The 230,686-nt window shown below is 59.8% G+C and carries 196 protein-coding genes and 1 tRNA gene (1 of these 197 running past the window's edge); 115 read left to right on the forward strand and 82 right to left on the reverse strand.

The window, feature by feature from the left end; all coding sequences use genetic code 11:
- From galA to DHV10_RS00270, 3 genes are all read left to right on the forward strand, one after another.
- Positions 1-1,381, forward strand: partial view of a beta-galactosidase GalA gene (gene galA, locus DHV10_RS00260; RefSeq protein WP_109485626.1) — the 3' portion only. It extends 1,127 nt beyond the left edge of the window; 1,381 of the gene's 2,508 nt are visible here — the last part of the coding sequence; its start codon lies off the left edge, out of view; it ends in the stop codon at positions 1,379-1,381.
- A gap of 365 nt (positions 1,382-1,746) precedes the next feature.
- The gene (locus DHV10_RS00265) at positions 1,747-3,195 is read left to right on the forward strand and encodes a chitobiase/beta-hexosaminidase C-terminal domain-containing protein (protein ID WP_109484330.1); all 1,449 of its coding nucleotides are present in this window, start codon (positions 1,747-1,749) and stop codon (positions 3,193-3,195) included.
- Between the two features lie 204 nt (positions 3,196-3,399).
- On the forward strand, positions 3,400-3,930 hold the full coding sequence (locus DHV10_RS00270) for a Dps family protein (protein WP_109484331.1): 531 nt from the start codon (positions 3,400-3,402) through the stop codon (positions 3,928-3,930).
- A gap of 87 nt (positions 3,931-4,017) precedes the next feature.
- On the opposite strand, the gene DHV10_RS00275 is transcribed toward DHV10_RS00270, so the two are convergent.
- Positions 4,018-5,436 carry a pyridoxal phosphate-dependent decarboxylase family protein gene (locus DHV10_RS00275; protein WP_109484332.1) on the reverse strand — a complete coding sequence of 473 codons (1,419 nt, stop codon included), beginning with the start codon at positions 5,434-5,436 and terminating at the stop codon, positions 4,018-4,020.
- Between the two features lie 161 nt (positions 5,437-5,597).
- On the opposite strand from DHV10_RS00275, the gene DHV10_RS00280 reads away from it, so the two are divergent.
- Together DHV10_RS00280 and DHV10_RS00285 are read left to right on the forward strand one after the other, a co-directional pair.
- Positions 5,598-8,966 carry an alpha-L-rhamnosidase gene (locus tag DHV10_RS00280; RefSeq protein ID WP_109484333.1) on the forward strand — a complete coding sequence of 1,123 codons (3,369 nt, stop codon included), beginning with the start codon at positions 5,598-5,600 and terminating at the stop codon, positions 8,964-8,966.
- Between the two features lie 20 nt (positions 8,967-8,986).
- The gene (locus DHV10_RS00285; protein ID WP_239461225.1) at positions 8,987-9,979 is read left to right on the forward strand and encodes a YncE family protein; all 993 of its coding nucleotides are present in this window, start codon (positions 8,987-8,989) and stop codon (positions 9,977-9,979) included.
- Positions 9,980-9,989: 10 nt separating this feature from the next.
- Here the strand turns inward: DHV10_RS00285 and DHV10_RS00290 are convergent, their stop codons facing one another.
- On the reverse strand, positions 9,990-10,919 hold the full coding sequence (locus tag DHV10_RS00290; protein WP_109484335.1) for a LysR family transcriptional regulator: 930 nt from the start codon (positions 10,917-10,919) through the stop codon (positions 9,990-9,992).
- A gap of 229 nt (positions 10,920-11,148) precedes the next feature.
- Here DHV10_RS00290 and DHV10_RS00295 point away from each other — a divergent pair, with 229 nt between their 5' ends.
- The 4 genes from DHV10_RS00295 (at position 11,149) to DHV10_RS00315 (ending at position 17,377) form a co-directional block, all read left to right on the forward strand.
- A complete protein-coding gene (locus tag DHV10_RS00295) occupies positions 11,149-11,829 on the forward strand; it encodes a hypothetical protein (RefSeq protein ID WP_109484336.1) in 681 nt (226 codons plus the stop codon).
- Positions 11,830-11,886: 57 nt separating this feature from the next.
- Positions 11,887-13,257 carry an MATE family efflux transporter gene (locus DHV10_RS00300; protein ID WP_109484337.1) on the forward strand — a complete coding sequence of 457 codons (1,371 nt, stop codon included), beginning with the start codon at positions 11,887-11,889 and terminating at the stop codon, positions 13,255-13,257.
- A 1,142-nt stretch (positions 13,258-14,399) separates the two neighbouring features.
- Positions 14,400-16,241 (forward strand): 2-oxoacid:acceptor oxidoreductase subunit alpha, encoded by a 1,842-nt coding sequence (locus DHV10_RS00310; RefSeq protein ID WP_109484339.1) that lies wholly within the window; start codon positions 14,400-14,402, stop codon positions 16,239-16,241.
- 95 nt (positions 16,242-16,336) lie between these two features.
- Positions 16,337-17,377, forward strand: coding sequence for a 2-oxoacid:ferredoxin oxidoreductase subunit beta (locus tag DHV10_RS00315; RefSeq protein ID WP_109484340.1), 1,041 nt, complete (start codon positions 16,337-16,339; stop codon positions 17,375-17,377).
- A 233-nt stretch (positions 17,378-17,610) separates the two neighbouring features.
- Here the strand turns inward: DHV10_RS00315 and DHV10_RS00320 are convergent, their stop codons facing one another.
- From DHV10_RS00320 to pal, 3 genes are all read right to left on the reverse strand, one after another.
- Positions 17,611-18,048 carry a GlcG/HbpS family heme-binding protein gene (locus DHV10_RS00320; protein ID WP_109484341.1) on the reverse strand — a complete coding sequence of 146 codons (438 nt, stop codon included), beginning with the start codon at positions 18,046-18,048 and terminating at the stop codon, positions 17,611-17,613.
- A gap of 338 nt (positions 18,049-18,386) precedes the next feature.
- Positions 18,387-19,331 carry an outer membrane protein assembly factor BamD gene (gene bamD, locus DHV10_RS00325; RefSeq protein WP_109484342.1) on the reverse strand — a complete coding sequence of 315 codons (945 nt, stop codon included), beginning with the start codon at positions 19,329-19,331 and terminating at the stop codon, positions 18,387-18,389.
- 148 nt (positions 19,332-19,479) lie between these two features.
- On the reverse strand, positions 19,480-20,214 hold the full coding sequence (gene pal / locus DHV10_RS00330; RefSeq protein WP_239461226.1) for a peptidoglycan-associated lipoprotein Pal: 735 nt from the start codon (positions 20,212-20,214) through the stop codon (positions 19,480-19,482).
- A gap of 268 nt (positions 20,215-20,482) precedes the next feature.
- Here pal and DHV10_RS00335 point away from each other — a divergent pair, with 268 nt between their 5' ends.
- The 4 genes from DHV10_RS00335 to DHV10_RS00350 all read left to right on the forward strand — a co-directional run bounded on the left by DHV10_RS00335 (position 20,483) and on the right by DHV10_RS00350 (position 25,530).
- Positions 20,483-22,645, forward strand: a complete 2,163-nt coding sequence (locus tag DHV10_RS00335; protein WP_162601084.1) for an alpha-galactosidase — start codon at positions 20,483-20,485, stop codon at positions 22,643-22,645.
- 19 nt (positions 22,646-22,664) lie between these two features.
- A complete protein-coding gene (locus tag DHV10_RS00340; RefSeq protein WP_109485627.1) occupies positions 22,665-23,564 on the forward strand; it encodes a nucleotidyltransferase family protein in 900 nt (299 codons plus the stop codon).
- A complete protein-coding gene (locus DHV10_RS00345) occupies positions 23,561-24,652 on the forward strand; it encodes a phosphotransferase enzyme family protein (protein WP_109484345.1) in 1,092 nt (363 codons plus the stop codon). Before DHV10_RS00340 ends, DHV10_RS00345 begins: the two co-directional genes overlap by 4 nt.
- A gap of 65 nt (positions 24,653-24,717) precedes the next feature.
- Positions 24,718-25,530 (forward strand): DUF5984 family protein, encoded by an 813-nt coding sequence (locus tag DHV10_RS00350; RefSeq protein ID WP_109484346.1) that lies wholly within the window; start codon positions 24,718-24,720, stop codon positions 25,528-25,530.
- A gap of 72 nt (positions 25,531-25,602) precedes the next feature.
- Here the strand turns inward: DHV10_RS00350 and DHV10_RS00355 are convergent, their stop codons facing one another.
- On the reverse strand, positions 25,603-26,484 hold the full coding sequence (locus DHV10_RS00355; protein ID WP_109484347.1) for a creatininase family protein: 882 nt from the start codon (positions 26,482-26,484) through the stop codon (positions 25,603-25,605).
- Positions 26,485-26,653: 169 nt separating this feature from the next.
- Between DHV10_RS00355 and DHV10_RS00360 the strand changes: the two genes are divergently transcribed.
- The 4 genes from DHV10_RS00360 to DHV10_RS00375 all read left to right on the forward strand — a co-directional run bounded on the left by DHV10_RS00360 (position 26,654) and on the right by DHV10_RS00375 (position 28,490).
- Positions 26,654-27,106 carry a DUF421 domain-containing protein gene (locus tag DHV10_RS00360; protein WP_239461227.1) on the forward strand — a complete coding sequence of 151 codons (453 nt, stop codon included), beginning with the start codon at positions 26,654-26,656 and terminating at the stop codon, positions 27,104-27,106.
- A 5-nt stretch (positions 27,107-27,111) separates the two neighbouring features.
- Positions 27,112-27,651: a hypothetical protein gene (locus DHV10_RS00365; protein WP_109485629.1), complete on the forward strand. Its 540-nt coding sequence runs from the start codon at positions 27,112-27,114 to the stop codon at positions 27,649-27,651.
- A 6-nt stretch (positions 27,652-27,657) separates the two neighbouring features.
- Positions 27,658-28,098 (forward strand): DUF421 domain-containing protein, encoded by a 441-nt coding sequence (locus tag DHV10_RS00370; protein ID WP_109484348.1) that lies wholly within the window; start codon positions 27,658-27,660, stop codon positions 28,096-28,098.
- 149 nt (positions 28,099-28,247) lie between these two features.
- Positions 28,248-28,490 carry a hypothetical protein gene (locus tag DHV10_RS00375; protein WP_109484349.1) on the forward strand — a complete coding sequence of 81 codons (243 nt, stop codon included), beginning with the start codon at positions 28,248-28,250 and terminating at the stop codon, positions 28,488-28,490.
- 51 nt (positions 28,491-28,541) lie between these two features.
- On the opposite strand, the gene DHV10_RS00380 is transcribed toward DHV10_RS00375, so the two are convergent.
- Positions 28,542-30,164, reverse strand: coding sequence for a DHA2 family efflux MFS transporter permease subunit (locus tag DHV10_RS00380; protein WP_239461228.1), 1,623 nt, complete (start codon positions 30,162-30,164; stop codon positions 28,542-28,544).
- Positions 30,165-30,270: 106 nt separating this feature from the next.
- Here DHV10_RS00380 and DHV10_RS00385 point away from each other — a divergent pair, with 106 nt between their 5' ends.
- Positions 30,271-30,864: a TetR/AcrR family transcriptional regulator gene (locus DHV10_RS00385; RefSeq protein WP_109484350.1), complete on the forward strand. Its 594-nt coding sequence runs from the start codon at positions 30,271-30,273 to the stop codon at positions 30,862-30,864.
- Between the two features lie 94 nt (positions 30,865-30,958).
- Here DHV10_RS00385 and DHV10_RS00390 read toward each other — a convergent pair whose 3' ends face one another.
- Both DHV10_RS00390 and DHV10_RS00395 read right to left on the reverse strand, forming a co-directional pair.
- The gene (locus DHV10_RS00390; RefSeq protein ID WP_204101289.1) at positions 30,959-31,519 is read right to left on the reverse strand and encodes a hypothetical protein; all 561 of its coding nucleotides are present in this window, start codon (positions 31,517-31,519) and stop codon (positions 30,959-30,961) included.
- A gap of 42 nt (positions 31,520-31,561) precedes the next feature.
- On the reverse strand, positions 31,562-31,837 hold the full coding sequence (locus DHV10_RS00395) for a DUF4242 domain-containing protein (RefSeq protein ID WP_109484351.1): 276 nt from the start codon (positions 31,835-31,837) through the stop codon (positions 31,562-31,564).
- Positions 31,838-32,042: 205 nt separating this feature from the next.
- Between DHV10_RS00395 and DHV10_RS00400 the strand changes: the two genes are divergently transcribed.
- On the forward strand, positions 32,043-33,950 hold the full coding sequence (locus tag DHV10_RS00400) for a winged helix-turn-helix domain-containing tetratricopeptide repeat protein (protein WP_109484352.1): 1,908 nt from the start codon (positions 32,043-32,045) through the stop codon (positions 33,948-33,950).
- A gap of 106 nt (positions 33,951-34,056) precedes the next feature.
- Here DHV10_RS00400 and DHV10_RS00405 read toward each other — a convergent pair whose 3' ends face one another.
- Positions 34,057-35,865 (reverse strand): M56 family metallopeptidase, encoded by a 1,809-nt coding sequence (locus DHV10_RS00405; RefSeq protein ID WP_109484353.1) that lies wholly within the window; start codon positions 35,863-35,865, stop codon positions 34,057-34,059.
- A complete protein-coding gene (locus DHV10_RS00410; protein WP_338042580.1) occupies positions 35,862-36,287 on the reverse strand; it encodes a BlaI/MecI/CopY family transcriptional regulator in 426 nt (141 codons plus the stop codon). The genes DHV10_RS00405 and DHV10_RS00410 overlap by 4 nt, the downstream gene beginning before the upstream one ends.
- A 248-nt stretch (positions 36,288-36,535) precedes the next feature.
- Between DHV10_RS00410 and DHV10_RS00415 the strand changes: the two genes are divergently transcribed.
- From DHV10_RS00415 to DHV10_RS00435, 5 genes are all read left to right on the forward strand, one after another.
- Positions 36,536-37,294 (forward strand): TetR/AcrR family transcriptional regulator, encoded by a 759-nt coding sequence (locus DHV10_RS00415; protein WP_109484355.1) that lies wholly within the window; start codon positions 36,536-36,538, stop codon positions 37,292-37,294.
- Positions 37,278-38,345 carry an HlyD family secretion protein gene (locus DHV10_RS00420; RefSeq protein WP_109484356.1) on the forward strand — a complete coding sequence of 356 codons (1,068 nt, stop codon included), beginning with the start codon at positions 37,278-37,280 and terminating at the stop codon, positions 38,343-38,345. Before DHV10_RS00415 ends, DHV10_RS00420 begins: the two co-directional genes overlap by 17 nt.
- Positions 38,345-39,385 (forward strand): ABC transporter ATP-binding protein, encoded by a 1,041-nt coding sequence (locus tag DHV10_RS00425; RefSeq protein WP_109484357.1) that lies wholly within the window; start codon positions 38,345-38,347, stop codon positions 39,383-39,385. The genes DHV10_RS00420 and DHV10_RS00425 overlap by 1 nt, the downstream gene beginning before the upstream one ends.
- A complete protein-coding gene (locus tag DHV10_RS00430) occupies positions 39,385-40,497 on the forward strand; it encodes an ABC transporter permease (protein WP_109484358.1) in 1,113 nt (370 codons plus the stop codon). The genes DHV10_RS00425 and DHV10_RS00430 overlap by 1 nt, the downstream gene beginning before the upstream one ends.
- A gap of 378 nt (positions 40,498-40,875) precedes the next feature.
- Positions 40,876-41,667: an alpha/beta fold hydrolase gene (locus DHV10_RS00435; RefSeq protein ID WP_204101290.1), complete on the forward strand. Its 792-nt coding sequence runs from the start codon at positions 40,876-40,878 to the stop codon at positions 41,665-41,667.
- Between the two features lie 48 nt (positions 41,668-41,715).
- Here the strand turns inward: DHV10_RS00435 and DHV10_RS00440 are convergent, their stop codons facing one another.
- Entirely contained in the window at positions 41,716-43,158 is a 1,443-nt protein-coding gene (locus DHV10_RS00440; RefSeq protein ID WP_239461229.1) for an MFS transporter, read from the reverse strand.
- 219 nt (positions 43,159-43,377) lie between these two features.
- Between DHV10_RS00440 and DHV10_RS00445 the strand changes: the two genes are divergently transcribed.
- Positions 43,378-43,944: a hypothetical protein gene (locus DHV10_RS00445; protein ID WP_109484361.1), complete on the forward strand. Its 567-nt coding sequence runs from the start codon at positions 43,378-43,380 to the stop codon at positions 43,942-43,944.
- Positions 43,945-44,052: 108 nt separating this feature from the next.
- Here the strand turns inward: DHV10_RS00445 and DHV10_RS00450 are convergent, their stop codons facing one another.
- A complete protein-coding gene (locus DHV10_RS00450) occupies positions 44,053-44,709 on the reverse strand; it encodes a hypothetical protein (RefSeq protein WP_109484362.1) in 657 nt (218 codons plus the stop codon).
- Positions 44,710-44,958: 249 nt separating this feature from the next.
- On the opposite strand from DHV10_RS00450, the gene DHV10_RS00455 reads away from it, so the two are divergent.
- Both DHV10_RS00455 and DHV10_RS00460 read left to right on the forward strand, forming a co-directional pair.
- Positions 44,959-45,141 carry a hypothetical protein gene (locus DHV10_RS00455; protein ID WP_109484363.1) on the forward strand — a complete coding sequence of 61 codons (183 nt, stop codon included), beginning with the start codon at positions 44,959-44,961 and terminating at the stop codon, positions 45,139-45,141.
- 7 nt (positions 45,142-45,148) lie between these two features.
- Positions 45,149-45,703 carry a 3-hydroxyacyl-CoA dehydrogenase NAD-binding domain-containing protein gene (locus tag DHV10_RS00460; protein WP_109484364.1) on the forward strand — a complete coding sequence of 185 codons (555 nt, stop codon included), beginning with the start codon at positions 45,149-45,151 and terminating at the stop codon, positions 45,701-45,703.
- Positions 45,704-45,735: 32 nt separating this feature from the next.
- On the opposite strand, the gene bshA is transcribed toward DHV10_RS00460, so the two are convergent.
- Positions 45,736-46,875 carry an N-acetyl-alpha-D-glucosaminyl L-malate synthase BshA gene (bshA, locus tag DHV10_RS00465; protein WP_109484365.1) on the reverse strand — a complete coding sequence of 380 codons (1,140 nt, stop codon included), beginning with the start codon at positions 46,873-46,875 and terminating at the stop codon, positions 45,736-45,738.
- A gap of 119 nt (positions 46,876-46,994) precedes the next feature.
- Complete coding sequence (locus DHV10_RS00470; RefSeq protein ID WP_239461230.1) at positions 46,995-47,861, reverse strand: ChbG/HpnK family deacetylase; 867 nt, start codon at positions 47,859-47,861, stop codon at positions 46,995-46,997.
- Between the two features lie 133 nt (positions 47,862-47,994).
- Here DHV10_RS00470 and DHV10_RS00475 point away from each other — a divergent pair.
- Positions 47,995-48,071: transfer RNA gene (locus DHV10_RS00475), tRNA-Val, on the forward strand.
- Positions 48,072-48,624: 553 nt separating this feature from the next.
- Here DHV10_RS00475 and DHV10_RS00485 read toward each other — a convergent pair.
- The 7 genes from DHV10_RS00485 to DHV10_RS00515 all read right to left on the reverse strand — a co-directional run bounded on the left by DHV10_RS00485 (position 48,625) and on the right by DHV10_RS00515 (position 53,003).
- Positions 48,625-48,855: a hypothetical protein gene (locus DHV10_RS00485; RefSeq protein WP_109484368.1), complete on the reverse strand. Its 231-nt coding sequence runs from the start codon at positions 48,853-48,855 to the stop codon at positions 48,625-48,627.
- 116 nt (positions 48,856-48,971) lie between these two features.
- A complete protein-coding gene (locus DHV10_RS00490) occupies positions 48,972-49,865 on the reverse strand; it encodes an SAM-dependent methyltransferase (protein ID WP_109484369.1) in 894 nt (297 codons plus the stop codon).
- Positions 49,865-50,410 (reverse strand): GbsR/MarR family transcriptional regulator, encoded by a 546-nt coding sequence (locus tag DHV10_RS00495; protein WP_109484370.1) that lies wholly within the window; start codon positions 50,408-50,410, stop codon positions 49,865-49,867. Before DHV10_RS00495 ends, DHV10_RS00490 begins: the two co-directional genes overlap by 1 nt.
- Positions 50,411-50,511: 101 nt before the next feature.
- Positions 50,512-50,757 (reverse strand): hypothetical protein, encoded by a 246-nt coding sequence (locus DHV10_RS00500; protein WP_109484371.1) that lies wholly within the window; start codon positions 50,755-50,757, stop codon positions 50,512-50,514.
- A gap of 158 nt (positions 50,758-50,915) precedes the next feature.
- The gene (locus DHV10_RS00505) at positions 50,916-52,112 is read right to left on the reverse strand and encodes a glycoside hydrolase family 172 protein (protein WP_109484372.1); all 1,197 of its coding nucleotides are present in this window, start codon (positions 52,110-52,112) and stop codon (positions 50,916-50,918) included.
- Between the two features lie 76 nt (positions 52,113-52,188).
- On the reverse strand, positions 52,189-52,731 hold the full coding sequence (locus DHV10_RS00510; RefSeq protein ID WP_109484373.1) for a hypothetical protein: 543 nt from the start codon (positions 52,729-52,731) through the stop codon (positions 52,189-52,191).
- Entirely contained in the window at positions 52,728-53,003 is a 276-nt protein-coding gene (locus DHV10_RS00515; protein ID WP_109484374.1) for a ribbon-helix-helix domain-containing protein, read from the reverse strand. Before DHV10_RS00515 ends, DHV10_RS00510 begins: the two co-directional genes overlap by 4 nt.
- Positions 53,004-53,172: 169 nt before the next feature.
- On the opposite strand from DHV10_RS00515, the gene DHV10_RS00520 reads away from it, so the two are divergent.
- Complete coding sequence (locus DHV10_RS00520) at positions 53,173-54,417, forward strand: Nramp family divalent metal transporter (RefSeq protein WP_109484375.1); 1,245 nt, start codon at positions 53,173-53,175, stop codon at positions 54,415-54,417.
- A gap of 43 nt (positions 54,418-54,460) precedes the next feature.
- Positions 54,461-55,492, forward strand: a complete 1,032-nt coding sequence (locus DHV10_RS00525) for an SDR family oxidoreductase (RefSeq protein ID WP_109484376.1) — start codon at positions 54,461-54,463, stop codon at positions 55,490-55,492.
- Between the two features lie 84 nt (positions 55,493-55,576).
- Here the strand turns inward: DHV10_RS00525 and DHV10_RS00530 are convergent, their stop codons facing one another.
- Positions 55,577-56,017, reverse strand: coding sequence for a (deoxy)nucleoside triphosphate pyrophosphohydrolase (locus DHV10_RS00530; protein ID WP_109484377.1), 441 nt, complete (start codon positions 56,015-56,017; stop codon positions 55,577-55,579).
- Positions 56,018-56,106: 89 nt separating this feature from the next.
- Entirely contained in the window at positions 56,107-56,853 is a 747-nt protein-coding gene (locus tag DHV10_RS00535; RefSeq protein ID WP_239461231.1) for an HAD family hydrolase, read from the reverse strand.
- Positions 56,854-56,961: 108 nt separating this feature from the next.
- Here DHV10_RS00535 and DHV10_RS00540 point away from each other — a divergent pair, with 108 nt between their 5' ends.
- The 4 genes from DHV10_RS00540 to DHV10_RS00555 all read left to right on the forward strand — a co-directional run bounded on the left by DHV10_RS00540 (position 56,962) and on the right by DHV10_RS00555 (position 60,121).
- Complete coding sequence (locus DHV10_RS00540; RefSeq protein WP_109484378.1) at positions 56,962-57,447, forward strand: rhodanese-like domain-containing protein; 486 nt, start codon at positions 56,962-56,964, stop codon at positions 57,445-57,447.
- Between the two features lie 12 nt (positions 57,448-57,459).
- On the forward strand, positions 57,460-57,972 hold the full coding sequence (locus DHV10_RS00545) for a TlpA family protein disulfide reductase (protein ID WP_109484379.1): 513 nt from the start codon (positions 57,460-57,462) through the stop codon (positions 57,970-57,972).
- Positions 57,973-58,055: 83 nt separating this feature from the next.
- The gene (locus DHV10_RS00550) at positions 58,056-59,126 is read left to right on the forward strand and encodes a site-specific tyrosine recombinase (protein WP_109484380.1); all 1,071 of its coding nucleotides are present in this window, start codon (positions 58,056-58,058) and stop codon (positions 59,124-59,126) included.
- Positions 59,123-60,121: a tyrosine recombinase XerC gene (locus DHV10_RS00555; protein ID WP_338042555.1), complete on the forward strand. Its 999-nt coding sequence runs from the start codon at positions 59,123-59,125 to the stop codon at positions 60,119-60,121. The genes DHV10_RS00550 and DHV10_RS00555 overlap by 4 nt, the downstream gene beginning before the upstream one ends.
- 129 nt (positions 60,122-60,250) lie before the next feature.
- Here the strand turns inward: DHV10_RS00555 and DHV10_RS00560 are convergent, their stop codons facing one another.
- The 3 genes from DHV10_RS00560 to argJ form a co-directional block, all read right to left on the reverse strand.
- The gene (locus tag DHV10_RS00560; protein ID WP_239461232.1) at positions 60,251-62,119 is read right to left on the reverse strand and encodes a capsule assembly Wzi family protein; all 1,869 of its coding nucleotides are present in this window, start codon (positions 62,117-62,119) and stop codon (positions 60,251-60,253) included.
- Positions 62,120-62,199: 80 nt separating this feature from the next.
- Positions 62,200-63,105, reverse strand: a complete 906-nt coding sequence (locus tag DHV10_RS00565) for a thiamine pyrophosphate-dependent enzyme (RefSeq protein ID WP_109484381.1) — start codon at positions 63,103-63,105, stop codon at positions 62,200-62,202.
- A gap of 63 nt (positions 63,106-63,168) precedes the next feature.
- Complete coding sequence (gene argJ / locus DHV10_RS00570) at positions 63,169-64,410, reverse strand: bifunctional glutamate N-acetyltransferase/amino-acid acetyltransferase ArgJ (protein WP_109484382.1); 1,242 nt, start codon at positions 64,408-64,410, stop codon at positions 63,169-63,171.
- A gap of 104 nt (positions 64,411-64,514) precedes the next feature.
- Between argJ and DHV10_RS00575 the strand changes: the two genes are divergently transcribed.
- Positions 64,515-65,339: an ABC transporter ATP-binding protein gene (locus DHV10_RS00575; protein WP_239461233.1), complete on the forward strand. Its 825-nt coding sequence runs from the start codon at positions 64,515-64,517 to the stop codon at positions 65,337-65,339.
- Between the two features lie 11 nt (positions 65,340-65,350).
- Here the strand turns inward: DHV10_RS00575 and DHV10_RS00580 are convergent, their stop codons facing one another.
- Positions 65,351-65,827, reverse strand: a complete 477-nt coding sequence (locus tag DHV10_RS00580) for a response regulator (RefSeq protein ID WP_109484383.1) — start codon at positions 65,825-65,827, stop codon at positions 65,351-65,353.
- Entirely contained in the window at positions 65,824-67,356 is a 1,533-nt protein-coding gene (locus tag DHV10_RS00585; protein WP_109484384.1) for a PAS domain-containing sensor histidine kinase, read from the reverse strand. Before DHV10_RS00585 ends, DHV10_RS00580 begins: the two co-directional genes overlap by 4 nt.
- A gap of 305 nt (positions 67,357-67,661) precedes the next feature.
- On the opposite strand from DHV10_RS00585, the gene DHV10_RS00590 reads away from it, so the two are divergent.
- The 4 genes from DHV10_RS00590 (at position 67,662) to DHV10_RS00605 (ending at position 70,832) form a co-directional block, all read left to right on the forward strand.
- Entirely contained in the window at positions 67,662-68,492 is an 831-nt protein-coding gene (locus DHV10_RS00590; RefSeq protein WP_162601085.1) for a TPM domain-containing protein, read from the forward strand.
- Positions 68,493-68,631: 139 nt separating this feature from the next.
- Positions 68,632-69,204, forward strand: a complete 573-nt coding sequence (locus tag DHV10_RS00595) for a LemA family protein (RefSeq protein WP_109484386.1) — start codon at positions 68,632-68,634, stop codon at positions 69,202-69,204.
- A 213-nt stretch (positions 69,205-69,417) separates the two neighbouring features.
- Positions 69,418-69,618: a hypothetical protein gene (locus DHV10_RS00600; protein WP_162601086.1), complete on the forward strand. Its 201-nt coding sequence runs from the start codon at positions 69,418-69,420 to the stop codon at positions 69,616-69,618.
- Positions 69,619-69,797: 179 nt separating this feature from the next.
- Entirely contained in the window at positions 69,798-70,832 is a 1,035-nt protein-coding gene (locus DHV10_RS00605; protein WP_204101291.1) for an aldo/keto reductase, read from the forward strand.
- 109 nt (positions 70,833-70,941) lie between these two features.
- Here DHV10_RS00605 and DHV10_RS00610 read toward each other — a convergent pair whose 3' ends face one another.
- Together DHV10_RS00610 and DHV10_RS00615 are read right to left on the reverse strand one after the other, a co-directional pair.
- Entirely contained in the window at positions 70,942-71,286 is a 345-nt protein-coding gene (locus DHV10_RS00610; RefSeq protein ID WP_109484388.1) for an STAS domain-containing protein, read from the reverse strand.
- A 119-nt stretch (positions 71,287-71,405) separates the two neighbouring features.
- Entirely contained in the window at positions 71,406-71,888 is a 483-nt protein-coding gene (locus DHV10_RS00615; protein WP_239461234.1) for an ATP-binding protein, read from the reverse strand.
- Positions 71,889-72,142: 254 nt separating this feature from the next.
- On the opposite strand from DHV10_RS00615, the gene DHV10_RS00620 reads away from it, so the two are divergent.
- From DHV10_RS00620 to DHV10_RS00645, 6 genes are all read left to right on the forward strand, one after another.
- Positions 72,143-73,402: a magnesium transporter MgtE N-terminal domain-containing protein gene (locus DHV10_RS00620; protein WP_109484390.1), complete on the forward strand. Its 1,260-nt coding sequence runs from the start codon at positions 72,143-72,145 to the stop codon at positions 73,400-73,402.
- Positions 73,403-73,494: 92 nt separating this feature from the next.
- On the forward strand, positions 73,495-74,025 hold the full coding sequence (locus DHV10_RS00625; protein ID WP_109484391.1) for a hypothetical protein: 531 nt from the start codon (positions 73,495-73,497) through the stop codon (positions 74,023-74,025).
- A gap of 643 nt (positions 74,026-74,668) precedes the next feature.
- Entirely contained in the window at positions 74,669-76,096 is a 1,428-nt protein-coding gene (locus tag DHV10_RS00630; protein ID WP_109484392.1) for a nitronate monooxygenase, read from the forward strand.
- A gap of 161 nt (positions 76,097-76,257) precedes the next feature.
- Positions 76,258-76,929 carry a BON domain-containing protein gene (locus DHV10_RS00635; protein ID WP_239461235.1) on the forward strand — a complete coding sequence of 224 codons (672 nt, stop codon included), beginning with the start codon at positions 76,258-76,260 and terminating at the stop codon, positions 76,927-76,929.
- 96 nt (positions 76,930-77,025) lie between these two features.
- The gene (locus tag DHV10_RS00640) at positions 77,026-77,559 is read left to right on the forward strand and encodes a hypothetical protein (RefSeq protein WP_162601087.1); all 534 of its coding nucleotides are present in this window, start codon (positions 77,026-77,028) and stop codon (positions 77,557-77,559) included.
- Positions 77,560-77,590: 31 nt separating this feature from the next.
- Entirely contained in the window at positions 77,591-78,328 is a 738-nt protein-coding gene (locus DHV10_RS00645; RefSeq protein ID WP_109484394.1) for an SDR family NAD(P)-dependent oxidoreductase, read from the forward strand.
- Between the two features lie 10 nt (positions 78,329-78,338).
- Here the strand turns inward: DHV10_RS00645 and DHV10_RS00650 are convergent, their stop codons facing one another.
- The 4 genes from DHV10_RS00650 to DHV10_RS00665 form a co-directional block, all read right to left on the reverse strand.
- Positions 78,339-79,175, reverse strand: coding sequence for a tyrosine-protein phosphatase (locus tag DHV10_RS00650; protein WP_109484395.1), 837 nt, complete (start codon positions 79,173-79,175; stop codon positions 78,339-78,341).
- Between the two features lie 27 nt (positions 79,176-79,202).
- Positions 79,203-79,898, reverse strand: a complete 696-nt coding sequence (gene purQ, locus DHV10_RS00655) for a phosphoribosylformylglycinamidine synthase subunit PurQ (protein ID WP_109484396.1) — start codon at positions 79,896-79,898, stop codon at positions 79,203-79,205.
- Positions 79,899-79,982: 84 nt separating this feature from the next.
- Positions 79,983-82,547, reverse strand: a complete 2,565-nt coding sequence (locus DHV10_RS00660; protein WP_109484397.1) for a glycoside hydrolase family 31 protein — start codon at positions 82,545-82,547, stop codon at positions 79,983-79,985.
- A 72-nt stretch (positions 82,548-82,619) separates the two neighbouring features.
- Positions 82,620-83,636: a PGN_0703 family putative restriction endonuclease gene (locus DHV10_RS00665; protein ID WP_109484398.1), complete on the reverse strand. Its 1,017-nt coding sequence runs from the start codon at positions 83,634-83,636 to the stop codon at positions 82,620-82,622.
- A 221-nt stretch (positions 83,637-83,857) separates the two neighbouring features.
- Between DHV10_RS00665 and DHV10_RS00670 the strand changes: the two genes are divergently transcribed.
- Positions 83,858-85,039 (forward strand): GntR family transcriptional regulator, encoded by a 1,182-nt coding sequence (locus tag DHV10_RS00670; protein ID WP_109484399.1) that lies wholly within the window; start codon positions 83,858-83,860, stop codon positions 85,037-85,039.
- Positions 85,040-85,277: 238 nt separating this feature from the next.
- Complete coding sequence (locus DHV10_RS00675) at positions 85,278-87,920, forward strand: beta-glucosidase family protein (RefSeq protein ID WP_109484400.1); 2,643 nt, start codon at positions 85,278-85,280, stop codon at positions 87,918-87,920.
- A gap of 46 nt (positions 87,921-87,966) precedes the next feature.
- Here the strand turns inward: DHV10_RS00675 and DHV10_RS00680 are convergent, their stop codons facing one another.
- Positions 87,967-88,638: a hypothetical protein gene (locus tag DHV10_RS00680; RefSeq protein WP_162601088.1), complete on the reverse strand. Its 672-nt coding sequence runs from the start codon at positions 88,636-88,638 to the stop codon at positions 87,967-87,969.
- A gap of 60 nt (positions 88,639-88,698) precedes the next feature.
- On the opposite strand from DHV10_RS00680, the gene DHV10_RS00685 reads away from it, so the two are divergent.
- From DHV10_RS00685 to DHV10_RS00750, 12 genes are all read left to right on the forward strand, one after another.
- Positions 88,699-89,322: a non-canonical purine NTP pyrophosphatase gene (locus tag DHV10_RS00685; protein WP_109484402.1), complete on the forward strand. Its 624-nt coding sequence runs from the start codon at positions 88,699-88,701 to the stop codon at positions 89,320-89,322.
- A 237-nt stretch (positions 89,323-89,559) separates the two neighbouring features.
- Entirely contained in the window at positions 89,560-90,315 is a 756-nt protein-coding gene (locus DHV10_RS00690) for a succinate dehydrogenase/fumarate reductase transmembrane subunit (protein ID WP_109484403.1), read from the forward strand.
- A 10-nt stretch (positions 90,316-90,325) separates the two neighbouring features.
- Complete coding sequence (locus tag DHV10_RS00695; RefSeq protein WP_109484404.1) at positions 90,326-90,802, forward strand: carboxymuconolactone decarboxylase family protein; 477 nt, start codon at positions 90,326-90,328, stop codon at positions 90,800-90,802.
- A gap of 51 nt (positions 90,803-90,853) precedes the next feature.
- Positions 90,854-92,632: a succinate dehydrogenase flavoprotein subunit gene (gene sdhA / locus DHV10_RS00700; protein ID WP_109484405.1), complete on the forward strand. Its 1,779-nt coding sequence runs from the start codon at positions 90,854-90,856 to the stop codon at positions 92,630-92,632.
- A 9-nt stretch (positions 92,633-92,641) separates the two neighbouring features.
- Positions 92,642-92,941 (forward strand): YciI family protein, encoded by a 300-nt coding sequence (locus DHV10_RS00705; RefSeq protein ID WP_338042556.1) that lies wholly within the window; start codon positions 92,642-92,644, stop codon positions 92,939-92,941.
- A gap of 38 nt (positions 92,942-92,979) precedes the next feature.
- On the forward strand, positions 92,980-93,726 hold the full coding sequence (gene sdhB / locus DHV10_RS00710; protein ID WP_109484407.1) for a succinate dehydrogenase iron-sulfur subunit: 747 nt from the start codon (positions 92,980-92,982) through the stop codon (positions 93,724-93,726).
- Between the two features lie 676 nt (positions 93,727-94,402).
- Entirely contained in the window at positions 94,403-94,726 is a 324-nt protein-coding gene (locus tag DHV10_RS00720; RefSeq protein ID WP_162601089.1) for a hypothetical protein, read from the forward strand.
- 615 nt (positions 94,727-95,341) lie between these two features.
- Positions 95,342-96,727 carry a nicotinate phosphoribosyltransferase gene (locus DHV10_RS00730; protein ID WP_109484411.1) on the forward strand — a complete coding sequence of 462 codons (1,386 nt, stop codon included), beginning with the start codon at positions 95,342-95,344 and terminating at the stop codon, positions 96,725-96,727.
- Between the two features lie 89 nt (positions 96,728-96,816).
- The gene (locus DHV10_RS00735) at positions 96,817-97,248 is read left to right on the forward strand and encodes a hypothetical protein (protein ID WP_109484412.1); all 432 of its coding nucleotides are present in this window, start codon (positions 96,817-96,819) and stop codon (positions 97,246-97,248) included.
- 460 nt (positions 97,249-97,708) lie between these two features.
- Positions 97,709-98,278: a TetR/AcrR family transcriptional regulator gene (locus DHV10_RS00740; RefSeq protein ID WP_162601090.1), complete on the forward strand. Its 570-nt coding sequence runs from the start codon at positions 97,709-97,711 to the stop codon at positions 98,276-98,278.
- Positions 98,279-98,343: 65 nt separating this feature from the next.
- Positions 98,344-99,330, forward strand: a complete 987-nt coding sequence (locus DHV10_RS00745; RefSeq protein ID WP_109484414.1) for an SDR family NAD(P)-dependent oxidoreductase — start codon at positions 98,344-98,346, stop codon at positions 99,328-99,330.
- A 245-nt stretch (positions 99,331-99,575) separates the two neighbouring features.
- Complete coding sequence (locus tag DHV10_RS00750; RefSeq protein WP_162601091.1) at positions 99,576-100,307, forward strand: hypothetical protein; 732 nt, start codon at positions 99,576-99,578, stop codon at positions 100,305-100,307.
- On the opposite strand, the gene DHV10_RS00755 is transcribed toward DHV10_RS00750, so the two are convergent.
- Positions 100,301-100,693, reverse strand: coding sequence for a c-type cytochrome (locus tag DHV10_RS00755; RefSeq protein WP_109484416.1), 393 nt, complete (start codon positions 100,691-100,693; stop codon positions 100,301-100,303). The genes DHV10_RS00750 and DHV10_RS00755 overlap by 7 nt on opposite strands.
- Before the next feature lie 98 nt (positions 100,694-100,791).
- On the opposite strand from DHV10_RS00755, the gene DHV10_RS26860 reads away from it, so the two are divergent.
- The 3 genes from DHV10_RS26860 to DHV10_RS00770 all read left to right on the forward strand — a co-directional run bounded on the left by DHV10_RS26860 (position 100,792) and on the right by DHV10_RS00770 (position 102,743).
- A complete protein-coding gene (locus DHV10_RS26860) occupies positions 100,792-101,937 on the forward strand; it encodes a carboxypeptidase-like regulatory domain-containing protein (protein ID WP_162601092.1) in 1,146 nt (381 codons plus the stop codon).
- A gap of 47 nt (positions 101,938-101,984) precedes the next feature.
- Entirely contained in the window at positions 101,985-102,119 is a 135-nt protein-coding gene (locus tag DHV10_RS27910; protein ID WP_275425884.1) for a hypothetical protein, read from the forward strand.
- 138 nt (positions 102,120-102,257) lie between these two features.
- Positions 102,258-102,743: a DinB family protein gene (locus DHV10_RS00770; protein ID WP_109484419.1), complete on the forward strand. Its 486-nt coding sequence runs from the start codon at positions 102,258-102,260 to the stop codon at positions 102,741-102,743.
- Between the two features lie 144 nt (positions 102,744-102,887).
- Here the strand turns inward: DHV10_RS00770 and DHV10_RS00775 are convergent, their stop codons facing one another.
- Positions 102,888-104,336 carry a sigma-54-dependent transcriptional regulator gene (locus DHV10_RS00775; protein ID WP_109484420.1) on the reverse strand — a complete coding sequence of 483 codons (1,449 nt, stop codon included), beginning with the start codon at positions 104,334-104,336 and terminating at the stop codon, positions 102,888-102,890.
- 371 nt (positions 104,337-104,707) lie between these two features.
- On the opposite strand from DHV10_RS00775, the gene DHV10_RS00780 reads away from it, so the two are divergent.
- Positions 104,708-105,544: a tetratricopeptide repeat protein gene (locus tag DHV10_RS00780; RefSeq protein ID WP_109484421.1), complete on the forward strand. Its 837-nt coding sequence runs from the start codon at positions 104,708-104,710 to the stop codon at positions 105,542-105,544.
- Positions 105,545-105,751: 207 nt separating this feature from the next.
- Here the strand turns inward: DHV10_RS00780 and DHV10_RS00790 are convergent, their stop codons facing one another.
- Positions 105,752-106,843 (reverse strand): sensor histidine kinase, encoded by a 1,092-nt coding sequence (locus DHV10_RS00790; RefSeq protein ID WP_162601093.1) that lies wholly within the window; start codon positions 106,841-106,843, stop codon positions 105,752-105,754.
- A 391-nt stretch (positions 106,844-107,234) separates the two neighbouring features.
- Between DHV10_RS00790 and DHV10_RS00795 the strand changes: the two genes are divergently transcribed.
- The 8 genes from DHV10_RS00795 to recO all read left to right on the forward strand — a co-directional run bounded on the left by DHV10_RS00795 (position 107,235) and on the right by recO (position 113,716).
- Entirely contained in the window at positions 107,235-107,705 is a 471-nt protein-coding gene (locus DHV10_RS00795; protein WP_109484424.1) for a cytochrome c3 family protein, read from the forward strand.
- A 6-nt stretch (positions 107,706-107,711) separates the two neighbouring features.
- The gene (locus DHV10_RS00800) at positions 107,712-108,716 is read left to right on the forward strand and encodes a cytochrome c3 family protein (RefSeq protein ID WP_109484425.1); all 1,005 of its coding nucleotides are present in this window, start codon (positions 107,712-107,714) and stop codon (positions 108,714-108,716) included.
- A 26-nt stretch (positions 108,717-108,742) separates the two neighbouring features.
- Positions 108,743-110,038, forward strand: coding sequence for an SMP-30/gluconolactonase/LRE family protein (locus DHV10_RS00805; protein ID WP_162601094.1), 1,296 nt, complete (start codon positions 108,743-108,745; stop codon positions 110,036-110,038).
- Between the two features lie 328 nt (positions 110,039-110,366).
- Positions 110,367-110,948, forward strand: a complete 582-nt coding sequence (locus DHV10_RS00810) for a hypothetical protein (protein WP_109484427.1) — start codon at positions 110,367-110,369, stop codon at positions 110,946-110,948.
- A gap of 234 nt (positions 110,949-111,182) precedes the next feature.
- Positions 111,183-111,497: an RNA chaperone Hfq gene (locus DHV10_RS00815; protein ID WP_109484428.1), complete on the forward strand. Its 315-nt coding sequence runs from the start codon at positions 111,183-111,185 to the stop codon at positions 111,495-111,497.
- Positions 111,494-112,369 (forward strand): inositol monophosphatase family protein, encoded by an 876-nt coding sequence (locus tag DHV10_RS00820; protein ID WP_109484429.1) that lies wholly within the window; start codon positions 111,494-111,496, stop codon positions 112,367-112,369. The genes DHV10_RS00815 and DHV10_RS00820 overlap by 4 nt, the downstream gene beginning before the upstream one ends.
- Positions 112,370-112,525: 156 nt before the next feature.
- A complete protein-coding gene (locus DHV10_RS00825) occupies positions 112,526-112,786 on the forward strand; it encodes a 4Fe-4S dicluster domain-containing protein (RefSeq protein WP_109484430.1) in 261 nt (86 codons plus the stop codon).
- Positions 112,787-112,984: 198 nt separating this feature from the next.
- Positions 112,985-113,716, forward strand: coding sequence for a DNA repair protein RecO (recO, locus tag DHV10_RS00830; protein WP_239461329.1), 732 nt, complete (start codon positions 112,985-112,987; stop codon positions 113,714-113,716).
- A gap of 140 nt (positions 113,717-113,856) precedes the next feature.
- Here the strand turns inward: recO and DHV10_RS00835 are convergent, their stop codons facing one another.
- Together DHV10_RS00835 and DHV10_RS00840 are read right to left on the reverse strand one after the other, a co-directional pair.
- Entirely contained in the window at positions 113,857-114,726 is an 870-nt protein-coding gene (locus tag DHV10_RS00835) for a GNAT family N-acetyltransferase (RefSeq protein WP_109484431.1), read from the reverse strand.
- Positions 114,727-114,959: 233 nt separating this feature from the next.
- Complete coding sequence (locus tag DHV10_RS00840) at positions 114,960-116,600, reverse strand: GGDEF domain-containing protein (RefSeq protein WP_162601095.1); 1,641 nt, start codon at positions 116,598-116,600, stop codon at positions 114,960-114,962.
- Positions 116,601-116,826: 226 nt separating this feature from the next.
- Here DHV10_RS00840 and DHV10_RS00845 point away from each other — a divergent pair, with 226 nt between their 5' ends.
- Both DHV10_RS00845 and glyS read left to right on the forward strand, forming a co-directional pair.
- Positions 116,827-117,795, forward strand: coding sequence for a glycine--tRNA ligase subunit alpha (locus DHV10_RS00845; RefSeq protein ID WP_109484433.1), 969 nt, complete (start codon positions 116,827-116,829; stop codon positions 117,793-117,795).
- A gap of 164 nt (positions 117,796-117,959) precedes the next feature.
- Positions 117,960-120,041, forward strand: coding sequence for a glycine--tRNA ligase subunit beta (glyS, locus tag DHV10_RS00850; protein ID WP_109484434.1), 2,082 nt, complete (start codon positions 117,960-117,962; stop codon positions 120,039-120,041).
- Between the two features lie 324 nt (positions 120,042-120,365).
- Here glyS and DHV10_RS00855 read toward each other — a convergent pair whose 3' ends face one another.
- The 4 genes from DHV10_RS00855 to DHV10_RS00870 form a co-directional block, all read right to left on the reverse strand.
- Positions 120,366-121,787 (reverse strand): alkaline phosphatase family protein, encoded by a 1,422-nt coding sequence (locus DHV10_RS00855; protein ID WP_204101293.1) that lies wholly within the window; start codon positions 121,785-121,787, stop codon positions 120,366-120,368.
- 247 nt (positions 121,788-122,034) lie between these two features.
- Positions 122,035-123,468, reverse strand: a complete 1,434-nt coding sequence (locus tag DHV10_RS00860; protein ID WP_109484436.1) for an alkaline phosphatase family protein — start codon at positions 123,466-123,468, stop codon at positions 122,035-122,037.
- 194 nt (positions 123,469-123,662) lie between these two features.
- Positions 123,663-124,319, reverse strand: a complete 657-nt coding sequence (locus tag DHV10_RS00865; protein WP_109484437.1) for a ribonuclease T2 family protein — start codon at positions 124,317-124,319, stop codon at positions 123,663-123,665.
- Positions 124,320-124,467: 148 nt separating this feature from the next.
- Positions 124,468-125,340 carry an aldo/keto reductase gene (locus tag DHV10_RS00870; protein WP_109484438.1) on the reverse strand — a complete coding sequence of 291 codons (873 nt, stop codon included), beginning with the start codon at positions 125,338-125,340 and terminating at the stop codon, positions 124,468-124,470.
- Between the two features lie 55 nt (positions 125,341-125,395).
- Here DHV10_RS00870 and DHV10_RS00875 point away from each other — a divergent pair, with 55 nt between their 5' ends.
- The 7 genes from DHV10_RS00875 (at position 125,396) to DHV10_RS00905 (ending at position 134,905) form a co-directional block, all read left to right on the forward strand.
- Complete coding sequence (locus DHV10_RS00875) at positions 125,396-126,010, forward strand: hypothetical protein (RefSeq protein ID WP_109484439.1); 615 nt, start codon at positions 125,396-125,398, stop codon at positions 126,008-126,010.
- A complete protein-coding gene (locus tag DHV10_RS00880; protein WP_109484440.1) occupies positions 126,011-128,452 on the forward strand; it encodes a hypothetical protein in 2,442 nt (813 codons plus the stop codon).
- A gap of 162 nt (positions 128,453-128,614) precedes the next feature.
- Positions 128,615-129,343, forward strand: coding sequence for an LPS export ABC transporter ATP-binding protein (gene lptB / locus DHV10_RS00885; protein WP_109485639.1), 729 nt, complete (start codon positions 128,615-128,617; stop codon positions 129,341-129,343).
- 341 nt (positions 129,344-129,684) lie between these two features.
- Positions 129,685-131,274: an RNA polymerase factor sigma-54 gene (locus DHV10_RS00890; RefSeq protein ID WP_109484441.1), complete on the forward strand. Its 1,590-nt coding sequence runs from the start codon at positions 129,685-129,687 to the stop codon at positions 131,272-131,274.
- A gap of 183 nt (positions 131,275-131,457) precedes the next feature.
- Positions 131,458-134,124 carry a serine/threonine-protein kinase gene (locus DHV10_RS00895; protein WP_109484442.1) on the forward strand — a complete coding sequence of 889 codons (2,667 nt, stop codon included), beginning with the start codon at positions 131,458-131,460 and terminating at the stop codon, positions 134,122-134,124.
- Positions 134,125-134,185: 61 nt separating this feature from the next.
- Entirely contained in the window at positions 134,186-134,500 is a 315-nt protein-coding gene (locus DHV10_RS00900) for a hypothetical protein (protein WP_109484443.1), read from the forward strand.
- 102 nt (positions 134,501-134,602) lie between these two features.
- The gene (locus tag DHV10_RS00905) at positions 134,603-134,905 is read left to right on the forward strand and encodes a hypothetical protein (protein WP_109484444.1); all 303 of its coding nucleotides are present in this window, start codon (positions 134,603-134,605) and stop codon (positions 134,903-134,905) included.
- Positions 134,906-134,972: 67 nt separating this feature from the next.
- Here the strand turns inward: DHV10_RS00905 and DHV10_RS00910 are convergent, their stop codons facing one another.
- Both DHV10_RS00910 and DHV10_RS00915 read right to left on the reverse strand, forming a co-directional pair.
- The gene (locus tag DHV10_RS00910) at positions 134,973-139,031 is read right to left on the reverse strand and encodes a translocation/assembly module TamB domain-containing protein (protein ID WP_109484445.1); all 4,059 of its coding nucleotides are present in this window, start codon (positions 139,029-139,031) and stop codon (positions 134,973-134,975) included.
- Positions 139,032-139,040: 9 nt separating this feature from the next.
- Positions 139,041-141,863: an outer membrane protein assembly factor gene (locus tag DHV10_RS00915; RefSeq protein WP_162601096.1), complete on the reverse strand. Its 2,823-nt coding sequence runs from the start codon at positions 141,861-141,863 to the stop codon at positions 139,041-139,043.
- A 353-nt stretch (positions 141,864-142,216) separates the two neighbouring features.
- Here DHV10_RS00915 and DHV10_RS00920 point away from each other — a divergent pair, with 353 nt between their 5' ends.
- The 3 genes from DHV10_RS00920 to rapZ all read left to right on the forward strand — a co-directional run bounded on the left by DHV10_RS00920 (position 142,217) and on the right by rapZ (position 145,016).
- Positions 142,217-143,248 (forward strand): YihY/virulence factor BrkB family protein, encoded by a 1,032-nt coding sequence (locus tag DHV10_RS00920; protein WP_109484447.1) that lies wholly within the window; start codon positions 142,217-142,219, stop codon positions 143,246-143,248.
- Between the two features lie 141 nt (positions 143,249-143,389).
- Complete coding sequence (locus DHV10_RS00925; protein ID WP_109484448.1) at positions 143,390-144,016, forward strand: HPF/RaiA family ribosome-associated protein; 627 nt, start codon at positions 143,390-143,392, stop codon at positions 144,014-144,016.
- A gap of 79 nt (positions 144,017-144,095) precedes the next feature.
- Entirely contained in the window at positions 144,096-145,016 is a 921-nt protein-coding gene (rapZ, locus tag DHV10_RS00930; RefSeq protein ID WP_109484449.1) for an RNase adapter RapZ, read from the forward strand.
- A 3-nt stretch (positions 145,017-145,019) separates the two neighbouring features.
- Here rapZ and DHV10_RS00935 read toward each other — a convergent pair whose 3' ends face one another.
- Positions 145,020-145,970: an alpha/beta hydrolase gene (locus tag DHV10_RS00935; protein WP_162601097.1), complete on the reverse strand. Its 951-nt coding sequence runs from the start codon at positions 145,968-145,970 to the stop codon at positions 145,020-145,022.
- Positions 145,971-146,088: 118 nt separating this feature from the next.
- Between DHV10_RS00935 and DHV10_RS00940 the strand changes: the two genes are divergently transcribed.
- Positions 146,089-146,397: a Rieske (2Fe-2S) protein gene (locus DHV10_RS00940; protein ID WP_109484451.1), complete on the forward strand. Its 309-nt coding sequence runs from the start codon at positions 146,089-146,091 to the stop codon at positions 146,395-146,397.
- 76 nt (positions 146,398-146,473) lie between these two features.
- Here the strand turns inward: DHV10_RS00940 and DHV10_RS27645 are convergent, their stop codons facing one another.
- Both DHV10_RS27645 and DHV10_RS00950 read right to left on the reverse strand, forming a co-directional pair.
- On the reverse strand, positions 146,474-146,869 hold the full coding sequence (locus tag DHV10_RS27645; protein ID WP_109484452.1) for a DUF6496 domain-containing protein: 396 nt from the start codon (positions 146,867-146,869) through the stop codon (positions 146,474-146,476).
- Between the two features lie 101 nt (positions 146,870-146,970).
- Positions 146,971-148,152, reverse strand: a complete 1,182-nt coding sequence (locus DHV10_RS00950; RefSeq protein WP_162601098.1) for an acyltransferase family protein — start codon at positions 148,150-148,152, stop codon at positions 146,971-146,973.
- A 505-nt stretch (positions 148,153-148,657) separates the two neighbouring features.
- On the opposite strand from DHV10_RS00950, the gene DHV10_RS00955 reads away from it, so the two are divergent.
- From DHV10_RS00955 to DHV10_RS00995, 7 genes are all read left to right on the forward strand, one after another.
- Complete coding sequence (locus DHV10_RS00955; RefSeq protein WP_239461236.1) at positions 148,658-148,996, forward strand: ArsR/SmtB family transcription factor; 339 nt, start codon at positions 148,658-148,660, stop codon at positions 148,994-148,996.
- A complete protein-coding gene (locus tag DHV10_RS00960) occupies positions 148,993-149,502 on the forward strand; it encodes an SRPBCC family protein (protein WP_109484455.1) in 510 nt (169 codons plus the stop codon). The genes DHV10_RS00955 and DHV10_RS00960 overlap by 4 nt, the downstream gene beginning before the upstream one ends.
- Positions 149,503-150,068: 566 nt before the next feature.
- Positions 150,069-152,105 carry an amidase gene (locus DHV10_RS00975; RefSeq protein ID WP_239461237.1) on the forward strand — a complete coding sequence of 679 codons (2,037 nt, stop codon included), beginning with the start codon at positions 150,069-150,071 and terminating at the stop codon, positions 152,103-152,105.
- Positions 152,106-152,479: 374 nt separating this feature from the next.
- Complete coding sequence (locus tag DHV10_RS00980; RefSeq protein ID WP_109484459.1) at positions 152,480-153,331, forward strand: acetyl-CoA carboxylase carboxyltransferase subunit alpha; 852 nt, start codon at positions 152,480-152,482, stop codon at positions 153,329-153,331.
- Positions 153,332-153,397: 66 nt separating this feature from the next.
- Entirely contained in the window at positions 153,398-154,444 is a 1,047-nt protein-coding gene (locus DHV10_RS00985; protein WP_109484460.1) for a CPBP family intramembrane glutamic endopeptidase, read from the forward strand.
- 120 nt (positions 154,445-154,564) lie between these two features.
- Entirely contained in the window at positions 154,565-155,911 is a 1,347-nt protein-coding gene (locus DHV10_RS00990) for a hypothetical protein (RefSeq protein WP_109484461.1), read from the forward strand.
- Between the two features lie 151 nt (positions 155,912-156,062).
- Positions 156,063-156,242, forward strand: a complete 180-nt coding sequence (locus DHV10_RS00995) for an Rcat domain-containing protein (RefSeq protein ID WP_109484462.1) — start codon at positions 156,063-156,065, stop codon at positions 156,240-156,242.
- Between the two features lie 672 nt (positions 156,243-156,914).
- Here the strand turns inward: DHV10_RS00995 and DHV10_RS01005 are convergent.
- Positions 156,915-157,619, reverse strand: coding sequence for an Ig-like domain-containing protein (locus tag DHV10_RS01005; RefSeq protein ID WP_162601099.1), 705 nt, complete (start codon positions 157,617-157,619; stop codon positions 156,915-156,917).
- A gap of 188 nt (positions 157,620-157,807) precedes the next feature.
- On the opposite strand from DHV10_RS01005, the gene DHV10_RS26865 reads away from it, so the two are divergent.
- A complete protein-coding gene (locus DHV10_RS26865) occupies positions 157,808-157,951 on the forward strand; it encodes a hypothetical protein (protein WP_162601100.1) in 144 nt (47 codons plus the stop codon).
- Between the two features lie 111 nt (positions 157,952-158,062).
- Here the strand turns inward: DHV10_RS26865 and DHV10_RS01010 are convergent, their stop codons facing one another.
- From DHV10_RS01010 to pyrF, 3 genes are all read right to left on the reverse strand, one after another.
- Entirely contained in the window at positions 158,063-159,649 is a 1,587-nt protein-coding gene (locus tag DHV10_RS01010; RefSeq protein ID WP_109484465.1) for a TIGR03118 family protein, read from the reverse strand.
- A 147-nt stretch (positions 159,650-159,796) separates the two neighbouring features.
- On the reverse strand, positions 159,797-160,222 hold the full coding sequence (locus DHV10_RS01015) for a hypothetical protein (protein WP_109484466.1): 426 nt from the start codon (positions 160,220-160,222) through the stop codon (positions 159,797-159,799).
- A gap of 25 nt (positions 160,223-160,247) precedes the next feature.
- The gene (gene pyrF, locus DHV10_RS01020; protein ID WP_109484467.1) at positions 160,248-161,009 is read right to left on the reverse strand and encodes an orotidine-5'-phosphate decarboxylase; all 762 of its coding nucleotides are present in this window, start codon (positions 161,007-161,009) and stop codon (positions 160,248-160,250) included.
- Between the two features lie 197 nt (positions 161,010-161,206).
- Here pyrF and DHV10_RS01025 point away from each other — a divergent pair, with 197 nt between their 5' ends.
- From DHV10_RS01025 to DHV10_RS01040, 4 genes are all read left to right on the forward strand, one after another.
- Positions 161,207-161,599, forward strand: coding sequence for a hypothetical protein (locus tag DHV10_RS01025; protein WP_162601101.1), 393 nt, complete (start codon positions 161,207-161,209; stop codon positions 161,597-161,599).
- A gap of 108 nt (positions 161,600-161,707) precedes the next feature.
- Positions 161,708-162,955, forward strand: coding sequence for an efflux RND transporter periplasmic adaptor subunit (locus tag DHV10_RS01030; RefSeq protein ID WP_109484469.1), 1,248 nt, complete (start codon positions 161,708-161,710; stop codon positions 162,953-162,955).
- The gene (locus tag DHV10_RS01035; RefSeq protein ID WP_109484470.1) at positions 162,956-166,144 is read left to right on the forward strand and encodes an efflux RND transporter permease subunit; all 3,189 of its coding nucleotides are present in this window, start codon (positions 162,956-162,958) and stop codon (positions 166,142-166,144) included. It begins immediately after the preceding gene.
- 5 nt (positions 166,145-166,149) lie between these two features.
- A complete protein-coding gene (locus DHV10_RS01040; protein ID WP_109485640.1) occupies positions 166,150-167,715 on the forward strand; it encodes a TolC family protein in 1,566 nt (521 codons plus the stop codon).
- Positions 167,716-167,718: 3 nt separating this feature from the next.
- Here the strand turns inward: DHV10_RS01040 and DHV10_RS01045 are convergent, their stop codons facing one another.
- The 12 genes from DHV10_RS01045 to DHV10_RS01100 all read right to left on the reverse strand — a co-directional run bounded on the left by DHV10_RS01045 (position 167,719) and on the right by DHV10_RS01100 (position 184,543).
- Entirely contained in the window at positions 167,719-170,994 is a 3,276-nt protein-coding gene (locus tag DHV10_RS01045) for a DNA polymerase III subunit alpha (protein WP_109484471.1), read from the reverse strand.
- A gap of 151 nt (positions 170,995-171,145) precedes the next feature.
- Positions 171,146-172,660, reverse strand: a complete 1,515-nt coding sequence (locus tag DHV10_RS01050) for a DNA polymerase Y family protein (protein WP_162601102.1) — start codon at positions 172,658-172,660, stop codon at positions 171,146-171,148.
- On the reverse strand, positions 172,657-173,484 hold the full coding sequence (locus DHV10_RS01055) for a P-loop NTPase family protein (protein ID WP_109484473.1): 828 nt from the start codon (positions 173,482-173,484) through the stop codon (positions 172,657-172,659). The genes DHV10_RS01050 and DHV10_RS01055 overlap by 4 nt, the downstream gene beginning before the upstream one ends.
- A gap of 368 nt (positions 173,485-173,852) precedes the next feature.
- Positions 173,853-174,914, reverse strand: a complete 1,062-nt coding sequence (gene ilvC / locus DHV10_RS01060) for a ketol-acid reductoisomerase (protein ID WP_275425893.1) — start codon at positions 174,912-174,914, stop codon at positions 173,853-173,855.
- Between the two features lie 16 nt (positions 174,915-174,930).
- The gene (locus tag DHV10_RS01065; RefSeq protein WP_109484475.1) at positions 174,931-175,539 is read right to left on the reverse strand and encodes a PH domain-containing protein; all 609 of its coding nucleotides are present in this window, start codon (positions 175,537-175,539) and stop codon (positions 174,931-174,933) included.
- Positions 175,540-175,667: 128 nt separating this feature from the next.
- Positions 175,668-176,246: an acetolactate synthase small subunit gene (gene ilvN / locus DHV10_RS01070; RefSeq protein ID WP_109485641.1), complete on the reverse strand. Its 579-nt coding sequence runs from the start codon at positions 176,244-176,246 to the stop codon at positions 175,668-175,670.
- A gap of 149 nt (positions 176,247-176,395) precedes the next feature.
- On the reverse strand, positions 176,396-178,162 hold the full coding sequence (gene ilvB, locus DHV10_RS01075; RefSeq protein WP_109484476.1) for a biosynthetic-type acetolactate synthase large subunit: 1,767 nt from the start codon (positions 178,160-178,162) through the stop codon (positions 176,396-176,398).
- Between the two features lie 51 nt (positions 178,163-178,213).
- On the reverse strand, positions 178,214-179,899 hold the full coding sequence (ilvD, locus tag DHV10_RS01080) for a dihydroxy-acid dehydratase (protein WP_109484477.1): 1,686 nt from the start codon (positions 179,897-179,899) through the stop codon (positions 178,214-178,216).
- A gap of 122 nt (positions 179,900-180,021) precedes the next feature.
- Positions 180,022-180,633: a 3-isopropylmalate dehydratase small subunit gene (gene leuD, locus DHV10_RS01085; protein ID WP_109484478.1), complete on the reverse strand. Its 612-nt coding sequence runs from the start codon at positions 180,631-180,633 to the stop codon at positions 180,022-180,024.
- A complete protein-coding gene (gene leuC, locus DHV10_RS01090; protein WP_109484479.1) occupies positions 180,633-182,066 on the reverse strand; it encodes a 3-isopropylmalate dehydratase large subunit in 1,434 nt (477 codons plus the stop codon). The genes leuD and leuC overlap by 1 nt, the downstream gene beginning before the upstream one ends.
- Before the next feature lie 118 nt (positions 182,067-182,184).
- On the reverse strand, positions 182,185-183,279 hold the full coding sequence (leuB, locus tag DHV10_RS01095; RefSeq protein ID WP_109484480.1) for a 3-isopropylmalate dehydrogenase: 1,095 nt from the start codon (positions 183,277-183,279) through the stop codon (positions 182,185-182,187).
- A 58-nt stretch (positions 183,280-183,337) separates the two neighbouring features.
- The gene (locus DHV10_RS01100) at positions 183,338-184,543 is read right to left on the reverse strand and encodes a 2-isopropylmalate synthase (protein WP_109484481.1); all 1,206 of its coding nucleotides are present in this window, start codon (positions 184,541-184,543) and stop codon (positions 183,338-183,340) included.
- Between the two features lie 203 nt (positions 184,544-184,746).
- Here DHV10_RS01100 and DHV10_RS01105 point away from each other — a divergent pair, with 203 nt between their 5' ends.
- Together DHV10_RS01105 and DHV10_RS01110 are read left to right on the forward strand one after the other, a co-directional pair.
- A complete protein-coding gene (locus DHV10_RS01105) occupies positions 184,747-185,670 on the forward strand; it encodes a LysR family transcriptional regulator (RefSeq protein WP_109484482.1) in 924 nt (307 codons plus the stop codon).
- 205 nt (positions 185,671-185,875) lie between these two features.
- Positions 185,876-186,499, forward strand: coding sequence for an outer membrane beta-barrel protein (locus DHV10_RS01110; RefSeq protein ID WP_109484483.1), 624 nt, complete (start codon positions 185,876-185,878; stop codon positions 186,497-186,499).
- Between the two features lie 100 nt (positions 186,500-186,599).
- Here DHV10_RS01110 and pheA read toward each other — a convergent pair whose 3' ends face one another.
- The 4 genes from pheA to DHV10_RS01130 form a co-directional block, all read right to left on the reverse strand.
- Entirely contained in the window at positions 186,600-187,433 is an 834-nt protein-coding gene (gene pheA / locus DHV10_RS01115; protein ID WP_109484484.1) for a prephenate dehydratase, read from the reverse strand.
- 39 nt (positions 187,434-187,472) lie between these two features.
- Positions 187,473-188,336: a UbiA-like polyprenyltransferase gene (locus tag DHV10_RS01120; protein WP_109484485.1), complete on the reverse strand. Its 864-nt coding sequence runs from the start codon at positions 188,334-188,336 to the stop codon at positions 187,473-187,475.
- Positions 188,337-188,409: 73 nt separating this feature from the next.
- A complete protein-coding gene (locus DHV10_RS01125) occupies positions 188,410-188,754 on the reverse strand; it encodes an STAS domain-containing protein (RefSeq protein WP_239461238.1) in 345 nt (114 codons plus the stop codon).
- A 225-nt stretch (positions 188,755-188,979) separates the two neighbouring features.
- Positions 188,980-189,786 carry a BON domain-containing protein gene (locus DHV10_RS01130; RefSeq protein WP_239461239.1) on the reverse strand — a complete coding sequence of 269 codons (807 nt, stop codon included), beginning with the start codon at positions 189,784-189,786 and terminating at the stop codon, positions 188,980-188,982.
- Between the two features lie 452 nt (positions 189,787-190,238).
- On the opposite strand from DHV10_RS01130, the gene DHV10_RS01135 reads away from it, so the two are divergent.
- A complete protein-coding gene (locus DHV10_RS01135) occupies positions 190,239-192,011 on the forward strand; it encodes an ATP-binding protein (protein WP_162601103.1) in 1,773 nt (590 codons plus the stop codon).
- Positions 192,012-192,024: 13 nt separating this feature from the next.
- On the opposite strand, the gene DHV10_RS01140 is transcribed toward DHV10_RS01135, so the two are convergent.
- Genes DHV10_RS01140 through DHV10_RS01150 form a run of 3 tightly spaced genes read right to left on the reverse strand, consistent with a single transcriptional unit; the run spans position 192,025 to position 200,314 of the window.
- Entirely contained in the window at positions 192,025-196,305 is a 4,281-nt protein-coding gene (locus DHV10_RS01140; RefSeq protein ID WP_109484488.1) for a translocation/assembly module TamB domain-containing protein, read from the reverse strand.
- Positions 196,302-197,096: a SurA N-terminal domain-containing protein gene (locus tag DHV10_RS01145; protein WP_109484489.1), complete on the reverse strand. Its 795-nt coding sequence runs from the start codon at positions 197,094-197,096 to the stop codon at positions 196,302-196,304. Before DHV10_RS01145 ends, DHV10_RS01140 begins: the two co-directional genes overlap by 4 nt.
- Positions 197,096-200,314 (reverse strand): outer membrane protein assembly factor, encoded by a 3,219-nt coding sequence (locus DHV10_RS01150; protein WP_109484490.1) that lies wholly within the window; start codon positions 200,312-200,314, stop codon positions 197,096-197,098. The genes DHV10_RS01145 and DHV10_RS01150 overlap by 1 nt, the downstream gene beginning before the upstream one ends.
- A gap of 382 nt (positions 200,315-200,696) precedes the next feature.
- Between DHV10_RS01150 and DHV10_RS01155 the strand changes: the two genes are divergently transcribed.
- From DHV10_RS01155 to DHV10_RS01175, 5 genes are all read left to right on the forward strand, one after another.
- Positions 200,697-201,251, forward strand: a complete 555-nt coding sequence (locus tag DHV10_RS01155) for an RNA polymerase sigma factor (RefSeq protein WP_239461331.1) — start codon at positions 200,697-200,699, stop codon at positions 201,249-201,251.
- A complete protein-coding gene (locus tag DHV10_RS01160) occupies positions 201,248-201,490 on the forward strand; it encodes a hypothetical protein (protein WP_109484491.1) in 243 nt (80 codons plus the stop codon). Before DHV10_RS01155 ends, DHV10_RS01160 begins: the two co-directional genes overlap by 4 nt.
- Positions 201,491-201,760: 270 nt before the next feature.
- Positions 201,761-204,190 (forward strand): endopeptidase La, encoded by a 2,430-nt coding sequence (gene lon, locus DHV10_RS01165; RefSeq protein ID WP_109484492.1) that lies wholly within the window; start codon positions 201,761-201,763, stop codon positions 204,188-204,190.
- A gap of 138 nt (positions 204,191-204,328) precedes the next feature.
- Complete coding sequence (locus tag DHV10_RS01170) at positions 204,329-205,054, forward strand: molybdenum cofactor biosynthesis protein (protein WP_109485644.1); 726 nt, start codon at positions 204,329-204,331, stop codon at positions 205,052-205,054.
- A complete protein-coding gene (locus DHV10_RS01175; protein WP_162601104.1) occupies positions 205,038-205,973 on the forward strand; it encodes a VWA domain-containing protein in 936 nt (311 codons plus the stop codon). Before DHV10_RS01170 ends, DHV10_RS01175 begins: the two co-directional genes overlap by 17 nt.
- Positions 205,974-205,996: 23 nt before the next feature.
- Here the strand turns inward: DHV10_RS01175 and DHV10_RS01180 are convergent, their stop codons facing one another.
- The gene (locus DHV10_RS01180) at positions 205,997-206,146 is read right to left on the reverse strand and encodes a lmo0937 family membrane protein (protein ID WP_109484494.1); all 150 of its coding nucleotides are present in this window, start codon (positions 206,144-206,146) and stop codon (positions 205,997-205,999) included.
- A gap of 160 nt (positions 206,147-206,306) precedes the next feature.
- Here DHV10_RS01180 and DHV10_RS01185 point away from each other — a divergent pair, with 160 nt between their 5' ends.
- Entirely contained in the window at positions 206,307-206,903 is a 597-nt protein-coding gene (locus DHV10_RS01185; RefSeq protein ID WP_162601105.1) for a DUF4142 domain-containing protein, read from the forward strand.
- A 64-nt stretch (positions 206,904-206,967) separates the two neighbouring features.
- Here the strand turns inward: DHV10_RS01185 and ligD are convergent, their stop codons facing one another.
- Both ligD and ku read right to left on the reverse strand, forming a co-directional pair.
- Positions 206,968-209,673, reverse strand: coding sequence for a DNA ligase D (gene ligD, locus DHV10_RS01190; RefSeq protein WP_109484496.1), 2,706 nt, complete (start codon positions 209,671-209,673; stop codon positions 206,968-206,970).
- A 2-nt stretch (positions 209,674-209,675) separates the two neighbouring features.
- Positions 209,676-210,542, reverse strand: a complete 867-nt coding sequence (ku, locus tag DHV10_RS01195; protein WP_109484497.1) for a non-homologous end joining protein Ku — start codon at positions 210,540-210,542, stop codon at positions 209,676-209,678.
- Positions 210,543-210,692: 150 nt separating this feature from the next.
- Between ku and DHV10_RS27485 the strand changes: the two genes are divergently transcribed.
- From DHV10_RS27485 to DHV10_RS01240, 9 genes are all read left to right on the forward strand, one after another.
- Positions 210,693-210,845 carry a hypothetical protein gene (locus DHV10_RS27485; RefSeq protein ID WP_204101294.1) on the forward strand — a complete coding sequence of 51 codons (153 nt, stop codon included), beginning with the start codon at positions 210,693-210,695 and terminating at the stop codon, positions 210,843-210,845.
- 82 nt (positions 210,846-210,927) lie between these two features.
- Complete coding sequence (locus DHV10_RS01205) at positions 210,928-211,926, forward strand: aldo/keto reductase (protein ID WP_109484499.1); 999 nt, start codon at positions 210,928-210,930, stop codon at positions 211,924-211,926.
- A gap of 16 nt (positions 211,927-211,942) precedes the next feature.
- Positions 211,943-213,121: an aldo/keto reductase gene (locus DHV10_RS01210; protein ID WP_109484500.1), complete on the forward strand. Its 1,179-nt coding sequence runs from the start codon at positions 211,943-211,945 to the stop codon at positions 213,119-213,121.
- Between the two features lie 23 nt (positions 213,122-213,144).
- On the forward strand, positions 213,145-213,678 hold the full coding sequence (locus DHV10_RS01215; protein ID WP_109484501.1) for a DUF1440 domain-containing protein: 534 nt from the start codon (positions 213,145-213,147) through the stop codon (positions 213,676-213,678).
- 38 nt (positions 213,679-213,716) lie between these two features.
- Positions 213,717-214,838, forward strand: coding sequence for a hypothetical protein (locus DHV10_RS01220; protein ID WP_109484502.1), 1,122 nt, complete (start codon positions 213,717-213,719; stop codon positions 214,836-214,838).
- Between the two features lie 46 nt (positions 214,839-214,884).
- Entirely contained in the window at positions 214,885-215,730 is an 846-nt protein-coding gene (locus tag DHV10_RS01225) for a sulfite exporter TauE/SafE family protein (protein WP_109484503.1), read from the forward strand.
- Positions 215,731-215,792: 62 nt separating this feature from the next.
- The gene (locus DHV10_RS01230) at positions 215,793-216,131 is read left to right on the forward strand and encodes a DUF1634 domain-containing protein (protein ID WP_162601106.1); all 339 of its coding nucleotides are present in this window, start codon (positions 215,793-215,795) and stop codon (positions 216,129-216,131) included.
- 157 nt (positions 216,132-216,288) lie between these two features.
- A complete protein-coding gene (locus tag DHV10_RS01235) occupies positions 216,289-217,059 on the forward strand; it encodes an SDR family NAD(P)-dependent oxidoreductase (RefSeq protein WP_109484505.1) in 771 nt (256 codons plus the stop codon).
- 9 nt (positions 217,060-217,068) lie between these two features.
- Entirely contained in the window at positions 217,069-218,868 is a 1,800-nt protein-coding gene (locus DHV10_RS01240) for a glycoside hydrolase family 15 protein (RefSeq protein ID WP_109484506.1), read from the forward strand.
- Positions 218,869-218,935: 67 nt separating this feature from the next.
- On the opposite strand, the gene DHV10_RS01245 is transcribed toward DHV10_RS01240, so the two are convergent.
- The 4 genes from DHV10_RS01245 to DHV10_RS01260 all read right to left on the reverse strand — a co-directional run bounded on the left by DHV10_RS01245 (position 218,936) and on the right by DHV10_RS01260 (position 228,364).
- Positions 218,936-220,381: a glutamate synthase subunit beta gene (locus tag DHV10_RS01245; RefSeq protein WP_109484507.1), complete on the reverse strand. Its 1,446-nt coding sequence runs from the start codon at positions 220,379-220,381 to the stop codon at positions 218,936-218,938.
- Positions 220,374-224,966, reverse strand: a complete 4,593-nt coding sequence (gene gltB / locus DHV10_RS01250; protein ID WP_109484508.1) for a glutamate synthase large subunit — start codon at positions 224,964-224,966, stop codon at positions 220,374-220,376. Before gltB ends, DHV10_RS01245 begins: the two co-directional genes overlap by 8 nt.
- 267 nt (positions 224,967-225,233) lie before the next feature.
- Positions 225,234-227,075, reverse strand: a complete 1,842-nt coding sequence (locus DHV10_RS01255) for a phosphoenolpyruvate carboxykinase (GTP) (RefSeq protein ID WP_109484509.1) — start codon at positions 227,073-227,075, stop codon at positions 225,234-225,236.
- A 125-nt stretch (positions 227,076-227,200) separates the two neighbouring features.
- Complete coding sequence (locus tag DHV10_RS01260) at positions 227,201-228,364, reverse strand: potassium channel family protein (protein WP_109484510.1); 1,164 nt, start codon at positions 228,362-228,364, stop codon at positions 227,201-227,203.
- Positions 228,365-228,438: 74 nt separating this feature from the next.
- On the opposite strand from DHV10_RS01260, the gene DHV10_RS01265 reads away from it, so the two are divergent.
- Positions 228,439-228,672 (forward strand): DUF2905 domain-containing protein, encoded by a 234-nt coding sequence (locus DHV10_RS01265; RefSeq protein ID WP_239461240.1) that lies wholly within the window; start codon positions 228,439-228,441, stop codon positions 228,670-228,672.
- A 9-nt stretch (positions 228,673-228,681) separates the two neighbouring features.
- On the opposite strand, the gene DHV10_RS01270 is transcribed toward DHV10_RS01265, so the two are convergent.
- Both DHV10_RS01270 and DHV10_RS01275 read right to left on the reverse strand, forming a co-directional pair.
- Positions 228,682-230,103, reverse strand: coding sequence for a radical SAM protein (locus tag DHV10_RS01270; RefSeq protein WP_109484511.1), 1,422 nt, complete (start codon positions 230,101-230,103; stop codon positions 228,682-228,684).
- Positions 230,100-230,669, reverse strand: coding sequence for a hypothetical protein (locus DHV10_RS01275; RefSeq protein ID WP_109484512.1), 570 nt, complete (start codon positions 230,667-230,669; stop codon positions 230,100-230,102). Before DHV10_RS01275 ends, DHV10_RS01270 begins: the two co-directional genes overlap by 4 nt.
- Positions 230,670-230,686 lie beyond the last annotated feature (17 nt).

Consider the following 230,686-nt stretch of genomic DNA (forward strand, 5'->3'; position numbering starts at 1 on the left):
GCCGGATGCGATGCAGTGGTACAGGCTGGCGGTGCTGCGCGAGATGGGCGGGAACGCAGTGCGCACTTCGCACAACATGCCGACGCCGGAGTGGGTGGATGCCTGCGACCGCATGGGCATGATGATGATGTGCGAGACGCGGCAGATGAGCTCGAATCCAGAGGGGATGGCGCAGCTTGAGGTGATGGTGAAGCGCTATCGCAATTCGCCGTCAATCATTCTGTGGTCGGTAGGGAATGAGGAGTTTCTGCTGCAGGGGCAGATGGCGGAGCAGGGCAAAAAGATTGCGACGGAGATGGTGAGGAAGTGCCACGAGCTTGACCCTACGCGTGTGGTTTCGGCGGCGGTGAATGGGGACAACCGGCAGGGGATCTCGGATGCGTTCGACGTGCTGGGGTTCAACTACAACCTGAAAAATCCGGAGTCGTACCACAAGGATTTCCCGAATCGGCCGATTTACGGATCGGAGACTTCGAGCGCGATCGGGACGCGCGGCGTGTACAGCACGGACAAGCTGCGCAACACGGTGAACTCGTATGACGGCGTGGTGCCGTGGGGCGAGACGGCGGAGGACTGGTGGAAGTACTACGGCGAGCGCGAGTGGGAGGCGGGCGGATTTGCGTGGACGGGGTTTGACTATCGCGGAGAGCCGACGCCCTACGGGTGGCCGTCGATTAACTCGCAATTCGGCATCGTGGATATGTGCGGGTTCCCGAAGGACAACTACTACTACTATCGCGCGTGGTGGTGGAACAAGGAGCCGGTGGTGCATGTGTTTCCGCACTGGAACTGGACGGGGCGCGAGGGAACCGAGATTCCGGTGTGGGTGTACTCGAACCTGGATGAGGTGGAGCTGTTTGTGAATGGGAAAAGCGCGGGGAGCCAAAAGGTTCCGCACCTGGGACACGTGCAGTGGAAGGTGAAGTACGAGCCGGGAGTGATTGAGGCGCGCGGGAGCAAGGACGGCAAGGTTGTGCACACGGCCAAGCGCGAAAGCACGGGCGACACTGCGGCGATCAAGCTGACGGTGGACCGGACGGAGATCAACGCCGACGGCGAAGATGTGGCGGTGATCAGGGTAGAGGGGCTGGACAAGGAAGGACGGCTGAATCCGCTGGCGGACAACCACATTGGATTCAAGGTAACTGGAGCCGGCGCGCTGATCGGAGTGGGGAACGGCGATCCGAATTGCCAGGAGAGCGACAAGGCTCCGAAGCGCTCGCTATTCAATGGGCTGGCGCAAGTGATCGTGCAGGCTACGAAGGAGCCGGGCGAGATCAAGATCGAAGCTTCGAAAGAAGGTTGGGACGGGCCTGAGCTGACGCCGGCGACGATCACAATCCGGACGAAGAAGGTGGAGTTAAGGCCGACGGTGGCGTGAGGCAGGGATTAGGGAACAGGGATTAGGGAAGGAACAGGGATTAGGGATCAGGCAAGTGCGGAATCTCGATGGCATTGAGTCAACAGGGCGCATGCTCATGCGACCTTCGTACTGATTCCGCAGTTCCGCTTCTTTGCCGAATTACCTCAGTAATTCGCGCGGATCTACGCTTGCTTCAAGAGCGGAGATACAGCCGCTATTCTGGTTTCGCTACAAAGCTACAGACGAACGGATGCGCGGGTATGAGCCTGGCTCGCGCAACCTTGCAAGAACAGGCTTGTGTCCCGCGCTCGCGGGCGTTCGGTAAGTCACAACCGATTCTGCTTTTCTTCGCACCCTGATCTAGCTCGAATGTGGGGGCCCCGATGTTCTCTGGTGCGAAGAAGTGTGCGCATGTCCGCGGATCGGTATTCCTGGCGGCCTCGAAGGCTGGAATTGACACTCGCGCAGGCGCCAAAACGGGCGGGAGCGTTCAGCAATCAACGGCGAACTTTCTCGGGGTAGCGGGTCTGCTGATCGTCGTCGCCATATCAGGCTGTTCGGCTCCCTCCTCATCGATCACTTCGAAACTCAGTGCCGGAATCACCATCGCGGCGCCGTTCAACGGAGCCAGCGTGACCTCGCCATTTACGGTGAGCGCCAGCGCGGCAACGTGCGGATCGCAACCCGTGGTCTCGATGAGCTACGCGGTAGACGCGGGCCAGTGGGTGTCGGAGCCGGCGTCGTTCAGCGCACAGGTAGCTGCAACCGCAGGGCCACACGTGCTGCATGTAAAGTGCCTGGGCCAGAATGTGAGCAGCGAAGCGGAGGTGAGCGTGAACGTAGCCACGACGCCGACCACGACTGCTGCGTCGCCCCAGGCGGCTACTCCATCCTTCTCCGTGCAGTCGGGTACGTTTACAACTGCGCAGAGCGTGTCGATTTCGTCAGCAACTTCAGGCGCAGCTATCTACTACACGACAGACGGTTCTACACCCACGGCGTCCTCTCATCTCTATGCGGGCCCGGTGGCGGTTGCAAGCTCGATGACGCTTAAGGCAATCGCGGTGGCGCAGGGCTACGGGAACAGCGCCGTGGCGCAAGCCAGCTATGACATTTCAGCACCGGCGCCGACTCCTGCTCCAGCGCCAACCGGACCATCCATTCCCTCCTATGCAAGGAGCCAAACAGAGATTCAGTTGCTTCCGAACTGGAGGATCAAGCATGATCCCGGCACGTCGGGCACTTCGGTCGGATCGATGATCCTGGTCAGCGATCCGTCGCTGAGCGGGCAGGCGGCGAAGTTCTACACGACGTACACCAACTCCGGCGGTGAACTCTACTCGGTCACGTATGGGAATGATACGGACTCGAAGAACTTTGTGTATGACGCCGAGGTGTGGATTTCATCCGGGAGCGTTGTGAGCAATCTGGAGATGGACAACAACCAGGTGATGCGGAATGGGGACACGGTGATCTACGCGTTCCAGTGTTCCGGGTATTCGAATACATGGGAGTTCACGACGAATGCGGGTACGCCGACGCAGCCGCAAGCAAAATGGATCAAGTCGGCGGCTCCGTGCAATCCAGCCAAATGGACGCGAGACACGTGGCATCACATCCAGATCGTTACTTCGCGTGATGATTCAGGGAATGTGACGTACCACTCTGTATGGTTCGATGGCGTGGAGTCACCGATCAACCAGACGGTGAACTCGGATTTCTCCCTCGGGTGGGCACTCGGCGCTTTGGTGGCCAACTTCCAGGTGGATGGGCTGGGTACCAGCGGATCTTCAACGCTGTACCTGGATCACTTCACGATCGATCGCTGGTAAGAGATTAGCCGGGCTTTTCTTTCGGGCTTTTCATTCCGTTTACCAAGTTAAGGATCTCTGACGTTCGTGGAAGCGCTCTGCCATGCAGGGCGTTGATGCGCGATGAAAGTTGTTGCGAGATCTATATAGGGGTATGGAAGGATTTCCCGGAATTATTGCAACCGTAATGTGCCGCGGACATCTTAGCTGCGAGAGGTGACAGGAATGGCATCGACGCAGGTACTCGCTGAACGGCAGAAGGCTCCGCTGGCAACCCCGACCGATCTTGAATCCAAAGCAGTCAAGGACATTACTGGCGCGCTGAATGCGCTGCTGGCGGATGTGTTCGGCCTTTATGTAAAGACGAAGAATTTTCATTGGCATATGAGCGGGAGACACTTCCGCGACTACCATCTGCTGCTCGATGAGCATGGCGAGCAGCTGTTTGCGATGACGGACGACATCGCAGAGCGCGTGAGGAAGATTGGCGGTACGACGGTGCGGTCGATCGGCCATATCTCGCGGCTGCAGCGGATCGCGGATAACGATGCGGAGTACGTGACGCCCGAGGACATGCTGGCGGAGTTGCGGGAAAACGAGCGGCAGCTCATCCAGAGTATGCGCGAGACACACGATCTGTGTGATGAGGGTAGGGACGTCGCGACGGCGAGCCTGCTGGAAAACTGGATCGACCAGGGAGAGAGAAGGCACTGGTTCCTGTTCGAAATTACGCGGAGAGAAGTGGATCGGGAGTAGTTGGGCGCCGGTTTCCCCGGTCCCCAAGAGCGAGTGACCCTTCGACCAGGCTCATGGCAGGCTCGGGGGCAGCCGGGGCACCCCTGGTCAACCTTGGAGTTCATCCGCGGCGGCGAGGACTTCAGTGACGATGGCGTGGACGTCGGGCTCGGTGGTTCGGTGGTTGACGATGCAGGCGCGCAAAGAGAAGTGGCCGTGGATGGTTGCGTTCGAGAGATAGACGCGGCCGCGCCGGATGACGCGATCGAGAATGCGGCGGTTCAGGTCGTCGAGGTCGGACGAACCTGCGCCGCCGGACTTCCCGATGTAGCGGAAGCAGACGGCGCTTAAAGCGACCGGAGCGAGGCGTTCGAGCCGGGGCTCGGCGTCGATGAAGCTGGCGAGGACCTGGGCGAGATGGAGGTCGTCGCTGATGGATTGCTGGAAGGCGCGGAGTCCGAAGTATCGCAACGAGAGCCAGAGCGCTAGTGCGCGGAACGGCCGCGAGAGCTCGATGGATTCTTCGAAGAAGGCGAAGCCTTCAATGGGGTCTGTGCTGAGAGAGCGGGCGTAGTCGCCGGAGTGTGAGAAGGCACGACGTGCGTCGGCAGGATCGCGATAAAGAAGACACCCGCAGCCGGTGGGTTGATAGAGCCACTTGTGGGGATCGAGCGAGATGGAGTCTGCAAGGTCGATTCCGTCGAAGGCTTCAGGGATTGCGAGTGACGCGAGAGCGCCGAAGGCTCCGTCGATGTGCAGCCACAGATTGTGTTCGCGGCAGAGGGCGGCGATCTCTCGGATCGGGTCGATGCTGCCCGTGGCGGTGGTTCCGGCGCTGGCGACAACGGCGACGGGTTTGAGGCCGGCGCTGAGGTCGTGCCGAACGGCTTCGCGAAGAGCTTCGGCTCGCATCCGGAATGCGTCGTCGACAGGGATGAGGCGGACGGAGTCGTGGCCGAGGCCGAGGAGCGCGGCGGCCTTGGTGTTGGACATGTGGGCTTCCGTGGAGCAGTAGAGGACGCCGCCGCGAACCCCGGATTGGTTTGCAGGGGCTTTGGCTTCGCGTGCCATGCAGAGCCCCATAAGGTTTGCGGATGAGCCGCCAAGAGTGAGGCTGCCGGAGAATCCTTCGCAGCCGATGGCCGAAGCGAGCCAGCGTACAACAGTGCGCTCAATGGCATTGGCGGAAGGGCCGGAGCGCCAGGCCGTAGCGTTCTGATGGAGAACTGCAGAGGCGAACTGGCCGAGAGCGGCAATGGGCTCGCCGGAGCCGAAGACGTATCCGAAGAAGCGCGGCGAGGCAGGGCGGGAGTTCTCGAAGATTTCGGGAAGCAGATCAAAAGCTGCGCTGCCAAGACCCTGCTGCGGGATGTCCCCGGAGAAGAGCTGTTGTATCGCGACGCCACGAATATGTTCCGGATAAGAGCGAAGGGTCGGCAGGCGCTCGAGGTAGTCAGCGGTGAAATCGGAGAGGGAGTGCGCAAGGGCGCGAAAGTCTTCTGAGGAGAGCGCGAGAGGTCGTTGCATAGAGCAGCTTTCAGTGATCAGTGGTCAGTCATCAGTCTAGAGGGTTGGTGCGCGATTCCGGGAGGGCGCGGTGACATGGATTTGCGGGGTTGATGGATGGCGCGTAATACTTTCTGCGATTTACACGCAGAAGTAATCCGTGCACCAAAGGAGCTCGCGCCATGCGCCGTTTCGCCGAACTGATATGTCTGATGTGCTTTCTTTGTCCTTGCCTTCTTGTGGCGACGTCGGCTGCTCGAGGTCCAGTGCATCTGCAGGTGGACAATCTCGATCGGCCATTGGGAATTGACGATGCTGCTCCGCGGTTTTCGTGGCAGTTGAGCGATGGCACGCGCGGGGCGAAGCAGACCGCTTATCGCGTGACGGTAGCAACACGACCGGAATTGCTGGCTGGGAACAAAGTAGACGTATGGGACAGCGGGAAGGTGACGTCAGGGCAGTCGCTGAACGTGAAATACGTCGGACCTGCGTTGAAGGCGAGCGCGCGTTATTTCTGGCGGGTAAGCGTGTGGGGAGCGAACGGGAAGCAGTATCCGGCGAGCGGAGCGGAGTGGTGGGAGACGGGCCTGATGAGTTCCGGCTCCGGGAGCGCGAGCGCGTGGACGGGGGCATGGATCGGCTGGGAGACGCCGGAGGAGGCCGCGGAGCGAAAGGCGCCGGCGAAGTGGATTGCGAATCCCGACGCGAAACCGGGGAAGCCGGACAGCGAGACGAAGTATGCCTACCGGGTGCTTGTGGATGTGGACAGACCGGTGAAGCAGGTGGTGCTGTTCGCCACCGCTGAGGATACGGTATCGGCCTGGGTGAATGGGCAGAAGGTGCTGACTGCTGCGGCGTTTCCTCCGTATCACCATTTGCCCTGGAAGAAGTTTGTGCGCGCCGACGTGACGGGGCAGGTTGCGCAGGGCAAGAACACTATCGCGATTGAGAGCGTGCACTACATCGACAAGTATGGCGAGAGCCGGCGATCGGACGCGCCGCCGATGATCGCGACGGTGGTGGTGCTGTATGCGGATGGGACTTCGTCGACGACGGTGAGCGATGCGAACTGGAAGACCGCGGCAGAGCCGGCATCGGGTTGGGAGACGAAGGATTTCGATGATGCCGGGTGGAAGGGCGCAGTGGTATGGGAGCAAAAGCCAGGGCCGGGGAATCCACCGGTGCTTGCGCCGTGGATTCCAGACAGTGTGAAGGAACTACGGAAGGAGTTCGATGCCAAGGCGGGGGTTAAGTCGGCACGGCTGTATGCGACGGCGCTGGGGACCTATCAGTTGTTTCTGAATGGGAAGCGCGTCGGAGACTCCGTGATGGCTCCGGGCTGGACGGATTACCGCGAGCATGTGCCCTACCAGACGTATGACGTGACCGGGCTGGTGAGGAGCGGCGGGAATGTGATCAGCGCACTGCTTGCGCCGGGCTGGTATTCGACTGCGCTGGAATGGCTGCAGCAGCCGAACAACTATGGGAACACTCCGCCGGCGCTGCGGGCGCAGCTGCGCATCGAGCATCAGGATGGACGCGTGGAGTGGGTGGCGACGGATGAGACGTGGAAGGCGGGACCGTCTTACATCGTGAGTTCGGAGCTGTATGACGGGGAGAGGCAGGACTTGAGGATCGCGACGCCCGCTGATCACGATAGTTTAGTGAATCAGGAAAGCAGCGTGATGAACGGAGCGCTCTCCGCAGTGAGAGAAGCAGAGACTTTTCAGCCAGCGCAGGTGATCGAGCCAAAGGAGATTGCGATCGAGGCGCAGGACTTCGAGCCGATCCGGGTAGAGCGGACGATTGCGGCTGTAAAGGTGACAGAGCCGAAGCCGGGCGTGTTCATTTACGACTTTGGGCAGAACATGGCGGGCGTGGAGAAGCTGAGTGTTGCCGGGCCGGCTGGTACGGATGTGCAGGTGCGCGCGGGAGAGGTTCTCAATCCGGATGGGACCTTGTATACCGAGAATCTGCGGACTGCGAAGGTGACGGATCACTTCATTCTGAGCGGGCATGGAGAGGAAGAGCTGGTTCCGCAGTTTACGTTTCATGGATTTCGGTATGTCGAGGTGTCGGGCCTGCAGTCTGCGCCGAAGGTGGAGGACGTGAAGGCGCTGGTGCTGCATACCGCGTTTCCGTTTACGGCAGAGTTGAAGACCGGAAGCACCATGATCAACAAGCTGTGGAGCAATATTCTGTGGGGGCAGCGATCGAATTTCGTCGGGGTGCCGACGGATTGTCCACAGCGGGATGAGCGGCTGGGTTGGTCGGCGGATGCGCAGGTATTCTGGCGGGCGGCTTCGTACAACGCGGACCTTGCGCCATTCTCGCGGAAGTTTGCGGCGGATCTGCGCGGGACGCAGGTGGGCAATCCTTACTACGGGATCTATGCGCCGGGAACCGCGAGAGAGCAGATGGGCACGGGAGCTGCGTGGAGCGATGCGGGCGTGATCATTCCGTGGACGTCGTGGATACAGACGGGCGACACGCTGGTGGTCGACGAGAACTGGGCGGCAATGCGGAAGTACGTAGACGGAATCGAGACGCGAAATCCGAATGGGATCTGGCATGTCGATTCGGGGGTTCCGTTCGGGGACTGGCTCTCGCTCGAAGGGCGGACGAAAGAGGACATTGTTGCCACAGCGTACTGGGCGTATGACGTGGAGATGATGCGGCAGATGGCGCATGCCACAGGGCGCGCGGAAGAAGAAGAACACTACGCGAAGCTGCGAGATAAGATTCGCGAGGCATTCCAGAAGAAGTTCGTGGAAAAGGAGGCGTACATACCGGCTGCGGATAACGGGCCCAATCCATTCGGAGACATCAACAATCCAAATGCGAAGGCAAAGGGCGGCGACACGCAGACGGGCTATGTGCTGGCCCTGCACATGAATCTTCTGCCGGACGATCTACGCAGCGCGGCGGCGGATCGACTGGTGAAGAAGATTGAGGAGAATCACGGCCTGCTGAACACGGGCTTTGTGGGGACGCCCTATCTGCTGGAAGAGTTGACGCGAACGGGACACAAGAAGCTTGCATACGACGTGCTGCTGAATACGGGGATGCCGTCATGGGGATACGTTGTAGAACATGGCGGGACGACGACGTGGGAGCGGTGGAATGGCGACCAGATGACGGATGATCCACAGATGAACTCGTACAACCACTATGCATACGGTGCGGTTGCTGACTGGATCTACCGGTACGCTGCCGGGATCGATACCACGCCGCTCGAGGCGGGGTTCCATACGGTGGCGCTGCATCCCGTGTTCGATGCGCGTCTATCGCCGTTGGAGTTCAGGTATCAATCGTCGTACGGGGAGATCATGTCGGGGTGGACCGTGAACGGAGACTCGGCGGAGTGGAACGTTACGCTGCCCGCGAATACGACGGGGAGGCTGGAGTTGACCCCAGCGGAAGCGGGAAAGTGGAAGATCGATGGGGGCGCGCTGAGCGGCAGTCCGAAGGTGAAGAAGGTAGATGGTGGATTCGAACTTCCTGCGGGGACTTATCGGTTTGAGATACAGGGACTAGGCACCAGGGATTAGGGAAAGACCACGAGGATCGTATGCGTTGGTGTTTGGTTTTATCGATGTTGATGCTGTGTCTGGGAGATGGCCGCGCGCAGCGAACCGGTTGCGAGCAGTTGATGGACCTTGTTGCCGATGTGCCGATGCCGGGTGCGGCGGTGCGGTTCGACTACCAGAGCATGGACGCGGAACATGGGCGGCTGTATATAGCGCACATGAATGACGATCATCTCGTGGTGTTCGACACTGCGAATCGGAAGACGATAGCGAATCTGGACGGATTTGAACGGGTGCATGGGGTGATCGCTGTTCCGGATTCGGAGCGAGTATTTGCGTCAGCAACCGGTGACCACCAGATGATCGCCTTGGATACGAGAACTTTGAAGATCGTGGGCAAGGCGGGCCCGATCGATTATCCAGATGGGTTGGCATTTGTGCCGGCGGTAACAAGGGTATTCGTCTCCGATGAGCACGGCGGCGTTGAAGCGGTGGTCGATGCAGCAAGCAGCAGGTTGATCAAAAATATCCCGCTGGGCGGGGGAGCAGGCAATACGGTTTTCGATCCGATATCGCGGCACATCCTGGTGGCAGTTCATGGAGTGAATGAGCTTGTGGAGATTGACCCGGGGAAGATGGAGATCATCGCGCGGCATAAGCTGTCCGGTGTCGAGAATCCGCACGGGATTGCGCTCGACGTCCAGCGTCACCTGGCATTTGTCGCGGGCGAGGAGAACGCTTCCTTGGCGGTGTTCGACCTGAAGGAAGGGAAGCAGCTTGCAGTGCACCATGTAGGTGACGATCCGGATGTGCTGGCGTACGACGCGGGATTGAATCTGCTGTATGTGTCGGCGGAATCAGGCACGGTGAGTGTGTTTCGGTTTGCCGGGAGCGGGCTTGAGGCGGTGGGGCACTGCAACATGCCGCATGCGCACACGGTGAGCGTGGATCCGAAGACGCACTTTGTGTACTTCCCGCTGGATAATGTGAACAGCAAGCCGGTGCTGCGCATCATGAAGCCTAAGAAGCAGTGATGGATCGCTGCTAATCGGCGAAGGATCCCTGGATGTGCCAGGAGCGCTCGTGCGATTCGGCGTGCTGGACTTCGGCCTTGATGAGTTCCAGGAACGCGGTCATGGCGGGCGACACCCACTTGTCCTTGTGCCAAAGAACGTGGGTGCCGATGTCGAGCGATGGACCGCTCCAATGCAGCGCTTTGAACTGGTTCTGACGGAGTTCGCGCGCGACGACAATCGCGGGCAGCAGAGCCAGGCCCATGCCGGCTGAGACGCATTGCTTGATGGCTTCGACGCTGGAGAACTCCGTGATGTGGCCCGGGCGGATGTTCTGCATGGCGAGGATCTTGTCGAGTTTGGCGCGATAGCCGCAGCCGTGCTCAGTGAGAAGCAGTTGCTGGCCTGCGAGATCGGATGGCTTTACGGTGCGGCGTTTTGCAAGCGGGTGGCTCGGCTCGGCGAGCAGGAAGATGCGCTCGGTGTGGAAGCGCGTTGATTTATAAGCAGGGCTCAGCGGCGCATCGCACATGTTGATGACGAGATCGAGCTTACCGGTTTCAAGCTCGGCAGCGAGAGTCGTTTCGATATGCGAGAGGAAACTGATTTCGACATGCGGAAATTTGCGGCGGAAGTTGCGGAGGATGACCGGCAGCCGGTAAGTCAGAATGCTCTCAGGAGCGCTGATGCGCAGAGGGCCGCTCGGCTCGTTGCAGACGGCGCGCTCGCCCTGTTCCATGGCGAGCAGAGCCTGCTCGGCAAAGGGCTGAAAACGCCGGCCGGCGTCCGTGAGTACGACGCGGCGTCCGAGGCGATCGAAGAGCGGAACGCCGAGTTCCTCCTCGAGAGCCTTGATCTGGGCGGTCACGTTCGACTGGACAGTGTGCACGCGCTCGGCAGTGCGCGTGAAATTGAGTTCCTCGGCGAGAGCCCGAAAGATCTGTAGCTGGCGAACTTCCATCGCTATCTCCGAAACAGATGGGATCCATCATATCAATCTATTGGACAGATATGTAGAACGGACTCACACTCTGAGTATGAGAACGGACTTGCCAACGATAAAAAGAATGCGACGCTGGCGAGACTGTTGCATCGCGCCTTCCCTTCCTCAATAGACAACTCACAATTCAACGCAAGAAACGGATAGCGGCTGCGCTTGAAGCGGACGACTATCGACGCAGGTGGACACTATGACTGCTTCCCCTCAGTTGTTGGTCTCTCGTGTTGTTTCGGTATTGGTTCTGTTTGCGGCACTGAATGCAACTTCGCTTTGCGGCGCCAGCGCGCTGGCTCTCGAAGGAGGGCCGTTGCCGCACGTCGGCAAAGCGACCCTGGTGATCTTTACGGATCACGCGATGGACGACGAACAGTGGTCGGCACTGGTGCGTGAATTGCAGCGCGCGGATGTTCGCCTGGACACTTCCGTGCGGGAGCTGGGCGGAGGGCTCGAAGTGCTGCGCGGACGCGACCTGAAGGTTGGGATCGATTTTGCGCAGGTGATCAGCGTGCAGGTAGTCGGAGACTGTACGCTGCTGCCCGGACCGCGGCGGGCGGTAAACGGGGCGCTCGGCTGGGTGAAAAAAGTCGGTGGCGAGATCCAGCCGTTCATTCACGTGAGCTGCGAGCGCATCGTCGAGATGCTGAGGCCGATTGCGCTGGGCATGGATCTGGACCGCAGAGACACGGTGATGGCGGAGGCAATGGCACGGGTAATCGCGCATGAGTGGATTCATGTTGCGACTCAGAACAGCAGGCACGAGAAGAGCGGAGTGATGGAGAAGGAATTTCAAGTGTCGGATCTTCTGACGGATGACCCGGTTCAGCGGCGCGGCCGCGCGGGCCGGGAGAAGAAGCACACGTCCGGCTTTTGACTCAAGTTGTAACGCATCGCGGCTGAATCTCATCGAAGTCACAGTTAAAGTAGAACCATGGGACAAAGCCGCGCCAACTTGAGCAGCGAACTGCGAGCGATGATTGCGCTCGCGCTTCCTGTTGTGCTCAGCGAACTGGGCTGGGTGGCGCAGGGCGTGGTGGACAACATTATGGTGGGGCGCCTGGGGCCGGTGGCCATCGGTGCCGTGGCGCTGGGGAATGCGGTGTACTACATTCCTTCGCTGTTCGGGATCGGGCTGATGCTGGGTCTGGACACGCTGGTTTCGCAGGCATACGGGAGAAAGGACTACGACGCGTGCCATCGCTGGATGGCTCAGGGTGTGTATCTGGCGCTGATCATTACGCCGCCGCTGATGCTGTTGACGGCGATCGCGAGCTGGGACTTCACGCGGTTTGGCGTGATTCCCGAGGTCGCGGTGTTGTCATCGGGATATCTGAGCATCATGAACTGGGGCACGCTGCCGCTGCTGCTCTATGGCGGAACGCGGCGGTATCTGCAGGGCGTGGGCGAGGTGCGGGTCATCACGATCACCTATGTGCTGGCGAACCTGCTGAACTGGGGCGGCAACTGGGTTCTCATTTACGGGAAGCTCGGCTTTCCGGCGCTGGGCGTGAATGGGTCGGCGCTTTCGACGTGCATTTCGCGCGTTGGAATGGCGGTGGCGATGCTGGCGTGCGCGTGGAGATATGAGCGCAAGCGCGGGCATCCGCTGTTTGCGCACTGGGCGGGACCGCATCTTGGAGAACTGAAGAAACTGGTGCGGATTGGTGCGCCTGCGGCGGGGCAGATTGTGCTCGAAGTCGGCGCGTGGAACTTGAGCACATTCGCGGCCGGATATCTGACGCCGGTGGCATTGGCCACGCACACGATTGCGCTGAACTACGCAAGCATCACGTACATGGTGCCGCTAGGGATTGGGGCGGCAGCGGCGGTGAGCGTGGGCCATGCAATCGGCGCGGGCGATCCGGCGAAGGCGCGGCGCGCGGGTTGGATGGCGCTCGCGCTGGGTGCGGGCTTCATGATGTGCGCGGGCATTGTGTTCCTGGCTGCGCCGGGTCCGCTGATCAAGCTGTACACGCACGATCCCGGCGTGCTGGCGCTGGGACCGAGCCTGCTGTGGATCGCGGCGGCTTTTCAGATCTTCGACGGAGTGCAGACGGTGTGCACGGGAGCGCTGCGCGGGCTGGGAGAAACACGGTGGCCGATGATCGCGAACCTGGTGGGGTATTGGGTGCTGGGGCTGCCGCTCGGTTTCATTCTGTGCTTTGTGCTGAAGTGGGGCGTGTACGGGATGTGGATCGGGCTGACGGTGTCGCTGGTGATTATCGCGTCGACGCTGCTGGTGCGGTGGCATAAGGACTCGGTGAAGCGGGCGCTGGCGCATTCGAGTGCTGCGCGCTGCTAGCTTGGTTTTAGCTGTTAGCTATTAGCTTCTGGCTTTGCTGGCGGCCGGATTCGAGTAATTCTGGTACCCCTCTCCAAGTCGAGATTTATTTCTGCTGCTCTTTCTCTCATATTCCTCGGTGAGCGCGAGTTAGGTGCATATCCGGAGTGTTTCCGTTCTAGATCTCATTCAGGTGCTCGCGAAAATCGAGATTGACTTACGAGATCAGTATGCGCTTTTGCGGGTAATTAGACTGCAAAACGGGGCGAGGAGAAATCCGGAGTGGAATGAGAGGGTTAGGGGTGTCTGGAAAAGCGAGTGGGTTGACTTGTGAAGAGCGGGGGAGATTCAGCTTCAGTTCTCAGCTTTCAGTTCTCAGCTTTCAGTTCTCAGCTTTCAGCTCTCAGCTCTCAGCTTTCAGCCTGCAGATTTCAGCTTTCAGCCTTGAGTATCATTCCCTCGCCCCAAGTGCGAGGGACCGGACACCTGACCGTCTGGTCTCCCATGTCTCCAGAACCGGGAGACATCCGCCTTCGCAACGGCTTCGGCGTGACATAGGGGCAACCGAAGTGTTCGCAGGGACGTTGTTGATCCCTGGTCTTCAGGTGCGAGGGACCAGGTGCACCCGGCACCCCCGGTATGTGAGAAAAGCAGATCCTTCGCTTACCACCCCCACGCTGATGAAAACGCGTGGGGCCCCGTGCGACAAGGATGACAGCCTTTTTGAAACAGTGAGGGGAAGTTGATTCCCCGGTCCGAAGGGCGAGGGACTCTTCGAGAAGACTCCGGGCGGGTTCTCGAGTCCGTCCGCACGGTTTAGAACCATAGAGTTAGGTGCGGCCGGGTTTCTGGAAATCCGACGTGGATCACAGGCGGTGGCGCGCTGGTTTTGCGAGGGTCAACACACGTTGCAGGGAAAGGTACTTATGGTGCAAATAGGGGTGCAGGGGTGCGGTACGGGTAACCTGCAAAGTGACTATAATCACTAGTGAGCGAAGTTTGTCGCTTTCCATCGCGTTTTTCCAGGAACCCCGAACTCCGAAGCTACAGTCCGGTGGTGGCAGCGACCGCGAGGTTGCAACGATGCCGGACGGTCTTAAATGAATTTCGGACGATTAGAACTGGGTGGCGCGCGGAACCTCATTTGAAGGGAATCCGGCCAAATGGCGACAGGAGACCTGGCTCTGGGTCAAGAACAGGGCGCGATCAGCACGCAGAAGCGCGTGGTTAACGATTTCAGCATCAACGTAGCAACGGTGAACGGGTCCGGCTCGCAATCCGCCAATAGCGTACTGCTGAAGAGCATCTTCGGAATGGGTGTTCCGGTAAGCGGAAAAAACCTGTTTCCCTCGAACATCGCCGGACTTCCCACCTGGTACATCATTCGCGCAAACAAAGACGGGTATGTGGCCCGCACGCGCGATACCGAATTTCTGGTGGCGCTGAACCCCGAAACAGCAAAGAGCGATGTGATGGCGCTGCCTGCCGGCGCTGTGGCGATCTACGAAGAAAGTCTCAACCTCAAGCAGTACCGCAACGACATCGTCTGCTATCCGGTTCCATTCGACAAGATCACCGCGTCGGTATGCCCTGAAGCGAAGCTGCGCAAGCTCGTGAAGAACATGGTGTACGTGGGCGTGGTGGCGCAGCTGCTGTCGATCGATCTGGCGGTTGTCGAAGCGGGCGTCAAAAAGCAGTTTGCGAAGAAGCAGAAGGTGTTCGATCTGAACTTCGGCGCGGTGAAGGCTGGTTGGGACTTCGCGCAGGAGAAGCTGGTCAAGCAGGATCCGTTTGTCATCGAGAAGATGGACAAGACGGCGGGCAAGATCATCATCGACGGCAACGCGGCGTGCGGCATGGGCGCGGTGTTTGCAGGCGTGACGGTGGTGGCCTGGTATCCGATTACGCCATCGACTTCGCTGATTGAGGCGACGACCGACCTGCTGAAGAAGTATCGTGTGACGCCGGAGGGTAAGGCGACGTTTGCAGTGGTGCAGGCGGAAGACGAGCTGGCGGCGATCGGCATGGTGCTGGGTGCAGGCTGGGCCGGCGCGCGGTCGATGACGTCGACTTCAGGGCCGGGCATCTCGCTGATGGGCGAGTTCGCGGGGCTTGGATACTACGCGGAAATTCCGGGCGTGATCTTCGACGTGCAGCGCACGGGCCCCTCGACGGGCATGCCGACGCGTACGCAGCAGTCGGATCTGCTGTCGACGGCGTTCCTGTCTCACGGCGATACCAAACATGTATTGCTGCTGCCGGGCTCGGTCAAAGAGTGCTTCGAGTTCGGATATGAGTCATTCAATCTGGCGGAGCGGCTGCAGACACCGATCTTTGTGCTGACGGATCTTGATCTCGGCATGAACAACTGGATGTCGGAGCCGTTTGCTTATCCGGAGAAGCCGCTCGATCGCGGCAAGGTGCTGACGAAGGAAGATCTGGACAAGCTGGGCGGATTTGCACGCTACAAGGATGTAGATGGCGATGCGATCGGATATCGCACGCTGCCAGGCACAATGCATCCAAAGGCGGCGTACTTCACGCGTGGATCGGGACACAACTCTTCGGCTGGATATACGGAGAAGCCGGATGAGTATCAGGAAGTGATGGACCGGCTGGCGCGGAAGTTCGACAGCGCGCGGAAGCTGGTGCCGGCTCCGGTAGCTGTGAAAAACGGAACGTCGCGGGTTGGAGTGCTGGCATTTGGCACGACGGACTTCGCGATGCGCGAGAGCCTGGACCAGATCAAGAAACAATACAACAAGGACGTGGATTACATGCGCATCCGGGCGTATCCGTTCGCGCATGAGATTCACGACTTTGTGGCGTCGCACGATCGCGTGTACGTCGTGGAGCAGAACCGCGATGCGCAATTGGAAAGCCTGCTGAAGCTCGATCTTCCGGCCGACCAGGTGGTGAAGCTGCGCAGCATTCTGAACTACAACGGCCTGCCGATCGATGCGCGGACCATTACGGAAGAGTTTGCAACGAAGGAAGGGCTGTAAGAGCAGCTCTCAGCCATCAGCTGTCAGCTCTCAGTTGCTGTGGACGCGAGTCAACAGTGACCAGTTCAACGGAACCTTCGAAAGGGAATTAGAAAATGGCGGCTACTGCAACACCAAATCCGAAAGTGAATCGCATCGGGCTTCCGATCCTTGATTACCGCGGCGGCAAGTCGACGCTGTGCGCGGGCTGCGGACACAACGCGATCTCGGAGCGCATTATCGATGCGATGTACGAGATGGGCGTGGAACCCGAGCGGGTGATGAAGATGAGCGGCATCGGCTGCTCGTCGAAGAGCCCGGCTTACTTCATGAGCCGGTCGCACAGCTTCAACAGCGTGCACGGTCGTATGCCGTCGGTTTCGACGGGCGCGATTCTTGCGAACCACACGAACATGCTGCTGGGCGTTTCGGGCGACGGCGATACGGCGTCGATCGGCGTAGGGCAATTCGTGCATATGATGCGGCGCAATCTGCCGATGATCTACATCATCGAAGACAACGGCGTTTACGGATTGACCAAGGGCCAGTTCTCGGCCACGGCGGACCTTGGGTCGAAGCTGAAGACGGGCGTGATCAACGATCTGCCGGCTATCGATACGTGCGCGCTGGCGATTCAGCTGGGCGCGACGTTTGTGGGCCGGTCGTTCTCGGGCGACAAGAAGCAGCTGCTCTCGATGCTGAAGGCGGCGATTGCGCACAAGGGAACGGTGATGCTCGACGTGATCAGCCCGTGCGTGACCTTCAACGATCACGAGGGTTCGACGAAGAGCTATAAGTTCATGCAGGATCACGACGAGCCGGTGAACGAGGTTGGATTCGTGGCGAGCTTCGAGGATATAGAGGTCGATTACGATTCCGGCTCGGTGTACGAAGTTGAGATGCACGACGGATCAAGCCTGCGGCTTCGCAAGCTGCAGGAGGACTACGATCCGACGGACAAGGCGAACGCCGTGAAGACGCTGATGGAAGCTGAGGCGAATCACGAAGTGTTGACCGGCGTGTTCTACATCGACACGGAGAAGCCGACGTTTACGGACCTGCTGAACATGGTGGATGAGCCGCTGGCGACACTGCCGGAGTCGCTTACGCGGCCGCCGAAGGAGACGCTGGAGTCGCTGATGAAGGCGCTACAGTGATCAGTGGTCATTGATTAGTGGTCAGAAAAAGCCCCGCGGAGAGCGGGGCTTTTTGTTGGTGGTCGGTCAGGGGCTGAAGCCCCGGACTTTTCTTCTTGGCGTTGTTACGGCACGACTGAAAGTCGTGCCCTGACGCTTGTCGGATCGGGCTCAGAAGGCTCTGGTTCCCACTCATCGCACGGTGACGCTGTGCGATGAATGGGGCACAGCTGCATCCGCGTATGAAGTACTGATCAGGAGTTGAAGGCTGCGGCGGCTGCTTCGGCGACGGTTTGGTCCTGCTTGCCGGAGCCGCCGCTGACGCCGACGGCGCCGACTACCTGGCCGCCGGCTTTGAGCGGGACGCCACCGGCGAAGATCATGACGCGGCCCTGGTTGGAGGCGTGAATGCCGAAGAACTGGTCTCCGCTCTGGGAGTTTTCGCCGAGAGCCTTGGTCTCGATGTCGAAGGCGCGCGCGGTGAAGGCTTTGTTGATGGAGATGTCGATGCTGCCGAGCCATGCGCCTTCCATGCGCTCGAAAGCGACGAGGTTTGCGCCTGCGTCGACGACGGCGATGTTCATGGGCTGACCGATGGCGGCGGCTTTCTCTTCGCCGGCGCGGATGACCTTGCGCGCGGCTTCGAGGGTGACGCCGAGGGCTTTGGAGGTTTCGGGTTTTTTGGTGGCCATGGTTTCTCCTTGGGGATGTGTAGTGGGGATAGCGGTTGATTGTGTGCGTCGAGATCGGTTCAAGAATCGCTGAAGTCTAAGAAAGAGCATCCCTCAGGGGCTGAAGCCCTGGATTCTATTTGGCTTGTCTTCGGCACAGCTGAAGTGGTGCCCCTTCAAAGCCATGCCGATCGGCGCGACCTCAAGCGGTGAAGTGGTGCCCTTCCATGACAGTTCGCGTACTGAGAGATAGCGGATTGATGGATCGTAGCGCAACCAAAAAACTAGTGAAAAGACAAAATCCGGTTGCGCGAGGCAAACCGGACGGATGTGAAGGAGATGTGTGGGGAAGCTTTGGGCTAGCGCTGGGAGGCGGTGGAGTGCACTCCCAGTGCATTGAGCTTGGCCTTGGCCTGAGCAGCCTCGGGGGTCTGCGGGTGGCGCTGGATGAGGAGTCGCAGTTCGTGGATGCCGGCGTCTTTCTTCGCAGTCGAGATCAGGGCGAAGCCTTTGTGGAGCTGAGCTGTGACTGCCTTGGGGTTGCCGCTGAAGTTTTCGAGAACGGCGTTGTAGTTCTTGATGGCTTCGGCGTAGTCCTGCTGGCGATAGGCGATCTCGCCGAGGTAGAACTGCGAACTGCCGGCGAGGTCGTCCATGGGGTAGTAGTGGATCACGTCCTGAAATTCGCCGGTGGCCACGGGATACTTGGCGGCGTTGTAGTCGCGGAGAGCGGCCTGGAAAGTCTCCTTGAGCGGGAGAGCGGGTGCTCCGCCGCTGGCCGTTGGAGGAGCGGTAGTGCCGGGGGCTGAACCTGCTCCGGGAGCTGGTGCGCCTTCGGGAGTAGTGCCTGCAGGGGCGGCGCCGGGCTGGGCTCCAGCGGGAGCAGTCTGAATGTTCTGGAGCTGGTTCTGGAGGTCCTGCACGGACTTGTCGAGCTTGGCGATGCGGGTCTTCAGCTCGTCGACTGAGTCATTGAGTGACTGAACCTGACCGGAGGCGGTGTCGATCTTGCCGCTGAGGGCATCGTTCTGCTGGTTGAGCTTCTGCTGCAGCGAGTTCACGGTCTGCGTCATCTGGTTGGCGTTGTCGGCGGTCTGCTCGACGAGGTGCTGAAGCACACCAAACTTCTGATCGAGCGTGGACTGCATGCGCTGCACCATGTCGAGGAGCTGCTGTACCTGCGTCTGGAGAGCGATGATTTCTTTGGAGGCAGCGTGCGCCTTGACGGGCGTGAACACGACAATTGCCGCGAGGACTGCGGCGGCGACAACGGAACGATGGCGGAGAGTGAATGCTTTGGGCATCGATCACCTGCGATGGGATGCTTGCGCTGTTGACGCAATACTGATTAGACGAGCCGGAGAGGGAACTTAGCTGCTTAGAGCTCGACGAATCGGCTCGGGGCAGCAGGGAAGAGGCGGCATCGAGGTTGAGTCGATGCCGCCAGGTTGTTTACTGGTCGAGGGTGAGGCCGCCGCGGCGGTTCTGCTGCCAGCAGGCTTCGGTTGACTCGGAGCAGAAGGGCTTCTCCTTGCCGTAGCTGACGACGCGGACGCGATCACCCGCAACACCGGCCTGGACGAGAGCGTTCTTCACGGCGTCGGCGCGGTTCTGGCCGAGGGCGAGGTTGTACTCGTTGGAGCCGCGCTCGTCGCAGTAGCCGCCGATGACGATCTTGAGGGTCGGGTGGCTGGTGAGATAAGCAGCGTCCTTGGAGAGCGTGGCCTGCTGGTCGGCACGGACGTCGTAGGCGTCGTAGTCGAAGAAGATGTCAGACACGTTCTGCTTGAACTCTTCTTCGGCGGACATGGTGTGCGTCGGCTGCTGAACCGGCGGAGGAGCGGTGACGGTGACGCGGGCTGTGTCTTCTGCCGTTCCACCATCACCCTTGGCGACGAGGTGGTAATTGGTGGAAGCGGTGGGGGTCACGGTCTTGGTGCCCGAGGTGGGGACGTCGCCGATGCCCTCGATGGAGACGCTGGTGGCGTCCGTGGTCTTCCACGTGAGCGTCACCTGATCGCCAGCCGAGATGGACTCGGGCTGAGCCGAGATCTTGGCGGTGGGAGCCGGAGCGGCTGGGGGCGGCGTTGCCGGCGGAGGTGGAGGGGTCTTTTTCTTACAACCCGAGATGGCGACCAAAGCGAAAACCAACAAAACAGCAGACAGAATACGAGCGCAACGTTTCAATTTCTGACTCCTTCCGCGGGTAAAGTGCGATCTTGGTGACGTTTCCATTTTAGCTCCGGGTTAGAGGCAAGATGGTGATCTAGTTCACCAGGTGGTGTTATCTGCGGATATTCTCTGCTTGGAATTGGGGATGGCGGCGTGTTAGGCGCACGGCGGAAAGGGAGTTCGAAGACCTTGGTGCGCGGGCGGGCGGGGCAGCGAAGCTGGCGAAAATGAGCGTGGGTAACTGCCTGTAGAATCGGCAATTGCAAGCAGGAGCGAGCGGAGGATGCGGGCTGTAGATATGACCAGGATGATGGATCGAGCATCGGTTGCGGCCTGGAGTGCGCTCATTGGGTGTGTGCTGCCCGTTCTGGGAATGCGCGCGGTGGCGCAGCGAGCAGAGGTGGCCGATGCGGTGTCGGTCACGCAGAAGGGGACGAGTTTTGCACTGCAGAATCGCGCGATCGGGGTGCGCTGGTCGTTTGTAGATGGGCGACTCGATGGGGTGATCAGCGACCGGTTGCATGGGACGGAGATGCGTGTGGAGGGTCCGTTCCGGATTCTGATGGCGGACGAGAGAGTGCTGGACGCGAAGAGCATGCGGCGGGTGGGGGAAGCGAAGGTGGTTCACGTTGGCCCCGCAGCGAAGGTTTATATGAATCCCAGGTCTCCAAAGACGGGAGACCTGGGGCACCCAGCGCATCGAGAATCGTCACCCCGGTCCCCAGGTGCGAGGGACCCTTCGACAGGCTCAGGGCAGGCTCAGGGGCACCCAAAAAATGCCGGCGAGAAGGTAGAGGCGGAGTTTGAAAGCGCGGACAGGTCGGTTCGCGTGGAATGGTCGGTGGTGTTGCTGGAGGGGTCGAACTACATCCGACAGGTGATGAGGATCGCGGCCGGGGGCGAGAAGGATGCGGCGATCAGCCAAGTGGAGCTGATCAATGTCAGGTCAGTGGATGCTCGCGTCGTGGGTGGTGTCGCGGGATCGCCTATTGTGGTCGGCAATGTTTTTCTGGGCTTCGAGCATCCGCTGGCAAAAGGCGTCGTGTGGCGTGGACGAGCGACGTCGTGGATCGAGCGGGAGTTGCCGCTGAAGGCGGAGCAGTCGGTCGCGTATTCGTCGGTAATCGGCGTTGCGCGAGACGGGCAGATGCGGCGGGACTTTCTGGCGTACCTGGAGCGGGAGAGGGCGCATCCGTACCGGACGTTTTTGCATTACAACTCGTGGTACGACCTGGGGTACTTCACGCCGTACACGGCGGCGGATGCGGTGGACCGGATCAATGCGTTCGGGCACGAACTGACGGAGAAGCGCGGGGTGAAGCTCGATTCGTTTCTCTTTGACGATGGGTGGGACAAGCACGATTCGCTCTGGAAATTTAACGGCGGGTTTCCAGATGGGTTTACTCCGCTGAAGGAGGCTGCTGCGAAGTATGGAGCGGCGCCGGGCGTGTGGATGTCGCCGTGGGGCGGCTACTCGAAGCCGAAGCAGGAGCGCATTTCGTTTGGGAGGAGCGCGGGATACGAGATTGTGAGCGGGGGATATGCGCTGTCGGGGCCGAAGTACTACGAGGCGTTCAAGGATGTCGCACTGGACATGGTTCAGAAATACGGCGTGAACCAGTTCAAGTTTGACGGGACGGGGAACGCAGATTCGGTTTTTCCAGGAAGCAAATTCGACAGCGATTTTGCGGCAATGATCGCCCTGATCGGGGAGTTGCGCGCTGCGAAGCCGGACCTGTTTGTAAATCTGACGACGGGGACATGGGCTTCGCCGTTCTGGACGATGTATGCGGATTCAATCTGGCGCGGCGGCGATGACGACGACTACGCCGGCGTGGGAAGCTACCGCGAGCGCTGGATTACGTATCGTGATGCACAGACGTATAGGAACGTGGTGCAGATGGGGCCGCTGTATCCGCTGAATTCGCTGATGCTGCACGGAATCATCTATGCGAAAGAACACAAGGAGCTGAACAAAGATCCGGGGAATGATTTCCGGAACGAGGTGCGTTCGTATTTCGGGACTGGAACGCAACTGCAGGAGATGTACATCACGCCTTCGCTGTTGAGCAAGCAGAACTGGGACGACCTGGCGGAGGCGGCGAAGTGGTCGCGCGAGAATCAGGAGGTGCTGAAGGATACGCACTGGGTGGGCGGCGATCCCGCGTGGCTTGAGGTGTATGGATGGGCTGCGTGGACACCGAAGAAGGCGACGCTGGTGTTGCGGAATCCGAGTGATCATGAGCAGGTGATTCGGTTGCGTTTGAGCGACGCGCTTGAACTGCCAGCCAACGCGGGGAAGGTGTATAGTGCTCGAAGCCCTTGGAAAGAGGACGCAGGGCGCCCGGCGATTGTGCTTCGCGCGCAAGAGGCACATGAGTTCCATCTCGCGGCGTTTCAGGTACTCACGCTCGACATCCTGCCAACTGAGAGCGCGCAACGCTGAGTGAGGAAGGATGAACGCCATGGTATCTCCCACACTTCTTGTGCTCGCTGCTGGAATGGGCAGCCGCTACGGCGGATTGAAGCAGCTGGATCCGGTCGGGCCCGACGACGAAACCATCATGGATTACTCGATCTTCGACGCCCGGCGGGCGGGCTTCGGCAAGGTTGTATTCGTCATCCGGAAGGAGATGGAGGACGCATTCAAGCGAGCGATCGGGTCGCGGTATGACAAGCGCGTGCCGGTGGAGTACGTGTTTCAGGAAGTCGGCAAACTGATCCCGGGCTTTTCGATTCCGGAGGGACGAACCAAGCCGTGGGGAACGACGCACGCAATTCTGATGGCGGCTAATGCGATTCATGAACCGTTCGCGGTCATCAACGCGGATGACTTCTATGGCGCGGGCAGCTTCAAGGTTCTGGGGCAGCACCTGCAGAGCGGGAGTTCGGACTACGCGATGGTGGGATTTGTTTTGCGCAACACTCTGTCGGAATTTGGAACGGTGGCGCGGGGGGTGTGCCACGTGTCCGACGAGGGCTATCTGAAGGACATCTCGGAGCTGAAGTCGATTGAGCGCGAAGGCTCGGTGATCACCAACATCGATGACGACGGACAGGAAACGATTCTGAATGGCGGCGAGATGGTGAGCATGAACATGTGGGGATTCACGCCGCAGATCTTCGGGCAACTGCACGATCAATTTCATCGCTTCCTAAAGCGCTACGGAGAAGACCTCAAGGCGGAGTGCTACATTCCGAGCACGGTGAACACGCTGATCCATGCGGGGGCGGCGCGGGTGAAGGTGCTGCGGTCGGGCGACTCCTGGTTTGGAGTGACATATCGCGAAGATCATCCCCGAGTCGTGCAGAGTATTTTGAGACTCGTCGAGGGCGGCACGTATCCAAGGAAGCTTTGGCGATGATGGATGAGCACGCGGTCGCTGCCGTGGCGAGAGCCTTCGAGGCGAGTGGGGAGCTTGAAAGCGCGATTCGTTACGGCAGCGGGCACATTCACGACACCTACAGCGTGAGGTTCAAGGAGGGTGGGCGCGGCGGAGCGCACATCCTTCTGCAGCACATCAATACAAAGATCTTCAAGAACCCCGTAGCGGTGATGGAGAACATCCGGCGCGTGACGACGCATGTGCGTTCCCGGCTGGGGAGTGCGACGGATGCGGACCGGCGGGTGCTGCAGCTGGTGCCGACGCGCGAGGGGAGCGCCTGGCACGTCGATGACGAGGAACGGTACTGGAGGGCGTACCGGTTTATCGAGGGAGCAAAGACCTTTGATGAGGTGACGTCGGAGCGTCAGGCGTTTGAGGCCGCGAAGGCATTTGGATCGTTTCAACGTATGCTGGCCGATCTGCCGGGTGAGAGGCTGGCCGAGAGCATTCCGCACTTTCACGACACGCCGAAGCGGTTCACGGACTTCGAGTTCGCGGTGGATACCGACGTTGCGGGGCGCGGGAAGCACGTGCGAGCCGAGATTGAGTTTGCGATGGAGCGGAGGTTCATCGCGGGAGCTCTCGTCGAGGCGGGGCTGCCGGAGCGCGTGACGCACAACGATACGAAGCTGAACAACGTGATGCTGGATGAGCAAACGGGCGAGGGAATTTGCGTCATCGATCTGGACACCGTGATGCCGGGCTTCGCCGCGTATGACTTCGGCGATATGGTGCGGACGATGACGTGTCCCGCGGCCGAGGATGAGAAGGATCTCGCGCAAGTGCAGATGCGGTTCTCTTTCTTTGAAGCTGTGTTGCGCGGTTATCTGGCGGGTGCCGGAGACTTTCTGACGGCGGAAGAACGCAAGTCTCTGATCGCGGGGGCGAAGGTCATCGTCTTCGAGCAGGGAGTGCGTTTTCTGGCGGATTATCTGGCGGGGGACACGTACTACAAGGTTAGCCGTGAAGGGCAGAATCTGGATCGGTGCAGGACGCAATTCAGGCTGCTGGAGTCGATCGAGGGGCAGGAAGGTGAGATGGCGACGCTGTTGAATACCATCGATTAGGAGAGCGAACGTTCTGGCTGTCAGCGGCGGCGCTGATCGAGAGCTGAAGCCGTTCGGGAGGATGAATGATCGAATCAGCCGAATGTCGCGTATTGCGGTTCAACTTCGAGCTGGAGGAAATCAACGACATCCCTCCTTGGGGAGAGGGTGACAATAAAAGTTTGCACTGGTTCGGTCTTACCTTGGGACATTATTGGATTTCTACCCCTTTAGGGGACGTCTTACGATATACCGACGAGCAGTTACGTGAGTGGGAAGATCAATCGCCATACGTCGACTACCAAGTTGCTCGAATTTTTGAGGATATTCAAAGCGTGCTCCCAAGCGCACTTGAGCCTGTGCCGGTAGAGATCGCAGCTCTTATCGAAGAAGGCGGTTGGGTGGATCTCGTTGGCCAGCGACTGAAATCTATCGACAATACGGACGAACAAAATGGACTCTACGAATTGTTCTGGGATGCGACTGAGTGGTACGGTGATCGGTCCATCGATACGGCATACATGGTTGGAGGCCCGAACTTCTGCTTCTGCCGCCTCAAGGATGATGTCAACTTCCGCTGGAGGACGAAGGCGCAAAGATGGTGCTTGCCTCGAGGACAATTCACGCTCCCGGCACAACAGTTCGAATCTGCGGCATATTCATTCTTCGACAACTTCCTCGCTGAAACACAGAAACGAGTGGAAACAATAGCGACAACAGGTTGGCATCGCACAGACTGCAAAGTGGACGTACCGTTGCTGGTCAAAGAACAGCAGCAACGAACGAATCAAGTCGAGGATCTGAGAAAACAGCGGTCTGAGACTGATTGGGCCGCGGTTAGTGAACTCGTCGGTCGAATATCGGGAGAACTTTCTATCCCGAGCCCGCTCAGGCGATAGTGTGTTGCACTATATGCATGCAGCAATCACCGTAGCGCCCAAGCCAACTGGAACGCACGTTGAATGCTCAAGCTATTGTTTGGTGTCGAGCGGGTGCTTGGCGTCTTCGAAGAACTGGTTCTGCAGCTTGAGGCTGACGTCATCGGCTTTGATGGACTTGAGCGCTTCGGCGATCTGTTTCGACCACTCTTTCTGATCGAATTCGCCCAGTTGCTTGTTGGCGGCGGAGGCGTCGCCGGCGTAGTGATTGGGAAAGCGCGCGTACCACCAGATGCCGGTGTAGACGGATTCGGGCAGGTGCTGGCGTTTCTGGTCGGCGCCGGACTGCTGATTGGCGCGATCCTGGTGAACGAGATCGGGCCGTGCAATGAGCATGTTTGAGGTCTCCACTTCACCGCCGTGCATATCGAAGGGCGTCTTGAGGGCGGGGCGGCCCGGGACGTTTTCGTTGGGCAGGCCGAAGACGTAAACGACGTAGTCGCGCTGGCTGGCGAGCTGACTCTGGCCGAAGAGAGGCAGCAGCGACTCGTTGCCGCCATGGCCGTTGACGATGACGATCTTCTTGCAGCCGTTGCGCGCCATCTCGCTGACGGTTTCCTGAAGGAGCGTGAGCTGCGTGGAGAGGCTGTACGCGAGAGTGCCGGGCTGCTGGCGGGCTTCGAAGATCTGCCCGAAGTAGTACTCGGGGAAGACGACGGCGTATTCCTGTTTGACCGCGTTGGAGACGGCGAAGCGGACATCGAGCAGATCGGTGCCGAGGGGCAGGTGCGGCCCGTGCTTCTCAATGATGCCGAAGGGGAGAACGCAGACGCCCTGAGATTGATGGATTGCCTGAACGAAATCAGGCGCGGTGAGTTCTTCCCATTTAGGAGACAGGGATGATTGCGATTGTGCCGGGACGATGAGTGAGAGAGCGAGGAGGGCGATGAGCAGCGGGATACGTGCGGAGTTCATGGTTCACCTCGGGGATGTAAATCACGCGAATCTTACACTACGGCGTACGAAGGCCGCGAGCCTGAGAGAGCGCACGGAAAGTGGCAACCTTTGAGTCGAGCCGGACCTCTTAGCGAGCAGCCGCCTGAAGCACGGAACTCAGAGCGAGCTTGAAGTGCGGAGCGTGTGGGTGGCGTTGTTCACGATAGTGCGGGCAGCATTCGGCTACATGCTGCTGATCTTTGTTATGCGCATTGCGGGGCGCAGGCCGGGGAAGCAGCTCAGTCCCTTCGATTATGTGATTGTGTTCTACCTGGGGGGTATCACTCTGACGGGGATTGTAGGACCGGAAGCGTCGCTGACCAATGCGTTCTGCCAGATCATGACCGTCGCGATGTGCCACTGCGGGCTGGCCTGGCTGCGCTCGCGTTATGCCTGGGCGAGCCGGATCATCGACGGGACTCCGCTGGTGCTGATGTCAAACGGGCAGTGGCGGACGCAGGCGCTGAGCAACATGCGGCTGCAGGATGACGACGTGATGGATTCGGCGCGGAGTTTTGGCACGCGCAACCTCGAGTCGATCCGGATGGCGGTACTGGAACCGGTCGGCGAGATCACGATTCTCCCTCGCGAACAGAAGTGATGTCTATGAGTGCGAGTCCGATTACGAGACGGGTCGAGGACGATGTTCCGCGTTACAACGATGAGGTCGCGGTCGGCGAGGATCTCGAGTTTCAGCGGAAGTGGTGGAAGTTTGAGAATGCCGTTTGGGTGTTCTTTGGAATCATCATTGTTTGCGATGTTCTCGGAGTATTTGGGCGCGGCTGGCTGGCGAAGGCGCAGGCGACGACTCCGGATCGTGCCGTGGTGCTGAGCTACGAGAGGATGGAGCGGGCGTTTACGCCATCGATTCTGGACCTCGAGATCAGCCAGAATGCGATTCGCGACGGAAAGGTGACGGTGTTCGTCAGCGGATCTGTGGTGAAGGATTTGGGTGCGGCACGGATTTCGCCGCAGCCGCTCACGTCGACGATCGGCAACGATGGTTATACGTATGTATTTCCGGCGACCACGAGCCCGGCGACGATCCAGATTGCGTTGAGTCCGCCTTCTGCCGGACTGCGGCATTTTCGCGTGCAAGTGGCAGGGAGTGAGGCGATCGAGGCAAGCGTGTTTGTGTTTCCGTGAGTTGATATGGTCAGCATTGTTTATGCCGTTTGCGGGTACTTCTTTCTTCTGCTCACTGTCCGCGTGCTGAAGCGCAGGGCGGGTTCGGGCATCAGCATGCTGGACTTCGTGCTGATCTTTCTGATTGGCGGGGTGATCATCCTAGGAACGATGGCCCAGGACCGGTCGATGACGAACGCGGTGTGCATTGTGATTACGGTCGGCTTCCTGCATCGCACGGTGGCGTGGGCCAAGAGCAAGAGCCCGCGGGTGGGGGCGCTGGTGGATGGGGTTCCGCTGGTGCTGGTCGATCGAGGGCAGTCGCGCAAAGAGGTGATGGATCACATGAGGATTACGGATCTGGATGTGGATATCGCGACGCGTGCGGCGCGGGTGCCGAGCCGGGATCAGGTGGAGTATGCGGTGCTGGAGCGGAATGGGTCGATCAGCGTGATCCCGAAGAAGTAGTGAGTAGTGATCAGGGACTAGGGTTTAGGGACTAGGGACTAGGAACTAGGGACTAGGGACTAGGGACTAGAGGGCTATTCGGCGGTATTTCGGAACGGTGCATTCAAGATATTTCAATCTTGGCCGATGGGGTGCACAGGAGATCGGCGATGGACGTGGGCGCGGTGGAAAGGACGAGGCCGGTGGAGCAGGTCGGGATGCGGCGCGGACCGGCGGACGTTGCGCCTGCGCTGGGTGTTGAGGCGAGCGGTCGGATGGAGGAAGATTCTTATCGCAACAACGGCCAGACGCCGGACCGGGGAATGGATGATCCCCCTGAGGACGCGGAGCCGGAACAGGCTGAACCGCCGCTGGCGGCACGCGGGAAGACACGCGTGAGCCTTTTCGCTTAGGCCGGCGAAAGCAGAGAGACTCCGGAAGGACGCGAGTTGGTGTGCATTCGCTCAGTGTGTGCCGCTCGGGGCCTTGAAGCCTTCGCGATGGTCGCGCAGAAGAAAGGCGAACGGAAGAATGATGGCGGCGAATACCGCGATGACCATGAATGCATCGAGGTAGGCGAGCAGCCGGGCTTGCTGGGTGAGCAGCGCACTGAGCCATGCCTGGGCGTGTTGCTGGGCTGAGGGGCCGAGGCCGCGATCGCGAAAACTCGCGGTCAGATTGTTGAGCCACCGCTGGAGATTTCCGTCGGGAGAGGCGATCTGCGCGCCGAGTACTGATTGATGGAACTGCTGGCGGCGCGCGATCACTGTTGTCATCACGGAGATGCCGATGCTGCCGCCGAGATTGCGGGCGAGGTTGTAAAGAGCCGAGGCTTGATTCACCTTGTCGCGAGCGAGGAAAGAGTAGGCTGCGGTGCTGATGGGAACGAACATGAGTCCAAAGCCGAAGGCCTGGAAGACGCGCATCCATGCGGCCCAGGCGTAGGTCATCTCGAGATCGAAGGTGTGAGCCATGGTCCAGTTGGCTGCGACGGCAATGAGCCAGCCGGTGAGGATGAGGGTTCGCGCGCTGATGCGCTTGAGGAGACGCGCCGAGAAGATGGTGAGAATCGCGACGGTGGCTCCGCCCGGTGAGATGACCAAGCCGGCGTCGGTGGCGGTGTAGCCGAGGAGTTCCTGGAGATATTGCGGAACGAGGACGGTGCTCGCGAAGAGGACGAAGCCGAGCCCGAAGACCAGCAGGGAACTGAGGCCGAAATTGCGGTTGGCGAGCAGGCGGAAATCGAGGACGGGCTGTTCGTGACGCAGTTCGTAGATGACGGCGGAGACGAGGCACACCGCCGCAATGATGATGCAGGCGGTGATGAGTTGCGAGCCGAACCAGTCATCTTCCTGTCCCTTGTCGAGGACGATTTGCAGGGCGCTGAGCCCGACGGCAAGCAGGCCGATGCCGATGTAGTCGATGTGGAGGTTTTGAAGCAGCTTCCAGCGCTGGGCAATGAGGGTCGGCGGATCGTGGACCAGCCGTGCGCTGAGCAGGAGCGACACGATGCCGACGGGGAGGTTGATGAAGAAGATCCAGCGCCAGTCGTAGTTGTCGGTGATCCAGCCGCCGAGCGTGGGGCCAATGGTGGGCGCGAGCACGACGGCGAGGCCGTAGATGGAGAAGACCTGAGCGCGCTTATGCGGCGGGAAGGCGTCAGTAAGGATGGCTTGCTCGCTGGGTGCGAGGCCGCCTCCGCCGAGACCCTGGAGTATGCGGAAGACGATCAGCATGGGGAGCGAAGGGGCGAGACCGCACAGGACGGAGCTTGCGGTAAAGATGGCGACGCAGGCCATGTAGAAGCGCTTGCGGCCTATGAAAGTAGAGAGCCAGCCGCTGAGGGGGAGGATGACTCCGTTGGCAACGAGGTAGGAGGTCAGGACCCAGGTTGCTTCGTCCTGCGATGCGCCGAGGGATCCTGCGATGTGGGGCAGCGAGACGTTTGCGATGCTGGTGTCGAGCAGTTCCATGAAGGTGGCGATGGAGACAGCGACGGCAAGCCATAAGGGGCTTTCGGGTTCGCGGCGAGGCTGAGGGGGAGCGGCAGGTCTGAGGCTTTCGAGGGCTACCGGATTTGCCGCCAATGGAACCTCCGTTAACTGGAAAAGAGACCGATCAGTCTCATTGGACTGTCATGAGACCGATCGGTCGCAAAAGTTCGCTATAATTCTCAAGAGCGGAGAAATCGAAATGCGCAAGGGCGAACGGACCCGTCAGCACGTAATTGCGACGGCGGCGAAGGTCCTGAACCGGCACGGCTATGCGGGTTCAGGAATTGCGGAGTTGATGGAAGCGACCGGGCTGGCGAAGGGCGGGATTTACCGCCATTTCGAGAGCAAGGAGGAACTGGCTGTCGAGGCGTTTCGTTATGCGTTCGCTGAGGTTCTCAAGCTGCGCTTCGGCCATCTGGATGAGGTGCCCAACGCGGCGGACAAGCTGCGGAAGTATGTCGAGGGGTACGCGTCGATTGAGTCGCCAATACCCGGCGGATGTCCGATTCTGAATACCGGGATCGAGAACGACGATGGGAATCCGGCGCTTTTGAAGTGCGCGCAGGAGGGGTTCGATACCGTGGTTCGCAGACTGACGAAGATCATCCGGGAGGGGCAGGAGCGCAGGGAGATTCGTGCCGAGATCGTGCCCGGAGAACTGGCGCTGTTTCTTTACTCCTCACTTGAAGGCGGGATCTTTGCGACCCGTCTGCAGGGGACGCGACAGCGGCTGAAGACGGTGGCCAAGTTTCTTTGCGAGTACCTGGAAAAGGAAGTATGCACGATGAACTGAAAGCCTCGCTTTTCACTGAAGTATCGGCAGAAGCGAAAAAGGCCGAATCGGTGAGATTCGGCCTTTGTCATTTGTCAGAGAACCAGAATGAAGATTATTGGCCGTCGCAGCTGACCTTGTTATTCCAGTCGACGAACGAGCCCTGAGGGTTGTCACGCCAGGCCCACACGTGCAGCTCGAAGAAGGGTGGAAGGTTGTAGCGGTTCGGGCTGGTAACGAGCAGGAACGTCTGGCCTTCGAGAACGGGCGCGGCAGGATGGCTCTTGAGCCAGGTGGCGGCATCAACGATGAATTCGACGCCGACAAGGCGAAGTTCTCCGTTGCGCGGTTCGTAGATCAGGGCCTCGGGATGCGATGCGTCGATCTCGCCGTCGCCGACGAGCGGACCATTGACGTAGTGGATGCCCATGGCGCCGTGATCCGGTCCGCTGACACACCCGAGGAACGGACCATAGCCGGCCGCAGTAGCGTTATTCACGTCAATGAATTGCTTAGTGGCATCTCGGACGGCTTGCACGAGCGCCGGCGGGGATGCGTGATGGGCGTGCTCGTCTTCTTCGGCAGCGACGCTGGTTGATGGTCCAAGAGCGAGGAAGAGCGCCATGGAAACGAGCGGCAGATATCCGAGCGCGCGGGGAATGAACTTGCGGGTCATAGTACTTCTCCTTGTTGGTTTTGGAATCGGGTGCGGCGTGAATCAGAGCTCGGCGGTCGTGGGGTCGATTACGCTGCGAACGGCCGAGATGCGGTTAACGGGGAAGCCGCCGAGTTCGCCATGCTGGCGGATGAGCGCATCAGTAGGCGAGCGGTAGATGCAATAGATCTTGTCGCCTGTCACGTAGCTTTGAATCCACTGAATCTCGTAGCCAAGTCTGGCGAGCACCCTGCATGACGCCTGAGAGATGTCGCGGAGCTGATCGCCGGTAAGGTCACCGGCGCCGGGAATGTCCCGTTCGATTACTAACTTCGGCATGGGCTGCTCCTGTTTCTGTGGAATCAGGGGGGCGAGTACAAGCGAAACCGAGGAGATGGTTCCACGCAGACGGCGCAGGGTCAATGGAGCCTGTCTGGATTGATCCTGTATTCGTTCTGTACCGCGAAAACGCTGAAATGAAGGGAATTGGTGCTTTCTGTATCAGGAGGAGGTTACAATTCTGAGCACTCGGGTGGGGGTCGGCATGGCAGTCACGGGTCTCATCATTCCAGAAAAACCCATTCGGCTAGGGGACTGCGAGCTGAATGCCGCGGCTTTCGAGGTTCGGCGAGGAAAGCGAACGAGCAAGCTCGAGCGGATTCCACTTCAGATACTGCTGATACTGATCGAGGAGCGGGGGAAGCTTGTCAGCCGCGAGGTGATTGCCGAGCGAGTCTGGGGCAAGGACGTGTTTGTCGATGTCGATAACGGCATCAACACCGCCATTCGGAAGATCCGGCAGGTTCTGAACGATGATACCCAGCAGCCCCGATTCATCGAGACGATATCCGGAATGGGGTACCGGTTTATCGGGCCGGTAGACGAACCGGAGGAGGACGTGTCGGCTGTGGATGCCAAGGAGATCCCAGCATCCGTCGCCGAAGTTGTAGACGAGCCCGACCCGCAGGTAAAGCACCGATGGGGGCGGATTGCTGGAGTGGCAGCCGCTCTCATGCTGGTTTCGGGGATCGCGACGGTCGTTTGGTTGAAATACTGGAGACCGCAGGTCCATGAGATCCATTCGATCGCTGTGCTGCCGTTGCAGAATCTCTCGGGTGACTCATCACAGGAGTTTCTTGCCGATGGCATGACGGAGGAGCTCATCACCGAGCTCTCGCGGATCGAGCCATTACGCGTCATTTCGCATACCTCCGTTATGGACTACAAGGGGACTAAAAAGCATCTGCCGGAGATAGCGCGTGAATTGAACGTAGACGCGATTCTTGAAGGTTCTGTGATCCGGGAGAAGGAGGACGTCCGCGTCACGGTGCAGTTGTTGGATGGCCCTGCGGACCGACACCTGTGGAGCGAGGCTTATGAGCGTCCGCTGAATGGCGTACTCAACCTGCAGCGCGATGTCGCGAAGGCGGTTGCGAACGAGATCCGCGTGAAGCTGACGCCGGTTCAGCAGGCGCGGCTGAAAGCTGTTCAGGACCTGAATCCGCAGGCGTACGAGAACTATGTGCACGGCAGATATCTGTTATCGACGCAGTTCACGATGCGCGCTCCGCTCATGCAGGCGAAGTCGCACTTTGAGAATGCGATCCAAGCCGATCCAAGGTTTGCAGAGGCCTATTCAGGTCTGGCGGACGCGCACCTTTACCTCGCACTGGGACGTTATGAGGTTCCGGAGACGGCGTTTCGGCTAGCGCATGAAGCTCTAAACAAAGCGACCGAGCTTGACGACACCGTTGGAGAGATTCACGACACGCTTGGGATTATTCTGTGGCGGCACGATTGGGACTTTGCGGGGGCCGAGAAAGCTTTCGATCGCTCGATCGCGATGGCGCCAAGTTACTCGTGCGCACATGAAGATCGCGCTGGGTATCTGGCCTTCCTGGGCAAGAGAAGTGAAGCACTTGCCGAACTCGCGAAAGTAAACGGGCTGGATCTGGGGCCGGGAGCTCAGATGACGGCCGCCGCTGTGTTTTATCAACTGAGAGATTATCCAAGGCTGATCGAGGTCTCCAAGGAAGGGGTCGCCACAAATCCGAATGAGGCCCTGGAGCACCTGGATCTTGGAATTGGGTATGAGGGAATCGGCAAACATGCCGAGGCTATCGCTGAAATCAAGAAAGCGGATGAGCTTTCAAAGGGAGATCAAGACAATGCCTCTTTCCTCCTCTACTCGCTGATCCGATCCGGAGACCGGCTGGGAGCGATGAAGATCCTGCAGGAGTGGGAGAAGAAGGAATCGGTCAATTCTTACCTGATGGCGACCATGTACTCGAGCATCGGGTTGAAGGACAAGGCGTTCAAGTTGATGAACAGGGCGGCTGAAGAACGGTCCCTGGAACTTGCGTGGCACATTAAGGCCGATCCGCGAATAGATGGGTTGCGAAGCGATGCGAGGTTCCTGGCGATTACTCGCCAGATGGGATTGCCGCAGTAAGGCCGGGGGTCGCGACTCGGATCGGATCCGCTCCATCGCCGATCCGCTCGTTTTGTAAATCGAATCCCGGCCTCTGGGCACTGGAGAGGCAAACGTTGCCGATGGGCTAATTGGGCGAAGGGCGCTCGATGCTATCAATCACTACGACCTGTACAGGCCCTTTCGTCGGTATTAGCTTCAGCCCGAGCTGCTCCTCCAGCGCAGTGAACAGAGACGGGTTGCCAGCCTGCGATGAGGATGCGTCCGGAGTTTGATCCTGGGTCCACTTCAGCGTGAAGTCATAGGAATCGGTGAGTCCCGTCTTATCCAAAATCGGGCGTCCGCCAGTCTCCGGCTCCGACTGCAACATCTGAATAAGATCCTGAATTGTGCTTCCCGTACTTTTCAGTTCCTGACTTTGTCCGTTTGAGAGTCGAGTCGCTCCATTCCGTGGAAGTGACGGATCGGAACGAGTCAAGGTTGGACCACGCTTTGCGGCAACGAGCGCAAGTTCAGCGAGCTGTCTGGTCTCAAAATGGGCCTTCAGTTTGAATCGCTCGGCGAGTAGAGACTGCTCCATGAGGTTGATCTGCCGGTCGCGTTCCCTGTCAGGCATCTGCTGCATCGCTTTGCTGAGTGGCGCGCTGATTTTCGCGTGAACTTCATAGATCTGATTGTCCAGCCAGGCCGGTCCTCCGATGATCTCGCTCTTGTCGAATCCCTGGACGTTATACGCAATTGAAATCAAAACTCTCGTATTCGCGAACAGCCGCACCTCATCAGGAGCCAGCGGCGGCGGACCACCCGGCATTGGAGGCGGTGCTCCTTCCAGCGGCTTGATTGTTGCTACCTCAAACGAAGGCAGCGGCCCATTCGCATGAAGAACCTGAGTGCTCAGAGGAATCAGCCGCATAACGCCAAATGCTACCGGTGCGGCAGTGACAACAAAGCAGAACATGCCGAGTGCGATTTTTCGGCCCATGCTCAACCTTTCAGGTATCAGCACCATGATGGATCGGACGCGCTTACTCAGATCCGATCCTGTAATCCCTGAAACGAAAGCCAATTGGATCTCGGCGCAATAGCGGCTGACCTTCAAGAGGCTGTCCGCATAGACGTCGGCCGGGCTCCCAGACTGCAGAACCGCTTCGTCGCAGGCACGCTCGCGCTCTTCAATCATTTTGCGTTCGATCCACCATACGAACGGGTGGAACCAGAAGATCGCTTCGACAAGCAGGTGAATCGCGGCTACGAGGTTGTCTTGCCGACGCACATGCGCAACTTCATGCGCCAGGATGGCTTCGAGGTGCTCGTCATCGAGACGGTCAGAAAGCTGTGCGGGCCACAGCAGGGCAGGACGAAAGATGCCGATGACTCCCGGCTCCGTCAGATCCTTGGAAGTGAACACTCGGATTCGTGTTCGCGAGTTAGTGCTGCTCTCGATCCGCCGCAGGATCACGGATTCGCGCGACTCGTTGGCGGGAACAGACCTTTGCAGCATCTTGGAGACCTGGCGCCAACGCGCATACCAGATCAGCAGAACCGTCGCGGCGCCCAAAGCCCAGATAAGCATCAGAACCGCAGGCAACCATCCCTCCATGCGCTGCAGGATGCTCTGCGTATTCACATGCTGCGCAACGAAGGGCGCGGGGAATGGTTGATCGATGGTGCGCACAGCTGAGATTAACGCGGGCTGCAACAGCGGTACAGCGTGTTTGGAGACCGGGATGAGGCTACCGATCGCGATCAGCGCGGAAAAGGGAATGAGGAACTTCGCCGAAGCCGCGAGCCAGAGTGCGTAACGGATTTGAGCACGGTTGTTCGCGAAGAAGAGCGTCAATATGCCGATCGCAGCAACAAACACAGTTGACTGCCAGAGATGATTTGCGATTGGCGTTCCTGCGTCGCGGAGAATGGAAACAAGGTTCGATGTCATCGGCCCTCGTCTCCTTCTTTGATCTGCCTCAAGGTTTTCTCGGCGAACTCCACATCTTCGAGCGTGAGTTTTCTGGCTCCGATGAGGTGCGCGATTACAGGTCGTGATTGCCCTCCGAAGATGGACAGGAGGTCTCCAATCAGTGTGCGCTCTACGGATTCTCGCGTGACTGTTGCCGCGAAGACGTGGAAATTCCCGACCTTTCGAACGCGGCGAAGGATCTTCTTCTCCTCCATGCGGTAGACCATCTTTTGGATGGTGGTGTAGCCCGGTCGCTTTTTCACGGGGAAGGCTTCCTGCATTTCTCGGATCGAGGCTTCTCCCCTGGTCCAGACCGTATCCATGATCTGAATTTCAAACTTCGTCAATCGAACTCCGGGCATCAGTAAGACTCCTGTCGTTCTATTTACGACAAGTGTCATAGATGCAGTCAAGAGGAATTTTCCACTGTTGTGGCGGCGCGGCCGCTGCGGGCGGCGGCTGAAAAGGGAACCGTTGGTCGCCGAGGGTGAGTGCGGCCAGGCCGGTGAGTCGTTCCTTTAAGAGCCGATCTGACCAGTCGCTAAACCGCTGATTCCGCAATTCATACTCGTGCTTGCTGGATTGAATTTGACTATTCAGTCAAACTGATCTACTTTACTAACCAGTTAGTTAAACTGAATGGTCAAAAATGGAAATTGAAGCACAGACGGGGCTGGCTGGCGGGAGCGACAGGTCGGCGGAGACGCGTGGAAAGATTCTGGACGCGGCGGTGCAGGAGTTCAGCGCCAACGGTTTGGCCGGGGCGCGGATGGATCAGATCGCCTCCGTTGCCGGGGTGAACAAGGCGCTGCTCTATTACCACTTCGACAGCAAAGAGAACTTATACAGCGCGGCGCTGGAGATGATTTCGACAAAGACGCGCGACGCGACCATGGCGACGTTTTTGCGCGACGCATCGCCGGGCGAGCGCGTGTTGCGGTCGGCACTGGGCCACTTCGATCGCATCCTGGCGCAGACGGAGTTTCAAAGCCTGATGCAGCAGGAGATGATGCGCCTGCACAAGGGCGAGAGTGGCGCGATGGATCTGCTGATCAAGCGCGTATTCGCTCCCATGCTGGCGATGTATCAGTCGATGGTGCGCGAGGGTATCGCGTCGGGCGAGTTGATCGACACGGACTGGCTGCAGATTCATCTCGCGTCGCTGGGAACGAATGTCTTCTATTTCATGAGCTCGCAGCTCTGGCGTGAGCTGTTGCCGTACGATCCGTTTTCTCCTGAGGTGCTGGCGGAGCGGCGCAAGACGGTGGTGCACTTTCTGGGGCTTGCGATCTTTCGAGATCGCGAGCGCGGGGCTGAACTGGCGGAGAAGGTGCTGGCGGATACGCCAATGCCGGAGATCCGAGTCGATAAGTCTCCTTTTGGGGTGAAGCATGAACGCAAGAAATAGGGTGTTTGTCATCCTCGGTTTGCTGACACTGGGGTCGCTGGTCTGGTACCTGGTGACGGCGCGGTCATCGGGCGATTTGAAGTTGATCGGCACGGTCGACGCAAATGAAGTGCTGGTGAGCGCCAAGATTCCGGGTCGGATCCAGACGCTGAGCGTGGAAGAGGGCCAGGCAGTGAAGGCCGGCGAGTTGATCGCGACGGTGGAGAGCGAGGATCTGACCGCGGCAGAGAAAGCTGCTCTGGCCAACGTTCAGAGCAATCAGGCCAAGCTTGCAGAGTCGGTGGAGACGCAGCGGCAGAATGCGGGCGAGGTTTCAAGCGCGACGGTAAATGCGCAGGCACAGGTGAAGGCGACGCAGGCCGCGCTGGCGCAGGCGGAGGCGAACCTCGCGCATCAGCAGGCGGATACGACGCGAACCGTGGCATTGGCGAAGCAGGGAATTGCGAGCGCGCAGGCTCGCGATGAGGCGGAGACGGCGTTGAATGCTGCCGAGGCGGCGGTGCAGTCGGCCCGCGCCAATGTGGCGGCGGCGCAGGCAGCGGTGCAGCAGGCCAAGGCTCACGAGCTGCTGGCGCAGGTTTCGCTGAAGACGGTGGCATCGACGCGGGGAGTTGTGCAGAACGCGAAGGCTCTGGCCGATCAGGCTGGTGTTGAGCTGGGGTACGCGAAGGTGTATGCGCCGGTTACGGGTCCGGTGAATGTGCTGGCCGCGCGGCAGGGGGAAGTACTGCCTGCGGGAGGGACGATCGCGACGATTATGGATTTGTCGCAGACCTGGGTGTATGCACCGGTGCCGGAGACGCAGGCGGACGCAGTGAAGCTGGGCGACGAGTTGAAGGTGGTGATGCCGAGCGGCGCGAGCGTGCAAGGCAAGGTGATTGCGAAGGCGGGGCTGGCGGATTTTGCGACGCAACGTGACATCAATGGCGGAAGGAAGCGCGACATCAAGACGGTGCAGATCAAGCTGCTGATTCCGAATGCCGAGGAGAAGTTCGTGCCGGGCATGACGGCGGAGGTGTACATCCCGAAAGACAAGCTGGTGAAGCAATGATGTCGGTCGCAAGGACAGTGACGCCAACGCACGATCCCCTGCCGCATCGGTCGGCTGCGATCCGCGTGGAAAGGATCGTGAAGAAGTACGGCGACTTTGAAGCGGTGAAGGGTGTCGACTTCGAAGTGGCCGAGGGAGAGATCTTCGGGCTGCTGGGGCCGAACGGGGCGGGGAAGAGCACGCTGATCCGCATGATGACGACGCTGATCCCGGTGACCAGCGGAAAGGCGCTCGTGGGCGGACATGATGTGGCCAAGGAGCCGAACGCGGTGCGGCGGATGATCGGGGTGATTCCGCAGGCGCTGACGAGCGATCAGGATCTGACGGTTGAGGAGAACCTGATTATCTACGCGAAGCTGTACAGCGTACCGCGCGCGGAGCGCGAGAAGAATATCGCTGAGGTTCTCGAGGCTGTCGATCTGACCAAGTGGCGGGGCGCGCAGACGAAGACGCTGTCGGGCGGTATGCGGCGCAGGCTTGAGATTGCGCGCGGGCTGGTGCACAATCCGCGCATCTTTTTTCTGGATGAGCCGACGACGGGACTGGACCCTGTGAGCCGCATCGCGGTGTGGGAGATGCTGAACAACCTGAAGAAGACACGCAACCTAACGATGCTGCTGACGACACATTATATGGAGGAGGCAGACAGGTTGTGCGATCGGATTGCGATTGTGGATCACGGAACGCTTGTCGCCCTGGGCACTCCGGTGGAGCTGAAGCAGAGCGTGCCAGGATCCAACGTTGTCGAGGTGCAGTTCAGCCGCGAGGATGAGGACTGGAAGACGCGCTTGAAGCAGCTGCCGGATGTGACCGAGGTGGAGTCGCAGTCCGCCGGCGTGTACCGTGTGCTGACTTCGAATGGATCGCAGACGACCGCGCAGCTGGTGGAGATGACGAACGCGATGGGCGAGCAGCTGCGGTCGCTCTCCGTGCAGAACACGACTCTGGATGACGTGTTCGTTCACTACACGGGCAGGCAGTTGCGCGACGAGACAGTGAAGGCCGTGTTCCAGATGCCGCCGCGGCCGGGAGCGAACTGATGAATCGATTTCTGGCAATTGTGGAACGCGAGATGCGGAAGTTCTTCCGCTCTCCGGTGTTGATGATCATGTCGATGATGCTGCCGATCGTGCAACTGATCATCCTCGGGCATGCGTATGGCGGGCACATCCAGGGCGCGAAGGTTGCGGTGGTGGACCATGACGGCGGACCGCAGGCCGTGAAGGTGCGTGAAGCGTTCGATGCAGTGGCGGCGAACATTGCGACGTTCAAGACGATCAACTACGAGAACGAAACGCAGGCGAAAGAGGACGTGAGGACCGGCAAGGTGGATGCTGCGATCATCATTCCTGCGCAGTATTCGCGGCGTGTGTACGCAAAGGACGCGCCTCGGATCGGGCTGCTGGTGGACAACTCGGACCAGGTGATGAGCGGAAGCATCGAGAGCGAGATGCAGTCGCTGGTAAATGCGCTGAATCAGCCGGTGATCGAAGATCGCGTGGTGAAGAACATCGCGCTGCAGATCGTTGAGCTGTATCCGTATGTCGAGTACATGAAGTACCTGCTGTCGGGATCGGTGGCGCTGGCGATGTATATATCGGTGATGATCGGCGGCGGCATGCTGTACATCGACGATAAGGCGCGCGGGGTGCACGAAGGCTACCTGGTAACGCCGATCAGCAAGCTTGAGCTTGTGATGGGATTGAATGTCGCGGGCGCGATCAAGGCGGTGCTCTCAGGGATTTCGATCACGGTGATTGGATCGCTAATGGCGGGGCTGGGCGTGATCTTCAGGCCCGGAGCGGATCTGAACCTGTTCCTGCTGATTCTCGGGACGTCGCTGGCGTTCAACGGAATGATGTTTCTGATGATGGTGCGGGTGGACGACCCGCTGGTGCCGCGCGCGATGTTCGGTGTGCTAAACACGCTGCTCTTCTTTCCGTCGGGAGCGATTTCTCCGGTGTCGGCGTTTCCGAAGTGGCTGCAGGCGATTGCACTGGTGGACCCGTTTTCGTACTCGGTGCACGGGCTGAAGGCAATCCTCCTGAAGGACGGCGGGTTTGTGGCGATTCGCGGGGATCTGATCTTTCTGTTTGCGTTTGGAATTGGCACGTTGCTGCTGGCAACACCGTTGTTTAAGAGAACGCTGTAGAAGCAAGGAACGAGGGGACGAGGGGACGAGTGAGCCTTCAGCTTTCAGCTATCAGCTATCAGCTTGGAAGACACACGCGAGGCGATCTCTGGAAGCTGAAAGCCGAAAGCTGACAGCTGTGAAGATTTCCGGCGGGTTGAAGTTAGTCCGGAATGCGGCGAGGCGGTTCACTCCTTGTGGGAGGGTGAGCCGCCTTTCTGTTTTGGGTGCGAAACGCCTTTTGATGCGCCGCAATCCGAACTCGTTGACCTGCGCGCCTCTCGTGCGCACTCATATAGGATGCGATCAACAGCTTTCCATTCCTTGCCCGGAGTCTGTCACGTGCGTCTGCCGCGAATTCCCCGCTGTTGTATCCCTGTTATCTGGTTCGCCCTAACTTTGTGCGTCGCAAATGCGCGCGCGCAGGAAACTGCCTCTGTTCCGTACGATCACAACCCTGCCGCCGGGAAGTTCTACGACATCGACGGCTTCAAAATGTACACCGAAGTCTACGGCAGCGGACCACCTCTGCTCATGATCCATGGCAACAACGGCGACATGAGCGCCTTCTCGAAGAACGTTCCGTATTTTGCCACCCACTACAAGGTGATCCTGGCGGACAGCCGCTCACAGGGCAGGTCGCTCGACCCTGACCATAACCTCACATTCGAGATGATGGCGGACGACTACGCCGCCCTGCTCGATGCGATGAACATTCCCTCCGCCTACGTGATCGGTTGGAGCGATGGCGGCATCAACGCTCTTCTTCTCGCAATGCGCCATCCTGAAAAAGTGAAGCGTCTTGCTTCGACTGGCGCCAATCTGTGGCCTACTGCCGACGCCTTTCAGCCCGGTCTCTGGGAAGGAGAGAAGAAGGAATACGAAAACGGCCAGCACAAGATCTACATCACCGCGAAGGAGAAGAACGACCGGAAGCTTTTTCTTCTCGACTGGCAGGAGCCCCACATCACTCTCGCCCAACTCCACAGCATCCAGGCGCCATCGCTTATTATCTGCGGCGACCACGATCTCATTTCCGTTGCGCACACGCTGTTGATCTACGAGAACATTCCTCATGCGAACCTCTGGGTCGTTCCCAATTCCGGCCACGGCACCCTTCGCGAACACGCCGAAGACTTCAACCGCCTGGTCGACAGGTTCTTCATTGAGCCCTACAAGGACTTCCGATAAGCCGTGGAGCCAGACCAGCGCGCGGTGGCGCCTGGGACGGGCTTGCGGTCAGGAACTGCTCTGGAGAGGTTTGGAGATGGATTCGAGGCCTTTGCCGGCGGCTTCGATGCCGATGAAGTGTTCGCAGACGGCGCCGCAGATCATCAGGACGGCTCCGAGAGCATAGCCGAGAGCGACGTTGAGCCTGGAGTTTGTCTCGATGAGGAAGCCGAAGAGCAGTGGCGCGCCGACTCCGCCGATGAGAGTGCCGATGGCGTAGAAAATGGCGATGGCGAATGCGCGGATCTCGAGAGGGAAGATTTCGCTGACGGTGAGATAGGCCGCACTTGCGGCCGATGACGCAATGAAAAAGACGACAGAGAAGGCGATTCCCACGCCCATGGTGCCCATGGATCCGTGTGCAAAGGGAAAGACAATGGCGGCGAGGAGTGCTCCCGCAGCGCCGTAGCAGATGGTGATCATGGGCTTGCGGCCGATCTTGTCGAAGAGTCGCCCGAGGGTGACGGGCCCGAGAAAGCTGGCGATCGCGAAGGGAAGCAAGTGAATGGGCAGCTGCTCGTCTTTCACGTGGAAGAAGCGCTTGACCACGAGTCCGTACGAGAAGAAGACCGCGTTGAAAAAGAACGATTGCGAAACCATTAGAACTATGGCGAGCACGGAGCGCATGCGATTCTCGCCGACCATGTTCGCGAAGATTTCCTTAAGCGGTGTGTGATCGCGCACTTTGATTTTGAGCTTGTCGCCTTCGGGTTTGGGCAGGTGACCGGAGGTGTGTTGTTGGACGTCGCCTTCAATCTTTCCGACAATCTCGCCGGCTTTGTCCTCCTGGCCGCGAAGCATGAGCCAGCGGGGGCTTTCTGGTACGAAGAGGCGGAGGATGAGGACAATGAGCCCGAGCGAGCCGCCGATGCCGAATGCGTAACGCCAGCCCGTTTTCTGAGGGAGGAGTCCATGGAGAAGGAGCATCGCTGCGATGGAGCCGGCGGTGGCTCCGAGCCAGAAGGTTCCGTTGACGACGAGATCGACGGTGCCGCGTAGTTTGCCGGGGATGAGTTCGTCGACGGCGGAGTTGATGGCTGCGTACTCGCCGCCGATACCGACCCCGGTGAAGAAGCGGAAGAGCGAGAAGCTGAACAATCCCCAGGAAAAGCCGCTGGCGATGGTGGCGAGCGAGTAGGTGGCGAGGGTGACGAGAAAGAGCTTGCGGCGGCCGAGTCGATCGGTGAGGTAGCCGAAGAGGAGCGCGCCGAAGACGGCTCCCGCGAGGTATGTCGTAGCGGCGCCGGTGACCTCTGTGTCGGTGAGCTTGAGGCCGTTGCTGCTTTCGAGAATGCCGGAGAGGGAGCCAACGAGCGTGACTTCGAGGCCATCGAGGAGCCAGGAGGTTCCGAGCGCGGTGAGGATCCGCATGTGCCACCGCGACCACGGGAGCCGGTCGAGGCGGGCAGGGATGTCAGTTTCGACTACATCTTGTTTTTGAGAATGCGGCACAGGGGACTCCCGAGAGGCGAATCGGAACGCACAGGCCTTGGCCGCATGCGAACTACCTTGGAGGCGAGGAGAGGCGGGCGGGGTTGGATGTGCGGAGCGCGGCTGGAAGGAGAGTTCCGAAAAGGGGAATCTACCCGGAAAGTACCGTTACCTTCCACTCTCGTGGGACGCGAAGTGAGGGTGCGGCTGGGTTAAGATCGCACGAAAGAGACGAACTCTATGAGCGCTCACACTGCCACCGCCCCCTCCGCATCCGACGCCCTGCTGAAACGAATTGCCGAAGTGACGAAGTCTGACCCTTCGACCGCATCGGAGAAGCCGGAGAAGAAGGTTCCTCTTACGTGGGAGGAGGAGGAGCTTGCCTGGTATGAGCCAAAGAGGTCGGTGGCAGTGGAAGAGAAGCGGAAGGCGGATGCACGGGCGGCGTTGCTGCTGAGGCAGCTTCCGTATCAGTGGAAGGCTCTGTGCGATGTGATTACGATTCGCTGCGAGAGCGTCAACAAGAAAGCCGGGCGGGTGGTGTTGCGGCCGGCGGCCACGGAACAGAACAGCTTCGAGGTTCGGCGCGAAGACGACCAGGGCTTCTTCCTGAAGTTCGATCCGGAGAAGAAGAAGGTGAACTTCAGCGGGAAGGCGCTGGGGTTCTCGCGGGAGTATGAGCTGATCGTAGTGACACGCGAAGACGTGGATACGACGGCCTGGTTCTCATCGACAACGCTGACGACGGAGCAGACGGATGACCTGTCGAAGGCAATGATCTCGATTCTGCTGCGCTTTCAGCAGTAGGTTGTTTTCACCTTCTCTGGGCTCAAATCCCGCAGGTCCTGCCAAGACGAAGTACTTCTCCTGGGCAGAGTTCGCGCGCCCAATCGCGCCGATCAGGCAGAGCCTCGCTCAGTGGCCGAACCGGTAAAGAGCTGCAAGCTTGAACTCAAGCACAGAGTATCGCAAGTGTGTTTGCGATACCGTGAGCGCACTGTTGCCGAGATTGCCGGCTGAGTAGGCGACGGTCGGGACGAGGCGAACGGACTTTGAGACGGGGATCTCATATCCGCCGCCGGCGATCCATGACATTCCGCCGCCATTGTTGCCGGTGGGGCGATTGATCGTGTAAGAACTACGGCCAAAGCCGGCGCGTGCGAAGATCGAGTGAGTTCGCGAAGGAAGAAAATCGCCGACAGCCATCACCTGGCCTACGCTTTCGCCAACGGTGGGGTTATTCAGGTCGAAGGCCTGCAGGAGCCAGCCGTTCACTTCGAGTCCGGCCCGCACCCGGCTACCGATGCGGCGGCCCAGATCGAAGCCAAGTGCGAACGACGGGTCACGGCTGGAGGACCGCTGGTCTGACTGAAGCTTGAGCTGACCATCGCCGAGCGACATGGAAATGAACCAGTTTGGATCAGCGGAGCCGTGCCCCTCTGAGGGTGTCTGGGCAGCGGTCGGCCAAGCGGAGACAGATGCGAAAAGGACGAGGCAGATCAGCGCGGGTAGAGCTGAGGCCGAGCGGCGGAGAAGAGTGCGCTCTGCGTTACCGAGGGTTGGACCATCCATAATTCGTATTCCTTCGGAAGAATCACCTGGGGAGAACACGCAGCACGTCGAGCCCGATGAGTACCTACCAGGGTCATTGATCAGACCATCGAAGCAGTGTGGGTCCGGTTGATCGGCCTTACCGTGATGAGGAATACAGATCAGAGTGACTACACTTTCACGGATTTCGCCGCGCGTGGGGTGCCCCTTTTACCTCTTCGAGGCCAACGCCCTACAATGGGGTCTGAACCTAACGACGAGGACCCCTCAATGCCGCTCTCAGGTGAAGCAATCCGGTTGATGAATTACATCGATGATGTCGCGGTGACTCTGCGCCGCATTCTTGCCCTTGTGCCGACGCTGACCGCCGAAGAGCGCGCGCGAATTGCGGAGCATCTTGGCCAGTCCAAGCCGAACGCCGAAGATGTGATGAAGGCTCTTTCAGGCAAATAGACCGACAATGCAAGTTGCCATCATCGGAGCTGGACCTCTGGGGCGCAGGCTTGCTCTAGCGGCGGCGCGCGCCGGTTTTGAGGTGCTGCTGGAAGACGTGATGCCGTCCAATCTGCATCACGCGCAGGAGTATCTTCGGCAGGAACTGGGGCCGGCGGCTCTGCCCAGCGTGCAGTTTGTTTCGACCATCGAAGAGGCGGTGCGCGAGGCAGACCTGGCCATCGATTGTGTGCCGGACGAGTTGGAGTCGAAGCTGGAGATCTTCTGCCTGCTGGACCGAATGGCTCCGCCAAAGACGGTGCTGGTGTCCCCGATGAAGAACACGTCGATCGCGGATCTGGCCTCGTGTACCTATCGCGCGGAGAAGTGCGTGGCGGTGTTGGCCGATGCCAAGGAACTGGCGGATGCGTCGTTGAGCGGAGTCACTTTACGGACGCCGCCGCAGGCTGCGGAGGAGACGGTGAGGCTGGTGCGGGAGTTCTGGCAGGGGCTGGGGTTGGCGGTCATTTTTCAACAAGAGGTCCCAGTCCAATCATCGGCTATTCCCGGGGGAGAAGTTTAGCCGCGCGATGCTCTCCGTATTTCCTGCGGGTCTCAGTCACCTAAGATCCGCTCGTAGTACTTCACGTATTTAGGAAGAACAAGGGATGCACAGAAGCGCTTCTGCGCGTCCTTGCGGGCGGCCTCGCGCATTGCGTTGAGTTTGGACCGCTCTGTGAGAAGCGAGATGGCCCCAGCGGCCATTCCGTCGATGTCGCCCACGGGATAGAGCAGCCCGGTGACGCCGTGCTCGATGAGCTCTGGAACGCCGCCGACGAGCGTGGCGATCGCGGGGACCTTGCAAGCCATGGCTTCGAGCGCAGCGAGGCCGAAGGACTCGAGAGCGCTGGGCATGATCATCAGATCCGCGAGAGGAAGCAGCTCGTTGACGCGGTCCTGCTTGCCAAGGAAGTGAACGCGGTCGTTGATCTTGAGGTCGTGCGCGAGCCACTCGGCGGCGGAGCGGTCAGGGCCGTCGCCAACCAGGATGAGCTGCGAGGGAACTTCGTGCACTACTTGCGCGAAGACCTTGACCACGTCGACGACGCGCTTCACCGGGCGAAAGTTGGAGAGATGAATGAAGACCGCTTCGTCCGGCTGGGCGAAGCGCGAGCGGGCCAGGGCCCTTGCGCTTTCGTCCGCAATGGGCGTGTATACATCGCAGTTGACGAAGTTGGGAATCACTTCGATGGGCCGCGAGACGCCGAAGTCGTCCACGGTCTTGTCCTTCAGGTATGTGGAGATGCTGGTGACGCCGTCACTCTCCTGAATGGCGTAGCGGGTGATGGGAAGATAGCTGCGGTCAAGGCCCACGAGCGTGATATCCGTGCCGTGAAGCGTGGTCACGAAGGGAAGCTTGCGCCCGCGCGCCGCGAGCATCTGGCGGGCAAGCAGCGCGCTGACGGAGTGCGGAATCGCGTAGTGTACGTGAAGCAGATCGAGGTCGGAGAATTCCGCGACTTCAGCCATGCGCGACGCGAGGGCGAGATCGTAGGGTGGGAACTCGAAGAGCGGATAGCTGGAGACGGGAACCTCGTGATAGAAGATGCCGTCGTCGCGGCCGCTGAGCCGAAAAGGCTGTGAGTAGGAGATGAAATGGACCTCGTGCCCCGAGGCGGCGAGTTCGATGCCGAGTTCGGTGGCTACAACTCCTGAGCCGCCGTAGGTTGGATAACAGGTGATGCCGATGCGCATTGCGCCGCCTTGCAAGATGCTGTTGTTGTTGTCGTTTTGGTTAATTCGTGTCGGAGGACGTCTGTGGGATTGGACGATAAGGAGCAAAACAAAGATGCAGAAGGTGACCGATGCGCGGATCAGGTGACCGGCTGCTGCGCGGTTGGGTGGAGTCCGGCGAAGGAGACGAGTTCGAGTCCGGCATAGCCCTTGATTGCAACCAGTGCGTTGCGTTCGATCTCGCGCGACTCGAGGAGGCGCGTGTTGGCGCGGGCAAGAGCTTCATCGCGATAGCCGGGGTGGGAGACGAATTCAAATGTGCCGTCGGGCATCGAGGAGATGAGAGCGTGAACGACGGAGAGATCGAGCGTTCCGGTAGCCAGCACGCCGACTGAGCCGTCGGTGGTCACGAACCCCTCGCGTGCAACAATGCGGCGGAAGCGGCGCTCGAGGCGGCGAAGAAGCAGGACCTCGGCGCGGCGGGTGTCGGGTGCGTTGACGGTGGCGTTGATGCTCCAGAGAGGCTCGAAGGGGTTGCGGATTGCGCGTATGCCTGCGGCGCGGGCGGCCCGCAAAACAGGGCCGAGCACTCCGGGGAACATGTGCAGATGCTTGTGCGTGTCCACATGGGTGAGGCGAAGCCCGAAGCTCTGCAGCGAGGCGATCTGCGCGGCGGCTTCAGCTTCGATCTGAGATGGGCGGATGCGGCCGCTGTAGAGTCGCTTGAGAAACTCGCCGATCGTCGGGTAAAGCGCTCCCGTGTTGCTGTCGATCAGCGACGAGATGCGTGCTGGATCGGATGTGGGGGCGCCATTGACAAGGACGACATGGCAGCCGACGCCGAGGGTAGGCATGGCGAGGGCCATTTTGACGGCCTCTTCGGTGGCGGCAGCCCGCGCCATCATCGTCGCGCTGGTGAGTACCTCGGCAGCATGAAGCTCGAGGATGGCGCGGTTGACTCCGGGGGCCATCCCGAAATCATCGGCATTGACGATGAGGCGAGGCACGGGGATAGATTATCAATCCCGTGAGAAAAACGGTTTGCTATGTGGTGGATGGGGGCCGTCGCCTTGTGTCCGGGCCAGATTCACAAGGCTGTTATGATGGAGGAAGCCCCGCGTACGGGGTCCCCACCGGAGTGGGCGGCTAGCTCAGCTGGTTAGAGCGCCTGCCTTACAAGCAGGAAGTCGGGGGTTCGAGTCCCTCGCTGCCCACCAATCTATGACAAGGGTCCTTCCGGTGCGCGTCAGGATTTCGCCTGCGGGCTCAGACGCCCGCAAAAACGGCTCAAGTTCGAGTCCCTCGCTGCCCACAATCGCATCGCGCTGCTGCGCGATGCAGCTCTCAGTCATCAGTTCTCAGTCTTTAGTTCAACTTCCGACGTGCACGGGCTGCCCGCCCTGGTTCGAAGGCTGTTCGCCGGGGGGAGCTAGTTGCGTGTTTAGACCTAAACAGCGACGAATCGTATTCACGTGAGCAAAGGATGAGGCATCGAAGGTTTGCATGGAGATTAGTTATGCGGGCCTCGTTGTCAAAAGAGTTTGGAAATAGAGTAAAGAACGTTCTGGAGAATGTTGAAAAGAGATCGGGAGTGGCGTCGGACGATCCGGACTTTGTGGCGCTCAGGTGTTTGCTGAAAAGGCGAGTACGGGAGATGGCGAACGCAAAACACGGCGAGAGGCCGATCGTGCGCGACTGGACACGAGGGCGGCTGCACAGGCGGGCCTCGATCTAAACCGGCACCAGCCCCAGGGCCATTGCAGCTAGAGATCAGCGGGAGTGAGTGCCTGTGAGCAGCGGACGCGCGGGTGAATTGATGGCAACGCGAGCAGGGGGAAGTGGTCGGGACGCATCTTCCTCGCGAGTGGCGATGACGCCGTCGTAAAACGGCGAGCAAGAGCCCTTTTCAGGGCAAGCGATCCAGCGGTCGGCGAGCTTGTGTACCGTGAAGCCGAAGATCTCGATTGCAACATCACCCTGGCTGCAGTAAGGACAAATCATCTCGCGCCTCCGCGTGTGAGGCCTAAGATTGGTGGAAAAGGTTTGTACCTTCAACTGGGGAGATTCCCGGGTACGTATCCGTTCTCTGTTGAAAACGCCTCCGGGACCCGACACGATCAGGCTCGAGTCGCACTGACCAGAAAATAGGCGAGGGGGCCGACGGGGAACCCTACCAACGGGAGCAGCACTGGCGCGAGAACGTTGTTCCACCGCGCCTGGGTCATCTTGCGTGGACCGAACAGGACGTCCGTCAGCAGGAACTTCATCGTGACGAACGGTACGTGGAACACAGAAGGGCTGACGCCGGCCTGCATGCGTTCAACAGTGATGTCGCGAAATCCGGCATTGCGCAGCTCCTCGGCAAAGGCCCGAATGTCGCCGAGCGTCTCGATCACCCAGCACTCGCAGAGCTTGCGGAATATGGCGCGCTGCGGTCCGCGGAACCTGCCCTGACTGATGAAGCCATCGGCAACAACAAGGCGGCCTCCGGGACGAAGCAGCCGATGAGCTTCGCGAATGAGACGCGACTTGCCGGAACCTGTTCCGTAGCAACTGCTCTCAAGCGCATAGACTGCGTCGTAGTTCATTGATGGATAGCCGGTGTCTTCGTAGTTGGCAAGCGCAAGGCGGATGTGCGAGGTCCCGGCAGCGGATTGGTTGAGCCGGCGGCCCTGCTCGAGTTGCCAGGGAACGAGAGTGATGCCGTGCAGCTCCGCGTTGGGTAGCTTGCGCGCAATCGTGCGGAGCGTCGCCCCGAGCCCGCATCCCATATCGAGAACCCGCGGAGCGCCGCCCGATGAGATGCGAAGGCGGTCCAGAACCTCGCAGTTCATCTGCTCCAGCATTGCTTCTCGGTCGAAGGGATTCATGCCTGAACGGTAGTAGCCGAAGTGCATGTTGAACCCTGGGCTCCAGGCGGCGTAGTCGGGACCGGCCTCCTCGTAGTAGCGCTGGAATCTCTCTTCTGAGAGAGATGAAGCGAGCGTCGCGGCTGTAATGGTCTGCGCCATCAGTCGAGTCTCCGGCGGCGGGCTTTGGGCAGCATGCGCGTGATGCCGCTGCCAATGCTGATGATGGAGTGCAGCGTGGCGGGAGGGAGCTTCTTCACCTGCGCGTACCAGCCGTGCAGTTCCTCGAGGAAGAGGTGCATCGCGTTGATGCGGGCGGCCACGATGGGCTGTGCAGGGCGCTCGGTGCGAGCCTCGTTGACCAGCCGCTGCAGCATGGTCATGGTGGGGAGAATCTCCCGCTCAACGCGTTGCTCGACCACCGTCAGAAAAAGTGTCCACACATCGGAGGACGTGCGGAAGTAGTCGCGGCGGTCGCCCATACGGCTCTCGATCTGCACCAGGTCCCAGTTCTGCAGTTCCTTGAGGCTGGTGCTGACGTTGGAGCGCGCCACCGAGAGCGCGTCGGAAATGTCTTCGGCAGTGAGGGGTTCGGGCGAGAGATAGAGCAGCGCGTGGACCTGGGCGACGGTTCGGTTGACCCCCCAGCGGGTGCCCATTTCGCCCCAGTGGAGAATGAATTCCTGCATGGAGTTGCTGAGCGTCATGCGTCCAGTATAACAGATATTTCTGTAAGGACAGAAATATCAGAATTAATCAGCAGGTCGCTCATGACGGAACCGGCACTGGGTAAATCAGGGCCAGGCGGTCAACGAGAGATGTGGTCGTTTCGTGCGTATTTCTTCGTGAGTTTACGGACGAGAAGGAAGCCGGCCGCGGCAAACGACAGGAAGAAGGCGATGACGATGAATGGGAGGGCATCTTCGCCGGTGGAGTGTCCCTGGAGATTCTGAGGGAAGATCAAAGGCCAGAAGATGAAGACGATTTCAGTCCCGACGAGTGAGGTGATGAGCCCGGCGAGGACGCAGAGAAGATTCCGCCAGAATCTGCTCATGAGGGCAGCTCCGTTTCGAAGAAGTTACCGGAGCATATCACATACAAATCCCAAAGCTGGATCTACCGAAGAAGCTGAAGGCCGGATCATAGGCAGCCCGCGTGGTCTGCTCAGATCCGGCCTTTTGACGACTTCGATTGTTGATCAGTTCCATGCCGTCAGGACATGATGACTTTAGGCACGCGCTCTTCCGTTGATGGGAGCTTTGGGAATTCGGCGTGGGGCTCGGTCTGGTACCAGTAGCCGACCGAGTAGAAATTGTCGGCGCGGTCGTTGCCATGGCCGTGCTCGATGGTGACCTTGATCGACTTCTCGAAGGTGATGAAGCTTTCGGTGTGCCAGCGGTACAGGCAGTAGCGTCCACCGACGCGCTCTGCATCGACAATGAACGGCGCGCCCTGGCGCTGGTTGGCAAAGGCATTGCCGCGGAAGTCCCATGCACCGTTGTAGTAGTCCTCGGTACCGGTGCCGTTGATGACAGGCTGCTGCTCGCCGTCGATGAAGATCATGTCGTCGCCTTCTCCAAACCATCCGTCGGCGTTCTGCAGAACACCCTGCGTAACGCCGACAAAGTGGCCGCGACCCGTAGCCTCGAAGAAGACGTAGTTGTCGGCGCCGCTGAGATTCTTGCCGCTGGTGTCGGAGGATTTTTTGCACGGCGCAGACTGGCGGTACTGGGCGTGGAAGCGGCCGAGGTTGGGCGGCAGCGCGGAAACGGTGGTGTAGTCGATGGCGAAATAGAGATTGTTGGTGCGAACTTTTCCTTCGTTGGTAAGTGTGATGCGGGCAGCGGAATCAAAGGGCATCTGAAAGTAGCTGTTGAGAGCCTTCATGGGTGCCACAGCAAGCAGCGCAGACTGGTAGGTGAAGTATTCGCCGAGCATCAGGCCGAAGAAGTCGCCAATGGGAGCCTCGATCGAGGGGCTGGATTCGCCGTCCCACCAGGCGCGCAGGACGAGGTTCTTGAGATGCATTTTGTCATCAGAGTTGATGGTGAACCAGATGTGCGTGATGACGCCCGGTCCTTTGATGTCGAGAAGTGTGGCGGAGGCGCCGGGCTCAACAGCAACCCAGTCATCGTTGCCGCCTGTGCGATCCCAGCTCGAGGAGCGGTGGCATTTGTAGTCGCGCAGGCGAGCCATGGCGAAGAGCGCGTCGGGAGCTGCCGGCGGTCCAACGGGAGCGGCCGGTTCTGCGACTTTCTTTTTGCTCTGGGCGGAAGCAATGGGATCGACGCCGAGCAGAGCGCCCGCGGCGGCGAGGGTGCCGATTACTTTGCGGCGAGTCGGAGCGGCGGTCGATTCGATTGCGGACGGGAGTGGTTCAGAGAATTCAGTCGGATTCGTGGGAGGCATGACAGCTCCTTGGGTTTCAGCGATTCATAAAGCGCTTCGCGAAGACGATTCAATATAGCAGGGCACAAGGCAGTGCTCATTTTTCCGGCGTCCTTTGTTTTGTGCGTGAGGCAAGAGATGTCTCAATGGCTTGTTGCCACTCATAGGCCGCGGACTTATCGCCCACCGTGAGCCTCGTGACATGTTCGTTGCCTTCGACGGTGAGGGCAGTGCGCGTATAGAGGACGTGGACCCGAGTGGAATTGGCCGCCGTTGAGATGAAGCGGACATCGATCGTCGTGACCATGACCCCCGGCATGAAGTAGGCGTAGATGAAGTGACGGCCTTCGAGATCGTAGAGCGTGTTGACCCACGTGGCGGTCACCGGGCCGTGCTGGACAGTGAAGACAGCGCCCTGTTCATCATGGGCGGGCTGCGGATATACGAAGTGCGGATCCCAGTGCGGACCGGCCCAGGCGCGTTCGCCTTCCGGGCCGAAGAGAGGTGCGGTTTCGGCGTAGGGCAGAGGAACGGTGATGTCGAATGCGGTCTGCGTGTGCAGGAGCTGGCTGGCTGGAGCGGGAGACTGCGCGAGCGCAGAAGCGCCGAGAGCGGCGGCGATGACCAGTGCGGGCTTCATCGTTTGCGCTCCTTGAGGTGATGGCTGTCCGAGGCCTTCAGTGTCATGCCGTAGAGGGTTTTGAACTGCTCGATTTCCTTGAGCGTTTGCGGCGAGAACGGCGCTTTGCCTTCAAAGGCGTGGAGAACGATGCCCTCGAGCAGGTCGCCGAGGGTCATATCCTTCTGTTCGGCGATGGCTTTAAGGACCTTGAGCATGCGTTTTTCAAGCCGAACGCCGGTCTGCACGCGTTCGACTTCGACGAGAGGGTGGTCTTGCTTTTCCGCTGTCATGTGTACCAAGGTACCAAAATACCAAGATAGCTGCAAGTTTTTGAATTTATGCCGGGCCTGTTTTCACGAAATGCGATGGATCACGGTCTGTCACTCGCCAATCGTGGTGGGGCCTGTTATGGTCGATTTGGCAGAAGAAATGAACCCACCCTAGGAATGCACCGAGCGCATGTGGAGACGCTGGCGAAACCGGATACTGCTGTTTGCGGCCATTCTTGGCCCCGGATTTATTACAGCCAACGTCGATAACGACTCGGGCGGAATCCTCACCTACTCCCAGGCAGGCGCGCAGTACGGCTACACGCTGCTCTGGACGATGCTTCCCATCACTGTTGCGCTGATCGTGGTGCAGGAGATGTGCGCCCGGATGGGCGTTGTGACGGGCAAGGGACTCAGCGATCTGATCCGCGAAGAGTTCGGGCTTCGGCTTACGTTTGTGCTCATGATCCTGCTGGTCGTGGTGAACTACACGAACGTCGTGACGGAGTTCATCGGCATAACGGGGTCGCTCCATCTCTTTCACGTGACGAAATTCGCCAGCGTGCCCATTTGCGCCGCGCTTGTCTGGCTCATGGTGGTGAAAGGGAATTACAAGAGCACCGAAAAGATCTTCCTGGTTGCGTCGGTCGTTTACATCGCCTACATCTTCGCCGGCGTCCTCAGCCAGCCCAGCTGGCACGATGCGCTGCTGGCCACCATTCAACTGCCCGCGAAATCTGTCTGGAGCAATGGCGACTATATCTACACGGCGATTGCCATCGTAGGCACGACGATCGCGCCGTGGATGCAGTTCTACCTGCAGTCGTCGGTGGTGGAGAAGGGGATCCGGGTCAAGGATTATCCCGCGTCGCGGCTTGACGTCATTGTCGGCAGCTTCTTCACGGACATCGTGGCGTGGTTCATCGTGGTGGCTTGCGCGGCGACACTGTTCGTGCACGGAATGGGCGCGATTACGGTGGCCTCGGATGCGGCCGAGGCGATGAAGCCGCTGGCGGGGGACTACGCGTTCCTTCTATTCGCGTTCGGCCTGTTCAATGCGTCCGTGTTTGCGGCGTCGATCCTGCCGCTCTCAACGGCCTACACGGTATGCGAGGGCCTGGGTTTCGAGTCGGGCGTGGACAAGAGCTTCAAAGAGGCTCCGTTCTTCTATTGGCTCTACACCGGGCTGGTCGTGGGCGGCGCGGTAACGGTGCTGCTGCTGCCCGATTCCAAACTGATCAAATTCGCAATCTACTCGCAGGTGCTGAACGGAGTCCTGCTTCCGGTTGTGATCATCCTGATGCTTCTGCTCATCAATCGCAAGGATCTGATGGGAGAGCATCGGAACTCGACGCTGTGGAACGTGATTGCGTGGGGCACCAGCATCATCGTGATAGGCATGACCGGAGCCATGCTGGTCATGCCGCACAGCTGATTCGACAGCTGCACGGGACTGGATGCGAGATCGGAGTGAGCTGATGACAACGGTTCTGGTGACGGGCGGATCTGGGTTCATTGCAAGCCACACGATGCTGCAGCTGCTGGCTGCGGGGTACAGGGTGCGCACGACGGTGCGGAACCTGAGCCGCGAGGCGGATGTACGAGCGATGCTGCGGAACGGCGGAGCGGAGCCGGGCGAGCAGCTCTCGTTTGTGGCTGCGGACCTGATGAGTGATACGGGCTGGCCGGCGGCGGTTGCGGGTTGCGAGTATGTGCTGCACATCGCCTCGCCGTTTCCATCGCAGATTCCCAAAGACGAGAACGAGCTGATCGTTCCGGCGCGCGAGGGAGCGTTGCGGGTGTTGCGCGCATCGCGCGATGCGGGCGTCAAGCGGGTGGTGCTGACGTCCTCATTCGCAGCAATTGGATACGGACATCCGGAGCGGCAGGAAGTCTTCACCGAGAAGGACTGGACCATTCCGAACGGTGCGGACGTGATGCCTTATACCAAGTCCAAGACACTGGCCGAGCGGGCCGCCTGGGACTTTATTGATCGCGAAGGCGCGGGCCTGGAACTGGCCGCGGTGAATCCGGTGGGCGTCTTCGGGCCGGTGCTGGGGCCCGACTATGCGACTTCCATCATGCTGGTCGAGAAGATGCTGAATGGCGCGCTGCCGGGCGTGCCGCGGATGAGCTTCGGCGTGGTGGATGTGCGGGACGTTGCGGATCTGCATCTGCGCGCGATGACGGATCCCGCGGCGAAGAGCGAGCGATTCCTTGCCGTAGCCGGCGACTTCATGTGGCTGATCGAGATTGCCTGCGCGCTGAAGGAGCGCATGGGCGAGCACGCGCGACGAGTTCCGACGCGGCAGCTGCCCGACTGGATGGTGCGGCTTGCGCGCTTCAAAGATCCGGCGGTGAAGCAAATCATTCCGGAACTGGGCAAATGGAAGAACGCAACGAGCGAGAAGGCACAACGCGTGCTGGGCTGGAAACCGAGGTCGCGAGAGGACAGCGTGGTGGCGACGGGAGAGAGCCTGGTGAAGTTGGGGCTGGTGAAGAGATCGTGAGTAGCGCAAAGTGAGCAGTGAGTAAAAACCAAGCGAGATAGGGATTTCCGCAGTCCCTCAGGCTGCGCACAGCTTGGACTAAATCTAGAGCAGCTTGCCGGCGGCGAGGTCCTTGATCAGGCCGCGGTCGGCGGCCAGGAAGTCGTACTCGGGGAGTTCTTCGAGCCTGACCCACTTGAGCTGGTGGAAGATCTTGTTCTCGAGTTCGCCTTCGAAAGAGGTGATCGCGTAGAACTGGAGATCGACTGCGCCGCCGTGTCGGTAGTTGTGGCGGATGTGCGTGACGTGGGGACCGATCGTCGCGCGAATTCCGAGCTCTTCATTCAGTTCGCGGGAGAGGGCCTGTTCGGGGCTTTCGCCCTGCTCGATCTTGCCCCCCGGAAACTCCCACTGCAGCGCCATCGGCTGGTCTGGGCGGCGCTGGCAGATGAGGATAAGGCCATCGCGCACGAGCAACCCGGCGACGACGAAGCGGAGGGCGGGGCCCGCAGGACGCGACTTGGGGATGGGCTGCGGGTCTTCCACGCCTCTAGTGTAAATGCTGCGTTACCTGGGCGATGTGACCAGGACAACAGATCGCGCCGGCAACAGCTGCTTCGACCGGAGCGGATCGTTTACTCGCCGGCGACCGGAGCGGGCGCGTCTACGATCTCACTTGGCCGGAAGTAGCCCCACCCGCGTTTCGCGCATTCTTCCAGCAAACCGAGCGACGGATTCACCGGGTAGGCGTGCGCGGCAATTTCGAGCATGGCGAGGTCGTGCAGGGAGTTGCCAAAGACGGCATCGGGATGCGGCAGACCCGCGCGACGGAGAGCCGCGGCCTTGGCTGGACCGGTGGGGACATCGACGAGTTCGCTGGTGATGATGCCGTCGGCGACTCTGACTTCAGCGGCAAGAATGCGGTCTTCGGGGATGCCGAACTCGCGAACGCCCGCAGAAATCACCCATTTGTTGGTGGAACTGACGGCCCAGAGCTCGACGCTGGCGCCGCGGAGCTTTTCGACGAGCGCTGCAACTTCAGCAAAGATGCGCGGACGAACAAACTGGTTGAAGTAGCGTTCGGCGGCGGAGCGGAGTTCCTGCTCGTGGAGGCCCGCGTACATCTGAACCATGTCGCCGCAGATCTGGACTTCACTGACCGTTCCCGCAACGTAAGCGCGATAGCGGGTGTCCATCCAGTCGGATGTGGAGCGGGAGACCAGGCCCTGGTCGATGGTCCAGACCATGAAGCCGTTGCCGGAGTCGCCACCCCAGAGAGTGCCGTCGCAGTCGAAAATGGCGACCTTGGGGGCGGATTGCAAGACGAGATGATGAAGTTGTTCAGCGGTCCAGCGGGTGAGTTCGAGTTGCGTGGCAGACAAGCGAATCTGATCCTTTGTTGAAAGTGTCCAACTCTATTGTCGTCGATCACAGGGGGCTGGCGCACGGGCCGCTAGAATGAAGGGTTATCTCTGGAGTTATGGAACGATATGAATTCGTTGTTAAAGTGCGTTGTTTTTCTGTCGTTTGTGGGCTTCACGGTTGGAGCGCAGGCGCAGTTTTCCAGCCCGGCCTCGGCGCCGCTAAGCGCCAGCACCGTTCCGCAGGCGCAGCAGATGCAGCCTGCTGAGTTGGTGACGCTGCTGAAGACGGATGGCGCGGAGCGGCCAGTGGTGCTGCAGGTGGGTTCGCGAGTCATGTTCCAGCAGGCGCATATTCCGGGCTCGAAATTTGCCGGGCCGGGATCGCAGCCGAGCGGGCTGGCGCTGTTGAAGAAGGTCACCGGGCCCATAAAGAAGGATCAGCTGATCGTGATCTATTGCGGCTGCTGCCCGTGGGGAAGGTGCCCGAACATCGGCCCCGCATACAAGCAGTTGCACGATCTGGGGTTCACGAATGTGAAGGCGCTTTACCTGGCGAACAACTTCGGGGACGACTGGGCGAGCAAGGGCTACCCAACAGACCGCGGGGAGTAGGTTCACGGAACGATGCGGCGCCTTGCGGCATTGCTGGTATGCGGGATGATGGGTGGGTTGTGTGCGGGATCGGCGCAGCCGGCGACGGATCTGGTGCACAAGCCGGCTCCGCAATTCGTGCGGACGGGTCTGACCGGGAAGCAGGTCGACCTCAAAAGTTATCGAGGCAAGGTGGTTCTGCTCAACTTCTGGGCCACGTGGTGCGCGCCGTGCCAGGTGGAGTTGCCCCGATTCGAAGCGTGGCAGAAGAAGTATGGTCCGAAAGGGCTGCAGGTGCTTGCCGTTTCCATGGACGACGGAGATGCGCCGGTAAAGAGGACGGTGCGCAGGCTGCATTTGACCTACCCGGTTCTATTGGGAGACGCGAAACTCGGCGATGCTTACGGCGGAGTACTGGGATTGCCGATCACGTTCTTGATCGATCGCAAGGGAACCATTGTGGCGAAGATCAAAGGCGAGGCGGATCTCAAGCAACTGGAGTCGCGGGTGAAGGCACTTCTCGACGAGTCACCCGAAACGCGTTGACGAACTTGATGCCTTGATGAACGAGGTTCAACGAGTCTGTGCGCGGCAGGAACTCACGTTCCTCTGCAGGGATAATCGAACGTGTGGGCACGGAAAGCAACCTCGTTCTGCTGAAGGACTATCAAGCTTATCTGCGCGTTGAGAAGGGGTTGCGGCCGCTCACCTGCGAGGCTTACGACGGAGATCTGAAGACGTTTGCCGAGTTTCTTGAAGGCCGGCAGGGCGTCCTGGTCACCGCGACGCAGCAGGATGTCGCTGCGTTCCTGGAACACCTGCGAACGCACTCCATCGACTCGCGAAGCGCCGCGCGAAAGCTGAGCTGCCTGCGCGGCTTCTATAAATGGCTGCTGCTCGATCGCCGCATCCATCACGACCCCACCGTGAACATCGAGTCTCCGAAGGCATGGAAGGTCCTGCCAAAGTCGCTGCCGGAGCCGGAAGTCGCGGAGATGCTGGAGCGCGCGGCCATGACGGCCGAGCATCCCCAGGCCCAGGCGACTGCGCTGCGCGATAGGGCGATTCTGGAACTGCTTTATGCCGGCGGATTGCGCGTTTCCGAGATAACAGGACTGGGTACTGGCGACCTCGCGCTCGACGCAGGCCGCGTGCTTGTACGAGGGAAGGGTGACAAGGAGCGCATTGTGCCGCTGGGGCGCTCAGCCGTGGAGGCGCTCGAGGAGTATCTGCGGACAGGACGGCCGCATCTCGCGCGCATCAGCACGAAGCGCAAAACAAATCCGGCTGGACACGATGCAACGCGATTGTTCTTATCGCTGCGCGGGATGCCGCTGACCCGGCAATGGGTGTGGCACCTAGTGAAAATGAGCAACAAGGATGCGAGCCCGCACAAGCTCCGCCACAGCTGCGCAACGCATATGGTCGAGCACGGGGCAGACCTGCGCAGCGTACAGGTCATGCTGGGACATGCAGACATTTCGACCACGCAGGTGTATACGCACCTGGCGCTGGGGCGATTGAAACAGGTGCATCGCGAACATCATCCGCGGGCCAAGGCGCGGGCGCAGGAAAACTCCGCCGATCCCGGGACAACGTCGCCCGCGAACGGGTTGAGAGTCATTCGTGGCGGCAAAGACCGCCAACGCGAGTTGAAGACGCCCGATGGGCTCATTCCTGACACGGGAGAGCCGGCGTGATTCGATCCGATGCCGAGATCGAGGAAGACGCAGAGCAGCAGGCCCCTCCGCCTTTAGCTGGATTGGTCGATGAGTATCTACGCGTTCTTGCGAACGAGCGCGGATCCTCGGCGCATACGTTGCGTGCCTATCAGCGGGAGCTGATGAATTTCGCGAGCCACATGGGGGCTCGGCACGCGGCGATTGTGCGAGTGGATCAGATCGAGCACCTGCATATTCGCACCTATCTCGGAACACTGCTCGAGCGCGGATTGTCAAAAGCGTCCACCGCGCGAGCGCTTGCCGCGATTCGAAGCTGGTTCAAGTGGCTGGCGCGGGCCGGACACGTGGAGCAGAATGTCGCCTCCCTTGTAGCGACGCCCAAGCTGCCGAAACACCTTCCGCGCGTGCCCTCGATCGAGCAGATGAACCGCGTTGTCGACAACGTGGACGACGATGCCGCGAGCTGGCCGGCACGGGACAAAGCAATCCTTGAGCTGCTTTATGGCTGCGGCATTCGTAATGCAGAGCTGACGGGCTTGAACATCGCCGATATTCACTGGGGGAACGACGCGATTCTCGTTCGAGGCAAGGGGCAGAAGCAACGGCTGATTCCGCTGGGAGATGCAGCCGCGCAGGCGCTGCGGGCCTATCTGGCGGAAAGATCGGCGCGCCTCAAGGCAAAGTTCGCAAATGTACGTGCCGAAACTCCGGCGCTGTTCCTGAGCCTTCAGCTACGCGGGGTAGGGAAGCCCGCCGGCGAAGGACGCCTGACAACGCGAAGCGTCGGCAGAATCGTAAAGCGGGTTGCGATTCTGCGAGGGCTTTCCGCGGATGTGCACCCGCATACGCTGCGTCACGCTTTTGGCACGCACTTGCTGGAAGAAGGCGCAGATCTCAGGGCTATCCAGGAATTGCTGGGACACGAGCGCCTGTCGACTACACAGCGGTATACCCAGCTCACGACCGCGCAGTTGGAAGCGGTGTACGACAAGACCCACCCCCGGGCACGCTGAGCCCTCAGTCCTCAGTCTTCAGTTGTCAGTTTGAGCCGATACACCTTCAGCGGTGTTATTTGGATGCAAGCCGATTCCCAGGTCTCCATTTACGGGAGAACTGGGGCATCCGACTGAGTATGACGAGCCTTAAAAGCTGATCTTGCGCTGCGGGAACCAGGTGAGCTTGATCGTAGTGGTGGTCACGGTCTGCTGGCCGGGCAGGTAAATCGGCGCCTTCCAGTGCTCGTAGGTGAAGTTGCCGTTGATCTCGAGGTCGCTGCGAAGGCGCTTCACAGCCTGGAAGCTCACGTCATTGAGCGTCGTTCCGCCCTGGATGTAGGTCCCCGTAGTGGGATCGATCTCCGTGGTTGAGCCGGGGATGAAGTCCTTAGCGACTTTATGATGGCGTACGCTTACCTGAATAGATTCGTCGCCGGAGAGGTGCCAGGTGATCCACGCCTGCCCGCCTTTGCCCTCGCGGCCGACCCAGTCCCCCATCATCTGGCCATTGTTGGTGTACCCGTTCTTCTGAAGATATTCCCAGTACATGAAGCGGCCGCCGTTGCTGGTGCGAATCGGCGGATCGGTGTAGACGCCTTCCGCGCGCAGGTCGAGTTTCGGTATGCCGGGTAGATGGGATAGATAGAATCCCGGACGCCAGCTTGCTCGGCGCGGAGCGTCGATCGGCGAGACGTCGTCGTGGACTTCGCCATCGGCATAGAGAGTCAGCCAGTGGCGCATGTAAGGAAGCCGGTAGGAAAAATCGAACGAACCGAAGCGCGCTCCGGGATCATTACGCCCAAGCTTGTCGCCGTTCGTCGGAGACGCAAGACTGAAGAAGCTCTTCAGGAAGGTGTGCAGCGTGATCGGCCCATGGCCTTTGCCTCCCCAGATCGCCGAGCGCTCGAACCCGAACTCGAGGTTCTCTGTGGGACGAAAGCTGATCTTCTCGATGTGCATCCAGGGGTTGCCGGGTGTGATGACGTTCGGTTGACCGGGGCCCGGATAAGCAGGATTAGGAACGTACGTGTGGCCGTGCAGTCCGCCTACCACGAACTCGTAGCGGAAGGGGCCGGTGATGTAAGAAAGGCCCGGTACGTGAAGAGGCTCGACACGATTGATGCGGAACGAGTAGAAATTCTCGGCATTGTTTGAGAAGGCGAAGCCGCCCCCGAGCCCAGGTCCAAGCCAGTCATCCTGCTTGCCGAGCGAGATCTCGTGATTGAGGAACCGGGTAGACACGTAAGCCTCGAGAAAACGAGCGCGCGTTGTCGTGCCGATGGGGCCCTGCGGTATGGTGGCCTGCGGATAGATCCGGAGCGTATTCGGATCAGTGGGGATTCCATCGACAGCAGAAAGAACCTGCGCAAGCCCGGAGGAGTAACCAGCTGCGGAAGGGGCTCCCTGAAACTCGCCCCGTGCATAGACCAGGAACCGGCCTGCGGATGCATAGCCGCTCAGGCCCGTGTAGTTGTTGATCCCGTTTTCGAAGGGGCGCCCATAGTCGTTGATGATGCTCGAGCCGAGGTGGAAGCTATCGTGCAGCGGTGTTCCGGAGATTGCACGCACAGCGCTGTAGGCCGACTCGATGCGCACGTGACCCTGAAAGACGCCGCAGGGTCCGCTCATGTCGGGGTGGAGTTCGCGATCGACTGCGTCGTAAATCTGCTGTGCTTCAGAGCTAGTTGCATCGCCGTAGTCTTCAGCGTCGGAGATGCGCGCGCTGACCTCTTCGAGCATTCCCTCGATACTGGAGCGGGTCCATGGACGCATGCCGAGGTAGACCGTGTCGAGATAGCCAAGGCCATAGAGGCGCATTACGGCGGGATAGATCCAGCTGTCCACTGGAATGTAGGGCGAGTCGAGCGTTGCGGGCTCGCATACGGGGATGGGGCGGCTTGTATCGGGCAGTGCCTGCGCTGAAGCCTCGTGCGAGAACGGACTTGAGACAAGGATTCCTATCGAAAACACTGCCGAAAATACAGCAGCAAGCACTCCGCGACTGCTAACGCTCATGGTTTCACTTTATCATTCGAGTTGGTCCGAAGCGCATCGAGCCATGAACAGGGTATGAGGCCCAAATATGTTGTTTTGGACTACTTATCGAGGAATCGGGTAGCTAGATCGAGATCGCGGTTGAATGCTTCAATGACCTCGCGATTGTGAACCTCGTGTTCGATCTTCTTGCTCTTGAGGTACGCCTCCATAGCGGCCACCGGATCGAGCGCAATGGGCTCGGGTGCCTGGCTCCCTCCGTTGTTCGGAGTAGAGACGGGCGAGTCGATCATGCACGAAATCAGCGTCGCTCCCCGAAGCTGGCGGGCACGGACGATCGCTTCGTAGGCTACGCGGTACACAGCAACGGGATCGCGCGCGTCGACGGCAATTGATGGGACGCCATGAACCAGCGCCTCCGGCTTTGCCGAGCGCGCAGTCGGCGTGTCTTCGGCCGATTCTGTGTAGTGGATGAATATGGCCGGCAGCTTTCGCGAGCCTGCGGTTTCAATTGTCCTCTTCCACTCGTTGAGAGAAGCACCGCCTGCCGGGATAAACGCGGCGGCGACTGCGGACTTCTTGTCGGTGAATGCTGCGTCGGCTTGATCGAGCAGCACCTGCTGAAGGTCAGACGAGCCGTCGAAAACGTTCTTATGCTCCGCTTCAATACGGAGGGGGCCGTCTCCTTGCAGCCGAGATGGAGCGAGCGCGCGAAAGAGCGTCTCAAGAGACATACCTTTTACGAAGGCAGGAAGCCAGTCGTGAGGTGCGAGGCATAGCGTGTCTGTGCGCTCCAGGTCGATGACGGAGGCGGCAGCTGTGGCTTCGCGCCCGGAAGAGAGATGCAGATCGCTGTCGAGCTTGCCCTGTTGGAAGAGAGCGGTGGCACGCTGCTCCAGCAGGCGGCACTTCAGCATCGCAGAGTAGATGGCGAGGAGCTTTTCGCCGGGGATAAGGGAAAAGGGTTTCTCGGATGTTTTATCCGGCTTGGTCTGTTTCTTCGGCATGAGTGCTGTTCAATATCCCTTGTGGTGCGATTCGTTTTGTGGGCTGTACAGCAAGATTGGATGCTAGGTGGTGTAGTCGGCGTTGATGCGGATGTACTCGTGCGTAAGGTCGGTGGTCCAGAACTTGCAGCTGCCCGAGCCCTGGTGTAGATCGATGCTGATGGAAAACTCCGGCTGTTGGATGTAGGCATGCGCCGCAGTCTCGTTGAACTCCGCTGCGCGTCCACCATTGCGGCAGATCGGCAGATCTCCGAAGGAGATGTCGATGCGTTCAGGATCGATCTGCGCGCCGGAGTAGCCGATGGCGGCCATGAGTCGTCCCCAGTTGGGATCGCAGCCGGCCCACGCGGTTTTGACGAGGGGCGAATGCGCGATGGCCTTCGCAACGCGAACGGCTTCCGCGTCGGAGAGTGCGCCGTTGATGCGAAGTTCGACAACGTGAGAAACGCCCTCGCCGTCGCCAACGACCTGCCGGGCGAGTGACGTGCAGACCTGGTTCAGCGCGGTGGCAAAGTCGCGATTGCCCGGGCCGATGTGCGCGCCGCTGGCGCCTGATGCGAGGAGGAGCACCGTGTCGTTCGTCGAGGTGTCGCCGTCGACGGAGATCCGATTGAAGCTGGTCTCAATCGCGTCGCGAAGATAGCCGTCGAGCACCGCCGGCTCGAGAGCGGCGTCGGTCATGATGTACACCAGCATGGTGGCGTGCGGCACGAGCTGAGGATGAATCATGCCCGAGCCTTTGCAGACGCCGGCGATGCGAACCTCCTGCGGGATTTCGGCGTCGCTGTCGATTTCGGGTGCCGTGATTTCGACGCGTGCGAAGGCGGTCTTCTCGACCGTGTCGGTCGTGATGATGGCTTCGGCGACCTGCTGGAAGTGATCGGACTGCGAGCCGAGAGAATTTGCGAGTTCCGGGAGAACGGCGATGAGCTTCTCAGCGGGCAAGGGAACGCCAATGACTCCGGTGGAGGAAGGGAAGACCTCTTCTGGTTTGCATCCGAAGGTGGATGCAGCGGCTACGCATGTGGCTCCTGCTGCGTCGAGCCCCGCCTGACCGACGGCGCAGTTGGCATTGCCGGCATTGATGGCGACGACGCGCACCTTGCCGCTCGTAGCGCGCAGGTGTTCCGCGTCGACGAGCAGGGGAGCAGCTTTCACCTTGTTGGCTGTAAACGCGGCAGCCGCGGACGCAGGCGCGTCAGCCACGATGAGTGCGAAATCGGTGCGGCCGCTCTGTTTCAGGCCGGCCTTCGTAGCGCCGAAGCGGAACCCGCGGGGAATCACGAATTGGGAAAGATCGCTCATGAGTTCAGGGTCTGGTGTGTGCTTTGTGTAAGCGCGAATCGCGCGCCGGAGAAAAAGGATTCAACCCATTTAATCTAACAAAGGATGCTTGCGAGGGGAGCCTGGTGACGGAGTTCGAAGAGATCGACGCGGCGCAGGACGCGCATCAGTTTCTTGAGTTGCGGAACGTGAACGTTGCGCGCGGAGATCGCGTGGTGCTGCACGATGTGAACCTGACGATTCGAGCAGGAGAGCACGTCGCGATTCTCGGGCCGAACGGCTGCGGGAAGTCGACTCTGATTTTCACCATCACGTGCCAGATCTATCCGATGGTGGTGCCGGGGATGCAGGTGAGGATCTTCGGGCGAGACCGTTGGGATCTGACGCAGCTGCGAAAACACTTCGGCGTGGTGGGCGCCGGCCTTGTTGGAGAGCTTCCCGGCGAGCGCACCGCGGTGACGACGGGATTGGATGCGGTGGTCGCGGGATTCTTTTCGGCGTCGACACTGTGGCCGAATCTTCATGTGACCGATGACATGCGGGAGCGTGCGCGTGAAGCGCTGGGGCGCATGGAGGCGTCGCACCTGGCCGAGCAGCTCGTCGGCGAAATGTCGGCCGGAGAGAAACGGCGCATTATGATCGCGCGCGCGCTGGTCCACAGGCCGAAACAACTACTCCTCGACGAACCTTCAAACGCGCTGGATCTCGCTGCCCAGCGGGAGCTGCGCGAAACCCTGCGCAGGCTGGCGCAGGAGGGCACAGGACTGGTGCTGGTGACACATCATCTTGGAGACATACTGCCTGAAATCGAGCGAGTGATTCTGATGCGCGGAGGCCGCATCGTAGGCGACGGGCCGCGCGAAGAGTTGCTGACCGAACCAAGGCTGAGTGAGCTCTTCGGAGCGCCGGTCAGGATAGGGCGCGACGAAGAGTGGCTGCACAGCTGGTAGTGTGGTGGGGCTTAATTCTGCTTGAGACGCTCGATGAGCCTCATGGGGTGGATGGGCTTGGCGAGCAGCTCGAACTGGTAGCCCTGACGGTAGCCATCGTTCAGGATGTCGGAGATGCCGGCCTGGCCTGAGAAGAGCAGGATGGAACTGGACGGGTAGTTCTTGCGCAGCGCGATGGCGAGCTCAACACCATTCATGCGCGGCATAAGGACGTCGGTGACGATCCAGTGCGGATGAAAGCGCGATGCTTTATCGAGCGCGTCGAATCCGTCGTACGCGGCCACTGCGTCGAAGCCGGTGTTGTTCAGAATCTCCGCGAGCGTGTCGGCAATGAGACGCTGATCGTCAACGACGAGGACCTTGGCCGAGTTTTCAACTTTGCGATGGGGATCGGCGGCCTCATGGCCGGCTTCGGGGGGAATTTTTGTCGGTTCGTCGGCAGCGTAGAACCGGGAGCCGGTGAAGAACGGCTGTGCGAAATCGCTCATGAGAGCTCGCCTTCTGGGGAGGCTGGCGGTTGGGCAAACGGGATGAAGATCGTGACGGTGGTTCCGGAGCTCTTGGGCGTGGTGCTGCTTGCGATGGAAATTTGCCCACCGCGCCGGGAGACGAGCTGCTTGGCAACCCAGAGACCGATGCCTGTGCCGAGAATGCCCTTGGTAGTGAAGAATGGCTCAAAGACGCGCGATAGATTCTCCTGCTCGATGCCGCAGCCGGTATCGCGAATGACGATCTCGATGCCATCCTGAGGAGTGCTCAATACGTTTCGAGCGCTGATGGTGAGCACGCCCCCCTGCTTCATGGAGTCGATTGCATTGGCGATGACATTGGAGAAGACCTGCAGCATCTCGCCCTTGCTGACGCTAATCTTCTGAAGGTCGTTGAAGCAGGAGTCCACGGCGATGTCGGAAGACATCATCTTGGAGTTGTAGACAGTCAGCACATTTTGAATGAGATCGTGAACGTGTACGTTCGAGGGCGCGCCAGTGTCTTTGTAGTAGCCGAGTGTCTGACGCGCGATGTGAGAGACGCGCTCCAACTCCTGCTCCGCCGTGAGCAGAAGTTGATTCACGCGGCTCTCCGGTGCGGAGTGCTGGCGGGCCAAAAAGATGACGTTTATCAGCGACTCGAGCGGATTGTTGATCTCGTGCGCAATCGCGGCAGCCATGCGGCCGGTTGCCGCCAGCTTCTCTGACTGAATGAGCAACTGCTCAACGCGCTTCTTGTCGGAGATGTCACGGGCAATCTTGGAAGCGCCTATGACTCTGCCGGAGTGATCCACGATCGGCGAAATCGTCACCGAGACCTGGAAGAGCTCGCCGCTCTTCTTTTTGCGCGTAGTCTCATAGTGATCGATGCGCTCGCCGGCTCTGAGCTTGCGGAGAATCTCATCTTCTTCGTACTGGAGGCCCTCGGGAATCAGGCGAAGGATGGATTGGCCGATCATCTCGTCGGCGGTGTAACCGAAGATGCGTTCAGCTGACCGGTTCCAGCTGGTCACGATGCCGTTCAAAGTTTTGCCGATGATAGCGTCATCCGCGGAGTCCACAATGGCCGCCAGGCGCGAGAGGCTCTCCTGGTTCCTGCGGCCCTCGGAAATATCGTGCGCGATCTTCGAGGCAGCCACGATCCGTCCGGAGGCGTCGCGGATAGGCGAGATCGTCACCGAGATCGGGAAGCGTTCGCCGTTCTTCCGCATGCGGGTGGTTTCGAAGTGCTCAATGCGCTCGCCGCCGCGGAGTTTGCGAAGAATCTCAGTCTCCTCGTGCTGCAGTTCAGGAGGAATGAGCGTGAGGATCGACTTGCCGATGATCTCGCTGGGCTGGTATCCGAAGACTCGGGTTGCCGCCGCGTTCCAACTTATGATCGTCCCGTCGAGACGCTTGCTGATGATTGGTTCATCGGAGCAATCGACAAGGGCAGCCAGGTGCTGGTGCGGGTCGGGCGCTGTTGCAGGTTCGGCGAACTCGAGCACCTTTGCGGTTGAGGCGGCGGATTGATTGAATTCAGCGGCCATGGGAGCTGCTCCGGAACGAAACCCGCTGGCGGATTCTGGTCAGATGAGGCGTTTTGACAGGCGCTGCGAAGAAGAGGCCGGACGGCCGGTCGAAGGAGAGAATCACTCGAACTTCCAGTTCTAGATTTTGGGGGCCCAGTATTGCGTAGGTGCAGGACGCCTTAAGAACTTGGATGCGTTTGATTAGACGAAGGTTTGAAGCTGATCCTTTCCATTGTGTGGAGCGACTCGGAACGGAGGCTTGCCTCCCGAAGGGATCGGCCGCCGGGAACTTATCAGCGGGCCGAAACGTACAATTGAGTGCGATGGAAGCTTTTCACCGCAACTCAAGGCTGCTCAGCCGGATAATGCTGGCGGCGATTGTTTTCATTCCTCTCCAGATGCTGGTGGCCGAGCAGGTCAGCCAGCTTCCCAAGCCCACTGACTACGTAAGTGACTTTGCCCATGTGCTTTCGCCCGAGGCGGTAGAGAAGCTGGATCGCGTCTGCGCGGAGCTGGACCACTCGAAGGCAAACGCGCAGATTGCAGTTGTTACGGTCCGCAACACCGACGGCGATGACATTGCCAGCTGGGCGACCCAACTGGAAGACAAGTGGCACATGGCCACCAAGGGCTCGGACCGGGGCGTGCTGGTGTTGCTCGCTGTCGACGACCGCAAGTACCGGATCGATGTGGCTTACGGGCTCGAAGGGATCCTGAACGACGCACGCGTCGGCGACATCGGCCGGTCCATGGTTCCAGAACTACGCGCGAAAGACTACGACGGGGCCGTGGTGGGCGCAGTCGGGCAGGTCGCCAAGGTGATCGCTGACGACGCACACATCACGCTGAGCGACACGTTGCCGAATCCGCCCCCGGTTCACCATCGGCAGCAGAACGGCTCGCCGGCCGGGGCAATCCTGCTGTTCCTGATTCTGTTTCTGATGTTCGGCGGGTTCGGAATCTTCCGGATTCTGTTCTGGCTGGGCTTGTTCAACAGTGCGCTCGGCGGGCGCCGTTACACTGGCGGCTCCGGTCCCTTCATAGGAGGCGGTGGCTGGGGTGGCGGTGGCGGAGGCGGCGACTCAGGGGGTGGCGGCTTCGGCGGGTTTGGCGGCGGAGACTTTGGCGGTGGCGGAGCCGGAGGAAGCTGGTGAAGAACAGGGATTAGGGAGTAGGGACTAGGGATTCGTATAGGCAGTGGGTATCAGGCATGAGGACATTCAAGTCAGGGACCCGGAACTAGAGACGTAAGGACTAGGACGGGCCCTCTGGAACCGAAGGAGAAGCGAGTTTATGGGCAAGTTGGTTGGTTTAGGTGTGGTGGGCGTAATCATTGTGGCATTGCTGCTGGTCGGCGGCAGCTACGTGAGCGCCAAGAACCAGATGGTAGCCAAAGATCAGACCGTGAAGTCGGCATGGTCTGAGGTGGACGTGCAGCTGGAACGGCGCGCGGACTTGATTCCGAACCTTGTCGAAACCGTAAAAGGCTTCACCAAGGAAGAGAACTCGGTGTTCTCTGAGATCGCGAATGCCCGCGCCGGCATGCTGAATGCGCAGACACCGCAGTCAAAGATCGCGGCGAACAACCAACTGGACGGCGCACTGGGACGCCTGCTGCTGTTGACCGAGAATTATCCGAATCTTCGATCGAGCGAGCAGTTCATGCGCCTGCAGGATGAGCTTGCCGGAACGGAAAACCGCATCAGCGTATCGCGGCTGCATTACAACCGAGCCATCCAGGACTACAACACCTTCATCCAGCAGTTCCCGAACAGCATCTGGGCGGGGATGGCGGGTTATCACGTCAACGACGCGTACTTCAAGGCAAGCGAGAAGGCGCAGCAAGTTCCGAACGTGAAGTTCTAAAGACAGCCAGGTAGCTGGAAGCCTGTAGCTCGTAGCCTTTCTCCGATCTACATCGTTCTCAGCTACAGGCTACGGGCTCCAAGCTACGAGCTGTTTCGGGCTGAGTACCTTGGATTCGGGCCGAGTGCGTTTCGTCACCGTAGACGTGGCGGACCTCAGGCAGAGTGGAGGTATCCCTCTCGCTGGTGGTCCGCTGTGTTTCGGTTAGATTATTTGTCCTGTTGCCTCACGGTTCTCTCCACAATCCTGGTCGGGCGCAAGCGGTGGACGGGGCTTGCTGTCGCGGGCGTGAATAGCGCCATCATCTGCGTGATCGGACTCCGGACCGGGCAACTCGGGTTCATACCGGCAAACCTGTTCTGCATCGGCGTATACGTGTTCAGCATTCGGTCGTGGGTGAAGGAGAGCCTGTAACTCTCAGCTCACAGCCGGGAGCCTGTAGCCGGTAGCTTGAGTCGATTGCATCGGGCTTTACCTACCCCAGCTACATGCTCCTGGCTCTAGGCTAAAGGCTATAGCCCCAAATACCCTTCTCGAACCGCGGCACCTTCGAGCGCCCGAGCGCCATCCAAGCGAGAAACTGGAGTGTGTGCATGGTGGAGATCAATCGGCGAGATTTTGTGAAGACGGCAGGGACGGTAGCGGGAGCGGCGGCAGCGAGCCAGCTGATCGGCCAAGACGACCAGGCTCAGACCCCTGGAAGTCAGGCTCAGACGACGAGCGGCGGGATGATTTACCGCACGCTGGGCCGGACGGGCGAAAAGATTTCGGCCATCGGCCTTGGCGGATACCACATCGGAGAACCCATTATCCCCGAGCCGGACTCGATTGCCCTGATCCGCAAGGCGATCGACAGCGGCATCACCTTCCTCGATAACTGCTGGGACTATAACGACGGCCAGAGTGAGATCCGCATGGGAAAGGCGCTTCGCGACGGCTACCGCAACAAAGTGCTGCTGATGACGAAGATCGACGGCCGAACCAGGGCCTCCGCCGCCCAGCAGATCGACGAATCCCTGCAGAGGCTTCAGACGGATCACGTGGACCTGATGCAGTTTCACGAGGTGATCCGGCTCGAAGATCCGGACCGCATCTTCGCCGAAGGCGGCGCAATGGAGGCAATGCTCGAGGCGAAGAAAGCAGGCAAGGTGCGCTTCGTCGGCTTCACCGGACACAAAGATCCCTACGTGCATCTGCGCATGCTCGAGGTTGCAAAGAAGCACAGCTTTCACTTCGACGCGGTGCAGATGCCGCTGAACGTCATGGATGCTCACTTCCGCAGCTTCGCGCAGCAGGTAGTTCCGGTGCTGAATCGCGAAGGGATCGCGCCGCTCGGGATGAAGTGTTTCGGCGACCACAAAATTCTCGACAGCAACACGGTCAAGCCCATTGAAGCGCTGCACTATTGCCTGAACCTCCCGATCGCCGTGCAGATCACCGGCATCGACAGCGATCAGATCCTCAATCAGGCGCTTGAAGCGGCACGCACCTTCAAGCCGATGAACGAGTCGGAGATCGCGAGCCTGCTGGACAGGACGAGTGCAGCCGCTCAGGAAGGGAAGTTCGAGCTTTACAAAACGACATCGAACTTCGACGGCACCGCGCACAAGCCGCAGTCTCTCGGCTGATGCTTGCGACCCCGTTCATTGCAAAGCAAAAGGGCCATCCGCGTGGATGGCCCTTCGTTCAGAATGGATTGTTCAACCGACTCACCTGGGAGAGGTGTCGCGCGTTCGGCTACTTGAAGGAGGCGATGGCGCTGGCTTCGTCGTCGTACACGTCGAAGACGGTGTAGAGCTTGGTGAGCTGCAGAACGTCCTTCACCTTCTTGGTCAGGTTCAGGAGCTTCAGGTTCGCGCCCTGGTTCTTGGCAGTGGTGTAGGCGCCTACGAGTTCGCCCAGGCCCGAGCTGTCGATGTAGTTCACGTCGCCGAGGTTGAGCAGGATGCTCTTCGAGCCCTTGCTGATCAGGTCACGAATGGCCTCCCGCAGCTGCACACTCCCCTCGCCGAGGGTGATCCGCCCGCTGAGGTCCAGGACAGTGACTCCGTCCAATTCACGGGAAGCGATTGTTAGTGCCACGGATGTTTCCTCCTTTGTGAGTCATACAAGTTATAGCATCTGATGCCGGACTGCAAGCCAGCGAAACTGAAGGAGATCTGTGGATCGGTTCTGTTGCGATCCAGGGATTTCTGCAACGGTCAGGATGCCTGCGACTGTTCTGGTGCCGGGGTGATGTGTTTGACGAGCGTGAGTTCGGTGCCGGGCTGGAGTTGACGAAAGTGAACCTCATCCATGAACGAGCGGATGAGGAAGATACCGCGGCCGGTGCCGCGGAGAAGGTTCTCGGGGGCAAGCGGATCGGGGAGGTTCTCCCAGTCGACGCCCTTGCCTTGGTCGGCGAGGGTAAAGATCAGCGACTTGCCGTTGTTCTCAAAGCTGGCTGTGACCTGCTTCGCCGGATCGTAGTCGTTGCCGTGAAGGACCGCGTTGACGGCCGCCTCGCGAACGGCCATCGTGATGCGGAAGCGCTCATCTTCATCGATGCCGGCCTCCGCGGCGAGTTTCTCTGCGGCAGCCTCAATTTCGCTGACGCTCTCCATCGTGGAGGGTAGCGAGAAGCTCAATTTTCCAGCCTTCGGATTGGTCACCGGCTTCGTCTCCGCCTCTACCGGGAATGGCAAAGCCTACGCCTTACCGCGAGAGGAAGTTGTCGTCTTTGGGAATTGTGGAAAAAGACGCTATGTAGGGCAGTTTCATTGTTGGAACGGATTGTGTCAAGGATTGCTTTGAGTTGGAGCAAGCCGAGGCGATGCACCTGCGTCGAGCGATACGAACGTGGCGCCGAACAGCAAGCAAGAAGTTGTCGATCAGCCATCCGGCTCCTTCGCCCGGTCAGGTCCTGCGGGACGTCTCGTGAGCGCAGTACACTCGACGTATGAACCACCGCACGACAACCCGCGTCAGTTTAACTGCGCTGCTCGGCACGCCAGTCACCGACGCGCAGGGTGCCGTGTGCGGCAGGTTGAAAGACATTGCGGTCGCCACTGGAGCCGACGCCGGAAAGGTCGCAGGACTGGTTCTGAAGACGCGCGCGGGGCTGGCGCTGGTTCCGTCGCAAGAGGTTAGGGAAACCGCAGCCGGGACGCTTCAGGTTCTGTCGACCAGCGCGATTACCCCGCTGAACGGCGAGCAGGGGACGTACATCTACCTGCAGCAGGATCTTGTCGACCGGCAGATCATCGACATCCATGGCCGCAAAGTTGTTCGCGTGAACGATGTCGACCTGGAATGGATGGGAGAAGGACAGGCTCATCTGCTTCGCGTTGCCGAGGTTGAAGTCGGACTTCGCGGGGCGTTTCGAAGAGTCTTCAAAGGAGTGCTGCCGAAAACGACGCTCGATCAACTGGCGCGGCGGTTCAAGGAGCGCGGAATTCCCTGGCAGTTCGTCGACGTGATCGAAGTAGACCCCGCCCGGCGCGTGAAGCTGCGCATAGAATACGAGCGGCTCGCCGAGATGCATCCGTCCGATCTGGCGGAGATCCTCGAGGATCTGAGCCCTGCAGAGCGCGAGGCGGTCTTCACCTCGCTCGATGAAGAGGTGGCGGCAGAGACGCTGGAAGAGGTCGATCCAAAGCTGCAGGTTTCGCTCCTTGAAAAGCTCGACGAAGAAAAGATCGCCGACATCGTCGAAGAGATGGATCCGGGTGCGGCAGCCGATCTGCTGGCCGAGCTGCCGGAAGATCGATCCGACGCCATTCTCGAGGAGATGGAGCCGGAGGAGCGGCAAGAGGTCGAGGAACTGCTGGAGTTCGACGAGAACTCTGCGGCAGGCGCCATGACCACAGACTTCGTTTATCTGGGCACAGACGCGGTGGTATCGCAGGTGGGTCCGGCGCTGCGCAGCTACGACGGCGATGTGGAAGCAGTGACCGAGATTTACCTGCTCGACGAGAAGCGAGTGGTGCGCGGGGCAGTGCCGCTGGCGCGGCTCATCGTTGCGCAGCCCGACACGAAGCTCACGGTGCTCGCCGATGCCCGGGTGCTGTCGTGTCCGGCGGATATGAGGCAGCTGGATCTGGCGGAAATGTTCGATAAGTACAACCTGCACGCGCTGCCTGTGGTGGACAAAGCGGGACGCATGGTGGGCGTGGTGCAGGCCGATCACGTGATCAGCTTCCTGCGGGAGAAGCTGTAAGAACAGTTGTCAGTGCTCAGTTGTCAGTGATCAGAAAGTAGCGGACTGCTCTTTTTGGGTGAGAGCTTTACCGTTTGGAGGAGGAGATACCTGTGCCGCCGAGGGATGGGATTCGGACGTATGTTCCGAGGGAGGAGCAGAAGGGTCCGCGCACCGATCGGGGTGACTGGGTCGATCCGGTCAAGCTGCCGGTTCTAATCAAGCTGTTTGTCTGGCTGCTTGTCTTTCGGGCCGCAGCGAACCTCATCTTTGCGCTCATTGTGGGTCTCGCACCGGAGACCGGCGTGGCCACGTTCATCTCGAACAACTTCGACGCGTGGCCCAGGCAGATGCCGCCCGAAGGCGTGTTCTATCTCAGCGCGGCGCTCTACGCGATCACGGCCTGGCGTTGGTACACGCGCGACTGGCGCGCGCGGTGGTTCGTCATGTTTCTGTCGGGTGCGACGGCAGCGAAGATGCTGGGCAATTATGTGGCAGATCACGCTTCAGGATCTCCGACCCCGATGGCCCCCGCTCAAACGGCATCCTTCTTCACGACCATCGCGATGAATCTCATCATCTGCGGATATCTGGCGTTCTACCCCGGAATGGCCCAGGCCTTTAAAGAAACGCCGTGGGATTGAAACGTCAGATTCTTTGAGGATCAGCACGAAGAAATCGCCGTGCTCGGCGTAAGGTCAAGAGCTTGCGATTCAGAAACCGATCTAAGCTCCTGATTCCAAACGAAAGAAAAACTTCGTCCCGTTTGCAGTCTGATTCGACAATTTCGTCATACTTGAACTATGAGAGCAGAGAAGAACATTGTGGGCAGGGAACTCACGATGCTCTCTGTTGCCGTGTTCACTCGCTCCCTCGTCCCTCGTCCCTCGTTCGCTTGTCCGCTGTCCTCTCGTCCCCTGCTCTAAGTCTTTTGTCATGAAACACCTTGTGCGTAAGTCCAATCACTCGATACACTCGGAGTAACCTCCCCCTCCGTATGCTGTTGAAAGCAGGGAACTTGCTCACAAGATGTATGGGGGTAGGGATACCCCTCGAGACCTGTGCATCACAGATTGAGCAAACGTCAGCAGCAGCGAGCCGATGTACCTCCGATCGTCGGCTTGCCTTTGTAAGTGGTCCTCGCTGCGTAAGTCTCCTTCTGGTCGTCCGGCCTCAATGACTCCGCGACTCGACGCTTTTGACCGGCAGAGAAAAGACATTGCAACAAGCCGTTCTTTGGGTTGAATGTCACTGACCTTCGCTTGCCAGATGTGAAAGAATGCGCCGATGTTTCAATTGCCAAAGATCATTCAGGGCGGCATGGGGGTTGGTGTGTCGAACTGGAGGCTCGCCCAGGCCGTGTCGCGGCTTGGGCAGCTTGGCGTCGTGTCCGGCACGGCGCTCGATCAGGTGCTGGTTCGCCGGCTCGCCGACGGTGATGAAGGTGGCCACATGCGCCGCGGCTTCGACGCGTTTCCATTTCCGGAGATGGCGAAGCGGATCTGGACTGAGTACTTTCAAGCAGGCGGCAAGCCCTCGGGAACCGCATATCCCACGACGCCCATGCACCAGCGGAACGACTCGCGCAAGCTGATCGAACTGCTGATGGTCAGCAACTTCGTCGAGATATTTCTGGCTCGCGAAGGGCACCTGAACAAGGTCGGCGTGAATTTTCTGGAGAAGGTCCAATTGCCGCATCTCGCTTCAATCTACGGAGCGATGCTCGCCGGTGTCGGATACGTGCTGATGGGCGCAGGAATTCCTCTGCACATCCCCGGCGTCCTTGACGATTTCGCCGCAGGCAAACCCGCCGAATACAAGCTGGCAGTCACCGGAGCGCCTTCGGATGCCGACACGATGATGCGGTTCGATCCGCAGGAATACGCCGAGGGCCCCCTGCCGCAGTTGGAGCGGCCCAAGTTTCTGGCGATCGTCTCCTCCAACACGCTTGCTTCGACGATGCTGCGTCGTGCTTCGGGCCACGTTGACGGATTCATCATCGAGAGCCCGACCGCAGGCGGCCACAATGCTCCGCCGCGTGGCAAAGGCGCGCTGGATTCGACAGGCCAGCCGGTTTACGGAGAGCGCGATCGCGTCGATCTCGCGGAGTTGAGAAAGCTTGGCGTTCCATTCTGGATGGCAGGTGGATATGGAAGCGCCGAGAAGCTCAGTGAGGCATTAGCTGAAGGTGCCGCCGGCGTACAAGTTGGGACTGCCTTCGCGTTCAGCGAAGAATCCGGACTGCGGCACGATCTCAAAAAGATGCTTGTAAGTCAGGCTGCTCAGGGAAGTTCGAAGGTGTTTACCGATCCGGTAGCATCGCCGACGGGCTTCCCGTTCAAGGTGGCGCAGCTCCCCGGCACCTACTCCGAGGCAGGAGTGGCCGCCGCCCGCACCCGGGTCTGCGACCTTGGCTATCTCCGCGAAGCCTACTGGACCGAAGACGGCAAGATCGCGTATCGCTGCGCGGCGGAACCCGAAAGCTCCTTCGTCGCGAAGGGCGGAAAGATCGAGGAGACTGTCGGAAGAAAGTGCCTCTGCAACGCGCTGCTGGCGAACATCGGCCATCCTCAAACTCGTGCCGACGGAGTGGCCGAGCCCCCCTTGGTCACGGTAGGCGATGACGTGAACCGGGTTGCCGCTTTCCTTGACCCCGGCGCCGAGAGCTACCGGGCTGCGGACGTGGTGAATGCTTTAGTCCGCAAGCCTGTTTGAGGCTGTCTGCGGCGTCGCGAAAACGCCCAAGATTGCTTCGCGTGAATACCCAGCGGAATCACAACATTTCCTTAGGTGCACCTTAACGGGGCAAATGCACGTTTCCTTGTCGCTCTGCATCCGATGTAGCTGGAGTGAAATTCAATGGATGGAGAGCGGATGTGAAGAGAGCTACATTTCTGGCGAGCCTATGTGCCGCCCTGGTCTTAACGCCATCGGTACTTGTTGCTCAGAACGGGAACGCAACAGCGCAGAGCAACGCCGCAGCCGAGCAAGATAACAGCAACACCTGGTCGCCTGAACTGGCAGCCAATATCGTCAAGCAGATTCGAAGCAAACTCACCAGCCTTCCCGACTACAGCGTTTTCGATTCGCTGAGGTTTGCATTCAAGGGCAAAACGGTCGTGCTGAAGGGCTATGCGTCACGGCCGACTCTGAAGTCGGAAGCGGAAAAGGTTGTGAAGGGGATTGAAGGCGTCGAAGGAGTCGATAACGAGATCCAGGTCCTGCCGCCATCTCCCAATGATGACCGCATCCGGTGGTCGGTGTATCGAAGGATCTACTCGCAGCCGACGCTGCGAAAGTACACGAGCGCGCCTCCGGGATTTGGCGAAGGCCCCTCGGTGGCGAGAGAAGCTGGCGGCATTACCGCTGATCCTCCGATCGGGTACAACGCGATCCATATCATCGTGAATAACGGGAACGTCATACTGACCGGAGTCGTGGACAGCAAGACCGATGCGGATATTGCAGCGATCCAGGCAAACTCGACCTCGGGAGTTTTTTCGGTCGATAACGACCTGCAGGTTGCCGGCAAAGACAACGGTAAGTAGCTCTTGCAAGGATGGGAATTCGGGACGGGACTGAACGGGAAAGCCGAGGCGAAGGGGCACTCGCCTGCTGAGGTTTGCAGCGGATACAATGCAGGCATGTTGTCCCGTCGCTTTCATCGTTATCTGACGGTCATGGTCGCTCTGCTGGTCATGGCCGGAGCCAGTCTTTGTGCGCAAGAAAAGACCCGCCGTGGCCGGAAGTACAAACCGCCACCGCCTACCGCGAAGATTGAAGTCACCGTTCTGCGCGCCTCGGATTCTCAACCCATCGAGAACGCCGCCGTGATCTTTCATGTGGACATGGATGGCGATAAAGGCAACATGGAGCTGAAGACGAATGAGGATGGCAAGTCCGTAATCGACGTGCTGCCCATCGGCTCCGTGATGCGGCTCCAGATCATCGCGAAGGGTTTTCAGACTTACGGGCAGGATTACAAAATCGACAAGCCGGAGATGGCGTTCGATGTGAAGATGAAGCGCCCGACCGAGCAGTACTCCATCTATAAGGAACACGACGGCAAGGACGGAAACGCCCCTGTCGAGCCTGACCAGGACAAAGATAAGCAGGACCAGCAGAAGGATAAGCCTGCCCCGCCTGCCGCTCCCGATCCGAAGCCGCAGTCGAAGTAGCAGAACCCAGGCACGATCTCAGAGGGAACCCATGACCAGCGAACCACTTCTTGGAAAGTCGGCGCTGGTCACGGGAGGAGCGCGCCGCATAGGCCGTGAGATCGCACTCAACCTCGCCGCTGCCGGTGCAGAGGTTACGATCACCTACCTTAAGTCGCGGCACGAAGCAGAAGAGACAATCAGGGAAATCAAGGACCTCGGACGCCTGGCTATCGCGGTCGAGTGCGATGTGCGTACGGAACAGTCGGTGAGGGATGCAGTTGTCGCGGCTGTTAACTTCCACGGGCATCTGGACGTGGTGGTCAATAATGCCGGTGTGTTTCAGTCCGTTCCGCTGGACCAGCTGACGCTCGAGCAATGGGATGACGTGTTTGCGACGAATGCGCGCGGGCCGTTTCTGCTCGCGCGGCAGGCAATTTCGCACCTTCGTAAGACACACGGACGCATCATCAATATCGGATCGCTTGGCGGCATTCACGCATGGGCAAGCCACGCGCACTACTGTTCATCGAAAGCCGCGCTGCACATGCTCACGCAGACGATGGCAAGGGCTTTTGCGCCAGAGGTGGCCGTCAATTGCGTAGCTCCCGGCTATATTGATCTGGGCGAAGCGGAAACCCGACAAGAGGCCGAACACTTCGCCGCAAAGACACCGTTGAAGCGCAATGGGACTGCACGGGATGTCGCGGACGCGGTGCTGTTTTTTGCGACAGCGACGAACTTCATCACCGGCCAAGTTCTGGCGGTTGACGGTGGGCTCGGGCTTTAGCTTCCGGTCCCTATCCTCGGCCGAATAGACGGCTGAAGAATCCTTTTTCCGATGCGTTCTTCCTGCTCGACCGACTTTTTCCCGCGGCATCGAACTCAAGCGGCGCGTCCTGCCACAGACCGGTTGGCTCAGGCTGCACCGGCCACTTCGCGCCTTCGACTGCAGCTTGGGGATTCGTGATGTAAAGCCTGCGCGCGGTTTCCTCCCCGGCTTTCTCGGCCACGTAGTTGTAACCCTTCTTCATGTGCAGAGGACGCCACTCGGGGTGATGCGCGTCGCTGGCCATGAAGTGAATCCAGTTTCGCTCGAGCAGCGCGTCAGCGAACGCCTTGGCGACCTTGCCGAAGCGTCCATAGATGGATGCGGAAGTCACCTGGACAAGGCATCCGTCGCGCATGAAGTCGGCAAGGCGCTCCGGGTTCTGCTGAAGGACGGTGTTCCGCTCGGGGTGCGTAATGATGAGCGTATATCCGGCCGCCCGCAGGTGGCGCATGGCATCGACAAGCTGATTGGGGATAAGCAGGTCAGGGAATTCGATGAGGAGATAGCCCTTGCCGTCGATCGAGTAGCGAAGCGGGTTTGCGATGGCGTCCTCGATGTTGGCGGCGTTCATGTGGAAGTCGCACGCTAGGCTGAAGGCGATCTGCCCGGCAAATTCCGATCGAAGCTCCTCAAGGCGAATCTGGTTGATCTCGGGCTGGTATGGGTATCGATCGCTGGCGTGAGGAGTGCAGACGAGGTGCGTGACGCCCTCGTCGATTGCCATCTGGGTGAGTTCCATCGCGGTCTTCAGATCAGGAGCACCGTCGTCTACGCCGTAGATGAGGTGCGTGTGGATGTCGATCATGAATGCCGGGCCCTCGCTTTCATGGGCCTAGTGAGTCGCCAGAGCTTCGATCATGGACTCGAAGATTTTCCACCCATCGCTCGAGCCAAGCAAGTTTTCGCTGGAGCGATCGGGGTGGGGCATCATGCCGAGAACGTTGCGCCCTTCGTTAAGGATGCCCGCAATGTTTGAAAGTGATCCGTTAGGGTTTGCTTCGGGGGTGATTTCGCCTTGAGGAGTGGAGTAGCGGAAGGCGATACGGTCTTCCGACTCGAGCCTGCTGAGTTCTTCCGGCGTGCAGAAGTAATTGCCTTCCATATGGCCGATAGGAATTTGAAGAACCTGCCCTTTGTTGAGCTTGTTGGTGAAAGGGCTGTTGGTTGTCTCGGTGCGAAGGTGGACCTGCTTGCAGATGTACTTGAGTCCGGCGTTGCGCATGAGCGCCCCGGGCAGCAGACCGGACTCCGCAAGGATTTGGAAGCCGTTGCAGATGCCGAGGACGAGACCGCCTCCGGCAGCGAACTTCTGGACTGCACCCATGACCGGCGAGAAGCGCGCGATGGCGCCTGTCCGAAGATAGTCGCCGTAGGCGAAACCGCCGGGCACCAGCACCGCGTCAACTCCCTGGAGATCGTCGGAGTCGTGCCAGAGGAAAGTGACGGGCTGGTGGGCGATTTCGGCGATGACGTTGTAGGTGTCGTGGTCGCAGTTGGATCCCGGGAAGACGAGGACGCCGAATTTCATACCTTCTAGGGTATCAGTTTGTTGAACGAGGAGAGCGTTGCAGCTACAGGCGGGAACCCGCTGGATAAGGCTCCCGCGTGGATGTCAGTACGTCAGCTGCAGCTGTACTCCTTTCGGGTCGTCGCTAACGAGTGCGGTGACGCGATGGTGCTCAGCGTCGAAGTTGGTGGTGACCGGGCTGGCGGCGGGGTGATCGAGAAGCGTTACGCTCGCGCTCGTGTAGGGCTTGGCGGCCCCGTAGACCTCGATGGATAACAATTTCCACCAGGGCTGGAAAGTGCCTTCGCGTGGCGCAACTGTGACAATGAGCCCTTGTGCGCTGAGGCGGCAGGCGAAGTTAACACGCAGAAAGTCGCCCTTCTTAAAGTCGTAGCTGATGCCATCGTCGAGATAGAGGGATCCGCTGCACTCGGCTCCGAATGTGGTGGGCGGGTAGACGCGCAAAGTGAGAGGACCTTGAGGCTGTTCTTCCGTGCTCTGGACCAGAGGCTGTTCGGGGATGACGGAGCCAGCACGCACGAAGATAGGCAGGGTTTCGAGGGTGCGATGGATATGAACCTCGGGCTGAGAGATCGCAGCGTTGTCGATACCTTTGCGGCCTGAGGTTGGATCGATGCGGGACCCGGTCCAGTAGTCGTACCAAGTGGATGGCGGCAGGGCTACCGCGTAGTCATCGACTTCGTCGGGATAAGGGCTTTGTGCGACGAGAAGGTCCGAACCGACCATGAAGGCATTGCCTGTACTGAGATCGATCGGGCCGCCGTCGGCTGCGCCGTGAGGAAATTCCATGAAGAGGGGACGCATGATCGGGAGGCCGGTTCTGCTCATCTCTTCGGTGGTGGTGTAGAGGTACGGCATGAGGCGATAGCGCTCTTCGATATAGCGGCGGCGGAGGCTCACGTCTTCGGCGGTGCCGTTTTCCCAGGGCTCCTGCGGGTTGGTTCCGGTGGCGGTGTGATCGCGGTCGATGGGATGGAAGGCTGCCACCTCGATCCAGCGCGTGAGCAGTTCTGATTGAGGTGATCCGGCGAATCCGCCGACATCGGCGCCCGTCATGGCGAAACCGCTGAGGCCGAGGTTCACGATCTGGGGCGTTGTCTGGCGGAGATGGTCCCATGTGCTGGAGTTGTCGCCCGTCCAGGTTGCGGCGTAGCGGTGGCCTCCGGCGAAGCTGGCTCGGGTCATCACAAAGGGGCGGAGATTCGGCTGGAGTTTGAGCAGACCTTCAAAGGTGCCGCGCGAATTTTCCAAGCCGAAGATGTTGTGCACTTCCAGGTGATTGGTGGTTCGTGTGGTGAAGCCGGGTTCCTCGATGCGGTGCTGCGTGTCGTCCGGCATGGTTTTGGAGGGAACGAGGAATACGGCAGGCTCGTTCATGTCATTCCAGAAGCCAGCGACTCCTTTTTTCACGAAGTCGGCATAGAGGGTGCCCCACCAGTCGCGTGAGGGCTTGTGCGTGAAATCCGGGAAGACGGCCTTGCCCGGCCAGACCACACCCTCGTAGATAGAGCCGTCCGGATTCTTGACGAAGTGGTCGCCGGCGATGCCTTCGTCGAAGGGCTTGTAGTGGGCAAGGGGCTGGTCGGCGATGTGGAGATCGGTGATGACGACGGTGCGGATGTGCTCTGCGCGGAGGTCCTTGATCATCTGCTCGAAGGTGGGAAAACGTTCGGGGTCGACCGTGAAGGGCCAGTTTTTGTACTGAAAGTCGATGTCGAGCCAGATGACGTCCGCCGGTATTCGCTCGCTGCGAAGACGGCCAACAATGCGCTTCACTTCGGCTTCGGGGTAATAGCTGTATCGCGATTGCTGATAACCGAGCGCCCACATTGGCGGCATCGGAGTGGTGCCGACGAGCCACGCCCAGTTTTCGAGCACTTGTTTGGGTTCCGGACCGTAGACGAGATAGAAGTCGAGGGGCCCGCCTTCGGAGCCGAAGGAGTAAGCGTCGCGATATTCCTTGTTGAATTCGAAGCTGGAACGGAAGGTATTGTCGAGGAAAATGCCCGCGCAGACACCTTTGCGAAAGGTGATGAACCATGGGATGGACTTGTAGATGGGATCGGTGGACTGCTGCCACCCGAACGCGTCGGTATTCCAGTCGGTGAAGGCCTCGCTGCGTCGGTCGAGCGGGCCGGGCTTGTCGCCAAGACCGAAGTAGTGCTCGTCTTCGGGCGACTTCATGTACACCCGAAAAGAAGCGCCGTGAAACTCGATTGCGCGGCTGGGCAGATCCTGAATGATGACGTGTCCAGCGCTATCTGTGACGTTGATGCCGAAGGGGTCTTTGTGGATCGCAACGTGGAGTTTGGCGGTCTTGAAGCCGACTGTTGCGCCTGTCGACTCAGACGTGACGTTTGTGGTCGCGGTGCGGGAGGCGGGAAGGACGGCCCACGATGCGTCTTCGGGCAACTGGCCTGAGGTGCCCACACGCATGCGGAGGACGTCATCGCGGAGCGCGGTGATCTGAATGATTGCCGTGGCAGATCGAAGTTCGATGCCATTGGGAAGCGGGTGGGATGCTGTGACACGCTCCAGGCGAACGGAGCCGGTTCTTGGTTGGGCGACTGCATGGACGGTGAGTTGCGCGGTTGCGGCTGACAGCAGGGTTACAAGAACAGCAAAAGACGAGCACTTCGCTCTGATCACTCAGCACCTCTTGGGAGCCAGTTGATGGTCGGTAGCAAGGATAAAGGGTGACCGGAGCCTCTGAGAACCGCTTCAAAGTCGAAGGGAATCGCCGGCCGGTCCTGCAGCGAGGCTGCCGGGTGCAGCGATTCCGTATTTCGAATCAAGGAAATTGCGAAGCTCCGCAGGTAGCAATGGAACCAGTTCCTGCCAGGTGAGCACCTTACAGCGAGTTCGCATCTCCGCCGTTCGGACGGCGCGCATCACCGAGAACCACGCCTCGCGCAGATCTGGTCTGCGTGCATCGTGGATGACGCAGAAGCTATACCCGGTGGCATACGCTGCAAGGACGTTCCGGATGAGCTGATAACCGGCGTATCCCGGGTCCCAGGGCTGCTGCGCATCGGCGTCCGACTCGAGCTGTGCGTGGAATGCCCGGGCCACATCCTCGGCACCCTCGACGGGCGCCTCCCACTCCTGAGTGAACTGCTCGGCGAATTCGATAGCGGCGCGGCGACGTCTCGTTCGGATCTGAGTTTTCGGAAGCAGGTCGCGGTCAAAGACTTCATCGAGATCGCGATACCCCTCGACGATGGTCGCTTCGCGGCATTGAAAATCAGACTCAGTGAGCTTCGCCTCGACCACGAGGTCGCCCCAGCACATGTCAACCTCGGTACGGTCGACTCTGCCGCTGCGGAGGGGGACGCGCGCTTTCCAGCCGAAATCGGGTCGCGCATCCGTCGTAACACCAAGCATGGAGTGAATCGCGGGAGAGTTCGCAACCTCAGGTGTGCAGAAGACATTCATCAGCAGCGCATCGGAACTCATGGATGAGTCGAGTTCGCGCCACTTGCGCGACAAGTCGAAGGGCTTGGGCAGAGAGCGTCCGTGCGAGTGAATCTTGTCGAAGCGACGGAACCAATCGGGAGAGCCGAGGATGGCCTCGTACGCCGGTGGGAAGAAGTTGCCGTGTCTGCCTTCTTCGGGCGCATATACAACGACGGGTTCGCTGCCGTAGCTCTCGACGTGCAGATGAGCGCGGGCGTGAAGGCGGTTTCGTTCGGCGAGCTCAGCCCGGAGTTGGGCCGCGAAGGAGAATGCGCCGCTCATCCTCTCAGATTACGTGAGGTGCTGACACGGAGAGTCGAGGTTGTGCTTCGACGATTCCCTGCGTTGCGATGCGCCGCGCGCCGGCTGGGCTTCTTCGGAAGGAACAACTTACCTATCTGTAGATCAGTGAATGTATAGACATTTGGATCGACAAAGAGTAAGGCATTCTTCTAAGGTTCTGGAAGAGGACGGCAGGGAAGCTGCTGTTTCGAAGAGAGCGAATGTCACGATCACGAAAGGCGTCCAGCAATTTAGTACCCCCTGCTGAACATGAAGGAAGCGGCCGCGTTTCGAAACATCGGCGGGTGTATGAACACCTGCTGGCGAACATTGAGTCGGGTGTGTTGAAGTCCGGGGATCGGCTGCCGAGCGAAGCAGAACTGGGCAAGCTGTTTGAAGCTTCGCGGATCACTGTGGCGAAGGCTGTGCACGATTTGCAGCGGATGGGCTTGGTAACGCGGCGACCGGGCGCAGGGACGCATGTACTAGGAGAGAAGAAGCAAAGCGGGCGAACTTTCGGACTGTTGATTCCGGAGTTGGGACTGACGGAGATCTTCGAGCCCATCTGCAACGGCATGATGCGCGCGCAGTTCGCGAAACCGGATGCGCTGCTGTGGGGGAACTCGTCGACTTCGGTCGAGGACAGCGCGAAGGCTGCAGAGCAAGTGGCGGAATCATTCATAGAAAAGAGGGTGTCAGGCGTTTTCTTTGCGCCGCTCGAACTGGCGAGCGAGAAGGATGCGGCAAACCGGCGCATCGCGCGGATTCTGGACCGGGCTCAGGTTCCATTCGTGTTGCTGGACCGCTGCTATATGCCATATCCCGAGCGGTCTGCGCACGACCTGGTTGGAGTGGACAACCGGCGAGCTGGCTATATTGCGACGTCGCATTTGCTCGAGCACGGAGCGCGGCGACCCGTATTCGTGGGAGAAGAGCGGGCCGCGAACACGGTAGATGCCCGAATCACCGGATTCTACGAAGCCCTGCGCGTGCATGAGGTGAAGCTGGATTGTGATCCGGTGTATCGGGGGAGCGCTGCAGATGAGGCATTCGTTCGCAAAGTGCTGGACTCGGCGCGGCCGGACGGGATTGTGTGCGCAAACGATCTAACTGCCGCGAGGCTGATGCAGGTCCTGATCGGATTCGGTGTACAGATTCCAAGCGAGATCAGGATCATTGGCGTGGATGATGTGCGTTATGCGAGTTTGTTGCCCGTGCCGCTGACAACGGTTCACCAGGACTGCGCGGGGATTGGAGCCGCGGCAATTGCGACGATGCTGCAGCGGCTCGATCAACCGAAGCTTCCGATACGGGATGTACTGGTCCCGGTGCGGCTTGTGGTGCGTCGATCTTGCGGGGCGCACCTGGATGCAAGCACAAATCGGGCCAACGGCGGCGAGTGACTTTCCATGTGCATTTGACGGCGAGTTGCTTGCCTTGTTCTCTCGGGATCGCGCACAGCGCTGGCGAGCCCGGCTGCTATACACTTGCTTGCCGTGAACCTAATAGGGGCCGGTCGACCGCTCGTTGATCGGCTTCAAATGCAGCGAGGGGACAAGAGTGCTTCTGAATAATCTATTCCGCATCGGGCGAACTTTGCCGGCAAGTAGCGGTGTACTGCTGGCCGGGAGTCTGGCTGTGATGGGCGCAACCTGCCTGGTAGCGCAGAACGTCCCCGTTGTAACCGGTGATTCACGTGTGGACAAGCTCCTAAGCCAGATGACGCTTGAGGAAAAGCTGACGCTGATCCACGGTACTCAGGAGGATCCGAAGGTATACCAGGGGCAGGCGGGATATCTCGCGGGCGTTCCCAGGCTGGGGATACCGGGATTGCGATTTGCGGACGGGCCGCCGGGAGTTTTGACTCGTCATCCCTCGCAAGGTGAGACGGCGACCATGGGGGTCGCAGCGACGTTCAGCGTGAAAGATGCGCAGGATAACGGTGTCGTTATCGGCCGCGAAGATCGTGCGCTGGGGATCGATGTCTCGCTGCAGCCCTTTGTGAATATCGACAGGGATCTGCAGTTCGGCCGCGGCTACAACACGTTCGGCGAAGACCCATTCCTGACCTCGCAGATGGGAGTAGCCGAGGTGAAGGGCATTCAGTCGCAACACGTAATGGCGCAGATCAAGCACTATGTGGGCTACGACTCCGATAACGAGAATACGTTCATTGACGACCAGACGCTTCATGAGGTGTATGTGGCGCCGTTCGACGCGGCGATCAAAGCCGGCGTGGCATCGATTATGTGCTCTTACAACCGTCTGAACGGCACATTCGCGTGCGGCAATAAAGAGACACTGACGACGATTCTTCGCGATCAATTAGGGTTCAAGGGATTCGTAACGTCGGACTGGGGCGCAGTGCACGCGGTGGACTTCATCAAGGCGGGGCTGGACATGGAGATGCCTGGGGAGCCCGATCCGAACAACCACGGGTTCACGATTTCGTCATTCTTCGATTCGCGTCCTGTGCCGCCTCCTCCTTCTCCTTCGGCGTTTCAGGACAATGCTGACATGTTCGGCGGCCATATCCCCGAAGAGCCGGTGGAGAAGCGTGATTTCAGCGGTGGAAATTGGGGCGTGAAGCTAAGCCCGAAGAAGATGCCGGAGGCGCTGAAAGACGGAACTGTGACCGAGGCTGACGTGAATCGCGCGGCAGGCCGCGTGCTCTATGAGATCGTTCATTTCGGTTATCTCGATGGACAGTCGAAACATGAGGTAACAAAACAGGCGATTGAAGAGAATGCAAAGATCATTGAGAAGACCGGCGAAGATGCGGCCGTGCTGCTGAAGAACGAAGGAAGCATTCTGCCGCTGAAGCACGAGGATCTGGATTCGGTGGTGTTGATCGGGCCGACGGCAGCACAGGTGGATTCGATCGGAATCAACGGGGAGCGTTCAGTTGGTCTGCCGGAGCGGCAGGTGGGTCCGCTTGCAGTAATGAAGAAGATCTCCGGAGTCTCAGACATAGCTTTCGCGGTGGACGACGATATGACGGGCTCGCCTGTGCCTGCAAGCGTGCTGAGCCATGACGGACAACAAGGCCTGCTGCGAAGCACAAAATCAGGAGAAACACGGACGGATGCGACGCTTGATTTCACGCTGAAAGGCCACAACGCGCTGCCCCCCAACTCGATTGTGACCTGGAAGGGAATATTGACCCCGCCGCATGCTGGAACGTACTGGTTCTACCTCCAGGCGCTCGGCACGAATGCCGTGATCAAGCTCGATGGGAAGCGACTAGCTGCCACGGGGGCATTTCAGGGTGGTGTTCACGGAGATATTCTTCAGGCAAATCAGGATAACGCGATTCCGACGACCGACAGTCTTGATAATGTGCGGCGAGCAGTAGACCTGAGCGCCGGGCCGCACGCGATCGAGGTCAGCACATCATTGGATACTTCAGGAGCGCCGGTGCAGGTGCGGTTGAACTGGTACACGCCTGAGCAGCGGAAGGCTGATCACGATCATGCGATCGAATCGGCAAAGCACGCGGAGATCGCGGTAGTGTTTGTGTGGACCCGGCTACAGCCCGTCTTCGGGATTCCGGGCGATCAGGACAAGCTTGTGGAGGAGGTCGCGGCGGCAAATCCGAACACAGTGGTGGTTTTGAATACGAGCCAGCCTGTGGCCCTGCCGTGGGTGGACAAGGTGAAGGCTGTGCTGCAGATGTGGTGGCCGGGCGATGAAGGCGGATGGTCGACCGCAAACATCCTGCTCGGCAAAACGAGCCCGGCGGGACGCCTTCCCGTGACCTGGGGCAAACGCCTCGAGGACTACCCGGCTACGGACCCGAAGCATCCCGAGCGCAGCAAGAAGCCGCCTGAGAAGAAGACCATCTACAGCGAAGGCGTGAACGTCGGGTATCGGTGGTTCGACAAGGAGGGTATCGAGCCGCTTTTCGCGTTTGGACATGGCCTGAGCTATACGACGTTCGACTACTCGGGCCTTGCGGTCTCAAAGGCTTCCGATGGCGGGCTCGATGTGAAGGTGAACATCAAGAATAAGGGGCCTGTGGCGTCAGACGAGGTGCCGCAGGTTTACCTCGGCGCGCCAAGTGACGCTCCGGATGGGGTGCAGTTTCCAGTTCGGGCGCTGGTGGCGTTCGACCGGATTCACTTCGGCCCCAACGAGAGCAAAACTGTCACTCTGCATGTGGCTCAGCGGCAGCTGCAGTACTGGTCGACGAAAGAGCAGAAGTGGATTACAGCTAGCGGCAAGCGTACTGTGAGCATTGGAGGCTCGTCTCGCGACCTGCGGTTGAATCAGGCGATCGAGTAGATTTCGTTTGGGAGGCCGGAGTGCGGCGCTCCGGCGTTTTCGTGGTTCAATCGTCAGCAGCCTGTGTCGCCATTCGCGTATCGTCTCCGCGATCAGGGTTGGCTGCGCGCGCTGTGCTCAGCGTGTGCAGAAGCAGTATGACGATGAGTGTCCAAGGCAGAGCAATCGGCAGCATGAATCTGAAGATCTGCGAAAGCGGCCAGAACTGAGGCTCATCCCAATAGGCGCGGAACATCATGAAAGTCGTGTTTGCCAGCGAGCAGATGAGCGCCACGCAGCAGGCGAGGGAGCCGATCTCCGCTCGATTGCTGGTTCGCTCTAACCTGTGAAAGGCCCACTGCAGAAACCCGATTACAACGGTGAACACCCACAGGCGTTCGGGCCAAATCCCAGACGCGGCTGCCATCAATACCGGGATCGAACCTGCCAAGGCGACATAGATCCAGCGGTTGACGTTCGGCAGAATTTGACTCAACCCATCGATTGCGAGCAGAACGGAAGCAGCAATGGTGACGGGCGCCCACACGGTCATCTCCGGCGGATTCGAGCTGCGGAGAATACCGAGCAAGGACTCGGCTGCAGCGAGTATTCCGACCATGAGTTTGTAAACGCCCCAGAACTTCAATGCCTTCTCCGTGGTCTCAAAGTCTCGCAGATGTGGCCGAGACGTGGTCGGCGGATTGCGCAGCCGCGCATCGACCATCGTATTTTGCCGCACCGCTTGTCGCGAGAACTGGTAGCGGCGGAATGGCGAGATTAGGGCGGTTACACTCCTGATATGGGCCTACGCCTGTACGTTGCAACTACAAATCCAGGAAAACTGCGCGATTTTCAGACTGCCGCTCAAGCGCATCGGGTCTGTCTGGAGCCCCTGCCTGGCCTGGCGGAAATCGAAGCTCCGGAGGAAGACGGGGATTCTTTCGCTGCGAATGCCACGATCAAGGCGGTTTACTATTCGCAGTTCGCGCCTGGCGAACTGGTGCTTGCGGATGATTCCGGTCTGGAGGTCGACGCACTCGATGGGGCCCCGGGCGTGCGCTCTGCCCGGTTTGCGGCAGATGCCGGGCTCGTCGATTCACCCGATGCAAACGACAATACCGATGTCTGGAACAATATGGTTCTGTTGCAACGGTTGGGAGACTTGGGTGCGGAGCAGCGAGGTGCTCGATATCATTGCGTTCTCGTTGCCGCAAGGGATGGCCGTGTCGAGCACACAAGTGACGGCTCGGTTGAGGGTGTAGTTCTGAATGCGCCTCGTGGGACTGGAGGTTTCGGTTATGACCCTCTTTTCTATCTTCCAGATCTCGAGCGAACCATGGCAGAAATCGACCTCGAGACGAAACTCACGCTGAGCCACCGCGGAAGGGCGTTGGAGGATCTACTACGACAACTACGTCTCTGATATTCACGCTCTCAACCCCACTGCCGAGAGCAGCGGGTTGAGAGCGAATTATCCCTGCTTCCGCTCACAGCAGTACGGAAAGTTTCATCTGCCGAATAGAGCAGGGCCCGCGTGCTTGACGATCCTTATCTGCGTTACGAATAATGCCCTTGGAATTGGAAGAGATACGCCGTCCCTCAATCTGATACAGGCACCGCTCCGGATTCTGCACCCGAAGCACTTAGGAGACCCTTCTTCATGGCAACAGCCCAAAATCCTGCCACGCCCAAGGTTCGCGCAGGCGTGCAGCCGATTCGCGCCGCGAAGGGAACAAGCTTTATATGGCGCAAACTCCACTCGCTGCTCGGCATTATTCCGATCGGCGCATTCTTCATCGAGCATCTGCTTTCTAACTTTGAAGCGCTCAAGGGACCATCGGCGTACGGCGCCCAGGTGAAGTTCCTCAATGCGCTTCCACTTGTTCGCGTGCTCGAGTGGACTTTCATTTTCATTCCTATTGCCTATCATGCGTTTTACGGCCTCTACATCTGGTTCCGCGGCAAGTCGAACGTGGTGTATTACCCGTGGGCGGGGAACTGGATGTATGTCGCACAGCGCTGGACCGGGCTGATTGCGACCGCGTACATCATCCAGCACGTGCTGAGGCAGCGCTTCATGGGCATCAGTCTGCCGGAGAACCCAGGCGCGGCATTTCACAAAGTGCAGGTCGAACTCAGTAACCCGGTGATGCTCGCTGTCTACGTGATCGCGATGATCGCCATCTGCTGGCACTTCGCATACGGCATCTGGCTGTTCGCGGCGAAGTGGGGCATTACTCCCGGCGAGGTCGCGCGCAAGCGGTTCGGCTATATATGCGCAGCCTTCGGAGTGATCCTGCTCTTCATGGGACTGGCAAGCATCTGGGCGTTCGTCAGGCCGGAAGCTCGCAATGCTCCGGAGATCGCTCCGGTCGCAGTGTTGCGAACAGCCGCGTTAACACCAGCCGCGGTCTGAAAAGGACTCAATGCTCGAAACTGCAAGTAACGCGCGGATCGACTACAAGACGTTCCAGAGCATCATTCCCGAGATGGGCACAGGGATGGCCGCCATCAGCCATGCCTTGCGCAAGTCGGGGCTCGAGCCTGAACTCATCGAATTGCTGAAGATTCGGGCCTCGCAACTGAACGGATGCGCGTTCTGCGTGCAGTACCACCTGAACGACGCGCGAAAGCTGAACATTCCGGCTGCCAAACTCGACCTTCTTGCGACTTGGAGAGAGGCGGACATCTACAACGAGCGCGAGACTGCCGCACTTGACTGGGCAGAACACGTCACGTTGCTGGCGCGGCACCATATCGATGATGAAGCGTTCGCACGCGTGGCGGCGCAGTTCTCGGAACGTGAAGTAGCTTTCCTAACCACGGCCATCGGCCAGATCAACTTCTGGAACCGGGTAGCGGCTCCGCTGCGTTTTGCGCCGCCGATTCCTGCTGGTTCCTAGCTTTGTTTCGCAGGCGGCAGTGCGCTGGCCGCCAGCTTTGAAAGGACTTCAATGGCAGCACCCAGAATCATCGTGGTTGGCGGAGGTTTGGCCGGGCTCGCAGCAGTGATCAAGATTGCCGAAGCCGGCGGTCACGTAGATCTGTTTTCTATCGTTCCGGTGAAGCGCTCGCATTCGGTCTGCGCGCAGGGGGGCATCAACGCGGCGAAGAACCTGAAGGGCGAAGGCGACACAACCTGGCAGCACTTTGACGACACAATTTACGGTGGAGACTTTCTTGCCAATCAGACGCCGGTAAAGGCAATGTGCGAAGCGGCTCCGGGCATCATCGATCTGCTGGATCGCATGGGCGTTCCGTTCAATCGCACTCCAGAGGGGCTTCTCGATTTCCGCCGGTTTGGCGGGACGCTCTATCACCGCACGGCTTTTGCAGGCGCCACCACCGGACAGCAGTTGCTGTACGCCTTGGATGAGCAGGTACGCCGTTACGAAGTTGATGGGCACGTGCACAAGTACGAGGGTTGGGAGTTCCTTTCCGCGATCGTTGACGGAAAGGGAGCCTGCCGGGGCATCGTTGCCATGAACCTGCGCACGATGGAGGTTCGCGCATTCCAGGCTGAAGCGGTGATCCTCGCGACTGGCGGCAACGGAGCTATTTTCGGCAAGAGCACCAATTCGGTGGTCTGCACGGGATCGGCGCAGTCGGCCGTGTTCCAGCAGGGCGCCTACTACGCCAATGGCGAATTCATTCAGGTGCATCCGACGTCCATACCTGGGGAAGACAAGCTGCGCCTCATGTCTGAGTCGGCGCGCGGCGAGGGCGGACGGGTCTGGGTTCCGCGTACGCCGGGAGACAAGCGGCCGGTCAAGCAGATTCCGGAGTCGGAGCGCTATTACTTCCTTGAGGAGTGGTATCCGAAGTACGGCAACCTGGTTCCGCGCGACGTTGCGACGCGAGCTATCCACGAGATCGTTTACGAGCATGGGCTGGGGATCGATGGGCAGCCGATGGTCTACCTGGACCTGACGCATATCGATCGCGAGACGCTGAACCGCAAGTTGGAAGGCATTCTCGAGATCTACGAGAAGTTTGTTGGCGACGATCCGCGCGAAGTTCCGATGAAGATTTTCCCAGGCATGCACTACACCATGGGCGGGCTCTGGGTGGACAACAACCAAATGACGAACATTCCAGGCTTGTTCGCGTGCGGCGAGTGCGAGTACCAATATCACGGCGCGAATCGACTGGGCGCAAACTCACTGGTGAGTTGCATATTCGGCGGATTTTCGGTGGGGCCGATCGCGCTGAAGTACGCGAAGAACGTCGATGCGGCCGAGGGAGACGGTGGCGCTGCTGCCGAAATTGCGCGGCAGACCGAGATGAACCAGCAGTTGCTGAAGAACGAAGGCAACGAGAATCCCTTCCGCATCTGGCGCGAACTCGGCGTGACGATGACCGAGCACGCAACGGTGATCCGTTATAACAAAGGTCTCAAGCAGGCCGACGAAAAGATCGTCGAGCTGCTCGATCGGTTCCAGAACGTAAGCCTTGCGGATCGGACGCAGTGGGCGAACACGAGTTTCGCGTTCACACGCCAGCTCTACAACATGCTGGAACTCTCACGCGTGATCGTGCAAGGCGCGCTGCTGCGCGACGAGTCGCGGGGCGCGCACTACAAGCCGGATTTCCCGGAGCGCAACGACGAGAAGTTCCTGAAGACAACCAAAGCCAGCTTTACCGGCGCACCTGAGGGACCGCGCTTCGAGTATGAAGACGTGGACACTCAATTCATCAAACCAAGGCCGCGCCGTTACGACGCAGCCAAATAGAGGAACGCTTTGAGTGAGCATTTCTTTCTGAAACTAACTCCGCCGCGTCCGACATTCTCGCAGGATATGAGCCCCGAGGAACGCCAGATCATGCAGCAACATGTTGGCTACTGGACCGATCTGATGCAGAAGGGAACTGCAATCGTGTTTGGTCCGGTGATGGATCCGTCGGGTGTGTACGGCATCGGAGTCGTCCACGCGGAAAGCGAAAATCAACTTCGCGCGCTGATCGATGGCGATCCCGCGAAAACAATCAACCACTACGATTACTGGCCCATGCGCGCAGTGCACTCGGGTCTAAAAGGCTGAAAGCTGATCGCTAAGAGCTGAAGCTGTATTGAGGAACAATGGCAAAGACCGTCAAATTCGAAATCAAGCGACAGGCCGGACCCGAAGCGCCGGCAGTGTGGGAAAACTTCGAACTCGAGTGGCGCCAGGGGATGAACGTCATTTCGGCGATGATGGAGATTGCCGCCAATCCCGTCACGGCGGACGGCAAGGCAACGACGCCGATCACGTACGACTCCAACTGCCTCGAGGAGATCTGCGGCTCGTGCGCGATGAGGATCAACGGCAAAGCACGCATGGCGTGCTCGGCTCTGGTCGAGAATCTCGAGCAGCCCATCAAGATCGAGCCGCTTTCGAAGTTCCCACTGGTGCGCGATCTGCAGGTCGATCGTTCGGTGCTGTTCGAAAACCTGATGCGGGTGAAGGCGTGGGTTCCCGTCGACGGCACTTATGATCTTGGATCTGGTCCGCGCGTTTTCCCGCAGCAGCAGGAAGCGAATTATCCGCTGTCGAACTGCATTTCGTGCACCTGCTGCATGGAAGTGTGTCCGCAGTTCAATGAAGCTACCGGGTTCGTTGGCGCTGCGACGATCGCCCAGGTGAAACTCTTCAACAACCATCCAACCGGGAAGGTCTTCAAGGAAGAACGGCTTCGCGCACTGGCCGGGGACGGCGGCATCCAGGAGTGCGGGTATGCGCAGAACTGCGTTGAGGCCTGTCCGAAGCAGATTCCGCTGACGAATGCGATTTCGGATGTCGGCCGGGATGTCGTGGTGCAAAAGATGAAGGACTTCCTGCGCGGATAATTCAAGGATCAAGAAACAACCAAGGGCACAGGGGGACCTGTGCCCTTTCATTTTTCTGATTCGGTTGGCTGCACAACGCTCGCAGTGCGGTTGTGAGAATTTTAGGGGCCTCGTTGTATGGCGCGATGCTCGGTTACAAGTATGTCTGTAGCGCTTCGCCTACCCCCTCCCCCACCCATATATCTTGATGACAAGTGTGCTGCTTTCTTCGGCTTAGGGCGGGGCTATGGCTCTAAGTGTGTCTTAGGATTGGAGTAACTCGCAAGCTGTTTCATTACAAAGGAGTTAGGAGCAGGGATGAAGGCGGAGAGGACTGAGCGACGAGAGATTCGCTGGTATGGGCGGATTTGGTCAGGTTCGCGTGCATAGATTCAGTATGACGAAATGGGCGAATTGGACTGCAAAACGGGCGAAGGATTTTTCTGTTTGTAATCAGGAGCTTAAGGGGGGTCGCGTTCGGCGGCTCTTGACCTCTGGCGGAGAGAGGTTTGCAGGAATTGTTCTAGCACGCTCCCGCGACTCTAAGGAGAGAGGCCAAGTGTCCTTGAACACCGGCGACATTTCGGTGTCGATCAAAAAGACTCGCCAAGAAAGTGGCCTCAGTGTCTCAGTCGCCGACCATCCAGACATTACGCAGAAAACCCCGTAAAATGAGGCACCGGAGAAACACCGCAAAATGCGAATGTGGCGTTCACATCCTGTGTTGTTCACATTTGCCATCGGCGCGGCCCTCGGCTTCTTCTGCGCCGTCTATCTGATGTTCGCAGTGGGGATGGACGGCGTTCTGCTGACGCATCCTCGCCTAGTCATGCTGTGGCCCACCATAATCGTGGCAATGGCAGACCTCGGTGGGCCGTCTGCCGGATTCAGCCTTTTCATCAGCTTTGTAAGCAATGCCATACTCTACGGGTTTGTATCCGCCACTCCAGTAGGTTTGGTGGTCGCGATCCGCCGTTCGTTGGGTCCGCCGGAGAAACCAACTTCGATTGGCAGGATGTGAGTTCCGGTTTCAAGTGAACTCGTGCTCAGCGCGAGTGACCGGCGATGCGGAAGTTGAGAGCAAGAACTTGCGCATTCCACACGTGGACAGCGAGAAATACAAACGCAGATTCTTCGCTTACCACCCCCACGCTGAAAAGCGCGTGGGGCCCGTGCGCTCAGAATGACAGCCTGATTTGAAGAAGTGTGTTCCAGCGCGGTCGACCTAAGAACAGTCAGTTAGCGACCAACCGGCCATGCGGAACTTGAGAGCAAGAACTTGCTCGTTTCGCGTTGGCCAGCTAAAAACAACTGCGGATCCTTCGACTCACCACCCCCAAGCTGAACTGCGCTTGGGGCCCCGTTCGCTCAGGATGACACCCATTTTTGGCGCTCTGGCTGTGTTGCCGGCTGTGTGAAAGTAGAACTTGCTTTTTCCAAGCTTCAAAAGCGAGAAAGACAACCCCGGATCCTTCGACTCACGACCCCCACGTTCTGCGCCGAAGAGCAAACATCGCTCTTTGGGGACCCCCTGAGGAAAACGCGTGGGCCCCGTTCGCTCTGGGTGACAGCGGTTTCTGCTGGTGTTTCGTTGCTGGCTCCTCAATCGCTGACTGTTTAATAGAATAGCGGGAACGTGATTATCAATCTGGCACGACGCGCGCATGACCATAACTGGGAGCTCGATCCGATTACGCGATCGCTTCTGGATACGGACTTCTACAAGCTGCTGATGCTGCAGTTTATCTGGAAGCATTTCAACCGGACGCGGGCGACGTTCACGCTGATGAACCGGTCGCAGGATGTGCGGCTGGGCGAGGTGGTGGATGTGGATGAGCTGCGGGAGCAGCTTGAGTCGACGCGGAAGCTGCGAATGCACAAGTCAGAGATGATCTGGCTGGCGGGCAATACTTTTTATGGGAAGCGGGGAATTTTTGAGCCGGCGTTTCTGCATTGGCTCGAGCATGATTTCCGGCTGTCGGATTTTGAGCTCGGTGTGAAGGACGGGCAGATCTCGCTGCAGTTTGAGGGGCTGTGGGTCGAGACGACGATGTGGGAGATTTATGCGCTGTCGGCCATTGATGAGCTGAAGACGCGGGCGAGCTTGAAGAAACTGACGGAGCTTGAGCTGGACATCCTGTATGCGCGGGCGAAGACGCGGCTCTGGGAAAAGATGGCGAAGCTATATGGCGTGCCGGGGCTGACGGTGAGCGACTTTGGGACGCGGCGGCGGCACAGCTTTCTGTGGCAGGACTACGTGGTAACGGCGATGCGCGATGTGCTGGGCAAGACGTTCGTGGGGAGTTCGAATACGTATCTGGCGTACACGCACGATCTGGAAGCGATTGGAACGAATGCGCATGAGTTGCCGATGGCGATGGCGGCGCTCGCAGACAGCGATGAGGAACTGAGGGAATCGCAGTACAAGATGCTGGAGATGTGGCAGCAGACGTACCAGGGCGAGCTGCTGATCATGCTGCCGGATACGTTTGGGACGACGCAGTTTCTGGAAGGCGCGCCGGATTGGGTGGCGAACTGGACGGGGCAGCGCATCGACAGCAAGAATCCGTATGTTGCCGGCGATGAGTACATCGCGTGGCTGGAGCGGCGCGGGCGCGATCCGCGGACGAAGAGGCTGATCGCATCGGATGCGCTGGATGTGGATTCAATTGTGGCGCTGCATGCTTACTTCGGCGGACGTCTACAGAATGGGGCTAAGGCTGGGGATTTTCGTAGCGCGGTGGACTTTTCGGACCCGAAGCGCTGGCTGCCGGAGCATCGGATCCGGTTCAGTTCGGGCTGGGGAACGTATCTGACGAATGATTTCCGGGACTGCAATCCGCAGGGGAACGACGGCTTCAATCCGATAAGCCTGGTGTGCAAGCTGAGCGAGGTGGATGGCAGGCCGGCGGTGAAGCTTTCAGACAATTACCAGAAGGCGATGGGTCCGCAGAAGGAAATTGAGCGGTACAGAAAGGTGTTTGGGACGGCGGGAGTTGCGAACGCGCCGGTTTCGGTGTGAGCAGGCGTCACAATTTCAACTGGCGGGGGTTGACGAAATTGTGAGTTCCAGAAGAGGCTAGATGAAATCCCCTTGAAGGAGAACGGATCTTGAAGAAGCTTCTGGTAGTGGCCGCGGCCGTGGTTTGTCTAATGATGGGCACGTCGTTTGTGCATGCGCAGGATGCTGGAATCGCAGGGAAGTGGCACTTTGTGCTTTCGACACCGGGCGGAGACCGGGAGGTCGATGCAGACCTGACGGTGGACAACGACGGGAATGTGACAGGGAAGTGGGGACCGGCGGATGTGGCGGGCACCTACAAGGAAGGGAAGCTGGCGCTGAAGTTTCCGTTCACTTCAGAAGAGGTGAGCACGACAGCGGATATGAGCATCGACGGAAAGCTGAACGATGCCGGGGCGCTGGCGGGAGACTGGTCGTTCTCGGAATACAACGGGACGTTTGAGGCGAAGCGGCCTGCGGCGACGCCGGCGGGTGAGACTCCGGCGGCTCCGACGGGGACGGAAGCAAAGCCGCAGTACTGAGACCGTCCCACCGATCCGTGGTGAAGCCACGGATTGTGGACGTGATGAGGACGTTCTTGTTTCCCACCCTAAGCCCCAAGAAGCCGCGGTTTAGGATGGGGCACCCGGAGTCCCATGTTCACCTGTGATCATCCCCGGTGCCCAAATGCGAGGCACCGGGAGCACTCGAGTCGTGATTCAGCTTCGTGGTTGTGACGCGGACATTCTTGTTTCCTACCCTAAACCGCAAGGAGCCGCGGTTTAGGATGGGGCACCCGAAGTCCCATGTTCGCTTGTGATGACCCCCGGTGCCCAAAGCGAGGCACCGGGAGCACACGAGTCCGAGTTTGAGTGAAAGACTCCCGCTGGACCCCGATCTGCTTCGAATTGCAAATTGTTACAGAGCGATGAATAAAGTTGTTGCCCAGTTTTGATGTTCTACTTACAATAAATGAGTGAGCAGTCGCTTATAGGAGAACGTTTGGCTCGACCCAAAAGCGACATAAAGCGGAAGGCGATTCTCGACGCGGCGGTGGAGTTGTTCGCGGAACGTGGCATCGCTCATGCTCCGACTTCGGCTATCTCATCAAGAGCTGGTGTGGCCGAGGGAACTCTTTTTACCTATTTCAAAACGAAGGATGAGTTACTGAACGAGTTGTACCGCGAGATGCGGAAGGAGATCGACCAGGAGATGGCCGACTTTCCGTTCTCGGCGGATGTTCGCGCGCGGCTTCGTTTCGTGTGGGATCGATTTCTGGATTTGGCGGAGCGGCATCCGAAGCAGCTGAAGGTGCAGCAGCAGCTGCGGTCATCGGGAAGGCTGCTGAAGGATGCGGAGGCTCCGAACATGGTGATCACGGAGCTGTTGCGCGCATCGCGCGAGGGCGCCAAAGTCGGGGGACTCCATGAGGCTTCGCCGGAGTACCTCGTCCTGATGTTTCGAGCGCAGGCCGAGGCGACGGCGGAGTTCATCGCGGCGCACGAGGAGATGCGGTCGGAGAGCAGGGAACTTGGGTTCAAATTGGTTTGGAGAGCATTGATCGGGCAATAGGTATCGGGCTTTACGTGAGTGTCCCAACCCTCATGAATTCGTAAGATGCAGGAGCTGTAAACAACGTGCAAGAGAACAACGGGCCGCAGCGCCAGGCTGCGGCGAACTTCCCTCCTGAAACGGGAAAACTGGCTGTCATCACCTGTTCTACGAATGGGATTGGATTTGATATTGCATTAGCGCTTGCGCGCGCGGGCGCGGATGTTGTGCTGACGGGGCGGCAGAGTCCGGATGGGCATGAGGCGCTGGCGAGGATTCGACCGTTTGCACCGCATGCGCTGGTTCGATTCGAGAAGCTGGATGTTGCGAGCCTGAGTTCAGTAGCCGACTTCGCCAACCGGATGATGCAGGCGGGCAGGCCGGTGGATCTGCTTATCAATAACGCGAACACGCTGGTGTTGCAGAACCGGCAGCAGACGGGCGAAGGCTTTGAGCTGCACTTTGCGACGAATTTTCTGGGGCATTTTGCGCTGACGGCGCGATTGCTGCCTCTGTTGCGGGCAAGCAAGCAGGCTAAGGTGGTGCAGTTGACGAGCACGGGACGGCACCATGGAGAGATCCACGTGCACGACCTGCAACTGCAGAGCGACTACACGCCGCTGAGGGCATACAGCCAGTCGAAGCTGGCGATGATGATCTTCGCGGTGGAACTGCAGCGGAAGAGCGATGAGTACGGATGGGGAATCACCGGAACTTCGTCGCAACCGATTGGGACACACGCGGCAATGCTGGCGAACGCGACGGAGGTGACTCCCTCGATGAGCTGGTATCGGCGAGCGCTTGGGCTTGTGCCGAATCAGGCGTCGGCTAAGGGCGGAAACGGCGTGGTGGAGAACCTGCTGGCGAAAACGCCCGAGCCGCCTGCGAAGAGTCTGGCTGAGCTGATTGGGCCGCCTGCTCCAGAGGCCGTGGATATGCGGGTGCTGGATCGCCTGATGGGTAAGAAAGTGTGGGATTTGGCCACGCAGCTGACCGGGGTACAGTGGCCGCAGAGCCACGGCGCGGGGGGAGAGACGGTCGCAAACCAGGCAGGCGACGGTACGGCGAGCTAAGTTGCTGGTTTGACTGTGGTGCCGTTTGCGGCAATAGTTCTTTGGTAATGTCGAGGGACCTAGAGCGTCCCAGGCGCCATGCCGATAGACGCTAGAGTAGATCCATAGCTCCTGAAGCCGAGCGAGATGTGGAGTTACGGCCGCGTGGTAACTGCTGTCCTTTTCATGTTTGTGGGAGCTATAGCCTGGATACCTATCTAACAATTGTGTCTGCATCTGTGCAGGCGTTAGTTCTGATTCTGCTGATGCGAAAGCGGATCTATCGGGACTTTCCGCTTTTTACGGCTTATCAGGTCTGGATCTTCGCTCTGGCGATGGGTTCGACGGTCGCGTCGGCAAGGCTGGCCAACGACGCTTATAACCGGCTGTTTTTCATCTCTTCGGTTGTGGATGCGTTGTTCCTGTTTGTGATTCTTGTCGAGATGTCGATGTCGGTGCTGAAGCCGGTGAGAGCAATGCTGCCGCGATGGACGATTGTGGCTGTTGCCGCGGCACTGGGGGCGGTTGCGGTTGCGGTGTGGCGGATTGCCAGCCCGCCGGGAGCTGGGAAGCTGTCGAGTATGTCGCAGCACATCATTCACCTGGACATCACGATGTCCGTGCTGCGGATTGCGTTTTTTGTGACGCTGGCGGCGCTGAGCCAACTGCTGTGCCTGGGATGGCGCGACCGGGTGGTGCAGATTTCAACGGGGCTGGGATTCTTTTCGCTTGTGAGCCTCGGGGTGACGTTTCTGCACATGAACCAAGGCGTGGGCGCGGTGCATCTGAACGAGCTTTATCACGTGCTCGACCGCGTCGTAGTGTGTGCCTACATTGCGTCGATGCTGTATTGGGGGGTCTGTTTCGCGCGGGATGTGCGAGAGAGACAGGAGTTCACGCCGCAGATGCAGAAGTTCATTGAGGCGCTGGCGCAGAACGCGCGGAGTACGCAGCTGGCGATGCGCAGCACTGACGCGAAGAGAGGCGAGTCCTACTGAGGCCCGGAGATTGGGGCTGAGTCCTGCGGCGGCGCGGCCGGCGGAGCGGGCTTGTTTTTGGCGCGGAGCCAGGCGATCAGATCTTTCACTTCATCGTCAGTCACCGAATCCTGAAAGGGGGGCATCTTCTGTCCACCGTTCAGGATCTGGCTGGTGAGTTTCTCGTCGGTCCAGGTTTTGTCTTTCCAGATGTCGGTGAGGGCGGGGCCTTTCTTTGCGCCCTGTCCGACGGAGCCGTGGCAGTAGGTGCAGCCCTTGTCGCTGAAGAGGGTGGCGCCGGCTTTGACGTGTTCGTCGGGCTTGGCGGGGGCGGCGTAAGCGGGAAGAGCGGTGGCTACGGTCAGGCCCAGGGAAAAAATGGGAAAGAGAAGGACGCGCGAGATCACAGGGTTATTTTCTCATGGGGCCTGCAGGAGATTCGAGAGCGGCTTTCGGTTCTGTCGAACGCTGGGGTATACTTTCGCAGCCTTCCGGAGCCATGGGAATGAGACAGCGGTTCCTTACAGTGATTGTTCTTTGCTCGGTCGTAAGGGCAGCGCAACAGGCGCCCGATTGCAAAAGCGCGGACGGTCTTGGCCAAGCTGCTGCAAACGGCACCGTGATGGGACACGTCTACCTGGATGATGCAAAGAGCCCTGGCAGAAAAGCGACGGTGTCTCTGGAACCTGCCGCCCCTTTTGAAGCTGACGAGCAGCCAAAACGGGGAGCGGATCGCTATGCTGGCCCGATCACGCTGGGCGTCGAAGCGGAGTTTGATGGAAGCTACAGATTTACGCACGTACCGGCTGGATCGTACTTCGTCGTGGCAACCTGTCCAGGGTACATTTCGCCGTATATATCTCTTTCAATAGCAGAGTCGCGTTCCGGGTATGGCCAGTCGGCACCTCTTGGGCTTGAACAGAGGGCGGAGAAGGAGCGTGTGCTGGCGGCATTGCCGAAAGTGAATGTGCAGTCGGATCTTCCCGTATCGGCTGATGTGATGCTTGAGCGCGGTGCTGCTGTGAGCGGAACAGTGACGTATGACGATGGCGGACCTGCGGCAGGACTGAACGTGGAGGTTCTTGCGCGCGCGAAACGAGATGGTAAGGAAAGCTGGGAGCAAATCGGGTTATCAAGGCATGGCGCCTCCGGTTTTCTGCCGCCTCGTACGGACGATCGCGGTAACTATCGGATCAGCGGGCTGCCGCCGGGCAAATATATGGTCGAGGTCAGCGTCGAGTTTTCGGATACGAAGAGTTATTCGTCGCCGTCGGGTGGAGGAGGATTCGGTTCCAACGCGCACAGGGCCTTTTTACCGATCTATTCAGGGAGTACGCCGCGAAAGAAGGATGCCGCGGTGTTCTTACTCCAACAACGGGAGGAGCGCACCGGCGAAGACATCCTTATCCCGATGTCGAGGCTGCACACCATCAGGGGAGACATTGTGTCTGCGCGCGACGGTCACGTTGTGAACGCCGGTCAAGTCGACCTTTTGAATGCTGACGATCATATGTTCGTCGCGTCGCAGAATTTGACGGAGGACGATCCGAGCTTCACGTTCAGCTTGATCTTTGAAGGGAAGTACATCCTCTCCAGCACGGTGTCTTCAGATGTGGACTACCTACAGGATCCCGGGATCCAAACTCAGTGATTCCGCAATACAGCGCGAAAGTACGGCACCTCTATGGGAGAGCGGCCATGCCGCTTCATGTCGCAGGCGATATGGACAGGGTGACGATCCGAGTTCCAGAGCCGACGGCGAAGGAAGCGCAGATGTTCAGCAATGCGCTACGACAGCAGGAGGAGCAGAATCGTACAGCGGGTGATCAATAGGTTGTGACTGCAGCAAATCCGCGGAACTAAGCACTTAATTCGGGGAGGGGTGAGAATTTCATTTCAAATATGACATGGTTTGTCATGTATGGAATCGTACTTTGGTGGTGAGCTCAGATTTGGGCGGAGGAGATTGACATGACAACTGCAGTGGCTGAAGTAGGCGTTGTGACCGCGAGCGATGTGTTGAAGAACTGGCAGGGGCACCGGAGACTGACGCGCAAGGTGATTGAGGCGTTCCCGGAGGATAAGCTCTTTGCGTTTTCGGTGGGCGGGATGCGGCCGTTTTCAGAGCTGGCGTGGGAGTTTATCCGCATGGCTGTGCCGATTGCGGAGGGTGTGGCTACGGGCAAGTGGCGGGAGTTCGACATGTCGAAGGCGTCGGTGACGACCAAGAGCGAACTGCTGCGCGTGTGGGATGAGCAGACTGCGCGACTGGATGAGGTGTTTGCGCAGATTCCGGCGCATCGCTTCACCGAGGTCGATAAGGCGTTCGGGCAGTGGGAGGGACGCGGGATCGATACGATTCAGTATGCGATCGATAACGAGATTCACCATCGCGGACAGGGGTATGTGTATCTGAGAGCTCTGGGGATGGAGCCGCCGCCGTTCTGGGAGAGGTGATTTACTGTTCCGTTTGAGGCTCGGTGTTATGCCGCCCACTCATCCAGGGTGAGGCTACGGATGAATAGGGCACAGCCGGGGTTTTCGCTTAGCTGCGGTGTAGCTCCCATGTCTCCAAAATCGGGAGACATGGGGCACCCTATGCTAGTCGTCGAGGTCGGAGGGGACGAGGGCGAACTTTTTCAGCTTGTAGCGGAGGGCGTCGCGGCTGATGTCGAGGAGGCGTGCGGCGTTGGACTGGTTTCCGTTTGCCTGGGTCATGGCGAGCTCGACCATGGAGTGTTCGACTTCTTCAAGAGAGGTTCCGCCTTCGGGGATGTAGAGGCGCGGGAGCGAGCGGCCGTTGGGAAGGCGGCGGCCGGCGTCGGGCGGGGAGGTCTGCTCGAAAGCTGTGCGTCCGTTCGATTCGCCGACAGAGAAGGGAAGATAGATGGGGCGCAGGTAGGACTCCTCTTCGAGGATCATGCCGCGCTCGATGGTGTTTTTGAGCTCGCGGACATTGCCGGGCCAGTTGTGGCTGAGGATGAGGCTGCGGGTTTCGCCGGTGAGGCCGCGGACGGATTTCTTAAAGCGGCGATTGTAGCGATCGATGAAGAAGTCGACGAGGGGGAGGATGTCTTCTTTGCGATCGCGGAGCGGCGGGATGAAGATGGCGATGATGGCTAGCCTGTAGAAGAGGTCCTGGCGGAACTGGGATTCGCGGACGGCTTTCTCGAGATCGCGGTTCGAGGCCGCGATGACGCGGACGTCGACCTGGATATCGCGAAGTCCGCCGACGCGGCGCACGACCTGGTCCTCAAGGACGCGGAGCAGTTTGGCCTGGAGGACGGGAGAGAGCTCGCCAATTTCGTCGAGGAAGAGGGTACCGCCGTCGGCTGCTTCGAAGAGGCCCTTCTTCATCTGCTTCGCGTCAGTGAATGCGCCTTTCTCGTGGCCGAAGAGCTCAGCTTCCATGAGGGTTTCGGGGATGGCGGAGCAGTTGATGGCGATGAATGGCTTGTCTCGGCGGGCGCTTTCATAGTGGAGAGCTTTAGCGATGAGGTCTTTGCCAGTGCCGCTCTCGCCCTGGATGAGGATCGTAGAGGCTTCGCAGGAGGCTACCTTGCGGACGAAGTGCATCAGCTCGGTCATCTTTGGCGATGCGCTGACGATGCTTTCGAAGCCGATGCCGGTTCGCGGCCGAGCACGGGATGACTGCGGGTCGTTGCGGCGGGCGGCGGACTCTTCGAGCGTGTTCTGAATGAGTTCGTGGAGAAGTTCGAAATCGATCGGCTTGCCGACGAAGTCGACTGCGCCGAGCTTAATGGCGGCTTTAACGTCATCGAGCTGCGGATCGGCAGTGATCATGATGACGGCGGGCTGCTCGGGACCCTTTTTCAGCTGGACGAGCTGATCGAGGACTTCGATTCCGGTGATGTCGGGGAGACGTACATCGAGGAGGACAAGGTCAGGGGATTCGGCTTCGGCGAGACGGAGAGCGGGTTCGCCGGCTTCGGCTTCCAGGACGTGGAAGCCCCATTCTTCACATTTCTGACGAAGCGACCACCTTACGAGGCGTTCGTCGTCGACGATGAGGATTTTTTCTGCTTGCATCGGTTCTCTCGTGTACCGCTGACTTCGACCGTTGTGGGCGGCTGCCGTTCTTTATGCATGCGTGGTGTTGGGGATCTTTTGTGAGCGGGACCCTGGGTGAGTGATCCCCGATACAACGCTGGAGTTATTAGAGGCTGTTAATCCGCCGAAGAATGTGATGTATGTCACGGGAGGGTGGTGAGGAGATCAGCGCCGGGCTAGCGGGTTTACGGATGGCTCTTCGTCGCACTTGGGATAAGCGGTTCTCAGGCGAGCAGACAATTTCGAGTGCGAATTTTGTTGATCTTGAATGAAACGCGACATAAACTCGGACAACTATTCCTCCAGATAAAGTCTTCCCCGGGCCCTTCCACTAAGGCGAGGAGGTTGCCGTGTCTGTCTTCTTCCCCATAGCAGTCGTCCGTTCATGGACTGCTCTGAACTGCATTCTGCTTTTGATTTGTGCGTCTGGTGCTGCCAGAGCTGATGTGGGCGAGAGGAACTCGTACGCGGACGGCTGGCAGTCTTCGGCGAAGCTCTCAGCTGAGGACGACGCACGGCTGACAGATCTCATGAGCCGTCTAAAAGTTGCCGAGAGAGGAAGCGACTTGTCCGGCGAGGCCGATCTGCTCAATTCCATCGGACTCATCCATTACAAGGCCGAGGAGTTCGACGATGCCATCGAGGCATTCACGCAGGCACTGGACTTGCGTCGAGGGCTAGGTGACGAGCGCGGACAAGCTACAGAGCTTGCTGAGCTTGGGAGCACGTACGGGCAAAAGGGAATGGCCCGGGAGGCGATTGAGGTCTACCAGAAATGCGTTCCGTTATGGAAGAGACTGGACGTTGCTCAAGAGGCGGCGATCCTTGGACGCATTGCTGAGATTTTCCGCCAGCTTGGAGATCGTGGAGGCGCGCTGCATTTCAACCAGCAGGCGGAGGCAGCGTTTGAGCAGGCCGGTGACAAGGCAGGACGTGCGGCAGTCTTGAACAACATGGGACTCGCCTATTTCGTGACAGGCGACAAGAAAAGAGGAAGAGAGTACTTTGGCAAGGCGTTGGCTGCTTATCACGACGCGGGGAACAGCCTGGGGGAGGCGGCAGCACAGATGAATCTTGCTGCCGGCTACAGTCTGTCGGGGGACCAGGCGAAGGACTGGCATTGTTCGAGAGCGCAGCGTCGGTGCAACGTCAGCGGGGAGATCGAGCGGGAGAGGCGGCGGTGCTGAGGGATATTGGGTTGGTCTACGCGCGCCTGGGGCAGAATCAACGAGCCGAAAGCTATTGCGACCTCGCACTTTCGATTTATCGCGAACTGGGGAATCGAGAGGCTGAGAAGAGTACGCTCGCGACACTTACCTCTCTGGACAATCGGCGACGCGGGAAATCGAAAGTGAAGCTCGAAGGGCAGATCGAGATGGCTTCCTCTCCGCCACTTAGCCCACCGCGGTAGCGATCGGCAGGTTGTCGATCTCGGTCGAGGACTGCACGAAGGGCAGGAGCACTTCGAAAGTGCTGCCCTTGCCGGGTTCGCTGGTGACGGTGATGAGTCCGTTGTGCTCGTCGACGATCCGGTTCACGAGGGAGAGGCCCAGGCCTGTGCCGGTGGGTTTCGTTGTGTAGAACGGGCGAAAAATCTGCGCGATCTGTTGCGGAGTCATGCCCCGGCCGGTATCGGTGACACGGATCGCAGCGCGATCGTCGTTTGAACCGAGGGTGACAATGACGGAACCCTTGCCGTCGATGGCCTGCACGGCATTGAGCAGGAGGTTGAGGACGACCTGGTGGATTTGATCGCTGTCGTGCTCGACCTCGTCGAGCCCAGGTGCGGTGATGACGTCGATGCGAATCGGTTTGGATAGCACCTGCTGACGGGCGAGCATCACGGCGTGCTCGATGGTGGTGTTGAGGTTGCTCTTCATCATGCGGGAGGGATGAGGGCGCGCAGTCTGCAGGAGGTCGGTGAGAATGCGGTTGATCTGATCGATCTCGAGGCGCACGTCTTTCACCATGGCGCGAGCGGGGCTGGTGGAAGGGAGATCGCGACCGATGATGTCGATGACGCCGGCGATTCCAGCGAGAGGATTTCGGATCTCGTGAGCAAGCCCGGTCGCCAACTCGCCGAGTGTGGCCAGGTGTTCGGCGCGCGACATCTGTGTGCGATGCATGGTTTCTATCTCCTGACGGCTTTCTTTTAACTGCTGCACCATGTAATTGAAGTTGCGACCGAGGTCTCCGATTTCGTCGTTGCTGCGGCAGAAGGAGACGGTGGTGTCGAGATTTCCGCGGCTGACGAGGGCCATCTTCTCCTGAAGCTCGACCATGGGGCGCTGGATGAGGTAGGCGAGGACGGCGATGGTGACTCCGCAAACGATGACGGAGCCCGCCCCTGCCAGGAGAAGGAGGGCGTCGCGATCGGGATCGCGCAGGGTCAGGGTCGCGATGGTGAAGAGAACCAGGCCCGCAAGGAGCACGCAGACGACGGGCAGAAGTGCTTTGATCTGCCAGTTGACGCGAACTCTGGGCACGTTGGACGTCCTCCCGATCAGCCGGTTCAGCAAGTAATTAGCACGTTGTTTTCCAGAGGTACACGAGAGGCGGAGAATGCGTCCGGAAAGGACTTATGGGGGGTGAGCGCGGCGAGGATGGGGTAAATGGCGCATGAAGAGATGAGATTTCGCCCAATATCTAGGCTGCGTCGCGGGGAGGCTCGCTGCGGTGAGCTTATTCACATGCGGGTTGCGGGAGGCGCAGCAAGGTGTGATCCAAATCACGGATTGGAGATGAGTACAGATTTCTAATCGATTTGCGAAGCCCCACATCCGAGCCGGTTTAGGAGGGGTGGGGAGATCGCGGCAGGGGTCGCGGCGGGATTGGTAGAAAGGCGAGACGCTTGCTAGAGATCGGTTTAGAGTCCGTATGAAACTGCTTCCTCTTGTTCGGTCGCGACGCTTTCCGGGCAGTGCGGTGTTGGCTGCCGGTCTCCTGGTGTTTTGCATCCTTTCCGGGACGAGCGTTCATGCGGCGGTGCACCCTGTGCCGCTGGACAAGAACGTTGACGCGAAGAAGTGCCTGGAATGTCACGAGGAGAAGACGAAACACAAGTTCGTCCACTCGGCGATGCAGGGCGGATGTCTGACGTGTCACGAGGTGCGGGTCAGCAAAGACGTGACGCGGGTAAAGCTGACGACGGCGACGACCTCGGCGCTGTGCTTGTCGTGCCATGAAGACAAGACGGCGAAGAACATCAAGGGCGTGGTGCATCCGCCGGCGGTGCGCGATTGCCTGACGTGCCACGATGCGCACGCGAGCGAAAACAAGAATCAATTGCTGAAGCCGGCTTCCGGAGACGGAAAAGAGAATCTGTGCCTGAGCTGTCACGCGACCTGAACGCATGTGGGGGAGAAGGGGAGCCGTCATGCGGCGCTCGATGCGGGTTGTGACACCTGCCACACGACACATAAGACGGGAGCGGAGCCGACTGCGGAGAACCGGTTCCACTTGACCAAGGCCGCGCCGGCGCTATGCGTGGATTGCCACGATGTGAAGGATTCAGAGCTACAGAAGAAGCACAACAATCAGCCGTTTGGGACCGCGAATTGTCTGCAGTGCCACGATCCGCACCAGTCGGATCAGCCGAAGCTGATAGTGAAATTCCAGCATGCGCCGTTCCAGGGAAATGGATGCGACACGTGCCATCAACCGGCGAAGGACGGGAAGGTCGTCTTGACGCAGACAGACGCGAAGCTGTTGTGCGTGACCTGCCACGAGGACAAGGCCAAGGAGATTGAGTCGGCAAAGGTGCCGCATCCGGGCGCGGCGGGAGATTGCACGGACTGCCACAATCCCCATGCGAGCAGTCAGCCGGGACTGCCGAAGACGGATTCGGTGACGATCTGCCTGGGATGCCACAGCGATATCGAGGAGCTTCAGAAGAAGCCCGCGCATCACCAGCCGGCGTTCGCGCAGGGGTGTTCGACGTGTCACACGCCACACGGTGGAGAGAACGATCATTTGCTGCGAGCGAAGGGGAACGCGCTGTGCCTGGAGTGCCACGGGCCCGAGTCGCAGGCGCAGAAGGACGCGGCGAATCATCTGCTGACGATCTTCAACGGCAAGGTCCGGCTGCCGGAGGACTATTACCAGACGAACAAGGTTCCGATTCTGCCGCTGCGCTACGGGCTGGGTCACCCGGTGGAGTATCACCCGGTTTCGGACGTGATGGATCCCACGAACCAAGCGAAGGTAAAGACGCCGCTGAGTTGCCTTTCATGCCATCAGCCGCACGCTTCGAGCCAGGCCGGGTTGCTGGTGAAGGATCAGGCGAACAATATGGCTTTTTGCGACAACTGCCACAAGAACCGGCTGAACATGAAGGAGACGGTGCTGCCTGGCAAATAGGGGTTTCCGGAGTTGGGAGATCAGGAATGTTTAGCTTCCTCTACAAATCGATGCGAATGCGGAAAGTGCTGGGGCTGGTGCTGCTGGGGAGTGCGTGCGGGTTCATGCTCGCTCCGACGGTCCATGCGGACAAGAAGAAGAAGGCCGCGACGGCTGAGCCGGTGCTGGGGCCGCGGAAATTCAATTTCGATCCGACGAAGCTGGTGTGGCCGAGCCCGCCGAATGTCGCGCGCGTTAAGTGGCTGAACTACTTCGCCGGACAGAAGATCGATTACCGGCAGAGCGAGAAGACGAAGTCGAAGGCAAGCTGGATGGATCGGCTGGCGGGGGGGCAGACAGAGGAAGAGAAGTTCAACCCGAAGGATTTTCCGTTCCAGATGATCGGGCCGTATGGGATCGCGATCGATTCAAAGGGCCTGGTGTATGTGGCGGATCAGAGGGTCGGAGCTGTGTTCATCTTCAACACGGAGACCCAGGATGTGCAGATGATCCGGAACGGCTTTGAGGCGCATTTCGGGTGGGTGAATGGGCTTGCGATTGACGATGACGACCGGTTGTTTGTCTCAGACGGGAAGCTGCACAAGGTGCTGATTTTCAACGCGAAGCATGAGGTGGAGAACCAGATCACGGAGGGATTGCAGGATCCGGTGGGGCTGGCGATCGATACGACAAACCGCTTTCTGTATGTCGTGGACACGCAACAGGACCAGGTGATCGTGTATGACGCGGATACGCTGAAGCTGTTGCGGAGGATCGGAACGGGTGGGAAGAACCACTTTCTGACCACGCCGGGAGATTTCGGCGCGCCCCAGGGAGTTGCGGTGGATGCGGACGGAAACGTGTATGTGACGGACACGATGAACAATCGGGTGGAGATCTTCGATGCCGATGGGGAGTTCATCAGCGAGTTTGGAAAGCACGGAGATGGACCGGGATATTTTGCGCGTCCGAAAGGGATCGCCATCGATGCGGATGGTCACATCTGGGTAGCAGACCAGATGCAGGACAGACTGCAGGTGTTCAATCGCGAAGGAAAATTGCTGACGTATGTCGGGATGGGGCACGGCGAGCTTCCGGGTCAGTTCAAAACGCTGATGGGCGTGGCAATCGACAAGAGGAACCGGGTATTCACGACAGAGCAGGAGCCGGGACGGCTGCAGGTGTTCCGATACGTGACGGAAGCCGAAGCCGTGGAGGCGAAGAAGCAGCGAGACGAGGAGTTGGAGAAGGCAGCGGCGCGCAGGCAGAAGGCAGCCGCTGCTGCGCCGGAGAGCAAGCCGGCAGAGGCCTCTCCAAAAGGGGCTGAGACTAAGCCGAACTGAATACTTCCGTAATCCGGGAGATACGGGCAGTTTGCATGGGCTTGATGCGAATCAAGCCCATTTTTTGTGCCTGTTGCGGCGCACCTGCGTAACTGCGGGACAGGGAGCATCGGTAACCGACCGCAAAGTCGAAGTAGCCACGGGGTTTCCACTCTCGATGGATGTTCGTAGAGGGCTGCCGGGAATAGTGTCTGGGTATAGAGCAGTGATCCGGGTGTTTCCGAGGCTTCGATACGGTCCGCAGAGACCAGGCGCGGAGAAAAGATTCCGGTTGGATGCGGCAGTCGATTGTTTTGATTTGAATCCTCAGTTGCGTTGGAGAACGGCCATGTACGAGAACGAGCAGGCTTGGGAAGGTTCAGCTTCAGAGAACAGCAATCAGGTGAGGAGCGGCGCGAAAGAGTCGCTGTTCAAGAGGATGCTGAGGAGGGTGTTTCCGGATCAGCGCAGGCAGCCGCGTTACCCGGCGCCAGCATTGGTGGGCTACCTGGGAACGATGAAGGGATCACGGCCGTTTGCGGTGGGGGATGTGGGGCTGGGTGGTTTCAGCCTGGTGACAGCAGAGCGCTGGGAACCGGGCACGGAGATGCCGGTCACGCTTGAGCGGATGAATGTGGCTGAAGGCGAGCCGGAAGATCGATTCACGGTACAGGCAACAGCGGTTCGGTGGACGGAGGATGGAGTGGGTTTCTCAATCGTGCTGTTTGAAGAAGAATCGAACGCGGTGTTCGATAATCCACTGCATGCGGTGTGGGCCAGCAGGGAAGACATGAAGCTGTTCCTCGAACGGTTGAAGAGCCCGGAGGAGATGAAGGCAAACGGCGCGGTCTCGGCACCGACGAGGGCGAACGAGGGTTCGCTGCAGGCGGCTTTCAGCGCGCGCTTGTCGCCGCATACGGCGGGGGACTAGGGAAAGTCTCTGTGAGGGGACGAGGAGACACGGGAACAAGGTGACGAGGAAGAATCTCAAGCGTCTGCGAGATTCGGAACACCCTGATCCGCTTCTTCCGTCGTTTTTGTCTCCCTCCCTACATCGGTGGGACGAGCGATTTAGAGCGCGGCACCCACATTCTGTTTGAGCTGAATCGTGAACGGGGAACCGCTTCCAAACTTGCGGGAGGGATAGTGCATCTAAAATGGCACTATGACTCCTGCGATTCCTACGCGCCGGCACGCGAAGACTCCTCCGCCCGGCGAAACGGGCCAAGAGGCACTTTATCTTCGCTCTTTGAGCGAGCGCCAGGTTCCGGTCTCGGTGAAGCTGCGCGGCGGCGAAACGGTGCGCGGCTGGATTGAGTATTTCGACGACGGCATGCTGCGCCTGACCCGGGAGGGCAAGCCGAATCTCTTCATCTACAAGCACCAGATCGAGACGATCACGGAGGCGGGAAAGCGCCGGGCGCCGCGTAACGGCGCGGGTGTGCCGCAGACGCCAGGTGCGGTAAAGGCAGGCGAGTGACGACTGCCGGAAGCAAACAGACCAATACGTGGACGGCGAAGGCTTCGGAGATTGCACGCGAGGCCGGGGCGCGGCTGCGGGAGTTTTTTGCGCAGGGTGTCGAGACCGAATACAAAGGCGACGTCGATGTCGTGACGGTGGCGGACCGGACAGTGGAGAAGCTGATCCGGATGCGGCTCGGCGAGGCGTTTCCCGAGCACGGAATCTACGGCGAGGAGGGCACCCGCGAGCGGCTGGACGGGGAGTTTCGCTGGTATGTGGATCCGTTGGACGGGACGACAAACTTCGCGCACGGGTTTCCGCAGTTCTGCGTGTCGATGGGGCTGGAGCAGCGGGGAACCGGATTGACTGACGAGGTCGACGGGACACTGGTGGCCGCGGTGATCTACGATCCGATGCGCGATGAGCTATATGAGGCGGAACGCGGGAAGGGCGCGACGCTGAACGGGAAGACGATCGCGGTTTCGAAGATTGCGACTCTTGCCGAGTCGCTGGTGGCGACGGGTTTTCCGAGCAAGAAGCGGCACCAGAATCCGAATATTCACTTTTACCACGAGATCACGCTGCGATCGCACGGAGTGCGACGGGCGGGCTCGGCTGCGCTTGATCTGGCCTATGTGGCGGCGGGAAGGCTGGAAGGGTTCTGGGAGTTCAATCTGAACCCGTGGGATACGGCGGCGGGGATTCTGCTAGTGGAAGAGGCCGGCGGGCGCGTTTCCAACTTTGGCGGGGGCCCGTTCAGGCTGAACAGCGAAGAGACTCTGGTATCAAACGGGCTGATCCATGAAGAGCTGGTGAGGGTATTCGAGAATTTGTTTGCGGGGCGAGATTTGACGGAGCTGCCGAACGCTAAAAGAAATCGGAACGGGTGAACAGGGTACCGCGGGAACAGGGGATAAGCCAACGGGGGGGTGAGGGTTCGATACTCTCCCGCATGGCAAAACTGGGTTGATGGGCGTAGAGGTCAGCGATAAGGGCCGTATGCTACTATCAGCGTCGAGACTTCAACTCTTCGGAGACATCAAGAAATGGCCTATGTAATCGCAGAACCCTGTATCGGCACGAAGGACACCGCTTGCGTAGATGCGTGTCCGGTTGACTGCATCCACCCCAAGAAGGACGAGGCCGATCACGGGACGGCCGATCAGCTGTTTATCGATCCCGTTGAGTGCATCGACTGCGGCGCATGCGTTCCGGCGTGCCCGGTTTCGGCGATCTTCGCGCAGGATGATGTGCCGGAGAAGTGGGCGCACTTTACGCAGAAGAACGCGGAGCATTTCGGACGGTAGTTCGAGGTCGAGCGAGGTTGGAGAACGCGTCCGCTTTGGCGGGCGCGTTTTTTGTGTCTGGGAGAAGAAGCTCTAGCCGCTAGCCACTAGCTTCTGGCTTGTTCTTGGTCGGTAGACTTTCTCGTCTCCCACGTCCCCAACTGCGGGGACATGGGGCACCCGGCATTTTTGAAATGCGGTTGAGGGAAGATTTTGGCGGTGTTGACTTCAGAAGCCGTGGTGTTGCGGACGTGGCCGTTGCGTGAGGCTGACCTGGTGGTGAGCTTCTTTACGCGCGACTACGGGAAGATGAAGGGCGTTGCCAAGGCGGCATTGAAAAGCCGCAAGCGATTTGGCGGGGCGCTGGAGCCGATGACGCTGGCGCGGGCGTGGTTTGTCGAAAAGCCGAAGCAGGAGCTGGTGAGGCTGGATCAGCTGGAAATTGTGAGGTCGCCGCTGTCGATGCCCGTAGATGCGGTGCGGCTGATGGTGTTGAGTCTGTACGCGGAGGTGCTGGAGCAAGCACTGCCGGAGCACGATCCGCAGGAGACGGTGTTTCGGCTTGTTGCCTCGGTGCTGGAGCAGACGACGGTGGAGCAGCCCTGGATGCCGTTGACGTATTTCGAGCTTTGGATGACGCGGCTGATGGGATTGCTGCCGGATTTAGCGCACTGCATCGCGTGCGGAGAAGCGCTCGTGGCGGGCGAGACGAGCTTTAATGCGTATGCGGACGGGTTGTTCTGCCGGGTGCACAGGCCGGGGAACGCGAGCGAGTTGTCGGGCGACTCGTGGCAGCTGGCGCTGAAGATGTTGCGCGCCCCGGTGGGAGCGTTTGCGGGTGAGGATTGGCCGCGGCGGAGAGGCCAGGATCTGCGGCGGTTTGCGCTGCAGGCGCTGGAGCGGCATCTGGAGCGGAAGATGCGCGCGGGGGAGATGCTGGCGAGGTTTTGAAGGGCGGGGGACGAGGCCCCGATCCCCAAGTGCGAGGGATCGGGGGCACCCGTCAAATTTCGAGTCGACGAGGGAACTGGTTCCCACATCTCCAACACCGGGAGATGTGGGGCACCCAGATGTGTATTCGAGTGCGGGAGCTAGAAGAGGATGGAGGGGAGCCAGGCGCCGGCGGGGTTGTTGTAAAGACCAGCGGACATGAGGTTGAGGGGTTCGACGACGCGGAGGCCGTTGGAGAGGCACCAGCGGAAGAGCTCGGCGTTGCGGGTAGGGATGATGACGCCGGGGCCGCCGTAGGAGTCGACGGAGCAGAGGAGAGCCTGGAGGTCCTGGTTCGATTCGGCGGTGGTGTGTCCGAAGAAGGCGAGTGCGCTGGAGTAGCCGGTGATGCGGCCCGCGAGTTCGACGACGAGGGCGGCGCCTTGCTGGGTGGAGAATGCGAGGTCGACGCCACGGTCGAAGCCGTGAATCCGATGAGAGAGGGCGTTGCATGCGTCGAGGTCGGCAGAGGTTGCGGGCCGAACGGTGCAGCCGGGGACCGAACGCTGTTGCGTGCGGCCCTGCATGACGGCGAGAGGTTCGCGGACGTCGAAGCCGAGCGAGGCGTAGAGCGAGAGGGAGCGGCTGTTGAAGGCTGCCTGGACGAGGCGGATTCCGGCTGCGTTGCGTTCCCGGGAGCGGTCCATTACGGCTTGCATGAGGCGGCGACCCACACCGCGGTTCTGCGTGTTCGGGTCGACGGTAATGGGACCGACTCCGTGGACGATGGCGCGCTCGTCGAGGCAGTTGGAGCCCAGAATTTTTCCGATAGATTCTGCAACAACGCTATAGACCCCCGGAGCATTGAACATGCCCTGGATGAGGCGGTCGGCGTATTCCGCGTTGGGGAAGTCGCAGGGGAAATTGTGAGCTGCGTTGATCGCGGAGAAGGCGTTGTAGCAGATCTTGCTGCATGCGGGAGCGTCGGCGGGGGTGGCTTGACGGATGAGGATTTCGGAATCGGATGACATGTGGGGAAGAACTCCTGGGGCGGGGGAAGTATAGCAGGGCGGCTTTCAGATGCCAGTTGTCAGTTGTCAGTTGTCAGTTCTCGGCTGTCAGCTGTCAGCCGTCAGCTATCAGCCGTCAGCTATTAGCTATTAGCTATTAGCTATTAGCTATTAGCTCTGGATTGGGAAGGGTTGCTTGGCTCAGGGCGGGCGCGGGGACACCCATTCTGCTCGAGTTTCCTATTGGGCGCGTGCTACTTGGGGGATTCGAGGAGTTTGTCCTGGTCGAGGTTGGCCGATTGGATGAGGGATTCGGAGATGGAGTCGGAGATTGTGACAGGGTTTGCGCCCTCGTCGGAGCGGACCATTCCGATTGCCTGGTTTTTGCCAGCCTTCTTGGCGCGGTAGAGGGCGCGATCCGCGTATTTGAGGACGCCTTCGTAGTTGATGGCGCGGATGTCGTTTTCGTGCCAGGGGAATGCTGCCCAGCCGATGGAGCAGGTTTGAATGGTCGGTTCGGCCGAGTCGATTTGGAATGGCTTGGTGCGGAAGGCGTTGAGAATGCGGTTGGCGAGGATCGCGGCCTGATTGCGATCGGTATATCGCGAGACGACGAGAAACTCTTCACCGCCCCAGCGGACGAGAAGGTCAGAATTGCGGATGGCAGAGGAGATGCGGCGGGCGGACTCGATGAGCATGCGATCGCCGCCATCGTGCCCGAAGCGGTCGTTGACCTTCTTGAAGTTGTCGAGATCGATGAGGTAGAAGACGATGTCGCGTTCGGCGCTGTCGCCGCTCTCGAGGTGCGCACGGACAGATTGAGCGATGTCGCGCTGAATGTTCTCGAAGAAGAAGCGCCGATTTCGCGTGCCGGTGAGAGGGTCGGTGGTGGACGACCACTGCAGGACGAGGTTTGAGTGCCGGAGTTCGAGGTGAAGGATTTGCTGTTTGAGGAAGACCAGGCCTGCCATGGCGAACATGGCTAGCGCTGTGACGAGTACGCGGAAATGAATGATGGATAGAGAGGCGCCGGGCTCAAAGATGGCGAAGACGACCATGATGGGCAGCGACAGGACGGCGATGATGGAGAGAGCGGTGATCCAAGAGCGGTCGCGCTCGTGCTCGTCGGACTCCCGATCGAGGCGAAGGCTGGCGCCGAGAGCGGCAAGGACCAGGAAGAAGGCCCATGAGGCGAGGTAGGGGCCGTCGTACCAGCTTCCGACGAAGTAGGCGTATTTTTCGATGGCGCGGTTTTCGATGGCAAACCATGCGTAGTTGAAGAGGATGCCGAAACCGTAGAAGAGGTAGAAGCGACGCCAGTGGCCCGCGCTGTAGCGGATGAGCTGGGTGAGAACGCCGAGGACGACGATGATTTCGGCAAGGTAGAGATTGTCGTAGTTGCGGTTGTAGAGGAACTCGTTGGGGGAGACGTACTGCCAGCAGAAGACGAGGTAGGCGTAGAGGAAGACCCACCAGAGGACGAGAAGCAGGAAGTCGACGGCTCCGAGGCGGGCCCGATGAGGGGACTGTTGCAGGTGCGGGCGGAGCAGGAAGCCGGAAAGCATGAGCAGGCCGGGGATGAACATGAGAATGTCACCCGCGAAAAGCATCGGAACCTGCTTGTTGAGGACGACGTCGTAGTACATCCACCAGAGCTGGTTGACGAGGAAGACGGACCAGCCGATGCATTGCATCACCCAGAAGACGCGGAGGCGGCCGTGGGTGGGAACGGCGTTGCGGCCGAAGGCGATGATGAGGGCTAGGAAGAGCAGAGAGGACGCGATGTCGCTGACAGCGCTGAGGGCGACTCCGCGAGGGAGCAGTGCGGAGCCTGCGAACTGGGCGAAGGTGAGGGCTATCGCGATTGCGATCCAGAGTTTTGTGGTCTTGCGCACTGCGGCCTTCACTTCTCCAACATTGATTATCGGCAATCAGGAGCGCGCCAGACAGGGGTAGAAGGTGGTAGTGAGATGGTACTTTTGGATCAACGCTTTGGGTTTGATTGTAAAGGACTTAAGCTTGGCCCTGCCCTCAGCGAGTTTGTAATGAACAGGCGATGGGTTCGAGGTGGCGTAAACCGAGTCGGCTGGTAGACTGGCGGTGAGTCCCTTTGAAAGAGAAATGATATTGGCATCTGAAGGATCTTGTTCTCAAAAATCAGCGTTGACGTTCCAGGAACTGTTGTTTCGACTGCAGGGATTCTGGGCAGAGCGCGGGTGTGTGCTGCAGCAGCCGTATGACGTGGAAGTGGGCGCGGGCACAATGGCTCCGGAGACGTTCTTGCGGGTGCTGGGGCCGAAGCCGTATCGCGTTGGCTACGCACAGCCTTCGCGCAGGCCGGCGGACGGGCGGTATGGCGAGAATCCGAACCGGCTGTTCAAGCACACGCAGTTTCAGCTGATTCTTAAGCCGCCTCCGGTGAATGTTCAGGAGCTGTATCTGGAATCGCTCGAGGCGATCGGGATCGACCTGAAGAAGCACGACCTGAAGTTCGAAGAGGACAACTGGGAGTGGCCGGCGGGAGGCGCGTGGGGCGTGGGCTGGCAGGTGATGCTGGACGGGTTGGAGATTACGCAGTTCACGTATTTCCAGCAGTGCGGCGGTATGGATCTGGATCCGATGTGCGCGGAGCTGACGTACGGGATGGAGCGGATCGCGAAGTATCTGCAGGATGTGAATTCCATCTACGACATCGTGTGGGCGCGCGACCCGGAGACCGGCGCGGAGATGACGTACGGCGAAGTGAGGCTGGCTGAGGAGCTTCAGTTCTCGGTCTATAACTTCGAAGACGCCGATGTGCCGCGGTTGTGGGAACACTTCAACTCGTATGAGGCAGAGGCGCATGCGCTGCTTGTGAAAGCGGGCGAGCTTTTTGGGCGCGAAGATGCGAGCGCCACGGAGAAGAAGCGGTTCCCGCTACTGCCAACGTATGAGCTTGCGCTGAAGTGTTCGAACCTGTTCAACATTCTGGATGCGCGTGGAGCGATCAGCGTGACGGAACGAGTGGGCGTAATTGGACGCATTCGTGCGCTGGCGGTGGGAACGGCGAAGGCGTGGGCGGTACAGCAGGCTGCTGCTGCGAGCTCTTAACTAATAGCCTTTAGCTTTTAGCTGCGGATTGGCGGAAAACCTGCTCTCTGTTGAAACGGCGCAGCGCCATTCCACCGTCGATAATTTGCGAAGTTGGAAATACGAGAGAGAAAGTTGAAAAGCTAACAGCGGAAGGCTGATAGTTCTCAGGAAGAAAAAATTTCATGGCGGAATTTTTGATTGAGATTGGGCTGGAGGAGATTCCGGCTCGGATGATTGCGGGGGCCGAAGCAGAACTCGGCAAGCGCGTGCAGGAATTCCTGACACGCGAACGGCTGCTCGAAAACGACGCGACGGTGAAGACGTATTCGACGCCCCGGCGGCTTGCGGTGCTGGTGAGCGGCGTGCGCGGTTCCCAGGCCGACGTGGAAGAGAAGCTCACGGGTCCATCTTGGGGCGTGGCATTCAAGGATGGAAGCCCGACGAAAGCTGCGGAGGCGTTTGCCAAGAAGGCAGGCGTGGCTGTCGCTTCGCTCGAGAAGGTGACGACGACGAAGGGCGATTATGTAGGCGCGACGGTGAAGCGCGCGGGGAAGGCGGCACCGGAGATCCTGGCGGGGGAGTTGCCAAAGGAAGTGCTGGCGATCTACTGGGCCAAAAACATGTATTGGCGCGCGGGGAAGCCAGAGCGATTTGTGCGGCCGGTGCGCTGGATTGTGGCGCTGCTGGACACCGCAGTAGTGCCGGTGGAGATTGCCGGGATTGCAGCGTCGAACATGAGCCGGGGCCATCGCATTCTGCATGGGGCTGCTCCGGTGGTGATTGCATCGGGAGGCGCCTATCAAAGCGCGCTGCGCGATGCGAAGGTGATCGTGGACGTAGCGGAGAGACGCCAAATCATTCGGAAGGCGCTGGATAAAGTAACGCGCACGGTGGCTGGAGCGCGGTGGCGCGAGGATGCCGCACTGGTCGAGACGGTGACGCACCTTACGGAATGGCCATCGGCGATTATCGGCGCATTCGAGGAAGAGTATCTGAGCCTTCCGGAAGAGGTGCTGGTGACGGTGATGCGCGATCACCAGAAATATTTCGCGGTGGAGGATGAGAACGGAAAGCTTGCCCCGCACTTTCTGGCAGTGCTCAACACGGAAGTCGATGAGGAAGGCCAGACGATTATCCGCAATGGAAATGCGCGAGAGTTGCGGGCGCGATTCAAGGATGCGCGGTTCTTCTGGGATGTGGATCAGAAGACGCCGCTGACGGAACGGGTGGAGAGTCTGAAGGCGGTGACTTTCCAGAAGGAGCTGGGAAGCTATCACTGGAAGACGGAAGAGAACCTGGAGACGGCGAGTTTTCTGGCGGAGTTGGCTTCGAAAGCAGGAGTGAAGTTCGACGTGCATGCGCTGACGAGCGCGGTGCAACTGGCGAAGACGGATTTGACTACCGAGCTAGTGAAGGAATTCACGGAGTTGCAGGGTGTGGTCGGCGGGCTCTATGCGCGGGCTCAGGGATTGGGTGAGCGCGTGACGCTGGCGATTTATGAGCAGTACACGCCGGCTTCGATTGAGGACAGCATTCCTGTATCGGTTGAGGGGCAACTCTTAGGGCTGGCGGATCGGATCCAGACGATTGCGGCGATGTTCGGTTTGGGCTTGCAGCCCACCGGGTCGAAAGATCCGTTCGCGCTGCGGCGCGCGGCGAATGCAATTGTGAAGATCCTTGCCGAGTCGGATCTACCGTTGAAGCTGAGCGAGGTTGCACACTCTGCGTTGACCGATGATGTGAACGAGCGCGAAGTGATGGCGTTCTTGCGCGAGCGATTGAGCTTCTATCTGAAGGATGTGCGCGGGTTCTCGTATGACGTCGTGAATGCTGTGCTGGCGGCGGATGCGGACGATGTTCGCGATGCTGTGGCGCGTGCGGAAGCATTGACGGCGGCACGGGCTTCGGCGGACTTTGAGGCGGTGTCGGCGGCGTTCAAGCGGATCAACAACATCCTGCGGCAGGCGGTGGAGAAGGGGTTTGCTGTGGGATCGCCGGATGCGGTGAAGGCTCCCGAAGCGCAGAGGCTGAAGGATGCTGCGGGCGCGCTGGCTCCGGAAGTAGCGAAGCTGCGGCAGGATCGCGCGTATGGCGAGGCGCTGGGGAAGATCGCAACGCTGCGGCCAGTGGTGGATGCGTTCTTCGACAAGGTGATGGTGCTCGATCCGGACGAAGCGGTTCGTGGAGCGCATCTGGGACTGATTGACGGAGTGCTGAAGGGATTTTCGGGGATCGCGGATTTCTCGGAGATTGTTACCTCGTAGTCGCCAGTTACCAGTCGCCAGTCACCACTTGCCAAGTGTAGTCCATTCTCAGGTTATGAGTACGATGACAAAAAGCACCCTGTTCGAGTTCTCCGGCAGGGTGTTTTTGTCTTTTCGCGAGTCAGCAGCGCTTCGCGCGGTTCGCAAGTTAGCAAGTTAGCGGGTTCGTGTTGACGCGAGCGTCCTGGCGGAGACGACCGAGTGGATCGTGTCCGGTCTGATAGGACAACCTGTTGGATAATGCAAATGCCCCCGATCCTCAAGTGCGATGCGCATTTGGATCCCGCTCAGTGCAGGCTCGGGGGCACCCATGATTCTTCTAATTTATTGGACGGAGTAGGAGACGTTGGTGCGATGGAGGACGTTGTAGTTCTGGTCGAGGTCGAGGACGGTGACGTAGTGGCTGCCGGGAGAGAGGTTGTAGTACTGGTTGACGTCGGCGCCGAGGTAGCGGCCGAGTTTGTGGCCATTGTCCCAGACCTGAACCTGGCTGATCGGCACTGATTCGGTTGCGTGGGCGACGACGTGCACTGTGGTCATGTTGAAGACTTCGCTCGGCGTGGGAGAGATGATTTGCACGCCCTCGATTGCAGCCTGCACCGTGTGGGTGACGGATGCCTGGTGAATGGGATTGTAAGACGAATCGTAATCAACGACGGTGGTAGTGTGCGTGCCGGGCGCGAGCGAGTAGACGGCGTCGATGTCGGTTCCGTAGACGCCAAGCTTCTTGCCGTTATCCCATACTTGCGTCTGGCTGACGGTTTTGGATTCTGAAGCGGAAGCGATGAAGCGCACGGAGCCGGTTTCGACGGAGCCGTTGCCGGGTGTGGAGATTATGATGCCGCTGGTTGATGGAGTGGTAGCGGACTTGAAGAAGTCGGCCATGGGAGCGGCGGTTGCGGCTGCTCCGGGGCAGGTGGAGAGACCCATGACGGCGCAGATGGTCTTGAGCACATTCTGGTTGTGATAGGTGATGGTGGATTTGTATCCAGCCTTTACTTGCGGGCCGATGACGAGGTTGGCGGTGCGGCCGCCGCAGCCGGAAGACACGGTCGAGGAGCAGCGATTGTCGGTGTAGAGCGTGCCTTCATCCCAGAGGATGAAGAGAATGCCATCGCCGCCGGGAGCGAATTCGGGACGGGCGAGGATCGCGGGAACGTGGTCCTGAAGCCACTGGTCGGCGGATGAGAGCGTGCCGTTGTGCGCGTCTTCGTCGGAGTCCGGCGTGATGTAGATGTAGTTGGGCGTAGCGTTGTTGGCGATGTCGGTAGCTAACTGGGTATAGGGAACGCTTTTGATGTCCTGCCCAGTGCCGGGGCAGACGTCGGAGAAGTCAATGAGTGGATTGTGGCGGCGGTAGTAGAGATTATTGGTGCCGCCGTAGACGCCCTGGAAACCGGCGTAGGGCATGTTTTCCTGATAGGTCTTCCATTTATAGCCGCTCTTCAGGAGTTCGCGAACGACATTGTCCTGCATGTGAGCGCAGGAGGTGGTGTCGTTGTTGAGTTCGACGGGAGCGCCCGCGACGAACCACATGAGCGCGGGAAGCGAGCTGTGTTGATTGGCGTAGAACTGAGTGGCAAGTCCGTACTGCTTTATGAGTTCGTTGTAATACGGCATTTGCGTATTGCCGACTACGTCTTCGTAACTATGGTTTTCTTCCGTAATGATCCAGACGTGCGAGGAACGCGGCACGGTCTGCGCATAAGTGAATCCGGTGGAGAGAGCGAGTAAGAGCGCGGACACACGTAGAGCGAGCGACTGCATAGAGTGGGGCCCCGATGTAGTTGAGTTATGGAACTGGCTCAGTTGTACATCGGAAGTTGTAATGGTGAATCCGTTACCAAGGAGTTTGCGGGTGACGAAGGTCGGGGGAGGGTTGGAGGAAGGCGGTTACCGGGTGATGCCTGAGTCGTGAGTAGGAGCTACGCCCGCTCATCGCGATGAAGCTGCGATGAACGGGGCACAGTTCGGGGCACCCGCTATGTTGTGTTTACTGGACGGAGTAGGTGATGTGGGTGCGGTGCAGGACGTTCCAGTTCTGGTCGAGGTCGAGGACGGTGATGTTGTGCGTGCCGGGATCGAGGCTGAAGTACTGGTTGACGTCGGTGCCGATGTAGCGGCCGAGCTTGACGCCATTGTCCCAGACTTGAACCTGGCTGACGGGAACGGACTCACTTGCATGAGCGACGACCTGCACGGTTGTCATGTTGAAGGATTGACCCGGAGCGGGCGATACGACCTGCACGCCATCGGTCGGGCTTTGCACCGTGTAGGTCACCGATGCCTGATGAAGCAGGTGTTGGGATGCATCGAAGTCCTTGACGACGGTGGTGTGCGGTCCGGGAGTGAGATTGAACGTGGCGTCGATTTGATTGGTGTAGACGCCGAGTTGCTGTCCGTTGTCCCAGACCTGAGTTGCGCTAACGGGTTGATCTTCGGATGCCGTGGCCAGAAGATGCACCGGACCTGTGATGTTGGATCCGTTGCCGGGCGTGGAGATGATGACGCTGTTGGACGGCGAGTCGGAAGACGACTTGAAGAAGTCAGACATGGGCTGCGCGTCTTGTGCCGCGCCGGGGCAGGGCGAGAGGCCCATGGCGGCGCAGACGGTTTTAAGCACGCTTTGATTGTGGTAGGTGATGGTGGATTGATATCCCGGCGTGACTTGCGGACCGATGACGAGGTTCGCGGTGCGGCCACCGCAACCGGTGGAGTCGGTGGCTGAGCAGCGATTGTCTGTGTAGAGGGTGCCTTCATCCCAGACGATGAAAAGGATGCCGTCGCCGCCGGGTGCGAATTCAGGAAGGGCGAGGATGGCGGGAAGATTGTCCTGGAGCCATTGATCCGCGGCTGGGAGGGTGCCGTTGTGGGCATCTTCGCCGACGTTGGGGGTGATGTAGGCGAAGTTGGGCGTGGTGTTGTTGGCGATGTCTTCGGCGAGCTGGGAATAGGGAACGCTGTTGGTTTCCTGGCCGGTGCCGGGGCAGACGTCGGAGAAGTCGATCAGAGGATTGTGGCGGCGATAGTAGGAGCCGTCATAGAGGCCGAGAAAGCCCGCCGAGGGCAGATCTCTCTGGTAGCTCTTCCATGTGTAGCCCTGCTTGAGGAGTTCGCGGACGACGTTGTCCTGATTGTGGGAGCAGGAGGTGGTGTTGTTATCGAGCTCAATTGGACCGCCGGCGACGAGCCACATCAGGGCAGGGAGAGAGCTGTGCTGATTGGCGTAGAACTGCGTGGCCAGTCCGTATTGCTGGATGAGCTGGTTGTAGTAGGGCATCTGCGGATTGCCAACTACGGACTCATAGCTATGGTTTTCTTCGGTGATGATCCAGACGTGTTTCGATCTGGGGACGGACTGAGCGTTGAGCATTGCGGCAATGGCGAGGAGGGCGAGCAGAGCGATACGACCAGAATGCGACCTCATTGAAGGTGCCTCGATACAAAGTGATTTGTCGTGCGGGCCAAGACAGGCGGGAGAGGAGCAGGGATTCAGGTTCGTGAGGAGTCGGGCGGAAGGCTTATTTGAGGAGGGCTTATGTCCGCCTTGGCGTGAGTGACAAGAAATTGCTATGGGATGAGATGCGGGATGTGAGACTTAGGTCGTCTACGAATCTGCTTTTACCGCGGAGGCGGGATGCGGATGATGACGGCGCGGCAGGCGCGGATGGGTCCACACTGGACGGGCTTGAGGTTCTTGTCGAGGCAGATTTCGACGGCGGTGAGGTAGTTGTTTCCGCAGCTTACGGCGAGGCTCTCGCGTGGAATCTTCGGATTGTCTTCCATGAAAAGATTCATGATCTGGTTGGGGGACATGGAGGTTTGCTGGGTAAGGGTCTGGAGTTTCTGCGGGATGACGACGGACTGATAGGCGGCGCGGGCGGTGGAGAGGAAGGCGTCTGCGGAGAGGCCGGAGCAGGTGCCGTGGGTGCGCCACTCATGCTGGAGAAGGCCCTGGTCGGGGTAGATGTCTTTGTAGGAACTCGGGTCGGAGGGGCCGGGGGCGGCGGAGCAGTTTTCGGGATAGGTGCCGTCGTAGTTCTGTGGCCAGAGGCCATGGAGGACGAAGGTGGAGTGATTGGCGCACTCGGGGGCGTCGCGGTGGGAGTAGCAGAATTCGGGAGACCAGGAGAGGTTGAGCAGGTAGTAGTCGAAGCCGGAGCCGATGGGGAGGGAGGCGCGCTGGGTGGTGGACGCCGGATTTGATGGGGCGCTGGGGGCGGAGGATTTGCAGGCGGTGAATGTGAGGAGGATGAGGATGAGGGCCGCGGGCTTCATGGGGGGAAGGATAGCAGGCGGCAAGAGTCTCAGGTTTCGAGGAGATCGACGAGAGCGTGAGCAAAACGCAGACTGCAGGTTCTTCGACTACGCCGGTCCTGAACGGACCGGCTTCGCTCAGAGTGACAGTCATTCTTGAGATATTGGATTAGCGGAGGACGGCGGGTGGGGCTTCGAAGCTAGAGAGTTCTTCGAAGAGATGGTCGGGGAGCTTGAGAGAGGCGGAGGCGATGTTCTCTTCGAGGTGGGCGACCGAGGACGTGCCAGGGATGGGGAGCATGATGCGGGAGCGGGAGAGGAGCCAGGCTAGGGCAACCTGCATGGGGGTTGCGTCGACTTCACCGGCGATGCGGGTTAGGAGGTCGTTGGCTTGTCTGTTCTGGCCTAGAGGAGCCCAGGGGATGAAGGCGATTCCGTGTTTTTCGCAGTGGTCGAGCAGGTAGTCCCACTCGCGGTCGGCGAAGCTGTAGCGGTTCTGAACGGAGACGATGGGGACGATTTTGCGAGCGCGCTCGAGGTGTTCGAGGGTGACGTTAGAGAGGGCGGCGTATTGGATTTTGCCCTCTGAGCGGAGTTGAGCGAGGCACTCCATCGAGGCGTCAAAGGAGACGGCGGGGTCGGGAATGTGGAGCTGGTACACGGCGATGCGGTCGAGGCGGAGGCGCTTGAGGCTGCCTTCGACGGCTTCGCGGAGGTGGTTGGGGCTGGCGTTGTGAATCCACTGGCCGGGGCCGACGCGCTGCCATCCCCCCTTCGTGGCGACAACGAGATCGGCGGGGTAGGGATGGAGGGCTTCGGCGATGAGTTCTTCTGAGACGTAGGGGCCGTAGGAGTCGGCGGTGTCGATGAAGTTGACGCCCAGCTCGACGGCGCGCCGGAGGGTGGCGATGCAGGCGTCGCGGTCGGCGGGAGGCCCCCAGACGCCTTTGCCGGTGATGCGCATGGCTCCGTAGCCGAGGCGGTTCACTGTAAGTTTGCCGAGAGAGACGGTTCCAGCGGCGGCGGCGGTGGATGAGGGCATGAAGACTCCTTGGTAAAAGCTATCAGCTTAAGCCGCGCGACTAGAATTGATAGAGATGGCAGATACGCTTTATTTGAGTTTGTGGTACCCGAACTTGCGTCTGGCGGGTTTGGCGGAGAAGCTTACGGCAGTGCTGAGTACGTTTGCGAAACATGGCGGCGAGGCGAAGGTGTATTCGGCAACGGTTTGGCCGGTGAGCTGGAGCGAAACTGCGGCGTTTCAGCGGGTGTATGGGCACGGCGAGCGGGGCGTTGAGCCGCGGATCGCTGTGGATGACGCGCTGGAACTGCTGCACGAGGACTACGCTTACGAGTTTCAGATTGGGTGGTCGCTCTGGGAGTACGAGCCCGGCGCCGACGGTCTGGATGCGCGGTGGGTGAAGCAGCCCAGGTTGGTAAGGGTGGTCGGATATGGTCCGCTCTTTGATTCGGGCGCTTACGAGCAGGACGGGCATGTGCGGATCGACTTTGGCAGCGATGCGCCGTTTCTGGATGAGGATCTCGAGCTCGACGCCGACACCGCGAAGCATGTGGAAGAGAATGTGCGGCAGCTGGTGGAGCTGACGGCGGCGGTGGAGAAGGAGTCAGGCGCGACGGCGCGGCTGCTGTGGAGCGAACTCGGGGAGAGTCTGGCGCAGAGGCTGGCGGCGCGGCTGGGCATGACGAACTAAATGCGCTTCACGATCGAGCGGCTGCGTACGTTGGTGCTGGTGGCTGGAGTGCTGCTGGTGATCGCGCTCGGTGTGTTTCTGGGAGTGGGGAAGTTTCGGAATCGCTCCAGCAAAAAAGACATTCCTCATGCGCTGGGGCTTGGCATTCAGGAAGAGGCGAATGGGTTTGTGTATACGCACGATGTGCGGGGACACACGCTCTACCGGATTCGCGCGTCGAAGCAGATCCAATTGAAGAAAGATGGGAAGACGTTTCTGCAATTGCATGATGTTGCCATTGAATTGTTCGCCGAGGACGGCAGCCGGGTGGACAAGATTGAGGGCGGCGAGTTCGAGTACAACCCGGGCGTGGGAATTGCGAAGGCGATGGGGCCGGTGGAGATCACGCTCATGAAGCCGACGGTGGCTCCGGCAATCGCGCCGAATGCCGCGGCGGGAAAGGCGATCGGTTCAAAGCAGATGCCCGACAAGCTGGTGTCTGCTGCGCAGACCGCGGCAAGCGGCGAGATTCACGTGAAGACGAGCGGGCTGATTTTCAATCGCGAGAGCGGAGAGGCTTCGACCGAGAACAAGGTTGAGTTCTCGCTGACGCAGGGAAACGGGAGCGCGATTGGCGCGAAGTACGTGGCGCAGGAAGGCGTGCTGGTGCTGGATCGGGATGTGGAGTTGAACATCGAGCGCGGGGCGCAGCCGCTGAAGATGTTTGCTCGTCATGCGGAGTTCAATCGCGACGATCAGGCGTGCACACTGCAGGCAGCTACGATTCGGTACGGAAGCGACGCTTCGAGCGCGGAAAGGGCGAAGATATATTTCCGCAAGGATGGATCGGCGGAGCGATTAGATGCAGCCGGAGGATTCTCGGCAACAAGCGCGGCAGGAGGGCGGATCGCGGCGCCATCAGCAAAGTTGAGTTTCGATGAGCACAACGAGCCGGTACACGGAAGACTCGAGGGCGGAACGACAGTTGATTCCGAGAGCAATGGTCGGAAGGTGCACGGAGCCGCGCCTTCGATGGAACTGGTGTTTGCAGGGAAGGGTGTGTTGCGAAGCGCGCACCTGGAGCAGGGTGTGCAGATCGCGAGCGATGAAGTTCAAGGCGCGGAGAGGTCGCATCGGGAGTGGACGTCGCCGGTGCTGGATATTGCGTTCAGGGAAGCGGGAAAAGGGAAGGTTGAACCTGCATCGATGCATGGTACCGGGGGCGTAGTGGTTGCGGCTTCAACCCAGCATGGAAGCGGGCCTGCGACGCCGGAGAGATTGACGGCAGATGACGTGACAGGTGATTTCGGACCGCATGGAGAGTTGAGCAGTTTCACGGGAAAAGGGCACACGGCGATTACGCAGATGACTGCGGACGGGGTGCAGCAGTCGACGAGCGGAGATGTGGTGCTGGCGCACCTGGCAACCGCCAAGACGGCCAGCGGAAAGAAATCAGCGCAGAGCGGCTTGCAGATCAGTTCAGCATCGATGGACGGGCATGTGGTGCTGGTGCAGCAGCCGGAACCGAAGAACGGGATTGCGCAGGCGGCAGTGAAGGCGACAGCGGGCCATGCGGAATACGGTGATGCAGGGACGTGGCTTCATCTGACGGGGAGCCCGTGGGTGCGCGATGGAGGGCTCGAGGTTTTTGCGGACAAGCTGGACGTTTCGCAGGAGTCAGGTGATGCGATGGCCCACGGGAATGTGAAGGGTACGTGGGCGGGGGATGGGAAACGGGCTAGAGGTGGCGACGCGAGCCTGGGCTTCGGCGCGCAAGGCCCGGTGCATGTTGTGGCGCAGGAGGCGGAGCTTAAGCGATCGAGCGGGGCAGCAACGTTCAAAGGCGGCGTGCGGCTGTGGCAGGAGGGGAATTCGATCCAAGCGCCGTTGGTGGTGCTGGACAGAACGAAGCAGATGTTGACCGCGCAGACGACCAGCGCGAAGAGTCCCGTACAGGTGGTGCTGGTGAGCGCGATGGCGGTGCTGTCGGGTGAGCAGGTGAAACCGAAACAGACGGAGCCTTCGGTGATCAGGGTGAGCGGAGGGGATCTGCGGTATTCAGGCGCGGAACGCAAGGCTGTGATGCATGCAGGTGCGGTGGGAAGCGTGGTGGCTAACGCGGCGGATGCTCAGACGACGTCAAATGAGGTTGAGCTGGTGCTGCTGCCGGCGGGAGAACACGCGCGCAGCGGCGGAGCAGGCGGGCAGGTAGATCGGATGACGTCTCGGGGCAATGTCGAGGTCTCTTCGGCCGGGCGTCGCGGGATTGGCGAGCAGCTTGTCTATTCGAATGACACGGGAGACTTCGTTCTGACGGGGCGTGAGGGAGCACCGCCTGAGTTGATCGATCCGGTGCATGGAACGGTGACGGGACAGGCTTTGATTTTCAATAGTCGCAGTGATAGCGTCAGAGTCGACGGTGAGGGCCGGAAGACGACGACCATGACGAAGGCGCCGAAGTAGTGGACTGACGCGAATCGGCTAAAGCCCCTCTTCTATTTTTAACGGGTTTGCGGCACGACCGGAGAACACCCCACCAGGCAAGAGCAGCCTGTCGGGGACCCCGGTGAAGTCGTGCCCTTACGCTTCAGGCAATCGGGAAGCTTGTTCGTGCTCGGGAGTTCGATGGACACACTGATCGCTGAGGGAATTGGCAAGACATATAAGGGGCGGCAGGTTGTACGCGGAGTCACGCTGAAGATTTCGCGCGGCGAGGTTGTCGGCCTCCTGGGACCGAACGGCGCGGGGAAGACGACGAGCTTCTACATGATCGTTGGGCTTGTGCCGCCGGAGTCGGGGCGGATTCTGGTCGACCAGAATGACATCACGCACGTGCCGATGTATCTGCGGGCGCGGAATTTCGGGATCAGCTATCTGCCGCAGGAGCCGTCGGTGTTTCGGAAGCTGACGGTTGAGGAGAACATTCTGGCGGTGCTGGAGGCTCAGGCTCTGGACACGCGCGAGCGCAAGGCGAGGACGGAGCGGCTGATTGCACAGTTGAACCTGGGGCATATTCGCGGAACGAAGGGCTATGCGCTTTCGGGTGGTGAGCGGCGGCGCGTGGAGATTGCGCGGTCGTTGTGCATCCAGCCAAACTTCATTCTGCTGGATGAGCCGTTCAGCGGGATCGATCCGATTGCGGTGGCGGAGCTGCAGAAGATCATCTTCGACTTGAAGTCGAGTGGCATTGGGATTCTGATTACGGATCACAATGTGCGGGAGACGCTGAGCGTGACGGATCGCGCCTACATCATTTCGGAGGGGCTCATCTTCAGAGCCGGAACTCCGCATGAATTGGGGAATGATGTTGAGGTGCGAAGGATCTATCTGGGTGAGGGGTTCTCACTAAATTAGGCCAGCTTTCAGCTGTCGGCCGTCAGCTTTCAGTCTGCGGCAGTGTTGATGGGTCCCGTTCATTCGACAGAAGGCGCTGAATGAATGGTGCACGGCAGCTTCAACGCGGGTACAGGTCAGTCGATCTACAGTGCTAGCACCCCGGTTTGAGTCTCGATCCAACTGTCAGAATCTTCCCCGGTCCCCAAGTGCGAGGGACCGGGGGCACCCCCGGCGCGGGCTTGGGACCTTCTCCTCCTGCGTAGGCACTCAGATTAGAAGGGTTTAACAAGTGAGCGGGTGCAGGGAATCTGCTACCCGATTACACTAGATGCAGTCCTAAAGGGAATCGAGTTGGCCGCATGGCGCTGTTGCAACCCAAACTGAATTTGAAGGTGGCACAACGCCAGGTCCTTACGCCGGGCCTGATGCAGATGGTGAGCGTGCTTGCGCTCAACAAGCTCGAGCTGAAGGAGATGATCGATGCCGAGATGGTGGAGAACCCCGTCCTGGAAGAGATTGACGAATCGGTTCCAATGCTGGATGAGGTGGCAAGCAGGCAAGAACAGGATTTACTTCCCGAGCGGGTGGACGGACAGGCGGATGCCGCGACCGAGCCCAAGGATCCCTTCGCCGAGATCGATTTCGGGTCGTATTTTCAGGAGTACCTTGACCCGGGCTATCGCACCCAGCCGGAGTATGAGGACAGCGAGAAGCCGTCGTTCGAGAACTTTCTTTCGCAACCTACCACGCTCACCGATCACCTGGCGTGGCAGCTGGGAGCATTGACGCTGGAGCCGGAGCTGGAGATCGCGGCAGATTTCGTGATCGGGAATCTGGATGAAGACGGTTATCTCTCGGTTAATCGCGATGAACTGATCGACTCTTTTGCTCAGTTCGCTGAGAACAAGGAGAAGGACCGCGAGGCACTATGCGAGCAGATCAGGCGCGGGATCGACCTGGTACAGCATCTCGATCCAGCGGGAGTGGGGGCAGCGGATTTGAAGGAGTGCCTCCTGATTCAAATTGCCGCGCAGCAATCCGAGTTCAAGCAACTGTACGCGAAGCATGAAGAAGATGGGTACGGTGATCTGCCCAGGGATCTGCAAGCAGAAGCCGACGCGAAGCTCGAAGAGCGGCGCCACTCCATGGAGGTGGCTGCGCAGATTGTGCAGAGCCACCTGCAGCTTCTGCAAAAACGGGATGTGAAGGACTTGGCGAAGGCGCTGCACGTCAGCCCGGAGGAGGCGCATGCGGGTGTGGAGTTCATTCGCACCTTGGAGCCAAGGCCGGGGCGGCTCTACAACCGCGAGCAGACAAGGCTGATTGAGCCGGACGTGGTTTTTACGAAGCGCGGCGGGGAGTGGGTGGTCTCAATGAACGAGGAAGACCTGCCCAGCCTGCGGTTGAGCGCGCGGTATCGCCGTATGCTGACGGCGCAAGGCACCGAGAAGGAAGTGAAGGAGTACGTCAAAGAGCGGTTCCGGTCGGCGATGCAGTTGATGCGCAACATCGCGCAGCGGAAGAGCACAATTCTGCGGACGTGCGAAGTGATTGTGCGGCGGCAGCAGGATTTTCTGGATCAGGGGATCGAGGCGCTGCGGCCGATGATGATCAAGGAAGTTGCTGAAGAGATCGGAGTGCATCCGTCGACGGTGAGCCGGGCGGTGGCGAACAAATATGCGCATACGCCGCAGGGAGTGATCGAGCTGCGCTTTTTCTTCTCAGAGGGAGCGAACGGGCCGGAGGGAGCCGACACCCCGCTGTTGCTGCTGAAGCGCAAGGTGCGGAAGCTGATCGATGATGAAGACCCGAAGCGGCCGTTGACGGACGATCAGATAGCCGCTGAGTTGCAGAGGCAGGGAATTCAGCTGACGCGGCGTACGGTGGCGAAGTATCGCGAGGACATGAACATTCCTTCCACGCACCAGCGGCGGAAGCGCGACCAGTAGATGTGTCCAGAACCTGACTGACGAACGGCAGCAGCTATTTCTTTACTTGTTCGGACCAAATTTCTGGTTTCTGTTGCCACCTGCTTCCCTCAAGCCGTACCATCACTTCATCGCGTAAGTTAAAGAAGCTGTTCGCCTTCCTCCGCTGTTCGGTCGCATCGCGAGATGCGATGAGGTCACGCCGTGCCTGTGCTGAAGACAAGCTTTTCTGAAGGCGAGTTGATTGCCGGGAACTACCGGGTGCTCTCCGTCGCGGGCTCGGGCGGCATGGGCGTGGTGTACAAGGCGCGCGACGAGCGGCTTGGACGCACGGTTGCGCTGAAGTTCCTTCCTGCAGATCTGAATGCAAGCGAGAAAGATAAGGAGCGCTTTCTTCGCGAGGCACGGACGGCGTCGTCACTCGATGATCCGAATATCGGAGTGATTCACGGAATCGATGAGACGGAGGACGGACTCACGTTCATCGTGATGGCGTTCTACGACGGAGCCTCGCTGGCTCAGAGGATTGCAAAAGGGCGGCTGGGAAATCATCAGGCAATCGGAATTCTGCGGCAGATGGCGCTGGGGCTGGGCGAGGCGCATTCGCGCGGGATCATTCATCGTGACGTGAAGCCGTCGAACGTTATGCTGACGTCGTCGGGCGTCGTGAAGATTGTGGACTTCGGCCTGGCGCGGGCGATGAGCGAAGCTACAGCTTCGCAAACGGGCGTGACTGGGACGGTACGATACATGTCGCCGGAGCAGGCCATGGACCGCACGCTCGATCAGCGTTGCGACATCTGGGCTGTCGGGGTGGTGTTCGCGGAGATGCTGACGGGGACTTCGCCGTTCCATGCGGAGAGCCTGACAGCGATGCTGTTCGCGATTTTGAACGAACCTCCGAAGGGGGTGGAGGCGGTGCATCCGGCGCTGCAGCCGATTCTGTACAGGGCGCTGGCGAAGGATCCGGAGAAGCGATATGGATCGTGCAAGGAGTTATTAAGCGATCTGGATCAGGCTGCGAAGGCTGTGCCGGAGGATGCAGCGGATGGAGAAGCAACGCAGAAGCTTCCAGCGACGATGCCAGGAGGACGAACGAATGCGCAGACCAAGAGGCTGATTGCGGAGGCGTCGCGCGGCGCGTGGGGCCCGGCAAATAGCGGGGCTGGGCCAATCACGAAGGGGCTGTTTGGTGCGCTGGCACTGCTGCTGGTGGTTGGACTCGTCATGGTACTCGTCAGGCCACTGCGCGAGAAGGTGCTCGCGTTGCTGACAGGAGCGCCGAGCGAGAAGCATGTGGCGGTGCTGCCGTTCGACAACATCGGAAGCAATCCGGAGAACGCTGCGCTAGCGGATGGGCTGATGGAGTCGCTGGCAGGCAGGTTGACGAACCTGGATGTTGGGAACAAGGCGTTGTGGATCGTGCCGACGAGCGAGGTGCGGCGACAGCATGTGACGGATCCCGCGGATGCTCTGAAGAATCTTGGGGCGAATCTCGTGATCAAGGGCGCAGTGGAGCGCGACGGGAACGACATCCACCTGACGGTGAATTTGATCGATACGAAGAATATGCGGCAGATGGGGTCGGCAATGCTTGAGGATCCCGCGGGCGATTTATCGACACTGGAGGACGAGGCAATTTCGCGGTTGGCCAAGCTGATGAATATCACGGTGACAGCCGACATGCTGCGGAATACAGGCGGACGCGTTAACCCTGCGGCGTACGAGGAATACCTGACGGCGCTGGGCCTGATGCAGAGATATGACAAGCCCGGGAATCTGGACCAGGCGATCAGCGCGCTGGAAGGTGCGGTGAAGGCCGATCCAGGCTTTGCGCTCGGGTATGCGCAGATTGGGGAGGCTTATCGCGTTAAGAGCATCGTGGAGCAGAACCAGCGGTGGCTTGTGCAGGCGGAGGCGAACGCGCGAAAGGCGGTGGAACTGGATAATCGCATTCCATCAGTGTACGTAACGCTGGGACGTATGCATGACACGGCGGGGAAGCACGATCTGGCGCTCGAAGAGTTCAAGCATGCGTTGCAACTTGATCCGCGGAACGCGACGGCGATGGCGGGAATGGGGCGCGCGTACGAATTGGCTGGGCGGGTCAATGATGCGGAGGCATCGTTCCGCAAAGCGGCAGACCTGCAGCCGAACGACTGGGATGCGCACAACAATCTAGCGATGTTCTACGACCGGCAATCGAAATATTCTGAGTCCATTGCGGAGTTCAAGCGAGCGCTGGAACTGGCGCCGGACAGCGCACAGGTGCTGTTCAATCTGGGCGCAACGTACGTAGATTCGGGGGATCCGAAGTACTTTGCGGATGCCGAGTCTGCGCTGAAGCGATCGATCGCGATCAATCCCAGTTTTCCGGCGTTCGCGAATCTTGGCGCGCTTTACGACAGGGAGGGGAAGTATCAGCAAGCATCCGAGATGACGCAGAAGGCGCTGGAGATGAATGCGGAGAACTACATCGTGTGGGGTAATCTGCGCCTAGACTATGAGTGGCTGAAGCAGCCGGAGAAGGAGGCAGAGGCACGGCGACGGGAGATTTCGCTGGTAGAGGAAGCGATTCAGCAGAAGCCGCGCGATGCTGAGGCTTACGCGCAGCTTGCGAACCTATCGGCCGAAGAGGGTCAGAGAGAAAAGGCGCTTGCGAATCTGCGAACGGCTATCGCGCTTTCACCGAACGATCCTGCGGTTCTCGATCTGGGGGCAGATACGTACGAGAAGCTGGGCGATCGCAAACAGGCAATCGAGTATCTAGGGAAGGCTCTGAAGGCGGGATATACGAAGGACGAGCTGATTGCGGATCCGGAGTTGCAGGATGCTCTGGCGGACCCCGCAGTGAAGGCTTTGCTGAAGTGATTTTTGGCGTTCAATAGACGCGATTGACAAAAACTCTGTTCAGCCCTTGAAAGGAGACGGTATGGCAGACTACGTAGCGGAGATCCCCGGAGAGAATGACATCACGATGAAGGTGGGAGACACTCTCAGGATTCACTTTAAGAACTCAGCGAAGTTCTGTATTGACTCGGGGAACAAGGATGCGTTTGATCCGCCACTTCCTGCGGACAAGGCGGAGCCCAAGGGTTGGTGGCCCAATGAGTTTGGGAAAGCAGCTAAAGCCATCGCCGATACGACAATCAAGTATTGTCACGCCGATCCCAATGCGGGGTGCAAGCCGTGCAAGGCGATTGAAAATGGGCCGGGAACCATCAAGGTTGGCACCGGCGCTAAGTAGCCTCAGTAACATTTCTTGCCCCCGCAGGGTATATGCCCAATGTGCTGCCCGCTCCGAGGAGGCGTGATGATTCAACTCTGTTCAGCCCCGGAAAGGAAATGAATGGCAAACTACTCGATCAGTATTCCTGGAAACACAAACGTACAGATGCAGGAGAACGACACACTCACGATCACGTTCCATGGTGCAGACCAGTTCTGCATCAGCGGAGGAAGCGCGACCGACTTTAGTCCAGCTCTTCCGGTCGGTGTCCAGCAGCAGAACGGGAACTCATGGACGGGGACAGCCATAGTGCCCGCTGCGACAATTCAGTATTCACATGTGGCGAACGGGAATCCGTGTACGTCGGAGAAGAGAATCACGGCGGGTGTGTCTGGGACGATCAAAATCGGAACGGGCAAGTAAGCAGCGTTTGAACTGATTGAATGGCGAAGCCCCGATCATGATGATCGGGGCTGGTTGTGTGCGGGAGTTATTTGCTCTTCTTGATCAAGGCGTCGACGGCAAAGCCCCCGTTGGGGTCTCGCGTAGCGCTGAGGGCCACGCTGGGCGTGACCTGGTACTGTCCTTGAATGGTCTGGCCCTGCGTGGTGGTGACGTTGCTGGAGAAGGTGACGAAGAGGTTGCCGGTGACGCGCTGCTGAATGGTGATGTTCGCTCCGGCGTTCTGACCGCCGCCGTTGGCCAGGACTGGATTGACCGAGAGCTGCGAAATTCCGGCGACCTTGGAGATGCGGCTCGTGACCTGGCTTGAGACCTGGTTGGCGACCAGGGTTTCGGCGGCCTGGTTTGCGGGCGTTGAGTTCATCGCGCTGGCTTCGGTGGTCTGACCAAACGCAAGGAGATGGATGATGTCGGCCTGCGGAAGCGCGGGGTTGGCGGTGTATTGCGTGCGGAGCTGATCGACCGGGCCTTCAAAGCGAAGGCTAATGTCGTACTGCTGAATGGTGGTGGTGACGGTGAGATTGACGACGGGCTGGGTCATCGTCGGATTTACGAACTGAATGGTGCCACCAGTGAGAAGATACCGATTGCCATTGAGGATGATGTCGCCACCGGAGAGGTTGACGCGACCGAGGATTACCGGTTCGGCTGCAGTGCCGCGGACCTGAAGGTTGGCGGTGCCGCCTACGCTGAGAGTGCGGCTGACGAGGTTGACGGCGTTGGAAGAGTGCACGGCCAGGTTGAGGCCGAGGTTCTGTGCGAAACCTTGCGTGGGCGGAGCTTCGACGCCGCTGGAGAACTGGCCGATGAAACTGGAGAGATCGAAGCCTGGCGTGAAGGAGACGTCGGTGAGGTTGACTGTTCCGCCGAGGAGAGCTGCGTCGGTGGTTCCAGTGAGGCGGAGATTGGCGCCGATGCCTTCACGCATTCCCTGGGGATACAGCAGGCGGATTCCGCGCGCGGACAGGCCCATGTCGAATTGAATTGAGGGGCGGATAGCCACGCCGCCTTGTGCAGTGAGTGTGCCGCCGCCGACCTGTCCCTGGAAGCTGGTGATGTTGAGACGGTCTTTGGTGAGGGCGAGAGTACCGTTGGCGTTTTGCAGACCAACGGGCATGTCGGGCGAGGCGAAGGACGCGTTGACGATGTCGATGGTGCCTTCCACACCGGGAGCGTGCGTAGCGCCATAGGAGTTGACGTTGAACTTGATCTGGCCGCCGGTGCGGAGTTCGGGATCGAAGAGCTGTGCGATGTGGAGATCGAGGGAGCCGAGAAGCAGGACAGACATGGGCGCGTTACCGGTGGTCGGGACGTGGCCCTGAAACTGGATGTCAGTGTCGGTGCCCTTGATGGCGGAGCGCTGCACGTCGACGATGCCGTCTCTGTAGTCGACCTTGATGGGCGCAGTGGCGGCGAGCTGTATTTCGTTCCCATAGGCCAACTTGAGGACCGGGATGGTGGCGTGCGCTTCGAGAAGCTTCTTGTTCTTCAGTGGGCCGTGAAGCGTGGCGTGAAGCTCGGTCTGACCGGAGATGTTGCCCGCCTGGTCGGGAGCGTAGACGGCGAGGATGGGAGCGAGCGGGATGCCTTGCGTGTCGAAGGTGGCGTCGGCTGGGTAATCGCCGGTGAGTTCGATTTTGGCGTTAGCTTTGATGGCCGTGTTTACGGCGGATGAGGTGAGCTGCGCCGTGGCGAGATGGTTAGCGACGTTGGCGTGGAGGCGGATGTCGGTTATGGTCTGCTTCTGGACGGAGAGCGTAGGGATTTCAATGGTCGCGTCTACGCCGGGATTGTCGAATGTGCCCTGACCCTTGGCGTTGATGGCGACGACGCCACTAGGTTTGGCGCTCGAGGACTGTAGTTGCTGAATCTTGTCGAGATGAATGCCGGACGAGGTGAGCTCGGCGGTGTAGGTTTTGCGATTGGGGCTGACGGTTACCTTGCCGTTGATGCTGCCGGCGGGAGCTGCGAGATCGAGATGGGCGTGGGCTTCGTCACCACTGCCGTCAAAGGTGATCTTCGCGGTGTTGAGAGGTTCTCCGTAAGCAGCAGCTTTGGTGAGGGTGACGTTGCCGTTGCCGATGGGGTTCTGGACGCTTCCGTGCATGTTCACGTTGGCGGCGAGAGTGCCGGTGACGGGTGCCTGCTGTCCGGCGAGCTTGACGAGTTCGGCGATGTCGAGCTGTGACGCGTTGAGCTGAACCTGCACTGGGCTGGACTTCTCAAAGGACCACTTCTTCAGTTGTGCGCTGGCGTTGAGGGCAATGTGGCCCTGCGATGCGGGAACGAGTTCTGCGTTCTGGAGAGCGGCGCGCGAGGGGCTGGCGTCGACGTTCGTACGGATGAGCTTCCATGTGGAGCCGTGGACCTGGAGGTTCTGGGCATTGAGCTGACCGGTGAGGTGCGGAGCGGAGGTTGATCCGCGCACGACGCCGTTGAATGTAGCGGTGCCTGCGAGGCCGAGCGGTTGTGGAGCGGGCTGGCCTGGAGTTGGGGTGCGGAAGAGATCGGCGATGGTTTCAAGTTCGCGAAGGTCGTTGGCCTGGAGCTGGATGTTGAGTGCGGAGTTGTTGCTCACGGTGCCGTTGAGGTTGATGTTGGTTTGCGGCGTCTTGAAGAAGCTGCGGTCGAGGGCGAGTTGCTGGTTAGCACCGTTGTAGGTGGCGTGGAGAGCGCCGTTGATGGGGACGGCGCTTGGAGTGGGAGTGGCGGGCGGAGTTGCGGAAGCGTTGACGATGTGGGGCTGCTGCGGGTTGGAGACGTTGGCGTTGACGGTGGCGTCCGCTTTGGCCATGAGGTCGTTGATGGTCTTGCCCCAGGTCGCGGTCGCGGTGCCGTTAACGGAGCCAGCGATGTTGACGGGGCCGCTTGATCCGGATTTGCCGGCCATACGCTTGGCTTGGGCTAGGGAAATGTTGTGAATGGCCGCGCTGAAGTTGTTGCGTGCGGCGTCGGTGCCGAGGGATTTCATTGTGCCCTGGGCGGTGACTTCGCCGCCGAGGAGGCTGGCTCGGAAATCTCGAAGTGTGGCGTCTCCATTGGCGAGGGTGTAGTGGGCTGCGATGTAGGAGACTTCGGCGCGGAGGCTTGGAGTCTTCGTGATGAGCTGTCGGCTGTGAAGATCGCCGTTTACGGTCAGCAACTGAAGGAGCGGTCTGTTGGGTGCGGACTGATACTGCGCAGTACCGGAGACAGCGACAAGGCCGGACGGGATGGATGGGTTGTGAAGGAAGCCGGCGAAGGTCTGACCGTCAACGGTGGCGTTGTATTGCGCCTCAACCAAAGGATTGCTGTAGTTGCTGAGCGTCGCGTTGAGTGCAACGTTGGAGTCGCCCATTGCGATTTTTGCGGAAGACAGGTGTGCAACGTTGGGATCGGCGTCGAACTGGATGTTAAGAGTGTGCGGCGGGGCCTGGCTGCCTGCGTAGTTGAGCTGGCCGTTGGAGTAGCTGAGCGTGCCGGAGTAACGCTTGGGGCCGGGGTCGAAATTGGCGTTGAGCTGGAGATCGTTGAGGTCGGCGGTGATGGCGCTGGGCACGCTGTTGTAAAGGACGACTCCGTTGGTGAGGACGGCATGGCGGATGCCGAGGTCGAAGATGGAGGTGTTGCTGCTGGAGTTGCTCTTCTTCAACGTGGGGAGATTGGTGTTGCCATTCTTGTCGACGTAGACCTGCACGACCGGGTTGTCGATGCGAATGCTATCGAAGTACCACTTGCCGCCGAAGACGGAGACGACGCGAACGCCGGCTTGTGCGTGCTGGACCTGAAGGAGCGGCGGACTGGTGTGCGGCGCGGCGCCGTCGACCTTGAGGCCATAGAGGTCGACGCTGAGATTTGACAGATTCAGCTTGAAGTTCTGGAGGTGCACGCCGGTGTTGAGCGCTTTGGTGGCCTGTTCCTGAATCTGGCCGAGGAGATAGGAGTGGCCGCGGGAGCTGTTGAGCAGGAACATGGCGATGATGAAGCCGAAGATGATGGGGAAGACGATGACGCCGCCGACGAATTTCGCGATGGCGATGGCACGATGGTGCCGTGAACGCGGCTGCTGCTGCTCGTTGTTGTCAGAATGATGATGAAGGAGAGCCAAGGGAAACTCCTAGAATGCCTGGCCGATGCTGATGAAGGGCTGGGTTGATTTCACACCTTTAGGCGCGTTGAGGTTGTAGCCGAAGTCGAAGCGGATAGGCCCGACGGGCGTGGCATAGCGGAGACCGATGCCGATGTTGTTGGCGTAGAGGGATGTGAAGTCGTGGAAGCCGATACGCGGAAAGACGTTTCCGCCGTCATAGAAGGGAACAATGCCGATGCCCTTTTTGATGGGCAGCGGGATGCGTGCTTCGGCGTTGATGATGAGCTGCTCGTTGCCGCCACTGGGAACGTTGATCTGCGGGCAGTTTGGAGCAGTTTCATTGGAGCTGCAAACGAAGATGTTGCGCTGAGGTCCGGCGCCGTCCAGCGGAAAGCCGCGAAGTGAATCGCCACCGCCGGTGAAGAAGCGCTCGCTGAGCGGGACGCGGCTGTTGGCGAAGGGCTGGGCGAGACCTACGCGGATGCTGCCGGCCCACACGATATTGTGGAACTTTTCACGGTAGATGGCAGCCTGTGAGGTGAGCTTGGCGAAGTTGACGCTGGAGCCGAGCTTGGTGGAGTTGAGGTCGAGTTCGATGGAGTCGAGCACGCCTTTGTGGGCGTCGAGGACATTGTCGCGCGAGTCGCGGGTGAGGTTGGCGCCGAAGCCGGAAAGGCGCACGTGCTGATCTTCAGGAGGGACGAGTTCTGGGATTTCGACGCGGGTGAGGTCGGTTTTGCTGAAGCTGTAGCGAACGAAGAACAGGTTGTGCTTGGCTTCGTCGATGAAGCGCTGGATCTGGTAGCTGCCTACGTCCTGCTGCGAGGAAAAGATGGGGTTCTGCTCGTTTCGCTCGTAGGTGAAGGAGAATGTCGACTTCCAGGGAGTCCAGCGGAAGTTGGGATTGATGTAGAAGAGGCCGAGGCGCTGATCGAGACGTCCGGCAAAGGCAGTGAAGGTGACGGATTCGCCTTTGCCGCGGAAGTTGTTGCGCGTGTACTGGAAGGAGCCGCGCGGACCGTAGAAGGTGGTCTGGCTGGTCTTGAAGTTCGACGGAAGACCAACCGGCGGAAGATTGGGAACTGCGGCGGTGCCGCTGGGGATGCTGCCGCCGCGATTGATGAGCTCGAAGCCGAAGCCATAGGTGAAGTCATTGCGCTTGGCTTCATGGACTTTGATCAGTACGTCTTCGCTGGTTTGGGTGGTGATCTGGGTCCTGGGGTCTACCTCGGCCCAATCGAAGACACCGGTGTGGTCGTACAGGCTGCTGCCCGCGGTGAGGAGATTTGTTTCGGTTAGGGGCTCATCGGGTTTGAGGATATTTACGTCCTGATCGATGAGGCGCTGGCGGGTGTAGTTTCGCCCAAGAGTGAGGACGTCGCCGGTGAAGACGCGCGGGCCTTCATAGATGTGGTAGATGACGTTGATGTGGTGCGGATCGTTTTTCGAGACTTGTGTCGCGGTTTCACGGAAGCTGGCGGTGAGGTAGCCGGCGCGAAAGTAGTTGGCCATGATGCCGGCGCGGTCGGCTTGCACGTTAGCCTGAGAGTAGGGTTGGCCTTCTGCGAGCTTCAAGCCTTTGGGTGCGAACTGCGACTCGGGGAAGGTGCTGGCGCCCTGAATAGCAAGAGAGGTGACGACATCGCGCGGACCCTCTGTGACGTGGAAGGTGACTTCGATATCGCCGCCGTGCTTGATTACGTTGGACGTGACCTGAACGTTGCTGAAGCCCTGGGACTCGTAAACGCCTTTGAGGTTCTTGATGCTGGCGCGAACGAGCTGATCGCTGAACTGACCGTGGGAGAGGAAGTGCTTCTTCTGGACGGCGATGTGAGGGGTGAGGTCGTCGGCTTTGAGCTGCTGCTCGCCGGCGATGTGAACGTCAGTGACGCTGTGCTTCTTGCCTTTGGCGATGCGGTAGACGACGGTGCGGAGCTGGTCGTTGCCGGTGGTCTCTGATGAGACCTTGATGTCGAAATAGCCCTTCTTCTGATAGTAGGAGCTGAGAGCCTGCTCGCCTTCGGCAACGGTCTCAGGATCGACGCCGACACCCTGGTACACGGGAAGCAGAGTCTTCTTGGTCCATGGAAAAAGACGAGCGCCCTGGATTTCGACTTTGGTTTTGGTTCCCGGATCCGCATTGAACTGGATATCGGCGCGGTTGGTATCGGCGTGGAACTCGGCACCGGAGAGCTTTACCTGAGCGGCGAGGTAACCCTTCTTTTGAAGGTGCGATTCGAGGCGATTTGTGGCTTTGTTGAGAGTGGGGCGCTTGTAAGCCTTGCCGTGACGCACGGCGGCTCCGCGGAAGCGCGCAAGAGGGCCGGTGATCTGATCGTGGAGTTCCTTCTGTTGGGCAGGAGAGACGCCGGTGATGTTGACGTCACCGAACTTGGCTTTTTTACCCAGGTCGGAATGGAAGATGACGTTGACTACGCCGTGTTTGGTGTCGGTCTGAAGCGAGGTCGTGACGTCGGCTTTGAAGTAGCCCTCCTGGCGGAAGAAGCGGAGGAGGCGCTGCCGATCCTGCTCGACGGTGGCGGAGTCGTAGGGAGCCTGCGAGGTGTAGTTGGATACCTGAATGAGGCGGGAGTAGGGATAGCGTTCGGCGCCGGGGAACTGGAAGATTCCGTACCAGACGGCGGGCTCGAGCACGTAGAGGACGCGCAGGCCGTTGGAGAGCGGTTCGACCTGGATGCGGACCTTCTGAAATCGCCCGGTTTCCCGCAGAGCGGCGGCGGTAGCTTCGACCTTCTCGCGGGCGAAGGGCTGGCCTTCTTTTTGTGCGAATTTGGATTGGAAGTCGGAGGTCTTGAGGTCGGGACGGCCGGCTATTTCGACCGATGTCACGGCCTGACCTTCATAGGATGAAAGGATCTGTTCTGCCGGGGGAGTGTTTGAGTCCTGAGGAGTCTTTTTGGGCTGGGCGCTTTGCGCGGGTGCATTCTGCGTCTGAGCTGCTGAAATTCGCGGCGCGGACACGACGGAGACGATCAGACAAGGCAGAACGACGATCCGAACCAGGGATAAGAAGGAGTTGCGTACACCGCTCGCTGAACACACCATCGGGTGTTTGGATGCAGGAGGTATTTAGGCGTTTGCTCATCAGTTGCTTGAGGGCGGGGAGGGCCTGAAACGGGCGCATCGTCCATCGGGTACTCAGGATGCAGCATCTAAGGCTCAATGTAACCGCGAGCATACTCATGGATTCCGCTGAACACACCTCGGATGCAGTGCCCAATTTGAACAGGGCGCTGCCACGACATGAGAGACGGATCTGGGAGACGGTCTTTCGCACCCCGCTGAAATCCTTCTGGGATCTGAAGGACATTCCGTATCACAGAGTTCTAAAGCGCGTTTGGAGAGGGCTGTTTGAAGACCGGGTGTTTGGCTGGGCGGCGGAACTGGGGTTCTATTTCCTTTTTGCGCTGTTTCCGACCCTGATCTGCGCGAGTTCGATTCTCGGGCTGGTGGCGCGGTCGGCGAACCAGTTCTACGGAGAGCTGCTGGGCCATCTGGCCCTGGTGATTCCGACATCGGCGATGGGCGCCGTGCTGAAGACGTTCAATGAGACGACGGCAGCCTCTACTTCCGGGAAGGTGACGTTCGGGCTTGTGGCCGCGATCTGGTCAGCGTCGGTTGGGGTGTCGGCGATCCAGGAGACGCTGAACGCCGTGTACAAGCTTGAAAGTCGGCGATCTTATCTCGTGGCGCGGCTGCAGGCGATCGGCCTGACGATCCTGCTGATTGTTATGGTGTCGCTCGGGTTGGGGTCGATGCTGGCAGGAGACTACTTCGCGCATCTGATTGGATCGCGGGTGCACGACACAATTCTGCAGGTGGCGGGGATCGCGTCTGTGCGGCTGGTGAGCTGGGTGTTAGCAGGGGTGGTGCTGGCGCTTACGTTTGCGGTGCTTTACTACTGGGCGCCCGATTGCGACATGCGGTGGCACTGGATTACGCCCGGCGCGGTGATAGGGATTGTGGGCTGGATGCTGGCGTCGCTTGGATTTCGGCTGTATCTGCACTACTTCAATACTTACAGCGTGACGTACGGGTCGCTGGGTGCTGTGGTGATTCTGCTGATGTGGTTCTACATCACCGGGCTGATGCTTTTGATTGGGGCAGAGGTAAACAGCAAGATCGAGGCGGCAGCGGCGGAGCGAAGCCTGGAACTGCACGATAGCGGTTCCACGGGGGTTCATGCCCAGGCGGTTTCGGCGTCGCGGCGCTGAGGATCGCGGTTCTTCCCGAAGTCGTACAATTCCCTCCACGGGTAGAATCTGCGGCGTTTCGCGCAGCGGGGCGGAATGCGGTAGAATCCGAGATTCTCCGGATGCCTTTGACGGCCGGAGAAGGAAGAGCGGAGGCTGACCATGGAAGTGGAGTTCACCGCGAGACAAGTTAGCGTTCCGAAGGGGGTCCGCTCACAGGCCGAGGAGGGCCTGGAACGGATAGCCCGCATACTGGGTAAAGGAGCGCGCGCAAGCGTGGTGTTTCGCGCGCAGAGACACCTGCAGATCGCCGAGCTGACGATCAAGGCGCGCGTACAGACGATTGAAGCAGCAGGTAAGGCCGACACGCTGGAAGGAGCACTGCGAATTGCCATTCAGCATGCCGAAAACCAGGCACTGAAATACCGCGACCGGCAGTTCGAGCGAAAGCGGATGCCGAAGCTGGACAAAGTGCTGACGGCTCCGCCGGTGGTACCCGCGAAACGCGGCGCACAACCCGAAGGAATGCACGAGAACGGAAAGCTGACACGAGCGAAGGTGAAGACAGCCATTCCGGTGCATTCATTTCCTGTAAGTACTGCCATTGTCGAGCCGCACATTCTGGCCAGCGGTGAAGCGATTGCCGTGAAGCCGATGACGATTGAAGAGGCGGTGAAGGATGCGGAGTTTCGGGATAAGGACCTGCTGATCTTCAGGAACCGCGCCGGCGACTTGTACGTGCTGCATCGCCGACGCGATGGGCAGATGGAACTGGTCGAAGTTCCATGAGATGAAAGCAGCGTTACTCCGGTGACGCTGTTTTCGTTTGCGTAGGTGTGCTCTTGATTGAGGGTGCTAGGATGGGCGCATGGCGCCCAAGCAGTCCAAGACAGGTGTGCGCAGCCGCACAGAGCCGAAAATTTCGGCGAAGACATCAGGGAAAGAACTGATCATTCTCACTGGAATTTCCGGCGCAGGAAAAGCTTCGGCGCTGAAGGCGTTTGAGGACCTCGGGTATCAGGCTGTCGATAATCTGCCGCTGGAACTCATGCAGGAGTTCGCTGGGCTGGTTGCGAAGTCGAAGGAGATTGAGCGCGCTGCGATTGTGGTGGACGTGCGCGAGGGGCAGGCGCTGGACCGACTGCCGGAGATCATCAAGCATGTGAAGCGCGTGCTGCCGACGCGCGTGGTGTTTCTGGACGCGCAGGACCAGGTTCTGGTGCGGCGTTATTCGGAGACGCGCAGGCCGCATCCGCTGCGCCGGTCGGAGAGCGTGTCCCGTTCAATTGTGGAAGAGCGGCAGATGCTGGATACCGTGCGCAACGTGGCGGATACGCAGATCGATACTTCGCGATTCAATGTGCACGAGCTGCGCGAAGAGATCCTGAAGAGATTCGGGCACGGGGATCAGACGGAGCGGTTGCTGGTGTCGTGCCTGAGTTTCGGATTCAAGAATGGGGTGCCGCTGGATGCGGACCTGGTGTTCGATGTGAGGTTCCTGCCGAATCCGCATTTCGTGCCGGAGTTCAGAGAGAAGACGGGGCTCGATGCGAAGGTGGCGGGGTATGTGAAGGGGTTTCCGCAGACCGGGGAGTTTCTGGATAAGGTCACCGATCTGATGCTCTACCTGATGCCGCACTATGTGAAGGAAGGGAAGAGCTATCTCACGATTGCTTTCGGGTGCACGGGCGGGCAACATCGCAGCGTGATGATGGCGGAGGAGATCGCGAAGCGTCTGTCGAAGGCCGGGTACATTGCGAAGGCTGTGCATCGGGATATGCCGCGATAGTGGTTATTTCGCGGGCTTCTGCAACTGGTCGAGGAACGCGGAGAGAGCGCTGCTGAACTGGCGAGTCTGGTCGGGTGAGTTGGAGAGCCACACGATGAATCTGCGGGCCGGGGCGGCCTGGTAGGCGTTCGGGTTGGTCCGCGGCGCGGCCAGCGATTTGGGTTCGTTATAAAACCACAGGGATGGAATGAGCAGGTTGGATGCGGCGGCGTCTGCATCCCAGCGATCGCTCACCAGCAGGTGCGCGGGGACGAGGTGCGAACGCGCGTCACCGAAGATGGCGGCGGTGGGCGAAGCGAGCGGCTGATCGAGTACTATGCCGGCGAGATCGGAGTGGCGTGCGGCAACTTCGAGAGCGAGGTTGGCGCCGAGGTCACGGCCGATGAGAAGGATCGACGAACTGGAGATGTGGCGTGTGCCTGTGAGATAGTGCAGGGCTGACTCGGCGTCTTCGCGCCAGCGCTGTTCGCTGGGGTGTTCGAAGTGGCTTTGGCCGTAGCCGCGGTAGTCGAATGCGAAGACGTTGAGGCCAGCGGCGTGGAGTTGTTCGAGTCCTCCAATTGTGTCGGAGAGGTTTCCGGTCTGGCTGTGGAGGTAGATGGCAGTGAAGCGCGGCTGTGATGCGGCGGGAATCCACCAGCCGCGGAGCTGGGGCTCGCCGGAGGCGTTTGAGGCGAAGCCGATGGATTCGAAGGAAAGGGTTGCATTTGCCGGCGTGTTGGTGACAGCTGAAGTGGGGTGATAGAGCAGCTGCCAGCTACCTTGCCAGAAGAGGATGCAGAGCGTTCCCCAGGCGCAGAGGACAGCGGCGAGAAGAGCGATGGCGAGGCCGCCGAGCAGCCAGCGCCCGGAGACTATAGGCGGAGCGGGCCGGTTGAGCGGAGTTGTGCGCGGCGATAGCGGCTGCGCAGCCGATGCGGCTGAAGACTTCCGAGGCGGTGTTGATTTGCTCATCTCTTCGAACTTACTGATTGCTGCTGCCGAGGCTTCGCTTGCGTGCGCAGGGCGGCTCACATTTATGCTAATTGCGCTGCTTCAGGTGTGAGACGTCGATAGCTCAGGAGATGAGGTCATGGCAGAGTTTGTGCGGATTTGTTCGCAGGCTGAGATTCCAGCGCCGGGGATGGTGAAGGAGTTTCAAGTGAATGGGCGCGCGCTGTGCGTCGGGAATGTGGATGGTGCAGTGTGCGTGCTGGATGGGACGTGTCCGCATGAGGGCGGTCCGCTTGGCGAGGGATCGATCGAGGGCGGGAAGGTGATGTGTCCGTGGCACGCGATTTCGTTCGACGTGAAGACCGGGTCGGCGGAAGGGGAACCGGATTTGAAGGTGGAGGTTTATGAGGCGAAGGTAGAGAGCGGGGAGTTGAGGGCTAAGCTGTAAGCGGCCGTCCTGCTTGTTGCCGGCTGCGGGATCGGCCGCATTCACGATTCACTGTGCAGTGAGTCTCGCCTGGGCTTTACTTCTTCTTCGCGGCCGGAACCTTCTTGCCTTCGCGGCGCGCTTCTGAGAGGCCGATGGCGATGGCCTGCTTTGGATTCGTGACTTTCTTTCCGCTGCGGCCCGATTTCAGTTTGCCTTCTTTCATGGCGCGCATTTCGCGTTCGACGTCTTTGCCGGCGGATGGCGAGTACTTGCGTCCGGAAGATTTCTTTGCGCGGGTGGAACTGGATTTCTTCGATGCGGAGCCGCGTGTGCTCTTTTTCGCGCTATTGCTGCGCGTGCTTTTCTTTGCGCCGTTGCTGCGTGTGCTCTTTTTCGTGGTGCTGCGCGATGAGCGGCTAGACGTTCCGCGCGAAGAGCTGCCTCTCGAACTTTTACTGGACTTCTTTTTGGCTGCCTTTTTCGTTGCCATAACTATCCTCCTCGGAGGTCAGATGGCGTGCAGCTTGGGGCAAGTTGCATCACGATGTGCGCGGAAGGTTGCCTCGCAATGCGCGCACGAGTGCGCTTGTGCTACACGATTCGACGAATGACGGGCAATCGAACGAGCGGATCTGCAATGAGCCATGTTGCAATGCATGCGAATGTGCCCGTGATGACGAACTTGAGAATCGCGGGGGCGAGGAGTGGTTGCAGCAAAAGGCTGATGCCGACGAGCACAGGCGGATGAATGATGAAGACAGCGTAGGCGCGACGATTGAGCCACGACCAGAGTGCCGAAGGCTTGTTCATGGTTGCGCGCGCGATGAGCAGCCATGCAGTGATCATTCCCCAGGAGACGAAGGGATCCCAGAAGGAATAGATGATGGCGGGCCATGTGTGTCCGCCGGCGAAATTCATTTCTTCCGGTGGGAAGACGCGCATGGCGATGGCGATGCTGATGGGCAGGACGGGCCACGCGGCGATGAGCATGATGACCCAGGGGCGCGCGTGTTTCCACTGAAGCTGGCGGATCCAGTTGTTGCGCCATGCTGCGATTCCGACGGAGAAGAGGAAGATGTAGGGCGCGAAGAAGCCAAGCTGCAGACCGATAATGTTCTGGCCGACGGGAACGAATTGGCGAATGACAAGGCTTGCAGCGCCGATCAGGATCGCGCTGAGAAGCCATCTTGCATAGGGAGGAACAGGTTGAGGAGGGCGGGTGGAGTTTGCAAGCGATGAGCCGAAGGCGGCGCGACCGGCGCAGTAGATGAGCGAGAAGATGAGGAGGGCCTGCGCGAACCAGAGCGGGCCGTTGATGATGACGGTGTGATTGGCCATGTAGCGGATGGCGTTCCAGAAGCCTTTGCCGTCGTGCGCAGCAACCATGGCTGCGGTGAGAGGGCCGAGAATGAAGATGAAGGCGAGAAGCGGGATGCCGAGGCGCGTGAAGCGATCGGCGATGAATTGGCCGGAGCCTTTGCGCTCGAGAGAGCCGGGGGTGAAGTACCCGGCGAGAAGAAAGAAGAAGCCCATGAAGTAGGACTGGTTGGTGGCGACAAAGAGCGTGAGAAGGATGCTTGGAAGCGAGCCGGAGACGTGGAGTTCGTTGTAGAACCAGCTGCCCGATGCGCCGTATGTGATGGCGGCGTGATGCAGGATGACGAGCGCCGTCATGATGGTGCGGAGACGATCGATGTAGAGGTCGCGAGTTGCGACAGCCGGCGTGGTGCTGTCGACCAGAGTGATGGGTTCGATTTGGGCGGTCTCGGGCATGAGAGATGATACGGCGGGTTGGTGGTGTCGGTTCGCGAAATTTGATGGAGTGCGCCCGCTCATCGCACGGTGAACAATGAATCCGCCTTACCAAGGCTTTGGCGCGACATGAGGGGCACAACTCCGTGGATGTCGTCCCACCCTAAATTGGTCTGAGGGCCAATTTAGAAGGGGAACCAAGATTCTCGTTTCCCAGGTCTCAGAATCGAGACACGGCATCCGGTTTGGTTTGAGAGTCAGAACATTCTCCGGTTCCAACGTGGGAGGGGCGCTTCGGCGTGGCTAAGGGCAGGCTTGAGGCACCCAGAGTTCGGCTTGATTAGTGTTCACCCCGCCCTAACAAGTTAGGACGGGGCACCCGAAGTTGGGCTTGGATTGGATTGTTCATTACCCCGCCCTAACAGGTTAGGACGGGGCACCCGGATGCTGCTGGATCCGTGAAGAGGGGTTGAGAGGTTGTCGAATTCACTGTTGACTTTCGACAATAATTCACTACCATTGGGTTGTGGATCGATTGGGAACGACATTTGCGGCTTTGTCAGATCCGACGCGGCGGGCGATGGTGGATCGGCTTAGCCGCGGGCCTGCGACTGTGCATGGATTGACGGAGCCGTTTGCTCTGTCGCAGCAGATGATCTCAAAACACATTGCGTATCTGGTGCGGGCGCGGATCGTGGTGAAGACCAAGCGCGGCCGGGAGAGTGTGTGCACGCTGCGGCCGGAGGCGATTAGAAAAGTGAGCGATTGGGCGTTCCGGTATCGGCAATTCTGGGAAGAGAGTTTCGACAAGCTGGATGCGGTGGTGAAGGAAATGAAAAGAGAAAACGAAGGAGGTCAGGGATGACCAAGAACACGGCGAACGAAACAGAGCGGATGGTGATTACAAGGATCTTCGATGCTCCACGCGAACTGGTATGGAACGCGTGGACGGACCCGAAATATGTGATGCAGTGGTGGGGACCGAAAGGATTCACTGCGCCGGTTTGCAAGATCGATTTTCGCGTGGGAGGGAAGTTTCTCTGCTGCATGAGAGGGCCGGACGGGACGGAGGGTTGGAACGGCGGCGAGTACTTCGAGATTGTTCCGTACGAGAAGATTGTGTACTCGATGTACTTTGCGGACTCAGAGGGGAACAAGGTGGATGCCGCGGAGTATGGGATCAACCATGAGGCCATGGACGATGCGCACGATGTGGTCACTTTCGAAGACCTCGGAGATGGGCGGACGAGAGTCACGCTGATTGGAAACGAGTCGATGGAGAGCGCTCGCGAGAGCGGTCAGGTTGAGGGCTACAACCAGATCCTCGAGAAGTTTGCTGCGGTTCTTCAGGAGATGGCGCGGGGCAGGTAAGCAATAAGCAGGTTCAATCGAAACGGAGGTCACCTGGCTGAAGGTTCGGCGTTCTGGTCAGGTGATTTCCGTTTGTTGTTTTCGCGAGTTGGCGTCGCTTGGCGACGTGGCAGGTTGGCGAGTTCGCGTTTAGGCCCGAAGCGGCTCACGATCGGCCGCAGGATGGCGACGGCTACTCTGGCATAATCGTGCATACGAGATGAAACTGAGCTGCTTGAGCTTCCCACAGGTTGCGGCCGCGGTGACGATTTTGTGTGCAGTCAATTGGGCCGTGCTCCAGTTTTTCTTCTTGCCAAGTTTGAGTGAAGAACAGCGCAGACACATCTATCCGGCCTGGGTTCATTCTCCCTATATTTATGCAATGTGTTTCGCTTTCACAGCGTGCGCCTTCTGGTTTGTCTTCCGGTACAGGGGGAACCCAGCCACCTATGAGAAGAGAATCACGCTCTTCGGGATGGGCCTTGCAACCATGGGAGGTTTGTTTATGCTCACGGTGTTGCGAGCTACGTGGCACATCTAGCATTCATTTCGAAAATCAAACTCAATCACTTCTGGATGAGGCACTCATGACGAGTTCGAGACGGCGGTTCATTGCCATGGGGACGATGGGGGCGGTGGCGGCGGCGCTGCCCATGGACGGGGAGCAGGCGGCGGGAGAGAGTCAGGCACCAGCGCAGAATCAGCAGACGCCGGGGGCTCCCCCGGCTTTTGGGACGGCGCAGCCTGTGGGGCCGGGGGTGAGTGCGGGGACGTTTGCGGAAGCCGAGAAGCTGGTGCAGATCGAGATGACCGAGGCGGACCGCGCGCAGGCGGCGGGGAACTGGCGTATGGCGATGGCTCCGCTGTATGAGCGGAGGACGGGGCCGCGGAAGATGACGCTGGAGCCGAGTGTGGCGCCGGCGACGGTTTGGAATCCGGTGTTACCGGGGATGAAGGTCTCTGGGTCGGGTTCTTCGTCTCCCATGTCTCCAACAGCAGGAGACATGGGGCACCCGGGATCTTCGTATCCCACCCTAGATCGTTCTGACGAACTATCTAGAATGGGGCACCCAACTTCTAGTTCGAATGTTTCGGATCCCCGGTCCCCAGGTGCGAGGGACCGGGGGCACCCGACATCAGGTTCGGGTTCTTTGTATCCCATGTCTCCAAAAAAGGGAGACATGGGGCACCCAACCGATCTGTTTATCAGGAGTTCGGGTACGAATGCGCCGCTGCCGCAGAAGGATGAGGATATTGCGTTTGCTTCGGTCGGGCAGTTGTCGCGGTGGATTGAGTCGCGGCAGATTACGTCGGAGCGGTTGACGGGAATCTATCTGGATCGGCTGGAGAGGTTCGACCCGAAGCTGCGGTGCGTGATCACGCTGACGAAGGAGCATGCGCTGGAGCAGGCTCGGGCTGCGGACAAGGAGATTGCGGCGGGGAAGTATCGCGGGCCGCTGCATGGGGTTCCATGGGGCGCAAAGGATCTGCTGGATACGGCGGGGATTCGGACGACGTATGGAGCGGAGCCGTATCGCGATCGCGTCCCGGAGAAGGATGCGGCGGTGACGCGTCGGCTGAATGAGGCCGGCGCGGTGCTGGTCGCGAAGTTGAGCCTGGGTGCGCTGGCGCTGAACGATATCTGGTTTGGCGGGCAGACGATGAATCCGTGGGTGCCGGAGGAGGGTGCGTCGGGTTCGAGTGCGGGGCCGGGTGCTGCGACGGCGGCGGGGCTGGTGGGGTTTGCGATTGGAAGCGAGACGGGCGGCAGCATTGTGAGTCCGTCGATGCGCTGCGGTGTGACGGGGCTGCGGCCGACGTATGGGCGCGTGGCAAGGACGGGAGCGATGACACTGTGCTGGTCGCTGGACAAGCTGGGGCCGATGGCGCGGTATGTGGAGGACACGGCACTGGTGTTGCAGGCGATCTCGGGGCCGGACGCAGGCGACGTGGCGAGCGTGCCGAGTTCGTTGAGTTTTGACGCGAATGCGAAGGTGGCGGGACTGCGGGTTGGGTATTTTCCGGCGTGGATGAAGGAAGCGACGGATGTGGATCGGGCGGCGTTGGAGACGGTAAGCAAGCTGGGCATGAAGTTGGTTGAAGTGTCGCTGCCGGATTGGCCGTACGATTCGCTGAATCTGATTCTGTTCGCGGAGAGCGCGGCGGCGTTTGAGGAGTTGACGCTGAGTCACAAGGAGGCGGAGCTGCGGGCGCAGGTTCCGGATGCGTGGCCGAATACGTTCCGGCAGTCTCGCTTTCTGTCGGCGGTGGATTTTGTGCAGGCGGATCGGATGCGGCGGAAGGTGGCGATGGAGATGGCGCGCGTGATGTCGCAGGTGGATCTGCTGCTGGTTCCGTCGCTGCGCGATGAGATTCTGGTGATCACGAATAACACGGGGCATCCTTCGCTGACGTTTCGTGCGGGGTTCGTGGAGATCACCGAGGCGCGAAGTGACTGGGCGCCGGATCCGAAACATCCGCTGCCGAAGTTTTCGCCGCCGCGGAGAGTGCCGCATGGAGTGACGCTGATCGGAAGGCTGTTCGATGAGGGACGGTTGTGCGAGGTGGGGATGGCGATGGAGAAGGCGTTTGGGGTGGCGGGGGAGAGGCCGGTGGGATTTTAGCTGCTGGCTTTCAGCCTTTCAGCTATTAGCTGTTAGCTCTTAGCTGTGCAGAAGCGGTTGAGTGGTGGACTCCGGCTTGTTTCCCACTCATCGCACGAGGAGGCTGTGCGGGGAATGGGGCACAGCTTTTCACGCTTCCCGCGAGTGTCTCGTTCCCACCCTAAATCGTCCTCACGGCCGATTTAGAATGGGGCACCCGAGTTCCTTGTATCCCATGTCTCCAAAACAGGAGACATGGGGCACCCGATCTCTTCTCGAAGCCGAGCGGGGTGAATGAATTCGGAGGGTTTGTACCAACTCAGGTGCAACACTTAGAATCGGAAGAGCAGTAGGGGGCAGTGGATCGGTCCTGTCTCTGGAGCTGCTCACTTCCGATGACTGAACACGCATCAGGTTCACCCAGCGGCCAGCAGCCGGTATCGCCTGCATGGCAGAGAATTGAGAGGGCGCGCCACCCGCAGCGGCCTTACCCGATGGACTTTATCGAGCGGATCTTTACGGATTTCAGCGAGATTCACGGGGATCGCGCCTTTGGCGATGATGCGGCGGTGGCGTGCGGGATGGCGCGGCTCGGTGACGAGGAAGTTCTGGTCATCGGGAATCGTAAGGGCGGTTCGACGAAGGAGCGTGTGAAGCGCAACTTCGGCATGCCGAATCCTGAGGGATACCGGAAGGCGCTTCGCTGCATGAAGATTGCGGAGAAGTTCGGCCGGCCGGTGGTGAGCTTCATCGACCTGCCGGGGGCTTATCCGGGATTGGGTGCGGAGGAGCGCGGGCAGGCGGAGGCGATTGCGCGGAATATCCGCGAGATGTCGCGGCTGCGGGTGCCGACAATTTCGATCATCAGCGGCGAGGGCGGTTCGGGCGGCGCGCTGGCGCTGGCAGTGAGCGACCGGGTGCTGATTCTGGAGAACGCGCTTTACTTTGTGATTACGCCGGAGTCGTGTGCGGCGATCATGTGGCGCGATGCGGCGCACAAGCAGCAGGCAGCGGAGGCGATGCGGATTTCGGCGCCGGAGGTTGCGGCGCTGGGTTGCGTGGATGAGATCATCGGCGAGCCGGAGGGCGGCGCGCATACGGATCATCCGGCTGGCGCGGGCATGGTGGGCAGCGCGATCAAGCGGCATCTGGATGAGCTGAAGCGGATGCCGGTGGAAGCGATGGTCGCTGCGCGTCAGGAGAAGTTCAGGAAGATTGCGCAGTGCTACACGGAAGACCAGGTCTAGCGGACCCGTGGCTGCCGAGCGACGCGCATCGCTGATGAGAAGGTCAGTCGAATTCAGGGTACAGCTATGAGCGCGATTCAGCGCACGGGAAAGCTGCGCGCGTACCTGGAGTTCGTTGCGGCCGTTCTCTACTTCTTCATCGTGCGGGCGTTTGCGCGGAATGCGGCGATTGCGGTTCAGCGGGATGCGTGGCAGCCGCTCGTGGAACAGACGCTGTTTGCGGGATTGCTAATCCTGGGATATGCGGCGTTTGGAGCGCTGTTCGATCGGCAGCCGCGTTCGATTGCGGCACAGGGGTTGCCGCTGCGCTCTGGATGGGCAGGCGAGTTCGGAATCGGCGCGGCGATTGGCTGGGGCGCCGTGGTGGTGTGCGTGCTGCCAATGCTGCTGGTCGGCGGGATAGCGGTGGTGATCACGACGCAGCATGGGGCATGGGGATGGCTCGTTGCGGATGCGGCGTACTTTTTGCTGCTGGCTCTGGGTGAAGAGGTTGCGTTTCGAGGTTACGGATTCCAGCGATTCGCGGTGGTGGTGGGACCGTCGGGAGCGGCGTTTGGGTATGCGCTGTTCTATGCGATTATGCGGGCGGTTCAGCCGGGGTCGACCAATGCAAGCATTGCGATTTCGGTGGTGTTCAGCTTTCTGCTCACGACGGCTTACTTGAGGACGCGGGCGCTGTGGGTGAGCTGGGGGTTGAACTTTGCGTGGAAGGCTTCGCAGGCGTTGATTTTCGGGCTGACGGTCACGGGCGTGAGCAGCCACTCGCCGGTGATCGAGGGCAATCCGATGGGGCCGTTCTGGCTGACGGGCGGCGGGTATGGGCTGGACGCGAGCTGGTGGGCCTGCGTGGTGCTGCTGGTGGCGTTTGCGGTTCTGTACCGGGCGACGCGGGAGCTGGATTTCAAGCACAATGCACCGGTTTTTGTGGGTGCCGGGATTCCGGTGGATATCGATGCGGCTGCGAAGCGGCAGCATGAGGCTGCGATGGGACATGCCGAGCCGGCTGCGCCGGGGCTGGTGCAGATTCTTCCGGCAGCTACACCACCGGCAGAGACACGGGCGGCATCAGAACCTGCATTGGAACGAGCAGCTGACCGGGAAGATTTGCCCTGAGTTTGCGGAGGGTCTTCCGGTTGAGGGGCCCGGGTTTCCGGTTGGAATCACCGATTTGACCTTTCTAGAGAAATGGCACTACCGTTAGTCAGTGCCAGGTGCAGCCATGGGAGGACGCCCATGATCAAGCCTTTGTTTATTCCCGCAGATTCTTCGATTCTTGTTCGTGTGTTTTCAGCTACATGCAGTGGCGTGCTGGTGACGGCGCTGTGGGCTTCGGCCCCGCATGCCGGTGCGCAGGCCATCACGATCGATACGCGTACGGGGAATGTGTCAACGGGTGGCAGTACAGTTGACCGGCGGTATCAGCAGATCAAGCCGACCAATGTGGATTTGCCGAAGACGGGTCTGGACGCGAAGACGCGTCTGGAACTGATTCGCGTGCTGCAGGCTGAGCAGGGATTTGCAATGCGGCCGTTTCCGCGCGGCCACAAGGGGTTGACGCTGCAGGCGAACGGGAAGCTGAAGCCGGCGGGCGAACCGTATCTGGACATGGTGACGCAGTTCGGGATTTGCGCGAAGCCGGGCGATGCGGTGGTGCTGACGGACATCAAATTCGACAAGAACAAGATGGTGTTCATGATCAACGGCGGGCCGGACCTGAAGCACCGGTTTCTGCGGCACGTTCAGTTGGGCGCAGGCGGCGCGATGACTCCGATGGTGCAGGGCGGAGATGAAAATGAGCCGATGGGCGCGCGGCTGACGCTGGAGTTTGAGGGCGGTGTTCCAAGCTTGACGGGTTCTCAGGTGAAGGCACTGCTGGCTCCGCTGATTTCGTTCGACGTGAAGACGCCGATCCAGGCGTTCACCGATACGCTGCCGCCAAAGCTGAAGGAAGCCATCCTGAACCACGACGTGTGGGTGGGGATGAGCACCGATATGGTTCTGTTTGCCAAAGGCCAGCCAATACGGAAAGTACGAGAGACGGAAGGGCAGACGCCGTTTGAGGAGTGGATCTACGGGCAGACTCCGCAGCCGGTGGAGTTTGTGCGGATCAACGGCAACCGCGTGATCCGCGTGGAGATCGCGAAGGTAGGCGAGGCTCCGCAGGTGTTCGATCAGGATGTGGTTGAGGGGTTGATGCGGAGCGATGGCACACCGGCGGTGACGGTCGCGCAGGAGAAGACGCGGACGGTGCAGGTGGGGGATGTGACGCGCGACCCCGATAAGCAGGCTCCGGCTCCGCCGCCGACGCTGGTGAATCCGGGAGAGCAGCTGCCGGATGCAGCGAGGAATCCAGCGGGGCAGATGAAGCCGGTGCAGTTCCCGAAGCAGAAGGCGGATGACTATCCGGACGTGGCTGCTGCACGAAGGGCGGATCAGGCGAAGGCCGCTGAGGCTGCAGACAAGGACAAGAGAGGGGTAAGCGGGGACGATGCGGGCAAGCCGGCGACTCCCGGGTCGGCGCCGTCGCTGGGACCAGCGAATCCAACGCCCGCACCTGTGCCGGAGCAGAAGCCTGAGTGAGGCTCGGCGGAACCGCGGCTGATGTAGACTAGAGGGCAGCGAGTCTGGCTGCCTCCCGACCACAAGTTGTGCTGGGCAAACGACCGCGCCGTTGAAGCCGCGTGCGTAAGCGCGTGTGTGCAGAGACAATCACCGAAGGAGAATCATCCGCATGGCCAAGATTGCAAAAACTGGCGACCGCAAGAAAGCAATGGACACGACGAAGTCCACCGACTGCCCGAAGTGCAGCAAACCGACGCGCATTGTGAAGCGCGTGAAGGACCGCGAGCGCGGCGTACCGGGAGGTATCTATATCTCCTGTTCTGCGTGCGACTTCTACGAGAAGCTTTAAGTAGAAAAGCAAGTCTCAGGTTGTGGGAGAGCCCGGCGGAAGCCGGGCTTTTCTGTTTTGGTTGATTCCAAATCACCAAGAAACCGAGGGGGGAATAACTTCCGAATAGGCGACCAACCCCTAGGAACTCCCGTTGAGGGCGCGATAATCGATCCATCGATGCGAGGATAATGGATGTTCACCCAAGAAGTGCGAAACGGGTTCGACATGGCCGGCCGGTCTGCTGCATGCGAATTGCCGGCGGCACGCGCTGGATGCAGAGGTTTTGTATGTGTCTATCCGCCGCGCCTTAGAAAGGATCTTCCTCGCGTCGATCATCCCGACAGTGTGGAAATGCGACTTTGGCACGTGAGGAGATTTGAGATTCCTGAAGGAATCGTCCATCAGCACTTCGGGGAGGAACAACTCATCGCTTCAGAATTCGTCGAATTGGACACGTTGGAAGCAGTTGAAAATCTGCTCGCGAATTGGGGTATCGACAGCGGCATGTCTCGAGCACCTTGGCGGACGGATTACCCGCTGTAACGACAATAATCAGGACAGTTCCTGAGTGACCGCGTATACGGAAATAACCTCGAAGATATCCCTCAGGGGCTAATGCCCAAGGTCTCTGGAGCTTTTTCGGCACGACTGAAGTCGTGCCCTGATACGGGACTGTTCCGCTATTGGGTTTTATTGGCAGCCGAGTTCGGCGGCTTTGGTTTCGGGGGCGAGGTAGCCGCCGCCGGGGAGGTTGTAGATGGCGTTGCGGGATTGGGTGCCGTCGGCGAGGAAGACGGTGCCCGAGTAGAGGATGCAATGGCTGCCCTGGAGGTTTGTGTAGGATGCTCCGTTGGATACGAAGCGGGCCAGGTTGTGAAGGTGGACCTGGGACGGCGCCGTCCAGCTGGACTGTGAAGAAAGAACCAGATTGAGTTCGGCGTCCGGACCGGAGCCGCTGAATGCTTTTGCGAGCGAGGCTGCGGAAGCAGCGGTAACGGTGACGCTGATGGCGCTCGAGGTGCTCGCTGCGTATGTGCTGTCGCCCGAGTAGGTGGCTGTGATTGATTCTGTTCCAGCGGTGGTGAAGGTGGCATTGAAGGATGCCGTGCCGGAGTTGAGCGTGGCGGTGCCCAGGGTTGCGGTTCCGGCAGAGAAGGTGACGGAGCCGGTTGCGGCAGCGGGCGCGACGGTCGCAGTAAGGGTGAGGCCGGCGCCGGCCGAGACAGCTGAATTTGACGCGGTGAGAGTGGTGGTGGTCGCGGTGGTACCGGTGTTTGTGCCTGTGCCAGTGCCGGCAGGCGGATCCCAGAAGCCCTTGCATCCGGTGAGGATGAGCGCGAGAGACAGCGTCGCAGCTCCGACAGGAAGAACAGCCCTCGTCATTTTCATGAACATGGTGAATCTCGCCTTTCTCTTCGGGGGCATTTTGGGGCGTACGCCCGCTTAGATGCCATTGAGAGCTGGCGAGAGTGCCTGTCCGCATGACCTTGGTTTGAGAGGCGCGCCTTCCAGTGGGTGAAGGCGAGGACGGTTCGTTGCACACTGGCTGCGGTGGCGGATGTGGGCCACACACGGAGCGAGGTATGCTGATCGACTTGTATCTGTCGGTGTCGAGAGATTTGTCGGGGACTGGCGTTATGGGGCTGGCGTTTGCCGGGGTGCTGGGGATGCTGCTGATCTGGGATGCTCGCGGAGGCCGCGAGCGGGTCAGGGAACGGAAGAGGTAGCTGGTAGCTTTCCCACTCATCCGCGGTGAAGCTGCGGATGAATGGGGCACAACTGCTTGGAAGATATCACCGGTCCCCAGGTGCGAGGGACCGCGGGCACCCAAAGATATGTTATCGGACGGTGAGAGCCAGTGTGGTGGTGTGGGTTAGCGAGCCTGACGTTGCGGTGATGGTGAGGGTTGAGGTGCCTTTGGGCGTGGGTGTCGGGTTCGCAGATACCGCTTTGGTTCCTCCGCATCCGCTGACGATGATGCAAAGCAACAGTACGGAGATCGCGCTTCCGCCGATGATCGTACGCTTGAGGAACGCCTTTCGGTTGCGCAGGATCGGCGCGAGCGCGAACAGGCCAAGAGGAAGCAGGGCTGCCAGCGAGAGGGAGCCGCGTCCGGTTTGCAGCCGGGAAGTGGTGTATGGGCTGGATGGCGGCGTGTAGGTACCGGCGGTGATGCGGAGCATTGTGCTCGAGGCAGCCCCGGCCGTGGGCGTCACCGAGGCGGGAGAGAACTGGAACGTAACTCCAGCGGGCAAACCAGAGACACTGAAATCGATCTTCGATGCGAATCCGTTTGCGGGGACCAGGTTGAGCTGTACGGAAGCTGAGCCACCCTGGGCAACGGTGAGCGACGACTGCGCGAGATTCATGCTGAAGTCCCCTGCGGGATGCGGAGCCGCGGCGGTTATGGCGCCGAAGAGTCCGCCCTTCTCGTGGTTGACTCCTGCGGCGAAGTAGAGCGTGTTGGGATCGCCTGTGGAGCCGGAGCCGAAGGTGAGCTCCCAGAGATCTTCAATCTGAATCGGCGCGCCCGACGGATCGTTCAACTGACCTTTGAGAGCGAAGGTTGTTGGATCGTAGGCGCTGATAGTGCCGTCGCCGAAGTTGCCGATGAGGAGATCGCCGCCAAACTGGCCGAAGGAGGCAGGGGCGAGGGTGATTCCCCAGGGCGCATCGAGGTGGCCGCCGGAGATGGCGCGCTGCACGAAGTTGCCATTGTTGTCGAAGATGCTGACGTAGCCGGTGCCCGCCAGCGCAGGCCCGCCGTTTGGATTCTGCTGTGCGTACATGACGAAGACCTGGTTGTTGATCACGTGCACGTTGAAGGGCGCGAATCCGGCGGGAATGGACGGGTCAGTGAAGCTTCCACTGAGTGTATGCGGGGCGAACTTTGCGTCAAAGACGTCGATCTTGTCTTGAGCGAAGTTGGCGGCGAGCAGATAGTTAGCTGCGCCGTTGGCGACGATTGCAAGTCCGGTGTAGACGGCGCCGGAGGTGGAGTTGTCCACGACAGTGGCGGCATCAGTCATGTTGGAGTTCCATGCGGAGATGGTGCCGTCGAGCGAGTCGAAGATGAAAAGAGACGCTGCGCCGTGCGGGACTGCGAAGTCAGTGGGGGAGGTGTTGAATACGATTCCGGTTGGCGTTCCTGTCTTGCCTGCGGGTGCGGGAATCTTGACGGTGAATTGTTTGTTGGCGCCGGCGTCGTAAATCTCGGAGAGGCCTGTGCCGGCAGTGTTGATCCAGAAGGGGGTCTGCTGTCCGATGGCTACGCCCCAGGGGTTGATGAGCTGCGGATCGGTTTGCTGGGCCTTTACGGAACCGTCGGAGACGAGATTGGTTTGCGTGTATCCGCTGGGCGTCTGCGCGCGGGACAGATGAGATAGAAGCACGAGAAAGACAAGGAACTGAAACTTGCGGAGCATCCGTTACACCTCGTGAGGAAGTAGATCGCGCGGAAGACGGCACGTGCGGCCGATCTGCGGTCTGAGGTGATAACCGAGCGGGTGCGAATTTATTCCACGATTTGTTTTGTCGGCAGAGAGAGCCTAGCGTTTCACGCTGAGCTATCCTCAGAGTTCGCCAAACCATGACGTCGTCAGTGCGATACCATCTGCATCGGCCGACTCAGTGAGATCTTGCAAAGAAGCTGTGTAGGTAATGTAGACGATCTCGTCTTGCGTATTCCAGAGAGCCCAAGCCATGAAAAGTGCTGGTTGTTCCGCATTTACCAGTACCTTTCCATACCTGCCGAATTCACACTCGCCCGATTCGGTGTGCTTTTCGCGAAAACTTTGGATTCGCTCGATTCCATTACTCGCAACAGCTATGAGGTTTTCTGGACTGAGGTCGAGCTTTTTCGTACCTTTATATTTCATGTGGCTGAACTGCGGAGCGGATCCCGAGTCTTCATGGATGTACGTGACCGGACCGTCAGGATTCTCCTGCCTTCTCCATTTGGCAGCGCGGTCTTGATTCAGGTTGATCTTGTAAGCCAAAAAAGCGGTTCTCCATTCGAATTTGCTAAAGTGCGTCGGACATTTCTTTGAGGATGGCGGCGGCGGCTTCGGCGGGGTTGGGGGCCTGGGTGATGGGGCGACCGACGACGAGATAGCTGGCTCCGAGGCGGAGCGCTTCGGCGGGGCCGGCGATGCGCTTCTGATCGCCGATGGCTGCGCCGGCAGGGCGAATGCCGGGGATGACGAGGACTCCTTCAGGGCCGGTGAGAGCGCGGAGTGTGGCGACTTCCTGGGGGGAGCAGACGAAGCCGCGGATGCCGGCTTCCATACCCATCTTGGCGAGGAGTTCCACTTGCGAAGACGGGATGCGGCCGACGCCGGTGGCGTGGAGCTGGCCCGCGTCCATGCTGGTGAGGACGGTGACGGCAAGAAGTTCGGGCGGATTGGTGAGGCCGGCGAGAGCGTCTTTCGCGGCGGAGAGCATGGCGGGGCCGCCCGATGCGTGCAGGGTGAGCATGCGCGCGCCGAGTTGCGCAGCGGAGCGTGCGGCTCCGGCGACGGTGTTGGGAATGTCGTGCAGCTTCAGGTCGAGGAAGACGTTGTGGCCGCGATCGATGATGGGCTGAAGGACGGATGGGCCGGCGGCGACGTAGAGCTCGAGACCGACTTTGAACCAGGAGCAGGTGCCTTCGAGTCGGTCGACGAGGTGGAGGGCGGTTGCGGCGTCGGGAACGTCAAGGGCGACGATGAGTCGCTGGCGGGCGGCTGAGATCGGATCAGCGGCGGAGGTTGCGCCGGTTTGCGTGGCGGGCGGTTGAGCGGGCATAAGTCCATCGTAACTCTATTCACGACAGCGAAAAACTGGTGAATTCTGCATAGGAGAGCGACGGCGGGCTGTTGGTTTTGGTGGACTTCTGTGAAAAGATGGGATTGCTGCGGCGACACTTTTCGTTTCGCCTGCGGATGCCTTCCCCACGAGGCATGCATCCAGCACCGAAGTCGCGGCGTCTACAAGAGAAGAGAGTGATCGAAACATCCAAGCCGCGCCGGCCCTCAATCAGGATCTCTATGCTCCTGATGGCGCTTGGGGTTTGCGTGTTCTTGTGGGGATTCGGATACAAGCTTTCGCTCTACGATCTTCAGCAGCCGACAGTGCATCGCGTTCCTGAGGCGAAGCTGCTCTCGAAGAACGAAGACTCGCAGGCGGTGGACGCGGTCAGGCAGGCTCTATCGCTGGGAGAGTCGCAGGCTTCGACCCTGCTGTCTCAGTTTGCTGCGATCGCGATCACGATGAGCGCGTCGAGCGCGAGCCGCTGTACTTTCGATCAGAAGAATCTCGCGGAGTTGAAGCCGCCCGCAACAGTTCACACCCCCTCTCTCTATTTCAGACCCCCTCCGATTCAATCTGTGCTTTAGTCCGCTCGGACTTCGTGATGCTTTAGCCCGTTGATGGCGTAAGGAAGCCGTCGACCACGCGAGCTCGATCTCCTCACTTCTGAAAATCACGACAGGTGCAATGAATCCATGCGAAAGCATTTGTGTTTTATTTTTGCCGGCGCGGCGATTGCCGCAGCGCTGGGTATAGCCGGGTGCAAATCTGGCAGCCAAGGTTCCAGGGCGGATGCGGCCGAGACTCCATCGGCGGCGGTAGCGAAGGTTGTGCGGGGCTCGATTACGCACGATCTGAATCTTGCGGGGCAGTTTCAGCCGTTCCAGGTGATTGATGTTCACGCGAAGGTGTCGGGGTATATCCGGCACATCAACGTGGATATCGGCGACCGCGTGAAGCAGGGTCAGGTGCTGGCGGTGCTTGAGGTGCCGGAGCTGAACGCGCAGCTGAAGGGCACGGTGGCCGAGGTGGAGCGCAGCAAGGATGAGATCAAGCGCGCGCAGCACGAGGTGACGAGAGCGCAGTCAGAACATGCGGCTCTGCACAGCGACTATACGCGATTGAAGCAGGCCGCGGCGGCTCAGCCAGGGTTGATCGCGCAGCAGGAGTTGGATGACGCTCAGTCGAAGGACCTGGCTTCGGAGTCGCGCGTGGATGCAGCGAAAGCGGCGCTCGCTGCGGCGACGCAGCAGTCAGATGTTTCGAAGGCCGATAACGAGCGCGTAGGAGCGATGGCGGATTACAGCAAGGTGACGGCTCCGATCGATGGCGTGATCGTGTGGCGCTACGCGGATACGGGCGCGTTGATCCAGGCAGGAACGGCTTCCGATACGCAGTCGCTGCCGATTGTGAAGTTGTCGCAGAGCAGCCTGCTGCGGCTTCGGTTGCCGGTTCCGGAAGATGCGGTGGAGTTTGTCCACGAGGGCGCGACGGTGACGGTGAATGTGGACGCAGTGCACCGGGCCTTTGAGGGCAAGGTGGTGCGGTTCACGCGCAATCTAAATCCGGCGACGAGGACGATGGAGACGGAGATCGATGTTCCGAACAAGGATCTGTCGCTTACGCCGGGCATGTATGCGAATACGAAGATTGAACTGGAGCGCCATGACAACGTGCTGACGATTCCAGTGCAGGCGGTGCTGCGCAATGGGAGTCAGGCGTCGGTTCTGGTTGTGGATGCGAACCATCACGTGGTGCCGCGCAATATTGTCGCCGGGTTGCAGGGTTCGAATCTGGTGGAGGTGAAGTCGGGGCTTGAAGAAGGCGATGAGGTGATCACGGGAGGGCAGGCGAACTACCAGGCAGGCGAAACGGTGACGCCGAATGTTCAGCCGACGAGCGACACCGACACGAGCGAAGAGCAGTCTGGGGGTACGAAGTAGATGCCCAGATTTGCAATCAAATATCCCTTCTTCATCATCATGATGTGCCTGGTGATTGTGGTGCTGGGCGTGGTGAGCGTGGCGTCGATGCCGGTGGACTTGTTCCCGTCGATCGATATGCCGGTTGTGGTGGTGGCGACGTTCTACTCGGGCATGCCGCCGGAGCAGATCGAAGCCGATATTACAGACACCTTCGAACGATTCTTTACGCTGGGAAACAACATCGAGCATATCGAGTCGCGATCGCTGACCGGCGTGAGCCTGATCAAGATCTACTTCCAACCGGGAACTGATCCGAATGCAGCGCTGAGCAATATTTCGAATCTGGCGATGGCGGATCTGCGGCGACTGCCGCCGGGGACGCTGCCTCCGGTGGTGTTGGGAATGGATGCTTCGAGCCAGCCTGTTTGTCTTGTCACGCTGAAGGGCAAGGGGCTGAACGAGACGAATCTGAAGGATCTGGCGCAGTTCCAGGTGCGTAACCAGATTGCGAGCGTGCAGGGCGCATCGGTGCCGCAACCGTTTGGCGGGCGGTATCGGCAGATCATGGTGTACGTCGATCCGCAAAAGCTGGAAGCGCACAACCTGAGCCTGATGGACGTGGTGCACGGGATCAACGATTCGAATTTGATTCTGCCTGCGGGGGATGTGCGGATCGGGCCGAAGGACTACAACATCTACGCGAACAGCCAGGTGTCGAGCCCGGAAGCGCTGAATGACGTTCCGCTGAAGTCGGTTGGGAATGCGTCGGTGATGGTGGGCGACGTAGGCAAGGCCGAGGACTCGGGAACGCTGCAGACGAACATTGTTCGCATCGATGGGCAACGGTCGGTGTATGTGCCGGTCCTGAAGCAGGGCGGCGACAGCAACACCATCACGATCGTGAACGGAATGCGAGCGGCGATCAAGAACCTGGTCGATATTCCGTCGAACCTGAAAACGGCGGTGGTGTTCGATCAGTCGCAGTTCGTAAAGTCGGCGTTGCGGAATCTGGGCAATGAAGGCGGCATCGGGCTGGTGCTGACGGCGTTGATGATTCTGCTGTTTCTCGGGAGCATCCGGGCGACATTTGCGGTGCTGCTATCGATTCCGCTGTCGGCGCTGGCGGCATTCATCTGCATCAAGGCTACGGGTGGTTCGGTGAACACGATGGTGCTGGCGGGACTGGCGCTGGCGTTTTCACGACTGATCGACAACTCGGTGGTGGTGCTGGAGAACATCTTCCGTCATCTGGAAATGGGCGAGTCGCCGGAGGTGGCGGCGGAGCGGGGCGGCAAGGAAGTGCAGCTGGCCGTGCTGGCAGCGACGTTTACGACGGCGATTGTGTTCTTTCCGGTGGCGATGCTCTACGGCGTGAGCAAGTACCTGTTCACGGCGCTGGCGCTGGCGGTGGTGTTCTCGCTGTTCGCTTCGTACCTGGTGGCCATGACGGTGGTGCCGCTGTATTGCGCGAAGTTCATCAAGGCCAACCAGGCGGAGGCGTCAGAAGGACAAGAGCTCGAGGCGGAAGGGCGCGCGGTGCATACGGCGGGGAAGAGGATGGGATTCTTCCAGCGCGTGGTGCGCGCGTTCAACGAGAAGTTTCAACGAATGCTGGAGAAGTACGTTGTGCTGGTGAACCGGACGATCCTGCGGCCGGTGGCGAGCACGGTTGGAATTCTAAGCGCTTGCGTGCTGGCGCTGGCGCTGTATCCGCTGCTGGGGAAGGCGTACTTCCCGCGCACGGATCCGGGGCAGTTCGTAATCAATGTGAAGTGCCCAAGCGGAACGCGGCTGGAGCTGAGCAATAAGTACATTGCGCAGGTGGAGAGCGAGATTCGCAAGGTCATTCCGCAACAGGATCTCGACATGATCGTCTCGAATATCGGCATCACGCCGGATTTGTCAGCGATCTACACGAGCAATTCGTCGATGGACACCGCGTTTGTGCAGGTGAGTTTGAAAGAAGGCCACAGGCTGGGCAGCTATGCGTACATGGCGCGCGTGCGGCGAAGGCTGCAGCGGAACATGCCGTTCCTGTCGACGTATTTTCAGGCGGGCGGTCTGGTCGACTCCGTGATCAACCAGGGATTACCAGCGCCGATCGATGTGCAGGTGAGTGGGAATGATATGGAGCAGTCGTACGACATTGCGACGGAGATCGCAGGGAAGATCAAAGGGCTGCGGAACGTGAGCGACGTTCTGATTCCGCAGAACCTGCGGTACCCGGGGCTGGAACTGACGATCGATCGCGAGCGAGCCAGCCTGATCGGTCTGACGCCGAAGGAGGTTGTGGACAACGTCATCACGGCGATGACCTCGAACGGAATGATTGCGCCGAGCTACTGGGTTGATCCGAAAACGGGGAACAACTACATGCTGACGGTGCAGTATTCGGATCAGAAGATCGGGCACATGACGATGGATGACTTCAAGCAGATTCCGCTGCGCGCGCCGACTGTGTCGGACTACACGCCGCTGCGGTCGGTGGCGGATATCAAGGAGATCAACACGCCGACCGAGGTGGACCACTACAAGATTCGCAGAGTGGTGGACGTGTACGTGATGCCTTCGACCGAGGCTCTGCAGAAGATCAACTCGCAGGTGCATGACGTGGTGGACGGCATGAAGCTTCCCGGAAACGTGAAGGTGACGGTGCGAGGAAGCGTGGTGAGCATGAACCAGTCGTTCAGCAGATTCGCGATCGGGCTGATGCTCTCTATTCTGCTGGTGTACCTGATTCTGATGGCGCAGTTCGCGTCGTTTACGGATCCGTTCATCATCTTGATGGCGATTCCGCCGGGGTTGGCAGGAGTGGTTGTGATCCTGCTGATCACGGGAAGCACGATGAACATCATGTCGCTGATGGGCGTGATCATGATGGCGGGAATCGTGGTGTCGAACAGCATTCTGATTGTGGAGTTCGCGGGGCATTTACACCACGAGGGGTTGTCGCTGGCGAAGGCGGTGGTGGAGTCGTGCAGGATTCGATTGCGGCCGATTCTGATGACATCGCTGGCGACACTGCTGGGCATGATTCCGATGGCGCTGGGGCTGGAGGCCGGGAGCGAGCAGTATGCGCCGCTGGCGCGGGCGATCATCGGAGGTCTGGGAGTGTCGGTGGTACTGACGGTGTTTCTGGTGCCGGCTGTGTATCTGATTGTGCATGGAAAGAAAGAAGACCATGCGCAGGTGGAGGCGGATGGATGACTTGGATGAATTTGCGACTCCATCAATTTATTCATTGCGCGGCGGCTGCTTCGCTGGCGCTCGCCGTTAATTGTGTGTCGAACGCGCAGTCGCGTTCGACGAATCAAACGAAGCTTCCGGATGCTCCGGTTCTGCAGTTTGTGGGGCGGGCTGCGGAGCCCGGAGCGGGTGGGGCGGAGGGCAATGGGAGTTCCTGGTATCCCAGGTCTCCAAAGTCAGGAGACCTGGGGCACCCTGCATCGTGGAGCGATAGTGGAAACCCTTCGGCGAGCTCAGGGCAGGCTCCGGAGCACCCAACTGGAAGTCAAAGTGCGAATGGCGGAAACCAAAATCAAGCGAGCGGGAAGCAGCAGCTGACGCTTCAACAGGCTGAGGAGATGGCCGTAAGGAATAATCCTCGGGTTACGGTGGCGCGGCTGCTGGCTTCGGCACAGCACCAGGTGTACCGGGAGACGAGATCGGCTGAGTTGCCGACGGCGAATGCGGCGCTTACGGCTGTCAAGGCGGAGGATGCGAGCAGAATCTCCGCGGGTTCACTTACTGCTTCAAGGCTCTTTGAGCATACGGGTGCGGGAGGAGGATTCTCGCAACTGATTACGGATTTCGGGAAGACGCGGAACCTGGTGGCATCTTCAGCGCTACGGGAGAAGGCGCAGAATGCGAATGCGATGGCGACGGAGTACGACATCCGGCTGGCGACTGATCAGGCGTTCTACAGCGCGCTCGAAGCTCAGCAGGCGCTGAAGGTCGCGCAGCAGAACGTGACGGCACGGCAGACGCTGCAATCGCAGGTGAACCAGATGACGCAGAACAAGCTGAAGTCTACGCTTGATCTGAGTTTTGCGGATGTGAGTCTGTCACAGGCGAAGCTGCTGCAGCTGGATGCTGAGAACAAAGCGAATTCGGCCATGGCGGCACTGGATGCGGTGCTGGGGCTGGATCATGCGGTAGATTTCGACCTTGTGGATGATGGCGCACAGGTTCAGCAGCCTCCGGCAGATCTGAATCGGCTGGTAGAGGAGAGCCTGAAGCAGCGGCCGGATCTGCAGGGAACGGTTTACAACCAGCAGGCGGCGGTGAAGTTCAGCAAGGCGCAACGGGACCAGATGCTGCCCAGCATTTCGGCAGCGGGGACGGTGGGCAGCGTTCCGATCAGGCCAGCGCAGTACTACACGTCGAATTGGTGGGGCGGGATTGGAGTGAATATTAATATTCCAGTCTTCAATGGCTTCCTGTATTCGGCACAGGCGAAAGAGGCGGCTCTGCGGGCGAAGGCTGCGGCGGAGAATACGCGGGACTTGCGGGACCGGATTGTGCGGGACGTGAGGACTGCGTGGCTGGCAGCGAATACGTCATACCAGCGCGTGACGGTGACGGCGGAGCTGCTGAAGCAAGCGGATCTGAGTCTGAAGCTGGCGCAGACGCGCTACCAGATGGGGCTCAGTTCGATTGTGGAGCTGAGCCAGGCGGAGTATCAGCAGACAGATGCTGCGATTGGGAATGCGAATGCGCAGTATCAGTACAAGCTGTCGCTGGCGGCGCTGAACTATCAGATTGGGTCGGCGCCGTAGACGTTAGTGGAAATCGTGAGAGCGCATGTCGGCGGACGTGATGTCTATAGGACGGATGCGGTGCGCTTTCACGTGAATGACGCCGCGCTGGATTTGGAGCGTGCCTTCGATGTCGAGGAAGTGGTTGCGCGTGATGACGACACGGTCGCGCTCGAAGAGATCGGGTGTGATGATCACGTTGGCGATGCCTGTTTCATCTTCCATGGAGAGGAACACGAAGCCTTTGGCGGTGCCGGGGCGCTGGCGCGCGATGACGCAGCCGGCGATGCGGACGGGTGTGTTGGTCTGGAAGGCGGAGAGATCTCCGGCGGAGACGTAGCCCTGGCGCTTGAGTGATGCGCGCTGATAGCTCATAGGGTGCGGACCGCAGGTGAGGCCGGTGCCGGAGTAATCGGCGGCAAGGCGTTCGTCGGTGGTCATCTGCTTGAGTGGCAGCTTGTCGGACGAGGATGGAGAGGCGGAGGCGCGAAGAAGCGGGCCGACTGGGCGGCCTGCCTCCTCAACCTGCCAGAGGGCATCTCGACGATGATGGACCTGCGAGATGGTATTGAGCGCGCCGATCTGGGCTAGTGTTACAAGATCTTTTTTGCTGAGTTGGGGTACGCGCACGGCCAGATCTTCGATTGTGGAGAAGGGGCCGGATGCGTTGCGATTGGCTGTAAGGGCTTCGGCTGTGGCCTGGCGCAGGCCTTTGGCGTAGTTGAAGCCGATGCGAACGGAGAGGGAGCCGTCGGATTCGTGTTCGATGGTGCAGAGCGGCTCAGAGCGCTGGATGCACATGGGGCGGATTTTGAGGCCGTGGCGCTGCGCGTCTTTGATGAGCACGGCGGGAGCATAGAAGCCCATGGGCTGGTTATTGAGAAGTCCGCAGAGAAAGGCGGCGAGGTAGTAGACCTTGAGGTAAGCGGACGCGTAGGCGATGAGGGCGAAGCTGGCGGCGTGGGACTCGGGGAAACCGTACATCGCGAACGAGGAGATGGCTTGAACGATGTTGTCCTGCTCGGCAGGAGTGACTCCGTTGCGCGTCATGCCTTCGCGCAGGCGGCCTTCGAGGTTGCGCATGCGCTGCATGGATCGGCGCATGCCGACAGCGCGGCGAAGTTCTTCTGCTTCTGATCCGGAGAAGCTGGCGACAACCATGGCCATGCGGAGTAGCTGCTCCTGAAAGAGCGGCACGCCGAGCGTGCGTTTGAGCACGGGCTCGAGCAGAGGGTGCGGGTAGGAGACTTCTTCGAGGCCCTGGCGGCGGCGCATGTAAGGATGCATCATCTTTCCGACGATGGGGCCGGGGCGGATGATGGCGACCTGAACGACGACGTCGTAGAAGCAGCGCGGGGCGTTGTGTGGGAGAGAGGCCATCTGCGCGCGGCTCTCGACCTGAAACATGCCGACGGTGTCGGCTGCGCGGAGAGTTTTGTAGACGAGAGGATCTTCGGGCAGTGCGGCGAGATCAACCTGCGTGTTGTAGTGGTGTGGGATGAGTTCGAGGGAGTCTTTGAGGACGGCCATCATGCCGAGGCCGAGGAGATCGACTTTGATGAGGCCGAGATCGGCGCAGTCTTCCTTGTCCCACTGCACGACGGTGCGGCCGGGCATGGAGGCGCGTTCGATGGGGACGATGCGGTTGAGCATACCGGCGCAGATGACCATGCCGCCCGAGTGCTGGCCGAGGTGGCGAGGCAGGTCGTAGGTTTTGGAGCAGAGCTCGAGGTATTTGGCGACGCGGGGGTGACGGACGTCGAAGCCGGCGTTGTCAAAGTGCCTGTCCATGGTGTCGTTGGCGCCTCGCCACTCCCAGTGGCCGACGAGGCTGGAGAGTTTCGCGAGCTGCTGCTCGTCGAAGCCGAGGACTTTGCCGACTTCGCGCGCGGCGGAGCGGCCGCGATAGGTGATGACGTTGGCCGTCATGGCAGCGCCGAGCGCGCCGTACTTCTCGTAGATGTGCTGGATGACTTTTTCGCGATGATCGCCGGAGGGAAGGTCGAGGTCGATGTCGGGCCACTCGCCGCGGCTCTCGCTGAGGAAGCGCTCGAAAAGCAGTTCCATGCCGATGGGGTCGACGGCGGTGATTTCAAGCGCGTAGCAGACGACGGAGTTGGCGGCTGAGCCGCGGCCCTGGACGAGGAACCCGTTGAGCTGGCAGTAGCGGATGATGTCCCAGACGATGAGGAAGTAGCCGGCGAAGCCGAGTTGCGCGATGAGGGCGAGCTCGTGGCGGGCTTGTTTCAGAGCGCGTTCGAGTAGAGGCCTTTTGAGGGCGTTGCTGAAGCGCTTGCGGATGCCTTCATCGACACGCTTGGCGAGATAGCTGTCCATGGTGTCGGAGTCAGGGACTGGGAAGCGGGGGAATTCGTACCCGAGATTGTTGAGGGCGAACTCAAGGCGCTGGCTGATGATGCGGGTGTTGGCGATAGCTTCAGGGAGATCGAGGAAGAGCGCGTGCATCTCGCGCCCGGGGCGGAGGTGGCGGAAGGAGTTGCAGCAGAGGAGGCGCCCGGCATCGTGGATGGTGGTGTGGTTGCGGATGGAAGTGAAGACGTCGAGGAGTTCGCGGTCCTGGGGTGTGGCGCAGCGGACGCCGTTGGTGGCGACGATGGGGATGTTGCATTTTGAGGCGAGCGAGAGGAGGGAGATGTTGCGGGATTCCTGCTCGCGCTGGTGGTGGCGCTGGAGTTCGATGTAGAGGTTGCTGCGGCCGTAGATGGAGATGAGCCGGTCGAGATGTTGGGATGCTGCAGATTCGCCGTTGCTGGCAAGAGCAGAGGTGAGTGGGCCTTCATCGCCGCCGGTGAGACAGATGAGGCCTTCAGAGAATTCTTCGAGGTCGTCGAAGGTGGCGGCGCCTTCGCACTTGGTGGGCTCGCGCATTTTGAAGCGCGTGATGAGCTGGCAGAGGTTCTGGTAGCCGATTTGCGATTTGCAGAGCAGGACGATGCGCGGGGGCTCGTCGGGATGCTGGTGAGGGAGATGTGCGGGAGGCGTGAGGCGATGGCCGAAGGAGGAGACGGCGATTTCAGCGCCGATGTGGGCTTTGACTTCGTTGTTTTTGGCGGAGGTGTGGAAGCGCGCGATGCCGTAGAGGCCGTTGCGATCGGTGAGGGCCATGGCAGGCATATCGAGTTCGATGGCGCGCTCGATGTAGGACTCGGGAGATGTGGAGGATTCGAGAAAGCTGAAGGCGCTGGAGGCGTGGAGTTCGATGTAGTCGTGTGTGGGAGTGCGGTGAAGGATTTCGAGCGCAGAGGTTGCAGTCGATTTTGATTCAAGGATCTCGTTCATGGCAGGTCATCAGAATTGAAACGACTGCACCTTTCGGGAGCTCGATATAGAAAAAGCAACTGCGGGTTTCTCCGCTTCGCCCTCACTGCGTGAGTGCTTCGGTCGAAATGACACAGATTTAAGGTGGTATCCAACTTCTTTTGTGATTGGCTCAGTCATAGTAGGCGTCGAGGAGCCACTTGTTGTTGAGGTGATCGTGGATGAGGAGGCAGGAGATGGATTCTCCTGAGTTGGTAGTGGCCATGACGTCCCACTCTTCGAGGTCCCAGCGATCCAGGTCCCACCAGGAGCCGCTGGATTGCCATGGTCCGTAGGCTACGGAGATTTCGTAGCGGGTGGCACCGTCTCGGAATGAGCGTGGTTTGCCTTCGGTGATTTGCAGAGAGAGCGGGTGTGGGGGACGGATGCGGCGCAGAGAGGTTCGTGGTGATGAGGGTTGTGCGGATGGGCGCGGTTGATCGATGACGGAGAACTCCTGCATCTGGAAGCGGCCGGGAGCGTGCGAGTCGAGCAGTGCAGGGGAGCCGACGCGATCGGCGCCGACCATGGCTTTGAGTCGGGCAAGCGTGACGTCGAGGCGTGATGGCTCTGGAGCCTGCGGTGCGAAGAGGCCGAGCTGAATTTTGGACTGGCGGCCGGCATCGGCGATGAGGGTGAGTGCAGTGACTGCTGCTTGAGGCGGATGGGCTGCAAGTTCGAGTTGGAGAAGCTTGAGGAGGAATTTGCGATCGCAGGAGGGGATGGCGGGCTGAATGCGGCGCTTGTATGCTGGCGAGCGCTCGAGCTGCATCTCGATGTTGATGGAGGCGAGCGAGAGAGCGCGGCAGGTGGCGCGCGCGACGAGATTGGCGATCATGTTCGCGCCGATGAAGAGGAGCGCGTCGAGCTGCTCGATGTGTGTTTCGAATTCGATGTGTTCTTTGAGCTCGAATTTTTCTTCGAGCGGCTGGAAGGTGTGATCGGCATTGCCTCGCGCGAGGGCGAGCCACTGGCGTGAAGGCTGTCCGAAGCGTGGGATCATTTCATCTTCGGGGAGCGCGGCGAGTTCGCCGAGGGTGCCTATGCCCCAGAGCGCGAAGGTGCCATAGTGATCGAGGTCGAGTGGGAGAGCGCTAATGGGAATGGACGCGAGGGCGTTGGATTCGCGGCCTGAGGGGATGATGGAGATACCGCGGGAGAATTCGGATTTAATGCGGGCAGTGTGGAAGTTGTCGCTGATGGAGACGGAGGCGCGAAAACCGGCGGCGACGATGGTTTCTCGCAGGCGATGGGCGATCTGGTCAGGTGCTCCGAAGAGGCGCTCGGATCCGGCGATGTCGAGCACGAAGGAGCAGGCGTTGTTGGCAAAGACTTCTTCGATGCGGGGAGAGAACTGGGAGAGGGTTTCGAGGAGTACGGTGCGGGCTGCGATTTCCGTTTCTGCGGAGCGGGTGAGGATGTGGATGCTACCGACTTCTTCCACTTCGAGGCGGGTGAGTCCCTGGATGATGCCGCGCTTGCGGGCGTGCGAGTTGAGAGCGATGACGCGCTCCTGCGGAGGAGTGCCGTCGAGGATGACAACGGGAGCGGATTGGAGATCGGGGCGGAGACGCAGGATGGATTGCGCAGGGAATTCCGAGACATGCACGGCGGCGAAGAGGCTCGGAGGTTTGGTATCGGGGCTCATGCGCGGTGCTCCGCGGTTGCTCGGTGTTCCGAGGATGCACGCTTCACCAGATCCCATGCGGCGGGGGATGTCCAATCAGAGGAGGGAGGCTTGCGGTCGATCGATGTGATGGGACTCGTGACGGGTGAGAAGCGTTCGCGCCGGCGCTGGACTTTGTAGTTGAAGTTTCGGATGACCGTGCCAGAGATGGAACTGACTGTGGAGGGATGGCACTCGAGGACGACGGCGGCGCTGGATTGTGCGAAGGGAGCTTTGCCGAGAACGATGAGGCTGCAGCGGGTGCGGTCGGCTGCCTGGCGATAGCGGAACCAGGTTGCGAGGGGAATGCGGCGGCCATGCTCGATCGATTCGTCTGCGAGGTCGAGGACGATGGTAGAGAAGCCTCCGGACTGAAGAAGGATGTCGGTGGCGCGCAGGGCCTGATCGAGGCGGGTCCAGGGTTGGGCGTCTTTCCTGCTGCGGTCAGGTCTGGGTGAGGCCTTGTCGGAGCAGCGGACCCAGAGCAGGTGATTGAGAGAGACTCCGGTGGCTGCGGCGGATTCGGGATCGAGCGAGTCTTTTGCATCGATCCATGCGCAGACGGAGCCTTCGCACGTGCGCTGCGCGATAGCAGAGAGGGCTATGCTGGTGCGGCCGGAAGAGGCTGGTCCTGTGAGTTCGGTGATTGTTCCGACGGGGATTCCTCCGTTGAGCAGTTCATCAACGCGGATGATGCCGGTGGGTACAACTTCGCGGATGGTTTTGGGGGAGGGAGTGAGGACAGACGGGTAGCGGTGTTGAAATGCGGTCTCGATCTGCTGGCGAAGGGCGACAGAGGAAGGCATGGCGACGGGGCGGCATTCGCCTTTTATTCGCCTATAGATTCTGCCTGTTCAGGGAGGGTTGTCAATGGGCGACCTGTGGAAACATTTCGGATTCTTCGCCGACTATATGAAAGATAAATAGTCTTGAGTCATGCACTTATAAATATTTTCTCATTAGGATTGTAGGTTTGTCAGTAAGCAAGCAGGGCTGAGCAGAATCTCTTTGTCTGCTGAATTCCTTGCTGAAAGTACGAGTTGAAAGGGCACGGCCTTTAGCCGTGCCCTGACGCTTGTTGAGTTGCGAGCCTTCCTCCCGCGGCTGATTCGATTGCACATCCGTATGGAAGGCGCCTGAAGCCTGCCGGGACGGTTCGGCACGGAGTTAGTTGCTACCGGCTCTTTGCGACTTCTTCGACGGTGACGGGGTCGAGGAAGGGCATGCTGGCGCGGAGCTGTTTGCCGACGATTTCGATGGGGTGCTTGGCTTCGGCTTCGCGGAAGGCGAGGAATTCTTTGCGGCCGGAGTTCTGGTCGGCGAGGAAGCGCTTGGCGAAGCTGCCGTCCTGAATGTCCTTGAGAATGTCTTTCATCGCCTGTTTGCTGGACTCGTTAATGACGCGCGGGCCGCTGACGTAGTCGCCCCACTCAGCGGTGTCAGAGATGGAGTAGCGCATGTAGGCGAGGCCGCCCCGATAGATGAGATCCACGATGAGCTTGAGCTCGTGGAGGACCTCGAAGTAGGCGCTTTCGGGCTGATAGCCGGCATCGACGAGGGTTTCGTATCCAGCCTTGATCAGCGCGCTGACTCCACCGCAGAGCACGGCCTGCTCGCCAAAGAGGTCGGTTTCGGTCTCTTCTTTGAATGTCGTTTCGAGGACGCCTGCACGCGTGCAGCCGATGCCCTTGAGGTAGCTGAGATTGAGTGCGTGCGCTTTGCCGGTTGAATCCTGGTGGATGGCGATGAGTCCGGGGACGCCGCCGCCTTCGGTGAAGACTTCGCGCACGCGATGGCCGGGAGCTTTGGGCGCGGCCATGCCTACGTCGATGCCGGCTGCCGGCGTGATGGTCTTGAAGTGGATGTTGAAACCGTGGGCGAAGAGAAGCAGCGTGCCGGGCTTGATGTTCGGCGCAATCTCGTCGGCGTAGAGCTTGGCCGCGGTCTGATCGGGGACGAGTACCATGACGACGTCGGCCCACTTGACGACGTTGGGAACGGTGTCGACTTCGAGGCCAGCTTTCTGGGCTTTGGCGATGGACTTGGAGTTCGGGGCGAGGCCGACCTTCACTTGTACGCCGGAGTCCTTGAGGTTGAGCGAGTGCGCATGACCCTGCGAGCCGTAGCCGATGATGGCGACTTTCTTTGCCTGGATCAGGGAAAGGTCGGCGTCGTGATCGTAATAAGTCTTAGCCATGATGTCTTTTCTTTTCCTTTGCGTTCGTTGGTGCGTCAGGAAGACACGGTTTGGATTATGCCTTCACGAAAGTGGTGAGGCTTCGGCGGGTGCGCTCGCGAAGCTGGCAGTCGCGAAGCTGGTCAGCGAGTGCCGGAAGATTGGGGATGCCGTAGATGGCGAAGTTGCCGAGTTCGGCGTCGGAGGAGAAGAGGTGGAGGGAACAGTGTCCGAGGAGGCGTGCGCCGAGAGGCTGGCGGAGCTCGAAGTGGTCGATGCGGAAGAGCTCGAGCGACTCCTGGACTTTGGAGAGAAGGCCGCGCTCATATTTGATGCGCTGCGTTGTGATGATGTAGTGAGTGCCGCGGCTGCGCATGTAAAGGCGAAGGAACATCACGCCGAGGATGAGGATGGCGGCGGGAATCACGTATCCGGTGTAGCCGGGCTGGGCCTGCCACTCGAGAAGGAAGATCGCGATGCCAGCTAGGATCACGACGGCCAGAAAAGGGACGAACTGGCCGATGCTGTAGATCATTGCGGGATGGCCGTTGTAGAGGGTCCTTTCGGTCTCGAGTTCCTTGGCGGCGGCGTAGGCGGCGAGGTCGGTATTGCAGAAGCGGCACTTGAGCGCTACGGCTTTGATGGTCTCGCCGCAGACGGGACAGGGTTTGGTGTCTTCATCCATGGAGCGCTCCTTTCCGCGACAGGATACCTTAGTTCATCAAGAGCGGGTGAGGATCGTCGTTTCCCATGTCTCCAAAAGAGGGAGACATGGGGCACCCAGAATCCTGGTAGTCAGATCGAATCTAGAGGCTATGCGGGTTCGATGTCGACGGTGGTGTCGTTGGCTTCTTCGGGGAGGGGTTTTTCGTCGGGGCCCTTGCCCATGGCTTTGAGAACGCTTGACGTGTGGTGGCCGCGGCGCATGGTCATTTTTCCGCTGCGGCAGACTTCGAGGATGCGGCCTTCATCTTCGCGGAGGATCTCAATGAGGCCTTCGATCTTGCTTTCGACGCCGGTCATTTCGATCATCAGCGACTCTGAGGTGAGGTCGACGATGCGGGCGCGGAAGACCTCGACGAGGTCGAAGATCTGGGCGCGATTGCGCGGTGTGGCGGCGACCTTGATGAGAGCGAGCTCGCGGGTGACGTTGGGCGCCTGCGCGATGTCGTCGACGTCGACAATGTTTTCGAGCTTGTAGAGGCTGGCGCGAATGCGGTCGCCGGCTTCGGATGATGCTTCGCAGACAAGGGTGAGGCGCGAAAGGCCGACGCGCTCGCTGCGGCCGACTGTGAGCGAGCTGATGTTGATGTTCAGGCGGCGGAACAGCGATGCCACGCGAGTGAGCACGCCGGGTATGTCTTCAACGTAGGCGACGAAGGTATGGGTCATGACGAGGTCCTTGCAGGTGCCGAAATCTGGTAGTTTCCAGTTGCCAGTCTCCAGTTGCCAGTTGTCGATCAATTCGCTGAAGCGCAGCTCACGATATCCGGAAGATCACTAAGACTGGACACTGGTGACTGGTAACTGGAAACTGTTCTCTACTTGTCGTCCGGCGACTCGACGATTGGATTTTTGCCGGGACGGCGGATCATTTCGTGCAGGGCACTGCCTGCGGGAATCATCGGATAGACGGAGTCTTCCTTCTCAACCATGAAGTTGAGCAGGAAGGGGCCGTCACAGGTGCGCGCTTCTTTTACGGCTTCGGCGAGTTCGGCGCGGGTACGGACGGCGCGACCGCTAATGCCGTGTGCGTCGGCGAGCTTGACGAAGTCGGGGCTGACGAGCGGCGTGGCTTCGTAGTTGCTGTCGTAGAAAAACTCCTGCCACTGGCGGACCATGCCGAGGTATCCGTTGTTGATGATGGCGATGTTGATCTTCAGTTTTTCCTGAACGATGGTGGAGAGCTCGGCGGCTGTCATCTGGAATCCGCCGTCTCCGGCAATAGCCCAGACTTCCTTTTCGGGGCAGGCCATTTTGGCGCCGATGGCTGAGGGCAGAGCGAAGCCCATGGTGCCGAGGCCGCCTGAGGTGACAAGCGAGCGTGGCTTCTCGTGATGGAAGTATTGCGCCTCCCACATCTGGTGCTGGCCCACGTCGGTGGATACGATGGCTTCGCCGTTGGTGATGCGCCAGAGGTCGTGCATGACATGGGCGGCGTAGAGGTGGCCGGAGTCGGGGATGTTCTTGATGTCGTGTACGGATACGTCTCCCTTGCTGGCTTCGATGGTCTTGATCCATGCGGAGCCGTCGCGGCCGGAGATGCGAGGGAGAAGGTCTTCGAGCACGGCGCGAAGATCGCCGACGAGTGCGACGTCGACCTTGACGTTCTTGTTGATCTCAGCAGGGTCGATCTCGATGTGAATCTTCTTGGCTTTCGTAGCGTAGGTCGAGAGAGAGCCGGTGACGCGGTCGTCAAAACGCATGCCGCAGGCGATGAGGAGGTCGGCATCCTGGATGGCGTTGTTCACCCAAGACTCGCCGTGCATGCCCATCATGCCGAGGTTGAGCGGGTGCGAGGCAGGGAAGCCGCCGAGGCCGAGCAGGGTGAGAGCTACGGGGATCTGCGCGCGCTCGGCGAGGGTGCGGACCTGCTCCATTGCCTGCGATTCCATCACGCCGTGGCCGGAGAGGATAACGGGCTTCTTTGCGTTGCGGATGAGCTCGGCTGCTTTCGTCAGGCCAGCGTCTTCGACCTTGAGCATGGGGTGCGGACGATAGGGTCGAGGTTTGGCCGCTTCGAAGTCGAAGATGGCGGTGCCTTGCTGTGCGTCTTTGGTGATGTCGACGAGCACGGGGCCGGGGCGGCCGCTCTGCGCGATCTGAAATGCGTAGCGAATGGCGTGGGCGATATCCTCGGTTTTGCTGATAAGGAAGTTGTGCTTGGTGATGGGCAGCGTGATGCCGGTGATGTCGACTTCCTGGAAGGCGTCGCTGCCGAGCAGTTTGCTGGAGACGTTGCCGGTGATGCAGACGACGGGAATGGAGTCGAGCATGGCTGTGGCGATGCCAGTGACGAGGTTCGTCGCGCCGGGACCGCTGGTCGCCATGCAGACGCCGACCTTGCCGGATGCGCGCGCGAAGCCGTCGGCCATGTGCGCGGCGCCCTGCTCGTGCCGCACGAGGACGTGGTGGATGGGAAACTTGCGCAGCGCGTCGTAGACGGGAAGAATCGCTCCGCCCGGATATCCGAAGACGGTGGACACGCCCTCACCGACCAGCGTTGCCCATACGATCTCCGCGCCGGTGAGGCGGGTGGGCGTGGTGAGGTGGCTCTCTGCGGATTGCGTGTTTGGCTTGTTTCCCATGGTCTGCTCCTAAGGGGCTTGTAGCCCGTAGCCGGTAGCTTGTAGGTCTTCCTATGTTGTGGCGCCGTGCGAGGCGCTGGTGACGCGGTCGACGTATTTGCGGAATACGCCCTGCGGCCAGCGGAGCGCGGGCGGCTGGAAGTTTTTGAGGCGCGCGGCCATTTCTTCCGCGCTGATCTCGACGTTGAGGGTGCGGTTCTTGATGTCGAAAGCGATGATGTCGCCTTCTCGAACCGCGGCGATGGGGCCCCCGACGAAAGCTTCGGGTGCGACGTGTCCTGCGGTGAAGCCGCGAGTGGCGCCGCTGAAACGGCCGTCAGTGAGCAGTGCAACGGTGTGGCTGAGATCGGGATGACCGCTGACGGCTGCGGTGACCTGGAGCATCTCGCGCATGCCGGGGCCGCCCTTGGGGCCTTCGTAGCGAATGACAAGGACGTCGCCGGGCTTGATCTTGTTGCCCTGCACGGCGGCGAAGCAATCCTCTTCGCAATCAAAAACTCTCGCTGGCCCGCAATGTTCGTAGCGATCCGCGGCGGCGATCTTCATCACGCATCCTTCCGGGGCGAGGTTGCCCTTGAGGATGACGAGTCCACCGGTGGGCTTGATGGGCTGTTCGAAGGTCTTGATGACGACCTGGCCGGGCGTTTCCTTTGCGAGCGCGGCTTCTTCGGCGAGGGTGCGCCCGCTGATGGTGAGCGTGGAGCCGTCTGCGTGGCCTGCGTCGATGAGGCGCTTGGCGAGCAGGCGCGATCCGCCAGCAGCCTGGAAGTGCGAGGCCATGTACTTGCCCGCGGGGACGAGATCGCAGATGAAGGGAGTCTTCTTTGAAATCGCGTCGAAGTCGTCGACGGAGAGATCGACGCCGATTTCTCGAGCGATGGCGATGAGGTGAAGGACGGCGTTGGTCGATCCACCGCTGGCGGCAACGCTGGCGATGGTGTTTTCGAGAGACTTGCGCGTGATGATCTGCGAGGGACGGCGGTTGGCGCGGACTGCATCCATCACCATGCGTCCGGCTTCGCGGGAAGCTGCGAACTTGTCCTTGTCGGTAGCGGGAACGCCGGAGAGGTGCATGGGCGAGATGCCGAGCATTTCGCCGGACATGGCCATTGTGTTGGCGGTGAACTGGCCTCCGCAGGCCCCGGCGCCGGGGCAGGCGTTGGCTTCGAGAGCTTCGAGTCCAGCGTCGTCGATCTTGCCGGCGGCGTGAGCGCCGATGCCTTCGAAGACCGCCTGAATGGTGATGTCAATCTTTTTACCGTCGGGGCCGTCAATTTTGCCGGGAGCGATGGAGCCGCCGTAGAGCATCATGCCGGGAATGTCGAGGCGGCAGAGCGCCATGATGATGCCGGGCATGTTTTTGTCGCAGCCGCCGATGCCGATGAGGCCGTCGAAGAGATTGCCGCGGGCGACGAGTTCGATGGAGTCGGCGATGACTTCGCGGGAGACGAGCGAGGCCTTCATGCCCTGCGTGCCCATGGTGATGCCGTCGGAGATGGTGACGGTGTTGAATTCCATGGGAGTGCCGCCGGCTTCGCGGATACCTTCTTTCACAGCTTCGGCGATTTCGCGGAGGTGGACGTTGCAAGTGCCGATTTCTGTCCAGGTGTTGGCGATGCCGATGATGGGCTTGTGGAGATCGTCTTTTGAAAATCCGGACCCGCGTAAGTAGGAGCGCGCAGCTGCGCGGCTTGGGCCCTCAGTCAACGGAATGCTTTGGCGTTTGCCTTCTGTCATTGCTCGCTTTGCTCGCAAGCTTTCAGCTCTCAGCTGTCAGCTTTCAGTTTGTGCTTCGGCCTTTGTTGTTTCCCACCCTAAACCGCAAAAAGCACGGTTTAGGATGGGGCACCCCGATGTATTCACTTGGCTTGAAGCCAGGTTGCGTGGTCGTGTTGTGTTTCGTATTTGTCGAGTTCGGCGGCGTGGCGGAGGGTGAGGCCGATGTCGTCGAGGCCTTCGAGGAGGCAGTACTTGCGGAAGGGGTCGACTTCGAAGCTGGCCTTGAATCCGCGGTCGTCGGTTACGGTCTGGTCTTGAAGGGAAACGGTGAGTTTGTAGCCGGGAATCGTCTCGGCGTTGCGGAGGAGCGTTTCTACTTCGCCTTCGCTAAGGCGCACGAGGACGATGCCGTTTTTGCCGGCGTTGGAGAAAAAGATGTCGGCGAAGGTCGGCGCGATGACGACGCGGAAGCCAAAGTCGCTGAGCGCCCACGCGGCGTGCTCGCGGCTGGAGCCGCAGCCGAAGTTTTTTCCGGCGACGAGGATCTTCGCGTCGTGGTAGCGCGGGTCGTTGAGGACGAACTCGGCGACGGGCTTGCCTTCGGGCGTTTGACGCCAGTCGAAGAAGAGGAAGTCGCCGTAGCCGGTGCGCTCGATGCGCTTGAGGAACTGCTTGGGGATGATCTGGTCGGTGTCGACGTTGGTGCGATCGAGAGGAGCGACGGTGGATGTCAGAGTCTTGAACGCTTCCATTAGGCTTTTACCTCCTCGCGTACTTCCCAGTTCCTGATGTCGACGAAGTGGCCAGCGATGGCGGCGGCTGCGGCCATCTCAGGAGAGACGAGGTGGGTGCGTCCGCCGCGTCCCTGGCGGCCTTCGAAGTTGCGGTTGCTGGTGGAGGCGCAGCGCTCGCCGGGCGCGAGAATGTCCGGGTTCATGCCGAGGCACATGGAGCAGCCGGGCTCGCGCCAGTCAAAGCCGGCTTCTTTGAAGATCTGATCGAGGCCTTCTTTTTCGGCCTGCGCTTTGACCAGTTGAGAGCCGGGAACGACCATGGCGTGCACGTGCGTGGAGACTTTGTGACCGGCAGCGATTTTCGCGGCGGCGCGGAGGTCTTCGATGCGGCCGTTGGTGCAGGAGCCGATGAAGACGCGATCGACCGCGATTTTATCAAGCGGCGTGCCGGGCTTGAGATCCATGTACTCAAGCGCGCGCTCGAAGGATTTGCGGTCGAGGTCGTTGCCGGCGGCTGCGGGATCAGGAACAGACGATGTGACGGGAGCGACCATGCCGGGGCTCGTTCCCCAGCTCACGTAGGGAACCAGCGTTGCGGCGTCGATCGTGAGTTCGCGATCGAACTTCGCGCCGGGATCGGTGGGAAGCTTCGACCACTCTTCGACGGCCTTATCCCATGCCGCGCCTTGCGGGGAGAATCGGCGGCCCTTCAGATAGGCGAAGGTGGTTTCGTCCGGAGCGATCATGCCGGCGCGCGCTCCGGCTTCGATGCTCATGTTGCAGATGGTCATGCGGCCTTCCATTGAGAGCGAACGGATGGCGGAGCCGGCGTACTCAATCACGCAGCCGGTAGCGCCGTCAGTGCCGATCTTGCCGATGATGGCGAGAATGATGTCTTTGGCGGTGACACCTTGCGGCAACTTGCCTTCTACCGAGATGCGGAAGGTTTGCGGCTTCGATTGGGGCAGCGTCTGCGTGGCGAGTACGTGCTCGACTTCGCTGGTGCCAATACCGAACGCGAGTGCGCCGAATGCGCCGTGCGTCGAGGTATGCGAGTCGCCGCAGACGATGGTCATGCCGGGCTTGGTGATGCCAAGCTCGGGACCGATGACGTGGACGATGCCTTGCTCGCGCGAGTTGACGTCGTAGAGCTCGACGCCGAAGTCGGCGCAGTTCTGACGGAGCGTGGAGATCTGCTTTGCCGCGATCTGGTCGACGATGTTGAGGCGGCCTTCGATCGTCGTCGGCACATTGTGATCGACTGTAGCGATGGTGCGATCGGGGCGGCGGACTTTGCGGCCCGCGAGACGGAGACCTTCGAACGCCTGCGGGGAGGTGACCTCGTGGACCAACTGGAGGTCGATGTAGAGCAGCGTCGGTTCGCCCTTGGGTTCGACGACGACGTGCTGCTCCCAGACCTTTTCGAAGAGTGTTTTGGGTGTAGTACTCATCAGTACCTCTGCAGAGGCTGGTAGCCGGTAGCTAGCAGCCTGTAGCTAAGTTTTGGTTACGTCAGCATCAACGTATCTGATAAAAATCCATCACAGCTGATCCAACGCGAGCTACTGGCTACGAGCTCACGGCTACAAGCTGCTTCACTGTTTCGCGCACCTTCGCGCCCATGTCCTTGGTCGACAGGACGGTGAAGGCCTGCGGGTTGGAACGGGCGAGGTCGGGTGTGCGGAAGCCCTGCTCGAGGACTTTGCGCACGGATGCCTGGATTGCTTTCGCTTCCGTTTCAAGTTTCGCGGTAAGCCGCAAGATCATCGCGCCTGTCAGGATTGCTCCGAGCGGATTGGCGAGGCCCTTACCTGCAATGTCGGGCGCCGAGCCGTGGACGGGCTCATAGAGATCGACCTTGCCGCCAATGGTCGCGGAAGGCAGCATTCCCAAGGAACCGGTAATCACGCCCGACTCGTCGGTGAGGATGTCGCCGAAGAGATTCTCGGTGACAACCACATCGAAATCGCGCGGGCGGTTCATGATGTGCATTGCCATGGCGTCGATGTATTGATGTTCCAACTCCACGTCGGGAAACTCTTTGCCGACTTCGGTGACGACCGCGCGCCAGAGTTGCGAAACCTCCAGGACGTTTGCCTTGTCGACACTGGTGAGCTTCTTGCGGCGGTTGCGGGCGAGGTTAAAGGCGACGCGGGCTACACGGGCAACTTCATCGCGGGTGTAGATCATGGTGTTGTAGCCGACGCCCTTTTCCTTGTCGTACTCGCGAGGCTTGCCGAAGTAGGCGCCTCCAAGCAGTTCGCGGACAAACATGATGTCGGTGCCTTCGACGATCTCAGGCCGTAGCGGGCTATTGGCCACGAGTTCCTTGAATGAGAAGCAGGGACGGAGATTGGCGAATCCGCCCAAAGCGGCACGCAGAGCCAGCAGGCCGGCTTCGGGACGCTTGTCGGGCGCGAGGGAATTGAATTCGTTGCCACCGACGGCGCCGAGGAGGACTGCGTCGCTGGCGAGGGCTGCGTCGAGGGTCTCTTTGGGGAGCGGAGTGCCGTCCTTCACAATGGCGACGCCGCCAATGCGTTTTTCTTCGATCTGAATGGTATGGCCACCGAGTTCGGCGACATCGCGCAAAACGGCGACCGCTTCGTTGGTGACTTCGGGGCCGATGCCGTCGCCGGCGGTGACAAGTATCTTGAGGTTCATTCCCGTCCTGTGAGAGTTGCCAGTTGTCAGTCTTCAGTTATCAGTAAAAGCAAAAACTCTAGTCGAGTTCGGCGACAGCGGGTTCGCTGCGGCGATCGCGGATGGGATCGGGGAGGATTCCGATCAGATCCTGGTCGTAGATGTTCTTCTTGCGATCGGCAAGCGCGACGAAGCGGTAGTAGGTCTGCTGCAATTCTTCACGCGAGAGCGTGTAGCCGAGCTGCTCGAGGCGATGGCGGAGCGCGGCGCGGCCGGAGTGCTTGCCGAGAACGAGGTTGGTGCGGGAGACACCGACGAGCGAGGGCGTCATGATCTCGTAGCAGAGCGGGTTGGCAAGCATGCCGTGCTGGTGAATGCCGGACTCGTGCGCGAAGGCGTTGGCGCCGACGATTGCCTTGTTGGGCGACGGGCGGAAGGTGATGATCTGGCCGAGGACCTGGCTTGCTGGATAAAGCTGGTCGAGCTTGATGTTCGTCGTGACGCCGTAGCGTTCCGAGCGGACGTGGAGTGCGGCAGCGATCTCTTCGAGTGCGGCGTTGCCGGCGCGCTCGCCGATGCCGTTGATGGTGCACTCCACTTGGCGGGCTCCGGCCTGAATCGCGGCGAGAGAATTGGCGGCTGCGAGGCCCAAGTCGTCGTGGCAGTGCGAGGAGAGGATGATGCCTTCGGCATCCACGGCGGGGATGCGCTCGCGGACTTCGCGGAACATCTGGCCATACTCCTCGGGAGTCGTGTAGCCGACTGTATCGGGCATGTTGATGGTGGTGGCGCCGGCTTCGATGGCTGTGCGGACAATGTCGATGAGGAACTCGCGGTCGGATCGCGTTGCGTCTTCGGGCGAGAACTCCACGTCGTCGACGAAGGTGCGGGCGAGGCGTACGGATTCGGCGGCCTGGTCGAGAGCCTGCTGACGGCTCATCTTGAGCTTGTATTCGAGATGGAGGTCGCTGGAGGCGAGGAAGACGTGGATGCGCGGGCGCTGGGCGAACTGAAGAGCGCGGGCGGCAATCTCGATGTCTTCATTCTTGGCGCGGGCGAGGGAGCAGATCTTCGGCTTGCGCACCGCCTGCGTGATGGTGGAGATGGCCGCGAAGTCGCCTTCAGAGGCCATGGCGAACCCGGCTTCGATGATGTCGACGCCGAGGTCTTCGAGGGCATGCGCCATGGTCAACTTTTCCTGCGTAGTCATGCTGCAGCCTGGGGACTGCTCGCCATCGCGCAGAGTGGTGTCAAAGAATGCAACGTGATTGGAAATATTTGTCATATGTACGCCTGCCAGGGGAAGACGTTGCCAGCATTCCTAGTTTCGCCGATCGGGCAGGTATAAGGCAAAGTTATTCTTTTTGGGGTTGCGATTAGAATTGCTTATACCGGAGTTGCCAGTTACCAGTCATTAGTTTCAGTGACGATAGATGACCCGGCGGCGTACAAGGCTGGCATCTGGACTCTGTAAACTGGGAGCTCGTTTTGGAACTTTCACAACTTGAGACGTTTCTGGCGGTTGCGGAGGAGCGGAGTTTCTCGAAGGCTGCGGTGCGGCTGCACCGGACACAGCCGGCGATCAGCCAGGTGATTCGGAAGCTGGAGGCCTCGATCGGGGAGCCGCTGTTCGACCGCGCGGCGCGGGACGGATCGCTCACGGCGTCGGGTGAGTTGCTGCGGGATTATGCGCAAAGGCTGCTGGCGCTGCGGCGGGAAGCCTCGAGCGCGCTGGATGAGCTGAAGAGCCTGGAACGGGGGCGGCTGCAATTGGCGGCGAACGAGTACACCTGCATGTACCTGCTGGAGGCGGTGGATGAGTTCCGCCGCGAGTACCCGGAGATCGGCGTGTCCGTGCATCGCATGCTGGCGAGCCGGATCGCGGAGGAGCTGAGTCTCAGGACATTTGAGATTGGGGTTACTTCGTTCCGGCTTGATCCGGAGCGGTTCAAGACGATTGCTGTTTATAACGACAGCCTGGCGTTCATTGTCAGTCCCGAGCACCGGCTGGCGCGGGCGGCGCGCGTCTCCATCTCAGATCTGGGGAAGGAGAATTTCATCGCGCACAACGTCGCTTCGCCGCTGCGCAGGAAGGTGATTGAGGCGTTCCAGCGGCACCGGACGCCGTTGAATATGGGCATCGATCTGCCGACGATCGAGGCGATCAAGCGGTTTGTGGCGATGGGGAATGGAGTGGCGCTGGTTCCCCACCTGACCATTGCGCACGAACTGGAGGCGGGGGAACTGGTGCGCGTTACCGTCGATGAACTGGAGTTCAAGCGGGTGCTGCGGCTGGTGCACAGGAGACAGTCGACGCTCTCGTATGCGGCGCGTGCGTTCCTGAAGACGGTTCGGTCAATGGCGGAGAGGCAGGGGCCGCCGTACTTCTATCACGTGGAGCGCGCGGGGTAAGGGCAGGCCAATGCGCGATTGGCGGGTGCCGATTTCGGGGCTGTTGCGTCTATTGATTCAGATCATTCAGCGACACCCCTGATCGAGGCTAAGCCGTTCTGGCCATTTACAATGCATAGAGCGGTGCGTGGGGGAGACCGAAGCACCGGAATCAACAACCTGGTTGCCAGCCGGACGGTTGAGCAGTCAAGAGGTTCAAGACCGAATGAAGAAGATCGCCCTTATTGCCTTTCTGCTGGCAGTGTGTGTAGCAGCGGGCCGCGCTCAGGAGAGCCGGCAGGACATCAGCCTGAGTGGGACAGCCATCGTTGAGCCGTTTGTTGCTTCATCGACAGACGTGCAGGTGCATTCGAATACAGCAATCGGGGGCCTGTTGAGCTATCGGTTTATGCTGACGCCGAACAGCGCGCTTGAAGCGAACTACGGCATCACGTATCAGAACACGATGCGGTTTATCTCCGGAAATACAAATACCGTGAAGGTGCTGGTAAGAACGCAGGAGATTTCGGGCGCTTACGTTCGCAGTTTCACGTTCAGGAAGTTCAATCCCTTCGTCGAGGCCGGACCGGGCGCGCTGATTTTCCTTCCCATTCGCAACTCGGGGACCACGTCGCTGGACGTGAAGCAGCAGACATCGATTGGCGGACTGTACGGGGCTGGCGTGGCCTATGAGCTGAGCCCGAGCTTCGACATCCGCGCGGAGTTCCGCGGGTTTGTGACAAAGGTTCCGAACTTCGGCCAGGGATCGAGCACGAACCAGATCAACCTGTCGACGAACAAGTGGTACAACATCTACTACCCGGCGATCGGCGTGGCGTACCACTTCTAGAAGCACCGGACGAGCGAACGAGCGGTCAAGGGTACGAGAAAGACGGAGGGGATGGCCGATGGCCATCCCCGATTTGTTTAGGTGGGTCGCGGCTTTACGATCAGTCGATGGTGACGGGCTTGGTGGCTTCGCGGTAGATGCCGAGTTCTTTGACCATGGCGCAGTGGGGCTGGAGCGCCTGGATTGCCCTGGCGCCTTCGTCGATGGAGTGCAGCTGGCAATCGACGTAGAAAACGTACTCCCATGGCTTACCGTGGACGGGGCGTGATTCGATCTTGGTGAGGTTGGTGCGCATCGCGGAGAGTTCGTTCAACGCGGCGACCAGAGAACCGGGACGGTTTTCGACGGAAAAGGCGATGCTGATCTTGTTGGCGTCGGTATCGTAGACCGCGTCTGGGGTGCGGCGGACGAGGAAAAATCGCGTGTAGTTTTCGGGGTTGTCTTCGATGTTGGCGCGGAGGATTTCAGCGCCGTAGTAGTGAGCGGCGGCTTCACTGGCAATGGCTCCGGCGTGCTTGTCGCGGAGTTCGACGAGCTGCTTTACACTGCCGGCGGTGTCGTAGAAGGCGTAGGACTCCATCTTGGGGTGTTCGGCGAGGAAGCGGCGGCACTGCGCGAGGGCAACGGGGTGCGAGAAGACGCGATCGATATCGCCGATCGCCGCGCCGGAGATGGCGATGAGGTTGTGGCGGATGCGGAGGAGAGACTCGCGGACGACTTTGACGTCGTGCTGAAGCAGCAGGTCAAAGTGCTCGAGCACGGAGCCGGCCAGGCTGTTTTCGATGGGGATAACGGCGGCGTCGACCGACTCTTCGACGAGCTCCTTGAAGACGTCGGCTGAGAGAGCACAGGGGACGATGACGGCGTCGGAGGCAAGGTTGAGCGCGGCTTCGTGGCTGAACGAACCGGGCTCTCCTTGGATGGCGATTCTCATTGCATAGCTTTCTCCGCGCTTGGCGGGTGAAGGGAATGACTATCTTCTGAGCCAGATATCGGTTGCGACGAAGACCAGAAACACAGTGGCGATGACGCCGTTCATGGTGAAGAAGGCGGCGTTGAGGCGGCGCATGTCCTGGGGCGAGACGATGGCGTGTTCGTACGCCAGGAGCGCTGCAGCAGCGGCAATGCCGATCCAGCCGGCTACGCCGAAGTGGAAGATGTAACCGAATATTACGAGCAAACCGAGCATGGCGAGATGCATGATGCGCGCGACGCGGAAGGCGGCAGGCACGCCGAGGGACTGGGGGATGCTGTAGAGACCGGCGCTGCGGTCATGCTCGAAGTCCTGGCAGGCATAGAGCACGTCGAAGCCGCCGACCCAGAGCATGACAGCGGCGGTGAGGACGAGAATGCGCGGATCGAGGCTGCCGCGAACGGCGATCCAGGCGGCCGATGGGGCAAGACCGAGAGCCAGGCCGAGCACGAGGTGCGACCAGCGCGTGAGGCGCTTCATGTAGCTGTAGCTGAGGAGAACGATGAGGACGAGGGGCGAGAGGTAAAGTGTGAGGCGGTTGAGTTCGGCTGCAGCGATGACGAATCCGACGCCCATCAGGACGGTGAAACCGAGGACGAATTGGCGGGAGAGCAGACCGGCGGGAATGGCGCGATTGCTGGTGCGCGGGTTGGCTGCGTCGAGATCGGCGTCGGCCCAGCGGTTGAAGGCCATAGCGCAGGAGCGAGCGGTAACCATGGCGACGAGGATCCAGCCCAGTGTGCGCCAGCCGGGGGTACCGTGGCTGGCAAGCAGCACGGCCGTTAGCGCGAACGGCAGCGCGAAGATCGAGTGTTCCCACTTGATCATCTCGAGTGTTGTGCGTGTTTTGGCGAAGAGGCCCATCGCGAGTTTCAAAAACCAGTGTAAAGGACCAGTGGTAAGTGGAAACGCGATGGGCTGGAAGCTGGGGCGGGTTCTAGGCTTCTGCTGCTTCGATGGTCGAAGCGAGCGGCAGAACGGTGTCGACCTTGGTGACTTTGAACAGATCCATGACGCGGCTGTTGGCCCCGGAGACGACGAGCTTTGTGCCGTTCGTGGTGCAGCGGACGTAGTGATTCATGACGAGGCCCATGCCTGCGGAGTCCATGTAGGGCACTTCAGTGAGATCGATGACGGTCAGGGCAGGAAGCTCTGCCTTGCGCAGTTCGCTCTGGAGTTCGAAGAGGTTCCGCAGGGTCAGCGGACCGGCGAGTCGGAAGATGCGGGTACCCGGGTTTTTGCCGTCAGCACGATCGATCGTCAGGGGGCCATCGTTCAACATAGCGACTCAAGTGTATGGAATCAGGGGCTCTGGATGATTACAGTACTGTAAATGTCGCATGAGGGCGAGGTGGGAGTCCACTGAAAACAGGAGGAGGGAGCAGAGATCAGACAGCAGGGCAGAGGGTGAAGATCGAGAGGCAGACGATTAGGGAGGAAGGTCAGGAGGGGAGGGCGCAGCAGCCGTGGGTGAGACGACGCTCTCCCACGGCTGGCGGTCTGTTGGCTATTTGCTGTCGGATTCGCTTTGCTGGCCGGCGACCTGAAGGTAGTTCTTGACGCTGAAGACTCCGGGCACGCTGTTGGCGCGGAGATATGCAGCATCCTTGTCGGCCTTGGAGTCGACAACGCCGTAGAGTTCCACGTGCCCGTTCTGGACCGAGATTCGAATCGGCTTCGCGGGATCGATGGCGTACTTGTTGAGCGACGGATACCCATAGACTGCGCGTGCGATTGCGAGGCGAGTCTGGTCGTCCATGATCGAGGTTGGATCAACTTCGATGTCGTCCACGACGTCCTTGACTCCGGGGTATGTGGAAACCAGAGCGACGGCCGAGTCCTTATCCACGTCGGTGCGAGCGTGGCCGCCGAGGGTTACAACTCCATTCTCAACACTCATGGTGATGGAGTTGAAGGCGTTTCCGTAGCCGACGCGGTCGTAGGTGAGCTTTTCTCCGAGCTTCTTCTTCAGTTCCTCGTCTGAAACGGGCTCTCCTTTTCCAGTTACCTCGATCTCATTGCGAACAGCGTTGACACCTTTCGCCTTGCGAACGCGATTCGCGGCGTCCTTCTTGTATTCGTAGAGACTCACGGTTCCAGAAAGGGTCGCAATGCCGTTGTTGTCGACTGACACTTTTACGTCTTTGAACTGCGACTTGTTGAGCTTGTTCTGCGCGGCGCTGTTGCCGTCCTGCTGGTCGATGAAGGCCGGAGTGGAACCGGCAGCAAAGGCTGGAACGGTGAGAGCAGAACAGCCCGCCAGAAGGGCTGCAGCCATAAGAACGCCTGGGGAGAGAATCCTTTTTCTTGCCATATCTAATTTCCTTTCCTGTTACGAAATATCCGAACGAGCGATTCACCTCACGTCTGGGATGCGGTAGCTTCCTGTGTAGCCGTCAACGGTGATGATCGAACCCGGCCCGGGATGCCACTCAGCAACATAGACACAGATTCGCGAAAAACGTTATGGGGTTGTCAGCGCGGAAGAGTCGACATGCATTCGGCCGGTGCTGGGCGAGGGTCACAATCGAAGACACACGTTGAGGAAGGCAGGCCGGAACGCGAAGCTAAGAAGCAACTTGGAGTTGCCGGTCAGAATGTAAACGTACAACTGCCATTTCCACCACAGCATCAGAAAGTCAGGGTTTGGTGCACCGGGTGAAAGATGCCGCTGGGGCCGAGCGTGGAGGCATCGTGTACTTATATGGCCAACGTTCTCGGCAACATACGTCGCAGCCTTACCACTCTGATGCCTTGGGGCCCGCCGTGTCGGCGCATGCAGTGCAGTTTTATGAGGACGAGTCGGTCTTCATCGAGAGTCTCAGCGAGTTTGCAGGAGCCGCGCTGGGCTCGGGTGGCGCTTGCGTGGTTATCGCGACACAGGATCACCACCGCAGGCTGGTCGAGAAACTTACTTCCAACAACATCGATGTGACGCGCACGGTTGCCGAGGGCAGGTACATACCTGTGGATGCCCGGCGTGCACTGGAACGATTGCTGGTGCAGGGGCGACCGGATCCGCAGCGGTTCTGGGAGGAGATGGCACCGGTGATCGAGCGCGCCAGGGCGGCTTTGCGGCCGGGCGTGAAAGCGATCTCCGTTTTCGGAGAGATGGTCGCGATGCTCTGGGCTGAGGGCAACCAGCAGGGCGCGATCGAACTTGAGCACCTGTGGAACGAACTGGTGGAGCGCTACAAGCTGCACTTCCGCTGCGCTTATCCAATTGGGAGTTTCGCCAAGGAGAGCTATTCGGGTGGGTTCGACGCGATCTGTTCGCAGCACTCCGCCGTGATTCCGTCGGAGAGCTACTCCGACCTGGCGAGTGGTGAAGAGCGCGACAGGATGGTCAGCACTCTGCAGCAGAAGGCGTCCGCGGTGGATGCCGTTGTTGAGGAGCGGGAGAAAGAGGTCGCGCACCGCAAGGTGGTGGAGGAGAAGCTGCGGCGCACCGAAGAATTCACGCGCAACATCATCGAGAGCAGCGCCGATTGCGTGAAGGTGCTCGACCTGGACGGGCGGATCCAGTACATGAGCCCCGCCGGACAGCGCTCGATGGAGATCACGGACGCGAGTCAGTATCTGAACAAACTTTGGGTCGAACTGTGGAGAGAGGAAGACAGGAGCCGCGCCAAGGAAGCACTGTCGGCGGCCCGCGAAGGTAACGTCGGGAGCTTTCAGGGCGACTCGATCACGATAGGCGGACTGAGAAAGAGCTGGGATGTTCGCATCACTCCGGCGCTGGACCGGCAGGGCGCGATCGAGCGGCTGGTCGCAGTGTCGAGGGACATCACGGAGTTGAAGAGCGCGCAGCAGCTGGCGATTCAGTCAGAGAAGCTGGCTGCGACCGGACGGCTCGCGGCGACGATTGCGCACGAGATCAATAATCCTCTTGAAGCGGTGACGAACTTCATTTACCTCGCCATGACGGCGCAGGGCCTGCCTGAGGAGGTGTGCAGGCACCTCTCGATTGCGGATCGCGAACTTGCGCGTGTGTCGCAGATTGCGCAGCAGACGCTCGGGTTCTATCGCGGGGCTTCGAAGGACCGTTGGATCAACTTGGCGGATCTGATTCGCGATGTGCTGGTGGTCTACGAGCGGAAGCTCGCCTACAAACGCATCGAAACAACAGTATCTGTTTCACCAGACTTGAAGCTCTATGGGCGACAGGGAGAGTTGAGGCAGGCAGTGTCGAATCTGCTTACCAACGCGATTGACGCCTCGAAGGCGGGCGGGAAGATCTGGATCCGGGCACGGGTCTCGCACGGCTGGAACGGCGAGCGCGAGGCGGGCGTACGCATCACGCTGGCTGATAACGGGAGCGGAATGCCGCGCGAGGTGCAGAAGAAGATTTTCATTCCGTTCTTCACGACCAAAGCGGAGATTGGAACGGGGATCGGGCTCTGGGCCACCAAGGCGCTCATCGAGCAGCAGGGCGGAGCATTGCGCTTTCGCAGCCGGCAGGGCGAGAAGTCGGGAACGACAATGAGTATTTTTCTGCCGAATGCGCATACGGGCAAGGCATCGGGCAACGGCGATTGAGTGCCGGACAGAGCTAGCGGAACCTGCGCGTCGCCTTCACTACCATCGAGAAGACACCGGATTCGTCGCGCGCGACGAGCAGCGAGACATGCCGGTTGATTGCGATTTCGGCTTGTAGAAGCTGCTGGGCAGTTGTGTCCACATCGGTGGCGTAGGTGAGGGTGAGGTTCCTGCCGAGTTGCTCCTCGACGGTGATGCGCGTGGTGGAGTTGCCGAGCACACCGAGGTAGTTGGGGTCGACTTTTACTGAGCCGGCGCCGAAGAGCTTTTGCACGCGGCTGCTGACGGTTGCGTTGAGCGCGCCGCCGAGAAGGGCGTCCGTTGCGGGATTGGAGGCGAGCTGTTCCTGCTGGCGTGTATAGAGGCGCTGCTGGTCTTGTGTGCGGCCCAGGGCGAGCAGTGCGATGACGTCGGCTTCGGGGAGCGGAGGATCGCTGCGGTAGGTGACCGTGGGCTGGTCCACTGAGCCGTGGAGGCCGAGGGTGATGTCGTAGTCCTCGACGTGCGCCGTTGCGTTCAAATCGATGTTGGGTTGAATGCGAACGGGATTGGTGAACGTGATTTCGCCACGCTGTAACTCATAGCGAGTGCCTGCGATGGTGGCGCTACCCTCGGTAATGGAGATGCGGCCGAGTAGAGACGGAGAGGCAAGTGTGCCGCGCAGGCGCAGATCGACGTCGCCGGCAAGCTTGGCATAAGCATTCTGAAAGTTGAGCTGCGGCGACGACTGAATGCGCACGTCAAGGCGAATGTGGTTGGAGGGGGCGTCGGCGGGAGCGATGGTCTGCGATTTTGTGGTCTGCGATGCGAGCGCCACCAGGTCGAGCTCGGGGCTGACGGTGAAGCGCGTGATCATCACGTTGCCGCTAAGAAGCAGGTTGCTTTGCGGACCCTGCAGCTGGAGATTGATGTCGGCTGCTGAACTGACGCCCTGAGGGTAGCGGATGCGGATGGACTTGCCTTTGAGCGCGAGGTCTGCGTAGAGACCGTGCTGGTAGGAGAGATATCCTGTGACGCTGAGCTGGCCGCCGCCGCTCATGGCAGTAAGAGACTTCACTTCGAGGCGGTTCTGATTGAACTCCAGCGTGCCGTGAAGCTGACTGAGGCTGTTGGGCAAATCCTCCAGGGCGAGTGAGGCGTTCTCGAAATCGATGCGGCCGGTGAGGTTGGGGTCTGTGAGCGGGCCGTGCGCTTCGACGCGGAAGGTTGTGGTGCCGCTTGCGGTGAGGTCTGGATCGATGGTTTCGGCAAGCTTGAGGTTGATGGAGCCGTTCGCGGCCAGATCGAGGCGGCGCTTTTCCGCGAGGTTCACGGAGGTTTGAACGTGCACATCGGTCTGCTCGCCGGTGATATGCAGCGGATCCAGCTTGATCTGGGAGTTGCCCATGGTGGCGTGGAGTCCGCCGTCACTATGAAGATGGACTCCGGAAACCGTGAGGGCGAGGTCTTTAATGCGCGCCTCACCACGCATGAGATCCGGGTGCGCGAGAGGACCTTCGAGATTGACGGAGCCCTCGAGGTTGGACTCGCCAGTGAGACCGCTGACGTGGAGCGCGGCAAGCAGATGGCCGATGTCAAATCGCGAGAAGTTCAGCGCGGCTTTGGTTTCGTAATCAGCGATGAGCGCGGTCTGGCCATGTGCGGTGAGCTCGGCCCCTTCGAGCTGCGAGGTGAGTTCGTAGATCGCGGAGCGATTGGCGGTGCGAGCGTTGATCGCGATGGCACCGAACTTTTCGCCGCTGACACTCAGGCTGGAGAGAGTGGCGTGGGCTTCGAGACGGGGATCGTCGAGTGTGCCGGAACCAGTGAGGGTGAAACCGAGACTTCCTTGAACGCCCGTGGTCTGACGGCGAAGATGGTCGAGCCTGGACACATCGAGGCTCGATGAGCGCGCGTTGATAGTGAAGTGCTTTGTGTTCAGGTCGTAACTGCCGGATGCGTTGATGGCGCCGGCCTCGCTGCTCAGAGAGACCGAAGACAGCTGAATGACCTGTCCTGCAATGTTGCCGTCGGCGCGGGCGCGGGCGAGTGGCTCGCCGTAGATGCTGCCGTTTTCAAGTTGGATCCAGCCATTCCCGTTCATTGCGGAGTAGGGGCCATCGACGAAGAGCCGGGCGCTCATGGTTCCGGTCAGCGGGAGAGATTTGCCGAGAAACGTCGCGATTTCTTCGGCATCGATCTTGTCGGCGTGGACATTGGCATGCAGAAGCGAGTTGGAGTCGAAGCGGGGTCGGCTGAACCTTTTGCCGGTGGCGGAGACGGCGGTGAGAGTGCCATCGAGGGAGATGGCGGCGTTGCCATGCTGAAGCTGGCCGTGATCGATCCCGATTTTTTCGGCGGCATAGCTGCCGGTCAGATCGAGCGAATCGAGATGCACTGAACGGGGCTGGGTATCGGCTGACGCGGCGGGGATTTCGAGAGAGAAGTTTGTAGCGCGGAAGTTGCCACCGAGGTGCGGGTCGAGGAGAGAGCCGGCCCAGGTACCGTGGAAATCGGCTTCGCCACCGAGTGACAGAGGCAGGGCAGCGGTGCCTGTTGTGCCGTTGCGCGTGAGGCCGAGATCGCGAAAGAGAGTGTCGAACTCGCCAAGATCGTGCGATTGCAAGTCGACGTAGACCCCTGTGGGGCTGGTCATCGGGTAAGCGCCCAGCCGCCCGTGAGCCGTGATGTGACTGGATGGGAGCGTAACCTCGAGCGCACGCAGGTCGACGTCGCCTGTTCTTTGAAGGTAGGTTGCATCAACGACGCCGCTGGTGGGAGCCTCTCCCCTTCCGGGATTTGCAGAGGGGTTGAGCTTGAACTTTGCTGCAACGGAGAGCGTGTCGATATCGCCGTTGTTCCACTCAGCCACAGATGGACCGTTGATGAGTGTCGCAAGTCCCAGCCTCTGGAATGGCGGCGAGCTCACGAGGTCCAGAACCGTGTCAAGCGCTACGTTGCGGAAGTAAGCGTGAACCTTGCCATTGGTGTGGAGGAGGTTGTCGGGTTTGGGATGGACGACGGGTGCCGCGGCAGCGGGTTCGTGCGAGCGGCCCTTCTTCTCGTGCTTCGGCGGAGCTGCAGCCACCATGACCGGGGCAGCCGAGAGCGGAGCGATCCAATGGTCAAGGAGGACATCGCCTGCTAGCTGGCCGCCCTGCTTGAGACGGGCCGTGACGTTCGTGATCTGAAGGTGGAGCGGGTCGGCATGGACGCGAGCGTCGAGCGTGACGCCGCGGGAGACGACGCCGGTGCCGATGTAGGCGGCGTTGTCGGCGTGAACGGTGCCGTCAATGCGGAATTCGCCCTGCTGGCCTTGCGCGGTGAGGTTCAGGCGCGCGATGCCTTCGGGTGTGCTTGGGTAGCCCGTGGCGGGCTCCAGGAGCTTCAGGTCGAGTTCGCCCTGTGCTGTGGCGTTCCAGCGCGGATGAGTAAAGTCCTGAAGTTCTCCGGCGATGTTGAGTTGCCGATCCTTCGAGCCTTTGCTGTGAGCCGTGACCTGCACGGAGCGGAAGTAAAGGGCGTTGCGGGTCAGGTCGACGGACGCTTTGATCTGGCCCTCGACGGGAGGAGCTTCAGGATGGTTCGCAAGTCCTCGCGCCAGATGAAGGTCGTGCACGTCGGCGTCGAGGTGGTACTTCTCCGGATCGGGACCGTGACCGGAAAGATATCGCATGACGAGGGAAACATCGTTCGCGCCAAAGTCCAGCGGGATATGGCGATCCTGGAAGTCGTCCGCTTCGTCCGAACGATCGTCGAAGTCGACGAGACCGTGCTGCACCTCGACGTGACCGGCTTGAAGGTCGAAGAGCGTGTCGATGGGGTGCGAGGACGTGCTGGACTTCAATCGAGGTTGCGGGATGTTGGTCGTGCCGTCGCGGTAGGCAATGATGTGCACCTGCGGCTTGACCACTTCAAGATCACGGAGGAGAACGCGGGGACTGAGGAGATCGAGAATGCTGATGGCCGCGTGGACTGAGTCGACCTGCGCATAAGGCGCCTCGCCCTGAGCCTCGCGGCCATGGAGAGTCAATCCATCGATGTCGGCTTCGAGTTTGAGGAGCTTCCAGCGGAAGGAGCGTATCTCTGCGCGGCCGCCAGTGCCGGCTTCGATGCGCGCGATGATGCGCTTGCGGATGATGTTCTCGAAGCTTGACGAACTGGCCCAGAGAAAGAGCCCGACGATGACGATGACCAGCAGCAGTGCAATGCCGGAGCCGAAAAAAAGGATGCGGCGAAGGTAGCGTCGGCGCGCGGGAGGCGGACTCATTTCAGGAGAGTCTTCATCGCGCGGGATCTGGCCGGTCCGGCTCATTCTTTCGACGCTCCGTCATCGGCTGAGGCTCGCTCGAGCGTGGAGTCGAGGACCTGGATCTGTCCCTGGCTGCGGAGGTTCGAGAGCCAGGTGTCAAAGAGGGCGTTCACACGCTGCTGCAGGAGGATCTCTTCGATTCGGGCAGAGACCTGTTGCAGCGGCGGCGGCGTCTGTCCCGCAGGATATTGCGGAAGCAGGGTTTGGCGATAGTAGGTCTCGACTTCTTCCGGAGTGATGCGGATGCCCTGGCGAAAGCGAAGCTCGATAAAGCTCAGGATCTCGAGCCGCGTGCGAAGATACTTGTCCACCCGCTCGGGAGACAGTTCGTGACGCGCGAGGAATTCCGTCCAGCCCGCGTCGGATGCGCAGTCTGCGCGCACGCAGGCCGGGAGATCGGTACGAATCTCCTTCAGGCGCGCAGCGATCTGCGCCGAAGTTGGTACGGCGGCGGGGATGTTCTCCTGCTGAATCTGCTGCTGGATGAGAGTGCGGCTGATCAGCCGATCGAGGGCCTGCTGCTTGGTATCGTTGGCGTTGCCGTTTGTGGTGGGGTCGAGGACGGAGAGCTGCATCTCGTCTTCGAGGTCGCTCTGCAGAATCACCTGGCGGTTCACGACGGCGAGGGCGCGGTCCAGCGTGATTGTGGCGCTCGTCGCGGGCGGTGGGCCGTCTGTTGAGGCTGCAGGCTGAGGCGCCTGCGAGAAGGTGGGAACGGCGCAGAGAAACAGCAGGACCGTAGCCGCCTTATGGAGCGGAATGGAGACGATCCGGTTTTTAAGCTCGCGCGCCATCAGAAGGTCTGTCCCAGACTGAAGAAGAAGTTGAAGTGCTGTGCCTCGCCGATATGCGGGCTGGAGTAAGGATCGGGCAAGGCGTAGTCCACATTCACCGGGTAGATGGGCGGATTCAGGTTGTAGCTGAAGTCGAGCCGTATGGGGCCGACCGGCGTGTGGTAACGCATGCCCAAACCCGCCGCGTGCGAAAAGTAGCTGAAGCTGCATTGCCCCTGAGGGCCGGTCGATGTGTCTTGCCCGGAGGGAACTGGAGGGTTCTGTGCAGATCCCTGCGTGAGCACTTTGCATGCATCGCGGTTAGGCTGTTCGACTCGGAGAATACTCTCCCACGCATCGCCGGCACTGTTGAAGACATTGCCCATGTCATGGAAGAGGACGAAGCTGAGCGCATCGCCAAAGAAGGGAAGGATGGGGGGCGGAAGGCGAAGCTCGGTGCTGTTGACGAGAGCGCCGGCTCCGCCGATGGGGAAGCCGGTTTCCGGATCGCGCGGACCAGCGCCGTTGATACCAAACCCGCGGTGCGATGTGGGGCCGCCGGCATAGAGGCGTTCGGGCAAGGGAAGCAGAAGAGCAGAAGGCGGGCCGTAGGCGCGTTCCTGGCCGTAGCGGGTGTTGCGCGCGAGCACGTAGCGATTCTTGTCAAAGCCGTAGTAGCTCGAACTCGAAAGATCGAGGCGGTTGAATTCAGCTTCAGAACCGAGTTTGTTGTTGGAGAGGAATTCCTGGAAGGTCGTGTAGGTGCCTCGGTGCGAGTCGAGCGCCGAGTCGCGCGTGTCGCGGATCCAGGTGACTCCGGGCCCGGCCACGCGAACAGCCGCGGCGAGCGCAGGGATCTCGGCGCGAAATACCTGCAAGCTCTCCTGCGCTACTTTGACGCGCCGGAAGTCGTAGGAGTAGATGAAGGTGTTGGCCCGGGAGAGGAACGGGTTCGGCTTGGTGAAATGTTCCGTCCACCGGAAGCCGCCCTCGAGCTTGGAAGCGACGTAGGTGGTGACGTCCTGGCTGCTGGCATAGCCGCCGGAGAAGGTGAAACCCCAGTCGCGATTTCCGCGGAAGTGCGGATTCTGGAACAGCAGGTTCACGTTCTGTTCCAGCAGGCCATAGGTGCCGCGGACGGAAGCGGACTGATCTCGTCCGAAGAGATTGTTGCGCGTCACGTCAAGCAGCACTCGCGGGCTGACCCCCGGGCGCCCATTGGGGGAGCAGGTCTCCCCGCGCTTCTGGAGGCCGGCGCAGTTATTTTGCGGCGTGCCGGTTTGTGCCTCAAAGCCGAGACCGTAGGTGAGCGTCCAGCGGCGGGCTTCAGTGGTCTGGACCAGAACGGTTTTGTAGGTCTCGTCTCCGTTCGGATTCTGAATGGCGGTGTCAACTTCGTTGAAAAGCGCGAACTCGTACATGTTGCGCTGAATGTCGGCCAGTGCGGTCTGGCTGAGCGGATCGCCCGGGTGCAGCGTGATGGCTTTCGCTACGGTATCGGGCCGTGTGTAGCGGAGACCGGAGAGCAGCACCTTGCGTACGAAGATCTGCTGGCCTTCGTGAATATGAAAGATCACGTCAACCTTGGTCGCGTCCGCATCTTCTGTCTTGTTTTCAACCTCGATCTGAACCTGGTCGAAGCCGCGGCTCAGGTAATCGGTGAGCAGGGCATCGCGGTCGCCAGCCAGGTTCTGCGGAGAAAAAAGCTGGCCCGGAGCTGTATTCATCAAGCCCTGCAGTTTCCCGGAGTCGCTTTTGACGACACCGTCGAGGCGAAGCAGGGCGACGCGCTGCTGCTGGCCTTCATCAATGTGGTAGATCACGGAGAGCGGTTCCGTCGACCTGTGCTGCGCGGCGGTTCCGTTCGGAATGGATGAGTCCTGCCCGCTGAGTGTTTCCGGAGTGATCTTGACCCTGGAGAATCCGTTGTTGTGATAGACGTTTTCCAGAGCTGCAATGTCCCCCGCAACAAGGGCCTGACTGTAAGTGCCATGTCGGTCGAGATAATCCGCGGCTTTCACGCTGAGGAGCTGCCTCAATGTGTCGGTGCCGAAGTAGTGGTTGCCCCCGACCGCAACGCGCTCGACGCGGCGCCTCGAGCCGAGCGAAACGGTGTAGGTGATGTTCACAGCGCCGGCGCCTTCGGGGCTGCGGATGAGGTGATCGACTCTGACGTCGAAGTAGCCAAGCCGCTGGAAGTAGTCACGGAGACGGCGATTCCCCTCGTTCAGCAGATCTTCGTCAACGGTGCCTTCTTCGTAGACAGGAACCAGACGCTTGAGCCGGTCAGAGCTTAACTTCGCTCCCTCAATGCCGACCTTTACGACGGGTCCACGGTTTGCGGCGAAGCTGTAGTTGGTTCTATCCGCGCCTTGCGCATAAGTTTGCGATTGTAGCTTGACGTCTGCCTCAAGGCGATCCTGCTTTTGATAGTGCTTGAGGACGCCTGTGAGCGCGCGGTTGTTGGTGTCGTGATTCACCTTGCTGCCGGCGCGGAGATGTGCCGAATGCCGGAACTGCTCCAGCGTCATGCCGGAGTCGCCCTCGACTGCGACAGAACCCACGCGGGCCTGCGGGCCGGAGATAACAGTGAACTCGATATCGACCAGCTGCTCTTCCTGATGTTGTTTCAGGATGTAGGTGATCTTTGGCTCGTTGAAGCCGTTATCGGCGAGGGCCTGGCGCATGCGACCCTGTGCCGCGCTAAGCCGATTTTCGGAGAAGCGAGTGCCGGGATTCAGACGGCTGGCGGCAACGAGCTGGGCATTCATGGTTGCCCCTTTTGCGCCAGTCACCGTGACAACCCCGATAAACGCGCGGGGCGATCCCGTGAAGACAAGCCGTACGCCATCCCCTTGCTCCGATGCGGTGGCTTCGATCGTCTCGAACAGCCCGGTGGCGTAGAGCTGCCGGAGTGAAGCGGCGATTTTCTCGCGATCGAGCGGCGTACCGATCTGCTGGGGCAGATGATCCTGAACCTGCTTCAGGCGTTCGGAAGCGACTCCCTGGAAGGTGATCTCGCGGACGGGTCTTCCGAGCCATGCTGCGAGCCGGTCGGGTTCGAGGGACTCACCGGGACGAGTTTCCCTGTTGCCACTTGGCGGGTAAATCGAAGAGGGGTCGAGCAGGAAGAGAGCTGCATCGGAGTGCGGGGCTAAAGCATCTAGAGGGAGTTGGCATGAGAGCTGGATGGCGGCAGAAAGCAGGAAAAAGATAAGAACGACACCCCCTGCATCCATCTCCAGCCGCGCTGCCTTGCCGGCACTGTCTTACGCACTCTATCTCCCAGAATTTTAGCCGTATAGACCCACGCCAAGGCATTTGGTTGCATCCAACTAATTAACTTGAGAGCCTAATCGGTTTCTTCTCGCCGCAGCTCAAAGTTTTTCAACCGCTGCACCTTATACTAACGAGGAAAGAAGCTTGGCGCAGCATCAGACGATTCTTACAGCCACCACCGATACTTTTCCCCAAAGGAAGCGCATGCCACGTACCAGGTTTCAGAAGCAGACCGGTGACGGGTCCGCCGCGCAGACTGTCCAGGAGGACAACGCGGCCGAGCCACAGGAATCTGCAACCGAGGTCGCCAAACCCCAGGCTCCCCTTTCTCCGGATGCGGAGATGCTGGCACGAGCCCAGGCGGGCGACCACCACGCGTTTGCTCACTTGTACTCGCTTCATAAGCGGAGAATCTACTCCCTTTGTCTGCGCATGGTCGGCAACGTAGCGGAGGCCGAAGATTTGACGCAGGAAGCCTTCCTTCAACTACACAGGAAGATCGCGACATTTCGCGGGGACTCGGCTTTCTCGACCTGGCTGCATCGGCTCTCGATCAACGTCGTGCTGATGCATCTGCGCAAGAAGGGCCTGCCGCTGATGTCTCTCGACGAGGCGATGGAGCCCTCGTATGACGACGGGCCAGGCCGCAGCTTCGGAGCGCCGGATCTCTCGCTGACGGGTTCGATCGATAGGCTCGCGCTGGAGCGGGCAGTTGCGGCGCTGCCTGCGGGTTATCGATTGATCTTTGTTCTTCACGATGTGGAGGGCTTTGAGCATAATGAGATAGCGGCCATGCTTGATTGTTCAGTGGGTAACAGCAAATCTCAGCTCCATAAGGCCCGGCTCAAGTTGCGCGATGCCCTGCGTCAATCGCTCCGCAAAGGGGGAAAGCGATGACCATTGATGCAAAGCCGATGAGCTGCGAGGAATTTCAGAGCCAGCTTGCCGAGCTTGTGGGATCAGGGGCAAATGTACTCAATCATCCGCACCTGAAAGAATGCCCGAATGACTGTCAGAGGCTGTACCAGGACCTGCAGACCATTGCAGATGCAGCCAAGCAGCTCTTTCAGGATCAGCAACCCGAAGACAACCTTTGGGAGCGGATCGAGTCTGCCATCAAAAAAGGTGACGCTTAGCGCAGAAGCGAATAACCCCGCTGTAGACTTGGCAATCGAAAGAGAAGTCCGCGATGCAGAAGTCTCAGCCTTTCCCGACGAAAGCCGATAATCCAGTTGAGCCGCGACTGCTCGAAGCGCGGCTCAACTTTTTGTAGGGCAGAACTCGAGCGGGGTAGGAACCGTGACCAAGACATCATGAGCGTCTCGGAGTCTTCTGGACGGGGCAGATTCTTGAAACTTTCGAAGCTCTGTGTTGTCTAATAAGGAAAGTTGATAAGAGGACACTCAATGCCAAGTCAGCCTTCCATACTGCCGCCTGAAAATCCGCAGAAGCGTCTTTCCGGTTCCAGGCGGATACCGGTGTTGCCGGTCCGTGATACCGTTTTATTCCCGCATGCTGTTCTGCCGCTTACAGTTGGGCGCGAAAGCTCGATTCAACTGATCGAGTCGCTGGGGGACGAGCGCTCCATTGTGGTGGCCGCTCAGCTCGATCCCAGGCTGGACTCGCCCAAGCCAACTGACCTGCACGAGGTGGGAACGCTCGCCACGGTCCACAAAGTTGTGCGCATGCCGAACCAGAGCCGCTTTGTATTCACCGAAGGTGTCGAGCGCGTACGGCTGGTGCGCTACGTCCAGACCGAACCGTTCATGATCGCCGAGGTGGAGACGGTAGAGGACGCCGAGGGCGAGACGACGGCCGCGATCGAAGCGTTGGTCCGGAATGTTGTGGGCCAGTTCCAGCAGATTGTGTCGGAATCGGCCACTTTGTCTGACGAGCTGCGGACGATTGCCGGAAACATCGAGGATCCGAGCCGGCTGGTGGATTTTGTGGCTTCGTCTCTCCCGTTCCTGACGACCGATGACAAACAGGCGCTACTTGAAAACCCGAGCGTGCCGGCGCGGCTGGAACTGCTGACCAAGCACCTGGCCAAGGAGATTGAAGTTCAGCAGCTTCGCACCAAGATCCAGAGTGAGGTGCAGGACCAGGTTCAGCAGTCGCAGCGCGACTACTATCTGCGCGAGCAGATGAAGGCCATCCAGAAGGAACTGGGCGAGCAGGACGAAGGCCAGCGCGAGGTCGAAGACCTGCGCAAGAAGATCGAAGAAGCGGGCATGCCGGAAGACGTGAAGAAAGAGGCGATGAAGGAACTGTCCCGCCTTGGACGCATGTCTCCGATGGCGGCCGACTATTCGCTTACGCGCAACTACATCGAGTGGCTTGCAGTTCTGCCCTGGGCGAAGAGCTCGGGCTCGAAGGTGGATATCGGCAAGGCCCGGGAGATTCTGGACGAGGATCACTACGGCCTGAAGAAGGTGAAGGATCGTATCCTGGACTACCTGTCGGTGCTGGAACTGAAGCCTGACATGAAGGGACCGATCCTGTGCTTTGTCGGACCTCCGGGTGTGGGCAAGACCAGTCTCGGAAAATCGATTGCGCGCGCGCTCGGACGGAAGTTCCAGCGGGTATCGCTCGGCGGCATGCACGATGAGGCGGAGATCCGCGGACACCGGCGTACCTATATCGGCGCGCTGCCCGGTCAGATTATCCAGAGCATTCGCAGGGCGGAAACCAACGACCCTGTGATCATGCTGGACGAGGTGGACAAGCTGGGGCGCGACTTCCGCGGCGACCCGGCATCGGCGCTGCTAGAGACGCTCGATCCGGCGCAGAACAATGCGTTCCGCGACAACTATCTCGATGTGCCGTTCGATTTGTCGAAGGTGCTGTTTATCTGCACGGCCAACATGCTGGATCCGATTCCGCCGCCGCTGCTGGACCGCATGGAGATCATTCCGCTGCAGGGCTACAGCGAGGAGGAGAAGCTTCACATCGCGAACCGCTACCTGGTACCACGGCAGATCAAGGAGAACGGAATCAAGGAAGAACAGATCGAGTTCCCTGAGCCTTCCGTTCGCCACCTGATTCGCCACTACACGCGCGAAGCGGGCGTGCGCAAGCTGGAGCAGGTGATCGGCACCGTCTGCCGCAAGGAAGCGCGGCGGGTGGTCGAAGGCAAGACCGAGAAGATCACGGTCGACAAGGATCTGCTGAAGGAGTTCCTGGGTAACATCCAGGTGCGCGTGGATACCGAAATCGCCGAGCGCGTGAAGCGGCCCGGCGTGGCGGTGGGTCTGGCGTGGACTCCGGCGGGAGGCGACATTCTCTTCATCGAAGCCAACAAGATGAAGGGGAAGGGTGGCTTCACGATGACGGGCCAGATCGGCGAGGTAATGCAGGAGTCGATGCAGGCAGCGCTCACGTGGGTGCGGTCGAACTCGGCGATGCTGAATCTGCCGGAGGACTTCAACAAGGAGCTGGATCTCCATATCCATATTCCTGCTGGAGCGATTCCGAAGGACGGGCCATCAGCAGGCGTGACGATGGCGACCGTGCTGGCATCGCTGCTGACGGACATACCAGTTCGTCCGCTGACCGCGATGACGGGTGAGATTACGCTGAGCGGCAACGTGCTGCCGGTGGGCGGAATCAAGGAGAAATTCCTGGCTGCCCGGCGTGCAGGAGTGCAGAACATCATCCTTCCAGCCGAGAACAGGCAGGACGTGGAGGAGGATCTGACGCCGGACATGATCGACGGCGTTTCGATCCACTACGCCAGCCGGATCGAGGATGTGCTGGCAGTGGCTCTGCCGCTGCTGAACGCGAAGCCTGAGGTTGCGCCGCTTGCCGCGGGCGCTGGAGCTTCAGCGGCGGCGTAAGCGAAGCAATCAACGAGGAGGGCCGGCGCAACAAGCCGGTCCTTTTCTTTTGTGACGGCGGAGCATTGTGCGGGACTGGATGCGGCACCACCTGGATGCTTGCTGCGTCTAAGTCCTGAGGCGGTATTCTTGTTCACGATGCACGTGCGTATTCTTCCCTTTGGCGTTCTCAAGGAATCTTTCGGTTCAGATTCGTTTGCCCTCGATCTGCCTGGCGGCTCGACCGTAGCTGACCTTCTGGCGAGGCTGGGAGACCATGCGCCGATGGTGGAGTCGCTGGGCATCGCGGTGAGTGTGAATGCGGAGTACGCGCAGCGGAATCAAGTTCTGAGTGAAAACGACGAGGTTGGCCTCTTGCCGCCGGTGTCGGGTGGTGCAGAGGCACCGGCGACAGTGGTGCGCCTGACGCGCAACGTGATCGAAGCAGACGGTCTCGTCCGGGCTGCGAAGCAGGGAGCGGACGGCGCGGTGGTGGTGTTCGACGGAATTGTCCGAAATAACTCGCGGGGGCGACAGACGCTCTATCTCGACTATGAAGCGTACGAAGAGATGGCGACGAAGCAAATGCGCGAGCTGGCGGCGGAGGCTGTCAGGAATTTCGGTGTGCGGCACGTCGAGATCGTTCATCGGCTGGGCCGGCTGCATGTGGGAGAGACCAGCGTGCTGATTGTCGTTGCATCGGCGCACCGGGCACAGGCTTATGACGCAAGCCGGTGGTTGATCGACACGCTGAAGAAGACAGTGCCGATCTGGAAGAAGGAAACATTCGTAGACGGCGCGGTGTGGGCCGATGGGGAACCTTTTCCTGCCGGATATGCCGTGGAAGGTCATGCGGCGGAGGGCGCCGATGGGCCTGCCGCGTAGAACCGTGTGCACCGGTGCGGCCGCATTTGCTTTTCTCGGTGCTCTGTCGCTGCGTCTTCCTGCCCAGGAAGATAAGCCCTTGCGCCTCGATGTGAAGCTTGTCAGTATCTTCGTGAACGTGACCGATAAGTCGGGCGCGGTAATCGGCGGATTGACGCAGGACGACTTCAGGATCTTCGAAGATGGCCGGCCGCAGAAGATCGCGCATTTCGAAAAACAGTCGGAGATGCCGCTGAACCTGACGCTCGCGATCGATACCAGCTCAAGCACCTACAAGGACCGGGGAATCGAGCAGCAGGCGGCGAAGAAATTTGTGCATGCGCTGATGCGGCCGCAGGATCGCATGAGCGTGATCCAGTTCAATACGTACGTGACGGAGTTGACGAGGTTCACGAATAACCTGTCTCAAATCGATCATGGGCTCAGCAGCATGCGAGGAGCCGGCGGGACTGCTTTGTACAACGCGATCCATCTTGGATCAGTTGAGTTGGGGAAGCGCGAGGGCCGCAAGGTGCTCGTACTCGTCTCCGATGGTGGCGACACGCTCAATGAAGATACGTACGAGATCGCAAGAGAGCAGGCGCTGCGCAATGAAGTCATGATCTACGCGATCATCGATGTGCCGATCGAGGCAAGTGCCGGGCGGGACATTGGCGGCGAGCACGCGATGATTACGCTTGCAGAAGACACCGGGGGCAAGAGCTTCTACGCCTACGAAGGCGGGCTGGACAAGGCTTTCGAGCGCGTGAGTGAAGACCTACGCACCCAATATCTGATCGGGTACTACCCGCACGATCAGAAACCCGGGCTTGAGTTTCATCGCATCGAGGTCACGGTTCCGCGGGCAGCACCGGATGCGTTCAACATCCGCCACAAGACCGGGTATTACTCCGACTCACTCAAGAGCCGGGACGACTGATCTCGCAGTTACCGGGGCCGCGACTATACAGCGCGGCGTCCGGAGAAGAGCTGGATGCAGAGCACGACGAGCGCGAGCACCAGCACGATGTGAATATAGGCGCCGAGGGCGTGGAAGCCGATCCAGCCAAGAAGCCACAACACCAGAAGAATCACAAAAATTGTCCAAAGCATCAGGAATCTCCAATCGCGAGTACGTACAGATGCCCGTGTGATGTTCTTGGAATTAAGCGGGTTGCATTTACCTCGGACGGGCGTGGAGACAACTGGACCACGTGGCCAAGGCATCAACAGGCACACGCGGGTGTGTGAACAGCCGCCGAGGTGTCTATTTATGAAGCGAAGTGGGATATTTTTATCGACGTGTGCGCTGAGCGCGGCAGTGCTGGTATGCGGTCAGACAGGTTTTTCTCAGAACACAACGAGCGCGAGTTCCTCTGATAAGAAGTTCGTGCGCTCCGCGCTGGAGGGCGGCAATGCAGAGGTGAAGCTCGGCCAGCTTGCAGCGCAGAAGGGCAGCAGTGACGACGTAAAGCAGTTCGGGCAGAAAATGGTGGATGATCACACGAAGCTGGGCGACCAGATGAAACAGATCGCGCAGCAGCAGGGGATCGAAGTGCCTGACGGCGTTCCGGCAAAGGACAAGGCGCTGGAAGCCAAACTGAATAGTCTCTCAGGAGACGCGTTCGACAAGGCATACATCAAGGCGATGCTGCAGGACCACAAGAAGGATCTCTCGGAGTTCAAGAAGGAAGCGAGCTCTGGGAATGACACGAGCATCAAGGATGCGGCGAGCCAGGGATCGCAGGTGATCAGCGAACACCTGCAGATGGTGCAGCAGATTGCCGAGAAACATAACATCAAGTCGAGCGATCCGATGAGCAACGATATGAGCGGGCAGCCCACGGGGCATCGCGAACAGCAGCACTAAACGGCTGAGAAACGTTAATCGGGGCGCCTTATGCGCCCCGAATCCTTTTTATGGGCGAAACTACTCAGGCTTGTGCTGCGCTGATCGCCTTGGCGGTTAGGCGTTGCTTGACCTTGAGCATCTCGGCCCAGGGATCCTTGTTGAGGCGCTTCTTCCAGGAACTGAAGTCCATTACACCAAATACGGGTCGCGCTTTGGCGCTCACTTCCTTCCACTCGAGCGGCAGAGCCACCGGAGCGCCGGAGCGGGCGCGGGTGGAGTAGGGAGCGATGGCCGTGGAACCTCGGTCATTGCGCAGATAATCAAGGTAGATGCGATTCTTGCGAATCGCCTTCGTCATCTTCGTAACATAGAGAGCCGGATTCTTTCGCTCCATGCCCAGCACAACGTTGTGGCAGAAGTTTTTCACTTCGGGCCACTCAAACTCTGGCTTGATGGGCGCGACTACGTGCAGCCCCTTGCCGCCGGTCGTCTTCAGGAAGCTCTGAAGGCCAAAGCTTTCCAGACGGGCGCGGAATTCCTTTGCGGTGGCGGCGAGCGTTTTCCAATCGATGGCTTCGTCGGGATCCATGTCGAAGATGATGCGATCCGGCTGCTCGAGCGACTCGTTCTTTGAGCCCCAGGGATGGATCTCGAGTACGCCCATCTGCGCCATGCCGACAAGACCTTCGACGGAGTTGAGGGTGAGGTATTGCTCGACGCCGCCGTTCTTCTTATTGGGAACGGGAACGTTGCTGATGCATTCGGGGACGCCCATGCCGATGTGCTTTTGAAAGAAGCAGGGTTTGCCGCTTCCTTCAGGACAGCGAACCACGCTGAGAGGGCGGTCGGCGATGTGGGGCAGCATATGGTCGGATACTGCGACCAGATACTCGGCCAGATCGCGTTTCGTCATTCCCGACTCGTTGTCGAGGATCTTGTTGGGATGGGTGATGGGCAGGTCGATCTTATCCGGCTTGGCGGTTGTCCCTGAGCTCTTCGGCGATGACATGTGGCCCTTGTGATGCGAGGCGGATTTTGCGGGAGGAGCAGGTGCGTCGGCTTTTTCGCGTACGACTTCTTTCGCGGGCTTGTCTTCGCGGAGTCCTTTGAACGAGGCCTGCCGTACGAGATTATCGCGTGTCCAGGTGGCGAATGAGAGTTGGGCTACGAGTTCGGGCTTCACCCAGTGAACTCCGCGCGAGACGCCTTTGGGAAGGTCCGCGAACGGCGTCGTGGACTGCACGAGCTTATCGAGCTGCTTGCGGATGGTCTGTTGAGACTTTTGCGTGAAGCCGGTTCCCGAGCGTCCGGCGTAGCGAAGCTTGCCATTTTCGTAGTACCCGACGATCAGCGCGCCGATTCCGTAGCTGCCGTTAGAGGGATCGGTGAATCCGCTGATGACGAACTCCTGCTCGAGGAAACACTTTGCTTTGAGCCAGGTATTCCCGCGCGTCGACGTATAGGGCGCTGAGCCGGATTTGGAGATGATGCCTTCGGCGCCGAGCCCGCAGGCCTTGCTGAAGATCTGAACCCCATCACCCTCAAAGTGCTCGCTGAGGTGAATTGGCGAGCCGTCAGGGAGGCCGGCGATGAGCTTGGCGAGGAGTTTCTTGCGCTCGAGCAGCGGAAGATTTCGAAGGTTGTGCCCGTCGAGATGAAGCAGGTCGAATGCGAAGTAGGTGAGATCGACTTTTGCGCCTTCCTGAAATGCTGCCTGCAGATCAGAGAAGCTGGTGCCGCCCTTCTCGTCGATCACCACAACTTCGCCGTCGAGGACGGCACTGTCGACCTGAATCTGCTCGGCAGCGCGCGCGAGTTCGGCCATGCGGTGCGTCCAGTCGAGTCCTTTGCGCGTGAGAAGCGCGACGCGCTTTTTGCCTGAACCGGAAGCGGGACGGATCTGCATCTGGATGCGGTAGCCGTCGAGCTTGAGCTCGTGAACCCAGTCGTCGCCAGTTGGAGGCTTGCTGCAGGCCTTCGCAAGCTGGGGAGAGATGAAGTTCGGGAACTTCTCTGAGGGAAGGGATTTCAATGCAGCGGTGAAGTTCGGTTTTGCCCGACGAGATTTCGAAGCTTGTTTCTTCGGGTTCTTGCGGGCCAGTTCCTGTGCGGGTTCAGCATCCTGGCCGCGATTGCTTTGCCAGACCCGATCGTTGTCTTCGCTGATCTGCTCGATAGTGCGTTTGGTCACGGCGCTGTCGGGGAGGCGCTCGGTGATGGGCTCGTCGTCTTCGCTGCGGGCGTAATCGTCGCGGTCCTTGATCAGCAGCCAGTTGGGTTTGCCGGGCCGCGCGTCCATCGTGTGCATGCGGACCAGTGCCCAGCGGCCGTGCAGCTTCTGTCCGTTGAGATTGAATTTGAGATGGCCTTTCTCGAGGCCCTTATCCGCATCTTCGAGCGGTTCCCACGTGCCGAAATCCCAGACCATCACGGAGCCGCCGCCGTATTGACCTTTGGGAATGGTGCCTTCGAAGTTGCCGTATTCGATCGGGTGGTCTTCGACCTGAACGGCGAGACGCTTGTCGGCGGGTAGGTCGCTGGGGCCTTTGGCCACGGCCCAGCTCTTGAGAACGCCATTCCACGCGAGGCGGAAGTCGTAGTGGAGGTGAGATGCCGCGTGCTTTTGAATGACGAACGGCAGCTCGCCGGCGTTCACACTCTTGTTGATGGCGGTTGCCGATCCGCGCGGCTCGGCGGTGACGTTGAAGTCCCGCATCTCGCGGTACTTCGTGAGCTGGTCTTCGAAAGTCTTCGCTGGATCTTTGCGGCGGGTCGAGGATCTTGCCATAGTTATGCGGCTCTACGGGAGCGCTTTCCTGTTTTTACCAGCCGCGGACCTTTGGTGGAAGTGCGACGTGACGTGGGCTTCGCCTTGGACTCGTCCACGCTCTTGCGAAGCGCGTCCATCAGGTTGACGACCTTGGGCCGGGGTTTCTCTTCGACCTCGGGAAGAGCCTTGTCGTTTCGCTTGGCGTCGATGAGCTCGCGGAGAGCGGCCTCGTAGTCGTCCTTGAATTCGTCGAGGTTGAACGGCGCGGACTGGCTCTTGATGAGCTGGTTTGCCAGTTCCAACTGCTTTTTGTCGATGCTCTGCTCGGGGATGCTGCCGAAGTAGTCCTTGGCTTTGCGCAGTTCTTCTGCATAGCGAAGGGTGTAGGCCATCATGCCGCGGACCTTCTTGTCGGGGTGGGGAGCGATGGTGATGAGGTGTTCGCGGCCAGCAAATGCAGCTTCGCCGATGGCGACTTTGTCCGACTCGATCATGGCTTCGCGAACGACTGCGAACGCCTCGGCCGATCCCTTCTGGTCTGGCACGACGAAATAGGGCTTCTCGAAGAGGTACGGGGGCAGAGATTTGGCCTCAATGAACTGCGCGACGCTGATGGTTTTCTGCGTCGCGAGGCGCAGGTTTTTGATTTCGTCCGGCTCAACGATGATGTAATTGCCCTTGCTGTATTCGAACCCTTTTACGATGTCGTCGTTGGCAACCGGCTGATCGCCGTTGATGACGTTGAGGTGGTGGACGCGCTGGTGGGTTTTGCGATCGATCTGGTGGAAGGAGACTTCAGAGGTTGAGCTGGTAGCAGGGAAGAGTTGAATGCCGAATGCGACGAGTGAAATGCGAAGTTGTCCTGACCAGTAAGGCCGACCAGCCATTGCGCGTCTCCCAGAGGCCCGCCAATGAGGTGCGTCGCGGCGAGCCCAAGTCGTTCGATGTGAGCGCGTTGAGGCAAGTTGTCTCACATACGCTGAGGCAGAAACCCACTTGGGGTACACGTGTGCGTCGGATTCGGCATCCGATGGGATATGATTCGCAAACTCAAATCGGGCGAGTTTCGGCTGTACTCGCGCAAGAAGGACGCATCCACCGGCAAGCGACGCAACCTTGGCACGTTCGCGACGCGCGAGAAAGCGGAGCAGCACGAGCGCGCGGTGCAGTACTTCAAGAGACGCGGATAGCGCGCGACCCACAGAATGCAGGCGTTTCGGCGCGCGGCCGAAGAGCAAACCGGCTCAGTGTGTCCGGCATCCTACGGGCAACATGGCGGACCAGGGATCGATCCCTCTCAGGGACTTTGGAAAGACCGGCGCGAAGGTATCTGCTCTCGGCATGGGTGGTCACCATCTGGGCGAGGCGAAAGACGAGAAGACGGCGGTCGAGATCATTCACCGCGCGATCGACGGCGGGATCAACTTCTTCGATTGCTGCTGGGAGTACAACCGTGGGCAATCGGAAGACTGGCTGGGGAAAGGCCTGAAGGGCCGGCGCGACAAGATCTTCCTGATGACGAAGGTGTGCACGCATGGGCGCGATGCGGGCCTGGCGATGCTGATGCTGGAGCAGAGCCTTCGGCGATTGCAGACGGATCATCTCGACCTATGGCAGATTCACGGTGTGAGTTTTCCGAACGATCCGGAGCTTTTTATCCGACAAAATGGAGCCGCGGAGGCGCTGAGAAAAGCCAAGCAGGATGGCAAGGTGCGCTTCGTCGGGTTCACGGGACACAAGGACCCTGACATTCATCTTGGCATGCTGGAGACGGGCTTTCCGTTTGACTCCGTGCAGATGCCGCTGAATCCGTTCGACGCCAACTTCCACAGCTTCGAGCAGAAGGTGCTGCCGGTTCTGAACAAGAAGGGGATTGCGGCGATCGGGATGAAACCGATTGGCGGACATGGCGAGCCGGTGGAGAAGGGCGTCTTCACCGCGCAGGAACTGCTGAGCTACGCGATGTCGTTGCCGGTGGCTACGACGCTGACGGGTATGTCGGAGATCAGCACTCTCGAGCAGAACCTCAAAGTTGCGCAAGGATTCTCCGCGCTGAGTGAAGGAGAGATGGCAAAGCTGCGCGAGCGTGCGAAGCCGTACGCAGCCGATGGGCACTTCGAGCTTTACAAAACGTCTTTGAAATTCGATAACCCTGAAGCAAGACTGGCCCACGACTTCCCGCTCGATATGCAGCAAATTGAAGTGAAGCAGATGGTCAAGGCGACAGAAAATTCAGGCAAGCCGTTCCCGTCTGTTTCGAGCAACCAATGAGCGAAAAAGAGGACTGATGGAGCAGGAAAACAAGTGCGCAGAGCCCGGCGGGAGCTGCGACGGCGAGAAAAGCGCAAGCAATGCGGGCGAGCCCTCGCGAAGGCGCTTTCTGCAAGGCGCCGCAATGGCGGGGGTGGCATCAGTGGCACAGTACCCGGCCTTTGCGCAGACTCGCGAGAAAGGCACCTCAGCGGAGAACATCTTGATGCAGTCGAAGACTGCCAATCCGATCATCGTGAACTACAACGGGGAGTATGGCGGCAGCGTTCCGGATTTTGAGGCGCCGAAGCGAGCCATGGGAAGTACGGGGCTGCAGGTATCGATTCTGGGAATGGGCGGATATCACCTGGGAACGGCCAAAGAGCAGAGCGTTGTGACGGAGATGGTGGCGAAGGCGCTGGATCATGGGATCAACTTCTTCGATAACGCGTGGGAATACCACGAGGGCAAGAGCGAAGAGCTTGTCGGGACGGCGCTGAAGGGGAAGCGCGACAAGGCGATCGTGATGACCAAGGTGTGCACACACGGGCGCAAGAAGGACGTGGCCATGAGGATGCTGGAAGAGTCCCTGAAGCGTTTGCAAACCGACCATCTGGATGTTTGGCAGGTGCATGAGGTGATCTACTACAACGACCCGGAGAAAGCGTACGAGCCTGACGGAGTGCTTGAGGCGCTGACAGCGGCGAAGCAGCAGGGTAAGGTGCGCTTCGTTGGATTCACGGGACACAAGAACCCGTCGATTCATCTGGACATGCTCAATCGCGGCTTCAAGTTCGACACCGTCCAGTTTCCAATCAATGCTTTTGATCCGAGCTATCGATCCTTTGAGAAGGACGTGCTGCCTGCGGCGGTGCAAAAGGGAATGGCGGTCTTCTCTATGAAGAGCATGGGCGGATCTGGCGAGCCCATTGTGCACGGAGCACTGACGCCCACTGAAGCCCTCTCGTATGCGATGAGTGTTCCTGGTGTGTCAACGACGATCTCGGGGATGGACTCGATGGAAGTGCTCGACCAGAACCTGGCCATTCTCACCGGATTCAAGCCGCTGAATGAGAAGCAGATGAACGAGCTGCGCGAGCATGGCAAGCAGTTCAACGACGGCAGGTACGAGCTGTTCAAGAGCACGATGAAATACGACGGAGAGATTGGGCGACAGCAGCACGATTTTCCGACGATTGAAAAGCTGCCTGCCTGACAGCGGGCGTGAGGAGTTGAGGAATGGGAGAGCGGAGAAGTGCGCATCTGGCGAGCGGTATAGTCGCAGGTATTGCAGGCGGCCTGGTGGCCTCATGGATCATGAATGAGTTCATGGAGAATGTGGGTCCATCTCTGCAGAAGGCTGTGCAGGGCGATGACTCGGCCGGTGAGCGGCAAGAGCCGGTAGGTCCAAAGCCCGACGACGCGACGATGAAGACTGCGGAGGCAGTGGTGTCGACGGTGACCGGCGGCCGGCACCTGTCGCACGAGCAGAAGGAGAAGGGCGGCCCGATTGTGCATTATGCGTTCGGGGCGCTGATGGGGGCGACGTACGGGGCGATTGCTGAAGGCCTTCCCGAGACGACGTTCGGATTCGGCACGGGATTTGGGGCGCTGCTGTTTGCGGGGGCGGATTTGATTGCGGTGCCGGCGCTGAATCTCTCGGGCTCGCCGCCGGATTCGCCCGTTTCCTCGCTGGCCACTCCTTTCGCGGCGCATCTGGTGTACGGCACAGTTACGGAGGCTGTGCGGCGGTTGGTGCGGGCGATTCTGTGATGTGCCGTTGAGGTGAAGCAGCGGGTGTATGGGTTACCATGCGCTTGTACGTGACTGGCGAGACACCATCGACGGGCGCTGCGGTTTTGAACGGGTCGGTCCTCGTGCTGATCCAGTTCGATGTTTGCGAGGAGATCAGGCTCGATCGCCTGCAGAGCGCAAAAGAGAGCTTGGTTCAGCAGCAGCCGAAGATGAAACATGCTGCTCCCGCTTACGTGCGGTATGAGCGGCCGCCAATCGTCGAGCCGCTCCAGCCGCTGCTGCTGGAGGGCGGCGAGCGGCTCGATGGTGAAATCAAGTACTACGATTACGGCGTGGTGAGCGTGATCTTGCATTTGCCGTTCACCGGCGACTGGAACAATCTCGTGCATCTGGCGAGCCGCTGGGTTTGGGATGTGGATTTTGCTTCGAAAGCGGAGCCTGTGGTGCGAGAACGGCTGAGCCAGTGTGCGGAGGCGATGAAACGCCCCTACACGCGATGGCTCAGCGAGGACTACTTCATCTTTCACGTCAGCCAGGCGGAGGGGAATCCGGCAGCGACGGATCTGATCCGCGACCATGCGCTGCAGATTGCCCAGGTGGTGAGAGGAGACAGGCTGCAGCTCTCCCAGGGCGAGGTAAATGAGGTTCTGCACTCGCAGATTTCATATTATGCCGGCGATGTGGCGGTGATCGGCTGGAATGCAGCGTTTCTCTACGACAGCAGTGCGGGCGCGGAGACGGCAATTCAACTGCTCGAATACGCCAATTCGCAGTTGCTGGAATTCAGGCACTATGACGAGCTGCTCACCGAGATCCTGGATCGAGCCTACGATCTGCTCGAGCAGAGGACCGGGTTTCTGTCCAGATGGCGGATGGCGAGATCGGCGCGAAACCTACATACAACACTGCTGGATGTAGCGGAGCTGACAGAGCGGGCCGACAACGCGATCAAGTTTTTGAGCGACATGTTTGCGGCGCGGCTGTACCGGCTGGCGGCTGCGAAGGTGGGCGTGCCCGATTACAAGGACCTGGTTTCACGCAAGGTGAAAACTGCGGACGATCTCTACAACTACATGGTGGATCAGTTCAACCAGAGCCGTGCCTTCTTTCTGGAGTTCACAGTGGTTTTGATTCTGTTGATCGAGCTGTTCTACTTGTTTAAAGGGAAGCCTCTCTGAGCTGCCCGGCTCGACTCATCCTGCTCTTTCAAGGTTCGTTCGCTCGATGACTTTACCTCTATTTACCGTTCTGCTGTTTTTCGGGTCCCTTACGGCGGGACTTCTGGGTGCGCTCACCGGGCTTGGCGGCGGAGTGGTGCTGGTGCCGTTGCTCACCGTGTTCTTTCACGTCGACATTCGATATGCAATCGGCGTGTCGCTGATTTCGGTGATCGCGACGTCGTCTGGAGCGGCGGCAGCATACGTTCGCGAGGGGTTATCCAGCGTGCGGATCGGGATGTTTCTTGAGGTCGCGACAACGCTCGGGGCGATTGTTGGAGCCTACTTGGCGACCGTGGTTCACACCCAATGGCTTGCCATCATCTTTGGGCTAGTGCTGATCTACTCGGCATTTGTCTCGTGGCAACAGAGAAACGAAGCAGCGGCTGTAGAAATGACGGGGCACAGCCGCTGGTCTGACAAGCTGGAACTTTCAGGCAGCTATCCCGGCCGGGACGGGAAGCCGTGCAGGTATGAAGTTGAAAACATTCCCGGTGGCTTCGGGCTGATGTTTGTGGCGGGGACCCTTTCGGGGCTGCTGGGGATTGGTTCAGGAGCAGTGAAGGTGCTGGCGATGGATCGTGTGATGAAGGTGCCCTTCAAGGTGTCGACAACCACAAGCAACTTCATGATCGGAGTGACGGCGGCGGCAAGCGCGGGTATCTATCTTCATCGAGGGCTGGTGGCTCCGGGGCTGGCATTTCCCGTAATGCTGGGGGTGCTGGCCGGTTCGCTGCTAGGCGCGCGCTATCTGGTGCGCGCCCGCACCGCTGTGCTGCGCGGCGTGTTTACGCTGGTCGTTCTGGCTCTTGGTGTTGAGATGATTGTGAGCGGGGTGAAGAAGTGGTTCTAGAGAATGGGTCGGCGCCGCGACACGAACATGAACACTTCGATGACCGCCGCATGGAGTTGATCATGGGGCGGCTTCTGCAGGTCGGGGTGCTGCTCGCATCCTTTGTGATGATCGCCGGCGGATTCCTTTATATGCATGCGCACTCTGGAGAGAAGCCGAATTATCGCGTCTTTTCGAGCGAGCCGCAGAGGCTGCGGCATTTTAGCGGGGTGATCGACGGCATCAAGACGGGCGATCCGGCGGCGCTGATTCAACTCGCAGTCTTGCTGCTGATCGCTACGCCTGTGGCGCGCGTGGTGTTTGCGCTGATTGCGTTCGTGATTGAGCGGGACAAGCTGTTCGTGCTGATCAGTGCGATTGTGCTCGGAGTATTGCTGTACGGATTTCTGCGGCCGCGGTAACGCAGGTCTCGTCAAGATAGATCGCTACACGACTTATGTGTGGTCCATCAAAACTGGGCTGATCTCGTACACCGCGCAGGTCCCGCGAGCACCGCGGGTGGCCGGATCGCGCATCCAAGCCTGCAGGTAGGCGGCGCAAGGCCGTTGAAGGAGAGTTATGCATCGTTTCAAAGGCAAGGTTGCCATCGTGACCGGCGCGGGTTCTGGAATAGGTCAGGGAATCGCGGAACGGCTCGGCTGCGAGGGAGCCAAGGTCATTGTTGACTATGTGGGCAGCCCCGAAGGTGCGAAGGAAACAGAGGAGGCGATCGAGAAGGCCGGTGGAGAAGGGAAGATTGTTCAGGCAGACGTCACGCGCATCAACGATGTGCAGTGCCTGGTGGATACCGCGTGGGATCAGTTCGGGTCGGCGGACATCCTGGTGAACAACGCCGGCGTGGAGAAGAAGTCGGAGTTCTGGGAGACGACCGAAGCGGACTACGACCTGGTGATGAACGTGAATCTGCGCGGGCCTTTCTTTCTGACTCAGGCTTTTGTGCGGCGGTTGCGCGATGCGAAGAAGCCGGGGCGGATCGTGAACATCAGCTCCGTGCATGAGGACATGGTGTTTCCGGGTTTTGCTTCATACTGCTGCAGCAAGGGCGGATTGCGCATGCTGATGCGGGATTTGGCCGTGGAGCTTGGTCCGCTTGGCATCACGGTGAACAACATCGCGCCTGGAGCGATTGCAACGCCGATCAATAAGTCGCTGCTTGAGAACAAGCCGATGCTGAATGCGCTGCTGAAAAACATCCCCCTGGGGCGGATGGGCACGCCCGAGGACGTGGCTGCGATGGTGGCTTATCTTGCTTCAGACGAGGCGTCCTACGTGACGGGATCGACGTTCGTGATCGACGGCGGATTGATGCGGAACTACAAGGAACAGTAACGGGGACTCATGTCTGTACGGATCGAAGATTATGCGTTGATCGGAGATTGCGAAACGGCGGCGCTGGTGGATTGCAATGGATCGATTGACTGGCTCTGCTGGCCGGCGTTTTCGTCGGAGGCGTGTTTCGCGAAGCTGCTCGGTACGGAAGAAAACGGATACTGGCGCATCGCTCCGACGGATGGCGAGTGGAGGACGACGCGCAAGTATCGGGAACACACGCTCATCGTTGAGACCGTGTTTGAGACGACGGATTGGGCGGTGCGTCTCACAGACTTCATGCCGGTGCGCGGGAAGAACTCTGACGTGGTGCGCTTTGTCGAGGGGATTCGCGGCGAGACGCGGATGCGGATGGAACTTTGCCTGCGCTTCGATTATGGGCGGTCGGTTCCGTGGGTGAATCGAATCGAGAAGGGTGTTCGCGCGATCGCCGGACCAAACCTGTGCGTGCTTCGCGCTTCAGTTCCCACGCATGGCGAGGACATGCGGACGATAGCCGAGTTTCCGGTGAAAGCAGGCAGGCGTGTGTGGTTCACGCTGACCTACGGGCCGTCGCACAAAGAAGATCCGGCGGAGATCGATGTCGATCAGGCGTACAAAGACACCGTCGGGTTTTGGGAGGAGTGGACGGGAAAGCTGAAGTTCGATGGAGAGCATCGCGAGATCGTGGAGCGTTCGCTGATCACTCTGAAGGCGATGACGTATCTCCCGACCGGTGGAGTGGTGGCGGCGATTACGACCTCGCTGCCGGAGTCGCTGGGCGGCGTGCGCAACTGGGATTATCGCTACTGCTGGCTGCGCGATACGACGTTTACGTTGCTGGCGCTGGCCAACGGCGGCTATTACGAGGAAGCAGCCGCATGGCAGGACTGGCTGCTGCGCGCGCTCGGCGGAAGTCCCGACCAGGTGCAGATCATGTATGGCCTGCGTGGCGAGAGGCAACTGCAGGAATGGACCGTGGACTGGTTGTCGGGATACGAGAATTCGAAGCCGGTGCGGATCGGCAACGCGGCGGCGATGCAGACGCAGCTCGATATCTATGGGGAGATGCTGGACTCGTTCTATCATGCGCAGCACAAGATGGGACGGCATTGCGAGCAGGACTTTCGAATCCTTGTTCAGCTGCTCAAGCATTTGGAGGAGATATGGGACAAGCCGGATCAGGGAATCTGGGAGACGCGCGGAGGACCGCAGCAGTTCACGTATTCGAAGCTGATGGCGTGGGTTGCGTTCGATCGTGCAGTAATGCTGGCCGAGGAACTGAAGTACAAAGCACCGCTGGATCGCTGGAAGCAGCTGCGCGACGAGATACACCGGCAGATCTGCGATCAGGGATTCAGCAAGAAGCGAAACAGCTTTGTTCAGGTGTACGGCGGCGATGAGCTGGATGCATCGCTGCTGCTGATGCCCCTGGTCGGATTTCTGCCCGGTACAGATGAGCGGATCAAGGGCACGGTCGAGGAGATCCGACAGAACCTGATGCAAGACGGATTGGTGCTGCGCTATAACACCTCGCGCGTGAAGGATGGCCTGCCGCCGGGCGAAGGCGTCTTTCTTGCATGCAGCTTCTGGATGGTGAGCAGCTTGAAGGCGGTGGGCCGCCAGGAGGAAGCTCGAGAGCTGTTCAAGAAGCTGCTGGAACTGCCGAACGATCTGGGATTGCTGTCGGAGGAATATGATCCGAAGGCGAAGGGGCTGGTCGGAAATTTTCCGCAGGCGTTCTCGCACATCGCGCTGGTGAATGCGGCGTTCGATCTCGAGGACGGAGAGGGTGTGCGGGAACGGGCGCGGCGCGAGCAAAGCCGTTAGGGTGTGCAAACAGGCGAAACGCCGGAGTTGATCCGGCGTTTCGTGTTTTGTGAGTTGAGCGCCGAAGTTACACGTGAGCGTGGCGGAGCGGCGCAGCGACCGGCTGCTTCGTAGCCAGATAGCGATCTACGGCTGCGGCTGCTTTGCGTCCTTCAGAGATAGCCCACACGACAAGAGACTGCCCGCGACGCATGTCTCCGGCGGCGAAAATCCCATCGACGGACGTCATGTACTCGCTGTTGGTGGAGACGTTACCGCGCTGGTCGAGAGCCACGCCGAGCTGCTCGATCATTCCGTTCTTCACCGGGCCAAGGAAGCCCATGGCCAGAAGAACGAGATCGACGTCGTGGGTGAACTCGGAGTCACAGACGGGCTCGAACTTCGGAGGCGGACCCACACGGCACATATGAACCTGCTTCACATTGCCGTTTTCGTCGCCGGTGAATTTGAGGCTGTTGATGGCCCAGTCGCGGATGCCGCCCTCTTCGTGCGCGCTTTCCGTGCGCAGTTGGAGGGGCCAGAGAGGCCAGGGCGTCGAGCCTGCGCGCGTCTCGGGCGGCTTGGGCATGATCTCGATCTGATGAACGCTCTTCGCGCCCTGACGATGGCTCGTGCCGAGGCAGTCGGCGCCCGTGTCGCCGCCGCCGATGATGAGCACGCGCTTGCCGGTGGCGAGGATCGCGGTCGAGGGATCGACAGTGTCGCCCTCGTTGCGGCGGTTCTGCTGGGGCAGGAACTCCATTGCGAAGTGAATGCCTTTGAGCTCGCGGCCTTCGATCTTGAGGTCGCGTGGCTGTTCAGCGCCGCCGGCGAGAAGAATCGCGTCATAGTGGCCGGTCAGTGTGTCGACGGGGACGTTGCCGCCCACGTGTGCATTTGTGAGGAAGGTGACGCCCTCGGCACGCATCTGGTTGAGACGGCGATCGAGGACGTGCTTCTCAAGCTTGAAGTTGGGAATGCCGTAGCGGAGAAGGCCGCCGATGCGGTCGTTTTTCTCGTATACGGTGACGGAGTGGCCGGCGCGACGGAGCTGCTGCGCGGCGGCGAGTCCGGCGGGGCCGCTGCCGATGACGGCGACACGCTTGCCAGTGTTGAACTCAGGCGGCTCTGGGTGAATCCAGCCTTCGTCCCATGCGCGTTCGACGATGCTGCGCTCGATGACCTTGATGGAGACGGCAGGAGCGTTGATGCCAAGCACGCAAGCCGCTTCGCACGGTGCGGGGCAGATGCGTCCGGTGAACTCGGGGAAGTTGTTCGTCGCGTGCAGGCGGCGAATCGCGCTCTGCCAACGGCCGTTGTAGGCAAGATCGTTCCAATCGGGGATAAGGTTGTTGACAGGGCAGCCGGTGTGGCAGAAGGGAACGCCGCAGTCCATGCAGCGTGCGCTCTGGTCGCGCTGCTTCTCTTCGGGGAACGGCTCGTAGATCTCGAACCAATCCTTGATGCGCTCGGCTTTATCGCGGCGTGTCGGTTGTTCGCGATCGATTTCGAGGAATCCTGTGACTTTACCCATGCTGCACCTCGGCTGCTGCCTCAACCTGAGGCGCGGAAGAAATTGGGGGTGAGTAGACGGTGTCGACGCGTTCTACGCCGAGGACGCGCTTGTACTCGTGGGGGAAGACCTTGATGAACTTCGGCTGCGCCTCAGCCCAGTGCTCGAGGACCCATGCGGCGCGCGGGCTGCCGGTGAAGTCGCGATGGCGCTCGAGAAGAGCGCGGACTTCAGCAACGTCGGCATCGGAGACGAGCGGCTCGAGATCTACGCTGGCTTTGTTGCAGCGGCGCGAGGAGAAGTCGCCCTGATCGTCAAAGACGAAGGCGCGACCGCCGCTCATGCCTGCGGCGAAGTTGCGGCCGGTTGTGCCGAGGACGATGACGGTGCCGTTTGTCATGTATTCGCAGCCGTGATCGCCAACGCCTTCGACCACAGCCGTTGCGCCGGAGTTGCGAACGGCGAAGCGCTCGCCGGCGATGCCGTTGAGAAAGACTTCGCCGCTGGTCGCGCCGTAGAGTACGACGTTGCCGACGAGGATGCTTTCTTCGGGAAGGAAGAAGGAGGTCTTCGGCGGGTAGGCGATGATGCGCCCCCCTGAGAGGCCCTTGCCAAGATAGTCGTTGCTGTCGCCTTCAAGCTCGAGTGTGACTCCGGTGGGCACGAATGCTCCGAAGCTCTGGCCCGCGGAACCTTCGAACTTGAAGTGAATCGTGTTGTCAGGCAGGCCAGCCGAGCCGTAGCGCATGGCGATCTGCCCGCCAAGCATGGCGCCGACGGTACGATGCACGTTGCGGATGGCGAAGCTGCCGGTCACAGGAGTTTTCGATTCGAGCGCCGGCTTGGCCTTGGCGATCAGCTGGTGATCGAGTGCCTGGTCGAGGCCATGATCCTGCGCCTGTACCTTGCGGCGAGCCACACGAGAGGGAACCGTCGGCGCGTAGAGGATGGATGACAGGTCGATGCCCTTGGCCTTCCAGTGCGCGTCTGCGATGGAGGCGTCGATTTTGTCGACACGGCCGACCATCTCGTCGAACTTGCGGAAGCCGAGTTTTGCCATGTGCTGCCGGATCTGCTCGGCGATGAAGAAGAAGAAATTGATGACGTGCTCGGGCTGTCCGGTAAAGCGCGCGCGCAGGACGGGGTCCTGTGTGGCAATGCCGACGGAACAGGTGTTGAGGTGGCACTTGCGCATCATGATGCAGCCCATCGCAATGAGCGGCGTGGTTGCGAAGCCGAACTCTTCGGCGCCGAGCAGCGCAGCGATCACGACGTCACGGCCGGTCTGGAGCTTACCGTCGGTCTGGACCTTGATGCGGCCGCGGAGGTCGTTGAGCAGGAGGACCTGCTGGGTTTCCGCGAGGCCGAGCTCCCAGGGAAGGCCGGCATGCTTGATCGAGCTGAGCGGGGAAGCGCCGGTGCCGCCGGTGTCGCCGGAGATGAGGACGACGTCGGCGTGCGCCTTCGATACGCCGGCGGCCACCGTACCGACTCCGACTTCGGAGACGAGCTTGACGGCGATGCGCGCCTGCGGGTTGACGTTCTTCAGGTCGTAGATGAGCTGCGCGAGATCTTCGATGGAGTAGATGTCGTGATGCGGCGGGGGCGAGATGAGACCGACGCCAGGGATGGAGTGGCGGGTCTTGGCGATCACTTCGTCGACCTTGTGGCCGGGAAGCTGGCCGCCTTCGCCGGGCTTCGCGCCCTGCGCCATCTTGATCTGAAGCTCGTCGGCGTTGACGAGGTAGTTGGTTGTCACACCGAAGCGGCCGCTGGCAATCTGCTTCACCGCGCTGCGGCGGCTGTCACCGTTTGCGTCGCGCGTGAAGCGTTCTTCGTCTTCGCCACCTTCGCCGGTGTTCGACATGCCGCCGAGGCGGTTCATGGCGATGGCGAGGGTTTCGTGCGCTTCCTTACTGATCGATCCGTAGCTCATGGCGCCAGTGGTGAAGCGCTTGACGATTTCCTTCGCAGGCTCGACTTCTTCGATTGGGATCGCTGTGTCGTAGTACTTCAGCTTGAGCAGTCCGCGCAGCGTGCAGAGGTTGCGGTTCTGCTCGTCGAGGAGGTCGGTGTACTCCTGGAAGGTGGTGGCGTTATTGGCGCGGACCGAGTGCTGCAGCTTGCTGATGGTCGCTGGATTGAGCAGGTGATACTCGCCGCCTTCGCGGTACTGATAATGGCCGCCTACGACGAGCTCGGTTTCAGATTCGGTGAGCGGCTGGAAGGCGAATGCGTGTTTCATCTGCGCTTCGCGAGCGAGCACGTCAAGCCCGACACCTTCGATACGCGACGCGGTCCCGGGGAAGTAGGTCTCGACGAGATGTTGATTGAGGCCGACAGCTTCGAAGACCTGCGCACCGCGGTAGCTCTGCAGCGTGCTAATGCCCATTTTCGAGAAGGTCTTGAGCAGGCCCTTGTTGATGCCCTTGATGAAGTTCTTCTCCGCGTGATTGGCGGAGACGCTGTGCGGAAGCAGGCCGCGGCGCTTCAGGTCGTGCAGTGTCTCGATGGCCAGATACGGGTTGATGGCGCTGGCACCGTATCCGATGAGCAGGGCAAAGTGCATCACCTCGCGCGGCTCTCCGCTCTCGATGATGAGCGCGACCTGGGTGCGGGTCTTCTCTTTGACGAGGCGGTTGTGAACTGCGGCCATCGCGAGAAGGCTGGGGATCGGTGCGTAGGTCGAGTCGACGCCGCGGTCAGAGATGATGAGCAGCGTGTAACCAGAGGCTACAGCGTGGGCGGCGCGTGCGCTGAGCTCGTCAAGAGCCGAGCGGAGTCCCACTTCGCCATCTGCGGCGCGGAAGAGCGCGGGAAGCGTGGTGGCGAGCAAATCGCCGGACGAGACGCGGCGCAGCTTCTCGAGATCGCGGTTCGACAGAATCGGATGCGGCAGCTTCAGCGTGTGGCAATTTTCCGGATTCTCGTCGAGGATGTTGCGCTCGGTTCCGATATAGCTGATGAGCGACATCACAAGTTCTTCGCGGATCGGGTCGATCGGCGGATTGGTGACCTGCGCAAAGAGCTGTTTGAAGTAATTGAAGAGCGGCTGCGGCCGGTCGGAGAGGCAGGCGAGCGGTGTGTCCGTGCCCATCGAGCCGACGGGTTCCTCGCCACGGGAGCCCATGGGCCCGAGGAGGATGCGGAGATCCTCTTCGCTATAGCCATAGGCGCGCTGGCGGCGAAGGAGGGTTTCGGGATTCGACGCGATAACGCGCGAGGGCTCCGGCAGAGCGTCCAGCGTGACCTGCTGCTGTTTCAGCCACTCGCCGTATGGCTGGCGTGCGGCGAGAGTCTTCTTGATTTCGGCATCGGAGATGATACGCTTTTCAATCGTGTCGACGAGGAACATGCGGCCCGGCTGCAGGCGGCCCTTCTTGCGGATGTCCTCGGCGGGAACATCGAGAACGCCGGCTTCGGAGGCGAGGACGACCAGATCGTCCTTGGTAACGATGTAGCGGCCCGGACGGAGGCCATTGCGGTCGAGTGTTGCGCCGACGACGCGGCCATCGGTAAAGGCGATTGCGGCGGGGCCATCCCACGGCTCCATCAGTGACGCGTGGTACTCGTAGAAGGCGCGCTTGTCCTCATCCATATCGGGATTGCCTGCCCAGGCTTCGGGGATGAGCATGGCCATGACGTGCGGAAGCGAACGGCCCGACTGGAACAGGAACTCGACGGCGTTGTCGAGGCCGGCTGAATCGCTGCCCTCGGGCGTGACGATGGGATAGAGATCGTTGATCTTGTCGCCGAAGTGCTCAGTCTCGCAGACGGACTGGCGGGCGTTCATCCAGCTAACGTTGCCGCGAATGGTGTTGATTTCGCCGTTGTGGGCGACGTAGCGGTATGGGTGCGCCAGCTTCCAGCTTGGAAAGGTGTTGGTGGAGAAGCGCTGGTGAACGAGACACAGCGCGCTGGTGACGAGCGGGTTCGCAAGCTCGAAGTAGAACTTCTCAATCTGCGGCGCCAGCATCAGGCCTTTGTAAATGATGGTTCGACAGGAGAACGAGGGAACGTAGAAGAACTCCTTCTCTTCAATGTCGGAGTCGGCGATCTCGTTCTCGGTGCGGCGGCGGACGAGGTACAGACGTCGCTCGAAGTCGTCCTCGCTCATGCCGTCCGGACGGCCGACGAAGAACTGCTCAATATAGGGCTGCGAGGCGCGGGCTTCGCGGCCGATGGCATCGCCGTTGACCGGGGTGTCGCGCCAGCCGAGGACCTTGAGGCCCTCAGCGGCAGCCATACGCTCAAACACGCCCTCGCACTGCAGGCGGCTGTGCTTGTCGACGGGAAGGAAAACCATCGCGACAGCGTATTCGCCGGGACCCGGAAGGGGAATGCCGAGTTCGCCGCACTCGCGCGCGAAGAAGACATGAGGGATCTGGATAAGAATGCCGGCGCCATCGCCCGTCTCCGGGTCGCAACCCGCTGCTCCGCGATGGGTGAGGTTGATTAGAACCTCAAGTCCCTTCCGGATAATGTCGTGGCTTTTTTCGCCGCGAATGCTGGCGACAAGACCCATGCCGCACGCATCGTGTTCATTGCGCGGGTGATAGAGGCCTTGAGGATCGGGGATACGAAGGCGATGATCCGATGTCTGCATTGGTACCTTCTCTTATGGAATAAGGTCGATCAAGCAATCCAGTTGTCGTGAACGGCAAAGACACAATCAGCGAGGCGTCACCAAATTGGGAACAGCCGGTTAGTCCAGTGGCCTGTCGTGGCAGGCCGGTGCACATGGGGTTAGTGCTGAACTTTTAATGATAGCTGAAATTTCGACGCACCAATCCCGAATTGCAGGATTAGTGAATTTCGCCCCTGTTTTCCACAATGCGACGCACGTTTTCCGCGTGCGGGGTCAGTGAAGAGGTCAGAGCTTGCAAATCAGCAGTTCGCGCTCGTAGATCATCTCCGGCGGCAGGTGATCGTGGAGCTCGATAAAGAGCTCTTCGTGCGCAATCACTTCCTTACGCCACGCCGCGCGGTCCACTCTTATCAATTCGTCGAATTCTTCGCGCGGAAAGTCGAGGCCGGACCAGTCGATGTCCTCGTATCTGGGAACCCAGCCGACCGGGGTTTCACGGCCGCGCCCATGGCCTTGAACGCGCTCGACGATCCAGCGCAGCACGCGCATGTTCTCGCTGAAGCCGGGCCAGAGGAACTTGCCGCTCTCGTCTTTGCGGAACCAGTTGACCTGGAAGATGCGAGGAGTGGCGTCGAGGCCGCGCTGCATCTTGATCCAGTGCCGGAAGTAGTCGCCCATGTGGTAGCCGCAGAAAGGCAGCATGGCCATGGGGTCGCGGCGGATTTTACCGACGGCTCCGGCGGCGGCTGCCGTAGTCTCAGAACCCATGGTTGCACCGATGTAGACGCCACTGGACCAGTTGAACGCCTGGTAGATCAAGGGCAGTGTGTGGGTGCGACGGCCGCCGAAGATGATGGCGCTGATGGGTACGCCTTCGGGCGATTCCCAGTCTGGGTCCATGGTGGGGCATTGCGACGCGGGCGCGGTGAAGCGGCCATTGGGATGCGCAGCGGTGGTGCCGTTCTTCTTGCCGATCGCGGGCGTCCACTTATCGCCTCGCCAGTCGAGGCACTCCGCTGGGGCCTTCTCGGTCATTCCTTCCCACCACACACCGCCATCGGGAGTGAGTGCGACGTTGGTGAAGATGGAGTTGCGCGAGAGCGCCGCCATGGCGGCTGGGTTCGTTTTGGCGCTGGTGCCGGGAGCGACGCCGAAGAAGCCCGCTTCGGGGTTGATTCCGCGAAGCTGGCCTTTGGCATCCGGCTTGAGCCACGCGATGTCGTCACCGACCGTCGATACCTTCCATCCCGCCATTGCCTTGGGCGGAATCAGCATGGCGAAGTTGGTCTTGCCGCAAGCCGACGGAAACGCCGCGGCGACATAGGTCTTTTCGCCTTCGGGGCTTTCGACGCCGAGGATGAGCATGTGCTCGGCCATCCAGCCTTCGTCGCGGGCGATGTTGGAGGCGATGCGCAGAGCGAAACACTTTTTGCTGAGGAGGGCGTTGCCGCCATACCCCGAACCGTACGACCAGATCTCGCGTGTCTCAGGGAAGTGGACGATGTACTTGGTGTCATTGCATGGCCAAGGCACGTCCTGCTGTCCGGGCTTCAAGGGAGCGCCGACGGTATGCATGCACGGAACGACGCGCTTCTCGTCCTTATCGATCTCGGCAAAGACGGGCGCGCCGATGCGCGCCATGATGCGCATGTTCACGACGACGTAGGGGGAATCAGTGAGCTGAACGCCGATGCCGGACATGGGGGAGCCGACCGGGCCCATGCTGAAGGGCAGAACGTACATGGTGCGGCCCTGCATGCAGCCTTTGAAGAGCTGCTTGAGCCGGCGGCGCATTACGTAGGGGTCTTCCCAATTGTTGGTGGGTCCGGCGGCGTCTTTTGAAAGGGAGCAGATGAAGGTGCGGTCTTCTACACGGGCAACATCATTAGGAGCGGAGCGGGCGTAGAAGCATCCGGGCCACTTCTTCTCATCGAGGCGGGTAAAGGTGCCGGCGGCCACCAGGCGATCGCAGAGGAAGTCGTACTCCTCTTTGGAGCCATCTACCCAGTGGATGGAGTCAGGGCGGCAGAGCTCGGCCATCTTTTCGACCCAGCGAATCAGATGTTTATTGGTTGTAGGGGGCGTCTGGGTAGAGGGGTGCTCGTGATGCAGAACAGAGTTCTTCATATGGGTAGTCGTGCTCCCGCCTATGGTTTACAGGCTATCTAATTAGACACAAGTGATGGAAGGGTCTGAGCCATCGTACATTGCCGATTGGATGCACGGGTGTGATGGCGGGTACAGCCCGAGGTTCAGAACTCGTGGTGCTGGTCGATGACCTCGGCAAGGTTGTGCGGTTCGATCCCGGCACCCTCGGATTCCGCCTGTTTGCGGACCTTCGCTACCGCCAGCCAGTTGTCTTTGTGCGGCTGCTCGGCGATCCATGGTGGGAGGGGCATGCAGAGGTGGTCGCTGAGAGAGGCTGCATAGCCTTCATATAGGGCGCGCAGGTTGCGGAGGCGCTCATAAGACTGGCCGTCACGGCAGACACTAACGCCGCTCTGGCATAGGAGCGAGTAGAGCCGTTCGTAACGCTCGGGAGGAAGGCGGTCGGGCACATTCTGCGCTGGAGTGAGCGAGAAGACTTGCGCGAGGTCGACCAGCGCGTGTCGGGCCATGGCGAAGGTGAGTTGCGCCTGACGCGCCTCATGCCCGCGGACTCCCGCAATGAGCAGGGCAGAGGTATCGAGAATTGCGGTGAGCGCACCGACCCAGCTCTGGTTGGTGTGCTGCGAGCGGTAGTAGCAGAGCAGCGTGTAGGAGATGTGGCTTTCGAGCAGCTCGGCCGACCAGCGTTCCCACTCGGTGAGCAGCGTGGAGAGCTCTACTTCAGAACCCTCGAAGGAGTGCCGCCGCATGAGCTCGGCTGCAGTCGGCGGAGACCCTGCGCGGGCATCAAGCAGAGAGATGCTGACCTCGCGCCGCGAGAACGCGCCATAGAGAACAGGGAAGTAGCCCATGACGACGGCGAGAAAGCCGAAACCTGTTCCCGCTTCAAGCGTGCAGAGGACGCGGGCAATTTGTCCATGCGGCGTGACATCGCCAAGGCCGAGGGTGAAGAAGTTCGTTCCGCTGACGTAGAGGTCAGAGAAGTAGCTGAGCTGGCGCGATGAGTCGTTGAAGGGATTCCCAAGCGAGTAGTAGATCAGCGAAAAGCCGAAAACCATGCCGCAGGCCCACACGATGAGCAGAAAGATCAGCGAGAGAGGTCCGTAGAAGCTCAGAATGGTCTCGCGCTTTCGCGGATGCGTGATGCTCATCGCCACGGCGCGCCACGGAACCCACGTTGCGATGTAGAAGATGCGCGTGAGGCGCAGGCGCCCCGCTGCGCGACGCGGCAGAATGACCGTCTGAAAAGCATCGAGGAGAACGATAAGAATGCAAAGGATACCGGCGAAGGTAGTAAGGGTGCGCATCGATCTCGGCTTCGACCTCTTCGGGGCAAAGGGTGGTCGAGTTGAAACCACCCTTTGTGAGTTCAGGGTATCCTATGCCGATAGTGGCGGAGCCTGGCAAAGCGCTTCTCGGACTGGGTGTCCTGCTTGCGATCGTGGGAGCCGGTCTGTTACTTGCCTCGCGCTTCGGAGTGCCTCTGGGGCGCCTGCCTGGCGACATCTCCTACCGTGGCAAGAACGTTTCGGTGTTCTTTCCGCTGGGCACATCGATTCTGGTGAGCGTAGCGCTCTCGGTGATCTTCTACTTGATCTCGCGATTCCGGAGATAGGCGTTTTCATCAGACAACTCCGGCTTCGATGTGCCGCAGGCGGGCAAGGCGGGTATGTTCGAGATCGCCACGATAGAACATGTTGAAAGTGTCGAAGGGAATGAGGCGTTTTCCGTCCGGGTGAGCGATATGGATGCAGCTCTTCTTTACGCTGCGTACGTCAAACGCTTCCGCATCGATGAACTGCACGATAAGAACGCGGAAGAGGTTCTTGTAACCAAGATTCTTCGGGAGAAGTACCTTGGGCAGGCAACACAGCAACTCGCGTAATGTAGAGGCCTGCGAGGCCGGCGAGTGGTTCGTCGCGAAAAGCTTGAACAGATGATCGCGCAGCCCGGCTTCCTGCTCGTACACGATTGTGTTGCGTGCGCCGTCGATCAGGATTTCAGGCGGGATCATTCCCGTAAGCGGAACCACCTTCGAGTCAAGCTTGAGAGCATAGGCCATGGCAAGCGCATCGGGATGGCAGGGAACGGGAATGAGGTCCTCGGGCCGAAAGACTTGGGTTTGCTCGAGAATGCGGCGGCGAACTTCAGTAAGGGTCAGCCGATGATGCGCTGACTGAAAGCCCTGGACGCGGCCGGCCTGTTGCACCGGTTGAATCGTGACGCCGCGGACTGCGGGCTGTTGGAGCGCGAAGTCGATGATCGAGCCAAGCTCGTCGTCGTTGACGCCCCGCTCAACGGTGACCACCAGGGTGGTAGAGATCCCCAAATTGTTCAGGCGTTCCAAAGCTTTCTCGCGAATGCTTCTCAAATCCGCGCCCCGCAACTGCATCAGGGGTTCTCGTCGCAAAGAGTCGAACTGCAGGTAGACCTCGAACTGGGGCATAAACTGCGCGAGCCGTTTGGCAAAGTCGGCGTCCAGCGCAATTCGGATCCCGTTGGTGTTGACCATCAAATGCCGGATTGGGCGCTCCTTGCACATCTCCAGAACGCGGAAGAAGTCGGGATGCAGCGTAGGCTCGCCTCCGGAGATTTGCACGACATCGGGCTGCTTCTCGTTGCGCACCACGCAGTCGAGCATCGCCTCTAACTGATCGAGGGAGCGGAACTCTGTCCGGTGCTGGCCGCTTCCGGCGTAACAGATCGGGCAGGTGAGATTGCATGCGTCGCAGATCTCAACGAGTGTCAGGCAACTGTGCTGCTCATGGTCAGGGCAGAGACCGCAATCGTACGGGCAGCCGTACTTGACGGGTGTGTTGTAGACCATCGGCTGTTCGGGAGTTTTGATGAAGACTTCGCGCGAACGGCGATAGTAATCGACGTCATCGGCGACGAGAACTCGCTGGTGCCCATGTTCGGGACAGCGCTTGAGCATCCACACCTTACTGTCTTCGAAGACGACCTTGGCATCGACGCGGCGGTAGCAAGTGGAGCAAACAGAGATCGCGACATCGTAGAAAAGATAAGGGCGCAGTTTGTCAGTCATGGAGCGCTTCTTTGATGAGTACCGAGATCCAGACCATAGAACGAGTCTCCTAAATCCATCGCCAGCCAGTAAGCGGCTTCATGCCGTACTTCCCTGGAGTTCCAGCCATCTGAGGGAAGGCCTTTGTCGAACGCCATTCTGAACTTCGTATTCTGTTCCGGGTTCTGCCACAGCAGGCGGCCATCGCAAGCTGTGAGTGTTGACGACGCTTTCAGATCGAAGGCCCATTCCTGCCTCCGGTCAGTAACGTGAAAGATCGACGCCGACTTCCGAACGATTTTGATTCGAAGGATCGGGTCATTTGGGCTGGAGGTCCGCGATTGTCTCGCGCGAAGGATGAATTCCTTCCACAGCTGATTGAAGTTCGAGACTACTTCCCGGCTCATCGCGCCGCCATCGATGACGTCCTGACCGGACGCATCCTGAACTTCGACTGAGAAGGTGCGGATATGTCCAAGATAGGGCGGCAGCGGGGGAGGCGCGACGTGTTCCGGCGGAAGGAAGCACGCCCCCACTCCGACGATTGCAACTGCACATCCGAGCGCCAGCAGCTTCTTTCGCAGCATGCCGGAATGGTAGAGAA

This window comes from Occallatibacter savannae (assembly GCF_003131205.1).
In the GTDB taxonomy this organism is placed as follows: domain Bacteria; phylum Acidobacteriota; class Terriglobia; order Terriglobales; family Acidobacteriaceae; genus Telmatobacter; species Telmatobacter savannae.

Excerpts from the sequence above, each read along its gene's own strand:
- DHV10_RS00295 (WP_109484336.1), top strand. The coding sequence starts at position 11,149 with ATGACTGCTTCCCCTCAGTTGTTGGTCTCTCGTGTTGTTTCGGTATTG.
- ilvB (WP_109484476.1), bottom strand. The coding sequence starts at position 178,162 with ATGGGAAACAAGCCAAACACGCAATCCGCAGAGAGCCACCTCACCACG.
- DHV10_RS01245 (WP_109484507.1), bottom strand. The coding sequence starts at position 220,381 with ATGGGTAAAGTCACAGGATTCCTCGAAATCGATCGCGAACAACCGACA.
- DHV10_RS00445 (WP_109484361.1), top strand. The coding sequence starts at position 43,378 with ATGAGCGCTCACACTGCCACCGCCCCCTCCGCATCCGACGCCCTGCTG.
- DHV10_RS00365 (WP_109485629.1), top strand. The coding sequence starts at position 27,112 with ATGAGTGCGAGTCCGATTACGAGACGGGTCGAGGACGATGTTCCGCGT.
- leuC (WP_109484479.1), bottom strand. The coding sequence starts at position 182,066 with ATGAGTACTACACCCAAAACACTCTTCGAAAAGGTCTGGGAGCAGCAC.
- DHV10_RS01170 (WP_109485644.1), top strand. The coding sequence starts at position 204,329 with ATGCACGTGCGTATTCTTCCCTTTGGCGTTCTCAAGGAATCTTTCGGT.
- DHV10_RS00320 (WP_109484341.1), bottom strand. The coding sequence starts at position 18,048 with ATGGCCACCAAAAAACCCGAAACCTCCAAAGCCCTCGGCGTCACCCTC.
- DHV10_RS00920 (WP_109484447.1), top strand. The coding sequence starts at position 142,217 with ATGGATTCCGCTGAACACACCTCGGATGCAGTGCCCAATTTGAACAGG.
- DHV10_RS00285 (WP_239461225.1), top strand. The coding sequence starts at position 8,987 with ATGCGTTGGTGTTTGGTTTTATCGATGTTGATGCTGTGTCTGGGAGAT.
- DHV10_RS00560 (WP_239461232.1), bottom strand. The coding sequence starts at position 62,119 with ATGAGCGTTAGCAGTCGCGGAGTGCTTGCTGCTGTATTTTCGGCAGTG.
- DHV10_RS01215 (WP_109484501.1), top strand. The coding sequence starts at position 213,145 with ATGGGAGAGCGGAGAAGTGCGCATCTGGCGAGCGGTATAGTCGCAGGT.
- DHV10_RS00835 (WP_109484431.1), bottom strand. The coding sequence starts at position 114,726 with ATGTCATCCGATTCCGAAATCCTCATCCGTCAAGCCACCCCCGCCGAC.
- DHV10_RS01065 (WP_109484475.1), bottom strand. The coding sequence starts at position 175,539 with ATGGATGAAGACACCAAACCCTGTCCCGTCTGCGGCGAGACCATCAAA.
- DHV10_RS00310 (WP_109484339.1), top strand. The coding sequence starts at position 14,400 with ATGGCGACAGGAGACCTGGCTCTGGGTCAAGAACAGGGCGCGATCAGC.
- pheA (WP_109484484.1), bottom strand. The coding sequence starts at position 187,433 with ATGAGAATCGCCATCCAAGGAGAGCCCGGTTCGTTCAGCCACGAAGCC.
- DHV10_RS00485 (WP_109484368.1), bottom strand. The coding sequence starts at position 48,855 with ATGATTTGTCCTTACTGCAGCCAGGGTGATGTTGCAATCGAGATCTTC.
- lptB (WP_109485639.1), top strand. The coding sequence starts at position 128,615 with ATGGACACACTGATCGCTGAGGGAATTGGCAAGACATATAAGGGGCGG.
- DHV10_RS00985 (WP_109484460.1), top strand. The coding sequence starts at position 153,398 with ATGAGCGCGATTCAGCGCACGGGAAAGCTGCGCGCGTACCTGGAGTTC.
- DHV10_RS00400 (WP_109484352.1), top strand. The coding sequence starts at position 32,043 with ATGGCAGTCACGGGTCTCATCATTCCAGAAAAACCCATTCGGCTAGGG.
- DHV10_RS00280 (WP_109484333.1), top strand. The coding sequence starts at position 5,598 with ATGCGCCGTTTCGCCGAACTGATATGTCTGATGTGCTTTCTTTGTCCT.
- DHV10_RS01120 (WP_109484485.1), bottom strand. The coding sequence starts at position 188,336 with ATGGGCCTCTTCGCCAAAACACGCACAACACTCGAGATGATCAAGTGG.
- DHV10_RS01180 (WP_109484494.1), bottom strand. The coding sequence starts at position 206,146 with ATGCTTTGGACAATTTTTGTGATTCTTCTGGTGTTGTGGCTTCTTGGC.
- ligD (WP_109484496.1), bottom strand. The coding sequence starts at position 209,673 with ATGGCAAGATCCTCGACCCGCCGCAAAGATCCAGCGAAGACTTTCGAA.
- DHV10_RS00685 (WP_109484402.1), top strand. The coding sequence starts at position 88,699 with ATGGGCCTACGCCTGTACGTTGCAACTACAAATCCAGGAAAACTGCGC.
- DHV10_RS00270 (WP_109484331.1), top strand. The coding sequence starts at position 3,400 with ATGGCATCGACGCAGGTACTCGCTGAACGGCAGAAGGCTCCGCTGGCA.
- DHV10_RS00875 (WP_109484439.1), top strand. The coding sequence starts at position 125,396 with ATGGCAGATACGCTTTATTTGAGTTTGTGGTACCCGAACTTGCGTCTG.
- DHV10_RS00450 (WP_109484362.1), bottom strand. The coding sequence starts at position 44,709 with ATGGATGGTCCAACCCTCGGTAACGCAGAGCGCACTCTTCTCCGCCGC.
- DHV10_RS00960 (WP_109484455.1), top strand. The coding sequence starts at position 148,993 with ATGACCAAGAACACGGCGAACGAAACAGAGCGGATGGTGATTACAAGG.
- DHV10_RS00865 (WP_109484437.1), bottom strand. The coding sequence starts at position 124,319 with ATGAAGCCCGCGGCCCTCATCCTCATCCTCCTCACATTCACCGCCTGC.
- DHV10_RS01155 (WP_239461331.1), top strand. The coding sequence starts at position 200,697 with ATGCTGGCACGAGCCCAGGCGGGCGACCACCACGCGTTTGCTCACTTG.
- DHV10_RS00430 (WP_109484358.1), top strand. The coding sequence starts at position 39,385 with ATGAATCGATTTCTGGCAATTGTGGAACGCGAGATGCGGAAGTTCTTC.
- DHV10_RS00860 (WP_109484436.1), bottom strand. The coding sequence starts at position 123,468 with ATGAGGTCGCATTCTGGTCGTATCGCTCTGCTCGCCCTCCTCGCCATT.
- DHV10_RS00935 (WP_162601097.1), bottom strand. The coding sequence starts at position 145,970 with ATGAGCAAATCAACACCGCCTCGGAAGTCTTCAGCCGCATCGGCTGCG.
- bamD (WP_109484342.1), bottom strand. The coding sequence starts at position 19,331 with ATGCCCAAAGCATTCACTCTCCGCCATCGTTCCGTTGTCGCCGCCGCA.
- DHV10_RS00595 (WP_109484386.1), top strand. The coding sequence starts at position 68,632 with ATGGGCAAGTTGGTTGGTTTAGGTGTGGTGGGCGTAATCATTGTGGCA.
- DHV10_RS00750 (WP_162601091.1), top strand. The coding sequence starts at position 99,576 with ATGCGAAAGCGGATCTATCGGGACTTTCCGCTTTTTACGGCTTATCAG.
- DHV10_RS00410 (WP_338042580.1), bottom strand. The coding sequence starts at position 36,287 with ATGACACTTGTCGTAAATAGAACGACAGGAGTCTTACTGATGCCCGGA.
- DHV10_RS00900 (WP_109484443.1), top strand. The coding sequence starts at position 134,186 with ATGGCAGACTACGTAGCGGAGATCCCCGGAGAGAATGACATCACGATG.
- DHV10_RS00590 (WP_162601085.1), top strand. The coding sequence starts at position 67,662 with ATGGAAGCTTTTCACCGCAACTCAAGGCTGCTCAGCCGGATAATGCTG.
- DHV10_RS00695 (WP_109484404.1), top strand. The coding sequence starts at position 90,326 with ATGCTCGAAACTGCAAGTAACGCGCGGATCGACTACAAGACGTTCCAG.
- DHV10_RS01035 (WP_109484470.1), top strand. The coding sequence starts at position 162,956 with ATGCCCAGATTTGCAATCAAATATCCCTTCTTCATCATCATGATGTGC.
- DHV10_RS01005 (WP_162601099.1), bottom strand. The coding sequence starts at position 157,619 with ATGTTCATGAAAATGACGAGGGCTGTTCTTCCTGTCGGAGCTGCGACG.
- DHV10_RS01225 (WP_109484503.1), top strand. The coding sequence starts at position 214,885 with ATGACTTTACCTCTATTTACCGTTCTGCTGTTTTTCGGGTCCCTTACG.
- DHV10_RS00315 (WP_109484340.1), top strand. The coding sequence starts at position 16,337 with ATGGCGGCTACTGCAACACCAAATCCGAAAGTGAATCGCATCGGGCTT.
- DHV10_RS00810 (WP_109484427.1), top strand. The coding sequence starts at position 110,367 with ATGTACGAGAACGAGCAGGCTTGGGAAGGTTCAGCTTCAGAGAACAGC.
- DHV10_RS00385 (WP_109484350.1), top strand. The coding sequence starts at position 30,271 with ATGCGCAAGGGCGAACGGACCCGTCAGCACGTAATTGCGACGGCGGCG.
- DHV10_RS00825 (WP_109484430.1), top strand. The coding sequence starts at position 112,526 with ATGGCCTATGTAATCGCAGAACCCTGTATCGGCACGAAGGACACCGCT.
- DHV10_RS27485 (WP_204101294.1), top strand. The coding sequence starts at position 210,693 with ATGATTCGCAAACTCAAATCGGGCGAGTTTCGGCTGTACTCGCGCAAG.
- DHV10_RS00925 (WP_109484448.1), top strand. The coding sequence starts at position 143,390 with ATGGAAGTGGAGTTCACCGCGAGACAAGTTAGCGTTCCGAAGGGGGTC.
- DHV10_RS00500 (WP_109484371.1), bottom strand. The coding sequence starts at position 50,757 with ATGAGCAGATTCTGGCGGAATCTTCTCTGCGTCCTCGCCGGGCTCATC.
- DHV10_RS00770 (WP_109484419.1), top strand. The coding sequence starts at position 102,258 with ATGACAACTGCAGTGGCTGAAGTAGGCGTTGTGACCGCGAGCGATGTG.
- DHV10_RS00620 (WP_109484390.1), top strand. The coding sequence starts at position 72,143 with ATGAACCACCGCACGACAACCCGCGTCAGTTTAACTGCGCTGCTCGGC.
- DHV10_RS00405 (WP_109484353.1), bottom strand. The coding sequence starts at position 35,865 with ATGACATCGAACCTTGTTTCCATTCTCCGCGACGCAGGAACGCCAATC.
- DHV10_RS01125 (WP_239461238.1), bottom strand. The coding sequence starts at position 188,754 with ATGTTGAACGATGGCCCCCTGACGATCGATCGTGCTGACGGCAAAAAC.
- DHV10_RS01205 (WP_109484499.1), top strand. The coding sequence starts at position 210,928 with ATGGCGGACCAGGGATCGATCCCTCTCAGGGACTTTGGAAAGACCGGC.
- DHV10_RS00880 (WP_109484440.1), top strand. The coding sequence starts at position 126,011 with ATGCGCTTCACGATCGAGCGGCTGCGTACGTTGGTGCTGGTGGCTGGA.
- DHV10_RS00370 (WP_109484348.1), top strand. The coding sequence starts at position 27,658 with ATGGTCAGCATTGTTTATGCCGTTTGCGGGTACTTCTTTCTTCTGCTC.
- DHV10_RS00355 (WP_109484347.1), bottom strand. The coding sequence starts at position 26,484 with ATGAACTCCGCACGTATCCCGCTGCTCATCGCCCTCCTCGCTCTCTCA.
- DHV10_RS00265 (WP_109484330.1), top strand. The coding sequence starts at position 1,747 with ATGTTCTCTGGTGCGAAGAAGTGTGCGCATGTCCGCGGATCGGTATTC.
- DHV10_RS00805 (WP_162601094.1), top strand. The coding sequence starts at position 108,743 with ATGTTTAGCTTCCTCTACAAATCGATGCGAATGCGGAAAGTGCTGGGG.
- DHV10_RS00950 (WP_162601098.1), bottom strand. The coding sequence starts at position 148,152 with ATGCCCGAGACCGCCCAAATCGAACCCATCACTCTGGTCGACAGCACC.
- glyS (WP_109484434.1), top strand. The coding sequence starts at position 117,960 with ATGGCGGAATTTTTGATTGAGATTGGGCTGGAGGAGATTCCGGCTCGG.
- DHV10_RS00815 (WP_109484428.1), top strand. The coding sequence starts at position 111,183 with ATGACTCCTGCGATTCCTACGCGCCGGCACGCGAAGACTCCTCCGCCC.
- DHV10_RS01110 (WP_109484483.1), top strand. The coding sequence starts at position 185,876 with ATGAAGAAGATCGCCCTTATTGCCTTTCTGCTGGCAGTGTGTGTAGCA.
- DHV10_RS00395 (WP_109484351.1), bottom strand. The coding sequence starts at position 31,837 with ATGCCGAAGTTAGTAATCGAACGGGACATTCCCGGCGCCGGTGACCTT.
- DHV10_RS00640 (WP_162601087.1), top strand. The coding sequence starts at position 77,026 with ATGTTGTCCCGTCGCTTTCATCGTTATCTGACGGTCATGGTCGCTCTG.
- DHV10_RS26860 (WP_162601092.1), top strand. The coding sequence starts at position 100,792 with ATGAGACAGCGGTTCCTTACAGTGATTGTTCTTTGCTCGGTCGTAAGG.
- DHV10_RS01160 (WP_109484491.1), top strand. The coding sequence starts at position 201,248 with ATGACCATTGATGCAAAGCCGATGAGCTGCGAGGAATTTCAGAGCCAG.
- leuB (WP_109484480.1), bottom strand. The coding sequence starts at position 183,279 with ATGAACCTCAAGATACTTGTCACCGCCGGCGACGGCATCGGCCCCGAA.
- DHV10_RS00940 (WP_109484451.1), top strand. The coding sequence starts at position 146,089 with ATGGCAGAGTTTGTGCGGATTTGTTCGCAGGCTGAGATTCCAGCGCCG.
- DHV10_RS01275 (WP_109484512.1), bottom strand. The coding sequence starts at position 230,669 with ATGCTGCGAAAGAAGCTGCTGGCGCTCGGATGTGCAGTTGCAATCGTC.
- DHV10_RS00580 (WP_109484383.1), bottom strand. The coding sequence starts at position 65,827 with ATGAGCGATTTCGCACAGCCGTTCTTCACCGGCTCCCGGTTCTACGCT.
- DHV10_RS00275 (WP_109484332.1), bottom strand. The coding sequence starts at position 5,436 with ATGCAACGACCTCTCGCGCTCTCCTCAGAAGACTTTCGCGCCCTTGCG.
- DHV10_RS00520 (WP_109484375.1), top strand. The coding sequence starts at position 53,173 with ATGTGGAGACGCTGGCGAAACCGGATACTGCTGTTTGCGGCCATTCTT.
- DHV10_RS00665 (WP_109484398.1), bottom strand. The coding sequence starts at position 83,636 with ATGAGCGGCGCATTCTCCTTCGCGGCCCAACTCCGGGCTGAGCTCGCC.
- DHV10_RS01270 (WP_109484511.1), bottom strand. The coding sequence starts at position 230,103 with ATGACTGACAAACTGCGCCCTTATCTTTTCTACGATGTCGCGATCTCT.
- DHV10_RS00540 (WP_109484378.1), top strand. The coding sequence starts at position 56,962 with ATGAATTCGTTGTTAAAGTGCGTTGTTTTTCTGTCGTTTGTGGGCTTC.
- DHV10_RS00775 (WP_109484420.1), bottom strand. The coding sequence starts at position 104,336 with ATGCAAGCAGAAAAAATCCTCATCGTCGACGACGAACGCCTCGTAAGG.
- DHV10_RS01260 (WP_109484510.1), bottom strand. The coding sequence starts at position 228,364 with ATGCGCACCCTTACTACCTTCGCCGGTATCCTTTGCATTCTTATCGTT.
- rapZ (WP_109484449.1), top strand. The coding sequence starts at position 144,096 with ATGGCGCCCAAGCAGTCCAAGACAGGTGTGCGCAGCCGCACAGAGCCG.
- DHV10_RS00870 (WP_109484438.1), bottom strand. The coding sequence starts at position 125,340 with ATGCCCTCATCCACCGCCGCCGCCGCTGGAACCGTCTCTCTCGGCAAA.
- DHV10_RS00375 (WP_109484349.1), top strand. The coding sequence starts at position 28,248 with ATGGACGTGGGCGCGGTGGAAAGGACGAGGCCGGTGGAGCAGGTCGGG.
- sdhA (WP_109484405.1), top strand. The coding sequence starts at position 90,854 with ATGGCAGCACCCAGAATCATCGTGGTTGGCGGAGGTTTGGCCGGGCTC.
- DHV10_RS00505 (WP_109484372.1), bottom strand. The coding sequence starts at position 52,112 with ATGCCTCCCACGAATCCGACTGAATTCTCTGAACCACTCCCGTCCGCA.
- argJ (WP_109484382.1), bottom strand. The coding sequence starts at position 64,410 with ATGAGCGATCTTTCCCAATTCGTGATTCCCCGCGGGTTCCGCTTCGGC.
- DHV10_RS01030 (WP_109484469.1), top strand. The coding sequence starts at position 161,708 with ATGCGAAAGCATTTGTGTTTTATTTTTGCCGGCGCGGCGATTGCCGCA.
- DHV10_RS01130 (WP_239461239.1), bottom strand. The coding sequence starts at position 189,786 with ATGGCAAGAAAAAGGATTCTCTCCCCAGGCGTTCTTATGGCTGCAGCC.
- DHV10_RS00495 (WP_109484370.1), bottom strand. The coding sequence starts at position 50,410 with ATGACGCTCAGCAACTCCATGCAGGAATTCATTCTCCACTGGGGCGAA.
- DHV10_RS00525 (WP_109484376.1), top strand. The coding sequence starts at position 54,461 with ATGACAACGGTTCTGGTGACGGGCGGATCTGGGTTCATTGCAAGCCAC.
- DHV10_RS01045 (WP_109484471.1), bottom strand. The coding sequence starts at position 170,994 with ATGAACGAGATCCTTGAATCAAAATCGACTGCAACCTCTGCGCTCGAA.
- DHV10_RS01010 (WP_109484465.1), bottom strand. The coding sequence starts at position 159,649 with ATGCTCCGCAAGTTTCAGTTCCTTGTCTTTCTCGTGCTTCTATCTCAT.
- DHV10_RS00350 (WP_109484346.1), top strand. The coding sequence starts at position 24,718 with ATGATCGAATCAGCCGAATGTCGCGTATTGCGGTTCAACTTCGAGCTG.
- DHV10_RS00975 (WP_239461237.1), top strand. The coding sequence starts at position 150,069 with ATGACGAGTTCGAGACGGCGGTTCATTGCCATGGGGACGATGGGGGCG.
- bshA (WP_109484365.1), bottom strand. The coding sequence starts at position 46,875 with ATGCGCATCGGCATCACCTGTTATCCAACCTACGGCGGCTCAGGAGTT.
- DHV10_RS01140 (WP_109484488.1), bottom strand. The coding sequence starts at position 196,305 with ATGAGCCGGACCGGCCAGATCCCGCGCGATGAAGACTCTCCTGAAATG.
- DHV10_RS00455 (WP_109484363.1), top strand. The coding sequence starts at position 44,959 with ATGCCGCTCTCAGGTGAAGCAATCCGGTTGATGAATTACATCGATGAT.
- DHV10_RS01210 (WP_109484500.1), top strand. The coding sequence starts at position 211,943 with ATGGAGCAGGAAAACAAGTGCGCAGAGCCCGGCGGGAGCTGCGACGGC.
- DHV10_RS01050 (WP_162601102.1), bottom strand. The coding sequence starts at position 172,660 with ATGAGCCCCGATACCAAACCTCCGAGCCTCTTCGCCGCCGTGCATGTC.
- DHV10_RS00995 (WP_109484462.1), top strand. The coding sequence starts at position 156,063 with ATGGCCAAGATTGCAAAAACTGGCGACCGCAAGAAAGCAATGGACACG.
- DHV10_RS00645 (WP_109484394.1), top strand. The coding sequence starts at position 77,591 with ATGACCAGCGAACCACTTCTTGGAAAGTCGGCGCTGGTCACGGGAGGA.
- sdhB (WP_109484407.1), top strand. The coding sequence starts at position 92,980 with ATGGCAAAGACCGTCAAATTCGAAATCAAGCGACAGGCCGGACCCGAA.
- ku (WP_109484497.1), bottom strand. The coding sequence starts at position 210,542 with ATGGCTGGTCGGCCTTACTGGTCAGGACAACTTCGCATTTCACTCGTC.
- DHV10_RS00290 (WP_109484335.1), bottom strand. The coding sequence starts at position 10,919 with ATGGAAGTTCGCCAGCTACAGATCTTTCGGGCTCTCGCCGAGGAACTC.
- DHV10_RS00905 (WP_109484444.1), top strand. The coding sequence starts at position 134,603 with ATGGCAAACTACTCGATCAGTATTCCTGGAAACACAAACGTACAGATG.
- DHV10_RS01055 (WP_109484473.1), bottom strand. The coding sequence starts at position 173,484 with ATGCCTTCCTCTGTCGCCCTTCGCCAGCAGATCGAGACCGCATTTCAA.
- DHV10_RS00670 (WP_109484399.1), top strand. The coding sequence starts at position 83,858 with ATGTCACGATCACGAAAGGCGTCCAGCAATTTAGTACCCCCTGCTGAA.
- DHV10_RS00415 (WP_109484355.1), top strand. The coding sequence starts at position 36,536 with ATGGAAATTGAAGCACAGACGGGGCTGGCTGGCGGGAGCGACAGGTCG.
- DHV10_RS01220 (WP_109484502.1), top strand. The coding sequence starts at position 213,717 with ATGCGCTTGTACGTGACTGGCGAGACACCATCGACGGGCGCTGCGGTT.
- DHV10_RS00545 (WP_109484379.1), top strand. The coding sequence starts at position 57,460 with ATGCGGCGCCTTGCGGCATTGCTGGTATGCGGGATGATGGGTGGGTTG.
- DHV10_RS00845 (WP_109484433.1), top strand. The coding sequence starts at position 116,827 with ATGATATTGGCATCTGAAGGATCTTGTTCTCAAAAATCAGCGTTGACG.
- DHV10_RS01100 (WP_109484481.1), bottom strand. The coding sequence starts at position 184,543 with ATGACAAATATTTCCAATCACGTTGCATTCTTTGACACCACTCTGCGC.
- DHV10_RS00390 (WP_204101289.1), bottom strand. The coding sequence starts at position 31,519 with ATGACCCGCAAGTTCATTCCCCGCGCGCTCGGATATCTGCCGCTCGTT.
- DHV10_RS27645 (WP_109484452.1), bottom strand. The coding sequence starts at position 146,869 with ATGGCAACGAAAAAGGCAGCCAAAAAGAAGTCCAGTAAAAGTTCGAGA.
- DHV10_RS00630 (WP_109484392.1), top strand. The coding sequence starts at position 74,669 with ATGTTTCAATTGCCAAAGATCATTCAGGGCGGCATGGGGGTTGGTGTG.
- DHV10_RS00345 (WP_109484345.1), top strand. The coding sequence starts at position 23,561 with ATGATGGATGAGCACGCGGTCGCTGCCGTGGCGAGAGCCTTCGAGGCG.
- DHV10_RS00605 (WP_204101291.1), top strand. The coding sequence starts at position 69,798 with ATGGTGGAGATCAATCGGCGAGATTTTGTGAAGACGGCAGGGACGGTA.
- DHV10_RS00675 (WP_109484400.1), top strand. The coding sequence starts at position 85,278 with ATGGGCGCAACCTGCCTGGTAGCGCAGAACGTCCCCGTTGTAACCGGT.
- DHV10_RS00795 (WP_109484424.1), top strand. The coding sequence starts at position 107,235 with ATGAAACTGCTTCCTCTTGTTCGGTCGCGACGCTTTCCGGGCAGTGCG.
- purQ (WP_109484396.1), bottom strand. The coding sequence starts at position 79,898 with ATGAAATTCGGCGTCCTCGTCTTCCCGGGATCCAACTGCGACCACGAC.
- DHV10_RS00650 (WP_109484395.1), bottom strand. The coding sequence starts at position 79,175 with ATGATCGACATCCACACGCACCTCATCTACGGCGTAGACGACGGTGCT.
- DHV10_RS00565 (WP_109484381.1), bottom strand. The coding sequence starts at position 63,105 with ATGCCGAAGAAACAGACCAAGCCGGATAAAACATCCGAGAAACCCTTT.
- DHV10_RS00585 (WP_109484384.1), bottom strand. The coding sequence starts at position 67,356 with ATGGCCGCTGAATTCAATCAATCCGCCGCCTCAACCGCAAAGGTGCTC.
- DHV10_RS00515 (WP_109484374.1), bottom strand. The coding sequence starts at position 53,003 with ATGACAGCGGAAAAGCAAGACCACCCTCTCGTCGAAGTCGAACGCGTG.
- DHV10_RS01185 (WP_162601105.1), top strand. The coding sequence starts at position 206,307 with ATGAAGCGAAGTGGGATATTTTTATCGACGTGTGCGCTGAGCGCGGCA.
- DHV10_RS00980 (WP_109484459.1), top strand. The coding sequence starts at position 152,480 with ATGACTGAACACGCATCAGGTTCACCCAGCGGCCAGCAGCCGGTATCG.
- DHV10_RS01240 (WP_109484506.1), top strand. The coding sequence starts at position 217,069 with ATGTCTGTACGGATCGAAGATTATGCGTTGATCGGAGATTGCGAAACG.
- DHV10_RS00990 (WP_109484461.1), top strand. The coding sequence starts at position 154,565 with ATGATCAAGCCTTTGTTTATTCCCGCAGATTCTTCGATTCTTGTTCGT.
- ilvN (WP_109485641.1), bottom strand. The coding sequence starts at position 176,246 with ATGACCCATACCTTCGTCGCCTACGTTGAAGACATACCCGGCGTGCTC.
- DHV10_RS26865 (WP_162601100.1), top strand. The coding sequence starts at position 157,808 with ATGCTGATCGACTTGTATCTGTCGGTGTCGAGAGATTTGTCGGGGACT.
- DHV10_RS00340 (WP_109485627.1), top strand. The coding sequence starts at position 22,665 with ATGGTATCTCCCACACTTCTTGTGCTCGCTGCTGGAATGGGCAGCCGC.
- DHV10_RS01150 (WP_109484490.1), bottom strand. The coding sequence starts at position 200,314 with ATGGATGCAGGGGGTGTCGTTCTTATCTTTTTCCTGCTTTCTGCCGCC.
- DHV10_RS01265 (WP_239461240.1), top strand. The coding sequence starts at position 228,439 with ATGCCGATAGTGGCGGAGCCTGGCAAAGCGCTTCTCGGACTGGGTGTC.
- DHV10_RS00510 (WP_109484373.1), bottom strand. The coding sequence starts at position 52,731 with ATGAAGCCCGCACTGGTCATCGCCGCCGCTCTCGGCGCTTCTGCGCTC.
- DHV10_RS00300 (WP_109484337.1), top strand. The coding sequence starts at position 11,887 with ATGGGACAAAGCCGCGCCAACTTGAGCAGCGAACTGCGAGCGATGATT.
- DHV10_RS01145 (WP_109484489.1), bottom strand. The coding sequence starts at position 197,096 with ATGGCGCGCGAGCTTAAAAACCGGATCGTCTCCATTCCGCTCCATAAG.
- DHV10_RS01040 (WP_109485640.1), top strand. The coding sequence starts at position 166,150 with ATGAATTTGCGACTCCATCAATTTATTCATTGCGCGGCGGCTGCTTCG.
- DHV10_RS00720 (WP_162601089.1), top strand. The coding sequence starts at position 94,403 with ATGCGAATGTGGCGTTCACATCCTGTGTTGTTCACATTTGCCATCGGC.
- ilvD (WP_109484477.1), bottom strand. The coding sequence starts at position 179,899 with ATGACAGAAGGCAAACGCCAAAGCATTCCGTTGACTGAGGGCCCAAGC.
- pyrF (WP_109484467.1), bottom strand. The coding sequence starts at position 161,009 with ATGCCCGCTCAACCGCCCGCCACGCAAACCGGCGCAACCTCCGCCGCT.
- DHV10_RS00420 (WP_109484356.1), top strand. The coding sequence starts at position 37,278 with ATGAACGCAAGAAATAGGGTGTTTGTCATCCTCGGTTTGCTGACACTG.
- DHV10_RS01235 (WP_109484505.1), top strand. The coding sequence starts at position 216,289 with ATGCATCGTTTCAAAGGCAAGGTTGCCATCGTGACCGGCGCGGGTTCT.
- DHV10_RS00335 (WP_162601084.1), top strand. The coding sequence starts at position 20,483 with ATGCGGGCTGTAGATATGACCAGGATGATGGATCGAGCATCGGTTGCG.
- DHV10_RS01230 (WP_162601106.1), top strand. The coding sequence starts at position 215,793 with ATGGGGCGGCTTCTGCAGGTCGGGGTGCTGCTCGCATCCTTTGTGATG.
- gltB (WP_109484508.1), bottom strand. The coding sequence starts at position 224,966 with ATGCAGACATCGGATCATCGCCTTCGTATCCCCGATCCTCAAGGCCTC.
- DHV10_RS01255 (WP_109484509.1), bottom strand. The coding sequence starts at position 227,075 with ATGAAGAACTCTGTTCTGCATCACGAGCACCCCTCTACCCAGACGCCC.
- DHV10_RS00460 (WP_109484364.1), top strand. The coding sequence starts at position 45,149 with ATGCAAGTTGCCATCATCGGAGCTGGACCTCTGGGGCGCAGGCTTGCT.
- DHV10_RS01175 (WP_162601104.1), top strand. The coding sequence starts at position 205,038 with ATGGGCCTGCCGCGTAGAACCGTGTGCACCGGTGCGGCCGCATTTGCT.
- leuD (WP_109484478.1), bottom strand. The coding sequence starts at position 180,633 with ATGGAAGCGTTCAAGACTCTGACATCCACCGTCGCTCCTCTCGATCGC.
- DHV10_RS00690 (WP_109484403.1), top strand. The coding sequence starts at position 89,560 with ATGGCAACAGCCCAAAATCCTGCCACGCCCAAGGTTCGCGCAGGCGTG.
- DHV10_RS27910 (WP_275425884.1), top strand. The coding sequence starts at position 101,985 with ATGCCGCTTCATGTCGCAGGCGATATGGACAGGGTGACGATCCGAGTT.
- DHV10_RS00425 (WP_109484357.1), top strand. The coding sequence starts at position 38,345 with ATGTCGGTCGCAAGGACAGTGACGCCAACGCACGATCCCCTGCCGCAT.
- DHV10_RS00890 (WP_109484441.1), top strand. The coding sequence starts at position 129,685 with ATGGCGCTGTTGCAACCCAAACTGAATTTGAAGGTGGCACAACGCCAG.
- lon (WP_109484492.1), top strand. The coding sequence starts at position 201,761 with ATGCCAAGTCAGCCTTCCATACTGCCGCCTGAAAATCCGCAGAAGCGT.
- DHV10_RS00490 (WP_109484369.1), bottom strand. The coding sequence starts at position 49,865 with ATGGCGCAGACCATTACAGCCGCGACGCTCGCTTCATCTCTCTCAGAA.